Source organism: Streptomyces sirii (assembly GCF_045690365.1).
GTDB lineage: Bacteria > Actinomycetota > Actinomycetes > Streptomycetales > Streptomycetaceae > Streptomyces > Streptomyces sirii.
This window is the reverse complement of sequence record NZ_CP147982.1, coordinates 1,936,405-2,163,521: the sequence shown is the minus strand read 5'-3', so window position 1 is coordinate 2,163,521 and position 227,117 is coordinate 1,936,405. Positions and strand designations below refer to the sequence as shown.

The following is a 227,117-nucleotide window of genomic DNA, read 5'->3' as shown; positions in this document are numbered from 1 at the left end:
ATTCCCCGACCGGAAAGTGCGGCTGAGCCGACTTTCGCGGCCGACGCCCGCGGAGTCCGGCATACGCACCGGTTCACCCTCTCGCAATTCGGGCATGCAGTCCTGCCCGCGCACAGCACGAACTCTCAACGAAGGAAGACTTGGTATGGGAACGGTCATTGTGGTCGGCGCGGGTGGTTCTGGTCTCAGCGCGGCCATTGAAGCAGCCGACAACGGCGCCGACGTCATTCTGGTGACCAAGGCGCTGTACGAGAGCCAGAAATACAAGTGGGCCTCCACCGGCGGATGCACCTGGAAAACCCACGCCTTCAATGCCGCCGTCGCGGCCGACGACAGCGTGGCGGCACATGTGCACGACACGATCGTCGGTGGCTCGCAGGCCAACAACCCCGAGCTGGTGGACACCTTATGCAGAGGCGCCCGCGACCTCGTCGACTGGCTCGAGGGGCTCGGCCTGAGCTTCGAGCGGGATGCCGACGGGGAATTCGCCACCCGCCCGTTCGGCGGCTGCGGAACTCCGCGCGGCGTCTATCTCGAAGACCGTCTCGGTTACCACATCCAAAGCGTGCTCACCGCCCGCCTCGGCGAGCTGGTGGCCGAGGGCCGTGTTCGCATCGTCTCCGGTGTGCGCGCCACTAAGGTCCTCCGCGACGCCGACGGCCATGTGAACGGCATCGAGGCCATGGCCGTGGACACCCTGGAACGCATGGTGATACCCGGCGCCGGGGTGATCCTCGCCGACGGCGGCGGCGCCTCGATGTACGCCCCCTCCGCCGCCTCCATGGACAAGTCCTGCGACGGCATCGCCCTGGGCCTCGCCGCCGGGGCCGGCGTCATCGACATGGAGTTCCTCCAGTTCCACCCCACGGGCCTGGCCTCCGGAGTCCTGACCTTCGACGGCAGCCTCGTCGAGGAGGCCCTCCGCTTCGACGGAGCCCTGCTGCTGAACCGCGACGGCGAGCGCTTCATGCTCGGCCACGACCCGCGCGGCGAGATGGCGACCCGCGACGTGGTGTCCCGCGGCATCTACCGGGAGATCATCGAGGGCCGGGCGTTCGACGACGGCGCCGTCCGGCTGGACATCTCCACCTGCGCCCACCTCATCCCCACCACCTACCCCGCGCTCGACGAACGGCTCATCCAGGCCGGCTTCGACCCCCGCGGCGTCACCTCGCTCAAGATCCGCCCCACCGCGCACTTCCTCATGGGCGGCCTGCTCATCAACTCCCGCTCCGAGACCACCGTCCCCGGCCTGTACGCGGCCGGCGAGACCGCGGGCGGCATCCACGGAGCCAACCGCCTCGGCGGCAACGGCCTCTCCGAGTGCCTGGTCTTCGGCCGTATCGCCGGCCGCAACGCCGCCGCCGAGTGCCGGGAGGCGGCCGCCGGCGGCGAGATCAAAGTCATCGGCTCGCTCAACCTCCCCTCGCACAAGGGCGGCGACACCCCCGAAACGGTGCTGCAGGACCTGCGGGCCGCGATGTACTGGCACGCCGGTCCGGTGCGCACCCGGCGTGGTCTGACCACCATGCTCGGTCTTCTGGAGACCTTCGAAGAGCGGGCCGGGCGGCTCGCGTTCACCACCGGCTCCCGCGCCGCCGGCCAGGTGCAGACCGCGACCGACCTGTCCAACCTGCTGCTGGCCTCCCGGCTGATCGTCGAGGGGGCGCTGATGCGCGAGGAGTCGCGCGGAGCACACTACCGCGACGACTTCCCCCAGCAGTCCGACGACTTCATCGGCTACAGCGCGGCCCTCAAGGAGGGCCGGCTGGTCTGGGCCCCGTACATGCACACGACCTGACCGCCTCCGCCCTCGTCCCCCGTTCCGCCCCTCAGGTGCCGCCGCCGCGGCGGCACCTGAGTACTCACCCCACCCGGAAAGCATCAGATGGCCGCGACCGGCAAGAACACACCACCCCTCGCCTACGTCCGCTTCGGAGAGAATCCGCTCAGGCGCATCCCCCAGCTGTTCATCGGCCTGGCCCTGTACGGGTTCAGCCTCTCCGTCATGGTGAGGGCCTCACTCGGGGTCAATCCCTGGAGTGTGCTGTACGAAGGCCTGGAGAACTACACACCGCTCAGCTTCGGCGCCATCAGCGCCGTACTCGGTGTCCTTGTACTGCTGACCTGGATACCGCTCAAGCAGAAGCCCACGTTCGGGACGATCGCCAACATCATCGTGCTGGCGTTCTCCTCCGACCTCGGCCTCTCCCTCATCCCGGAGGACCTCGGGCTTCCGGTCCGCATCATGCTGCTGATCGGCGGCATCGTCCTCAACGGGCTGTCGATCGGCATCTACGTGGGGGCGCGCTTCGGCCCCGGACCACGCGACGGCCTCATGACGGGGGCCTCGGCCACCTCGGGCAAGTCCATCCGGCTCATCAGGACCGTCATCGAGATCACGGTCCTGATCATCGGCTGGCTCCTGGGCGGAAGTGTGGGAGTCGGCACCGTGCTCTACGCGTTGTGCGTCGGCCCGGTCACCCAGTTCTGCCTCCCGTGGTTCGCCTACCGGGCCGTCGACGAACGCCGGCCCGCCGCGGAGGCGGCCCCGGCCGTCGCGTAGTCGGCGCGTCCCGTCCGCGGTGCCGCGGAGACGGGGGCGGCCGGCGCCGCACCGGCGTCAGCCGCCCCCGCCGCCTTCGGCGCAGGTCAGGACGACGAACCGCAGATCCGGGTGGTAGGCGGGGACCAGTACGTGGGACACGACGCTGATCTGCTGCCGGCCGAAACGGGGCAGCCGCAACGCGAAACGATGGCCGTCTCCATAGGCGACGACGCGCGGCTCCTCTTCCCACAGTCGCCGGCACTGCGGATTGCGCAGGAGTTCGTCGCGGAGTGCGCCGAGTTCCGCATTCCCGGGCGTCGCGGCAAGTGCGAACCGCAGCTGTGCCAGATAGGTCGCGGCGTGCTCGGGCCAGTGGACGAACTGGTCTCGGGCTTCCCGGGAAGCCAGTGCCCAGCGCAGCAGGTTCGCTCGCGGCTCGTGTACCCAGGGAAACCACTCTTTCATCGCCTGATTGCACGCGACGAGGTCCCACACGCCGTCCGTGCAATATGCGGGGTACGGCATCTGCATATCGAGAAGGGCCTGCAGGGAGCCGGTCGGAAGAGCGCCGGACGTACGCGTCGGCGGTCTGTCTCCGGCGACGAAACGCCGCAGCGCCATCCGCTCGTCCGGCCCCAGCAACAGCACTTCGCCCAGACGGTCCGCCGTGGTGGGCGACAACCGCCCCGGCCCGCCGCGCTCGACATCGCGGTACCACCGCACACTCATGCCCAGCTCGGCCGCGACCTCGGCCTGCGTCAGCGGTTTTCCCCTGCCGAGCTTGCGTCCCGCCTGCGCCCGCCAGGCGCGGAGAAGCCCCGGGATCTCCAGTGCGGCACGGGGTCTGGGGGGAGCCGACTCATCGTGGGCGAGAGTCGATAACCGATCAGACATCTTCCGAATTGCCAAGCATGCGATTCGCCCCCGTGCCTCATGTCAAAGAATGGCTCCAGAGTATGCCATGGCCTTGAACGATCAAGGTGAGCCTTTTCTCCCCACGGCGCCTTGGCCAGGCGCGGCGATGCGGTTATCAAGGCCGCACCCCGTCAGGCGTTTTACGTTGATTTAATGGAGTGGGTGCGCGGCCATGACGGTCGAACCTAAGGGCTGTCCCGTAACCCCTGGCGGGCGCACGACGACAGCTACGGCACCTCGCCGCGTTGTCGGAACGTCCGGATACGCCCAGTATCCGGACGTCCCTCCGCCTTGCGATGCACCGCATCTGACGCCGTGCGCTGATCCACCAGGGATTACGGGACAGCCCTTAAAGGGTGTTGCAGAACGTAGTCGATTGGGCATTTTCCCTTTATGGGTGGGGTGTTGCGGGCTGAGCGGTTGTGGGTGGAGACGTTCACGGGCTTGCGGATGAGTGGCTTCGCGGGCCTGTTGAAGGTGGTGCGTGAGCGGGGTGGCAACGGGCCCGGAGGCGGTCGCCCGTGGTGTCTGCCGCTGGCCGACCGGGTGTTGCTGGTGGCCGTCTACTACCGCACCAACCTCACGATGCGGCAGCTCGCCCCGCTCTTCGGGATCTCCCCGGCCACCGTCTGCCGGGTCATCCAGCGGCTCGGGCCTTTACTCGCACTGGCGCCGGCCCCGCGACCGGTCGCCGACGTCGAGCGGTTGTGGATCGTGGACGGCACCCTCATCCCCGTCCGTGACCGGACGGTGGGTGCCTCGTCGCGTAACTACCGCTTCTCGGCAAACGTGCAGGTCATCATCGATGCCGACACCCGTCTGGTCGTTGCCACCGCCCGTCCGGCACCCGGCAACAAAGCCGACGCCCACGTCTGGCGGGCCTCCGGCCTGCCCGCCCACTGCGAAGGCACCACCGTTCTCGCCGACGGCGCCTACCTGGGAACCGGCCTCGTCGTCCCGCACCGCAAGAGAGCCAAACGCCCCCTGCTGCGAGCCCAGGAGGAAGACAACGCCGAACACCGACGCGTCCGCGCCCGCGTCGAGCACACCTTCGCCCGCATGAAGAACTGGAAGATCCTCCGCGACTGCCGACAGAAAGGATCCGGCCTCCACCACGCCGTCCAGGCAGTCTCCACCATGCACAACCTCGCCCGTACAGCATGAACAAGCAGGTCAGACGCCACTCCGACCTGCCCACACCCACCCTTCTGCAACACCCTTTAGGGCGTGGCGGCGTCCGCGTCGACCCGCAGCGGCAGCGACTTCAGACCGTGGATGAAGTTGGAGACGAGCCGCCGCGGCGGAGCGGCGAGGGCCAGGGCGGGCAGCAGGCCGGCCGTCTCCTCGTACAGGACCCGCAGTTGCAGGCGGGCGAGGTGCGCGCCCAGGCAGACGTGCGGGCCGTCGCCGAACGAGACATGGGGATTGGGGGAGCGGGCCAGGTCCAGCCGGTGCGGATCGGTGTGGACCCGCTCGTCGTAGTTCGCCGAGCCGTGGAAGACGACGACCTTGTCGCCGGCGCGGATCGGCCGGCCGGCCAACTCGGTGTCGTACGCCGCGGTCCGGCGGAACGTGAGCACCGGCGGGTGCCACCGCAGCAGTTCCTCCACGCATGTCGCCGTACCGACCGCCCCCGTGCGCAGCGCGCGGTACGCGTCCGGGTGCCGGGCGAGTGCCAGCAGGCCCCCGGGGGCCGCGCTGCGCACGGTGTCGTTGCCCGCGATGGTCAGCAGGAAGAAGAACATCTCCAGTTCGGGGGCGGCCAGTTCGCGGTCCGAGGCGAGGACGGTCAGTACGTCGTCGCCCGGGTGGCGCCGCTTGTGCGCGGCCAGCTCCCGCGCGAAGGCGAACATGTCCTGCAGCATCGCCGGAGAGCGCGGATTCGCGGGCCGGCCGTCCGGGCCGGACGCCGCGGGCTCCGCCTCGTCGGGGTCCTGGTAGCCGATGACGCGCCGGGTCCAGTCCAGGAGCAGCCCGCGTTCCCCGGGCGGTACGCCGAGCACATCGGCGAGGTTGAGCAGCGCGTAGTCGTCGGTGACGGAGGCGACCAGGTCGCAGACGCCGTCCCCGCTGCGCGCCGTGTCGACCGCCGCGGCCAGCAGCCGGCGGGCCCGTTCGCGCACCACCGCCTCGAAGCGGTCCACCCGGCCGCGGGTGAAGGCCCGGCTGACCAGGCGGCGCAGCCGCCCGTGGTCCGGGGGATCCTGGTTGAGCATCATCCGACGGATGAACGGCAGGTCGGCGGGGTCGGGGTCGCGGATCTGGGTGGCGCCCAGATGGGAGGAGAAGGTGCGCGCGTCCTTCAGGACCCGTACGACGTCCGCGTGCCGGGTCACCGCCCAGAAGCCGGGGCCGGCGGGCCAGCCCAGCACCTCGTGCTCCTCCTGCCAGGCCACCGGGTACCGGTCGCGCAGCAGCCGGTACGCGGCGTGCGGGAGGCCGTCCGCGTAGCCGCGCGGGTCGAAGACGTCCGGCACCGCGTCCGGTGCGTCCGATGACGCCGGCGCCTCCTGAGGGGCGGCGCCGGCATCCGGATCCGCGGCGCCGGTCATCCCGCCGCCGTCCGCCCGCCGTCGCCGTCGTCGGCCCGCAGGAAGTCCTCCACCGCCCGGATCAGCTCCAGCGGCGTCTCGTCCATGGCGTAGTGCCCCGCCCCCGGCAGCTCGACCAGCTCGGCGCCGGCGAACCACCGCAGCCAGGTCTGCCGCATCAACTCGGCGCTCAGCGCGGGATCCAGCGCCCCGGCCACCGCCAGCGCCGGCACCGCCGAGCCCTCGACCTCGTCGGCGAACCCCTCCCCGGCCCAGGAGTCCAGCCAGGTCCGGAACGCCTTCGCCTCGCTGCGCTCCAACGACCGCCGCACCATCCGGTCCAGCCAGGCGGCCGGGCGCCGCCCGCCGGAGGTGAGGTCGATGATGGAGCGCCGGTTCTCCGGGGTGTGCGCCGCGGCGGAGAACAGCTCCCACTGCTCCGGTGGCATCGGGAATCCGGAGGCCGGGACCGGTGAGACGCCCACGATCCGGCGTACCCGGTGCGGTGCCGCGGCCAGCACCCGCTGGGCGACGCTGCCGCCCATCGAATGGCCGATCACCGAGAACCGCTCCCAGCCCAGCCGGTCGGCGAGCGCCAGCACATCGGCCGCGCCCTCCGTCGTGGTGTACGCGCCGTCCGCGCCCCGCGCCTCGCCGTAGCCGCGCAGATCGACCAGCGCGTACTGGAAGGCGTCCCGGTCGAGATCCGGCAGGACCGGGTCGAAGGCGGACCGGTCGGCGAACCAGCCGTGCACGGCGAAGACCTTGTGCGCGCCCGAACCGTGCAGGGCATGCGGCAGTACGAAGGAAGCCACGCTCACTCCAGACGTGTGACGGAACGTCGACGGCCCCCGGCCACCACCGGGTGGTCACGGGCGATTCCGACCACATTGGCCGTAACCTCCCCGCCGTGCAAGACCCCGCCCGGACGACACCGCCGCGGGCTGGTACGGCCCGCCCGGGACCGGGCAGGCATCCCGGACATGACCGTCCTCGTCGGAACCTCCGGCTGGCAGTACAAGGACTGGCGCGAGGTCCTCTACCCGCCCGACCGGCCGCAGCGGCTGTGGCTGGAGGAGTACGCGCGGCAGTTCGCCACCGTCGAGAGCAACGCCGCCTTCTACCGGCTGCCCGAGGAGAAGACCTTCGCCGACTGGCGGGACCGGACCCCCGAGGGATTCGTGATGGCCGTCAAGGCCAGCCGCTATCTGACGCACATCAAGCGGCTCCGGGATCCGGCGGAGCCGGTCGGTCGGCTGATGTCGCGGGCCGCGGCCCTCGGCCCACGGCTCGGGCCCGTCCTGCTCCAGCTGCCGCCCACGCTGCACGCCGACGCCGCGCTGCTGGACGACTGCCTGGGCTGCTTCCCGGCCGGCGCCCGGGTGGCCGTCGAGCCGCGCCACGCGTCGTGGTGGACCGAGGAGATCCGCGCCGTACTGGAGCACCGGGGCGCCGCGCTGTGCTGGGCGGACCGGGGCTCCCGGCCGGTGACACCGCTCTGGCGGACCGCCGGCTGGGGGTACGTGCGCTTCCACGAGGGCCGCGCGGAGCCCTTTCCGCGCTACGGAGGGCAGGCGCTGGCCACCTGGGTGCGGCGGATCGCCGACACCTGGCCGGACCGGGCCGAGGTCTATGCGTACTTCAACAACGACCTCGGCGCGGCGGCCGTCCTCGACGCCGTCCGCTTCGCCCGCGCCGCCGAGGCCGCGGGCCGCTCGGTGAGCCGTACGCCGTCCGGGCGTGGCGCCGCCCGCTGAGCGCGGGCCGGGGATATATCTGCGCTCGTACCGCTGGGCGAGCTGACGAGGTGACATACGGTGATCCGCAGACGGGTGGTGGTCTCCGGGGACGTGCAGGGCGTGTTCTTCCGCGACACCTGCCGGCGCACGGCGGACGCGCACGCAGTGGCCGGCTGGGTGCGCAACCTCCCGGACGGAACGGTGGAGGCCGTGTTCGAGGGGGAGCCCGAGCGGGTGCGGCAACTGGTGGACTGGGCGCACCAGGGCCCTCCCACGGCGCTGGTCGACGCGGTGTCCGTACGGGAGGAAGAGCCGGAGGGCCTGCGGGCCTTCGAGATCCGGCCGACGCCCGGAGGGCTCTAGGGGGTGTCCGAGGCGATGATCCACCGGCCCTGATCCACCGGACCGGCGCCTGGGGGAGACCCCTACGCGGCGGCCCCGCGGGGAGTCGCGCCCGCGGCGATGAGGAGGGCGGCGGTCTCGGAATGGGAGCCGTCTCTCGCCCAGTCCAGGGCGGAGCGGCCGGTGCCGTGGTCTTCGCGGAGGTTCGGATCGGCGCCGTGCGCCAGCAGTTCGCGTACGGCCGCGGTGTACCCCCAGCACGCCGCCGCGCACAGGGGCGTGCCCTCCGAGCCGAGTCCGCCGCTCTCGGTGTCGGGGGTCGCCCCGGCCGCCAGCAGCAGGCGGGCGATCTCCGCCGATCCGTTCACGGAGGCCTGGTAGAGCGGGGTGGTGCCTTCGGGGTTCGCGTGCTCCGGGTCGGCTCCGGCCCGCAGCAGCGCCGCCACACGGGCGGTGTCACGCCCCAGAATCGCCCCGAAGAGACGCCGGGTGAGCTTCTTCCGCTTGCGCTGGTTCATGGGGGCCGAGGCTAACGACACCACACGCGGCCCGGCCAGCCGATAATCGCTCGCCCAGCACCGCGACCGGCACCGCCGCCGCCCGCGCCTCAGAGGTACAGACCCGCGTCGGCTCCCGAGTCCTGGGCCGGGACCGACGCGGGCCCCGTGCCGCGCCGGAGCGCGTACAGCTCGGCCAGGGTGGCGCCGTCGCGGCCGATGCCGCGGTCCGCGCCGAGCCAGTTGACCGCTTCGGGGCGGGTCAGCGGGCCGACCTCGATACGGGCCAGACAGCGGCCGGGACGCACCACCGCCGGGTGCATCCGCTCCAGGTCCTCGTTGGTGGTGACGCCGACCAGGACGTTGCGCCCCTGTCCCAGCAGCCCGTCCGTGAGGTTGAGCAGCCGCGACAGCGCCTGGCCGGCGGCGTGCTTGGCCTCGCCGCGGATCAGCTCGTCGCAGTCCTCCAGGAGCAGCAGCCGCCAGCGGCCCTTCCCGGCGGAGTCGTCCTCACCGATCGCGATGTCCATCAGATAGCCGACGTCGTTGAACAGCCGCTCCGGGTCCAGGACGCAGTCCACCTGGCACCAGTCGCGCCAGGAGCGGGCCAGGGTGCGCAGCGCGGAGGTCTTGCCCGTACCGGGCGGGCCGTGCAGCAGGAGCAGCCGCCCGGCGATCTCCGCGGGCACCACCTTCATCAGCCGGTCCATCGCATCGGCCACCGGCGCGGTGTAGTTGGGCCGGATCTCCTGCCAGGTCCCGGCGGAGATCTGCCGGGAGGTGCGGTGCGGGCCGCGGCGCGGGGAGAAGTACCAAAAGCCCATCGGCACGTTCTCCGGCTGCGGCTCCGGTGCGTCCTCGGCGCCGTCCGCGGCCTGGCCCAGCACCTTCTCGGCCAGCTCGTCGGTGACGGCGGTGACCGTCACGTCGGCGCCGCGGTTCCAGCGGGAGACCAGCACGGTGTAGCCGTCGCCCTCGGCGAGCGTGGCGCTGCGGTCCTCGTCCTTCGCCGAGCGCAGGACCCGCGCGTCCGGCGGCAGCAGCGTCAGCCCGGACTTCACCCGGTCCATCGACCGGCTGCGGGAGTACGGCTGCTCGCCCTTGGTGAACCGGCCCAGGAAGAGCGCATCGATGACATCGGACGGCGAATCGCTGTCGTCCAGGGTCAGGCGGAGCGGAAGGGACTCCTCCGCGACGGTCGGCTGGAGGTGATCGGCACACATGACGCCATGATCTGCCACCGCCGCCCGCCGCGTACACGGATTATCCCCACCGGTGTTTCTCCGTACGGAACGGGACCGGTAACCCGAAAACCGGGTTTACCGGGCGGTTGGGTCGCTAATCTCCCTTTGTGCGACGTCATGGTGGGGAACGTCAGACAACGGCCTTCGTGGTCGTGGCAGGGGTGCTCGCGCTGGCGCTGGGCCTGATAGCGCTGGTCATGTGCACCGCTCCGGGGCCGCGGGACCGCGACGCCAAGGGGCGTTCGCCGTCGCGGGCCGCCGGGCCGGCCGTGGGCTGGGGGTTCACCCACACCCAGTTCAGCGCGGACCAGGGCGCCGAGCCGGACCGGGACCGGGCCGCCCGCCTGCTGTCCGACCACCCGATGCCGCAGAACCAGCACATCATGGGCTGGGGCGCGCAGAACCCCGAACCGAGCCCGGGCCGCTACGACTTCGCCGACCTGGACCGCCGGATCGCGCTGATCCGGCACACCGGCGGCACTCCCGTGGTGACGTTGTGCTGCGCGCCGGACTGGATGAAGGGCGGCACGGCGGGCGGAACCGACTGGGACGCTCTGGAGAAGGCCCCCGACCCGGCGCACTACGCGGACTTCGCGGCCCTCGCCGGAAAGGTCGCCCGACGCTATCCGGACGTCCGGCACTTCGTCGTCTGGAACGAGTTCAAGGGGTTCTTCGACGACGCGAAGGGACGCTGGGACTACGAGGGCTACACCCGCCTGTACAACCTCGTCTACAAGGAGCTGAAGAAGGCCGACGCCGGAATCCGGGTGGGCGGGCCCTATCTGGTGATGGACAGCCATGTGCCGGGCGACGACACCTACGAGTCCCGCCTCAAGGGCCCCTGGGGAAGCATCGACCGGCGCACGCTCGACGCCTTCGACCACTGGAACCGGCACAAGGCCGGCGCGGACTTCGTGGTCGTGGACGGCTCCAGCTACAGCAAGGACGACCGCTTCGCCCCGGGCCCGTTCACCGCCGCCCGGAAGTTCGCCGACGTGGGGCGGTGGCTGCGCGAGGAGACCGGGCTGCCGCTGTGGTGGGCGGAGTGGTACGTCGAGATCACCGACGACGGCGCGCGCGACGGCGGGGGCGACCGGGCCGCCTGGAGCGAGCGGCGGCGCGTGGCCGCGCAGGCCACGGCGCTGGTCGAGATGGCCGCGGGCGGCGCCACCAGCGGGTTCTACTGGAACCCGGAGACCGACGGCGAGGACTGCCCCGGCTGCCTGTGGACCAGTACCGAACAGGACGACGGGGGACGGGAGCTGCCGATGATGACGCTGCTGTCCCGCTTCTCCCGTGCCTTCCCGCCCACGGCCCGGCCGCGAGAACTCGACACCGGCACCACGAGGATCCTGGGGCTGGCCGACGACCGCACGGCGCTGCTGGTGAACACCGCCGACCGCCGCGGCACGGCGACGGTCGACGGGGAGGACCTCACCCTGGACGGGTACGAGGTGCGCTGGCTCGACCGCTCCTGAGCGCCGAGCGCGAGAAGCCTGCGGCCCGCCCGGGCCCCCGTCCCTACGACAGCGTCATAAACCGCTGCACCAGCGACGCCAGGAACACCAGCAGCAACGGCATCGCGAACCAGAACATCCCCTGGACCCAGTGCCGTCGGCGCACGCTCGGCCGGGCCGCGACCCGGAGCACCTCGCGGGCCGCCAGCACCGCGACCAGCGCGACCAGCGCGAGCGCGCCGAACACCGACCATGGCGTCCAGGTCACCTTCGGGCCGGCCGGGCCGGGGTGGGGCGGCGCGACCTCGCCCGCCGGGCGCCGCGCCGGCTCGTACACCGCCGCATGCTCGTTGGACAGCACCCGCCGGAGGTCGGGACGCCGGTCCAGTGCGGTGCGCAGCCGCCGCTCCCAGCCCGCCGGGTACCCCGCGTCCAGCCGCAGCGCCTCCGACTGGCCGTGATTGACGATCAGATACGACTGCGGCCCGGCGTCCCGCAGGGCGGCGACGACCGGGCCCACCCGGGCCGGATCGCGCGGCGCCAGGGTCGGCTCGTACTGGACCCGCTCCATGTCCCGGGCGCCCCAGGGCATCGCCGGGGTGACGCTGTTGACGGGGTCCTGGCTCAGCCACAGCAGCCGCACCGTAGGACGGTCGTGCGCGTAGACGTAGTCCATCGCCGCGACCTCGCCGGGCCGGATCCGCTCGAAGGGCTCATTGCCCCAGCGGGCGACGAGGAAGCCGACGGCCAGGAGCAGCCCCGTCAGCAGTGCGGCGAGCGGTCCGAGCCCTCGCGGGGCGTCCGTACCGCGCGGGAACAGTGCCAGCGCCGCCAGCACACAGGCGCCGGGCAGCGCGAACAGAAAGACCCGCAGCGCCATCTCGCCGCCGTAGGACTGCATCCCGAACGCCAGGAAGGGCACGAACGCCAGGGTCGGCAGCGCGCGTTCGGTGAAGCCCGCCGCCCGCCGCCGCAGCGCCCCGAAGCAGGCCAGCGCCAGCACCCCGCCCGCCAGCGCCACCCGGGCGTACAGCACCAGCTTGTGGGTGGCGTCGCCGCCCCCGATCCGGTCCGTCACGGACGAGGAGACATTGCCGCCGATGCCCCCGAGCCCGCCGAACAGCTCGTCGAAGTGGCCCGACCAGTACGGCTCGGCCAGGAAGCCCACCCAGGCCGCGACCAGGACGCCCAGCAGCAGCGGCAGACCGCGCAGGGTGCAGCGGCGGACGAGCACCAGCACGGTCAGCACGCCGAGCATCACGAACGGGGTGAGCTGGTGGGCCGCCACCGACGCCGCGAACAGCGCGATCAGCGTGGTGAGCAGCACCGCGAGCCGGCCGCGGCCCGCCGGTTGCGGCTCCGCCTCGCCCGGCCGCCGCCCGGACCCCGCCGCCACGGCCGCCGGCCGGGTACGGAACCACACCAGCAGGATCGCCACGAACGCCAGATAGAGGAGGTAGGTGAACCCCTGCGGGGAGAAGTAGTCCTGGCCGACCCAGCCGCACAGCGCGAACAGCCAGGCCGCGCACCACTTCGCCCGCCAGTTCGCCCGTACCGCCTTCAGGAGCAGGAACAGCGGTGCCAGGTACAGCAGTTGGATGGTCGGCGGCCACCAGCGCAGGACCTCGGTGAAGTCGGTGATGCCGCACGCCTCGGCGAGGAACTGCACCCCGGCGAAGAAGCCCGGCCAGCTCCAGCGGGCGTCCAGGTCCGGTACCGCGGTGCCGGTCCGGCCGAGGTGGTCGAGGAAGCCGAGGTGCTGCCAGGCCGTGGGGAAGCGCGGCTCGGCCTCCAGGACGGCCGGGAGCGCGTGCAGGGCCACCACCGTCAGCACCAGGACGGCGGTGAGCAGGGCGCGGCGCGGCGTGGGCAGCCAGAGCGCCCAGGCGTACGCCGCCACCAGCAGGACCACGCCGGCCAGTGTCACCGCGGGCAGCACCGGGATCAGGCCCAGCCCCGTCATACGGTCCAGATCGGCGTCGCCCATACCGCGCAGCGGCAGCCAGAACAGCGCCAGGGCGGCGGCGAGCAGCGCCCATCCGACCGCGGCGTACCGCCTGCCCGAACCGGGGTCCTCGCCAGCGGCCTTGCCGAACGCCCTGACGCCGTCGCCGAGATCGCCGTACACCGCCAGATCCGCCAGGTCGCCGTCCGGTGCCAGGCCGTCCACCGGGGTCCGGGCCGGCGGTGCGGTCGACACCCGCCCGCGCAGCACCCGGCGCAGCCGTCCGCTCGCGATCGCGACGATCACCGCCAGGCTGGCGACCTCGGCGACGCCGGCGCCGGCCAGTCCCGTCCGCGGCAGCAGCACCAGCGTCAGACCGAGCACCAGCACACACAACAGGCCTTGCAGGGCGGCCAGTCCGGACGTCCGGCTCTGCGCGCGCAGCACCGCGAAGTGCACCTCCATCACCACGCGCAGCGCGGCGCCCACCGCGAACCAGCGCAGCAGCGGCGTGGCCGCCTCCGCGTACCCCGGCCCGAAGACGCCGAGCAGGTAGGGCGCGCAGACGAACAGCGTGAGGCAGACCGGGACCATGATGCGGGCCATCCGCCGCAGCGCGGCCCGGGTGTGGTGGGCGAGCTGCGCCGGATCGTGGGCGCCCTCGACGGTCAGCGAGGCGCCCATGTTGAGGGCGAGCAGATTGACCGTGCCGCCGATGGTGGTGGCGATGTAGAAGTACGCGTTGTCCGCCGCGCCGACCTGGGAGGCCACCAGGACCGGGACGAGGTAGACCACGGCGAGGGAGAACAGCGAGCCGGTGTAGTCGCCGGCCAGGAAACGGCCCACCTCCCGCAGCGACGGGGGGCCGGCGGTGTGCCGCGTGGTCCGCGCGTGCCGGGGGATCAGCCGCCGGAACACCAGCCAGGCGAGCGGGACTACGGAGACCGCGATCGCGGCGACCCAGGAGACGAACACCCCGGCGGTGGGGATCGCGGCGGCGAAGACCACCAGCAGCCCCAGCTTCACCGCGGAGAAGGCGAGATTGCCCACCGGCACCCACAGCGCGCTGCGCAGCCCGGTCAGCACCCCGTCCTGGAGGGTCAGCAGCGACCAGGCGACCACGGCCAGGATGAAGCCCAGGCCGTTGAGGGTGCCGTGCAGAAAGCGGTAGGAGGGACCCCAGAGGTCGAGGGTGAGGAGGAAGGCGGTCGCGGCGATCGCCACCACGACCGAACTGCCCCCGTACGTCCGCAGCACCAGCCGCCGGGTGGTGTGGCCGGCGACCGGGATGAAGCGGGCCAGCGCGCCGGTCAGGGTGACCGCGGTCAGCCCCGCCAGCAGCTTCATCGCGGCGATCGCCGCCGAGCCCTGACCGACCGCGGCCTCCGTGTAGAAACGGGCCGCGACCAGCCAGAACCCCAGACCGAGCAGCCCGGAGACGCCGGTGTTGAGCATCAGCGCATAGGCGTTGCGGAACAGCGGACTGCCGCCCCGTCCGCCCGGCCGCGGTGGCCCTTCCTCCGCACGCTCCTCGGCCTTGGTGGTGGTGTCGGACACCGGCTCAACTGCCCCTTCTTCCGCCGCGGGGATGCCGCGGCGGGCTCGGCGTCAGCGGCCCGGCGCGCACAGCCGGACCACCTGTCGTGATCTGCGGACCACCGCGTACCCCTTGGTGAGCACCCGGTCCCGGGCGAAGGCGCGGACCAGCCCGCGGCCCTCGACGATCCGGGCGAACTCCTCGGTGCCGGTATCGCGCCGCACCGTCAACCGCGCCAGCGCGTACGGCCCCTGACGGCGGGCCGCCAGCGTATTGCCCACGGCGAGCGCCTGCCGGAACCCCAGGCCGCGCACGGTCCGCCGCACCCGCCGGCCGGAGTGGCCGTAGGGGTAGGCGAAGGACTCCGGTGCCGTCCCGACCTCGTCGGCGATGATCTCCTTGCAGCGCAGCACCTCGTGCCGCAGCCGCGCGTCGCCGAGGTCGTCCAGCGGGGGATGGCGGTGGCTGTGCCCGCCGATCTCCACCCCGGCTCCGGCCAGCTTCCGCACCTGGTCCCAGTCGAGCATGGTGTCCAGCGCGCCCCCTCTGCCGTACGGGCCGCGCAGCCAGCCCGTGGTGACGAAGAGGGTGGCCGGGAAGCCGTGCCGGGCCAGGGCCGGCAGCGCATGCCGGTACACGCCTTCGTAGCCGTCGTCGAAGGTGATCAGCACCGGTCGCTCCGGTAGCGGGCCGCCGCCCCGCCAGGCCGCCGCGAGCACCGCGGCGGTCAGCGGGGTGAAGCCGCCGTCGGCCAGGACCGCCAGCTGCTCCTCGAACGCGGCCGGTGTCACCGACAGCTCCCGTACGGCGGGTGTCGGGGCCACGGTCACCGCGTGGTACATCAGGATCGGCACCGCGCCCGGGCGGCCGCTCATGCCGCCGCCCCCTCGTGCGCCGTGGCCGCCGTCCCGTCGCCGGGCCCGCCGACTCGGGTACCGGGAAGGGGCGTTCGCCTCCGGCGGGCCCGCAGCGCGCCCCAGGCGTAGCCGGCCGCCGCGGCCGCCGTGCCGGCCACGATCGCGCCCGCCCGGCCGGCCCCGCCGGGCCTTCCCAGCAGCGCGTCGCGTACCCCGCGCAGCACCCCGGCGGGCAGCACCCGGGCGGTGTGGCGGCGCTCGGCCGCCAGCCCGTCCCGCGCGCCGACACTCCGCGCCACCAGCGCCTTGGACAGCCCCTCGGCGTACGCCCGGCTGTGGAAGTAGCCGAACCGCTGCCGCCCGGCCGGCACCCGGTGGTGGATCACCGACCGGTCGTCGATGAGCAGCACCGCGTCCGGTATCAGCCGCGAGATCCGGATGCACAGCTCGGTCTCCTCGCCCCCCAGCGGCCGCCGGTCGCCGTCCCGGCCGATCCCGGTCGCGAAGCCGCCGACGAGGTCGAACGCCACCCTGCGGAAGGAGGCGTTGCCGCCCAGCACATTGCGCACCCGCACCTTCCCCGGCGGCAGACCGCGGTAGGTGCAGCCCACCACCCAGTCGAACTCCTCGGGGAACCACACCGGGCGGCGGCCGGTCTCCCAGGCCGGTTCGGTACGGCCCCCGACCGCCATCACGGCCGGGTCGGCGTACGCCGCCGCGAAGTGGCGCAGCCAGTCCCGCTCGGCCACCGCGTCGTCGTCCAGAAAGGCGATGACCTCGCCGTCGGCGGCGGCGATACCGGTGTTGCGCCCCGCGGAGAGTCCGCGGGGTCCCGAATTGGCCATGATCAGAGGCGGGGTCGACGGAGCGCTCGGCGCATTCGCGCCCGTGCAGGCGCCCTTGAAGTGCTCCCTGAGCCGGTCGAGCAACCGCTGGTGGTGGTCCACCACCAGCAGCAGCTCATGGGCGGGATGGGACTGCGCGCGGACGGATTCCACCGCGGCCAGGATGTCGTCCCACCGGTCCTCGGTGTGGACGCAGATGACGACGGAGATCCGCAGCGCCGGGCCGACCGCAGGTCTCCGGGGGTTCACCGGGCGTCTCCGGTGATCAGCGCCGGCCGGGCCACCCGCTTGCGACGGGTGCCCCGCTCGCGCAGGATCACCCGCAGCACCCGCAGACCGTCGCGCACCGCCCGCAGATTGCTGACGCCGTGGATGCGGTTGTACTCATGGCTGGGGATCTCCTGCACCCGCAGCCCGGCCTTGACCACCCGGATGTTCATCAGCGTCTCGACCTCGAACCCCGCGCAGTCCAGGGCGATCTGGTCCAGGCAGTGCCGCCAGAAGGCGTTGTAGCCGTAGCACAGATCGGTGTAGCGGGCGCCGAACTTGGCGTTGACGACCGCGGTCAGCACACGGTTGCCGAGCTTGCGGATCGGGGTCATGTCGTCGGTGCCGCCGCCGTTGGCGAACCGCGAGCCCTTGGCGAAGTCCGCCCCGGACACCAGCGCCGAGACATAGCTGACGATCTCGCCGCCGTCGGCCGAGCCGTCCGCGTCGACCATCACGATGATCTCGCCGGTGCAGGCCGCGAATCCGCTGATCAGTGCGTCGCCCTTACCCTTTCCGCGCTGCGGTACGACGGTGACGTCCGGCCGCAGTTCACGGGCGACGCGGACCGTGTCGTCGGTGGAATTCCCGTCGACCAGGATTACTTCGTGAATCCAGTCCGGCAGGGTTTTGAAGACGTACGGGAGGTTCTCCGCCTCGTTCATCGCCGGAATGACGACGCTGACCGGCGGTGCGATGGCCAGGTGTGAGGAAACAGGACGGTAGACGGCCTGGTCCGGCAGCAGCGTCAGCGGCGGTTCTTCCGCGTCGGCCGGGCGAAGGAACGAGCTCATGGGTTGATTTCCCTCTCGTCCGGTGGACCGCCCACCCCCGGGCGGTCCGTGCTGGATATCCGGGTCGAAAGGGGGGTTCACACCCCGCTTCGCACGGCGGAACCGCCGTGCGAACAGGGCGAGCTGGCATGCGTGTCTCCGAACGCGCGGCTCGTGCCCCGGACCTCGGCGAGCCGTGATCGGCAAGCCGGGACCGCGCGCACTGGACCCCCCCAACCGCGCACCGCACCGGGCGCTTCATCGTGTCGCCGAGCCCTCCCCTAGAGCCGCCTTGCGATGATCGTCCGATGCGGGTGGATGTGCGACGGTATTGATGAATGGGACTGTAAGGCAAGACGTTCCACGCCAAATACCGTTTGGCGCAATTGGCCGGTACGCACTGATGTACGTCAATATTTATGCACCGGCGTACGCCCCTATTGCGCCGTCTCGAATACGGTGGGAATTCCGGGCGCGCGGGGCTCACGCAAATCGGCGCTCAGCGCCCCGACCGGATCTGGCCCACCCGCTTGAGCAGGCGGTCCGCCGGCTCGAACAGCTCCGGCCGGGCGAGCACCGCGTTGCGCAGCGCACGCACCGGCGCGCGGCGGGCCCGGTGTCCCAGCGCGACCGGATGGCGCCGCATCACCCACCCCTCGGACACCAGGAGTTCACGGGTCTTGAGGGAGTCCTTGTAGTCCTTCGCCCCGCGCCCCAGATCGAGGTAGGCCAGCGAGTCCGCGGCCGCCGCCTGCGCCATCCGCACATGCAGCACCAGCCCCGGCGAGTACTTCGCGAACTGCGGGTCGTAGGCCGGGAACCAGCAGGCCAGCACGGACGGCGAGCGCAGCCCGAAGTGCGCCGCGATCGGCCGCTCGCCGGCGTAGAGCACCGACAGCAGCCCGGCGAAGGAGTCCGTACGGCTGTGGAAGAGCTGCTGCACCAGCCGGACGATCCAGGCGTGCGCGAAGCGGTCGCCGCGCCCCGTCCTGCGGTACTGGGCGGACTTCCATCGCATCAGGGTGCGCAGCGCCGCCGGGTCGCGCTCGTCGTGGACGTAGCGCACCGGCCCGATGTCCCGGCCGAGCTTGCGCTCCTTGGCGAGAGTGGTGCGGGTGAACTTCGGCGACCGCGCCCGCAGTCCGGCCAGATAGGCCTCGAAGCCCTGGTCCACGTCGATGACGGGCGAGGCGTGCCGCCCGAACGAGGGTGCCTCGAAGCTGCGCTGGCCCTCCACCAGGTGATCGAACTCCAGCACCGACAGTCCGCAGGCCCGCAGTAGCTCCTGGGCGCCGCATCGGAATCCGGTCCGGTGCACCAGCCCCTGCGCGTCGGAGACGCCCAGCCCGATCGCCCGCCCCACGCCGAGCGCCGAGCGCTGGAAGGGCAGGAACGCCGCCGGGGCGCCGCCCTCGTGTACGACGGCGATGCGTACGCCGCCCCGGGACCGGCCCACGGCCAGCGCGAACTCGGGGGCCAGGAACGGGTTCGCCAGCTGCGGTGCGCCCAGGGACCGCGCCTCGGCCTGCAGGGCGGTCCAGGCGCCGCGCTCGGCCTCGGTCAGCCGGCCGGGGCGGTATACCGCGAGATCCACCTCAGTCCGCCCGCCGTCCGGGCGTCCGTCCGGACCGCTGCCGCAGCGCGCTCCACAGCAGCACCGCGCCGCTGAACGCCGTCACCACCAGCACCCCGCCGCGTACCGACCACAGATGCAGCGCGAGCATGGTCTGCGCCACCAGCAGGTCGACGGCGAGCGCACCGGCGCCGGCGACCACCGCGCGGCCCAGCGGATCGGTCCGGCCGAGCGCGGCGGCGATCGCCGCGGCCGGCGCCATCAGCAGGAAGAAGAAGGTGAACGGCGCGCGGAGCGGTGAGCCGATGTCGGCGAGCGCGAGTACGGCCCCCACCCCGCCGATCCCGGCCGCCACTCCCGCCAGCAGCGAGACGGCGGTGCCCGCCGGCCGCTCTTCGGGTGGTGGCGACTCGTAGGAGCCCTTGTCGTCGACGGTGTCGATGTGCATTGGCGGCTCTGCCCCCCGTACGGCCGGATGCCGGGCCTCAATGTCGCGCAACGCCCAGAGCACCGTCAAGACACGAAGAAGGCCGGAAACCGACGCAACCCGACAGCGGGTGCGGGCACCTGCGGGCCGCCCACAGACGGCGCAATGGCGGGCCGGCGGACCGGTCGTCCGGAGACTGGGGGGAACAAGCGCGGGGGCCGATCCGATCCTGATCCACCGGACACGCCCCCGGGTCAGGAGCCCGGTGGAAGGAGTCGCGTCGGTGGAGCCGCCGAGTGGGACCGCGCTCACGGTGATCATGGTGGGGCTGACCGTGGCCACCGGTGTGCTCGACGCCGTCAGTTTTCTGACGCTCGGTCAGGTCTTCACCGCCACCCAGACCGGCAATCTGCTCTTCCTCGGTTTCGGTATCGCCGGGCAGGGCGGGCTGCCGGTGGCCGCCACGGCGGTCTCGATCGCCGCGTTCCTGCTGGGCGCGGCGCTCGGGGCCCGGCTGGAGTCGACGCTGGCCGTGGGGCAGCGCCCGTGGTTCCCGGCCGCGCTCGCCGCGGAGGCGGCGCTGCTGTTCGCGGCGGCGGTGGCGGCCTGGGAGGGCGGGCCCGGGCCGGTGCTCGGCCGGCGCCATGTCGTCGTGGCGCTGATGGCGGTGGCGATGGGCATGCGCAATGTCACCAGCATGCGGGCCGCCGCCCCGGACCTCACCACCACCGTGGAGACCCGGGCGATGGCGGCCCTGGTCAGCGGGTCGCCGCTGGGGCACGACAGGAAGCTGGGGTACGGCTCCCGCGCCGGGGCCCGCCGGCTGACCTCCGTGACCGCGATGTTCGCCGGCGGCCTCCTGGGGGCCGGCCTGCTCGGCCTGGGGACCCGGCCGACGCTGGTGATCCTGCTGGTGGCGGTGTTCGTCGCGGCCACCGCCTTCCTGATGTACGGCCTGACCCACGGCCGTCGCCCCAACGGGGGCTGACGCCGCACCGCCCGCGCCCGCTCCCGCAGTCGTGCCGCGCCCCGGACGGCGCACCGCCGCCCGGGGCCCGTATGGGCACGACGGGTCACACCGCCCCTACGGGACGATCTTCAGCAGCTTGTTGGGCGAGCCGCCGCCCGGATTGGTCACCACCCCCGAGGTGGCGCCGTTCGTCAGGGCCGTGGCGACCTGCGCCGGGCTGGCGGTCGGGTGCCCGGCCAGGTAGACCGCGGCCGCACCGGTGACATGTGGGGTGGCCATCGAGGTGCCGGAGATGGTGTTGGTGGCCGAGTCGCCGGTGTTCCAGGCGCTGGTGATGGAGCTGCCGGGCGCGAAGAGGTCCACCCGCGAGCCGTAGTTGGAGAAGGACGAGCGGGCGTCGGTGGAGGTGGTCGAACCGACCGTGATGGCCTCCGGGACCCGGGCGGGGGAGTAGTTCTGGGCGTTCGCCCCGGAATTGCCGGCGGCGACGGCGTAGGTCACCCCGCTCTTGATGGAGTTCTGCACGGCGGTGTCCAGGGCCGCGTCCGGGCCGCCGCCCAGCGACACGTTGGCCACCGACGGGCCGCTGTGGTTCCTGGTGACCCAGTCGATGCCCGCGACGACCTGGGCGGTGGTGCCGGAGCCGGAGTCGTTCAGCACCCGCACCGCCACGACCTTGGCCTTCTTGGCGACGCCGTACGCCGTGCCCGCCGCGTTCGCCGCGACATGGGTGCCGTGGCCGTTGCCGTCCTGCGCCACGTTGTCGTTGTCGATCGCGTCGTAGCCGTTCACCGCCCGGCCGCCGAAGTCCTGGTGCGAGATGCGCACGCCGGTGTCGATGACGTAGACGGTCGCGCCGGCGCCCGCGCTGTCCGGGTAGCCGTACTTCTTGTCCAGCGGCAGCTTGGCCTGGTCGATCCGGTCCAGGCCCCAGGACGGCGGGTCGGTCTGGGTGCCCAGGGCGTGCACGGTGCGGTCCTGGAAGACCTTGTCGACCGCCGGGTCGGCGGCCAGTGCTCTGGCCTCCCGGGCGGAGAGCCCGGCGGAGTAGCCGTTGAGCGCGGCGGTGTAGGTCCGCCGCACCGTTCCGCCGTACTCGGATATCAGGCCTCTGCCGTCGGCCGAGGCGGCCTTGAGGCCGGCCGAGCGCTTCAGCGTGACGATATAGCTGCCGGGCACCGCGTCCGGGGCGCCGGCTCCCACGACGGTGCCCTCGACGGGCGCCGCGTGGGCGGGGAAGGCGAGCGTGCCGAGGGCGGCGGCCGCGGTGGTCGCGGCCAGCGCCGTGGCGATCCGCAGCGTGGACGAACGCCGCGGGGCGGTACGGGGGGTGGTGGAACGCATCACTGCCATCGCGAGGGAGTCCTCCTCATCGGTGGCGCGCCGTGGTGCGCGCGCAGGGGGTTGCGTACGGGTTCGTACGCACCTGGGGGCGGTGGGGGAGTCCGTTGAACCGTTGACCGCCCGTCAAAAAGATTCGCGGGCCTCGAACACGGGCGGCAAGAGTTCCGTCGGGATGTCATATGCACGTCACGGCAATGCAATGACATGGCAGTGAACATCCGCCCGGATCGGCAGATTTGCCATGAACTACCAAATGACTTTTGACATGAACACTTCCGACTGTCCGTGAACCTTGCTACGACGGATATGGCAGAGATCCTGCTAAGGGAGGTTCCATGAGACTGTCCCGATTCGCGGCCTTGACGTCCGCCTTCTTCGTCACCACGGCGCTCGCGCTCACCGGCGCGAGCGCCGCCGCGTCCGCCCAACTCCCCACCGCAACCGGCTATGTGGCCCTCGGCGACTCGTACTCCTCAGGTGTCGGGGCCGGTGGCTACGACGGCACCAGCGGCTCCTGCAAGCGCAGCAACAGGGCCTACCCCGCCCTCTGGAACGCCGCGCACACCCCCTCCTCGTTCGCCTTCACCGCCTGTTCCGGGGCCCGAACGGGTGATGTGGTGAACAATCAGCTCGGCCCGCTCAACGCCTCCACCGGTCTGGTCAGCATCACCATCGGCGGCAACGACGCCGGTTTCGCCGACACCATGACGACCTGTGCGCTCCAGGGCGAGAGCGCCTGCCTGGCCCGCGTCGCGCAGGCCCGGACCTATATCGACAACACCCTGCCCGGCAAGCTCGACTCCGTGTACGACGCGATCGACCAGAGGGCCCCGAACGCGCGCGTGGTGGTCCTGGGCTATCCGCGCTTCTACAAACTCGGCGGAAGCTGCGTGGGCGGCCTCTCCGAGAAGTCCCGGACCGCGATCAACGCCGCCGCCGACGCCATCAACGGCGTCACCGCCAAGCGCGCCGCCGACCACGGCTTCGCCTTCGGCGATGTCACCGCCACCTTCGCCGGCCATGAGCTGTGCTCCGGCAGCGCCTGGCTGCGCAGCGTGACCTTTCCCGTCGACGAGTCCTACCACCCCACCGCCGCCGGCCAGTCCGGCGGGTATCAGCCGGTGTTCGCCGCCACCGCGTGACGACCCGCACACCGGGCGCCGGGGAGAGTCCATGAGATCCCGGTCTCTCCCCGGGCGTTCCAGCACCCCGTCGGCCGCTTCCGGATACCTCCGCCGAAGCCCGACGGTCCCTCAACTCGCCCTGGTACGCGCCTTGTACGTGACATTCCGTATGGTGTTCGTCAACGTCAAGGCGAGGCAGGTGAATCCGTTGACCGGTCTGCACGCGTGTCCGCCAAGAGAGATAGGGTTACCCTGCCCGGGCCGGGTGCCCTCGTAAGGGTGGGGAGATTTATGGAACAGATAACAGTGCGTAGCAGGGCGAGAGTCCCTGCCGTCAATTGCGGGAGCAGTGCGTCCAGCGCGCGTCTCGACCGCCATCTCGCGGTGCTGGGTGGACCCGCCATCCCGCAGCGGGAGACGGAGGGCGCGACCTCGCTGATGCAGGAGCTCACCGCGCGCGATCACGCGCGTACGAGGAACGGTCGCGGCGCCAGGGTGTCGCTGTTCGCGCCGCTGCGCAGGCTGCGGCGTTCGCTGTTCGGGGGGCACGGCTGACCCGCTTCACCAGCGGCTTACCGGGCGGCCGGCCCGCCCCCGCCCGACCGGTCCGCCCAGCACCACCCGTCACGTCGTGACGGGTGGTTTTTTCGTGTCCGGGCGGCCGCCTCGGCATCTGCGTACGTTGTACGTAACTAGGATGGTGGCGAGGTGATCGATCCATGGCAGCAAGTGGCCGTGCGGCCGGACCCGAGGTGATCTGGGCGCGACCCGAGCGGGCGGGCCGCGGCCCGAGGCCCGCCTTCACCCGTGACGAGATCGCGGAGGCGGCGGTGCGGATCGCCGACGAGTCCGGGCTCGCGGCGGTCTCCATGCGCCGGGTGGCGACCGCGGTCGGCTGCGCCACCATGTCGCTCTACAACTACGTGCCGAGCAAGGGTGATCTGGTCGACCTGATGGTCGATCTGGTCGGCGGTGAGTACCGGCTGCCCGACCGGCCCTCCGGGGACTGGCGCGCCGATCTGCTCGCACTCGCCCATCAGGAGCGGGAGATGATACGGCGTCACCCCTGGATGCCGGGCGCCGTGCTGTCGCACAACTTCCTGGGGCCCAACGCCCTGCGCTACATGGAGTACTGCCTCGCCGCCCTGGAGGGCTCAGGCCTCGACGACGGGCTCAAGCTGGAGCTGATCTCGCTGGTCAACGGCACGGTGCTCGCCATGGCCTCGGCCGAGCAGGCGGCCGCCGAACAGGCCAAGGAGTCCGGCCACAGCCCCGAGGCGCGGCTCGCGGCACAGACCGGCTATCTGCGCACGGTGGTCGGCACCGGACGGTATCCGCTGGTGGCCCGCGCCCTGACGAGGGGCGCACCGGCCGGCGACCCGGACGAGGTCTTCGCGCGCCTGATCGGGCGGGTGCTCGACGCCTACGAGGCGTCCGCGGCCCCCGGCACCGGCTGACGGGCCAAAGGCGCCGCCCTCTGGCTCACAGCAGCGCGAACTGGCCCTCCGGGCCCTCCTCGTGGTGGTCGAGGACGGATGCCGGGCGGTAGGCGGAGACCGGCGCGGGCAGCACGCCGGCCGCCCGCAGGCCGTCCGCCGTCAGCTGCGGACCGTCCGCCGTCCGCCGGTTCAGTTCCTCGCGCCGGGGACGGAGTTCGGCCAGCAGCGCCAGGACGGTGACCAGCTCCAGCAGTTCCGAGGTCCACTCCCGGCGCCAGTCGGCGGGACGCAGCGCGGCCAGCGAACCGGCCTCGGGCTGCGGTGCCCCGTCCGCCCCCGCGCCGGTGCGCTGGGCGAACCACGCCTCCAGGACGCGTACGCCGCCCGCGTGGAACTCCCACGCTCCCTTCGGCACCGGCGCGATACGGCCGCTGCCGAGCAGCAGCGCCTCGCCCTCCGGGTCGTAGCCGAGGGTCTCGGGCAGCCCGCGGGCGGGCAGCGCCGAGCGCACGTACGGGCGGCGGCCGCCCGGCATCCGCGGCCGCTCACCGGAGCCGGCCGGCCCGCCCCCGGGCGCGTGGCCGCCCCGCGTGAACAGCCACAACAGCCGGGTGCCGAGCGCGACTCCGCGGTCCCAGACCTCCGGGTCCGCGGTCAGCGGCACCACCGCGCCGTCGGGGGAGTGACGGGCGGCGGCGAGGATCCAGGCGAGCAGGTCCACCGGGCCCGCCGGGCGGTCCAGGCGGCGGCCGAGCAGCGCGAGCAGGCCCGGGGGAAGGTTCGGCTCCTGTCCGCCGGGGCGCCGGTAGAGCGGGTGGATCCGCCCGGGGCGACCGGCCGGCACGCTTCCGTCGGGCAGCAGCGCCGAGCACACCACCGCGGGGCCGGCCGGCTCCGGCACCGGCCCCGACCCGACCGCGTACAGCTGCCGTGCGTCCGCCACCCGCCACAGCTCCGGCCGGGCCGCGTCGATCAGCCGGTGGTCGGGCAGCAGCCACTGCTGGTCGAACGGGCCGTGCAGGATCCGCACCGGCTCGGGGCACGGCCCGCTCGCCCGGTACAGCCGCCCGGTCCCGGTGGCCTGGCCCGGCAGCTGGCCGACGGCGGAGTGCAGGGTGCGGGCGCGGGACGGCCTAAAGAGCCGCTCGCGGGCCGCCGCGTCCTCGGCGTTCACCAGTGCCGCCCAACGGGCGCGCAGGGCGGCCGGATCCGGCGCCCGCACCCAGGAGCGGCCGAGCCGCAGCGGCGGCACGGACCACGGCATGAGATCCGACAGCCGTGGCGCGTCCTGCTTCGCCGTCACGCGGAGCCCCTCCCGGACCGTTCGGTTGACCCCGGCATGGTATCCACGGGCCCCGCGGCCGCGCCGCGCCCGAGGCCCCGCCCGCCGCCGACGCGGTCTTCCGCCTGCTGATCTTGGCGGAGTACGGTCCTGAGGCGTACGCCCGGCATGCTCAGGGAGGACCGTTTTGACGGACACCGCCTCACCCACGCCCGAACGGCGCGGAGGGCCCCCCGTCGGCCACCGGGTCGCCGCCCGGCTGGACCGGCTTCCGCCGTCCCGCTGGCACCGCCGGATCACCCTCGTCGTCGGCATCGGCGCCTTCTTCGACCTCTATGAGATCTTCCTCGGCGGGGTGCTGGCCGCGGTCCTCGCCGAGCAGTGGGACCTGGGGCACACCGCCAAGTCCGGTGTGATCGCCGCCGGGTTCCTCGGCATGTTCGTCGGTGCGAACGTGCTGTCGGTGCTCGCCGACCGGTGGGGGCGGCGCCGGCTGTTCCTGGTCAACCTGGGGCTCTACGCGGCGTTCTCGCTCGGGTGCGCCTTCGCCCCGGATCTGCGCTGGCTGCTGGTCCTGCGCTTCCTGTCCGGCCTCGGGCTGGGCGCGGAGCTGGTGCTGGTGGACACCTACCTCGCGGAGCTGCTGCCGCGGGCGGTGCGCGGCCGCTACCTCGCCCGGGCCTACACCCTGGGCTTCGTCGGCGTTCCGGTCGCCGCGCTGCTCGGCGCCCGGCTGGTGGCCGCCCACCAGCCGCTGGGAATCGAGGGCTGGCGCTGGCTGCTCGCCGCCGGTGCGCTCGGCGCCGCGTTCGTCCCGCTGATGCGCCGCCGGCTCCCGGAGTCGCCGCGGTGGCTGGCGGTCCACGGGCGCGGCGCGGAGGCCGAGCGGATCGTGACCGGCATCGAGGAGCGGGTGGCGCGGGAGACCGGCACCAGTCTGCCGTCGGTACCGGAGGCGGAGACCCTACCCGAGCGGAGGGTGCCGCTGGGCGAGATGTTCCGGGGCGACCAGCGGCGGCGGACGGTGATGTGGTGGATCTTCCAGGTGCTGCAGACCGTCGGCTACTACGGCTTCGCATCGCTGGCGCCGGTGGTGCTCGTCGCCAAGGGCCACACCGTCACCGAGTCGCTGCTGTACGCGGCGTTGAGCTTCTGCGGCTATCCGATCGGCTCCGCGCTGTCCATCCCGCTCATCGACCGGTTCGAGCGCCGCTCCCTGATCATCGCCTCGGCGCTCGGCATCGCCGGCTGCGGTCTGGCCTTCGGCTTCGCCTCCGCCCCCTGGGCCGTCGTCGCCTTCGGCTTCGCCCTGACGGTGTGCAGCAACGTCTTCTCCAACGCCTTCCACGTCTACCAGACCGAGATCTTCCCGACCGGACTGCGCAGCAGCGCGATCGGTATCGCCTACTCGCTGTCCCGGCTCACCTCGGTCGTGCTGCCGTTCGTCGCGCTCGGCGCGCTGACCGCCCTCGGCCCGGCCGCGGTGTTCACCGGCTCGGCCGGGCTGATGCTGCTGCTGTGCCTGGACGTGGCGCTGCTGGGCCCGCGCAGTACGGGGCGGAGCCTGGAGCGGATCTGAACCCGGGGCGGGGCCGGGTCAGTGCGCGTCCAGCGTGACGGTGAAGGAGAAGCGGTCGCCGCGGTAGTGGATCAGGGCGACGTCGACCACGCGGCCGGCCTCGTCGTAGGTGACGCCCGTGTAGTGCAGGATCGGGCTGAGCAGTGGGACCTCCAGGAGGCGAGCGGTCTCCGGGTCCGCCAGCCGCGCCTCGACGGTGTCGGTGATGCGGCTGATGCGCACCCCCACCGCGTCCCGCAGCACCTTCGTCATCGGCCAGCGCACCAGGTCCGCCGGATCGATCCGGGCGGCGATGTCGGGCCGTACGTAGTTGCGCGCGTGGTTGGTCGGCTCGCCGGTCTCCTCGTCCCCGCGCAGCCGACCGAATCCGGTCACCTCGGTCAACTCCGGGAAGTACCCGGCCAGTTCGGAGGGGACCGCGACCGGTCCGTGCTCGGTCAGTTCGGTGCTCATCCCCGACTGCTGGGCCACGATCGTGTCCACCGAGCCGAGCAGCCGCACCGGCGCCCCGCGCCGCGCGCTCGGCTCGATGAACGTACCGCGGCGCCGGTGCCGGCTGATCAGGCCCTCCGCCTCCAGCTCCTTGAGGGCCTGGCGCATGGTCAGCACGCTCACGCCGTAGTGCGCGGCGAGCGCGTCCTCGGTGGGCAGCCGCAGCGGAGCCTCGGGGGAGCGGCCCAGTATGGAGGCGCGCAGCGACTGCGAGACCTGATACCACAGCGGCAGCTTGCGGTTCAGGTCCAGCGAGTCGGGAGCGAAGGTGGTCACGAGCGTTCCCCGGGTGTCAAGGGCGGAAGTGGCGCTGGAGACCCTGCCATACGTCGTCGTAGCCGCGCTGGAGATGGTCGGCATCTTGGGCCTGGGCGGTGAGCGTCAGCGGCCAGCGGGTCTCGAACATGAACGCCAGCCCGTCGTCGATCTTCTGCGGCACCAGCTCGGCGGCGCTCGCCCGGTCGAAGGTCTCCCGGTCGGGCCCGTGGGCCGACATCATGTTGTGCAGCGATCCGCCGCCCGGGACGAAACCTCCTTCACCGGCCGTCTTCGCGTCGTAGGCGCCCTCGATCAGACCCATGTACTCGGTCATCACATTGCGGTGGAAGTACGGCGGCCGGAAGGTGTCCTCGCCGACCAGCCAGCGCGGCGCGAAGACCACGAAGTCCACCCCCGCCAGGCCCGGGGTGTCGGACGGGGAGGTGAGCACGGTGAAGATCGACGGGTCGGGGTGGTCGTAGCTGATCGAGCCGATGACGTTGAAGCGGCGCAGGTCGTAGACGTACGGGACGTGGTTGCCGTGCCAGGCGACGACGTCCAGCGGAGAGTGGTCGTAGGTCGCCGTCCAGAGGTTGCCGCAGAACTTGTTGACGACCTCGACGGGGCCCTCGACGTCCTCGTAGGCGGCGACCGGCGCGCGGAAGTCCCGGGCGCCTGCCAGGCCGTTGGCGCCGATCGGGCCGAGGTCGGGCAGCTGGAAGGGGCGGCCGTAGTTCTCGCAGACATAGCCCCGGGCGGTGGCGTCCAGCAGCTCGACGCGGAAGCGCACACCGCGCGGGATCAGCGCCACCTCGCCCGGTTCGGCCCGCAGCAGGCCGAGTTCGGTGCGCAGCAGCAGTCCGCCCCGCTCGGGCACGATCAGCAGCTCGCCGTCCGCGTCGCTGAACACCCGGCGGTCCATGGCGGTGTTGGCGTGGTACAGGTGGACGGCCATGCCGGTGCGCTGGGTCGCGTCGCCGTTGCCGCCCAGCGTCCACAGGCCGTCGAGGAAGTCCGTCGGGCCCTCGGGCGCGGGCTGGGGGTTCCAGCGCAGCCGGTTGGGGTCGGGGGCGCAGTCGGCGAACGGCGCCGAGCGCAGGGCCCGCTGCTCGGCGCGGACGAACGGCGGGTGTGCGGCCGAGGGGCGGATGCGGTAGAGCCAGGAGCGGTGGTTGTGGTCGCGCGGTTCGGTGAACGCCGACCCGCTCAGCTGCTCGGCGTAGAGGCCGAGCGGTGCCCGCTGGGGGGAGTTGCGGCCCACCGGCAACGCGCCGGGGACGGCCTCCGAGCTGTGCTCGTTGCCGAAGCCGGTGGTGTACACCAGCCCCTCGGCCGTCTTCCTCGCCTGCTCGTTGCCCGTGCCTGCCATCGCGTGCTCCCGCCGCTCAAGGAATCCTATGCAAGACCTTAGGATTCACTGAGGGGGTCGTCAACGGAGACGCTCGGCCGTAAGGGCGGGCAGGATGGTCGGGTGCAGCAGCCGACGCCCCGCCCCGCCCAGCCGCCCGTCCCGCTGCGCTGCGCCCCCGTCCAGCGGCGCAGCGCCCAACGCCTGGCCAGAATCCTCGACGCCTGCGCCGAGGTGCTGGAGGAGACCGGATACGAGGAGCTGAGCACCCGCGCCGTGGCCCTGCGCGCCGGTGTCCCGATCGGCTCGGTCTACCGGTTCTTCCCCAACAAGCGCGCCATGGCCGAGGCGCTCGCCCGGCGCAACCTCGACGCCTACGCGGACCGCATCACCACCCGGCTGACCGTGCCGGACGGCGTCCCGCTGGAGTGGCGGCGCGCGATGGACGTGGTGGTCGACGAGTACCTCGCCATGAAGCGGACGGTTTCGGGCTTCGCCCTGGTGGAGTTCACCGTTCCCGCCCCGACCGAGTCCCGGCAGGCCAACTACCTGGTCGCCGACCGGCTGCTGGTGCTCTTCGCCGGCCCGCTCGGCCTGGACGCCGCCGACGAGCGGCTGCGGACCGCGTTCCTGGTAGGCGTCGAGACGGCCGACGCGCTGCTGCAGCTCGCCTTCCGCACGGATCCGGCCGGCGACCCCGCCATCGTCACCGAGGCCAAGCTGCTGCTGCGGTCGTATCTGGCGCGGTATCTGGACGCGCGGGAGTGAGGCGGACGGCCCCGGGGGCGTGAATGCGGCCGGTCGGCTGGCGGATTTCCGTCGGGGGGATGCCCTCATGCCTACCGGTCGGTATGGTCGGACGGTACGCAGCCCTCCCCCCAAGCTCTCGGCCCCTCCCCCGCTCTCGGCTCCTCGAGCGGGGGACCCCCACGAGCAGGGGGTACCCCCATCGCCGGCACCGTCCCCGGGAGGGACCGATGACCCGTACCGCCCTGCGCATCTGCCCGCTCTGCGAGGCCACCTGCGGGCTGACCGTCACCCTCGACGGCGACCGGATCACCGCCGCCCGCGGCGACCGCGACGACGTCTTCAGCAAGGGCTTCATCTGCCCCAAAGGCGCCTCCTTCGGCGAGGTGGACGCCGATCCCGACCGGCTCGTGCGCCCCCTGGTCCGGCGCGACGGCCGGCTGACCGAGGCCACCTGGGACGAGGCGTTCGCCGCCGTCCAGGCCGGGCTGCGCCCGGTTCTCGACGCGCACGGCCCCGACGCCGTCGCCGTGGTGCTCGGCAACCCCAACGTGCACACCGTCGCCGGGGCCCTCTACCCGCCGGTGCTGCTCGCCGGCCTGCGCTCGCGGAGCGTCTTCACCGCCTCCACCGTCGACCAGATGCCCAAGCACGTCTCCAGCGGACTGCTCTACGGCGACCCGCTGGCCATCCCCGTACCGGACCTGGACCGCACCGCCCACCTCCTGGTCATCGGCGCCAACCCGATGGACTCCAACGGCAGCCTGTGCACCGCGCCCGACTTCCCCGGCCGGATCAGGGCACTGCGCCGCCGCGGCGGGCGGCTGACCGTGATCGACCCCCGACGCACCCGTACCGCCAAACTGGCCGACGAGCATCTCGCGATCCGGCCCGGCACCGACGCGCTGCTGCTCTTCGCGATGGTGCGGGTCCTGTTCGAGGAGGGCCTGGTCGACCTCGGGGAGCGGGCGGGGCACATCGTCCAGGTCGACGAGGTCGAGCGGCTGGCGGCGGACTTCACGCCCGAGGCGGTGGCCCCGCTGTGCGATCTGCCCGCCGAGCGGATCCGGGGGCTGGCCCGCGAGCTGGCCGCCGCCGAGACCGCCGCGGTGTACGGCCGGATCGGCTCGACCACCGTCGAGTTCGGCACCCTGACCAGCTGGCTCGTCGACGTAACCGCCGTGCTCACCGGGAACTTCGACCGCCCCGGCGGTCTCATGTTCCCGCTGTCCGCCACCGGTGCCGCGCCCCGCCCGCCGAAGCCCGGGCGCGGTTTCGTGCTGGGGCGCTGGCGCAGCCGGGTCTCCGGCCATCCCGAGGCCAAGTCCGAGCTGCCGATCGCGGCGCTCGCCGAGGAGATCGACACGCCGGGCGAGGGCCGGGTGCGGGCCGCCGTCGCCATCGCCGCCAACCCCGTGCTGTCCGTCCCCGACGGCGACCGGCTCGACGCCGCGCTGGCCTCCCTGGACTTCAAGGTGAGCGTCGACCCGTATCTCAACGAGACCTCGCGGCACGCCGATGTGGTGCTGCCGCCGCCCCCGCCCTCCCGCAGCGCCCACTTCGACTACGCCTTCAACGCCCTGGCCGTGCGCAACCAGGCGCGCTACACCCGCCCGGTCCTCCCGCTCGCCGAGGGGCGGCCCGACGAGTGCGAGATCCAGGCCCGGCTGATCCTGTGCGCGGGCGGGCAGGACGGCGCGGACCCCGCGCTGGTGGACGCCATGGTGATCGACGCGGCCCTCGCCAAGGCCGTCACCGATCCGCACTCCCCGGTGCACGGGCGCCAACCGGCCGAACTCGCCGCGGAGTTGATCGGAGAGGCCGGCGCCGAGCGGCGGCTGGACATGATGCTGCGGCTCGGCCCGTACGGCGAGGGCTTCGGCGCCGACCCCGAGGGGCTCTCACTGGCGCGGCTGCTGGACAGCCCGCACGGTATCGACCTGGGCCCGCTCACCCCGCGCCTGCCGGCCGTGCTGAAGACCCCGAGCGGCGCCGTCGAACTGTGCCCCGAGCCGATCGCCGCCGAGGCCGCGCGGCTCCGCGGTCGGCTCGGCGAGCTGCCCGACGGGGTGCTGCTCATCGGCCGGCGCCATCTGCGCTCCAACAACAGCTGGCTGCACAACGTCCCGGCCCTCGTGGGCGGCAGCAACCGCTGCACGGTCCATGTGCACCCCGAGGACGCGGCACGCCTGGGGCTGGCCGACGGCGGCGCGGCGCGCCTGAAGGGGGACGGCGGTGAAGTGGAGGTGCCGGTGGAGATCACCGACTCGGTGCGGCCGGGGGTGGTGAGCCTGCCGCACGGCTGGGGCCACGACCGGCCCGGCACCCGGCTCACCGTCGCCGCCGCCGACCCCGGCGTGAACGTCAACCAGCTCAACGCGGGCCGGCTGCTGGACCCGCTCTCGGGGACCGCGGTGCTCAACGGACTGCCCGTTGTGCTCACGCCCGTCCACTGAGATCCCTATTGACCTGGGGTTTTGCTCTTATTGCTCGCGCGTCAAGGCCTTGTTAACAAAACTTTGCGGCACCTAACGTCACCTCGACCGCCACCCCCGGCTGATGTTCAAGGGCGAACGTGAGGTACCTCTAATGCTGACAATCCTCGGATTTGTCATGATCGCCACCTTCCTGGTGCTGATCATGATGAAGAAGATGTCACCGATGGCAGCGCTCGTGCTCATTCCCGCGCTGTTCTGCGTCCTGGTCGGCCAGGGCGCGAGCCTGGGCGACTATGTCGTCAAGGGCATCGGTGACCTGGCCCCCACGGCCGCCATGCTGATGTTCGCCATCATCTACTTCGGGGTGATGATCGACGTCGGCCTCTTCGACCCGATCGTCCGCGGCATCCTGAGGTTCTGCAAGGCGGACCCGGTGCGGGTGGTGGTCGGCACCGCGCTGCTCGCCGCGATAGTCTCGCTCGACGGCGACGGCTCCACCACCTTCATGATCACCGTCTCGGCGCTCTACCCGCTCTACAAGCGGCTGAAGATGAGCCTGGTCGTCATGACCGGTGTCGCCGCCACCGCCAACGGCGTGATGAACACCCTCCCCTGGGGCGGCCCGACCGCCCGTGCCGCCACCGCGCTCAAGCTCGACGCCGGCGACATCTTCATCCCGATGATCCCCGCCCTGGCCGTCGGCCTGGTCGCCGTCTTCGCCCTCGCGTACGTCCTGGGCCGGCGCGAGCGCAAGCGGCTGGGCGTGCTGACCCTGGGCGAGACCCGGATCGTTTCCGAGACCGCGGAGGAGAAGGAGACCGAGCAGGTCCTGGTCGGTGCGGGCACCGGCGCCAAGGGCGGCGCACCCGCCGCCGGCAAGCAGCCCACCGGGGGCGCCGCGCCCACCGACCCCGACGGCGACCCGCGCGACCTGGACCTCCAGGGTCTGGACCCGCAGCGCGCCACCCTGCGCCCCAAGCTCTACTGGTTCAACGCCGCGCTCACGGTCGCGCTGCTCACCCTGCTGATCCTGCAGACGCTGCCGATCCCGGTGCTCTTCCTGCTCGGCGCGGCCCTCGCGCTCACCGTCAACTTCCCGCAGATGAAGGACCAGAAGGCCCGCATCGCCGCGCACGCCGAGAACGTCCTCAACGTCTCCGGCATGGTCTTCGCCGCGGCCGTCTTCACCGGCGTGCTCACCGGGACCGGCATGGTCGAGCACATGGCCCGCTGGCTGGTCTCCGGCATCCCCGACGCCCTCGGCCCGCACATGGGCATCGTCACCGGCGTCCTCAGCATCCCGCTGACGTACTTCATGTCCAACGACGGCTTCTACTTCGGCATCGTGCCGATCCTCGCCGAGGCCGGTGCCGCCCACGGCGTCGCCCCCATCGAGATCGCCCGTGCCTCCCTCGTCGGCCAGGCCCTGCACATGTCCAGCCCGCTGGTGCCCGCGGTGTACGTGCTGGTCGGCATGGCCAAGGTCGAGTTCGGCGACCACACCAAGTTCACCGTCAAATGGGCCGCCCTCACCTCCCTCGTGGTCCTGGGAGCCGGTCTGCTCTTCGGCATCATCTAGATGACCGCGGCCGACACCCGAGGGCCCGGCAGGAGCTGGCTGCTGCGGCTGGTCATCACCTTCTCCTTCGCACAAGGAGCGGTGAGCATGGCCAGGCCGGCGGTCTCCTACCGGGCCCTCGCCCTGGGCGCCGACGAGCGCGCCATCGGCGTGATCACCGCCTGCTACGCGCTGCTGCCGCTGCTGGCCGCCGTCCCCCTCGGCCGCCGTACCGACCAGGGCCGCTGCGCGCCCCTGCTGGTCGTCGGGGTGGCGCTGATCGGCGGCGGCTGCGCGCTCGCGGGCCTCGCGGGGTCGCTGCCCGCGATGGCCGCCTGGAGCGGGGTGATGGGCCTGGGGCATCTGTGCTTCGTCATCGGCGCCCAGTCGATCGTCGCGCGCCGCAGCGCACCCGAGGAACGCGACCGCAACTTCGGCCACTTCACCGTCGGGGCCTCGCTCGGCCAGCTGATCGGCCCGGGCGCCGCCGGTCTGGTCATCTCCGAGCACGACGGCCGGATGGCGCCCACCAGCGCCACCGCCCTGATCGTCGCCGGCGCGGTCGCCGCCGTCTCCTACGTCTCGCTCTGGCGGCTGGAACAGCGCCCCCGCCGGGCACCGGCCGCCGGCGGTCCGGCCCCCGCGGCGCGAGCGCCGGTCCCGGTGCGCCACATCCTGCGCACCCGCGGCGTCCCGGCCGGCATCTTCATGAGCCTGGCCGTGCTCTCCGCGACCGACGTGCTCACCGCCTACCTCCCCGTCGTCGGCGAGGACCGGGCGATCGCCCCCACCACCATCGGCCTGCTGCTCAGCCTGCGCGCCGCGGCCACCATCACCTGCCGGCTGGTGATGACGCCGATGATCCGGTGGCTGGGGCGCACCGCGCTGATGGCCGGCAGCTGCGCGCTGGCCGGGCTGCTGTGCGGGGGCCTGATGCTGCCGGTCCCGGTCTGGGCGCTGGCGGTGATGCTGAGCGCGCTCGGCTTCTGCCTGGGCGTCGGCCAGCCGCTGTCGATGACCACCGTCGTCCAGGCGGCGCCCGAGCGGGCCCGCAGTACGGCGCTGGCGCTCCGCCTCACCGGCAACCGGCTCGGCCAGGTCGCCGCCCCGGCCGGCGCCGGTCTGCTGGCCGGCCTCGCGGGCACCGCCGCGCCCTTCGTCCTGCTCGGCATGCTGCTGCTGGCCTCCGCGGGGCTGGCGGCCCGTACGGGAGGCGAACGGGACGGCGGGAGCACGCCGGTGGCCGGCGGAGGTGAGCGGCCCGCCCGAAGGGACCGTAAGCAGACCCGAAGGGAACCGTAAGCGCAGGTCGGCAGGGTGGTGCGCATCGGCGGGCCCGGCACCGGGCCGGGCCCGCGGCACACGGCGAGGAGCACCTCATGAGCACGACCGACCGCACCGCGACCCCCGTCACCGTCCTCGGCCTCGGCGCCATGGGGCGCGCGCTGGCCGGTGCCTTCCTCCGGGCCGGGCACCCCACGACGGTCTGGAACCGCACGCCCGGCAGAGCCGACGAGCTGGTCGCGCGGGGCGCGGTCCGCGCGGACACGGTGGCCGAGGCGGTGACCGCCGCCCCGCTGGTGGTCGTCTGCGTGCTCGACTACGCCGTGTCCCGGGCGATCCTGGAGCCGGTCGGCGCGCGGCTGTCCGGCCGGGTGCTGGTCAATCTCACCTCCGACACCCCGGAGCGCTCGCGGGACGCCGCCGCATGGGCCGCCGGGCATGACATCGACTACCTCGACGGCTCGATCATGGTGCCGACGCCGGTCATCGGGCAGCCCGAGGCGACCGTCCTCTACAGCGGCTCGGCCGGCGCGTTCGAGACGTACGAGGCGACCCTGAAGGCGCTGGGCGGCCGGGCGCCCTACCTCGGCGAGGACCCCGGCACGGCGGCGGTGTACGACCTCTCGCTGCTGGGCTTTTTCTACTCGGCGATGGCCGGACTGGTGCACTCCTTCGCGCTGTCCGGGGCCGAGGGCATACCCGCCGCGCGGTTCGCGCCGTTCACCGAGGCGATCGCGGGAATCCTGCCGCCCATCGCGGCGGCCATGGCCCAGGACCTGGACCGCGGGGTCTTCTCCGGCGACCAGGACAACATCGTCATGGAGGCGGCGGGCCTGGCGCACATCCTGGAGGCGACCGAGCACCGCGGCATCAACACCGAGGTGCTCACCGCCGTCAAGGGGCTCGTGGACCGCACCATCGCCGCGGGCCACGGCGGCACCGGATTCGCCAGTGTGATGGTGCAGATGCGGGAGCCGTCCACCGAGGCGTGACCCGGTACGGCCTGGCGGCGCAAAACTACCGGCGCTAGTTTGGGGGTGATGACCAGCAGCCGGCTCAGGAGGACGACGAAGTGAAGCACCACGACGCGATGTTCATCGACGGCACCTGGCGGCCCGCCGCGGGGGCGGGGACGATCGAGGTGGTCAACCCGGCCGACGAGCGGGTCATCGCGACCGTCCCGGCCGGCACGGCGGAGGACGTGGACGCCGCCGTGCGCGCCGCCCGCGCCGCGCTGCCCGGTTGGGCCGCCACCGCCCCGGCGGAGCGCGCCGCCCGGCTGACCGAACTGCGCGACCAGCTCGCCGCCCGTACGGAGGAGATCGCCCGGACCATCACCGCCGAGCTGGGCACGACGCTCGGCTTCAGCCGGCGGGTGCAGGCCGCACTGCCGGTCGTGGTCACCGGCTCGTACGCCGAACTGGCCGCCTCCTACCCCTTCGAGGAGCGCATCGGGAACTCCACCGTCTTCCACGAGCCGGTCGGCGTGGTCGCCGCGATCACGCCCTGGAACTACCCGCTGCACCAGGTCGTCAACAAGGTCGCCCCGGCGCTCGCCGCGGGCTGCACCGTCGTCCTCAAACCGGCCGAGGACACCCCGCTCACCGCCCAGCTCTTCGCCGAGTGCGTGGCCGCGGCGGGCGTACCGGCCGGCGTCTTCAACCTCGTCACCGGGCTCGGCCATGTCGCGGGCCAGGCGCTGGCCGAGCACCCGGACGTGGACCTGGTGTCCTTCACCGGCTCGACCGCCGTCGGCAGGAAGATCGGCGCGATCGCCGGCGGCGACGTCAAGCGGGTCGCCCTCGAACTCGGCGGAAAGTCCGCCAACGTCATCCTCCCGGGCGCCGACCTGGACAAGGCGGTGCAGGTCAACATCGCCGACGTGATGCGCAACTCGGGCCAGTCCTGCAACGCCCTGACCCGCATGCTGGTCCACGCCGACCAGTACGAGGAGGCGGTCGCGCTCGCCGCGCAGGGCGTGAGCGGGTACGTCGTGGGCGACCCGGAGGACGACGCCAGCCGCCTGGGCCCGGTCGTCAACGCCCGGCAGCGCGACCGGGTGCGCGGCTACATCGAGCGCGGTGTCCAGGAGGGCGCGCGCCTGGTGGCGGGCGGACCGGACGCGCCCGAGGGCCTGCAGCGGGGCTACTTCGTGCGCCCCACCGTCTTCGCCGACGTCACGACGGACATGGCCATCGCGCAGGAGGAGATCTTCGGCCCGGTCCTGTCGATCCTGAAGTACGAGAGCGAGGAGGAGGCGCTGCGCATCGCCAACGACTCCGCCTACGGGCTGGGCGGGGCGGTGTGGGCGGGCGACAAGGAGACGGCGGTCGCCTTCGCCCGCCGCCTGGACACCGGGCAGGTCGACATCAACGGCGGCCGTTTCAACCCCCTCGCCCCGTTCGGCGGCTACAAGCAGTCCGGCGTCGGCCGAGAACTGGGCCCGCACGGACTGGCCGAGTACCTCCAGACCAAGTCGCTGCAGTTCTGACCCGGCCGCGCGGTCGGGGGCGGCCACCGCCCGCCGACCGCGCGGCAGTACCCTTTCCCGCCGTCCCGCGCACGAGGAGAACCAGTGGTCCGCGCCGCCGTACTGTCCGCCGTCAACGCCCCGCTCCAGGTCACCGAGATCGACCTGCCCGAGCCCGGCCCCGGGCAGGTCCGTATCCGACTCGCCGCCGCCGGCGTCTGCCACTCCGACCTCTCACTGTCCAACGGCACCCTGCGCCAGCCCGCCCCGGCCGTCCTCGGGCACGAGGGAGCGGGCACCGTCACCGCGGTCGGCCCCGGCGTGACCACGGTGGCGACCGGCGACCTGGTCGTCCTCAACTGGGCGCCGTCCTGTGGGGACTGCCACTTCTGCGGGCTCGCCGAGCCCTGGCTGTGCGCCCACTCCGGCCTCGCCGCGAACGCCCCGTACGCCCGGCTCGCCGCCGACGCCACCGAGCTCTACCCGGGCCTGGGCACCGCCGCCTTCGCCGAGGAGACCGTGGTGCCCGCGCACGCCGCGCTGCCGCTGCCGGCCGGGGTGCCGCTCGCCGACGCCGCGCTGCTCGGCTGCGCGGTGCTCACCGGCTGGGGCGCGGTGCACCACAGCGCGCGGGTGCGCGCGGGGGAGTCGGTGGTGGTCTTCGGCGTCGGCGGGGTGGGGCTGGCCACGCTGCAGGCGGCACGGATCGCCGGGGCGGGCCCGATCGTGGCCGTGGACGTCTCCCCGGACAAGGAGGAGTTGGCCCGCTCGGCCGGCGCCACCGAGTTCGTGGTGGCCGACGGCGCCGCGTTCTTCGAGAAGGAGGGCGCCAAGCGGATCCGCAGGCTCACCGGGGGCGTGGGCGCCGATGTCGCCATCGAGTGCGTGGGCCGCGCCGACACCATCCGGACGGCCTGGACCTCCACCCGGCGCGGCGGCCGGACGACGGTCGTCGGCATCGGCGGTCAGGACCAGCAGGTGACCTTCTCCGCCCTGGAGATCTTCTACTTCGGCCGGACCCTCTCCGGCTGCGTCTACGGCAACAGCGATCCCGCCCGCGACCTCCCCGTCATCGCCGAGCATGTCCGCTCCGGTGCCCTGGACCTCTCCGGCCTGGTCACCGACCGGATCGGGCTCGACGGTATCCCGGCCGCCTTCGAGGCGATGCTGGCCGGCAAGGGCGGACGGGCGCTGGTGGTCTTCTGACGGGGGCGCCCCCGGGGAGGGGCGGCACGTCCGGGCGCGGCCATTCGTCGGCGGCGCCCAGAGGAGCGACGGGGCGGGGCCGGGTGCGCGGAGGGCGCCCCGGCCCCGCGTGCGTGGGCCGCCCAGAACTCGTGCCGCGCGGTCCGTTGACGCCGTACCGGCTGGTCGGTACGGTCACGGCGCCGCCCCCTCCCTCCCTTCCCCCGGAGCGTGCAGCATGGACCCGGCCCCCTCCGCGCCACACGGCAGCAGCACCGCCGCGCCCCCCTCCGCCCGCAGCCGCCGCAGGGTCGCCACCACCGCGGCCCTCGCCTCCGCCGTCGAGTGGTACGACTACTTCGTCTTCGGCATCGCCGCCGCGCTGGTCCTCGGCGACGCCTTCTTCCCCACCGGCAGCCGCGCCGCCGGCGTGCTCGCCTCGTTCGCGACCTTCGCGGTGGGCTTCCTCGCCCGCCCCGTCGGCGGGGTGATCGCCGGTCACCTCGGCGACCGGCGCGGACGCAAACCCATGCTGGTGCTCGCGCTGACGGTGATGGGACTGGCCACCACCGCGATCGGCCTGCTGCCCTCCTACGCCACGATCGGCCTGGCCGCGCCCGTCCTGCTGGTCGTCCTGCGGCTGCTGCAGGGCCTCGCGGTCGGCGCCCAGTGGGGCGGCGCGATGCTGATGGCCACCGAGTACGCCCCCGAGGGCAAGCGCGGGCTGTACGGCTCGCTGGTGCAACTCGGCGTGCCCATCGGGGTGATGACCGCCAACTCCGCCTTCCTGCTGGCCGGGGCCCTCACCGGCGAGCGGGCGTTCGGGACCTGGGGATGGCGGATCCCGTTCGTCGTCGGCGTGCTGGTGTTGGTCCTCGCCCGCTACATCCACGTCCATGTCGAGGAGACGCCCGAGTTCCGGGCCGCGGAGGCGGAGCTGGCGGCCGCGGAGAAGGCGGCCGAGGCGCGGCGCTCACCGCTGCGGACGATCCTGCGGCACCACCTCGGTACGGTCCTGCTGGCCGGCGGCTCGTTCGCGGTGAACACCGCCACCTTCTACATCCTGATCACCGGTGTGCTGGACTACGCCACCCGCGAGTTGGAGATGCGGCGCACCTCGGTCCTGGCCGTCTCGCTGCTGGTCAGCCTCACCCAGCTCGCCCTGATCCCGGCCGCCGCGGCGCTTTCGGACCGCATCGGCCGGCTGCGGGTCTACGCCGCGGGCGCCGTCGGCCTGCTGCTGTGGGCGGTGCCGATGTTCCTGCTCATCGACACCGCGTCGCTGGTGTGGCTGGGCGTCGGCACCTTCGTCGGCAGCTGCTTTCTGAGCACCATGTACGGTCCGCAGGCCGCGCTCTTCGCCGAGCTGTTCACGCCCGCGATGCGCTATACGGGCGCCTCGCTCGGCTACCAGATCAGCGCGATCCTCGGCGGTGGGCTCGCGCCGTTCCTGATGGTGCTGCTGCTGGAGGTGAGCGGCACCTCGATGGCGGTGTCCGCGTACATCATGGCGCTGTCCGCGATCGCGCTGGTCTCCATCTGGCTGCTGACCCGCCGGGTGGCCAGGGGCGCACCACGCCCCTGAGCATGCGGCGGGCCACCGGACGACCGACCCGGACGACCTGACGGCGGCACCCGGCGGCGGCTCATCCCCCCGCCGGGTCCGCCGCCGCGGGCATCCTCTCCACCCTGCGCAGCCGGGGAAAGGCCGGTGCCGCCGTCAGGAAGGCCAGCGAGACCAGGACGAACGGCCAGGTGAAGGCGTGGCCGCCGGACGGTGCGAAGACGGCGGCCAGCGCCGGGGTGAGCACCGTCGCGGCGGCGGCGCCGGCCATCGCGTACGCCAGGCTCCAGCCGTCCGCGACGAGGAAGACCCCGCACAGCGCCATCGCGACCAGCACGGCGTTGTAGCCCAGCGCACCCTCGGCCACCTGCTCGGCGGGTGCGCCCAGGGCCCATGCGGTGCAGATGCCGACGGCGCTGCCGACGCAGGCCAGTGCGCCCGCCCGCCGGCAGGCGACGAAGACGCCGGCCAGGAAGATCAGGCCGACGTACCACTGCGGCATGAAGAAGATCTGCCCGACGTTGGCGAAGAAGGCGTGCCAGAGGTCGGAGAAGGTGAGGGCGGCGGGGCCGACGGCCGGGCGGGGCAGCGCGGCCGGACCCGCGTCCTGGTGCCAGACCCTTTGGAATCCCGGCGCGGCGATGGTCAGCGCGCTGGCCGTCAGACAGAACGGCAGGGTGAAGGCCGGCAGGTCCCAGGTGGCCAGTATCCGCGCGGCGGCACCGGTCAGTACGGTGACCACCGCGCTCCCGGCCAGGGCGAGCAGGGCGGTGGAGGGGCGGTCGGCGCCGAGGAACACCGCACAGCCGACCGCCACCAGGCAGGCGTTGAACCCTTCGAGGCCCGCGGTGATCCGGCCCCGGTCCACGCCCAGGAAGCGGGCGGTGGCGGTGCCGACGGCCGTGCCTGTCAGGCCGTAGAGCCCGTAGCCCCAGCCCGCCGCGAACAGGCCGATCGAGAACACCGCGCCGGTCAGTGCGTTCGGCAGGAAGTCGACCTGCGCCTGGCCGCGCAGCACCTCGATGACGAACCGTCCGTAAGGCGTCTGAAAGGGGCCGTTGATGGCCGTGCCCCACTGGCGCACGCCGCCTCCTGTTTCCCGCACCGCGCCCCTGCCCGCCAGAGGCTGGTGCACTTTACAGCCGGCGGGCGGCGCTCAGGAGTGCGTGGGGTCGGGCGGCGGTGCGAGCTCGGGGTGCTGCAGCGCCAGGCCGTCCACCAGGGCGCGCAGACCGGTCTCGAACGCGCCCTCGTCCACCTGGCGCTGGTGCTCCGCGAGCAGATGCGCCTGGCCCAGGTGTGGATAGTCGGCGGGGTCGTACGCGCTCGGGTCGTCCACGAAGCCGCGGGCGAACGAGCCCAGTGCGGAGCCGGCCACGAAGTAGCGGACCATCGCGCAGACCCGGGTGGCCTGTGCGGGCGGCCAGCCCGCCTCGACCATGCCGCCGAACGCCGCGTCGGCCATCTTCAGCCCGGCCGGGCGCCGGCCCGGCCCCTGGGCCAGGAACGGCACGATGTGCGGATGGGCGGCGAGCGCCGCGCGGTAGGAGCGGGCCCAGTCCAGCAGCCCGGTGCGCCAGTCCGCACCCTGCTCGAAAGTCGACACATCGACCTTGGCGATGACCGTGTCGGCGACCGCGTCGAGGATCTCGTCCTTGGTCGTGAAGTGGTTGTACAGGGAGGGCCCGCTCACGCCCAGCTCCGCCGCCAGCCGCCGGGTCGACAGCGCCGGCAGTCCTTCGGAGTCGATCAGCTGCAGCGCCGTGGAGACGATGCGCTCGCGGCTCAGCAGGGGCTTGCGGGGTCGGGCCATGGCGCACATAGTAGAGGCGCCCAGCAAAAACTAGCAGTGCTAATTAATGGCGCGCGACGAAGGTGCGCGGCACTGCTCTTGGTCAGGAGGGGGCCGGATGGATCTGGAGCTCAGTGCGGAGCAGGCCGCGGCGCGGCGGCTCGCCGGGGACTTCGTCGACCGCGAGGTCGCGCCGTACGCCGCCGCCTGGGACCGCGCGGAGAAGGTCGACCGCGGCATCGTCCGAAAGCTCGGCGACCTCGGCTTCCTCGGGCTCACCGTTCCGGAGGAGTACGGCGGTTCCGGCGGCGACCACCTCTCCTACGTCCTGGTGACCGAGGAGCTGGGCCGGGGCGACTCCGCGGTGCGCGGCATCGTCTCCGTCTCGCTCGGCCTGGTGGCCAAGACCATCGCCTCCTGGGGCGAGGAGCGGCACAAGCGGGAGTGGCTGCCGCGGCTGACCTCGGGCGAGGCGGTCGGCTGCTTCGGACTGACCGAGCCGGGCACCGGCTCCGACGCGGCGCAACTCGCCACCCGGGCGGTCCGCGACGGGGACGACTACATCGTCGACGGCGCCAAGATGTTCATCACCAACGGCACCTGGGCCGATGTGGTGCTGCTCTTCGCCCGCACCGGCGACGCCCCGGGGCATCAGGGCATCAGCGCCTTCCTCGTGCCGACCGACAGCCCCGGCCTGACGCGTCGCGAGATCCACGGGAAGCTGGGGCTGCGCGGCCAGGCCACCGCGGAGCTGGTGCTGGACGGCGTACGGGTTCCGGCCGCCGCGATGCTGGGCCCCGAGGGCAAGGGCTTCTCGGTGGCGATGTCCGCGCTGGCCAAGGGGCGGATGTCGGTCGCCGCCGGCTGTGTGGGCATCGCCCAGGCCGCACTGGACGCCGCGATCGGCTACGCGGGCCAGCGCGAGCAGTTCGGCAAGCCGATCGCCCGGCATCAGCTGGTGCAGGAGCTGATCAGCGATATCGCGGTGGACGTGGCCGCCGCGCGGCTGCTGACCTGGCGGGTGGCCGATCTCATCGAGCGCGGTGAACCGTTCGCCACCGCCGCCTCCCAGGCCAAGCTGTTCGCCTCCGAGGCCGCGGTGCGCGCCGCCAACAACGCGCTCCAGGTCTTCGGGGGCTACGGCTATATCGACGAGTACCCGGTGGGCAAGCTGTTGCGCGACGCCCGGGTGATGACCCTCTACGAGGGCACCAGCCAGATACAGAAGCTGGTGATCGGCCGTGCGCTGACGGGGGTCTCCGCGTTCTGACCCCGTTGTGCGGGCGCCTGGCCGCTTTCCGCGGCCCCCGGGCCTGTCCGGTCCCGCCACCGGACAGGCCCTAAGCGCTTGCTCAGTAGCGCGGTATGGTGTTCGATCCGTCCAAGGAACGTCCCTGGCGGATCGAGGAGCGGGGTGCGGCGATGGGTGCGGCGGCGGAGCAGGCTGCGGAGGAGAACCAGGAGTGGGCCGGGGTGACCCCGGACGCCGCGCGGCGGCTGGTCGGCGCCGCCGTCGAGGCGTTCGCCGAGCGCGGCTACCACGCCACCACCACCCGCGACATCGCCGGCCGGGCCGGGATGAGCCCGGCGGCCCTCTACATCCACTACAAGACCAAGGAAGAGCTGCTCTACCGCATCAGCGGCATCGGCCACGAAAAGGCCCTGCGCATCATGGGCGCCGCCGCCGAGGCCGAGGGCAGCGCCACCGAGCGGCTGCGCGACGCGGTGCGCACCTTCGCCCGCTGGCACGCCGAGCACCACACCACCGCCCGGGTCATCCAGTACGAACTCCAGGCGCTGAGCCCCGAGCACTACACCGAGATCGCCGGTCTGCGCCGCCGGACGGACCATCTGCTGCGGCAGATCATCCAGGACGGTGCGGACAGTGGGGAGTTCCGGGCCGACGACGTACCGGGCACCACCCTGGCGGTGCTGTCGCTGTGCGTGGACGTCGCCCGCTGGTTCTCGGCGGACGGCCGGCGCACCCCCGACGAGGTCGGCGCGCTCTACGCCGACCTCGTGCTGCGGATGGTGGGCGCCGACCCGGCGGGCTCCGCTACAGGTAGAAACGGCTGACCGACTCCGCGACGCACACCGGCTTGTCGCCGCCCTCGCGCTCGATCGTCACCACCGTGGTGAGCTGCACGCCGCCCTTCACCTCGGCGACGTCGGCGATCTTCGCCGTGGCGCGCAGCCGCGAGCCGACCGGCACGGTGGCCGGGAAGCGCACCTTGTTCGTGCCGTAGTTGATCCCCATCTTCACGTTGTCGACCCGCATCAGCTGCGGTACGAAGGCGGGCAGCAGCGACAGCGTCAGATAGCCGTGCGCGATGGTGGTGCCGAACGGGCCGGCCGCGGCCCGCTCCTGGTCCACGTGGATCCACTGGTGGTCGCCGGTGGCGTCCGCGAAGAGATCGACCCGCTTCTGGTCGACCTCCAGCCAGTCGCTGGTGCCCAGCTCCTCGCCGACCGCGGCCCGCAGCTCGTCGAGCGACGCAAACACTCGGGGCTCTGCCATCTCCGTCTGCCTCCTTGGGATCCACCTACGCCGCCGTGCACCGGGTGCCGCCGTCGCACACCGGGCCGACGCTTACTAAGCGCTTGCTCAGCATGCGGAGTGCGGGTACCCGCTGTCAACGCTTGCGGACACCACCTGGCGGAGGGCTGGCCCGCCAGGGGTTACGGGCCGGCCCGTAGGCTGGAAAGGTGCCCCAGCTTCCGTTCAAGGTTCATGAGCTCTCCGTCGGCCAGCTCTCCGCGCGCAGCGGCGCCGCGGTGTCCGCGCTGCACTTCTACGAGTCCAAGGGGCTGATCAGCAGCACCCGGACGGCGGGCAACCAGCGCCGCTACTCCCGGGACGCGCTGCGCCGGGTCGCCTTCGTCCGGGCGGCGCAGCGGGTCGGGATCCCGCTCGCGGTGATCCGGGACGCACTGGCGGAGTTGCCGGACGAGCGCACCCCCAACCGCGACGACTGGGCCCGGCTCTCCCAGGTGTGGCGCTCCGAGCTGGACGAGCGGATCAGCCAACTCGTCGAGCTGCGCGACCGGCTGACCGACTGCATCGGCTGCGGCTGCCTCTCGCTGGAGAAGTGCGCGCTGTCCAACCCCTACGACAACCTCGGCGAGCAGGGGCCCGGCGCCCGGCGGCTGCGGGTCGACCGGGGCGCCAAGGACCCGGAGCCCGCACCGCCCGGTCCCAAGGACCCGTCGCCGTGCCAGGAGGCCGTGCCGTCGTCCTGCGGCCCGGAGGGGGCGCCGGGCTGAGCGCGAGCGCGCCCGCCCCACGGCGGGACGGGCGCGGACGGTCTCAGCCCGCGCTCACCACAGGGCCGGCTTGCGGGCCGCCCACGGGCGGGCCTGCTCCAGCTGTGCGGACAGCGCGATCAGCGTCGCCTCGTCGCCGTACCTGCCGGCCAGCATCACACCGATGGGCAGCCCCTCGGAGTTCCAGTGCAGCGGGACGTTCACCGCGGGCTGACCGGTGGCGTTGCAGAGCGCGGTGAACGGGGTGAAGCCGCCGAGGGCGGCGAACTCGGCCTGCGGATCGGCGTCGTTGCGCAGTGCGCCGACGGCCACCGGGGGCGTCGCCAGGGTCGGTGAGAGGATCACGTCGTAGCCGGTGCCCGGCGGCATCAGGCCGTCGGCGAGGGACTGGGCGAGCATGCGGAAGGCGTACATCGAGCGCGCGAACTCCGTGCCGGAGACCTGGCCGCCGCGCTCGCGCAGATAGCGGGTGAGCGGCATCAGCAGCTCCTCGCCCTCCGGCGGGACCGGCTGGTTCGCGGCCATCACGGACCAGACACGGGTGAAGGCCTCGCGGATCGAGTCGTCGGACGGCAGCGCGAGCTGCTCGACCTCGTGGCCGAGACCGGTCAGCAGCGCGGCGGTGTCCTCGGCGGCCGTGCGGCAGTCGGGGTGGATCTCGACGCCCGGGATGGGCGCCCCGGTCAGGCAGGCGATCCGCAGTCGCCCGGGGTCGCGCAGGGCGCAGGAGGCGAAGGTCTCGCCGGGCGGCAGCGACGGCGCCGCGTACGGGTCGCCGGGCATCGTGCCCGCCATGACGTCCAGCAGGGTGGCCGCGTCGGCGACCGTACGGGCCAGTGGGCCGGAGGTCGCGAGTCCCGTGATGTCGTGCATCAGCGGGCCGCCGCTGATCCGGCCGCGGCTGGGCTTGATGCCGTACAGCCCGCAGACCGACGCCGGGATACGGATCGAGCCGCCGCCGTCGCTGGCGTGCGCGACGGGGGCCAGGCCGCCGGCGACCGCCGCGGCCGCGCCGCCGCTGGAGCCGCCCGCCGAGCGCGCCAGGTCCCAGGGGGTGCGGGCGGGCGGGGCGAAGCCGTTCTCGGTGTAGCAGGGCAGCCCGAATTCGGGGGTGTTGGTCTTGCCGAGCAGGATGGTCCCGCCCGCCCGCAGCTTGCCCGTGACATGGTCGTCGATCGCCGGCACGTTCTCGGCCAGCGCCCGCGAGCCCATCGTGCAGCGCACCCCGGCGACCTGCTGGAGGTCCTTCATGGGGACCGGGACGCCGTGCAGCGGCGGCAGTTCGCGGCCCTCACGGCGGGCCGCTGCGGCCTCGCTCTCGGCCTCCGCGGCCTGCTTGCGGGCGATCTCCGGGGTACGGGTGATGAAGGCACCCAGTGTGTCGTCGAGCCGATCGATCCGCGCGAGGTAGTGCTCGGTCAGCTCCACGGGGGAGAGCTCACCGGACCGGATCCCCTCGGCCTGTTCGAGCGCGGACAGATCGTGTAGCTCGGCCATGGACGTCTCCCTCCTACAGGTGCCCGCGCGGCCCTGGTGCCGTACGGGTGCGGGGGCCGGTGCCCGCGCCGGGGGCGCTGCCGGTGCGGGTGGTCAGCCCGTGAACAGTTGTTTCAGCTTGAGGGTGAGTTCGTAAAGGCCGTACAGGAAGGGGACGGCCACCCACAGCCAGACCAGGACGAGGAGGAGGGTGCGGGGGGCGGTCACTGCTCGGCTCCCTTCGCGTCGGCGGGCGCGGGCGCGGACCCGGTCGCGGCGCGGCGGCCGGCGGCCAACTGCTCGTCGGAGGCGGGTGGTTGGTGGTGTCGGGGGTGCACGGGGCGGACCAGCTCGTTGGCGACGAAGCCCACGGCCAGCAGGCCGATCATGATGAAGAAGGAGGTGGAGTACAGGTCCGGACCGCTGCGGCCGGCCGCCTTCCGGCTGTCGGCGACGGCGTTGACGATCAGCGGGCCGAGCACGCCCGCGGTGGACCAGGCCGTCAGCAGCCGACCGTGGATCGCACCCACCTGATACGTGCCGAACAGGTCCTTCACATACGCCGGGAGGGTGGCGAACCCGCCGCCGTAGAAGGACAGGATCACCGCCGCGCAGACGATGAACAACGGCTTGGAAGCATCGCCGGCCAGCGCGATCAGCAGATACATCAGGGCGCCGACGCCGAGGTAGAGCCGGTAGGCGTGTCTGCGGCCGGCCAGGTCGGAGGCCGAGGACCAGACGATCCGGCCGAGCATGTTGGCCAGCGAGAGCAGGCCCACGAAGCCGGCCGCGGCCGATGCGCTCACCGGTGCCGCGGTGCGGGCGAAGAAGTCGGAGACCATCGGGGCGGCCTTCTCCAGGATGCCGATGCCCGCCGTGACGTTCATGCAGAGGATGACCCACAGGCACCAGAACTGCGGGGTGCGCAGCGCGTCGCGGGCCGAGACCCGGGCCGTGGTGACCAGCGGCCGGGCCGCCGAGGCGCCCGCGGCCGGCCGGCCCGGCGGCCGCCAGCCGTCGGCGGGGACCCGCACCAGCACCACGCCCAGGGACATGAACACCGCGTAGGCCAGGCCCATGACCAGGAAGGTCCGCGCGATTCCGGACGTGTCCGAACCCAGGGCGGCGAGCAGTCGAGTGGACCAGGGCGAGGCGATCAGCGCGCCGCCGCCGAAGCCCATGATGGCGATGCCGGTGGCCATCCCGGGGCGGTCGGGGAACCACTTGATGAGGGTGGAGACGGGGGAGATGTAGCCGATGCCCAGGCCGATGCCGCCGATGACGCCGTAGCCGAGGACGATCAGCCAGTACCGTCCGGTGGCGGCGCCGAGGGCGGCGACGAGTAAGCCGCTGCAGAAGCAGAGGGCCGAGACGGACATTGCCCAGCGCGGGCCGTTGCGTTCGACGAGCGTGCCCCCGAACGCGGCGGACAGCCCGAGCATCACGATGGCCAGCTGGAAGGGGAGCGCGGAGGCCGTCCCGGACAGCTTCAGGGCGGACTCCAGGGACGGTTTGAACACGCTCCAGGCGTACGCCTGTCCGATGGCGAGATGGATGGACAGGGCGGCGGGCGGGACGAGCCACCGGCTCCACCCCGGAGGGGCGACGATGCGTAAACGGGCGGGCGCGCTCATGCGGCGGAACGTACCTCGTCGGTCACCCTCCGGGAAGGCCGCACGCCGAAGTCGCCGCTGCGCGCACCAATGCGGCGTTGCCGTCCGCCGGGGTGCCGTCGGGCATCAGGAGGGTGTCCTCGATGCCGAGACCGCCTCGGCGTGCTCCTCGGCCGAGAGGGAGTCACGGCCGCACGGGGTCTCGGGGTGGACGTGGACGTCCTCGGCGCCGGCCGCCACCGCCTGCCGCGCCGCCTAGGCGAGCACCGCCGGCGACCTCGGCACCGCGCCCGAATCGGCCGCGGTCCGCGGTCCGTTGAGACATACCGGCAACATGCCTTCGATGATGGCACCGGGGTCCGACAACGACTTCGGCCGCGGTGCCGGACCGGGGCGCTCCTACGGCGGCAGGCGGCGGCGGCCGCCGGGCTCAGGCCGCGGCGAAGGCCCCCGCCCCGTGGGCCCGGCCCGCCGAGGTCAGCGCCTCACGGGTCAGCACCGACACCGGGGCCAGCACCCCGCACTGCCGGCAGGCCGGCCCGGGCGCCGGCGCTTCGGCGGTCTCCGGGAGCCAGGCGAAGTGCCTGCCGCCGCACACCGGGCAGTCCTGGCGCGGCCGCCCCGTCTCCATCGCCACGATCATGCGGCGCAGCACCACCGCGAGCCGGGCCGCCGGGTGCCGCTGCGGAGACTCGCACGGCACGATGTCGCAGCCGCCCCAGGTCCGCCGGTGCCAGTCGTCGATCGCGCTGGGCTGCCGGATGCCGTCGTGCTTCTCCTTGCGGCGCCGGGCGGCGAACTCCTCCTCGTACGCGAGCCAGAGGGCGCGGGCCTCCTCCAGCTCGGTCAGCGCGGCGATCAGCCGCTCCGGGTCCGGATCGCGGTCCTGGGTCGCGATACCGGCCCGGGTGCACAGATGGTGCCAGGTCGCCCGGTGTCCGTAAGGGGCGAAGCGTTCAAGGCACTTGCGCAGGGCGGTGCGCCGCTGAGCTGCGACGAGTCGTGGATTGCGGACCTGTTCTGCGAGGGCTCTGAAACCGGCCATTTCATCCCACCTCCGGGGGGAGGACCCGACTGGACGGGGATGGGACGTAGCCGGCCGCCGCCTGGATCCATCGAACTTTCGTGCGGTTCGCCGGTGTCGCGGTGAGATGTCACGTCCGTGGCGGCCGTTGCGCCTGTGGGGAAGGGGAAAAGATGACTGTTGCTCATCTTCCCGCCAGGGATAACCGCCGGTAACGTCCCGCCCACCCTCCCCCGAGTTCGTGAGGAGCAGGGGGGACCCCCATCGAGGAGCAGGGATGCGACGACGTACCGGAAGGCTCAGGACCGCCGCGGCGGCAGCCCTGTTCGCCTTGGGTGCCACGGTCTTGGCACCACCCCCCACCGCGGCCGCCGCGCGGAACCCCGACCAGGCTGCCCATGACTACTGCGAAGGCCGGTGCGCCGACATCCTGCCGCCCGGCGCCACCGGCAACGCCACCCTGGTGGAGATCCTCGGCAACAAGCTGTTCGGCACCCACCCCGAGCACTCCACCGACCAACTCGCCCCGTACGGCGCGCTGGCCGGCGGCTACCAGTCGCTCACCGACGACACCCTCACCCAGTTCTTCAACGACGCCTCCTTCGGCGTCCCCGACGGCCAGGTCGGCAAGGTCACCGCGCCCCGCGACGACGTGACCATCACCCGCGACAAGAAGACCGGCGTCCCGCACATCAAGGGCACCACCCGCTACGGCACCGAATTCGGCGCCGGATACGCCGCGGGCCAGGACCGGCTCTGGCTGATGGACCTCTTCCGCCACATCGGCCGCGGCGAGCTGACCTCCTTCGCCGGCGGCGCGCTCGCCAACCAGGGCCTGGAGCAGCAGTTCTGGCCGCAGGCGCCGTACACCGAGAAGGACCTCCAGCAGCAGGTCGACTACATCAGGGACCACAACGGCGAGCGCGGCAAGCAGGCCATGGCCGACGCGCAGGCGTACGTCGACGGCATCAACGCCTACCGGGAGCAGTCCAAGAACGGCCGCTACTTCCCCGGCGAGTACGTGCTCACCGGGCATATCGACGCGATCACCAACGCCGGTGAGATCGCGCCCTTCAAGCTCACCGACCTGATAGCGCTGGCCTCCGTGGTCGGCGGCCTCTTCGGCAACGGTGGGGGCGGCGAGGTCACCAACGCCCTGTCCCTGCTCGCCGCCCAGCAGAAGTACGGCGCCGAGAAGGGCACCGAGGTCTGGGAGTCCTTCCGGGAGCGCAACGACCCCGAGGCGGCCAAGACCCTGCACGACGGCAGCAGCTTCCCGTTCGCCGTCAAGCCGGCCAAGGCCGAGGGCACGGCGCTGCCGGACCGCGGCTCGGTCACCCCCGAGCCGCTGGTCTTCGACCGCACCGGCGCGGCGACCACCAAGAGCGGCACGCCGCCGCGGGACCCGGTCGCGGCCCCGAAGAAGTTCCGCAAGCTGGAGGGCCTGTTCAAGGACGGGGTGCTGCCCAAGGGCAGCTTCAACCCCAACCAGCGCCGCGGGATGTCCAACGCCCTGCTGGTCTCCGGCAAGCACACCGCCGGCGGGAACCCGGTCGCCGTCTTCGGCCCGCAGACCGGCTACTTCGCGCCCCAGCTGCTGATGCTCCAGGAGATCCAGGGGCCCGGCATCAGCGCCCGCGGCGCCTCCTTCGCGGGCGTCGGGATGTACGTCCAGCTCGGCCGCGGCCAGGACTACGCCTGGAGCGCCACCTCCGCCGGCCAGGACATCACCGACACCTTCGCGGTCGACCTGTGCAACGCCGACGGCTCGCCGGCCACCAAGGACTCCACCTCCTACCGCTACCGCGGCTCCTGCGTCCCCATGGAGAAGCTGGAGCACACCAACTCCTGGAAGCCCACCATCGCCGACCCGACGGCGGCCGGCTCGTACCGGATGCAGGTCTTCAGGACCAAGTACGGGACCGTCACGCACCGCGCCACCGTCCGCGGCAAGCCCGTCGCCTACACCGCGCAGCGCTCCACCTACCGCCACGAGGCGGACTCGATCATCGGCTTCCAGATGTTCAACGACCCCTCCGCGGTACGCGACGCCAAGTCCTTCCAGAAGGCCGCCCAGCACATCGGCTACGCCTTCAACTGGTTCTACGCCGACTCCCGCGACACCGCGTACTACAACAGCGGCCTCAACCCGGTCCGCAACCCCGCCGTCGACCCGTCGCTGCCCATCACGGCGGACGACGCCTACGAGTGGCAGGGCTACGACCCCGCCACCAACACCACCGACTACACCCCGCCCGCCCAGCACCCGCAGTCCGTCAACCAGGACTACTACATCTCCTGGAACAACAAGCAGGCCGAGGACTACGACTCGGCCGGCTTCGGCAACGGCTCGGTGCACCGCGGCAACCTGCTGGACGACCGGGTGCGCGCGCTGACCAAGGAGGGCGGGGTGACCCGGGCCTCGCTGACCCGGGCGATGTCCGAGGCCGCCGTCACCGACCTGCGCGGTGAGGACGTGCTGCCCGAACTCCTGCGGGTCCTTGGCAGCAAGCCGGTCACCGACCCCCGGCTGAAGACCGCGGTCCAGCAGCTGCAGGCCTGGGCCAAGGACGGCGCCCAGCGCCGGGAGACCGCCGCCGGCTCGCACACCTACACCCACCCCGACGCGGTCCGGCTGATGGACGCCTGGTGGCCGCTGATGATCGAGTCCGTCTTCAAGCCGGGCCTGGGCGGCGACCTGTACGGCGCGCTGGGCGCCAACCTCGCCATCGACGAGTCGCCGTCGGCCGGCCACGGCCCGACCGGGGCGCACGCCGGATCGGCGTTCCAGTACGGCTGGTGGAGCTACGCGGACAAGGACCTGCGCTCGGTGCTCGGCGACAAGGTCCAGGGCCCGCTCGCCAAGCGCTACTGCGGCGGCGGCGACCTGTCCGCCTGCCGCGACACCCTGCTGGCGACCCTTGCGCAGGCGAACGGCAAGACGGCCGCGCAGGTCTACCCGGGCGACGCGAGCTGCAAGGCCGGCGACCAGTGGTGCGCGGACGCCATCATCCACCGCGCGGTGGGCAGGCTGACCCACGACACCATCAGCTGGCAGAACCGGCCGACCTATCAGCAGGTCGTGGAGTTCCCGGCACACCGTTAGACCGGTACCGGACACCGGTGGACGGGTACCGGACACGGTTTTCGGCGGGTGAAGGCCCCGGGGCGGGACCCCGGGGCCTTCGCATGCGTGCGCGGGTATGCTGCACAGTCCTGATTTCCGGGGAGGGAAAGCGAGTTGGGCGCGCATGGCCTTGTCAGGTCCGCAGCAGTACCCGCCGGAGCTGCTGGACACCACCATGGACCAGCTGCGCACACTGATCGTCGTCCATGAGACGGGTACCGCGCTGGGCGCCGCGCGCCGGCTGGGCCGCGAGCAGTCCAGCGTGCAGAAGCAACTGGACACCATGAACCGCACCTTCGCCGCACTGTGCGGCGAGGAGCTGGTGCTCAAACAGGGACGGGGGAGGGACGCCCTGTTCACCGCGACCGGCGAGGCGCTGGTCGACCTGGCACGGCGCACCCTCGGCGAGTGGTCGGACGGCGTACGCGACGCCCGCCGCCGGCTCGGCAGGACGCTCTCCGTCGGCACCACCCGCTACACCCTCGGCTTCCTGCTGGACGCGGTGGAACGCGTCCGCGAGGACTACGAACGCGACGACGTCGACCTCAAGGTCACTCACGTCCGCACCGGCGACCTCTTCACCAAACTGCGCTCCAAGGAACTCGACCTGGTCTGCGGCAGCGTCGTGGTCACCGAAGGCGCGGAGGCCGAACTACTGACCCCGTACGAGGTCATGGAGTGGCGCCGCAGCGGCCTGTCGCTGCTGACGAACCTGCCGCCGGAGCGGCTGCCCGGCACCTCCCTCGGCGCGAGCGACCTGCCCCGGCTGCCCCTGGTGATCTCGGCGCGCGGCCTCATCGGCCGCTTCCTGACCGCGTGGTACGGCCCCGACTACCGCCAGCGGCTGTCCGTCGCGGCCGAGATCGAGGCCGCGCACTACGGCTTCGAGCTGCTGCGCTCCGGGGTCGTCAGCGGGGCGATGCTGGTCACCCGGGGCATCGGGGAGGCGGCCGCGGACGGTCGCCTCCCGGAGGCCGGCGGGCTGCGCACCCTGGAGATCGTCGGGGAGATGGAGCCCCTGACCGAGGTGCTGGTCGGCGTCTTCACCCGGCGCGGGGAGCGGGCGTCGTATCCGCCCGGACACCCCCTCAACCTCCTGTGGGAGGCGCTGTCGAGGGAGAGCGGCCGGTGGTGGCTCAGCTCGTGAGGCCCGCGCCCCGGTCCGCCGGCACCCTACCTGGGGGCTTGGCGCCGGGCCCTCAGGCCAGTTCCCGCTCCCGGGTCTCCGGCAGCGCCAGGACGCACAGCAGCGAGACGACCGCCATGGCGCTCACATACCAGCCCACCGACGCGGAGCCGAACGCCGACTGGAGCCGGGTGGCGACCAGCGGCGCCACCGCGCCGCCCAGCACCCCGCCCAGGTTGTAGGCCAGCGAGGCGCCCGAGTACCGCACCGCCGTACCGAACAGCTCCGGCAGATACGCGCCCATCGGGCCGTACACCACGCCCATGCAGAACAGCGCGCCGCCGAGGCCGAGCGCGATCAGCGCCGGCTGCCGGGTGTCCAGCAGCGGGAAGAGCACCAGGCCCCACAGCACCGCAAGGCCGCTGCCCGCCAGGACCAGCCTGCGGCGGCCGGTGTGGTCGGAGCGGGTGGCGGCGAGCCAGGTGCCGGCGGCCAGGAAGAGGCAGGCGATCAGGGAGAGCCCCAGCATGGTGTTGCGGGAGACGCCCAGTTCACCGGTCGAGTAGGACAGGCAGTAGGTCGTCGCGGTGTAGAAGAGCCCGTACGCGACGATCATGCCGCCCGCGCCCAGCAGCAGTTCGCGCGGATGCCGGCGCAGCACATCGACCGCCGGGACCCTGCTGGCCTCCCGAGCGTCCATCACCCTCGCGAACACCGGGGTCTCGCTGATCTTCAGCCGTACGAACAGCCCGACGCCGACCAGCAGGAACGACAGCAGGAACGGCACCCGCCAGCCCCACGAGCGGAACGCCGCGTCGTCCAGCACGGACGACAGCAGCCAGAACACCCCGGTCGCCGCGAGGAATCCGACGGACGGGCCGAGCTGCGGGAAGGCGGCGTACAGCCCACGGCGCCCGCGCGGCGCGTGCTCGACCGCGAGCAGCGCGGCCCCGCCCCACTCGCCGCCCAGGCCGATGCCCTGCAGGAAGCGCAGCGCGATCAGCAGTAGTGGCGCCCAGACGCCCAAGGTGCCGTAGCCCGGCAGCAGTCCGACCAGCGCTGTGGACAGCCCCATCAGCAGCAGCGAGGCGACCAGCACGGACTTGCGGCCCACCCGGTCGCCGAAGTGGCCGAAGACCACCGACCCGATCGGCCGCGCGGCGAACGCCACCGCGTAGGTGGAGAACGCCGCCAGGGTGGCGTTGACCGGCGAGAGGGTCGGAAAGAACGCCTGGTTGAGGACGAGCGCGGCGGCCGTCCCGTAGATGTAGAAGTCGTAGAACTCGATGGCCGTCCCGATGAACGAGGCCACGGCCACCCGCCGCAGACTCTCGCCCCCGGCACCCGCACCGTCCGCCGCCGGCGCACCGTCCGCCGTCTTCTGTACCGCTGTCACGTCATTGTTCACCAGCGCACTTTCCTGGTCGGTGTACGAGGCAGTCAATACCCGAACGCGCCGTCCCGACACGTGAGACGGGCCGCCTCCAGCGCAGCTCGCCGCCGATCACGGCCCGTTGTCAGTGCCTCGTGGAACACTCGCCAGCGCCGTTCGAGTGAAGGATCGAACAGGTCGTATACCAAGGGGGATTGGCTGTCATGGGCGTGACCATCGGGTTCATCGGGGCGACGACGGAGGAGCTGGACAGGGCGGAGAGGGAGCCGAGTTGGGCCGACGAGTACATCTTCGAGCTGTACTCCGGCGACGACTTTCCGACTCGGCCCTATGGCGGCCCGGACAAGGCGTGGGCCGGCCTGCAGTTCCTGCTCGACGGGACGGAGGTGGATCTGGACTTCCTGATGGACGGGTCCCAGATCCTGGAGGACGGCACCCTGTTCGGGTGGTCCGCGGAGCAGATCGAGAGCGTGGCACGGCAGCTGAGGGCGACCCCGTGGGAGCGGTTGGCGGCCCATTACGACCCGGAGCGGATGACGAAGGAGGACGTGTACCCCAATACGTGGCGGTTCGACGCCGAGGGCGAGCTGAAGTGGCTGGAGCACGCCTACGAGGGACTCGTCGCCTTCTTCTCCGAGGCGGCCGAGGGCGGATACGGGGCGTTCATGAGCTTCAGCTTCTAGGCGACGGGTAGCGAAGACAGCGGGCGCGTACGGCGCGGAACTCGGCGAGATCCGCCTGCCAGGCGGCGACGATCTCGTCCGGCTCCGCGCCCGCGTCGATCATCTTGCGTACGGTCGACGACCCGGTCAGCCGGTCGATGCCGTTGTCCGGGCGCCAGGCGAAGCCGTCCCAGACCCGCTTCGCGGTCACCAGCAGCGCGATCCCGGTGCGCACCGGGTCGTACGCCTCCCGGTCGTGCACATGGAGCTGGACTCCGCCGATCGTCTTGCCCTGGAACTTGGAGAAGGTCGGCGCGAAGTAGGCCTCCCTGAAGTGCACGCCGGGTAGGCCGAGTTCGTTCGCGGCCGAGGCCCAGCGGCGGTCGATGCCGTCGGCGCCCAGCAGCTCGAAGGGGCGGGTGGTGCCGCGCCCCTCGGAGAGGTTCGTGCCCTCGAACAGGCAGGTGCCCGCGTAGACGAGGGCGGTGTCCGGGGTGGGCATGTTGGGGCTCGGGGGTACCCACGGCAGGCCCGTCGCGTCGTAGAAGTCGCCGCGCCGCCAGCCGGTCATCCGTACGGTCTCCAGCTCCACCGGCCGTCCGGCGGCCGCGGGGACGAACTCGTCGTTGAACAGCAGCGCCAGTTCCAGCACCGTCATGCCGTGCGCCTGGGAGATCGGCTCACGGCCGATGAAGGAGGCGTACGCCTTGTCCAGCACCGGGCCGGTGGCGAAGCGGCCGGTGACCGGATTCGGGCGGTCGAGGACGACGAAGCTCTTGCCGGCGAGGACGGCCGCGACCATGCAGTCGTAGAGCGTCCAGATGTAGGTGTAGAAGCGCGCGCCGACGTCCTGGATGTCGAAGACGACGGTGTCCACGCCGGAGGCGGTGAAGACGGCGGCCAGCTCCTTGCCGCTCTTGTTGTAGGTGTCGTAGACCGGCAGCCCGGTGGCGGGATCGTCGTAGCGGCCCTCGGAGCCGCCCGCCTGCGCGGTGCCGCGGAAGCCGTGCTCGGGGCCGAAGACGGCGGTCAGCCGCACCCGGTCGTCGGCGTGCAGGACGTCCACGATGTGCTCGGCCGTGCGGGTGATGCCGGTGGGGTTGGTGACGATGCCGACCCGCCGGCCGTCCAGGAGGCGGTAGCCGTCGGCGGCCAGGCGCTCGAAGCCGGTGTGCACCCGTCGCCCCCCGCCGGTCGCCGGCTCTGCCGCCCGTGCGGGCGGTGCGGCCGCGGTCAGTGCCGTGCCGGCCGCTCCGGTCGCCGCCAGATGCCCGAGCAGAACGCGTCTCGACAGAGCCATCCGCACACCTCCGTGTTCGGCGAAGCAGGGGAGCAGGATCCAACCGATGCGTGTCGTGTGCACGCTAGTGCGCCGGGCGCCGTTGGGGAACGGACCGGGCCGCGGCGATGGGGGCACCTCCCGCTCATGGGGGTCCCTCCGGTCGAGCGAGGTCGAGAGCGGGGGAGGAGCCGAGGGCGGGGGACGGGCTCTTCCGTCAGGACATACCGACTGGTTAGTCTGCCTGTCAGTCGAACCGATGCGACCGAGGGAGACCCAGCAGTGGAAGCCGTACGGGACAAGGCCGTCGTCGTGACCGGGGCGGGCGGGGGGATCGGCGCCGCCCTGGCCCGCCGGTTCGCCGCCGAGGGGGCCCGGGTCGTGGTCAACGACCTGGACGAGGCCAAGGCGAAGCACACCGCCGAGGAGATCGGCGCCCTCGTCGTCCCCGGTGACGCCTCCGCCGTCGTCCCGGCCGCCCGCGAGGCGCTCGGCGGCGCGATCGACGTCTTCTGCGCCAACGCCGGGGTCGGCACCGGGGGCGGGCCCGACGCGCCCGAGGAGGACTGGGCGCTGGCCTGGGACGTCAATGTCATGGCCCACGTACGGGCGGCGAAGGCGCTGCTCCCGGAGTGGCTGGAGCGCGGCCGGGGGCGCTTCGTGTCCACCGTCTCCGCGGCCGGCCTGCTCACGATGGTCGCCGCGGCCCCGTACAGCGTCACCAAGCACGGCGCGTACGCCTTCGCCGAGTGGCTCTCGCTGACCTACCGGCACCGCGGCATCGACGTGCACGCCATCTGCCCCCAGGGCGTACGCACCGACATGCTGGCCGCCACCGGAACCGCCGGGGAGCTGGTGCTGACCCCCACGGCCGTCGAGCCCGCGGACGTCGCCGACGCGCTGTTCACGGCGATCGAGCAGGGCCGCTTCCTGGTGCTGCCGCACCCGGAGGTCGCGGACTACTACGCCGCGCGGGCCACCGACCCCGACCGCTGGCTGGGCGGCATGAACCACCTCCAGCGGAAGCTGGAGCAGACGGAGGGACCCGCCTAGGGACCGAGGCCGGACTGGAGAACGAAGAAGGGGTGGCGGGCCGAGCGGGGCCCGGGCCGCCACCCCGCGTCACCCCAGGTGTTCCCCCGCAGGGATGATCAGGCGATCAGGAAGAAAGGGCCGCACCCCGATGACCTCCTACCAGGACAAGCCGTGGCTGGCACAGCTCACCGACGCCCAGCGCGCCCCCGTCCGGCCGCACCCCTCGATGCTGCACGCCTTCCGGGCCGCGGTCGGCCGCGCCCCCGACCGCACCGCGCTCGCCTACTTCGACGGCCGGCTGTCCTACGCCGAGACCGACGCGCTCTCCGACGGCATCGCCGCCCACCTCGCCGGGCGCGGGTTCCAGCGCGGCGACCGGGCCGCGGTCATGCTCCAGAACACCCCGCACTTCGTGCTCGCGGTGCTCGGCGTGTGGAAGGCCGGCGGGGTGGTCGTGCCCCTCAACCCCATGTACAAGTCCGCCGAGGCCCGGCACATCCTGAACGACGCCGAGGTCACCGCCGTCCTCTGCGCCGACCGCACCTGGGACGGCTATCTGCGCGCCACCGCCGCCGAGGCCCCGTCCGTACGGATCGCGCTGACCACCTGTGAACGGGAGTTGCAGACCCGCGACGACGCCCGGGTGCTGCGCGGCGAGCCGCTCGGGCCGCAGGAAGGGGCCGACGACCTGCTGACCGCCGCCCGCGCCGCCGGCCGACTGCGCGCGGTGCCCGCCGACCCGGAGCTCACCGCCGACGACCTCGCGCTGATCTGCTACACCTCCGGCACCAGCGGCACCCCCAAGGGCGCCACCAACACCCACGGCAACATCACCTACAACGCCGAACGCCAGCGCACCGGCCTGAGCCTGCCCGAGGGCGCCACCTACTTCGCGCTCGCCCCGCTCTTCCACATCACCGGCATGGTCTGCGAACTGGCCGCCTGCATCGCCGGCGCCGGCACCCTCGCGCTCGCCCACCGCTTCGAGGCGGGCGTCGTCCTGGACGCCTTCCTGGAGCACCGCCCCGCCTACACGGTCGGCCCCTCCACCGCCTACATGGCGCTGATGGCCCACCCCGACGTCACCCGCGACCACTTCGCGTCCTTCACGACGATGTCCTCCGGCGGGGCGCCGCTGCCGCCCGCCCTGGTCGAGAAGTTCCGCGCCGGCTTCGGCCCGTACCTCCACAACGGCTACGGCCTGACGGAGTGCACCGCGCCCTGCGCCAGCGTCCCCCCGGGCAGGCGGGCGCCGGTCGACGAGTCCTCCGGCACGCTCGCCGTCGGGGTGCCCGGCCCCGACACGGTCGTGCGGATCATCGGCGAGGACGGCCGGGACCTGCCGTTCGGCGAGCAGGGCGAGATCGCGGTGCGCGGCCCCCAGGTCGTCCCCGGCTACTGGCGCCGCCCCGACGCCACCGCCGAGGCCCTCCCGGACGGCGAACTGCGCACCGGCGACATCGGCTTCATGGACACCGACGGCTGGCTGTACGTCGTCGACCGCAAGAAGGACATGATCAACGCGGCCGGCTTCAAGGTGTGGCCGCGGGAGGTCGAGGACGTGCTCTACGGCCACCCCGCGGTGCGCGAGGCGGCGGTGGTCGGCGTGCCCGACCCCTACCGCGGCGAGACGGTCAAGGCGTATGTCAGCCTGCGTCCGGGGAAGGCTCCCGAGCCCGCCGAGCTGTCCGCCTACTGCAAGGAGCGGCTCGCGGCGTACAAATATCCCCGTGAGGTGGAGATCCTGGCCGAGCTTCCCAAGACCACGAGTGGCAAGATCCTCCGACGGGAGCTGCGCCACCGCGCATGACGTACGCACTAAGGACAGGTGAGGGCGATGGCCGGCACGAAGGACGGCAACGGCAACGGCGGCGCGAAGCCGGTGGCCCAGAGACTGCTGGCCACCGCCACCAAGCTCTTCGCGGAGCAGGGCTATGACCGCACCTCCGTCCAGGAGATCGTCGACGCGGCGGGCGTCACCAAGGGCGCCCTGTACCACTACTTCGGCTCCAAGGACGATCTGCTGCACGAGGTCTACGGCCGGGTCCTGCGGCTTCAGCAGGAGCGCCTGGACCACTTCGCGGACGCCGACGCACCGGTGGAGCGGCGGCTGCGCGACGCCGCCGCCGACGTCGTGGTCACCACCATCGAGAACCTCGACGACACCAAGATCTTCTTCCGCTCGATGCACCACCTCGGCCCGGAGAAGGACAAGCAGGTGCGCGCCGAGCGGCGGCGCTACCACGAGCGCTTCCGGGCCCTGATCGAGGAGGGCCAGCGCGCCGGGGTGTTCGCCGCCGGCATCCCCGCCGACCTCGTCGTGGACTACCACTTCGGCTCGGTGCACCACCTCGGCACCTGGTACCGCGAGGACGGCCCGCTCAGCCCGCAGCAGGTCGCCGACCACCTGGCGGACCTGCTGCTGCGCGCGCTGCGGCCCTGAGAGACGACGGACGGCGCCGAGGCCCCGCGGAACCACTCCCGCGGGGCTCGGCGCCGTCCGCTGCGCCGGCTGTCGCCTACAGGTACTTCTTGAGCTCACGGCGCGCCAGCGACCGCTGGTGCACCTCGTCCGGGCCGTCCGCCAGCCGCAGCGTCCGCGCGCCCGCCCACAGCTCGGCCAGCGGGAAGTCCTGGCTGACCCCGCCCGCGCCGTGCAGCTGGACCGCCTTGTCGAGGATGTCCACGACCGTGCGCGGGGTGGCGATCTTGATGGACTGGATCTCGGTGTGCGCGCCCTTGTTGCCGACGGTGTCCATCAGCCAGGCGGTCTTCAGCACCAGCAGCCGCAGCTGCTCCACCGCCACCCGGGCATCCGCGATCCACTCCTGCACCACCCCCTGCCGGGCCAGCGGCTTGCCGAAGGCCGTACGGGTCACCGCGCGCCGGCACATCAGCTCGATGGCGCGCTCGGCCATGCCGATCAGCCGCATGCAGTGGTGGATCCGGCCGGGGCCGAGCCGGGCCTGGGCGATGCCGAAGCCGCCGCCCTCCTCGCCGATCAGATTGCCCACCGGCACCCGTACGTCGTGGAAGAGCACCTCGGCGTGGCCGCCGTGCCAGTGGTCCTCGTAGCCGTAGACCTGCATGGCTCGCTTGACCTCGACGCCGGGGGTGTCGCGCGGCACCAGGACCATCGACTGCTGGCGGCGCGGGTCGGCGCCGTCCGGGTCGGTCTTGCCCATCACGATGAAGATCTGGCACAGCGGGTTCATCGCCCCGGAGATGTACCACTTGCGGCCGTTGATGACGTACTCGTCGCCCTCGCGCGCGATATGCGTCTCGATGTTGGTGGCGTCCGACGAGGCCACCTCCGGCTCGGTCATCGCGAACGCCGACCGGATCTCGCCGGCCAGCAGCGGCTCCAGCCACTGCTTTTGCTGCGCCTCGTTGCCGAACTGCGCCAGCACCTCCATGTTGCCGGTGTCCGGCGCCGCGCAGTTCAGCGCGGTGGGCGCCAACTGGGGGCTGCGGCCGGTGATTTCGGCCAGCGGCGCGTACTGGAGATTGGTCAGCCCGGCGCCGTGCTCGGCGTCCGGCAGGCTGTGCTCGTCTACAAAAAACAGGTTCCACAGGCCCTGCCGGCGGGCCTCGGCCTTGAGGTCCTCGACGATCGCGGGGGTGTCCCACGGCGAGGCGAGCGCGGCCCGCTGCTCACGGGCGGTCTCCTCGGCCGGGTACACATGCTCGTCCATGAACGCCAGGAGCTTGCCGCGCAGCTCCTCGGTACGGGCGTCGAATGCGAAGTCCATGGGTGCCTCAGCCTTCCTTGAGGGTGGTGAGTCCGCGGTCGATGAAGACGGGGACGAGTTCGCCGATCCGGTCGAACCCGGCGCCGACGGTCTGGCCGAGCGTGAAGCGGTAGTGGATGCCTTCGAGGATCACGGCGAGCTTGAACCAGGCGAAGGCCGTGTACCAGGCGATCGAGGAGGTGTCCCGGCCCGAGCCCGCGGCGTAGCGCTCGATCAGCTCCTCGGGGGCCGGGTGACCGGGCGCGCCGCTGGTGGTGCTCACCGGCGACTGCGGCAGGCCCAGATCCGAGCTGTACATCACCAGCAGCCCGAGGTCGGTCAGCGGATCGCCGAGCGTGGACATCTCCCAGTCCAGTACGGCCTTGATGCCGTCATCGGCACCGACCAGCACGTTGTCGAGCCGGTAGTCGCCGTGCACGACGGCCGGCGCGGGGGAGGCGGGCAGCGCCCGGCCCAGTGCCTGGTGCAGTTCCTCGATCCCCGGCAGATCGCGGTTCTTCGACGCGCTCAGCTGCTTGCCCCAGCGCCGCAGCTGACGCTCCAGGAAGCCCTCCGGACGGCCGAAGTCGCCGAGCCCGGCCGCCTCGGGGTCCACGGCGTGCAGCGCCACGAGCGTGTCGACCAGGGAGAGCACCACGGCGCGGGTGCGCTCGGGGCCGAGGGGGGCGAGCTGAGCGGCCGTGCGGTACGGGGTGCCCTCGACCAGCTCCATCACGTAGAAGGGCGCGCCGATCACCGACTCGTCCTCGCACAGCAGCAGGGTCTCGGGCACCGGCACCGGAGTGTCGTGCAGCGCGCTGATCACCCGGTGCTCGCGCCGCATGTCGTGCGCGGTGGCCAGGACGTGGCCGAGCGGCGGCCGGCGGACGACCCAGGAGGCCGTGCCGTCGGTGACGCGGTAGGTGAGATTGGACCGCCCGCCCTCGATCAGCTGCGCACGCAGCGGGCCGCCGGCCAGCCCCGGCCGCTCCCGGTCCAGGTGCGTGCGCAATCGGGCCAGGTCGAGGCCGGGAGGGTCCTCCCGGCCCGGGGCCTGAGGGGGAGGGGTGGCCTTGCTCATCGTGCTCCTCCGTTACGCAGTCGGCGGTCCATCGGTCGATCGCAGCCCCGATCATGCCGACTAGTCGGTATGGAGTCCAGTGCCGGTGCGTGGGGCGTCGGTCACGCACCGCCCCGGACGGGGGTTTTCCGCCACGTGGCCACCGCTCGCCCGCCGCCGCTCACGCGTGGCAGGCCACCGGCACCCCGCCGTTCATCGCCGTCATGTCGCCGAACCCCACCAGCGGGTCCAGCGGGGCGCCCGGCTCCCCGCCCGCCAGCTCCGCGTACGCGCGGTGCAGGTTCGCCACCAGCCGCTCGCTCTCCGCCAGCTCCGCGAACGGCCCCAGATCCGCGGCCCGGGCCACCTCCAGCGGGGTCCGCCCCGCCGCCCGGCCCTCCTCCGCCAGCTGTCCGACGAACCGCAGATAGCGCTCGATGACGTCGTAGACCTCGGGGCCGGACACGGGACCGTGCCCGGGGACGACGGTGTCGGCGCCCAGCGAGCGCAGCAGCTCGATGGCGCGCAGCGAGCCGGTCAGCGACCCCATGAAGACGAACGGGGTGCCGCCGTTGAAGACCAGGTCCCCGGCGAAGACGACGCGCTGCCGGGGCAGCCAGACGAGGGTGTCGCCCGGGGTGTGCGCCACGCCCGGGTGGATCAGCCGCGCCTCGATGCCGCCGACGTGCAGGGTCAGCTCGTCGGTGTACGTCACCTCGGGCGGGGTCAGGCGGATGTCGCCGTACTCCACCTGCGGCCACACCGCGTGCAGCTGGTGGCCGGCGGCCAGCAGCTCGCGGCGGCAGGCGGCGTGCCCGATGACCGTCGCCTCGGGCGCGAAGACGCCGTTGCCGTAGGTGTGATCACCGTGGTGGTGGGTGTTGACCACGGTGCGCGGCGCCGGCGCGCCGCTCTCCGCGATCCGCCGGCGCAAGCGCCGGGCCCGGCGCTCGGTGGCGGCGGTGTCCACCACCAGGGTGGCGTCGCCGTCGGTGAGGAAGCCGGCGTTGTTCAGGCACCAGCCGCCGTCCGGCTGGATGAAGGCGTGGACGCCGGCGGCGAGTTCGGTGAGGTACGGCTCCGCCGTGGTCGGTGCGCTCGCGTCTCCCATGCGGGTTCTGCCCCCTTGCTCGATGGTCCGTCACGACCCACCGGCGGGCCGCGACTTGGTCCGCTCCGGCGCCGTGAGGGTCGCGCTACGGTACCTCCGCCGCCGGCCTCGGCGGGGGCCCGGGGCGTCGTCAGCGGCCCGGCCGCACCAGTATCACCGCGCCGCACAGCGCCACCGCGAGCGTGCAGACGACCAGCAGCAGGGCGGTCCGCGGCGGCAGTCCCGGCGGGCGGCCGGTGGCCATCGCCCGCATCCGGCGGTGCGCGAGCGCCATGAAGGCGAGCCACAACAGCCCCATCAGCACTGCCAGCACCGCCTCCACCGGTCCGGGCGCCTGACCGTGGAGCAGTTGGCGGCCGGCCAGCACCGCCATCGCGGTGGCGGACAGCGTCGTACGTCGCCAGGCCAGTCGGGTCCGTTCCGGCTGCAGCCCGGGATCCCGGTCGCGCGCCGGACGCGGCCCCGGCCCGCCCGGCAGCGCTCCGCCGGCCATCGACTAGCCGGTCCAGCCCAGCAGGACCAGCACGGCCACCGCCACCCCGAGCACCCCGACGGCCAGCGCCAGCGCCGTGGGGAAGCGGGTGACCGGCAGATCCTCGCCGCGCCGCATCGCCCGCTCGCAGCGCATCCAGTGGTTGACCGCCCGCAGCGCGCACAGTGCCCCGCCCGCGAGCAGGACGACGGTGAAGGTCAGCCGCACGCCCGGGTGCAGCCGGGGCAGGAACTGGTCCACCGCGAACCCGCCGCCGATCAGCGCCAGACCGGTGCGCAGCCAGGCCAGAAACGTGCGCTCATTGGCCAGCGAGAAGCGGTAGTCGGGGGTCGTGCCCTCCTCGCGGACCCGCGCGGGCGACCACCACAGCCGCACGGCCGCGACGGCCGACCGCAGTCCGTCGGTGAGGATCATGGCCGAAACCCTAACGGCCGGCCCGCCGCACGGCCCGTCGCATCAGGCCGCTCCCGTCTCCCGCAGCTCCAGCAGCCGCCGGTACGCGGCCATGCCGTCCGGCGTCCAGGGCCACTCGTCGAGCCGCCGGATCAGCTCCTCCTCGGGCAGGAAGGCATACCAGTCGATCTCCGACTCCTGCGGGGCGACCGGCAGGGTGCAGCGCACCTGGTAGACGGCGGACCACCAGGTGTGCTCCGCGGTCTCGTAGAGGAACTTGAACAGCGGCTCCGGCGGCGTCAGCCCCTGTACGCCCAGCTCCTCCTCGGCCTCGCGCAGCGCCGCCGCGTCATAGCTCTCACCGGCGCCGACCACGCCGCCCACGAACATGTCGTAGTGCGAGGGGAAGACGAGCTTGTGCGGGGTGCGGCGGTGCACGAAGATCCGGTCCTCGGCGTCCCGGGCGAGGACGAACGCGCAGCGGGTGCGCATCCGGCGGGCGTAGGTCTCACCGCGCGGGGCCTGCCCCACGACCTGATCGTTCTCATCGACGACGTCGAGGATCTCGTCCGCGTTGAGCGGTTGCTGATCGGTCATGGGGTCATGCAACCACCACCCGGGCGCGGCGCGCGCGGGGGCCCGTGTACCGCGCCCGCCGCGTCAGCGCGGCTGCATCTCCACCGCGTCCTCGGTCCGGCCCGTCCCCGGCGGCATCGCCGGATGGGTGCCGATCAGGACGATGCCCGCGACGACGGCCATGATCCCGGCGACCTCCCACACCAGCGCCCCCGCCGTCACCTGCAGCCGGTCGCCGAGGAAGCCCACCCCGCAGGCGATCCCGGCCAGCGGCTGGGCGGCGGTCAGCGCCGGCAGTGACAGCCGCAGCGGTGCCGACTCGAAGGCGCTCTGCACCATGACCAGCGCCAGCACCCCGAGCCCGACGATGGCGTACGGCTGCCAGCTGGTCACCAGCGCCGGCCAGCCGCCCCGTTCGAAGTGGTCGCCGCTGATCCGGGTCAGCGCGTCCTGCACGCCGTAGACCAGGCCCGCCGCGATACCAAGCAGCGCGGCCTCCAGGCTCACATGGGTCCGCTCCCGTTTGGCGACGGCCGCCAGCAGCAGGGCGGTGCCCAGCACCATCCCCATGATCAGCCACTGCCACAGATGATCGGGGCTCCTGGACCCGCCCTGCGGCTGGCCGGCCACGATGAAGGCGGTGACCCCGCCCGCCAGCAGCCACAGCCCGGCCCACCCGGTGCGGCCGAGGCGCTGCCGGGTCAGCCGCCGGGACAGCGCCATCGCGAACAGCAGATTGGTCGCCAGCAGCGGCTCCACCAGAGTGATGTCGCCCATCCCCAGCGCCAGCGCGCCGAGCGCCATCCCGACCACCATCAGCCCGATGCCGGCCAGCCACACCGGCATCCGCACCAGGTCCAGCAGCAGACGCAGGGAGAGGTAGTCCTTCATCGGCGCGCGCTGCGCCGCGGCCTGCTGGAGCACGAAGCCCGACCCCAGACAGCAGGCCGCTCCGAGGGCGAGCAGTATCACCGTCACGTCGCACACCTCGTATCACGCGGGGCGGGGGATGCGCCTGAGGAGAGCCATCCGGCGGCGGGGGTGGGGTGGCCCTGATCACCCCCCATTCTCCCGCGCGCCCCTGTGTACTGCGCGGTAATCAAACGGTTGACGCGGCCGTCGGGCGCGCTGAGGATCGTTCCACCACGGCGGCCGGCGCGCGCCGGCGTGCCCCGGTGAGGAGATGCAGAGATGGCGTACGACGCTGATGTGATCGTGATCGGAGCGGGGCTCGCGGGGCTGGCGGCCACCGCGGAACTGGTGGACGCCGGGCGCACGGTGATCCTGCTCGACCAGGAGCCCGAGCAGTCCCTCGGCGGGCAGGCGCACTGGTCCTTCGGCGGCCTCTTCCTCGTGGACTCGCCCGAGCAGCGCCGGCTGCGGATCCGCGACAGCCACGCCCTCGCCTGGCAGGACTGGCTGGGCACGGCCGGCTTCGACCGCCCGGAGGACCACTGGCCGCGCAAGTGGGCCGAGGCGTACGTCGACTTCGCCGCCGGGGAGAAGCGCTCCTGGCTGCACCGGCAGGGCGTGCGGTTCTTCCCCGTCGTCGGCTGGGCGGAGCGCGGCGGCTACGACGCGACCGGGCACGGCAACTCCGTCCCCCGCTTCCACGTCACCTGGGGCACCGGGCCCGGCCTCGTCGCGCCGTTCGAGCGCCGGGTGCGGGCCGGGGCCGCCCGGGGCCTGGTCGACCTGCGCTTCCGGCACCGCGTCACCGGGCTCTCGCGCAGCGCCGGCAGCGTGGACACGGTCGGCGGCGAGATCCTCGCGCCCTCGGACGTGGCGCGCGGCAGGCCCAGCAGCCGGGAGGTGACCGGCGCCTTCGAGCTCAGGGCGCAGGCCGTGATCGTCACCTCGGGCGGTATCGGCGGCAACCACGAGCTGGTGCGCGCCAACTGGCCCGAGCGGCTGGGCACGCCCCCGCGGCGGATGCTGTCCGGCGTGCCCGCGCATGTGGACGGCGAGATGCTGGGCATCGCCGAGGCGGCCGGCGGGCACCTGATCAACCGCGACCGGATGTGGCACTACACCGAGGGCATCGACAACTGGAACCCGATCTGGCCGATGCACGGCATCCGGATCCTGTCGGGCCCGTCCCCGCTGTGGCTGGACGCCCGCGGCAAGCGACTGCCGGTGCCGCTGTTCCCCGGCTTCGACACCCTCGGCACGCTCGAACACATCATGCGCACCGGCCACGACCACACCTGGTTCGTGCTCACCCAGAAGATCATCGAGAAGGAGTTCACGCTCTCCGGCTCGGAGCAGAACCCCGACCTGACCGGAAAGAGCGTCCGCGAGGTCCTGGGCCGGGCCCGGGGCGGCGCGCCGGGCCCGGTGCGGGCGTTCATGGACCACGGCGCGGACTTCATCGTCGAGCGCTCGCTCACCGACCTCGCACGGCGGATGAACGCGCTGACCGAGGAGCCGCTGATCGACGAGGCCGCGCTGCGCGAGGAGATCGTGGCCCGGGACCGCGAGATCACCAACTCCTTCACCAAGGACCTCCAGGTGACCGCCATGCGCGGGACCCGCCGGTACCTGGGCGACCGGCTGATCCGCACCGCGGCCCCGCACCGCCTGCTCGACCCCAAGGCCGGCCCGCTGATCGCCGTACGGCTGAACATCCTCACCCGCAAGACTCTCGGCGGCCTGGAGACCGACCTCTCCTCGCGGGTGCTGGCCGACGGCGGCGCCCCTCTTCCCGGCGTCTACGCGGCGGGCGAGGCGGCCGGGTTCGGCGGCGGTGGCGTGCACGGATACCGCTCGCTGGAGGGCACCTTCCTCGGCGGCTGCCTCTTCTCCGGGCGTACGGCGGGCCGGGCGGCGGCCAGGGCGGTGGCCTGACGGGAGCGGGGCGGATTCCGGCAGGTGACCGCGCAATCCTGTGATGCGGAAGGGGAGTTGGCGGATCCGGCCATTCCCCTTCCCGCCTTGACGCGGAGCTCTGCGTAGCGCTTTGCTGTGGGTGATGACTGGTGCGGACCAGTCCGTCACCCTCTGCACAGGCGCGTGCGGATCGGGCCCCACCCCCTGACGACGACGGTGCGGTGCCCGGCCGGCGCGGCGCGCCATGGAGCCCCCTGACCCGTGACTTCGACGTCCCCTTCCCCTTTGCCCCCAGCCACCCCGCCGGCCCTGCGCCGCGCCCGCTGCCCGGACGCACCGGTCCTCGCCCCGGCCCTGGACGACACCGAACTGGTCATCGCCGCCGACGCGCTGGCGCTCGGGCAGTGGGCCCGGGTGCGTACCCTGCTGGCCGAGACCGGCGCGGACTGGGACCGGCGCGGACACCGATTAACGGTCCTGGCCGGCTGCCCCGGCAGCGCCGCCTGGGCCGGCGACTGGCGGCTCGCCGAGCCGGACAGCGGTGACGCCGCCACGCTCGTGGCCCTCGCCACCGTCCGGCTGGCCCTGCGCGGCGAGGCCGGCACCGACGCCGCCGCCGAGGCCTGTGCGGCCGCCGCCCGGATGCTGCCCGACGACCCCACCCCCTGGCTCGGCGCGCTGATCCTCGCCCGCCGCACCGGCACCCCGGAGGACCGCGCCCTGGCCTTCCAGCAGATACGGACCCGCCACCCCGACCACCACCACGCCCACCACCTGATGGCGGCCTGCCTGGCCGAGCAGCACCCGGCCGGCGCCGACGACCCCGGACACCCGGCCGACGCGTTCGCCGCCCGCGCCGCGGCCCGGGCCCCCGCCGACTCCCCGCTCGCCCTGCTCCCCGTCGTCGCCCACGCCGAGCGCTACCGCGTACGGGCCGCCGCCGGACTGGAGCCCCCCGACCCCGCGGACTCCGGCCACTGGTCCACCCGCCGGGCCCACCGGCTCCTGCAGTCCGCCTTCGACTGGTGGCTGGAGTGGGAGGGCGAGGACCATCCGCGCGGCAAGGTCGACCTCAACTTCCTCGCGCACGCGACGTTCCACGAGGGGAGGATGGCCGAGGCCGCCGCCCTCTTCCAGCGCATCGGCCCGCATCTGACGCGTGCGCCGTGGTCGTACGCGGGCCGCGACGCCGAAGGTGCCTTCCAGGCCGCCCGCGACACCGCCCTGCGCCGGGCCCGCCGCCAAGCGGACCGCTGACCCGCACACCCCGCCGGGGCAGATGACGAAAGTCTGACGCCGATGCCCGGACGCTGGCCCCGGGGCGTGCTCGGTGGTCGAATCGGGGGGTGACACAGGACCCGAATCCGGCCCGCCCGGCGGACCGCGACGGCGAGGACGGGCGCGGCACCCCCGTAGGGCGCCGCGTGCTGCTCGGCATGCTCGCGGCCGGTGCCGCCGGCGTCGCCGCCGCCCCCCTCCTGCAGCGTGCCTACGACAGCACCATCGGCGCCGCCGCCCAGAAGGACCCCACCGGCCTGTCCGGTCTGCTCCCGGCCGGCGGCGGCTTCCGCTACTACTCGGTGACCGGCTCCGTACCGCACAAGGGCGAGCGCGACTACCGCCTCACCGTCGACGGCCTGGTGCGCCACCGCGCCTCCCACCGCCTCGCCGACCTGCGCGCCATGCCGCAGACCCGGCTCGTCCGCGACGTCCAGTGCGTCACCGGCTGGCGGGTGCCGCACACCGCCTTCGAGGGCGTGCGCCTGGCCACCCTCCTCGACGCCGCCGGCGTCCGCCCCGAGGCCGAGGCCGTCCACTTCACTTGCTTCGACGGCGCCTACCGCGAGTCCCTCACCCTCGAACAGGCCCGCCGCGACGACGTCCTGGTCGCGCTGCGGATGCAGGACCGGCCGCTCGGCCACGACCACGGCGGACCGGTACGCCTCTACGCCGCGCCCATGTACTTCTACAAGTCGGCGAAGTGGCTCTCCCGCATCACCGTCACCGACCGGGTCCGGCCCGGCTACTGGGAGGAGCGCGGATATGACGTCGACGCCTGGGTCGGCCGGTCGAACGGACGCGACGATGTCCCGACCACCTGAGCAGGCCGCGGCCCGCACCCGGGTGCCGCGCTTCACCCACGCCGAACACCGGGTGCACCGCGCCACGGCCACCCTCATGGCCGTCTGTGTCCTCACCGCGGGCTGCCTCTACCTCCCCTTCCTCGCCCAACTCGTCGGCCGCCGCGCCCTGATGGTGACCGTCCACGAGTGGTCCGGCCTCCTGCTGCCGGTCCCCCTGCTGCTGGGCCTGGCCTCCCGCGCACTGCGCGCCGACCTCCGCCGCCTCAACCGCTTCGGCCCGCACGACCGCCGCTGGCTGCGCGCCGCGGTCCGCCGCCGAGGGGACCGCCCGGCCGGCAAGTTCAACGCCGGCCAGAAGCTGTACGCCGCCTGGCTCGCCGGCGCTGTCCTGGTGATGCTGGGCACCGGCCTGCTGATGTGGTTCACCCTCCCCCAAGCTCTCGGCTTCGCTCGAGCAGGGGGGACCCCCATCGCGCCCCTGGTGTGGCGCACCGGCGCCACCTTCGTCCACGACTGGCTCGCCCTCGCCCTGGTCCTCGTGATCGCCGGCCACGTCGGCAGGGCGTACGGCGATCCCGAGTCCCGCCGCGGGATGCGCACCGGCTCGGTCGACGCCCGATGGGCCGCGCGCGAGCATCCGCTGTGGCGGCCGGAGGGCAAGTCCGAGTAGCCGCGGCCGAGTTGCGGAGAGAAACACCGAGACTTCTCTGCAGAGACCACTATGCAGAGGAGTCTCTGCAACTCTATGCTGGCACCCATGAGCGATGCCCCGGAGCAGCCCCCGACCCCCGAAGCGCCGCCCGCCGCCCGTCCCGTGCGCCGCATGGACGCCCGCAGCCTCCGCGGCCTGGCCCACCCCCTGCGGATGCGCATCCTGGACCTGCTGGCCCTCGACGGCCCGGACACCGCCACCGGGCTCGGCCGCCGCCTGGGCGAGAACACCGGCACGGTCAGCTGGCATCTGCGCCACCTCGCCGACCACGGCTTCATCGAGGAGGAGACCGGCCGCGGCACCAAACGGGAGCGCTGGTGGAAGGCGGTCCGGGCGGCCCGCCACCTCGACACCAACGACTTCCGCGACGACCCCGACAGCCGCGGCGCCCTGTCGGTCTATCTGCACGAGACCGTCCAGCGGGACTTCGAGCAGGTCACCACCTACCTCGCCGAGGACTGGGACCCGTGCTGGCGCGACGCCGGCACCCTCCTGCGCCGCCAGGACCTCCGCCTGACCCCGCGGCAACTCAAGTCCCTGAACGCCGAGTTGGAGCAGGTCGTCGACCGGTACCGGAACCCGGCCCCCGGCCCGGCCGGTACGGCCGGCGAGGACGCCCGCCCGGTCCTCGTCCAACTGCAGTCCTTCCCCCGCAGGGAACGGGACGGCGGATGAGCGGACTGCTGCGCCGGCACCGCGACTTCCGGCTGCTGTGGTGCGGGGAGACCGCGGGCAGGTTCGGAGCGGCGGTCACCGGCGTGGCGATGCCGCTGGTGGCGGTCTCCGCCCTGCACGCCTCCACCTTCGAGGTCGGACTGCTCGGCGCCTGCGGCTGGCTGCCCTGGCTGCTGATCGGCCTCCCGGTCGGGGCGTGGGTGGACCGTCTGCCCCGCCGCCCCCTCATGCTGGCCGCCGCCGCGCTGTCGCTGGTGCTCCTCGCCGCCGTACCGCTCCTGGCCCGGACCGGCCGGCTCGGCCTCGGGCCGCTGATCGCCGTGGCCCTGCTGACCGGCGCCGCCGCGGTGGTCTTCCAGACCGCGTACAGCGCCTACCTGCCCACTCTGCTCGCGCCGGCCGACCGGCCCGAGGGCAACGCCAAGCTGCACGGCAGCGCCTCGGCGGCGCAGATCGCCGGCCAGGGGGCGGGCGGCCTCATCGCCCAGCTCGCCGGCGCCGTCAACGGCCTGTTCGCGCACGCCGCCACCTTCCTCGTCGCGCTGCTGTGCCTGCTCGGCATCCGGCACCGCGAACCGCCCCGCGAGGACTCCGGCCGCCCGGCGCGGTCGCTGACCGGCGAGGTCGCCGAGGGGCTGCGGCTGGTCGCCGGCGACCGGTGGTTTTGCACCCTGACCCTCTTCGGCGCCACTTCCAACCTCGCGCTCATGGGCTACCAGTCCCTCCTGACGGTCTTTCTGGTCCGCGAGGTCGGCCTGGCACCCGGCGCGGTCGGCGGACTGCTGGCACTGGCGAGCACGGGCGGTATCGCGGGTGCCTTCATGGTGCGCCGCACCGCCGGCCGGCTCGGCACCGCCCGCGCCATGCTGCTGTACGAACTCGGCATCCCCTGCACGGCGTTGCTCATCCCGCTCGCCGCCCCGGGCGCCGGGGCGCTGCTGTATGTCGCCGGCGGCTTCGGCGTCTCCGCCGGGGTGGTGGCCGGGAACATCCTCAAGACGGGCTTCCAGCAGGGCTACTGCCCGCCGCCGCTGCTCGGCCGGCTGGTGGCCAGCAGCGCGTTCCTCAACTACGGCACCCTGCCGCTGGGGGCGCTGCTCGGCGGTGCGCTGGGCTCCGCCCTCGGTGTCCGCACCGCCATGTGGATCACCACCGCCGGCGTTCCGCTGGCCGCCCTGATCCTGCTCTTCTCGCCGGTCCGGACCGTCCGCGACCTGCCCACCCGCCACACCGACCCCGAAGCGGCCGCTCAGGCCGTCGGCGGCTCCGGTTGAGGCTCCGCCGACGCCTCGGCCGACGGCAGGGTGACCTCGAAACGGCAGCCCGCGCCGGTGTTGCACACCGACGCCCGGCCTTCGTGCGCCACCACGATGCCGCGCACGATCGCCAGGCCCAGCCCCGCGCCGCCCTCGCCGTCCGCCCGCGGCGTACGCGCACTGCCGCCGCGCCAGCCGGTGTCGAAGACCCGGGCCAGATCCTCCGGCGGGATGCCGCCGCAGCCGTCCTCGACCGCGAGCACCACCCGGCCGTCCTCGTGCCGCGCGCTGACCGCGACGGTGCCGTCGGCCGGTGTCGCACGGATCGCGTTGACCAGCAGATTGCCGAGCACCCGGGTGATCTGCTGGGCGTCCACCCGCACCGGCAGCGGCCGCACCCCGCCGTCCACCAGCCGCACCCCGCGCGCCCGGGCCAGCGGCCTGGCCCCCGCCAGCGCGTCGTCCACCAGGTCGTACACCGACACCCGCGAGAACGTCAGGGCCAGCGCCCCGGCCTGGATACGGGACAGTTCGAAGAGGTCGTCGACCATCGCGGTCAGCCGCTCCACCTCGATCCGCATCCGGGAGTGGTAGCGCGCGGTGTCCTCGGCGACGCCGTCCTCCAGCGCCTCGGCCATCGCCCGCAGCCCGGCGAGCGGCGTGCGCAGATCGTGCGAGATCCCGGCGATCAGCTCGCGCCGGGAGGCGTCCAGCGCCCGCTCCCGCTCCCGTGCCTCGGCGAGGCGCCCGCTGGTCTCCTCCAACGCCCGGGACAGCGCCGCCAGTTCGGCCGTCGGCGGCTCCGCGGGCGCCACGAATCCGCCCTCGCTGCCGACCGTACGGGCCGATCGCGCCAGCTCCCTGCTGCCCGCCGCGATCCGCCGCCCGAAGAGCAGCGCGGCCGCCAGGGACACCACTCCGGAGACCGCGACCACGGCCATCACCACGCCCAGGTCGTGCCCGGACAGGAACATCGCCTGGGCGACCGCCACCGTCCCCGCCGCCATCGCGGCCACCGCCAGCGCCGCCACCGCGAACAGCGACAGCGCGACCGAGCGCCGCCGCAGGGCCCGTACCGCGGGCGCGGCGAGCAGCCCCGCCAGCGCCGCGCCGAGCGCCGCCAGCGCCACGATGACCAGGAAGTCCGTCATGCCTCCGGCTCGCCTTCCGCCGGGTCGAAGCGGTAGCCGGCGCCCCAGACCGTCGTCACCAGCCGCGGTGCCGCCGGGTCCGCCTCGATCTTCTCGCGCAGCCGCCGCACGTGCACCGTCACCGTCGACAGATCGCCGAACTCCCACCCCCAGACCCGTTGCAGCAGCTCCTCACGGGCGAAGACCCGCCCCGGGTTGCGCATCAGGAAGACCAGCAGGTCGAACTCCCGGGCGGTGAGGGAGAGTTCATGTCCGGCCCGGTGGGCCCGCCGCCCGCCGGGGTCGGCGGTGAGGTCACCGGCCCGCAGTACGGGGGCGGGCGCGGCGGCCGGCGGCGCGGACTCCGCGCGCCGCAGCACCGACCCGATCCGCAGCACCAGCTCCCGCGGGCTGAACGGCTTGGTCACATAGTCGTCCGCGCCCAGCTCCAGGCCGAGAATGCGGTCCGCCTCCTCGCCGCGTGCCGTCAGCATCACCACCGGCAGCGCCGGGCCGCCGTCGGCGCGGCGCAGCCGGCGGCACACCTCCAGGCCGTCGATGCCCGGCAACATCAGGTCGAGGACCACCAGATGCGGGCGGAACTCCACCGCCCGGTCGAGCGCGGCGAAGCCGTCGGCGGCGTGCGCGGTGGTGTAGCCGGCCCGGGAGAGGTAGCCGGTGACGACCTCGGCGACGGTCGGGTCGTCCTCGACGACCAGGACACGGCGCGGCGGCCCGTCGGCGGGGACGGGCGGGGGAGCGGAGGGTGGAGTGGCACGGTGCACGGCGTCAGCGCGCCCTTCGTGGCGGGTAGGTCATGCCCCCAGCCAACACCAGTGCCCACCGCCGTGCGAGACCCGCCCCGCTTCCGTAAGGCATCGGTAAGGGGTCGGTGGGACACAGGCAAGACACCGGTAAGCGGTACGGCCGCGTAGCGAGCCGACGCTACCGGGGAGCGAAGAGTGAGGAAGAAGAGGAGGACAAGGGGAAACACCCACTCCTTGCCACTCTCAACGTATAGCGCACAGGGGGGCTTGCGGCAAGGCCCCGGTCGTACCGCAAAATCACTGGCCAAAGCCAGAACCTGAGGAAACGGTGGGATTCACGAAGTGCATGCGTGTTCGTCGGTCTTTGATTTCAGTGGTGATGTCGAGCCCGTGGCGGCACCCGCCTGCCGTCGCGGGCGCTCGGCGCCCGGGTGCGGCCATGCGTGCCCGCTGGACCTCGCGGGCCCGACCCCGGATCGGAGCTGACGCCATGAACCCCCTGACCACCAGTGCGTTCGACCTTCCCGACCGTCTCCTGCCCAAGGCCGACCCGGCGCTGATAGCCGGCGACGAGCGGCACTTCGCGGCCGTCGCGGAGAGCCTCGACCAGGCGATCGCCGAGGTGTCCGACCGCCTCGACGCCGAGCGCAGGGCGCCCGGCGGCATCGGACGGCAGGCGATGGACCGGGACACCGAGATCCACCGGCTGACCGCCCGCCTGCGCGCACTGCGCCGCTTCGGCCTGGACCTGTGCCTGGGGCACATGGTGAGCGCCGAGCACCCCGAGCCCGTGTACGTCGGACGACTCGGCCTGACGGACAGCGAGGGGCGCCGGCTGCTGGTCGACTGGCGCTCGCCCGCGGCAGAGCCGTTCTTCGCGGCCACCCACGCCAACCCGATGGGTCTGGCCAGCCGCCGCAGGTACCGCTGGACCGGCGGCCGGATCAGCGACTACTGGGACGAGGTGTTCACCTCGGACGGGTTCGCCGGGCGCGCCGCGCTCGACGACCAGTCCGCCTTCATCGCGAGCCTGGGCGCCAACCGGTCGCCCCGGATGCGCGATGTGCTCGGCACCATCCAGGCCGACCAGGACGCCATCATCCGGGCGGGCTCCCGTGGCGCTCTCGTCGTCGACGGCGGTCCGGGTACCGGCAAGACCGTCGTCGCCCTGCACCGCTCCGCCTACCTCCTCCACTCCGACCCGCGCCTGGGCCGCCGGCGCGGCGGGGTGCTGTTCGTCGGTCCGCACCAGCCCTACCTGGCCTACGTCGCCGACGTCCTGCCCAGCCTCGGAGAGGAGGGCGTACAGACCTGCACCCTGCGGGACCTCGTCGCCGAGGGAGCCGGAGCGGCGATCGAGACCGATCCGGAGGTGGCCCGACTGAAGTCGTCCGCGGACATGGTGAAGGCGATCGAGACGGCCGTCAGGTTCTACGAGGAGCCGCCCGCCGAGGGGATGACGGTCACGACCGACTGGTCCGACCTCTGGCTGAGCGCCGAGGACTGGGCCGAGGCGTTCGGCGCACCGGAACCGGGTACGCCGCACAACGAGGCGCGCGAGCAGATCTGGGCGGCGCTGGTCGAGATCCTGCTGGACAAGTACGACGGCGACGAGGTCTCGCCCGACCTGTTCCAAAGGTCGCTGCGGCACGACGAAGAGCTGGTCACCACCCTCCACCGTGCCTGGCCGCTGCTCGAAGCGGCCGACCTCGTCGGGGACCTGTGGTCGGTGCCCGCCTACCTGCGGCTGTGCGCGCCCTGGCTCGGCCGCGACGAGGTGCGCACGCTGCAGCGCAAGGCGGCCCCCCAGGCCTGGACGGTGTCCGACCTGCCGCTCCTGGACGCGGCGCGGCAGCGCCTGGGCGACCCGGAGGCGGCCCGGCGCAAGCGCCGGAACGAGGCCGCCCTCGCCGCCCAGCGCGCGCACATGACGCAGGTCGTCGACAACCTGATCGCGGCCGCGGCCGACTCCGGCGCCGACGGCGACGACGGTGAAGGCCTGGTGACGATGCTGCGCGGCGCGGACGCCCGGGTCAGCCTGGTCAACGAGGCCGAACTGCCCACCGCCGAACCGGACCTGCTGGCCGGTCCGTTCGCGCACATCGTCGTGGACGAGGCGCAGGAACTCACCGACGCGGAGTGGCAGATGCTGCTGCTGCGCTGCCCGTCCCGGAGCTTCACCATCGTCGGGGACCGCGCTCAGGCCCGGCACGGGTTCACCGAATCCTGGCGGGAGCGCCTGGAGCGGATCGGGCTCGACCGCATCGACGTGGCCTCGCTGAGCGTCAACTACCGGACGCCGGAAGAGGTCATGGCCGAAGCCGAGCCGGTCATCCGGGCCGCGCTCCCGGACGCCAATGTGCCGACCTCCATCCGCAGCGCCGGCGTCCCCGTCGTCCACGGATCCGTCGCGGATCTGGACGCGGTCCTCGACGCCTGGCTCGTCACCCATGACGAAGGGACCGCCTGCGTCATCGGCGCCGGCGGCCGGGACGCCGGCACGTTCCGGGAGACACCCCGCGTCCGGTCACTGACCCCCGAACTGTCGAAGGGGCTCGAGTTCGACCTGGTCGTCCTCATCGACCCGGAGTCGTTCGGCGAGGGTGTCGAAGGAGCGGTCGACCGCTATGTCGCGATGACCCGAGCGACCCGGCAACTCGTCGTCCTGAGGACCCCGTCGTCGCAGGCCCACGGAGAACGGAGGGACGCCCCCCTGGCCTAACCCTCCAGCCCCTCCCGCACCCGCCGTGACACCGTGATCGTGTACAGGTCGAGTACTCCCGGCGGTTCCGCGAGGCCCGGGCCGCCGGCGCGTATCCAGGAGGCGATGTCGGCCAGCGCGTCGTCGTCGTTGACCAGCCCCAGCCAGACCGGGCGGCCGCCGGCCGCCCGGCCCGCGGCCGACGGCTGGACCACGACCACGTTCGCCTGGTCGCAGACGTCGAGGCACTCCGAGGCACGTACCGGCGCCGCACCGTCCAGCGCCGCCCGGAGCCGGGGGATCTGACCGGTGTGGTCGACGCCCGGAATCTTGGCCGCGTCGCCGCAGCAGCAGCCGCGGCAGACGGTGACCCGGCACGGGGCTGTGGTGGCCGCTCGGCCTGCACGCTTGCTGATCATCCGGCTCATGCTACGTGGGCCTTCGGGCGCTCCCCGCCTCCTCCCCCGGAGGAGGCGGGCGGGGGAGCGCGGCGCCGGGATCGGGAACCGGTGTACGCGACGCCGGGATTAGGCGGACACACATCCGGGATAGAGATCCCGTATGTCCCTCATCGATTCCCAGCCCCAGCCCGGTTCGGCACCGCGGACCGAGATACCCGGCCCGGCCGGGCTCCCCGTCCTCGGCTCGATGCTCGACCTGCGGCGCGACTCCCTCAGCACGTTCCTGAACGCCCAGCGCGCACACGGCGACGTGGTGCGCCTGGAGGCCGGTCCACCCGGTCTGCGCAGTGTGTTCCACGCCGTCTTCGCGCCCGAGGGCGTCCAGCAGATCCTGGCCTCCCAGGCCGCCAACTTCCGCAAGGACCACCCGCTGTACGAGGAGGTCCGGCAGTCCTTCGGCAACGGCCTGCTCACCAGTCAGGACGCCGACTACCTCCGTCAGCGGCGGCTGGTGCAGCCGCTGTTCACCAAGCGCCGGGTCGACGGCTACGCCGCGGCCGTGACGACCGAGGCCGATGCCGTCGTCGACCGCTGGCGGACCACGCCGACCGGCACCGTCGACCTGGTCCCCGAGATGAACCGGCTCGCGCTGCGCACCGTCACCCGGATCCTCTTCGGCCTGGACACCGAAGAGGCCGTGGAGGCCATCCACCGGTGCTCCCCGGTCATCAACGCCTATGTCGTACAGCGCGGTTACGTACCGGTGAAGGTCCCGCGCGGCTGGCCCACCCCCGGCAATCTGCGGGCGCGGGCCGCCACCGACGAGCTGAACGCCCTGTGCGACCGGATCGTCGCGGACCGCCGGGCGGCGTCCGGGGCGGCGGACGGTACGAACGACGAGGGCCGGGGCGACGATCTGCTCTCGCTGTTGATCGCGGCCGGCAACGACGAGGACGGCTCCCTCGACGCGACCGAGGTCCGCGAACAGGTCCTGATCTTCCTGCTGGCCGGGCACGAGACCACCGCGACGTCCCTGGCCTTCACCCTGCACCTGCTCGCCCGGCACCCCGAGGAGCAGACGAAGGTCCGCGAGGAGATCGACCGGGTCCTGGGAGACCGCGTTCCCACGGCCGCGGACCTGGACCGGCTGCCGTATCTGACGCAGGCGCTCAAGGAGTCCATGCGGCTGTATCCGGCGGCGCCGGTCGTCAGTCGCCGGGCCGTGGCCGCCACCGAGATCGGCGGATACCGCATTCCGGCCGGTGCCGACGTGGTCGTCTCGCCCTGGGTCACCCACCGCGACCCGGCGCTGTGGGAGGACCCGGAGCGCTTCGATCCGCGCCGCTTCGCGCCCGAGCGGGAGGCGGAACGGCACCGCTACGCGTGGTTCCCCTTCGGCGGCGGCCCGCGCGCCTGCATCGGGCAGCACTTCTCGATGCTGGAGTCGGTGCTGGCACTGGCGACGCTGCTGCGCGCCCACGAACTCGACGCCGTGGACCAGGAGGTGTCGGTGGCCGCCGGCATCACCCTCCAGGCCACCGGCCCGGCCCGGGTGCGGCTGCGTCCGCGCGAGCGGGCGGGGGAGTAGCCCTGTAGCCCCGGGTCCCGTAGCCCCCGGGGGCGCCGCCTTCGGCGAGGAGGAGGCCGCCGGTCTCCTCCGTCGCCCGTGCGCCACCTCCACCGCCTAACGCAACGAAAATAGCGTTTGCATTTTGGCGGCGCCCCCCGTACCGTCGTTGTCGGTCCCATTGCCGCCGATCGGAGAAGGCCGTTGCTCGTCTGAGGTCCCCAAGACACCGCGCCCGCGAATGCCCCGCATCGCGCGGCCCTGTCCGTGACCTCGGAGTGCCCTACGGCGTACCCCGGCGCATCTCGGCGTTCCCGCGGTGTCTCCCCGCGCAGTCCCCCCGCTCACGCACCTCGCGCATCTGGAGACCTGTATGTCAAAGTCGCCCGCCTCCGCGTCCTTCGCGGCCGCCACCTCCATCGTCTGCACCGGCCTCGGCTTCGCCTGGCCCGACGGCAGCCCCGTCCTGGCGGACTTCCACCTGGCTGTGGGCCCCGGCCGTACGGGCCTGATCGGCCTCAACGGATCGGGAAAGTCCACCCTGTTGAAGCTGATCGCGGGCGAGCTGACCCCGACCGCGGGCAGCGTCAAGATCGCCGGCGAGGTCGGCTACCTCCCCCAGAACGCCCCGCTCGACACCCACCTCCGCGTCGACCAGGCCCTCGGCATCGCCGCGGCCCGCGCCGCCCTGCACGCCATCGAGAACGGCGACGCGAGCGAGGAGCACTTCACCGCCGTCGGCGACGACTGGGACGTCGAGGAGCGCGCCCGGGCCACCCTCGACCAGCTCGGGCTGCCCGGCGTCGACCTCGACCGCACCATCGGCGAGGTCTCCGGCGGCGAGTCCGTCCTGCTGCGGCTGGCCGCCCTGCTGCTGCGCCGCCCGGACGTCCTGCTGCTCGACGAGCCCACCAACAACCTCGACCGGGCGGCCCGGCAGCGGCTGTACGACGCGGTCTCCGGCTGGTCCGGGGTGCTGGTGGTGGTCAGCCACGACCGTGAACTCCTCCAGCTCGTCGACCGGATCGCCGACCTCCGCGGCGGAGAGATCCACTGGTACGGCGGCAACTTCGGCGCGTACGAGGACGCCCTGGCCGTCGAACAGGAGGCGGCCGAGCGCATGGTGCGGGTCGCCGAGGCCGATGTGCAGCGCCAGAAGCGCGAACTGGCCGACGCCCACATCAAGTTGGCCCGACGGGTCCGCTACGGCAACAAGATGAACGCCAACAAGCGCGAACCGAAGATCGTCATGAACGAGCGCAAGAGAGAGGCCCAGGTGTCCGCCGGCAAGCACCGCATCATGCACACCGAACGCCTCAAGGAGGCCAGGGAGCGGCTCGACGAGGCCGCCGAGGCCGTCCGCGACGACGACGAGATCCGCATCGACCTGCCGCACACCGCCGTGCCGCCGGGCCGCACCGTCCTCACCCTGCAGGCCCTGCGCACCCGTTACGGCGCCCGCGCCGACGTGGAGGTGCGCGGCCCCGAGCGGATCGCGCTCACCGGCCGCAACGGCTCCGGCAAGACCACCCTGCTGCGCACCGTCGCCGGCGAGATCCCGCCCGAGGAGGGTACTGCACAGGTCCATGTCCCCTACCGCCTCCTCCCGCAGCGCCTGGAGGTCCTCGACGACGCCCTGACCGTCGTCGAGAACGTCGCCCGCTTCGCCCCGGACGCCACCAACAACCGCATCCGCGCCCGGCTCGCCCGCTTCCTGTTCAAGGGCGCCCGCGCCGACCAGGTGGCCGGCACGCTCTCCGGCGGCGAACGCTTCCGCGCCTCGCTCGCCGCCCTGATGCTGGCCGAGCCGGCCCCGCAGCTGCTGATGCTCGACGAGCCGACGAACAACCTCGACATGGCGTCGGTCCGCCGGCTCGTCACGGCGTTGGAGTCCTACGAGGGCGCGCTCCTGGTCGTCAGCCACGACCTGCCGTTCCTGCGGGACATCGGCATCACCCGCCGGCTCGCCGTCGAAGGCGGTGAACTGACCGACGGCGAACCGCTGTAGACGAGGCGGGTCAGAAGTGCTGCAGCAGCTCGCCGAACGCCGAGAGCCGCAGCACCTTCTCGTCCTTCGGGTCGAGGGCGCTCTCCTCCAGTACCCAGGTGTGGTCGTTAGGGATGAACACCGCGTTGAGGCCGGCCGAACGGGCCGGCAGGATGTCCGACTTGGGGGAGTTGCCGATCATCCAGGTCGAGGCCGGGACCAGGTCGTAGGCGCGGGCCAGCTCCTCGTAGGTGGCGACGTCCTTCTCCGCCACGATGTGCACACCCCGGAAGTGCCCGCTCAGCCCGGACGCCGCCACCTTCCGCTCCTGCTCCTCGGTGTCGCCCTTGGTCAGCAGCAGCAACTCGTGCCGCCGGGACAGCTCGGCGAGCGTCTCGGGTACCCCGGGGATCAGCTCCACACGGTCACCGCCGAAAGCCGCCGCCCACCCGGAGATCCGGGCCGACTCCTCGGCGGTGGCCGCCCGGCCCCGCAGCCGCGCCACACACTCCCCGAGGCTGTGCAGGAACACCTTGCTGCCGTATCCGAGGGTCGGCGCGTTCGCCGCCTCGATCCCGTCGAGGACGGACCGCACTCCCGCGCGGTCGAGCTCGGGATGCACCATCCAGTCCAGGAACTCGTCGATGACCCGCTCGAAGATCACGTTGTTCTCCCACAGCGTGTCATCGGCATCGAAGATCAGCATCCGCCCAGCCCTCTCTCACACTCCAGCGACCCGCGCACCTTACGCAGCCCGGGTGCCGCCCGCATCGCAATTCCGGGGGAGCGGACCCCTGCGACCGATCGCCCGCCTCACCACCACCGCAGGTACGCCAGCAGCCGCAGCAGCTCCAGATAGAGCCAGACCAGCGTCATCGCGAGGCCGAAGGCCACGTACCAGGCCCATCGGTGCGACGCCCCGGACTGCAGAAAGCGGTTGGCGGCCTCGAACTCCACCAGGAAGAAGAAGGACGCCGCGGCGATCGCCGGCAGACCGACGAGGACCGCCACCACTCCGCCGTCCCGCAGTCCGAGATCCGCGCCGAAGACCGCCGACGCCACCAGCTCCGCCAGGGACAGCGCCAGCAGACCGATCGCCAGGCCGACCGCCCAGCGCGTCATCTTCGCGCCGACCCGCACGACGCGGGTGGCGTACGCCGCCAGTGCGCCGGCGAAGACACAGCCGGTGCCGAGAACGGCCTGCGTCCCCACGCCCGGGTGCAGGGCGTCGAAGAACCGGGTCGCCTCGCCGAGCACGATCCCCTGCACGGCCGCGAACAGCAGCGCCAGCCCGGCGCTCGGCCGGGGCCGGACGCCCAGATAGATGCCGATGCCCAGCCCCGCCAGCAGGGCCGGCAGGGCGAGGAACCCGAGTTCCAGGAAGACCGTGAGGACCGCGCTCAGCGTCAGGACACCCAGCAAGGCCAGGGTTTTGACGACGATGTCGTCGAGGGTGATCGGACGGTCCGGGGCGGCCGAGGGCGCGGCGCCGCCGGAGCGGACGGGGCCGGCCGGCGCGACCGCACCGTCCAGCGTCAGCAGATTGCGGATCGCGGGGTTGCTCGTCGTGGGCACCGGCCCTCCCGGAGAGATCGGAACGTGCGCATCGGGACTGCTCGACTCCTCGTGTACGAAGCGTAGTTGGCCGACGGTCGAGGCCGGAGCCGTGACCTCACTCCACCTCCACGACCGGGCGCGACGCGGGCACGCTCTCGCGCAGTGCGCGGGTCACCTCCACCACCTCCGGGAACACGCTGTCCCCGCCCGGCGGCGACCCGTACGGCAGCGCCGTCCCCAGGTGATCGCGCCACGGCGCGGGCACCGCGACCGGCTGGCGGATGCCGGTGAGCACCACGCACTGCACCGCCTCGGTGCTGTGGCGGTGCAGCGCCGAGCGCAGCCGGCCGGGCAACCCCACCCGCTGCGGCACCGAGGTGTTCAGCAGCCGCTCGCCCAGACTCCCGCCCTGCGGGGCGAGGTCGCTGCCGCGCAGTTGGTGGATGGTGTCGCGGATGGCGGGGTAGTGGTCCGGCAGCACGCCGCGGCAGCGCAGTACGAGCGGGGGGTGGGTCTGCCCTTCCACCTCGCAGGCGATGTCGAACGACATCCGTCGCTTCAGGAAGCCGTAGCGGACCTCGTTGATCACCTGCAGACTCGCGTCGGGCTTCGGCTTTCCGCTCTCCGGGGGCGGCTGGCTGTGCAGGCCCTTGAGCTGTTCGCCGACCGTCACCGAACCGGCGAACAGCCGCCGCATGCCCACGGCCACCGCATGGTGCTCGTACAGCTCCAGCCACGCGGGCAGCCGGCGCACGCTGGTGAGGTCCGGCGCCAACCGCGCGGCCTCCTCGGCGTGCTCCAGCGCGTCGCCGCGCAGCTGCTCGCCGAGCAGGCCGATCCGCCGGCGCAGCTCGATCAGCGCCAGCGCGTCGAACCGCGCCGCCCGGTCCGCGTCCTGCCGCCCGCCGACGCCCTCCAGCACACCGGCGAGGATCTGGGTGGGGCCGGCGTCGGCGGACCAGTCGCGCCGCCGGGCCAGTTCCGTGAGCCGGTCCAGCGCGTAGGGCGTCAGCCAGGCCCGGCTCTCGACGTAGCCGCCCCAGTCGCGCGACTCCAGCCCGTGCCTCGCTGCGAGCCGGGGCAGCCGGGCCAGCAGCGCCAGCAGCAGCAACTCGGCGTCGTCGATGCCGTCCTGCCGGTGGCCGGCCTCCCGCAGCGCCTGGGCCAGCTGGTGCGCGTCGAAGAGCGTCGCGAAGACATCGGGCTCCGGGCACTGCAGGACCTCCGCGAGCAGCGGCTGAGCGGTCGGCCCGACCAGCAGATGCAGATGCCGCGCGGTGAACGTGGCCGGCAGCTCCGGCGGGGTGAACGCGGCGTGGATCCGCGCGGCCAACTCCGCCAGCCGGCTCTCCGCCTCGCTGAACCGCCCGATCCGGTGCAGCAGATCATGCGCGGCGAAGTTTCCCAGCGCCTCCTCCACGGCCGCCATCGCCCGCTCCGACGTCCGCACCATCCACACGACGTACAGTTCGTTGTCCATCGCTCACCTCCCCGCGACCCGGCCGTAGCGCGGCGGCTCCTGCCCGGAGAGGACCTCGAACAGCTCCTCGGCCGCACCGCGCGAGCCCCCGACGTACGGCCCCACAAGAATCTCCTCCAGCGCCCGGCCCAGCTTGGCCAGCGCCGCGTCCACGGCCTCCTGGTGCTCGGCGAGCTCCTCGCCGGCCTCGTCCAACTGCCGGGCCAGCCGGGCGTTCTCCACCGCCCGCCTAAAGAGCCACACCGCGTACTCCCGCTCGGCGCTCACCTTGTTCAGCGGATCCCCCTTGCAGCTGGCCCGCGCCCGCGGCAGCCCCTGGAACAGCCGCCGGATGCCCTTGTCCAGACCGGCCTCCGGCAGCGCCTCCAGCCAGGCCAGGGTGAACTCCGCGTCGGCGGTGCCCGCTTCGTCCAGGGCCCGCAGCGCCGTATCGGGCAGACCGGGCATCTGATGGCCGAGCAGCCCCGGGATCTCCCGGGCCTCCAGCCGGGCGGCGCGGCACTCCACGATCGCCCGCAGCAACCAGGCCCGCGCCTGCCAGCGCGGCTCGCCGCGGGTGTCGTCCAGGCACTCGCGGGCGGTGAGGAAGGCCTCGGTGCGCATCGCCAGCAGCGCCCGGTCCATCCCCTCGCTGATCGAGGTGTGCCGCTCGGCGGCCCGCAGCGCCGTCTCGATCTCGTCCGCCTCGGCCGAGCCCGGCTCGGCCGGCTGCAGCGCCTGCACCATCCGGCGGGCCACGCCGTACGGCTGCGCCCGCAGCGCCTCGATGAAGCGGCGGCCGAACTCCTCCTCGGCGTGCGGCTTGTCGGCCAGCCGGGCCAGCTCGTCCCAGAGGGTCTGCGCGGTGGGGCCGGCGGCGTCGGACGGCGCGGGCTCGGCGTGGTCGGTGGCGTCGCGCACCACCACCACGGCGCGCCCGGCGTCGGCGAGCACCGCGGAGCGGGCGGTGTCCACCAGCGTGTACGGATGGACGAACAGCAGCGCCGGATCCTCGCCGGCCGGCGGCAGATAGCGGCTGATCAGCACCGTGTGCGGGGTGAACACGTCCGACGGCGCGACGCCCTGCGCCCGCAGCGCGCAGCGCCACTCGAACCACAGCAGCGGCGCGACGTCCTTGCGCCAGGCGAGGAAGGCACGTTCGGTGGCGGCACTCTCATCGGGCGCCACGTCCCGCAGTGCGGCGTCGAGGAACCGGCCGGCGGCCACCTGGCGGGCCGGCGCGTTGGGCCGGTGCACCGCCGTCTCCAGCTGCTCCACCAGCTCGCCCATCCGCCGGGCCCACTTCTCCCGCATCGTGATCAGCTGCGGCACATTGACCTGGTAGTACTGCTCGGTCTCCCGCTCCTCGGGCTCGGTGAGCCGGATCGTCCGGCCGGTCGGCTCGTCGAACCGCTCCACCAGCAGCACCGTCGCCGGCCACAGCGCCCGCCGCTCCTCCGGCGTCGCCCCGTCGAACGCCTCCAGATCGGCCGTCAGCTGCTTGATCTCGGCCTCCAGCTGGTCCAGACGCAGCCGCGCGTCCATGGTCAACCGCTGGGACAGCACCCGCTGATGGGCCTGCTCGACGCCGAGGTAGGCGTCCGTGGTGAACAGGTCCGGGCTGAACTCCAGCCCCACGGTGGCGCCGTGCCCCCTCGTCGTCCGCAGATACGGCTGGAGGGACACCAGGTCCGTGGCGCCCGGGCCGTCCGCCTCCCGGGGCGAGCGCAGCAGCGCCCGGTCGGTCTCGGCCGCCGCCCGGTCGGCGAGCGTCCGCATCCCCTGGGCGTACGCCACCAGCTCCCCGTACGCGATATCGGCGACCTCCACCAGGCTCGTCTCGTGCGCCAGCGATCGCAGCAGGCCGACGAAGTCGCGCAGCGCACCACGGGCCGTCGAGGACGAGCCGTCCGCCACCGTCACCGACCGCGCGCGGAAGACCGACGGCAGGTCGAGCGAGGGCTGGGTGCCGGACAGCCCGGCCGTCACCCGGATCAGCCCGACGCCGAGATGGTCCCCGACGAAGTCCCCGCTCTCCGGGTCGCTCAGGCCGTTGACCCGCAGACAGGTGGTCAGCGCCGCCTGCACCACCTGCTGCCGGATCTCCGAGATGCCCTGGCCGACCACCAGCACCTCGACCGGGCCCTGCTCGTCCCCCGCCACCCACGCCCGCAGCAGCGACGACGCGAGCGCCGCCCGCACTTGCGGCGCCAGCGCCGCCTTCGGCCCCCAGGGCGGCGGCGCGGGGAACAACGGCCCGCAGTCGGCGGACTCCCGGGCCCGCCGGACGCAGCGCGCCACCGCACCGTCGTCGGCCCCGATCTCCCCGCCGGGAACCCGCAGCCCCATCGCCCGCGCATGCAGCACCAGCGCCAGATCGTCCTCGGTGTCGCCGAACAGCGGCTCGTCCGGGCACTGCTGGAGCCAGTACTGCCACACCCTGCTCACCAGGTGCTTCGGCACGGCCGGCCGACTCTCTCGGAACCGCTGCTTGACCTGCTCGGCCTCGCCGGCCGTCCAGGTGTGCGGCAGGCGCCCCAGCACCTCCTCGACGCCGTCCCCCCGCATCGGACCCCCTCCTCGTCACGCCTTGTCGTCACACCTCACCGGCACACCGGAACCCCGCGTTCCCCCGGCACTCGGCCGGTGACCGTGGCGACAGCCGCTCCCGCAGACGCGTGACGGGAGTGTCATAGGCGCCGCCGCGCAATACCGGTGAGCCCGCGTCGTCCAGACAGATATCCCAGACGTTACCGAGCAGGTCGCCGATGGCGTACGGATTCGGCGGGAATTCCCCGACCGGGGCCAACTCCCCCAAGCTCCCACGGAAGTTGACCCGCCCCGCGGCGATCTCCTGGTGCCACCACTCCCCGTCCCGCCCGGCCCGCGCCGCCCGCTCCCACTCCCGCGCCGTCGGCAGCCGCAGCGCCGTCCCGAGCCGCCGCCCCGCCCAGTCCGCGTACGCGCGGGCGGCGTCGGCGCTCACCCCGACGACCGGATGCCCGCCGCGCCCCACCGGGAACTCCGGACCGTGCCAGCCCCGCAGATAGCCGTCGTCGACGTACCTCCCCGCCGCCCGCGCCTCCTCAGGCAGCCAGCACGCGTTCGCCGGATCGCACAGGAACTCCCGGAACTGCGCGTGGGTGACGGGGTACCGCCCCAGCCGCACCACGGGCGCGTCCGGCGGCACGGGGACCAGCTCCGGTAGCGACGGCCGCCGCTCGACGGGCCGCGGTTCGTCGAGCGGTTGCTTTCCGGGCGGCCGCTCGGACGCCGGTGGGGCTGCCGCGATGCGGCCGGGCCGGTCCGCGACCGCGGTGCGCACCGCCCCGCCCGCCGATCCCTCGCGGCGTTCGCGCCCGCCGCGGTTGCGGAACAGGCAGATCCGCCCGGCGTGATCGCTGTGGGTCTGCCGGGGCAGCGGCCGCCCCTTCGCGGTGAGCGCCTGCGCCACCTCCTCGTAGAGCGCCGTCATGCTCAGCAGCGCCGGCCCGTTCGCCACCCCGGCACCGATGACGTCGATCAGCTCACCGGTGAAGGCGGTGTAGGTCTCTCCAGGGACGGCCAGCGCCTGGCGCGTCGCCGCGGTCGCGGTCAGTACGTAGGCGCCGTGCACCGCGGTCGCGGGCGCGAGGTCGCCGGCGTTCATCCCGCCCAGCGCCAGCCCGCTCCAGCAGCAGTCCAGGACGACCACCTTGCGCCGGGCAGAGGGGCGCCCGCCGGCCGGGGAGAGCAGGATCGACCGCAGCTCCTCGTAGCGCACCGCCGTGTGCGGCCGGTCCGGATCCGACCCCGGCAGCGTCAGATGCAGCTCCCCGGACCGCGGGTGCACCAGACCGTGGCCGGCGTAGTACAGCAGCACGGTGTCCGTGGCCTCGGCGGCCGCGTCGTACAGAGTGTTCAGCATCTGCTGCCGGGACGGCCGCGCCAGCACCTCGCACCGCTCCGGCGCCAGCCCCCACGCCTCGGTGTCGCGGAGCAACTCACCCAATCGCTCAAGGTTGTTGCGCACCGCCGGGAGGTCGTCCAGCAACGGATGCGTATACCTGTCCGTACCGATCAGCACGGCGCGCGAACGCGACGGATCGGACAGCTGCGACTCCGGCACGCTAGGGCCTCGGGTCCACCGGTGCCCCGGGTCCCTCGTCGTCCCCGCTTCGGGGGTCCGCGCCCTCGCCGAGCGCCCGCAGGACCCGCGCGACGGCCTCGGGGTCCCCGCCGTCGACGGTCACCCTGACCCCCGCCCGCTCGATGTGCACCCGGTCGCCCCGCGGCCGCGTACTGCGCCAGCCGGCCACCGCCACCACCAGCGAGGCCACCTGCACCCCGCTGTCGAACACCGCCTGGACGGCCTCCGGCACCGGTCCCATCCGCCCCGGCTCCTCGGCACGCCGCACCAGCGACAGACCGGCCCCGCCGGCCACCTCCGGATCGCCGCTCAGCCAGGTGTACAGCGAGCGCACCGCCTCTCCGGCATCCTCGCCCCGGCCGTCCGCGACCCCGCCGTGGTCCACCTCGATCCGTACCCGCACCGCCGCCCCCGCTGCCGTTCCTCGCCCCTGAGCCCAGGCCTCAGCGGTCAGCATAAGTGGCGTTCGTCACCCCGGTCTCGCGATCAGGCCAACGGCCGCGCGTCCCACGCCGCCAGCCGCAGGGCGCTTTCGAACCGCCGCTCCCGGCCGTCCACCGGATCCCTGAACTCCAGAGCCCGCGCCAGCAGTTGCAGCGGCGCGCCGAAGTCCTCCGCCGCCGCGTCCCCGGCGCCGGCGGGCCGGTCCGGGGGGCCCGGAAAGAGGGGATCGTTGAGGATCGGCAGCCCGAGACGGTTCATGTGCACCCGCAGCTGATGGGTGCGTCCGGTCTCCGGCAGCAGCCGGTAGCGCCCGAGCGCGCCCCGCCGCTCGACCAGCTCGACGCGGCTGACCGCGTTGACCTCGCCGGCCACCTCCCGGGCGGCCGGCACCCCGCGCTCCTTGACGATCCGGCTGCGCACCTCCGCCGGCAGCGCCACGCCCTCGTCGTACGGCGCCACCGCCTGGTACTCCTTGCGCACCCGCCGCCCGCTGAACAGTCCCTGGTACGCGCCCCGGTCCTCGGGCCGTACGACGAACAGCGCCAGGCCCGCCGTGAGCCGGTCGAGCCGGTGCGCGGGCTGCAGCGCCGGCAGCCCGAGATCGCGCCGCAGCCGCGCCAGCGCGGTGTCGGTGACATGCCGCCCGCGCGGCGTCGTGGCCAGGAAGTGCGGCTTGTCGGCGATCACGATCCGCTCGTCCCGATGGACGATCCCCACCTCGAACGGCACCGGCACCTCCGGCGCGAAGTCCCGGTGGAACCACACGTACCGCCCGGCCAGATACGGCTCGTCCCCGCTCAGCACCCCGTCCACCCCGACGAACCGCCCCGCCCCGAGCATCTCCGCCACCCGGCCGGCCCCGATCGCCCCCTGGAAGCGCTCCACCAGGTGATCCCGCACGGTCTGCCACGCCCCGCTCGGATCGGCGGGCAGTCGCACCCGCACGGGATCGATGCCGTCCCGCTGGGGGAGCGGGGCGGGAGGAAGGGGAGATCTGCGTCTCATGGGTGGAAGCACCTCGGCTCGGATGGTGCCCTGTCGGCGCACCGAGTGCGAAAACGACCAACGCCCGCCTGGCCGGAGCCAGGGCGGGCGCTGATCGTCAAGAGTGTCCGAGGGGGGACTTGAACCCCCACGCCCGATAAAGGGCACTAGCACCTCAAGCTAGCGCGTCTGCCATTCCGCCACCCGGACAAGGTGTCTGCCGTTTCGGCCTGGGCCGTTCCGACGTGGAAAACAATAGCAAACCTTCCGGGGTGGTCGATCACCTGCGCAGTTGGCCGGGCCCGGGCCTGTGACCAGCGCATGTCGGGCGTATTACCGCCTTGGGCGAAGCGGGCGGCGGGTGGAGGATGGCCGAGGACCCCCCGCCGCCCGGCGCCCTGCTCGGGGCGCGCGGCGGGACCGTGACCAAGAGGAGGCAGTGTGAGTGAGCTCTGCAAGCGAATCATGGAGGGGTGCGCGCTTCGCGCATCCGGGCCCGAGCGAAGCGAGGTTCAGGCATGAGCGAGGTGCAGCCGGCTCGTACGATCACCGCCGAGGACGAGGTGGTCGACCTGTGTCGGGATCTGATCAGGATCGACACCAGCAATTACGGAGACCACTCGGGTCCGGGTGAGCGGGCCGCCGCCGAGTACGTGGCGGAGAAGCTCGCCGAGGTCGGCCTGGAACCGAAGATCTTCGAGTCCCACAAGGGCCGTGCCTCGACCGTCGCCCGGATCGAGGGCGAGGACCGCTCGCGGCCCGCGCTGATGATCCACGGGCACACGGACGTGGTGCCGGCCAACGCCGACGACTGGACCCACCACCCGTTCTCCGGGGAGATCGCGGACGGCTGCGTCTGGGGACGCGGCGCGGTCGACATGAAGGACATGGACGCGATGACGCTGGCCGTCGTCCGCGACCGGCTGCGCAGCGGACGCAAGCCGCCGCGGGACATCGTGCTGGCGTTCCTCGCCGACGAGGAGGCGGGCGGCACGTACGGCGCGCGCTACCTCGTCGACAACCACCCGCACCTCTTCGAGGGCGTGACGGAGGCGATCAGCGAGGTCGGCGGCTTCTCCTTCCAGGTCAACGAGCAGCTGCGGCTGTACCTCATCGAGACGGCCCAGAAGGGCATGCACTGGATGAAGCTGACCGTGGACGGGTCGGCCGGGCACGGTTCGATGATCCACAAGGACAACGCGATCACCGAACTGTCCGAGGCCGTCGGGCGGTTGGGCCGCCATGAGTTCCCGGTCCGCGTGACCAAGACGCTGCGGGCCTTCCTCGACCAGCTCGGGGACGCGCTGGGCACCGAACTCGACCCCGAGAACATGGACGACACCCTGGCCAAGCTCGGCGGTATCGCCAAGCTGATCGGCGCCTCGCTCAGGAACACCGCGAACCCGACGCAGCTGGGCGCCGGATACAAGGTCAATGTGATTCCGGGGCAGGCCACGGCGCATGTCGACGGGCGCTTCCTGCCCGGTTACGAGGAGGAGTTCCTGGCCGACCTGGACCGGGTCCTGGGTCCGCGGGTCAAGCGTGAGGACGTGCACGCGGACAAGGCGCTGGAGACCTCGTTCGACGGAGCGCTGGTGGACGCGATGCAGTCGGCGCTGCAGGCCGAGGACCCGATCGCACGGGCCGTGCCGTACATGCTCTCGGCCGGTACGGACGCCAAGTCGTTCGACCGCCTGGGGATTCGCGGATTCGGGTTCGCTCCGCTGAAGCTGCCGCCGGAGCTCGACTTCGCCGGGATGTTCCACGGGGTCGACGAGCGCGTTCCGGTGGACGGGCTGAAGTTCGGAGTGCGGGTGCTGGATCGTTTCATCGACCAGAGTTGAGGCTGAACGCGGCGCGGATTATCTGTTGTTCGAGTCGGCTTAGCTGAAAAGAGTGAATGACTAGATGTGTTCGTAGCTTCAACGGCCTTTTCCTCGTTGTGGTGGATGCGATCCGCGGCTGGGATCGCTTTGCCTACAAGGAGGAACAATGATCAAGAAGATCGTCGCTGCTGCGGCGGCCGCCGGCGGCCTGGTGCTCGCCGGTGCGGGCCTGGCCTCTGCCGACGCGGGCGCCCAGGGTGCCGCCGTGCACTCGCCCGGCGTCGCTTCCGGCAACAACATCCAGATCCCGGTGCACGTTCCGGTGAACGCCTGCGGCAACACGATCTCTGTGGTCGGGCTGCTGAACCCCACCTTCGGCAACTACTGCGTCAACAAGTGACCGGCTGAGGCACTTTGACGTCGTACCTGTACCCGAAGGCGCCCGATTCGGCTCGGCTCCGGAATGCGTGCCATGCGTTCCGGAGCCTCTGGGTATTTCGGAGTGCGGGTGGACCTTTCCTGGAACTCTCCATGGATATCGCTGCTCGCATCCATTCCTGTAAGGCACAAGGCAGGGGAACGAACATATGAGACAGGTCGCAAGAAAGGGCCTGATCACCATGGCGGCGGCCGGCGGCGTACTCGCCGCGGCGGCCGGCTATGCGCACGCGGACGCGGGCGCCGACGGAAGCGCGGCCAACTCGCCCGGCGTCCTTTCCGGCAACAACGTCCAGGCGCCGGTCGACGTACCGGTGAACGTCTGCGGCAACACCGTCAATGTCGTCGGGGTGCTCAACCCGACGTTCGGCAACGATTGCGCGAACGGCGGCGGGGGCAAGCACGGTCACCACCAGGGCGGGGGCCATGGTCACGGTGGGGCGGGTGCCTCCGGTAAGGCGTCCGACTCGCCCGGTGTCGCCTCCGGGAACAACGTGCAGGCGCCGGTCGATGTGCCGGTGAACGTCTGTGGCAACTCCGTCGATGTGGTCGGGGTGCTCAACCCGACGTTCGGCAACGATTGCGCGAACGGCGGCGGGGGCAAGCACGGTCACCACCAGGGTGGGGGCCATGGTCACGGTGGGGCGGGTGCCTCCGGTGAGGCGTCCGACTCGCCCGGTGTCGCCTCCGGGAACAACGTGCAGGCGCCGGTCGACGTACCGGTGAACGTCTGTGGCAACTCCGTCGATGTGGTCGGGGTGCTCAACCCGACGTTCGGCAACGACTGCGCCAACGAGTCGCCGCAGGGGCCGCACCACCCGGGCCAGCCCCATCACCCGGGCAAGCCGCACCACCCGGGGAAGCCTCACCACCCGGGGAAGCCGCATCACCCCGGCAAGCCCCACCATCCCGGGAACCCGGGGCAGGAGAAGCCGGGCCACTCGCACCACCCGGATCACCCGGGCAAGCCCGAGCACCCGGGGAAGCCGGGTCAGGAGAAGCCGGGCCACGGTAGCCAGGAGACCCCGCAGGGGCCGGGAGCGCGGCCGCAGCCGGCATCGCACGGCCGGCCCGTGACGCCCCCGCAGTCCACCGAGCAGCAGCTCGCGCAGACCGGCGCCGGTGCGCTGGGCTACGCGGTGCCGGCCGCCGCGGGCCTGCTGTTGGGGGGCGCGGTGCTGTACCGCAAGGCACGGAGGAGCGCGCCTTGATCATCGTCCGCGGACGGGGTCACGCGCGCGAGCGCGCGCGTCGGTGATCATCCGCGGACCGCGCCGGGTGTGCACCGTCCGCCGCCGACCGACTGCGGACGGTACCGAGGTGCAACATGGAGCGGGCCCCGTCGGAACGGGGCCCGCTCTGCCGTCGTCACCGGTCGGTGGAGATCACCACGTGGCGCGGAGCTGGCGGATGATCCGGCGGCGCAGCCGCACCTTGCGGCTGCCGTCCGGATTCAGGCGCAGTCGGTCCAACTCCCAGTGTCCGTACTCGGCATGGTCGGTCAGCAGGCGTGTGGTCGCCTTTCGGGAGACTCCCCGGGGCACATACACATCGCAGAATTCGTATTCCGGCATCGCATCTATTGTGCGGGACCGGCCCCGGTACGGATAGCGTCTGCACTATGTCTGATGCTGCGCAGCCTTCCGCTTCCGAGGTACGTGCCGCCGCCGAGGCGGTAAAAGCCGCGCTGGACCGTCACCTCGACGCGGTGGAACGCCGCTCGGGGCAGGACGATCCGGCTGTCTACGCCGCGTTCGACGAGCTCGCCGCGGCGGCTGAGGTCTACGACGAGCTGCTGTACGACACCTACGACGAGGTCACGCCCTTCGAGATCCCCGGGAACGACGCGCTGCCCGCCTACGCGGGCCCGGAGGAGCCGAGCGCGCTGAGTGTGCTGATCCGGCGTGACTACACGGTCGCCGCACCTCAGCGGCTGCTGCACCAGGCACAGCGCATCGCCGATCTCGATCCGGACGCCGCCGACGACGCCGGGGCCAAGGGCGCCGATGCCGCCGCGGTCGTCGGCAGCAGCGTGCACGCGGCGCTCGGCGTGCTGTTCGGGGAGTTCGAACCGGACGAGATCGCCTCCCGGCACAAGGAGTTCGGTCTGGAGGAGGGCGACTCCACGCTGTGGGTGGCGGCCGCCGACGAGCCGGCCGAGCCGGGGGAGTGGCTGTCCGCGCCGTTCGACCAGGCCGATCCCCAGCGGGTGGTGTGCCGCTTCGACGTCAGCGCGGTCTTCGACGAGGAACTGGGCGACGACGACCTGCTGGAGCCGCTGGAGCACGAACGGTGAGGGAGGCCGGGGCCGCGCCCGGCCCCGCCGACGCCGCCCCCTGATCCGGGTACGCCGCCGCCCCGGACCGTTCGGAGTCTTCGCCGACGGTCCGGGGCGGCGGTGTGTGCGGGGGCGGGCCGCCGCCGGATCTCAGCCGGCCGCCGGGGCGTCCTCGGCACTCTGCACGCTCTGCAGCTGGAGCAGCGCGCGCAGCCGGGTGGTGCGCTCCTTGACGGGGACCTCGGCGACGGCGCGCGGCAGGGCCTGGTCGACGCCCTGGACGACCGACAGATGCCGCTCGCCGCGGCTGAAGGCGGTGTAGACCCAGGCCCGGGTCAGGCCGGCGGCCGCGTCACCGGGCAGCACGACCACCGCGGCCGGCCAGCGCGTCCCGGCCGCCTGATGGGCGGTGAGCGCCCAGCCGTGCCGTACGGCGCCGGAGCCGACCTGCTCGCGCGGTACGACGACCGCGCCGTCGGCGCAGTCCAGATGCAGGCCCGCGGCGTCCGCGCCGGTGACCGTGCCGGGCACCGTACGGCCGGTCGCCGGGGCGTAGGCCACGCGGTCGCCGGGGTCGAAGCCGCCGAACCGGCCGGGGCCGGGATTGAGCCGTTCCTTGAGCGCGGCGTTCAGCGCACGGGTGCCGGCCGCTCCGCCGTGGCCGACCGTGATGACCTGGGTGTGGTCCGCGGGGACACCGAGCGCCCTGGGGACGGAGTCGGCGACCAGCTGGACGGTGCGGTGCACCGCCTCGCCCGCGTCCCGCACCGGGACGATCACCACTTCCTTGCCGGGCGCCTCGACCTGGCTCAGTTCGCCGATGCCGATGCCCGAGACCAGCTCGCCGATCGGGCCGAAGTCCGGTGTACGGGAGGCGACCTGGGGGCAGAAGCGGGCCGCGAGGAGATCGGCGAAGAGGCGCCCGGGGCCGGCGGACCACAGGACGCCGGGGTCGCCGCTGAGGACCAGCCGGGTGCCGTCGGTCAGCGCCTCGACCAGCAGCGCGGCGGTCTCCAGATCCAGCTGCGGGGCATCCAGCACCACCAGCAGGTCGAGCGCGAGGGCGCCGTCCGCGTCCCGGCCCGGGCCCTGCTGCCCGGACAGCAGGCCGGACACGGTCACCGCCGCGGCGTCCGGCTCCGCGGAGCCGGTGGCCTCCGGTGTGCTCTCGGCGAGGTGGACGGCCAGCCGACGGCGGCCGTCTTCGGTGTGGGTGGCGCCGAAGGCTCGCAGGCCCAGCGAGCGGGCCGCGGCGATCAGCGCGGCGGGCTCGGCGCGGGCGGCCTCCGCGCCGGTGTGCGCCACCAGGCCGCTGTGCGCGGCGGCGCGGATCAGCTCCGCGGCCGACGGCGAGGGGGCGGCGGCCGCCGCGGCCTCCCAGGCCGCGGGGGAGGGGCGGACCGGCGCCGCCTCCTCGTCGTCGGCCACCCGCTCCGCGGCGGTGTCGTCGGTGCTGCCCGCCGGCTCGTCCGGGTCCGGGGCGCCGGCCGCCGCGTCCGCCTCACCGTCGGTGGTTCCGTCGCCGTCCTCGCCCGGTCCGTCCGCCGGACCCTGCTGCGGGTCGGGGACCGGCTCGAAGGTGTTGAGCAGCCGCGCCAGGCCGTCGGCGACGCTCTCCTCGGCCATGGCGAACCGGTCCAGGCCCAGCAGGATCCGGACCGGCTGCTCCGCCTCCTCGTCGTCGTCGGCCGCGGGCCGGGCCCGGCCCGGCTCCTCGATGGCGTCCTGGAAGACCAGCACCGCGCCCTCCGCGATGGCGGTCTGCAGGGCCTCGTCGGGTTCGGGCACCGAGCGCTGGGCGAGCGCCGCCCGCAGCGCGGACGCCTCCAGGGCGGAGTGCCCCGCGAGGGCGGCCTGCTCCAGCAGCCAGCCGACCAGCGCCTGAGCGCGCCGCTCGTCGCCGGGTCCGGCGGCGGGGCCGAGCAGCGCCCGCGCGAAGCCGTCGGCCTGCTCGGGGCGTACCCCGGGCACACCGAGGAGCTGCCAGGGATCCTCGCCGAGCGCCTCGGCGGCCCGCTCGCCGACCACTTCGGTGGCCTTCTCCGCCAGCGCCTCCGGGGCGCCGCCCGCCGCGAGGACCTGCCGTACGCCGTCCAGGCCGGGGGCGGTGGGAGCGGTGGGACGGGGCGCGGACGCGGGAGCGGTGGGCGTCGCCGCGCCGCCGGGACCGGGAGCCCCGGAGTCCCCGAGGGGAGTACGGGCCGGGGCCGCGGTGTCCTGTGCGGTGCGCTGGCGCGCCACCTCCGGGGCCGGGCCCGCCGGGCCGGCCTGCGGGGCCGGACCGCCGGCGGCCGGAGTGCTCCGGTCCGGACCCGCGGGGGGTGCGGCCGGTGCGGGGCGCGGGGAGTTGAAGAACGAGGCGGCCGCTCGCTCGCCGCTCTCCACGGCACGTACCGCCGCCGCCAGCGCCGCTGCGCTCGCCTTGCCGGAACCGGCCGCCGGGGCCTGTTGCGCCGCATCGCCCGGACCCGCCTCGCCCGGACCCGCCGCGTCATCGGCCTTCCGGGCGTCCGCGGGCCCGGCCGCGCCCTCCTGCTCGGGCGGGGTCTCGCCGGCCAGGCGGTCGGTACTCACAGCGTGCTCCAGTCGTGGTCGGGGTAGTGGTGCACCGGAGCCGACACATCGTCCAGCGCCCGGCGGATCTCGTCAGGAAGACTAAGGGCCTCCACTGACAATGCCGCTCTGAGCTGCTGCGCCGTGCGGGCACCCAGGATCGGCGCGGTCACTCCGGGGCGGTCGCGGACCCAGGAGAGCGCGACCTGGAGGGGGGTGACGGCCAGTCCGTCGGCGGCGGTCGTGACCGCGTCGACGACCCGGCCGGCGGTCTCGTCCAGATAGGGCGCGACGAACGCCGCCAGATGCTCCGACGCGCCGCGCGAGTCGGCAGGGGTGGCATGGCGGTACTTGGCGGTCAGCACGCCCCTGCCGAGCGGCGAGGACGGCAGTACGCCGATGCCCAGGTCCAGCGTCGCCGGCAGCACCTCGCGCTCGATACCGCGCTGCAGGAGGGAGTACTCCATCTGTGTGCTCGCCAGGCGGTTGCGTATACCGGGCGCCGCGAGCTGCCAGGTGGCGGCCTTGGCGAGCTGCCAGCCGGAGAAGTTCGACAGCCCCACATAGCGCGCCCGGCCGCTGGAGACGGCGAGGTCGAGGGCCTGGAGGGTCTCCTCCAACGGCGTGTGCGGGTCGAACGCGTGCAGCTGCCACAGGTCGACGTAGTCGGTCCCCAGCCGCCCCAGCGAGGCGTCGAGGGCGGAGAGGAGATGGCGCCGGGAGCCGTCGACCCGGCGGTGGGCCTCCAGCACGCTGCCGGCCTTGGTGGCGATCACCAGGTCGGCACGCGGAACGAGCCCCTCCGTCAGCCGGCCCAGGAGGTATTCGGCCCCTCCGTCGGCGTAGATGTCGGCGGTGTCCACGAGGGTGCCGCCGGCCTCCCAGAACGCCTTGAGCTGCTCGGCGGCTTCCTGCTCGTCCGTGTCGCGGGCCCAGTTCAGGGTGCCGAGCCCCAGTCGCGACACGCGAAGGCCCGTTCGGCCGAGGTGCCTTTGCTCCATGGGCCTGAGATTACTGGCCATGGCTCAGGATCAGGGGACCTGTGGACAACCCGCCGATGACGCCCGGCGGCGGTGCGCGCTACAGTCCCCCGCGACAGCGACGTTACTGTTCGGTAAGGGGAGCGGCATGAGGCTTGGCATCAACCTCGGCTACTGGGGCGCCGGGATGGACTCCGACAATCTCGCGGTGGCACAGGAGGCCGACCGCCTCGGCTACTCCGTCTGCTGGGCCGCCGAGGCCTACGGCTCCGACGCCGCCACCGTGCTCTCCTGGGTCGCCGCCCAGACCGAGCGGATCGACATCGGCTCGGCGATCTTCCAGATCCCGGCGCGCACCCCTGCGATGACCGCCATGACGGCCGCCACCCTGGACTCGCTCTCCGGCGGCCGCTTCCGGCTCGGCCTCGGCGTCTCGGGCCCGCAGGTCTCCGAGGGCTGGTACGGCGTGAAGTTCGACAAGCCGCTGGCGCGCACCCGCGAGTACGTGGACATCGTCCGCAGGGCCATGTCGCGCGAGCGGCTCTCCTACGAGGGCGAGCACTGGACGCTGCCGCTGCCCGGCGGCCCCGGCAAGCCGCTCAAGCTCACGGTGCACCCGCAGCGCGAGCACATCCCGCTCTACATCGCCGCGATCGGCCCGAAGAACCTGGCGCAGACCGGTGAGATCGCCGACGGCGCGCTGCTGATCTTCCCGTCCGCCGAGCACCTGGAGGAGACCGCGATCGTCCCCCTCCGGGCCGGCCGCGAGAAGGCGGGCAAGACGCTGGAGGGCTTCGACGTCTGCCCGACGCTGCCCCTGGCCGTGGGGGCGGACGGCGACGTCGGCGCGCTGGCCGACATGTTCCGCCCGTACACCGCCCTGTACGTCGGCGGTATGGGCAGCCGTCAGCAGAACTTCTACAACAAGCTCGCCCAGCGCATGGGCTATGAGAAGGAAGCCGCCGAGATCCAGGACAAGTACCTGTCCGGCGACAAGGAGGGCGCCGCCGCCGCGATCCCGGAGCGGCTGATCGACCAGACCACGCTCCTCGGCTCCGTCGAGCGGATCGCCGACCGCATGCAGGCCTACGCGGCGGCCGGCGTGACCACCCTGACGCTGGCCCCGGCCGGCTTCGGCCTGGAGGACCGGCTGGCCTCGCTGCGGGCCGGGACCGAGGCCCTGGAGCGCGCCGGCCTGGCGTAAGGGGGCCGGGCACGCGGCGGGCCCGGCGCCAGGAGCGCCGGGCCCGCGAACCCTGCGGCCGTGGTGGGGGCTCGGGGGATCTTCCCCGCCACGGCCGTCATGCTGCACAACGCGGAGACCGGTGCGCCGGTTACGCACCCACCGCCGGGCGGGCCTCATCCGAACGGACCAACGGGCGACCGTTCCGGTTGCCGCGCCCGGCACACCCGACTTGACTATTTCTTTACGGGTGTGTTCATGCGGAGGTGGCGCAGATGTTCTCGGCCCGAAGCCTGTTCGAGGAGATCGTCGACAACGACGACACCTACCGGCTGTTCTGTTCCATCGCGGCGAGCGGTGAGGCCCAGGGGGGCTGGGAGAACGGCCGGATCGCCGCGCTGCTGCCCGCGTCGATGCGCGACCTGGCGCCCAAGGTCACCCGGCACGGCGCCGACGAGGACAAGCACGGCCGGATCTTCCTCGGCCTGCTGCGCAAGCGCGGGATGACCCCCGTCGAGGTCCCCGAGGAGACCGACTACACGATGCTGCTGGAGCGGCGGGGCATCGGCCTGGCGCACGACAGGCTGCGCCGCGACGAGCCGCTCGGCGAGCTCGACGTCATCACCTACCTCGCGCACAGCCGGGTCACCGAGCAGCGCGCCGCCGACCAGATGGAGATGCTCACCAAGTACTTCGGCGACCACCCCGAGGTGGGCAAGGCGATCCGGATGATCTCCCACGACGAGGAAAACCACCTCGCCTACTGCCACGAGGAGCTGCTCCGGCTGGCGCGCGCCGGGCACGGCCGGACCATCCAGCGGACCCTGCACGAATGCGCCCATGCCGAACTCACCGTCTACCGGGACGTCAGCCTGGCCGTGATGGACCACATGGGCCGGTTCCTGGGCTGGCCGAAGGCGAAGTCCGCCGCGCTCGCCGCCGGCATCGGGGCGATGTACGGCTATGAGCGGCTGGGCGGCTGGCGGCGGATGGTCACCCTCCGGATGCCCGAGCGGCGCAACGCGCTGGGCGGACCGGCCGGCTCCGCACCGGAGTTCGCCTAGGCCGTCTCTTTCGGATCTTGCCGGTTAAGCCCGTGGCGTCTGGCGCGGTGCATCGCAAGGCGGAGGGTCGCCCGCGTACTGGACGTACTCGGGCGACCCGACAACGCGGCGAGGTGCCGTGTCAGACGCCACGGGTCAGGCAAGATCCGAAAGAGACGGCCTAGCGGCCACCGGAGTTCGCCCGGTCCGCCCGTCCACCGGGCCGGCGGGCCTCACAGCCAGCCGCGGCGCTTGAACAGCCGGTAGAGCGACACCTCGATGAGGGCCATCAGCGCGAGGATCGCCGGATAGCCCAAGGGCCATCGCAGCTCCGGCATGTCGTTGAAGTTCATGCCGTAGATCCCGGCGATCAGCGTGGGCACGGCCGCCAGCGCCGCCCAGGCCGAGATCTTGCGCATGTCGTCGTTCTGCCGCACGCCCATCTGCGCCAGATGGGCGGCGAGGATGTCCGAGAGCAGCCGGTCCAGGGCCTCCACCGACTCGTTGGCGCGGGTGAGGTGGTCGTCGACGTCGCGGAAGAACGGCCGGGCGTGGTCGTGCACGAACGGCACCCCGGGGCTCTGCAGGCGGGCCATCGGCTCCGCCAACGGGCCGGTCGCCCGCCGGAATTCGAGCACCTCGCGCTTGAAGGAGTAGATCTGGGCGGCCGTGTTGCGGGTGTCGTGGCCGCGCACCGGAGCGAACACCTCCGCCTCCAACTCCTCCATGTCCACCTGGAGTTCGGCGGCCACCTCGATGTAGTGGTCGACCACCGCGTCGCTGACCGCGTACAGCACCGCCCCCGGGCCGTGCCGCAGGATCTCCGGATGGTCCTCCAGCCGGCGCCGCACCGCCGCCAGGGGACTGGCCCGGCCGTGCCGGACGGTGACGACGAACGAGTCGCCCACGAAGACCATCAGCTCCGACGCGGTCACCGTGTCGCCCTCGACGTCGTAGGTGATCGGCTTCAGCACCACGAACAGCGAGTCGTCGTAGACCTCCAGCTTCGGCCGCTGATGCGCGTGCAGCGCGTCCTCGACCGCCAGCGGATGCAGCGCGAACTCGGACCTGACGAGGGCGAACTCCTCCTCCGTGGGCTCGTACATCCCCAGCCACAGGAAGGAGCGGCCCTCGGCCCGCGCCGCCTCCAGGGCACCGGAGAAGTCGGCCGCGCAGTCGGTGCGGCGGCCCTCCCGGTAGATGGCGCAGTCCACGATCACACCTGGCATTCTCGCGCGTACGGCGGCCACCTGCCAGAAAGGCGCAGCCGGAACGTAGGCTGGCGGTCATGCCCACGCTGATCCTGGTGCGGCACGGCCGCTCCACCGCCAACACCGCCGGAGTGCTCGCCGGGCGCTCGCCCGGCGTCGCCCTCGACGAGCACGGCGCCGCCCAGTCCGCCGCGCTGCCCGCCCGCCTGGCACAGGTGCCGCTGACCGCCGTCGTCTCCAGCCCGCTGCAGCGCTGCCGGGAGACCGTGGCGCCGCTGCTGGACGCCCGGCCCTGGCTCACGCTGCACGTCGAGGACCGGATCAGCGAGTGCGACTACGGCGACTGGTCGGGCCGCAAACTCGCCGAACTCGGTGACGAGCCGCTGATGGAGGTCGTCCAGCAGCACCCCTCCGCGGCCGCCTTCCCCGGCGGCGAGTCGATGCGGGCCATGCAGGCCCGCGCGGTGGACGCGGTACGCGACTGGAACGCGCGCATCGAGGAGGCCCACGGCCCCGAGGCGACCTACGCCATGTGCTCGCACGGCGACATCATCAAGGCCCTGGTCGCCGACGCGCTGGGCCTGCACCTCGACCTCTTCCAGCGGGTCTCGGTCGAGCCCTGCTCGGTCACCGTGATCCGCTACACCCGGCTGCGCCCCTACCTGGTACGCCTCGGCGACACCGGCGACTTCGGATCGCTGGCACCCCGGGAGGACGGCGCCGCCGCGGCCGACCGGGACGGGGCCGTCGGCGGTGGTGCGGGCGCAGCGTGATCAGTCGGCGCAGTAGGGTGGTGCGACGGCGCTGCCCGCCACGCCCCTGCGGTCCGCAGGACGTGCAGCGACCGCAGTGACCCCGCAGTCGAGCAATCGGAGCAGGACGTTGTCCCGTCAGGTGTTCTTCTACGACTCGCCGGACCGCTTCGTGGCCGGCACGGTCGGGCTGCCTGGCCGCCGTAGCTTCTACCTCCAGGCCACCGCGGCGGGCCGCACCACCAGCGTCGCCCTGGAGAAGACACAGGTCGCAGCGCTCGCCGAGCGGATCGACGAGCTGCTGGACGAGGTCGTGCGGCGCAGCGGCGGCAACGCCCCGGTCCCCGCCGTCTCGCCCACCGAGCTGGCCGACACCGCCCCGCTGGAGACGCCCGTCGAGGAGGAGTTCCGGGTCGGGACGATGGCGCTGGCCTGGGACGGCGAGGACGAGCGGATGATCGTCGAGGCGCAGGCCCTGGTCGAGCTGGACGCCGACAGCGAGGAGGACCTCGCCGACGCCGAGGAGCGGCTGCTCCAGGACGACGAGAACGGTCCGCCGATGCTGCGGGTGCGCCTCACCGGAACCATGGCCAGGGCGTTCGCCAAGCGGGCACTGGAAGTCGTCAACGCCGGCCGCCCGCCGTGCCCGCTGTGCAGCCTGCCGCTCGACCCGGAGGGACACGTATGTCCGCGCCAGAACGGATACCGACGGGACGCCTGAGCGCCGTGCAGGACGCCGTGGAGGGGACCGACACGGGCCCCACCGCTTCCGAAGGCGCGGCGACGGTGGGGCGGGACATGCTCCTCGAAGGGGAGCTGACCGTGCGCGGCCGCATCCAGGAGGCGTCCAACGCCGTGCTGTACTGCACGGTCGCGCACGACGGCCACAGTGCCGCCTGCGTCTACAAGCCGGTCGCCGGCGAGCGGCCGCTGTGGGACTTCCCCGACGGCACCCTCGCCCAGCGCGAGGTCGCGGCCTACGAGGTCTCCCGCGCCTGCGGCTGGGACCTGATCCCGCCGACGGTGCTGCGCGACGGCCCGTACGGCACCGGCATGGTCCAGGAGTGGATCGACCCGCCGGAGAGCAGCGACGAGGTGCCCGAGCTGCTGGCGCTGGTGGAGGGCGAGGAACCGGGCCCCGGCTGGAAGGCCGTCGGCTTCGCCCAGCTCGGCGAGGGCCGCACCGCGCTGCTGGTGCACGCCGACCATCCGCGGCTGCGGCGGCTCGCGGTGCTCGACGCGGTGATCAACAACGGTGACCGCAAGGGCGGCCATCTGCTGCCCGGCGCCGACGGGCGGTTCTTCGCCATCGACCACGGGGTGACCTTCAACGCCGAGGACAAGCTGCGCACGCTGCTGTGGGGCTGGGCGGGGGAGCCGCTGACCGACGAGGCACTGGAGGTCCTCAGGGGCCTTCGCGAGGCGCTGCAGGAGGCGGCGCCGCTCGCCGCCCGACTGGCCGAACTGATCACGGATGCCGAGATCGAGGCGCTGCGGGCGCGGGTGGCAGGGCTGCTCAGCAGCGGCCGGCACCCCGAACCGAGCGGCGAGTGGCCCGCCATCCCCTGGCCGCCGGTCTGATCCCCGCGGCGGCGCGGTGCGCTCTTGGCATGTCCCGCCGTCAAATGCAAGAGCGCCTTTCCGGCCAAGACCCCGGTCCGGTTCGTATGCGGAACATCCGTCCGGTTACGCTCATGGCATGCATGCATGGCCCGCTTCTGAGGTCCCCGCCCTGCCTGGTCAGGGCCGCGACCTGAGGATCCACGACACCGCGACCGGCGGCCGGGTGACCCTCGACCCCGGTCCCGTCGCCCGTATCTATGTCTGCGGCATCACGCCGTACGACGCCACCCACATGGGGCACGCGGCGACCTACAACGCGTTCGACCTGGTTCAGCGCGTGTGGCTCGACACGAAGCGCCAGGTGCACTACGTGCAGAACGTCACCGACGTCGACGACCCGCTGCTGGAGCGGGCCGAGAAGACCGGCGACGACTGGACCGCGCTCGCCGAGCGCGAGACCGCCCTGTTCCGCGAGGACATGACGGCCCTGCGGATGCTGCCGCCGCGCCACTACATAGGCGCAGTCGAGTCGATACCCGGCATCGTCCCGCTGGTGGAGCGGCTGCGCGACGCCGGCGCCGCCTACGAGCTGGACGGCGACGTCTACTTCTCCGTCGCCTCCGACCCGCACTTCGGCGAGGTCTCCGGCCTGGACGCCGAGGCGATGCGGCTGCTGTCCGCCGAGCGCGGCGGCGACCCGGAGCGGGAGGGCAAGAAGAACCCGCTCGACCCGATGCTGTGGATGGCCGCCCGCGACGGCGAGCCGAGCTGGGACGGCGGCTCGCTGGGCCGCGGCCGGCCCGGCTGGCACATCGAGTGCGTCGCCATCGCCCTGGACCACCTCGGCATGGGCTTCGACGTTCAGGGCGGCGGATCCGACCTCGCCTTCCCGCACCACGAGATGGGCGCCTCGCACGCCCAGGCGCTCACCGGCGAGCACCCGTTCGCCAAGGCGTATGTGCACGCCGGGATGGTGGCGCTGCACGGCGAGAAGATGTCCAAGTCCAAGGGCAATCTGGTCTTCGTCTCCAAGGTGCGGCGCGACGGCACCGACCCGGCCGCGATCCGGCTGGCGCTGCTCGCCCACCACTACCGCGCCGACTGGGAGTGGACCGACGCCGTACTGGAGGAGGCGGTGGACCGGCTGGCGCGCTGGCGCGCCGCGGTCTCCCGGCCTGACGGCCCGTCCGCCGACGCCCTCCTGGAGGAGATCCGCACGGCGCTCGCCGACGACCTGGACTCCCCGGCCGCCCTCGCCGCCGTGGACCGCTGGGCCGCCGCCCAGCAGGCCGACGGCGGCACCGAAGAGGGTGCACCCGGCCTCGTCTCGCGTGCGGTCGACGCGCTCCTCGGTGTGGCGCTGTGACGGCCACTCGCTGACTTCCGTCCTCAGGGGCGCTTTCGCCGGCCGGCGAAAGCGCCCCTTTCCCGTGGGCCGCCCGGCGCGGGACGCCGGGTACCGGCCGCGGTGTCAGCGGCCGCCGTCCTCCGGGCCGTCCTCCGGCTTCCCGCCGTCGGCGGCGTCCGCGTCGGTGGCGGGGCCCGGGGTGCCCTTGTCGCCGCCCGTGTCCCGCGGCTCCTTCGGCTCCCGCTGCTCCTTCGGCTCCCGCTGCTCCTTGGACACCGGCCGCGGCGGCCGGGTGTGTCCGCTGGTGGTGTCGCGGAGGAAGGAGCCGTCGCCGAGCCCGCCCTCGGACGCCACGCCGGGGCCGGTCTGCGGGTCGCGGCGGCGCAGATAGCGCTCGAACTCGCGGGCGATGGCCTCGCCGGACGCCTCCGGCAGATCCGCCGTGTCCCGGGCCTCCTCCAGCGACTGGACGTACTCGGCGACCTCGCTGTCCTCGGCCGCCAGTTGGTCCACGCCCAGTTGCCAGGCGCGCGCGTCCTCGCTCAGCTCGCCGAGCGGGATGCTGATGTCCAGCAGATCCTCCAGGCGGTTGAGCAGGGCGAGGCTGGCCTTGGGGTTGGGCGGCTGGGAGACGTAGTGCGGCACCGCGGCCCACAGGCTCACCGCGGGCACGCCCGCGTGGGTGCACGCCTCCTGGAGGATGCCGACGATGCCCGTCGGGCCTTCGTAGCGCGACTCCTCCAGGTCCAGCCGGCTCGCGAGGTCCGCGTCGGAGGTGACCCCGCTGACCGGCACCGGGCGGGTGTGCGGGGTGTCGCCGAGCAGCGAGCCCAGCACCACCAGCATCTCCACGCCCAACTCATGGGCGAAGCCGAGGATTTCGTTGCAGAACGACCGCCAGCGCATGCTGGGCTCGATCCCGCGGACCAGGACCAGATCGCGCGCCCGCCCCTTGCCGTTCGCATCGCCGACGCGGACGACGGAGAGCCGGGTCGTCGGCCAGGTGATCTTGCGTACCCCGCCGTCCAGGAAGACGGTGGGGCGGTTCACCTGGAAGTCGTAGTAGTCCTCGGCGTCCAGCGCGGCGAAGACCTCGCCCTTCCACTCCCGGTCCAGGTGTGCGACCGCGGCGGAGGCGGCGTCGCCGGCGTCGTTCCAGCCTTCGAACGCGGCCACCATGACCGGGTCGATCAGCTCGGGCACCCCCTCGAGCTCGATCACCCAGCGCCTCCTTCCGACCGGTTGGGCCGTGTGGGGGCGGCCGCCGGCAGCAGTTCCATTGCGTGCGTCACCAAGACTACGGCGTGTGCGGTGCCGGTCAGCAGCCCCTCTGCAAGAACGGGTGCTGATTCATCCGATCTGTCACCAGTGCCGTTCGCTCAACTTCCGTACGGGGTCTGGACGCGGTCTCGCGAGCGGGTCTATACATCGGATGACCGAGAAAGGTCCGATGTTCTTCCGCAACATCTCAGGGGGCATCCGCATGGCCGTGACCGACACCGTCACCGAGCTGGAGGTCCATGACGTCCGCTTCCCCACCTCGGAGCAGCTCGACGGTTCGGACGCCATGAACCCGGACCCCGACTACTCCGCCGCCTACGTGGTCCTGCACACCGACGGCGGGCCACCGGGGCACGGCCTCTGCTTCACCATCGGGCGCGGCAACGATGTCATGGCCGCCGCGATCCGGTCGCTGGCGCCGTACGTCGTCGGCCGCCCCGCGCCCGCCACCGCCGCCGGCCTCGCCGCCCTGCACCACGACCTCACCCACGACTCGCAGCTGCGCTGGCTCGGCCCCGACAAGGGTGTGATGCAGATGGCGGCCGGCGCCGTGGTCAACGCCGCCTGGGACCTGGCCGCCAGCCGGGCGGGCCTGCCGGTGTGGAAGTACCTCGCCGCACTGACCCCCGAAGAGCTGGTCGCGCTCGTCGACTTCCGCTACCTCTCCGACGCCCTGACGCCCGACGAGGCGCTGGCCATCCTGCGCGCCGCCGAACCCGGCCGCGCCGAGCGCGCCGCCCGCCTCAAGGCCGAGGGCTACCCCGCGTACACCACCTCGCCCGGCTGGCTCGGCTACGACGACACCAAGCTGGTGCGGCTCGCCAAGGAGGCGGTGGCCGACGGCTTCGGCCAGATCAAGCTGAAGGTGGGCGCCGACCTCGACGACGACAAGCGGCGGATGCGGCTGGCCAGGGACGCGGTCGGCCCCGGTGTACGGATCGCCGTCGACGCCAACCAGCGCTGGGACGTGGCCGAGGCGGTCCGCTGGATGACCGCCCTCGCGCCGTACACCCCGCACTGGATCGAGGAGCCGACCAGCCCGGACGACGTGCTGGGGCACGCCGCGGTGCGCTCCGCGCAGCCCGTGAAGGTCGCCACCGGTGAACACGTCGCCAACCGGGTGGTCTTCAAGCAGCTGCTGCAGGCCGGCGCCGTGGACTTCGTGCAGATCGACGCGGCGCGGGTGGCCGGGGTCAACGAGAACCTCGCGATCCTGCTGCTGGCCGCGAAGTACGGCGTGCCGGTCTGCCCCCACGCGGGCGGGGTGGGCCTGTGCGAGCTGGTGCAGCATCTGGCGATGTTCGACTACGTGGCGGTCTCGGGGAGTTGGGAGGACCGGGTCATCGAGTACGTCGACCATCTGCACGACCACTTCACCGACCCGGTCGTCATCGACCGCGGCCGCTACCGCGCCCCGACCGCGCCCGGCTTCTCGGCCCGGATGAAGCCCGGCTCGATCGCCGCCCACCGCTTCCCCGACGGGCCCGTATGGCGTGCCCGCCGGCGACCGCGGGACGAGCACGGGCCGCATCCGCACCACGGCGAGCAGGAGGTCTCCGTATGAGCGAGCGCAGCGAAACCCGTTCCGCAGGCGGTGCCGTGGCGCACACCGGCTCCTCGCCGGCCGACTTCGAGGGCATGGCCGCCCTCGTCACCGGCGGCGGTTCCGGCATCGGGGCGGCGACCGCCGCCCTGCTGCTGGCGCGCGGCGCCAAGGTCGCGGTCCTGGACCTGGACCCGGCCGGGGCGCCCGCCGGGGCGGTCCCCCTCAAGGCCGATGTCACCTCCGACACCGCCGTACGGGCCGCCGTCGAGGAGGCCGTGGAGCGGCTGGGCGCCCTGGACACCCTGGTCGGCAACGCGGGCATCGGCGCCGTCGGCACCGTCGAGGACAACGACGACGCGCAGTGGGGCCGGGTGCTGGACGTGAACGTGCTGGGGCTGGTGCGCACCGCGCGGGCCGCACTGCCGCATCTGCGCCGCAGCGCCGCCGCGTCCCCCGGCCGGGCCTCCATCACCCACACCTGCTCCATCGCCGCCACCGCGGGCCTGCCGCAGCGCGCCCTGTACAGCGCCAGCAAGGGAGCGGTGCTGTCGCTGACCCTCGCGATGGCCGCCGACCACGTCCGCGAGGGCATCCGCGTCAACTGCGTCAACCCGGGCACCGCCGACACCCCGTGGGTCGGCTGGCTGCTGGACCGGGCCGCCGACCCGGTCGGCGAACGCGCCGCCCTCAACGCCCGCCAGCCCATGGGCCGGATGGTCACCGCCGGCGAAGTCGCCGCCGCGATCGCCGCCTTGGCGTCCCCGGCCGCCTCCGGCATCACCGGGACCGCCCTCGCCGTGGACGGGGGGATGCAGGGGCTGCGGCTGCGGCCCGCCACCTGAGACCGGCTCCCGGGCCCGCACCCCGGGGCCGGGGGATCCGCACACCACCACCGAGGGACCACCCATGAGACTGCGTACGACCGGCGCGGCGGCCGCTGCCGCGCTGCTGGCCACCGCCGCACTCGCCGGCTGCAACCGCGGCGCCGACACCGCGGGCGGCAGGATCGGCATCGACATGCCCCGTACCGACACCGACTTCTGGAACTCCTACCAGCAGTACCTCGAAAAGGACCTGGACCACGGCGGCCCGGCCGCGCTGCCGCTGTCCAACTCGCAGAACGACATCGCCAAGGTCGTCTCCAACGTCCAGGCGCTGACCGACCAGGGCGCCAAGGCGATCGTGATGGCCCCGCAGGACACCGGGGCCATCGCCGCCGAACTGCGGCGCCTGGAGGAGAAGAAGATCCCCGTGGTGAGCGTGGACACCCGCCCCGACGAGGGCAGGGTCTACATGGTCGTCCGCGCCGACAACCGCGCCTACGGGGAGAAGTCCTGCGAGTACCTCGGCAGGCGGCTCGGCGGCAGGGGCCGGGTCGCCGAACTCCAGGGCGACCTCAGCTCCATCAACGGGCGGGACCGCTCAGCGGCGTTCGCGTCCTGTATGCAGCGGAGGTTCCCCAAGATCACCGTGCATGAGCTGGCCACCGACTGGAAGGGCGAGGTCGCCTCCGCCAAGCTGCAGAGCCTGCTCGCCCAGCACCCCGACATCGACGGCGTCTACCTCCAGGCCGGCGGCGCCTTCCTCAAGCCCGTCCTCGCCCTCCTGGAGCAGAAGAGGCTCCTGAAGCCGGCCGGCACCGACGGGCACATCACCATCGTCTCCAACGACGGCATACCGGACGAGCTGGACGCGATCCGTGCCGGCACGATCGACGCCACCCTCTCCCAGCCCGCCGACCTCTACGCCAAGTACGCGCTGTACTACGCCAGGGCCGGGCTGCAAGGCAAGACCTTCACACCGGGACCGACCGGCCACGGCTCCACCATCGTGAAGATCGGGAACGGGCTGGAGGACCAACTGCCGGCGCCCCTGGTCACCAAGGACAACGTCGACGACAAGAAGCTGTGGGCCAATCAGCTGGAGAAGAAGAAGTAGTGGCCGCCGCGACCCACGACCGGCCGGCGGCCGTGCACGCCGAGGGAATCGTCAAGCGCTACGGCCCCACCGTCGCCCTCGACGGTGCCCACCTGACCGTACGGCCCGGCGAGGCGCACGCCCTCGTCGGCCGCAACGGCGCCGGCAAGTCCACCCTGGTGTCCGTGCTGACCGGCATGCAGCGCCCGGAGGCCGGACAGGTCACCTTCGGCGGCCGGCCGGCGCCCGGCTGGGGCGACACCGCCGCCTGGCAGCGCAAGGTCGCCTGCGTCTACCAGAGGTCGATGACCGTGCCGGACCTGACCGTCGCGGAGAACCTCTACCTGGGCCGCTACCAGGGCGAGCGGATCATCCGCTGGCGGGCGCTGCGCGAGCGGGCCGGCCGGCTGCTCGCCGAGTACGGCGTGGCGGCCGACCCGGCCGCCCGGATCCGGGAACTCGGCGTCGAGCAGCGGCAGTTCGTCGAGATCGCCCGCGCGCTGTCCTTCGGCGCCCGGCTGATCGTCCTCGACGAGCCCACCGCCCGCCTCGACGCCGGCGGCATCGACCGCCTCTTCGGCAAGCTGCGCTCCCTGCGTGCCCAGGGGGTGGCGTTCGTGTTCATCTCGCACCATCTGCAGGAGGTCTACGAGCTGTGCGACACGGTCACCGTCTTCCGTGACGCCCGGCATGTGCTGACCGCCCCGGTCCGGCAGCTGGCGAAGGACGAGCTGGTGGCGGCGATGACGGGGGAGGCCGCGGGCGCGGCGCACCGGCCGCGGACGGCCGGGCGCGGTGCCGGGGAGCCGGTGCTGCGCACCGAAGGGCTCGCGCTGGAGGGGCACTTCGCGCCGCTGGACCTGACCGTACGGGCCGGCGAGGTGGTCGGGCTCGCGGGCGCCGCGGCCAGCGGGAACACCGCGATCGGCGAGACCCTTGCCGGGCTGCGGGCCCCCGACGGCGGACGGATCGCGGTGCGCGGACGCCCGGTCCGTACGGGCAGCGTGCCGCACGCCCTCGACGCGGGCATCGGCTACGTCCCCGAGGACCGGCACCGCGAGGGGCTCGTCCCGGGGCGCAGCGTCGCCGAGAACGCCACCCTGACCGTCGCCGACCAGCTGGGGCCGCTGGGGACCGTACTGCCCTCCAGGACCCGCGAGTTCGCCCGCCGGATGATCGCCTCGCTGGACATCAAGACGACCGGACCCGGCCAGCCGGTGTCCGGGCTCTCCGGCGGCAATCAGCAGAAGGTCGTGATCGCCCGTGCGCTGGCCCGCGACCCGGTGGTGCTGGTCGCCGTCCGGCCCACCAACGGGGTGGACGTCAAGTCCAAGGACGCGCTGCTGGGCGTCGTACGGGAGGTCGCGGACGGCGGCAGCGGCGCCCTGCTGGTCTCCGACGAGCTGGACGACCTGCGGGTCTGCGACCGGGTGCTGGCCGTGTTCCACGGCCGGGTGACCGCCGAGTTCGGCCGCGGCTGGCACGACCACGAACTGGTCGCCGCCATGGAGGGCGTGCGAGGCGACGGCGACCGGCGGACCACCGAGGACGGCACCACCCAGGACACGGAAGGGACCGCGCCATGACCGAGACCGCCTCGCCACCGGCCGGCGACGTGCTGGACCCCGCGCCGGCGCGCCGCCGGCCCCGGATCGATCCGGCCCGCTGGCGGGACCTCTCCCTGGTGCCGGTGATCCTCGTACTGGGCGTCATCGGCTTCATCGTCTCGCCGGCGTTCCTGACCCGGGACAACCTCATCGGCGTCGTCCAGCAGTCCACGGAGCTGGGCCTGCTGGTGCTCGGCGAGGCGCTCGTCCTGATCAGCGGGCGGATGGACCTGTCGCTGGAGTCCACCATCGGCCTGGCGCCGGTGCTCGCGCTGTGGCTGGTGATGCCCGCGCACGGCGCCCGGTTCGCCGGGCTGGAGCTGCTCCCCGCCTGGACGGCGATCCCGCTGTGCCTGGCCGTGGGCGCGGCCGTCGGCGCCGCCAACGGTTTCCTCATCCTCACCCTCCGGGTCAACGGATTCATCGCCACCCTCGGCATGCTCACCATGCTGCGCGGCCTGCAAGTGGGCATCTCCGAGGGCCGGTCGATCGGCGACGTCCCGGAGTCCTTCGCCTACCTGGGCAAGGCCGACTGGCTGGGCGTCCCGGCCGCCGTCTGGATCTGCCTGGCCCTCTTCGCGCTGGGCGGCGCGGCCCTGGGCTACCTCCGGCACGGCCGGGCGCTGTACGCGATCGGCGGCAATCCGGAGGCGGCCCGCGCGGCCGGCGTACGGGTGGACCGGATCACCTGGATCGTGCTGGCCGTCGGCGGGGTGCTCGCCGCCTTCGCCGGCATCCTCTACACCGGGCACTACGGCGCGGTCTCCGCGAGCCAGGGCAACGGCTGGATCTTCCAGGTGTTCGCCGCCGCGGTGATCGGCGGCATCAGCCTCAAGGGCGGCCGGGGCACCCTCTTCGGCGCGCTGACCGGCGTCCTGACCCTTCAACTCGTCATCAACGTCATGACGCTGGGCGGCGTGCCCCCGCTGTGGACCCAGTTCCTCAACGGCATGATCATCATCGTCGCGCTGGTCGTCTCCCGCTTCACCGGCGGCGAGAAGCAGGACTGAGGGGCGACTTCACCATGCGCTGTCCACCGCACGGACCGAGGGAGCTGGGGCACTCCGGCGTCCGCGTCCCGCCCCTGGGCCTGGGCTGCGCACCGCTCGGCAACCTCTACCGCGCCGTTGCCGAGGAGCAGGCCCAGGACGTCGTACGCACCGCCCTCGCCGCCGGCGCCCGCTACTTCGACACCGCACCCCACTACGGCCTCGGCCTGTCCGAGGAGCGGCTCGGCCGCGCGCTACGGGGCCACGACCGCGCCTCGTACACCCTCTCCACCAAGGTCGGCCGCCGGCTGCGGCCGCTCGCGCCGGGCGAGGAGGCGGCCGGCGAGGGCTTCGTCGACACCCCCGCCCGGGCTCGTGCATGGGACTTCACCCGGGACGGCATCCGCGCCACGCTGGAGGCGTCCCTGGAGCGGCTCGGCGTGGACGCCGTCGACATCGTCTATCTGCACGACGTCGAGGACCATCTGCGCGAGGTGTACGAGACCGGCTTCCCGGCCCTCGCCGAGCTGCGCGCGCAGGGGACCGTGCGCGCCATCGGGTTCGGCATGAACCACAGCGGAGTACTGGCCCGTCTGGTCGCCGACCTCGATGTGGACGTGGTGCTCTGCGCCGGCCGCTGGACGCTGCTGGAGCGCACCGCCTTCGACGATCTGCTGCCGGTGTGCGCACGCCGCGGCACCTCGGTGGTCGTCGGCGGCGTCTACAACTCCGGCCTGCTCGCCGACCCGTCACCCGGCGCACCGTACGACTACGCCCCCGCGCCCGCCCGACTGCTCGATCGGGCACGTCGACTCGCCGCGGTCTGCCACCGGTTCGGGGTACCGCTGAAGGCCGCCGCACTCCGCTTCCCCTTCGGGCACCCCGCCGTGGCCGCGGCCGTCGTCGGCGCCGCCACACCCCGGGAGACGGCCGAGAACGCGGCCCTGTTCGCCCGGGAGATCCCCGACGAGCTGTGGCCTACGCTCGTCGCCCGCGGCCTGCTCGACCCCGATCTGCCGCTGCCCCTGAACGAGTGACGCCGACCTCGGAGCGCGCCCCTGATGCGTATCGACGCCCATCACCACCTGTGGGACCTCACCCGGCGCGAGCAGCCCTGGATGGACGGGCCCTGGGCCGACCCGATCCGCCGCAGCTACGCACTGAGCGACCTCACCCCGCATCTGACCGAGCACGGCGTCGGCGGCACCATCCTGGTCCAGTCGTCGTCCTCGTACGAGGAGACCGCCGAACTGCTCGCCATCGGGGCGGACCAGGGGCCGGTGGCGGGCGTCGTCGGCTGGGCCGATCTGACCGATCCGGCGCTCGGCGAGGTCCTCGCGGCGTCGCCCGCCGGTCTGGTCGGCATCCGGCACCAGGTCCAGGACGAACCGGACCCCGACTGGCTCACCCGCCCCGAGGTGCTGCGCGGCCTGGGTGCGCTGGCCGACGCCGGACTCGTCTACGACCTGCTGGTCACCCCGCGCGAGATGCCGGCGGCGCACACCGCCGTACGCGCGCTGCCGCAGCTGTCCTTCGTCCTGGACCATGCCGCGAAACCGGCCGTGGCGCGGGGGGACTGGCAGCCGTGGGCGGATGCGATCAGCGCGCTGGCCGGGCCGGCGAACGTCAGCTGCAAACTGTCCGGGCTGGTCACCGAGGCCGACTGGGACGCCTGGCGGCCGCAGCAGATCCTGCCCTACGCCCGGCATGTGCTGGAGGCGTTCGGCCCCGACCGGGTGATGTTCGGCTCCGACTGGCCGGTCTGCACGCTGGCCGCCGGCTACGAGGACGTCATCGCGCTCGCGGAGTCGGCCACCTGCCGGCTCGACGCGGCGGAGCGCTCGGCGGTCTTCGGGGGGACGGCGGGGCGGGTGTACGGGGTCGCTGGGGCATAGCCGCGGGGGAGGGGCGGACCCGCGGCCGGGGCGCGGGCGCCGGGCGCCGCGGGCCGTCGCGTCGCCGTCCGGTTTCCGCCGGCTTCGGATCCGGCCGGGCCGCAGGATCGAGTCGTACCGGAGAGCGCGGCGCCCCGAAGGACCTACGGGTCCACGGGCGCCGGACGACTCCACCGACCGAGACGAAGGCGACGGGTGACGACGATGACGGGGCATGTGAGGACGCAGACGAAGACCGCGGCGGCGCAGGGCGGCAGCCGGCCGCTCGCCGGCAAGGTGGCGCTGGTGACCGGCGGCAGCCGGGGGATCGGCGAGGCGATCGCGCTGCGGCTGGCCGCCGACGGGGCGGCCGTGGCCCTGACGTACGTGAGCCGGGCGGACCGGGCCGAACAGGTCGTCAAGGAGATCGAGCGGTCCGGCGGGCGGGCCTGGGCGGTACGGGCCGACAGCGGTGACGCGGGGGAGGTGTGGGCCTCGGTGGCCGGCGCCGTCGAGCGGTTCGGGCGGCTGGACATCCTGGTGAACAACGCGGGCGTCGGTGTGCTCGGGCCGTTCGAGGGGATCTCGCTGGAGGACGTCGACCGGGTGCTGCGCACCAACGTCCGGGCGCCGTTCCTCGCGGCGCAGGCCGCGGCCGCGCATCTGGCCGAGGGCGGGCGGATCATCTCCATCGGCAGCTGCATGGCGGAGCGGGTCGCCTTCCCCGGCGGCACCCTCTACGCCACCAGCAAGGCCGCGCTCACCGGCCTCACCAAGACCCTGGCCAAGGAGCTCGGCCCGCGGGGCATCACCGCCAACCTCGTGCACCCCGGCCCCATCGACACCGACATGAACCCGGCCGACGGCGACAGCGCGGAGCTGCAGGCCGGACTGACCGCGCTGGGCGCCTACGGCCGGGCCGAGGACGTCGCGGCGACCGTGGCCCATCTGGCGGGCGAGGGCGGCCGCTACATCACGGGTGCGTCGATCGCGGTGGACGGGGGATTCGCGGTCTGACGCGGCCGCGCGGCCCGTGCGGACCGGGCGGTCGGCTCACGCGTCGGACGCCGGTCGCAACGACGCCCGCAGCCACTGCTCCACGCTGGCGATATGCACCGTGGCCCAGGCCCGCGCCGCCTCCGCGTCCTGGTCGCGCAGCGCGCCGAGGATGGCGCGGTGCTCGGTGAGGGTGCGGGCCACCGCGTCCTTCTGGGTCAGCCCGCGCCAGATCCTGGCCCGGGTGGTCGGCCCGGACAGCCCGTCCAGCAGGGAGCAGAGCACGGAGTTGCCGGACGCCGCGACGATCCCGCGGTGGAACTCCAGATCGCAGGCGACCAGGTCCTCGACCGAAGGGTCCGGCCCCAGCGCGTCCAACTGGGCCTGGAGCACGTCCAGTTCCTCCGCCGCGATCCGGCCGGCCGCCATCGCCGTGGCGGCCGGTTCCAGGATCCGGCGGACGGCGAGGAACTCCAGCACCGTGTCGTCGCGGTGGAAGTCCACCACGAAACTCATCGCCTCCAGCAGGAGTTGCGGGTCGAGGCTGGTGACGTAGGTGCCGTCGCCCTGGCGGACGTCCAGGATGCGGATGAGGGAGAGCGCGCGCACCGCCTCGCGCAGCGAGTTGCGGGACAGGCCGAGCTCGGCGGCCAGCTCGCTCTCCTTCGGCAGCCGGTCGCCGGGCCGCAGCGCGCCGGAGACGATCATTCCCTTGATCTTCTCGATGGCCTCGTCGGTGACCGCCATGCCGACCTCCCCGTTCGTCTCCGCACGGGCGTCCGCACGGGCGCCTTTGCGGACGACCGCACGGATATCCCGCTCAGACATCCGATGTCTGGCCCATTATGGCCTGCCGCGCCGCCCCCAGCCGCTCTCGTACGCCGCCCAGTCCTCGTCCGTGGCCGTGAAATCGACGTACAGCGCGGTACCGAACCGCCGGCGGCCCGGATCCTCGCGGCTCAGCCCCAGGCGTATACCCCGCACCGCGGCCCGCACCGTCTCCGCCGACGCGTGATGGCCCATGTCGTCGGTGTGGAAGAACGGCAACCCCATCAGCAGATCGGTGCCCGGCCCGGTCGCCTCCAGCGCCAGCCGGGTCTGCTGCGCCACATAGCCGCCGTACAGACCCTCGGTCGGCAGGGCGGTGTCGTACGACATCAGCGCGATCTGGTCGACGCGGCGCGCCACCTGGCCGAAGAACCGCTGGGATATCCACTTGGGGTGGCCGGTCACCGCCCCGGTGACCTTGTGCAGGTCCGGCAGCGGATCGATCTGATGGACCGCCACGGACAGGATCCCGCCCCGGTCGTGGACGGCGGGCCCGAGCCGGTCCAGCAGCCGCAGATAGTCGGGGTTGTCGGAGTGCAGCGGCTCCACGTCCAGATGGACCCCGGCGAAGCCGTCCGACAGCACTTGGCGGGCGCTGGCCACGATCGCCGCGCGGGCCGAGGCGTCCGCCAGCCGCAGCCCGCCCCGCTTGCCCTTCTCGTACACCAGCCGGTCGCCGAGCCAGGCGTGCACCCGCACCGACGGCAGCTCGCGGTGCACCGCGGCGATCAGCCACCGCGCCCGCGGGTAGGCCTTGCGGGCCGGCGGCAGGGTGCCGTCGTGCTCCAACGGCCCGGCGTGCACGTACAGATCACGGATTCCGGTGCCCTCGATCCGCCGCCGCAGCGCCGCCACGTCGGAGGCGTCCCGCCGCCCGTCCACCCAGGCGTGCCCGAGCCAGAAGGCGTCCCGGCCACGCGTCGTGGTCTCCGGGGCGGCCGCCCCCGCGTACTGGGCGCGCAGCGCCGTCACCGCCAGCGTCACCGGCAGCACGACCAGCACGGCTAGCGCCCAGGCCGTCCACTTCCCCGCGCGCCGCCATCGTCGACGAGCCATCGCCATCCCCCCGTTGATGTTTCCGGTGCACATCATGGCAGCAGCCACTGACAGTCACCGCACGCCGGTGCCCCTCACCCCGTCCCACCTGCGACGACATGCGAAAACGACGGTGGGGCGGCCCCGTGGACCGCCCCACCGTCACTCGGCGTGCAACGCCCGGGCGGACATCGGCCGCCCGTCGGCCGCCGATGTCCGCCCGCCGCCGGCGTCAGCCCGCCAGCATGTCCTTGACCTTGGCCCGGACGTCCTCCGTGTCCAGACCGCGGATCATCAGGGTCGTACGGCGGCGCAGCACGTCGTCGACCGTCTCGGCCCACTCGTTGTCCCGGGCGTAGGCGACCTGCGCCCAGATCTCCGGCGCGTCCGGGTGGATGCGCTCGGCCAGCGCCGGGTTCTCGTTCGCCAGCCGGGCGATGTCGAAGGACAGCGAACCGTAGTGGGTGGCCAGGTGCCGCGCGGTCTCCGGGGCCATCCGCGGACCCGGCGTGCCGCCGTCGACGAGCAGCCGGTGCGCGACCGCGTTGGGGTTGGCGATACCGGGCAGCGGGAGCTTCTTCGGCAGCCGCGCGATCGGCTCCATGTCGTCGGCCAGGGGGTGGCCGGGCAGCTCGGCGAGCTTGTTCATGACCGTACGGCCGATGTGCCGGAAGGTCGTCCACTTGCCGCCGGCGACCGACAGCATGCCGCCGCTGCCCTCGGTGACGACCGTCTCGCGCTTGGCCTTGGAGGTGTCGCCCGGGCCACCGGGCAGCACCCGCAGACCCGCGAAGGAGTAGGTGATCAGGTCACGGGACAGCTGCTGGTCGCGGATGGAGAAGGCGGCCTCGTCCAGGATCTGGGCGGTGTCCTTCTCGTTGACCGCGACGTCCGCCGGGTCGCCCTCGTACTCCTCGTCCGTGGTGCCCAGCAGCAGCATGTCCTCCCAGGGGAGGGCGAAGGTGATGCGGTACTTGTCGATCGGGGTCGCCAGCGCCGCCTTCCAGGGGGAGGTGCGCTTGAGGACCAGGTGCGCGCCCTTCGACAGGCGGATGGAGGGGGCCGCGTTGGGGTCCTCCATCTTGCGCAGGTGGTCCACCCACGGGCCGGTGGCGTTGAGCACCAGGCGGGCGTTGACGCCGAACTCCTGGCCGTCCAGCCGGTCCTTGAGCTCCGCGCCGGTGACCCGGCCCTGGGTGAAGCGCAGTCCGCTCACCTCGGCGTGGTTGAGGACCGTGGCGCCGGCCGCGACCGCCGCACGGACGGTCATCAGGGCCATCCGGGAGTCGTTCATCTGGTCGTCGCCGTACACGGCCACGGCCTTGAGGTTGTCCGTACGCAGCTCCGGAACGTCGCGCTGCGCCTTGGCCGCGGATATCACGTGGCCGACGCCGTCGCCGAACGCGGAGAGCGCGGAGTAGGCGAAGACGCCCGCGCCGAGCTTGGCCGCGCCGTGCGGGCCGCCCTTGTAGACCGGCAGGTAGAAGGTCAGGGGGTTGGCGAGGTGCGGTGCGACCTCGCGGGACACCGCACGCCGCTCGAAGTGGTTCTCCGCCACCAGCTTGACCGCTCCGGTCTGCAGGTAGCGCAGACCGCCGTGCAGCAGCTTGGAGGAGGCGGAGGAGGTGGCGCCGGCGAAGTCGCCGGCGTCCACCAGGGCCACCCGCAGCCCGGCCTGTGCGGCGTGCCAGGCAGTGGAGATGCCCAGGATGCCGCCGCCGATCACCAGGAGGTCGTACGTCGCCTTGGACAGCTGCTCCCGGGTTTCGGCGCGGCTCGCGTTCGAACCGTGGGCCGGGTGCGTCCCAAGTGCCGGGACGCTCTGCAGGGTGCTCATGATGTGCTCCTTGTCAGCTCTCGTCGTCGTCGAGCCAGCCCATGGTCCGCTCGACCGCCTTGAGCCAGCTCTTGTATTCGCGGTCACGGGTGGCCGCTTCCATGCGGGGGGTCCATTCGGCGGCCCGGCGCCAGTTGGCGCGCAGTTCGTCGGTGCTGGACCAGAAGCCGACGGCCAGTCCGGCCGCATAGGCAGCGCCGAGACAGGTGGTCTCGGCGACCATCGGGCGCACCACGGGGGCGTCCAGGAAGTCCGAGATCGTCTGCATCAGCAGGTTGTTGGAGGTCATACCGCCGTCGACCTTGAGCGCGGTCAGGTCGACGCCGGAGTCCTTGGTCATGGCGTCGGTGATCTCGCGGGTCTGCCAGGCGGTGGCCTCGAGCACGGCACGCGCGATGTGCGCCTTGGTGACGTAGCGGGTCAGGCCCGCGATGACACCGCGCGCGTCCGAGCGCCAGTAGGGGGCGAACAGGCCGGAGAAGGCCGGGACGAAGTAGGCGCCGCCGTTGTCCTCGACCGTGCTGGCGAGGGTCTCGATCTCGGCCGCGCTGTTGATGAGCCCCATCTGGTCGCGCATCCACTGCACCAGCGAGCCGGTGACGGCGATGGAGCCTTCCAGGGCGTAGACCGGCTGCTCGTCGCCGATGCGGTAACCGACCGTCGTCAGCAGCCCGTTGTAGGAGTTGACCGGCTCGTGCCCGGTGTTCATCAGCATGAAGGTGCCGGTGCCGTACGTGGACTTGGCCTCGCCCTGGTCGAAGCAGGTCTGGCCGAAGAGCGCGGCCTGCTGGTCGCCGAGCGCGGAGGCCACCGGGACACCGGCGAGCACACCGCTGGCGCTGTGGCCGTAGACCTCGGCCGAGGACCTGATCTCCGGCAGCACGGCGGCCGGAATGTCCATCGACTGAAGGATCTTCTCGTCCCACGCCAGCGTGTGCAGGTTCATCAGCATGGTGCGCGAGGCGTTGGTGACGTCGGTGACGTGGTGGCCGCCGTCGACGCCGCCGGTGAGGTTCCAGATGACCCAGGAGTCCATGGTGCCGAAGAGGATCTCGCCGCGCTCGGCGCGCTCGCGCAGGCCCTCGACGTTGTCGAGCAGCCAGCGGATCTTCGGGCCGGCGAAGTACGACGCCAGCGGCAGACCGGTCTCCCGGCGGAAGCGGTCCTGGCCGACGTTGCGGCCGAGCTCCTTGCAGAGCGCGTCGGTGCGGGTGTCCTGCCAGACGATGGCGTTGTGGACCGGCTCACCGGTGTTCTTGTCCCAAAGGACGGTGGTCTCGCGCTGGTTGGTGATGCCGATGGCCTTGACGTCGGCGGCGGTGATGCCCGCCTTCTCGACGGCGCTGTCGACGACCTGCTGGACGTTGGTCCAGATCTCCGCGGCGTCGTGCTCGACCCAGCCCGGCTTCGGGAAGATCTGCTCGTGCTCCTTCTGGTCGACCGAAACGATCCGGCCGTCCTTGTCGAAGACGATGCAGCGGCTGGAGGTCGTGCCCTGGTCGATGGCCGCGATGAACGGGCCGTGCCCGTGCGAGGAGGTGCTGTGGGTGTCGCTCATGGTGTGCTCCAAGAAGTCTGTGCGGGCGGCGGGGCGGTCGGGAGGCTCAGGCGAACGCCAACTGGTAGATGCCTCCGGCGATGGCTCCACCGATCAGCGGGCCGACGACCGGAATCCAGGCGTAGCCCCAGTCTGAACCGCCCTTGTTCGGCAGCGGCAGCAGCGCGTGCACGATGCGCGGACCGAGGTCGCGGACCGGGTTGATGGCGTAACCGGTCGGACCGCCCAGCGACAGACCGATGCCGACGACGACCAGCGCCACGATCAGCGTGCCGATGGTGCCGACGCCCTTGCCGTTGTCGCTCAGGCCGAGCGTGAGGATCGAGAGCACCAGCACGACGGTGGCGATGATCTCGGTGGCCAGGTTCTGTGCGACATTGCGGATCTCGGGGCCGGTGGAGAAGATGCCGAGCACCGGGCCCGCCTTGGGAGCGGCCTTCGGGTCGACCAGGCCCTCCTCGCTGGAGTGGTCCGCCAGCACCTCGGGGTCGGTCAGATGCGCCCGGAACTGTCCGTAGTAGACGATCCACATCAGCACCGCGCCGATCATGGCGCCGAGCAGCTCGCCGGCCAGGTAGACCGGCACCTGGCTCCACTCGATGCCGCCCTTGATGGCGAGACCGATCGTGACGGCGGGGTTGAGGTGTGCGCCGGACTTCGCGGCGATGTAGGCACCCGTGATGACGGCGAAGCCCCACCCGAAGGTGATGGCGACCCATCCGGCGTTGAACGCCTTGGAGCGCTTGAACGTAACGGCGGCGCAGACGCCGCCACCCATCAAAAGCAGTACAGCGGTACCGATGGTCTCGCTGATGAAGATGTCGGAGCTGGACACCGGCGACTCCTTTGTCCTTCGTCCAGGGGAAGGCGAACCCCGGGTCCCTCCGGTGGTCCGCACCCTCCGAGAGGGCGGTGGTCGGTCCCGCGGCAATGCTCACCATAGCGAATATTGTCGTTAGGTGTTCGACAATGCCGACCGACGAACGGCAGTTTTGTTCACCGTAAGAACCCCGTCAAGGGTTCGTTGGCCAAAAACTTAGGTGAACTTAACGGGCAAAACCGATCAGAATCGCCCTGCGCCAAGATCACGGGACACCGCGCGTGCGCAATCCCTCACGGCAGCGACGATTTCCGGCCGCAGCTCGCCCTCGCGGCACAGCCGTTCCACCGCGCCCGTGACGCCCACCGCGCCCACCGGCATCCGCCGCCGGTCGTGGATCGGCGCGGCCACCGAGGCCACCCCCTCCCAGGTCTCCTCCACGTCCGCGGCCCAGCCGCGCGCCCGGGTCAGGTCCAGCAGGCCCTCGAAGTCGCCCAGCCCGGTCACCGTGCGCGGCGTGAACGCGTCCCGGTCCGCCTCGACCACCTCGCTGTGCGCCACCGGGTCGTACGCGGAGAGCACCTTGCCCAGCGCCGTGCTGTGCAGCGGATGCATCGCCCCCACCTCCAGCACCTGCCGGCTGTCGTCCGGGCGGAAGACGTGGTGCACGATCAGCGCGCCCTGCTGGTGCAGCACGCCCAGGTAGACCGCCTCGCCACTGGAGCGGGCCAGGTCGTCGGTCCACACCAGGGCGCGGGCTCGCAGCTCGTGCACGTCCAGGTAGCTGTTGCCCAGCCGCAGCAGCTCCGCGCCCAGCTGATAGCGGCCCGAGACGGCGTCCTGTTCGACGAAGCCCTCCTGCTGTAGCGTGCGCAGAATCCCGTGGGCGGTGCCCTTGGCCAGTCCCAGGGAGGAGGAGATGTCGGACAGCCCCAGCCGCCGCTCCCCTCCTGCGAGCAGCCGCAGCATCGCGGCGGCGCGCTCGAGCGACTGGATGGTCCGTGCCATCGGGCAACCTCCGAAGTATGCGGTTCGACAATGCTGAACGATATCGGCCCATGCCGACTTCAGTCAGCGAACCTGCTGTTCTTTGTGAGCGAACCGGAGTCTGCCAACGATCGCGGATAGTGCACGACAGGGGGGTGGTGTCGTGCTGTCCACGGCGTGAAACGGGGAACACGTGTACCGGACCGGCAGCTACGCTGGCCGGGTGCGCCCTCTCAAGGAGGGTGCAAAGCCGACAGCCGTCGCAACCACGGGAGCATCTCCATGGCCTCGAACACGCCATCGCCCATCAGCACGTCCCGCGTCGATTCCCTCCGCGAGGCACTCGCCACGCGGGTGGTCGTCGCCGACGGAGCCATGGGCACCATGCTGCAGGCGCAGGACCCGACCATGGAGGACTTCCAGCAGCTGGAGGGCTGCAACGAGATCCTCAACGTCACCCGGCCCGACATCGTGCGCTCGGTGCACGAGGAGTACTTCGCCGTCGGCGTCGACTGCGTCGAGACCAACACCTTCGGCGCGAACTTCGCCGCGCTGGCGGAGTACGACATCCCCGAGCGCGTCTACGAGCTCTCCGAGTCCGGCGCCCGGATCGCCCGCGAGGTCGCCGACGAGTTCACCGCCTCCACCGGCCAGCAGCGCTACGTCCTCGGCTCCATGGGCCCCGGCACCAAGCTGCCCACTCTCGGCCACGCCCCCTACGTCACGCTGCGCGACGCCTACCAGCAGAACGCCGAGGGCATGATCGCCGGCGGCGCGGACGCGCTGCTCGTGGAGACCACCCAGGACCTGCTGCAGACCAAGGCCGCCATCCTGGGCGCCCGCCGCGCCCTGGAGGCGACCGGGACCCACCTCCCGGTGATCTGCTCGGTCACCGTCGAGACCACCGGCACCATGCTCCTCGGCTCCGAGATCGGCGCCGCGCTGACCGCGCTGGAGCCGCTGGGCATCGACATGATCGGCCTGAACTGCGCCACCGGCCCGGCCGAGATGAGCGAGCACCTGCGCTACCTGTCCCGCAACTCGCGCATCCCGCTCGCCTGCATGCCCAACGCGGGCCTGCCGGTGCTGGGCAAGAACGGCGCCCACTACCCCCTGACGCCCGGCGAGCTGGCCGACGCCCAGGAGACGTTCGTCGCCGACTACGGCCTCTCGCTGGTCGGCGGCTGCTGCGGTACGACGCCGGAGCATCTGCGGCAGGTCGTCGAGCGGGTGCGCGGCGTCACCCCGTCGACCCGCCAGGTGCGCCCCGAGCCGGGTGCCGCCTCGCTCTACCAGAGCGTGCCCTTCCGCCAGGACACCTCGTACATGGCGATCGGCGAGCGCACCAACGCCAACGGCTCGAAGAAGTTCCGCGAGGCGATGCTGGCGGGCCGCTGGGACGACTGCGTGGAGATGGCCCGCGACCAGATCCGCGAGGGCGCCCACATGCTCGACCTCTGCGTCGACTACGTCGGCCGGGACGGCGTCGCCGACATGGAGGAGCTGGCCGGGCGGTTCGCCACCGCCTCCACCCTGCCCATCGTGCTGGACTCCACCGAGCTGAACGTCATCCAGGCCGGCCTGGAGAAGCTCGGCGGCCGCGCGGTGATCAACTCCGTCAACTACGAGGACGGCGACGGCCCCGAGTCGCGCTTCGCGAAGGTCACCGCGCTGGCCGCCGAGCACGGCGCGGCGCTGATCGCGCTGACCATCGACGAGGAGGGCCAGGCCCGCAGCGTCGAGCACAAGGTGGCCGTGGCCGAGCGGCTGATCGGCGACCTGACCGGCAACTGGGGCATCCGTGAGTGCGACATCCTCATCGACTGCCTGACCTTCACCATCTGCACGGGCCAGGAGGAGTCCCGCAAGGACGGCATCCACACCATCGAGGCCATCCGGGAGCTGAAGAAGCGCCACCCCGAGGTGCAGACCACCCTGGGGCTGTCGAACATCTCCTTCGGCCTCAACCCGGCCGCCCGCATCGTGCTCAACTCCGTCTTCCTCGACGAGTGCGTCAAGGCCGGCCTGGATTCGGCCATCGTGCACGCCTCGAAGATCCTGCCGATCGCCCGGCTGGAGGAGGAGCAGGTCAAGACCGCCCTCGACCTGGTCTACGACCGCCGCAGCGAGGGCTACGACCCGCTCCAGAAGCTGATGGAGCTGTTCGAGGGCGCCACCGCCAAGTCCCTCAAGGCGGGCAAGGCCGAGGAGCTGGCCGCCCTCCCCCTGGACGAGCGGCTCCAGCGGCGCATCATCGACGGCGAGAAGAACGGCCTGGAGGCCGACCTCGACGAGGCCCTGCGGGACCGGCCCGCGCTCGACATCGTCAACGACACCCTCCTGGAGGGCATGAAGGTCGTCGGCGAGCTGTTCGGCTCCGGGCAGATGCAGCTGCCGTTCGTGCTGCAGTCCGCCGAGGTCATGAAGACCGCGGTGGCACACCTGGAGCCGCACATGGAGAAGTCCGACGACGAGGGCAAGGGCACCATCGTGCTGGCCACCGTCCGCGGCGACGTCCACGACATCGGCAAGAACCTCGTCGACATCATCCTGTCCAACAACGGCTACAACGTCGTCAACCTCGGCATCAAGCAGCCGGTCTCGGCCATCCTGGAGGCCGCCGAGGAGCACAAGGCCGATGTCATCGGGATGTCCGGACTCCTGGTCAAGTCCACGGTGATCATGAAGGAGAACCTGGAGGAGCTCAACCAGCGCAAGATGGCGGCCGACTTCCCCGTCATCCTGGGCGGCGCGGCCCTCACCCGCGCCTACGTCGAGCAGGACCTCCACGAGATCTACGAGGGCGAGGTCCGCTACGCCCGGGACGCCTTCGAGGGCCTGCGGCTGATGGACGCCCTGATCGCCGTCAAGCGCGGCGTACCGGGCGCCGCCCTGCCCGAGCTCAAGCAGCGCCGGGTCCCCAAGCGGGACACCGCCGTCCTGGAGGTCCAGGAGCCCGAGGGCGCGGCGCGCTCCGACGTCGCCGTCGACAACCCCGTACCCACCCCGCCGTTCTGGGGCACCCGCGTCATCAAGGGCATCCAGCTCAAGGAGTACGCCTCCTGGCTGGACGAGGGCGCGCTGTTCAAGGGCCAGTGGGGCCTGAAGCAGGCGCGTACCGGCGAAGGTCCGACGTATGAGGAGCTGGTGGAGACCGAGGGCCGCCCCCGGCTGCGCGGCTGGCTCGACAAGCTGCAGACCGAGAACCTGCTGGAAGCCGCCGTCGTGCACGGCTACTTCCCGTGCGTGTCCAAGGGCGAGGACCTGATCCTGCTGCACGAGGACGGCACCGAGCGCACCCGCTTCACCTTCCCGCGCCAGCGCCGCGGCCGGCGGCTGTGCCTGGCGGACTACTTCCGCCCCGAGGAGTCCGGCGAGACCGACGTCGTCGGCCTGCAGGTCGTCACCGTCGGCTCCAGGATCGGCGCCGCCACCGCCGAGCTGTTCGAGGCCAACTCCTACCGCGACTACCTCGAACTGCACGGCCTGTCCGTCCAGTTGGCCGAGGCGCTGGCCGAGTACTGGCACGCCCGGGTGCGCGCCGAGCTGGGCTTCGGCGGCGAGGACCCCGACGACGTCGAGGACATGTTCGCGCTCAAGTACCGGGGTGCGCGCTTCTCCCTGGGCTACGGGGCCTGCCCCGACCTGGAGGACCGCGCGAAGATCGCCGACCTCCTGCAGCCGGAGCGGATCGGCGTCGAGCTCTCCGAGGAGTTCCAGCTCCACCCGGAGCAGTCCACCGACGCCATCGTCATCCACCACCCGGAGGCGAAGTACTTCAACGCCCGGTAGTAGGCGTTCGGTAACTCCAGGTAAGCGGGTCGGGGTCGTCCGGGGAGCCCTCCGGACGGCCCCGACCTGTGTCATCGCGCATTCCGGCGCACACCGTCGTACACTGGTCGGTCCGGTAGTGGCCGGTCGTTTCCCCCCAGCCGGGGATGACGACCGGCCCTTTCGTCCCTTCGGGGACCGTCGCAGTGGAGGTGGATGGATGACCAGCAGCATCCCCGCAGTCGGCACCCGCACGGCCGAAGCCGCGACCCTCCAGGCCGTATTCCTGGACCTGGACGGCACCCTCGTCGACACCGAGGGCTTCTGGTGGGAGGCCGAGGCGCAGGTCTTCGCCGAGCTCGGCCACATCCTGGACGACGCCCACCGCGAGGTGGTGGTCGGCGGCCCGATGACCCGCAGCGCCAACTACCTGATCCAGGTCACCGGCGTCGACATCAGCCTGACCGAGCTCAGCGTGCTGCTCAATGCCGCGTTCCTGGCCCGCATCCAGCGGGGCGTGCCGCTGATGCCGGGTGCCCGCAGGCTGCTCGCCGAGCTGGCCGCCCACGGCGTGCCCACGGCGCTGGTCACCGCCTCGCACCGCGCCGTCGTCGACCAGATGCTGCACTCGCTCGGCCGGGAGAACTTCCGGCTGACGCTCGCGGGCGACGACCTGGCGCGCACCAAGCCGCACCCCGATCCGTATCTGACGGCCGCCGCGCGGCTGGGCGCGGACCCCGCGCGCTGCGCCGTCGTCGAGGACACCCTGACCGGCGTGACGGCGGGGGAGGCGGCCGGCTGCCCGGTCGTCGCGGTGCCCTCGGTGACACCGATCCCGCCAGCCGTCGGCCGTACGGTCGTCCGCTCGCTGGAAGAAGTCGACCTGCCATTTCTCCGGGCGCTCATCACGGAAAGCCGCGGCGGCGTGCACTGAGCGTGTCACCGGGAAAGCCGACGGAACTGAGGGCAGTGGCCCGCTCATTTTCCGTGACGAATACACTGACCGAATTGACGCATCGCCGGGGTTCCTTGAACGCGTGACGTTTCTCACGTGCCTGGCCGTCGACAGCGGGCCCGGCAGGTGCTCCAGGGCCCCTCTTCGGTGGTTCCTACGGGGGTAAGTGTCCGCATTGGTGGAGCAACGCGCGAAACGTTCCGCCGTCCGAATATCGATCACCCCGCATCGTTATCCAGGTGCCATATCGTTTCAACTCCTTTGCGTCTGAGCGCGGCTGGCCGTTCCTACTAATGTCGACGCGAGCAACACTGCTGCGCTGATAAGGAACCTGCCCACGATGAATCGCAAGACCCTGGTGCTGCCGGCGCTGGCCGGTCTACTTGCCCCCGTTCTCGCCGCCTGTGGAAGCACCGACGGCGCGGGCGAAGGCGGCGATCCGATCGTCGTGGGCGTGGCCACACCCATCGAGGCCACCAAGGCGGCCCCGGCGCCCCTCGACCCGGCGCAGGCCTACGACATCGACGCCTGGAACGTGCTGCAGGGCACCCTCCAGACGCTGCTGCGGCTGCCGCGCAGCGGCACCGCGCCGGTGCCCGAGGCGGCCTCGTCCTGCGGGTTCCGCGACACCCAGAACGAGCAGTACCGCTGCACGCTGCGCAGCGGCCTGAAGTTCTCGAACGGGCATGCGCTCACGGCGGAGGACGTCAAGTTCTCCATCGACCGCATGAAGACCATCAACAACACCAATGGTCCGGTGTCGCTGCTCGAAGGCATCGACAAGGTCGAGGCGCCCAGCGCCACCGAGGTGGTCTTCCACCTCAACAAGCCCGACGCCACCTTCCCGCAGAAGCTCACCACGCCCGCCGCGTCGATCGTCGACCCCGAGGTGTACCCCAAGGGCCGCCTCTACAGCGGCTTCGACGTGGTCGGCTCCGGCCCGTACACCCTCAAGGTCGAGCGCAGCGGCAACCGCGTCACCAAGGCCCTCTTCACCGCGAACCCCGACTACAAGGGCGCGGTGAAGGCGAAGAACGACAAGGTCGAGATGCGCTTCTTCACCGACTCCGCCTCCACGGAGCGGGCGCTGCGCAAGGGCACCGTCGACGTGATGAACCGCGGTCTGTCGCCCGACCAGGTCAAGGGTCTGACGAACGCCCGCGACCAGCACATCGCGCTGCAGGAGATGCCCGGCCAGGAGATCCGCTACCTCGCCTTCAACACCAAGGACCCGGTCGTCTCCAACAAGGCCGTGCGGCAGGCGATGGCGCAGATCATCAACCGCTCGGACCTGGTGCGCAACGTCTACTCCTACACCGGCGACCCGCTCTTCTCGATGGTCCCCACCGGCCTCACCGGCCACATCAACTCGTTCTTCAACAAGTACGGGAACCCCAACGCCGCGGCCGCCCGCAAGACCCTGCGGCAGGCCAACATCACCACCCCGGTGAAGTTCACCCTGACGTACACGACGGGCCACTACGGCTCCAGTACGGTCAAGGAGGTCCGTGCGCTGCAGGGCCAGCTGAACCGCACCAAGCTGTTCGACGTCAGCCTCAAGGGTGTCGACAGCTGGCAGCAGTTCCGCACCGACTCGCTGGACGGCAAGTACAGCGTCTTCAACATGGGCTGGTTCCCCGACATCCCGGATGCCGACAACTACGTCGCGCCGTTCATCGGCAAGCAGAACTTCCTCGGCTCCCCGTACCGCAACGCGAAGATCGAGTCCCAGCTGATCCCGTCCAGCCGCCAGCAGTCCGACCGCAACGCCGCCGCGGCCGACTTCAAGCAGGTGCAGGACATCATCGCCGAGGACGTACCGCTCCTCCCGCTCTGGCAGGGCAAGCAGTACGTCGCCGCCCGCGATGACATCACCGGCGTCGAGTGGGCCCTCAACTCCTCCTCGACGCTGCAGTTCTGGGAGCTCGGCCGCGGCGTCGCCGACTGAGCCGGCGGCTCGAGACCACATCGCACAACCCCCGCCGCGGCCTCTTCGCCGCGGCCTGACAGGCACCACCCAGATCGTGAGGACATTAGTGAGGAAGCGTGACCAGTGGCTGGCCGCCCCGATCGGAGCGGGGCTGGCAACAGCTCTGCTCGCGCTCGCCGGGTGCGGCACGGACGACTCGGGAGCGGCCGGCAACGGCGAGCCCGTGGTCATGGGAATGACGGACAAGGTCGTGGCCACCGACCCCGCAGCAGGCTACGACCCGGGGTCCTGGCTGTTGTTCAACAACGTCTTCCAGTCCCTGCTGAGCTTCCCCAAGGGCGGCACCAACCCCGAGCCGGAGGCGGCCAAGAGCTGCTCCTTCACCGACACCGACAGCAAGGTGTACCGCTGCACCCTCAAGGACGGCCTCACCTTCAGCAACGGTGACGCGCTGACCTCCAAGGACGTCAAGTACTCCTTCGACCGCACCAAGCGCATCAAGGACAAGAACGGCCCCGCCGTGATGTTCGCCGCGCTGGAGCGGGTCGAGACGCCGGACGCCAAGACCGTGGTCTTCCGCCTGAAGACGCCCGACGCCACCTTCCCCATGAAGATCGCCTCGGGTGCCGGCTCCATCGTCGACCACACCCAGTACCCCGCCGACCGGCTCCGCACCGACGGCAAGGCCATCGGCTCCGGTGTCTACACCCTCAAGGAGTACGGGCGCGAGCAGGCCGTCTTCGCCGTCAACGAGTCCTACAAGGGCCCCGCGAAGGTCAAGAACTCCGGGATGACCGTGAAGTTCTTCGGCGCCCCGGAGAAGCTGAAGAAGGCCGTCCAGAGCGGTGGCGTCGACCTCGCCTACCGAGGCCTGGCCATGAAGGACATCGCCCACCTCGACGGCGCCTCCCTGCACCAGCAGCACGGCACCAAGGTCATCGAGGGCGGCAGCGCCGAGGTCATGCACCTGGTCTTCAACCTCAAGGACCCGGTCGCCGGCAAGCTGGGCGTCCGCAAGGCGATCGCCTACCTCCTGGACCGCTCCACGCTCGTCCGGGACGTCTACCAGCGCACCGCCGAGCCGCTCTACTCGATCGTCCCGGCCGGCATCACCGGCCACAACACCTCCTTCTTCAACACCTACGGCGACCGTCCGCAGCCCGAGAAGGCCAAGGCCGCGCTGCGCTCCGCGGGCCTGAACGGCAAGGTGCCGCTCACGCTGTGGGCCACCCCCGACCGCTTCGGGCCGGGCACCGTCCCCGCCTTCCAGGAGATCGCCCAACAGCTCAACGCCAGCGGCCTGTTCGACGCCAAGGTGCGCTCGGTGACCACCGACGAGTACGACAAGGGCGTGCGCGACGGCCGGTTCGGCGTCTACGTCAAGGGCTGGGTCCCGGACTACCCGGACCCCGACAACTTCACCCAGCCGTTCTTCGGCAAGGACAGCGTGCTGTCCAACAACTACAGCTCCTCCGAGATCACCGGCCGGCTGCTGCCCAAGACGGCCGACCAGCAGGACCGCGCCGCCACCAAGGCCGCGTTCCGGGAGCTGCAGGACATCGTCGCCAAGGACGTGCCGATCATCCCGATCTGGCAGGGCAAGCAGTACGCGGTCGCCCGCGACGGCGTCACCGGCCTCGAATGGACCCTGGACTCCTCGACCGTCTTCCGGTTCTGGGAGATCAGCAAGGCCACCGTCGCCTGACCAGGCGCCACCCACACGGCGGCGGGGCCGGCCCGGGACATCCCCGGACCGGCCCCGCCGCCGTATGCGTACCTCGGCCTACTGCGCGCCCGGGCGCACCAGACCGCTCTCGTAGGCGTACACCGCCGCCTGCACCCGGTCGCGCAGCCCCAGCTTCGTCAGCACATGCCCCACGTGCGTCTTGACCGTCGTCTCGCTCACGAACAGATCCGCGGCGATCTCGGCGTTCGACAGCCCGCGCGCCACCAGCTTGAGCACCTCCACCTCGCGCTCGGTGAGGGTGTGCAGGGTGTCCGGCACCGGCTCCTCGCCCGACGGCAGATGCCCGGCGTACTTGTCCAGCAGCCGGCGGGTGATGCTCGGCGCCAGCATCGCCTCGCCCGCGGCCACCACCCGGATCGCCTGCACCAGCTCATGGGCCGGCGCGTCCTTCAGCAGAAAGCCGCTGGCCCCGGCCCGCAGCGCCTCGACGACGTACTCGTCCAGGTCGAACGTCGTCAGCACCAGCACCTTCGCCGGGCCGTCCTTGGCCGGGCCGGTGATCTGCCGGGTCGCCTCGACACCGTCCATCCGGGGCATCCGGATGTCCATCAGCACCACGTCGGGCTGCAGCGCCCGCACCTGCTCCAGCGCCTGCAGACCGTCACCGGCCTCGCCGACGACCGCCAGATCCTGCTCCGCCTCCAGAATCATCCGGAATCCCGTACGCAGCAGGGGCTGGTCGTCGACCAGCAGGACGCGGATGGCCACGAGTTCTCCTTCGTTGTGCCCGGACCGGCCCCAGGGGTGTCGTTCCCCCTGGAGCCGGTCTGACGGGTCATCGGGCAGACCCTAGATCGTCTCCATTCTGCCCTGCGGCACCACACCGCCGTCCGCCGGGCGCACCTGCAGCGGGTACACCGGGGGAGTGCCGCCGAATTCCGGACAGTGCGCCTGGTGGTCGCACCAGCCGCACAGCTTCGTCGGGCGCGGTCGCCAGTCGCCGGTCTCCGTCGCCAGCCGGATCGCCTCCCACAGCGCCAGCAACTTCCGCTCCACGCCCCGCAGATCGGCCTCGCTGGGGTCGTACGTCAGCACATCGCCGCTGCCCAGATAGACCAGCTGCAACCGGCGCGGCACCACCCCGCGCAGCCGCCACACCACCAGCGCGTAGAACTTCATCTGGAACAGCGCGCCCTCGGCGTACTGCGGCCGCGGCGCCTTACCGGTCTTGTAGTCGACGATCCGCACCTCGCCCGTCGGCGCGACGTCCACCCGGTCGATGAACCCCCGCAGCTGCAGCCCCGAATCCAGCACCGTCTCCACATACAGCTCGCGGTCGGCCGGCTCCAGCCGCGTCGGGTCCTCCAGCGAGAACCACCGCTCCACCAGCGCCTCGGCCTCCGCCAGCCACCCCGCCAGCCGCTCGCCCTCCGGGTCGTCCGCGAACAGCTCCGCCAGCTCCGGCCGCTTGGCCAGCAGCCGCTCCCACTCGCCCGGCACCATCTCCCGCGCGCCGGCCGCCGTACGCTCCGCCGCCGGCGCGTCGAAGAGCCGCTCCAGCACCGCGTGCACGACCGTGCCCCGGGTCGCCGCCGCGCTCGGCTTCTCCGGCAGCTTGTCGATCACCCGGAAGCGGTACAGCAGCGGGCACTGCATGAAATCGCCGGCCCGCGACGGCGACAGCGCCATCGGCGGCCGCGCCCGCCGGCCCTCGTCCGGCCCCGCCGCGGCCGCCTCGACACCCTGCGTCTCCGCCCCGGCCTGCTCCATGCTCCATCCCATGCCACAGAACCCTACGGCCCGCCACTGACAAGCGCCGAACGGCCACGAGCGGTAAGGGCCCCGCAACGGACCGGGCCCGAACGCTCCGCATACCATCGACGCCGGACCCTTTCGCCCTGCATGATCGAGATATCAGGCCGAGCAGGGGCGAATGCCGTATTCGATGAGGGGACGCCAGACCGTGGACGACAGCGGGAAGCCGCAGGATCCCGAGGAGTCCGTGCGGCCCCAGCCGCCCGAGCCGCCCGAGCCGTCTCAGGGGGCCGGCGGGCCGAAAGTGCCGCCGCCGGGCAAGAAGCCGGGCGGAGGCGGCATCCTGATGGGCCGTCCCTTCGGCGTGCCCGTCTACGTGGCCCCCAGCTGGTTCCTCGTCGCGGCCCTGATCACCTGGGTCTTCGGCGGCCAGCTGGAGCGGGTGCTGCCCGAACTCGGCGCCGCCCGCTACCTCGTCTCGCTCTTCTTCGCCGTCGCCTTCTACGCCTCGGTGCTCGTCCACGAGCTGGCGCACACCGTCGCCGCGCTCCGCTTCAAGCTCCCCGTACGCCGCATCCAGCTGCAGTTCTTCGGCGGCGTCTCGGAGATCGAGAAGGAGACCGAGACACCCGGCAGGGAGTTCGTCCTCGCCTTCGTCGGCCCGCTGCTCTCCCTCGTCCTCGCCGGCGTCTTCTACGCCGGGATGCACATCGTCGAGCCCGGCACGGTCCCCGGCGTCCTGCTCGCCGGCCTGATGATCTCCAACCTCATCGTCGCGATCTTCAACCTGCTGCCCGGCCTCCCCCTGGACGGCGGCCGGATGCTGCGCGCCGTCGTGTGGAAGATCACCGGCAACGCGATGCGCGGCACCGTCGCCGCCGCCTGGGTCGGCCGCGCGCTCGCCGTCACCGTCCTCATCGGGCTGCCGCTGCTCACCCACACCGGGGCCCTGGGCAACGACCGCCCCGAGCTCGGCGGCGCCGACTCGCTCACCGACGCCCTGCTCGCCGCGATCCTCGCCGCCATCATCTGGACCGGCGCCGGCAACAGCCTGCGCATGGCCCGGCTGCGCGAACGCCTCCCCGACCTCACCGCCCGCACCCTGACCCGGCGCGCGGTGCCCGTCGAGACCGCCACACCGCTCTCCGAGGCGCTGCGCCGTGCCAACGACGCCGGCGCCCGCGCCCTGGTCGTCGTCGACCCGCAGGGCGCGCCCACCGCGCTCGTCCGTGAGGCCGCCATCGTCGGTGTCCCCGACCACCGCCGCCCCTGGGTGCCCGTGGGCACGCTCGCCCAGGACCTCAAGGACGGTATGCGGGTCTCCGCCGAGCTCGCCGGCGAGGACCTCCTGGACTACCTGCGCGCCACCCCCGCCACCGAATACCTGGTCGTCGAGGAGACCGGCGAGATCTACGGCGTCCTGTCCACCGCCGACGTCGAGCGGGCCTTCGTCTCCGCGATGGCCCGCAAGGCGGCTTGACGGGGCTCGGCTCGCCTCCGGGGCCGCGCCCGGCCCCGCCCACTGGTCCGCGGCGCCCCAACGGGCCGGTAGGCTGGTCACATGTCCGAACCGACCGGTGCCGCCCGCCGTCGCGGGCCCTTCAAGGTCGGGGACCAGGTCCAGCTCACCGACCCCAAGGGACGCCACTACACCTTCACGCTCGAAGAGGGCAAGAGCTTCCACACCCACAAGGGAGCCTTCCCCCACGACGAGCTGATCGGTGCTCCCGAGGGCAGTGTTGTCCGTACCACCGGGAACGTCGCCTACCTTGCGCTGCGCCCGCTGCTCCCCGACTACGTCCTGTCCATGCCCCGCGGTGCCGCCGTGGTCTACCCCAAGGACGCGGGGCAGATCCTGGCGATGGCCGACATCTTCCCCGGCGCCCGCGTCGTCGAGGCCGGTGTGGGCTCCGGCTCGCTCAGCAGCTTCCTGCTGCGCGCCATCGGCGACGACGGCATGCTGCACTCCTACGAGCGCCGCGCCGACTTCGCCGAGATCGCCACCCAGAACGTCGAGCGCTACTTCGGGGGCCCGCACCCCGCATGGACGCTCACCGTCGGTGACCTCCAGGACAACCTCTCCGACACCGACGTCGACCGCGTCATCCTCGACATGCTCGCCCCCTGGGAGTGCCTGGAGGCCGTCTCCAAGGCCCTGGTCCCCGGTGGCATCCTCTGCGCCTACGTCGCCACGACCACGCAGATGGCCCGCACCGTAGAGGCGATCCGCGAGCACGGCACCTTCAACGAGCCGTCGGCCTGGGAGACCATGGTCCGCACCTGGCACGTCGAGGGCCTCGCCGTCCGCCCCGACCACCGCATGATCGGCCACACCGGCTTCCTGCTCACCGCCCGCCGCCTCGCGGACGGCGTCGAGCCCCCGCTGCGCCGCCGACGCCCCGCCAAGGGCGCGTACGGCGAGGACTACACAGGGCCGGGCGGGCGGGACACCGCCGCGTCGGGTGGGCGGGAGACTGCCGCGTCGGGCGGGCAGGACACCGCGGCCTCCGGGAAGGACCGGGCGGCCGCCGAAGGGCGCGACTGACGCCCTTCCGCTGACCGGCCGGATCCGGCCACCGAACCCTCAGGCGCCGCCGACGAGTTCCCCCCACCGGGGAACCGCCGGCGGCGCCCCTGCGTTCACCGGCCAGGGGCCCACCGAACCCCTACGGGACGGCCCGCCCGACGCCCTACGGGATGCCCCCGTGACGCCCACGTGAAGCCCTCCGGGCCGCCTCATGGGAAACCCGTAAAACTCCGGCCCAGCTGGTTCCTTGCCGCCCCCTCCTGTGGAACGATGCTGGGCACTCCCACCGGCACAGCACTTCACAGGAGTTACCCCGCGTGCAGCCCATGGCAGGCCAGGACCTCTTGCACACCCAGCCGCGCCCCATGCACTGGCTCGCCACCGCCACCGCCATCTCGGCGGTCGTCGCGGCCGCCTCCCTCGTCCAGCCCCCGGATGCCACCGCCACGACCTCCCGCGACGCCCGGGCCGGCAAGCCCGCCGCGGCGGCCCCCGACCCGAGCCGGGTGACCTTCCCCGTCGACTGCGGACCCACCCGCCTCGACGTGGTGAAGAAGGCCTCCGGCGACCTCGACGGCGACGGTACGACCGAGACCGTCGCGGTGGTCCGCTGTCACAGCGAGACCGGCACCCCGCCCAGCGGCGTCTTCGTCCTCGCCCAGCCCACCGACGCGAAGGCGGCACCACGGGTCGTGGCGACCCTCCTGGCGCCCGCGCAGCGGCTCAGCGTCCAGACCCTCGCCCTCAAGGCCGGCGCGGTCTCCACGGAGCTCCTGGGCTACTCCGACCTCGACGTGCCGCGCTGTTGCCCGGACGTGCACAAGAACATCAAGTGGCAATGGCGGGGCGGGAAGTTCGTTGAGAGCGAACTCCCCGCCGCCATGGGCGCCCAGAGTGTCTGACCGGTCACCCGGTGTGCCGGAGGGGAGCGTTCCGCTCCCTGAGGGCTACTCCGCGTCCGGCCCGTAGACCTCGACGAGGTCGTCGACGCGGCGGACGTGGATGCAGTCCCCCGGGCACTCCTTCGCCGAGTCCCGCACGTCGGCGAGCAGCTTCAGCGGGACGGGCGTTGTGGCGCCCTTGTCCTGCAGCAGCTCGTCGTCGGCGCTCTTCACATAGGCCAGACCGTCGATATCGAGCTCGAAGACCTCCGGCGCGTACTGCGCACAGATACCGTCTCCGGTGCACAGGTCCTGGTCGATCCAGACTTCCAGCTCCGGGCCTTCGTCCTGCGCGGTCATCTCGCCTGCCGTTCCTGCGTACGTGAACCGTTTTTGTCTAAGTGGCGCCAGCCCTGACGGGTGTTGACCGACTCGACGATACAACCGCTCGCTTTCCGATGTTGATGGGTGGGTATTCCCTTGGCGTGAGGACGTGCGCAAGGGTGAAGATCGGACACACCCCGACAGTCTTTTCGATCTAGGGGTTTCAACCTGCACCGGCCCAGGTAGGGTCAGGAAGCGTCCAGCTCCTTGGAGGAGGTGAGGACCGTGGCAGCCCACGACGACGACATCAACCGCGGCATCCGGCCGGGGCGGGGGTCTGAAGATCCCGCCGGTCAGGTTGCCTATCTCGAGCAGGAGATCGCCGTCCTGCGACGCAAGCTCGCCGACTCTCCGCGTCACACGAGGATTCTCGAAGAGCGGATCGTCGAGCTGCAGACCAACCTGGCCGGCGTCTCGGCGCAGAACGAGCGTCTCGCCAATACTCTCCGCGAGGCCCGCGACCAGATCGTCGCCCTCAAGGAAGAGGTCGACCGGCTCGCACAGCCGCCGGCCGGCTTCGGTGTCTTCCTGCAGGCGAACGAGGACGGCACGGTCGACATTTTCACCGGAGGCAGAAAACTCCGGGTGAATGTCAGCCCGAGCGTGGAGGCCGAGGAGCTCCGGCGCGGCCAGGAGGTCATGCTCAACGAAGCGCTCAACGTGGTCGAGGCCATGGAGTACGAGAGCGCCGGCGACATCGTCACCCTCAAGGAGATCCTTGAGGACGGCGAGCGCGCCCTGGTCATCGGGCACACCGACGAGGAGCGGGTGGTGAGGCTCGCCGAGCCGCTGCTGGACACCACCATCCGCCCCGGCGACGCCCTGCTTCTCGAATCCCGCTCCGGCTACGTCTACGAGGTCATCCCCAAGAGCGAGGTCGAGGAACTGGTCCTCGAAGAGGTCCCGGACATCGACTACACCAAGATCGGCGGTCTGGGCGGCCAGATCGAGCTGATCCGGGACGCGGTCGAGCTCCCGTACCTCTACCCCGACCTGTTCAAGGAGCACGAACTCCGTCCGCCCAAGGGTGTCTTGCTCTACGGCCCGCCCGGCTGCGGCAAGACGCTCATCGCCAAGGCGGTCGCCAACTCCCTTGCCAAGAAGGTCGCCGAGGTGACCGGGCAGCCCGCGGGGAAGAGCTTCTTCCTCAACATCAAGGGCCCCGAGCTGCTCAACAAGTACGTCGGTGAGACGGAGCGGCACATCCGGCTGATCTTTCAGCGCGCCAGGGAGAAGGCCAGCGAGGGCACCCCCGTCATCGTCTTCTTCGACGAGATGGACTCCCTCTTCCGTACCCGCGGGTCCGGAGTCAGCTCGGACGTGGAGAACACCATCGTCCCCCAGCTGCTCTCCGAGATCGACGGTGTCGAAGGCCTCGAAAACGTGATCGTGATCGGCGCCTCGAACCGCGAGGACATGATCGACCCGGCGATCCTGCGCCCCGGCCGCCTCGATGTGAAGATCAAGATCGAGCGCCCGGACGCGGAGGCCGCCAAGGACATCTTCTCGAAGTACCTCACGGAAAATCTCCCGCTGCACGCCGACGACCTCGCCGAACACGGCGACTCGCGCAAGGCGGCGGTCAGCGGGATGATTCAGTCCGTCGTCGAGCAGATGTACGCGGAATCCGAGGAGAACCGCTTCCTGGAGGTCACCTACGCCAACGGTGACAAGGAAGTCCTCTATTTCAAGGACTTCAACTCCGGTGCGATGATCGAAAACATCGTAGGACGCGCAAAGAAGATGGCCATCAAGGCCTTCCTCGAGCACAACCAGAAGGGTCTGCGGGTCTCCCACCTCCTCCAGGCGTGCGTGGACGAGTTCAAGGAGAACGAGGACCTGCCCAACACCACCAACCCGGACGACTGGGCCCGGATCTCCGGAAAGAAGGGCGAGCGGATCGTATACATCCGCACCCTGGTCACCGGAAAGCAGGGCGCCGACACCGGCCGTTCCATCGACACGGTGGCGAATACCGGCCAATACCTGTAACACCGCTCTCCGGCTGCGGATGTCCTGCACGGGGCGTCCGCAGCCGGACGCTTTTCCGGGAGCATCGCCGACGCTCCCGATAAAGAGCGCGATGGACCAGGGAAAACCGGACTGGAGCAATGACTGTAATGATCTCCCCAGCGCCGCAAAGGCGTTCTAGGCTCTTCGGTACCGCTACGTCACGCTGTGCGGGCGTGGGGCACGCATACGGAACGCAGACTCAGCGGTACTTGAGCGCCGACCCCATCCGGGGGCGCCGCCGGGCAAGGAGGGCCGCATGACCGTACGGCGAGTAATGGGAATCGAGACGGAGTACGGGATCTCCGTCCCCGGCCACCCGAACGCCAATGCCATGCTCACCTCATCCCAGGTAGTCAACGCCTACGCGGCCGCGATGCACCGGGCACGCCGTGCCCGCTGGGATTTCGAGGAGGAGAACCCGCTGCGGGACGCCCGCGGCTTCGACCTCGCACGCGAGAACGCCGACGCCAGCCAGCTCACCGACGAGGACATCGGCCTGGCCAATGTGATCCTCACGAACGGTGCCAGGCTCTACGTCGACCACGCACACCCCGAATACAGCGCCCCCGAGGTCACCAACCCGCGCGACGCCGTCCTGTGGGACAAGGCCGGCGAGCGGATCATGGCCGAGGCCGCCGAGCGGGCCGCCCAGGTGCCCGGCGCCCAGCCCATCCACCTCTACAAGAACAACACCGACAACAAGGGCGCCTCCTACGGCACGCACGAGAACTACCTGATGAAGCGGGAGACCCCCTTCTCGGACATCGTGCGGCACCTGACGCCGTTCTTCGTCTCCCGCCAGGTGGTCACGGGTGCCGGCCGGGTCGGTATCGGCCAGGACGGCCACGAGCACGGCTTCCAGATCAGCCAGCGCGCCGACTACTTCGAGGTGGAGGTCGGCCTGGAGACGACCCTCAAGCGGCCCATCATCAACACCCGCGACGAACCGCACGCCGACGCGGAGAAGTACCGGCGACTGCACGTGATCATCGGCGACGCGAACCTCTCCGAGATCTCCACGTACCTCAAGCTGGGCACCACCGCCCTGGTGCTGTCCATGATCGAGGACGGCTTCATCGCCGTCGACCTCGCCGTCGAGCAGCCCGTACGCACCCTCCATCAGGTCTCGCACGACCCCACCCTGCAACACCTGATCACCCTCCGCAGCGGCCGCACGCTCACCGCCGTACAGCTCCAGATGGAGTACTTCGAGCTGGCCCGCAAATACGTCGAGGACCGCTACGGAGCGGATGCGGACGAGCAGACCAAGGACGTCCTCACCCGGTGGGAGGACGTGCTCGGCCGGCTGGAGAACGACCCGATGAGCCTGTCCGGCGAGCTCGACTGGGTCGCCAAGCGCGAGCTGATGGAGGGCTACCGCCGCCGCGACGGCCTGGACTGGGACGCGGCCCGGCTCCACCTCATCGACCTGCAGTACGCCGACGTACGCCCCGAGAAGGGCCTGTACAACCGTCTGGCGGCCCGCGGGAAGATGAAGCGGCTCCTGGATGAGGCCGACGTCCGGCGCGCCCGGCAGAAGCCCCCAGAGGACACCAGGGCGTACTTCCGCGGCCGCTGCCTGGAGCAGTACGCGGACGACGTCGCTGCGGCCTCATGGGATTCGGTCATTTTCGATCTGCCCGGTCGTGACTCCCTGCAACGGGTCCCCACGTTGGAGCCGCTGCGCGGGACCCGCAGGCACGTCAAGGAGCTCCTGGACCGCTGCCGAACCGCAGAGGAGCTGGTGAGGACGCTTTCCGGCCGCTGATATACGGCAGGTGCACGACAGAATTCGCGGCGATCCACAGCTGCTTCGCGGCTGAAATCGCCGCGATGCGGGAATCATCGAGGTGACTCCCAGGCGTTGCAACAACTGCAGGGCCGATGTCGGACCCTGCTTGTAGGGTCGGATCTTGAAGGTCACATCGAGCGGGGCGAACCGAGCGGGGTGAGGGATATGGCGACCAAGGACAGCGGCGGCGGACAGGCCAAGGCCACGCGTTCCACGGAAGAGGTCGAGGAGCAGACGCAGGACGCGCAGGCCTCGGAAGACCTCAAGGAACGCCAGGAGAAGCTGAGCGACGACGTGGACTCCGTCCTGGACGAGATCGACGACGTGCTCGAGGAGAACGCCGAGGACTTTGTGCGCTCCTTCGTGCAAAAGGGCGGACAGTAGTCACCTATGTGAATGAGGGGGGCGAAGCGCCGGACCGGACGTGAGCGAGTGCCCTTACTCGCTCCGTCCGTGGCGGGTCGCCATCGGCGTGACGGGCTCCAGGGGCGATGCCGGGAGTGCGTGGCCGGGTGTCAGGCCGCGCGCCACCGGCATCGCCGAACCGAGCCCGACGCGCTGAATTGCGGAACGGCGCCGGATGTGCGTGATCTGCCTGGATGCCGACCCCGTGCATGTGGTTCACGATCACCAGGCGGGTAAGGTCCGAGGCGTACCGTGCTTCGGTTGCAACGCAGCCTTGGGTCAATTCAAGGATCGGCCGGACGTCTTGAGGCGGGCGGCCGAGTATCTGGAAGGAATCGTGTGGAAGCCAACACTCGAAGCACCGGGCGTCTACCAGCTGCCTTCCTGACGCCTGGATCCTCGTCGTTCATGGACTTTCTCGGAGCGCACTCGCCCGAGCTGCTGCCGGGCAACCGCCCGTTGCCGCCGGTGCAGGGCGCCATCGAGGCACCGCACGGCACGACGATCGTGGCCGCGACGTTCTCCGGCGGCGTGGTGCTCGCCGGCGACCGGCGGGCCACGATGGGCAACGTCATCGCGCAGCGGGACATCGAGAAGGTCTTCCCGGCCGACGAGTACAGCGCGGTGGGCATCGCCGGCACGGCCGGCCTCGCGGTCGAGATGGTCAAGCTCTTCCAGCTGGAGCTGGAGCACTTCGAGAAGGTCGAGGGCGCCCAACTCTCCTTGGAGGGCAAGGCGAATCGTCTGTCGACGATGATTCGCAGCAATCTCGGGATGGCCATGCAGGGCCTGGCCGTGGTGCCGCTGTTCGCCGGCTTCGACCTCGACCGCGAGAAGGGCCGGATCTTCTCGTACGACGTCACCGGCGGGCGCTCGGAGGAGCAGGGGTTCGCGGCGACGGGTTCGGGCTCGGTCTTCGCGCGCAGCGCTCTGAAGAAGCTCTTCCAGGAGGACTTCACGGAGAATCAGGCGGCCACCGCCGTCGTCCAGGCGCTGTACGACGCCGCCGACGACGACTCGGCGACCGGCGGGCCCGACATGGCCCGGCGGATCTACCCGATCGTCACGGTCATCACCGACGAGGGCTTCAAGAAGCTCGCCGATTCCGAGGTCGCGGAGATCGCCCGTGCCATTTACGAGCGCCGCCTCGACCAGCCCGACGGCCCGCGTGCCGCGCTGCTCTGACGGGACGGATGTTCCGCTATGCATTCGCCACTGAACGAGCTCTTGACAGGAAGGGACGGATAGCCGGTGTCGACGCCGTTCTATGTCTCACCCCAGCAGGCCATGGCCGATCGCGCCGAGTACGCCCGCAAGGGCATCGCGCGCGGCCGCAGTGTCGTGGTGCTGCAGTACACCGACGGCGTGGTCTTCGTCGCCGAGAATCCCTCCCGGGCCCTGCACAAGGTCAGCGAGATCTATGACCGGATCGCCTTCGCGGCGGTCGGGAAGTACAACGAGTTCGAGAATCTGCGGATCGGCGGGGTGCGTTACGCCGATCTGCGGGGCTACACCTACGACCGCGAGGACGTCACCGCGCGCGGCCTCGCCAACGTCTACGCCCAGACGCTCGGCACGATCTTCTCCAGCGCCGCCGAGAAGCCCTACGAGGTCGAGCTGATCGTCGCCGAGGTCGGCAGCGCCCCCGAGGACGACCAGATCTACCGGCTGCCGCACGACGGCTCGATCGTCGACGAGCACGGCTCGGTGGCGGTCGGCGGCAACGCGGACCAGATCAGCAGCTACCTCGACCAGCGCCACCGCGACGGTATGACGCTGTCCGAGGCGCTGAAGCTGGCCATGGAGTCGCTCTCGCGCGACACCAACGGCGGTGAGCGCACGCTGACCGCCGAGCAGCTGGAGGTCGCGACGCTGGACCGTACGCGGCCGCAGCAGCGCAAGTTCAAGCGGATCCTGGGCCGTCAGCTGTCCCGTCTGCTGGAGGAGAGCGGCGAGGCGGCTGCCGAGGAGCCGGCGGCGGACGCCGACGCGGCGGGCGGCGAGTCCGGGGCCGCCGAGCAGGAGAGCGGCACCAAGGGCGCCAAGGGCAAGGGAGCCAAGGGCCAGGACGCCGCGGACAAGGACGGTCCCGAAGGGGAGCCGTTGCTCTGACGTACCGCTTCCGGGCCGGTTGTCCGGATCGCGCGCCCCGGTGGGTCATTCCCCGCCGGGGCGCGCGGCGTTGTCACCGGCCGCCGCCGGGGCGGTGGAGCCGCGGGTGATCAGCTCCACCGGCAGGGTGGGCGCCGGTTCGGGGTGGCCGTCGAGCACGGCCATCAGGGCCCGCATACCGGCCTCGCCGAAGTCCTCGGCGGGCAGTCGTACGGTCGTCAGCTCCGGCTCGACGGCGAGCGCGAGGGCGAGATCGTCGAATCCGGTGACGGAGACGTCCTCGGGGACCCGCAGTCCGAGGCGCCGGACGGCCTTGCAGGCGCCCGCGGCGATGATGTCGTCGTCGCAGAGCAGGGCCGTGGGACGGGGGCCGGGGCCGGTCAGGGCGGCATGTGCGGCGCGCAGTCCGGCGTCGACGCCGAGGGCGGCCGGCTCGCGGCGCAGTAGTGCGCCGGGGACGCCGTCGAGGGCCTCGGAGACGGCGCGGGCGCGTACGCCGAAGGTCCAGGAGTCCACCGCGGCCGCGAGGTGGGTGATGCGGCGGTGGCCGAGGCCGAGCAGATGGCCGGTCAACTGCCGTACGCCGTCGGCGATATCGAGGTTGACGGTGGCCGAGGCCCGGTCGTCGCCGGGGTCGCTGTCGAGCATGACCAGCGGCAGGCCGGCGGTGCGCAGGGCGGTGAGCGCCTCGGCGGCCATGGAGGAGGCGAGCACGCCGTCGAGAGTGGCCGCGGCGGAGTCGAACGGGTCGCGCGCGGGGCCCACGCCCTCGGGTGAGGGGTACAGGACGACGCCGAAGCCGTGGTCGGCGGCGATCCGGGCCGCGCCGGTGTAGACCCGGGCGAAGAACTCGGTGGTCAGGGCGGGGACGACGAGGAGCACCGTACGGGTGCGGCCCATCCGCAGGCTGCGGGCGGCGAGGTTGGGGCGGTAGTCCAGCTCACGGGCCGCGGCGCGGACCGCCTCGGCCTTGCCGGGGGAGACCCGCCCCTGCCACTTGTCGCCGAGCACGAGGGAGACCGCGGCCTGGGAGACCCCGGCGGCGCGGGCCACATCCCGGCTGGTGACCGGGCGACCAGGGCGCGAGGCGCCGGCCGCTCCGGTGGAGCCGGTGCTGGTACCGGGAGGTGTCGTGCCCTCGTTGCTGGTCACCGGGTGTTTCGCTCCTCGCTTCGGCCGCTGCGGGGTGGACCGCGGGTGGTCGCCATGGTACGTATAACTGCGCAGGTTATACGTAACACGTTCGCGCGTTCGATTGATCCGGACGGAAAGGAGCGGTGATGGCCGCGGGATATGCGGAGCTGCTCAGGACCCGTTATGCGGTCCGGCTGCTGGCGGGGACCCTGGTCGGCAGGCTGCCGAACGCCACCGCCGCGCTGGCGGTGGTGCTGTTCGTGCGCGCCGAGGGCGGCGGATACGCCCTGGCCGGCGCGCTCACCGCGGTCTACGGAGTGTGCACCGCCATCGGCCAGCCGCTGCTCGGCCGGGCCGTGGACGTCTACGGGCAGCCCCGGGTGATGCTGCCCGCCGCGGTGCTCTCCGCCCTCGGCATGGCGCTGCTGGCGGTCGTCGGCCTGGAGGTGCTGTGGCTGTCCTACGCGGCCATGGTGATCGCCGGTGTCTTCACCCCGCCCCTGGAGGGCGGTCTGCGAGCGCTGTGGCCGGGGGTGCTGCGGCGCGCGGACCAGGTGCACGCCGCGTACGCGCTGGACGCGGTGGCGCAGGAAGTCATGTTCGCGGTCGGGCCGTTGCTGGTGACGCTGTGCGTGGCGGTCTGGTCGGAGGGGGCCGCGCTCCTGGTCATCAACGCGGTCGGGGTGCTCGGTGCGCTCTCCGTCGTGGTCTCCGAGCCGTCCCGGCGGTGGCGCAGCGCGCCGCGGGAGGCGCACTGGCTGGGGGCCCTGCGCTCGGCCGGGATGCTGGTGCTGATCGGGGCGTTCCTCTTCGTGGGGCTGGCACTGGGGTCGATAGCGGTCGCGGCGGTGGCGTACGCCGATGAGCACGGCGGCGGGATGGTCTCCAGCTGGCTGCTCTCCGCGCTGGGCGTGGGGGCGCTCGCCGGCGGCATCGTCTACGGCGCGCGGCAGTGGCCGGGGCGGCCGGAGGGGCGGCTGCGGCTGCTCGTCGCGCTGCTGGCGCTGGGGTATCTGCCGCTGGCGCTGGCGCCCGGTGTGGTCGGTATGACGGCCCTGACGGGTGTGGCCGGGGTGTTTCTGGCGCCGGCGCTGGCCTGCGCGTTCGTGGTCGTGGACCGGCATGCGCCCAAGGGGACGGTGACGGAGGCGTTTTCGTGGCTGGTGACGACGTTCGGCGTCGGCTCGGCCGTGGGTGCTTCGGTGGCCGGCCCGGCGGTGGAGGCCGGCGGTGCGGCGGCGGGTTTCGCGGTGGCCGGGGCGGGGGGCCTTGCCGCGCTGCTCGTCCTTTTGTCGACGAAGCGATTCCTCGGAGAGCCCGAGCGGCGTACGGCGGATGCGGCTCCGGCGGAAAATGATCGAAACGGGGCCGCCGAACCCGGTTTCAGAGCAGGCCGTCAGGCGTAATGTTCAGTCATGGACCGCCGCATTTTCGGGCTGGAGAACGAGTACGGCGTCACGTGCACGTTCAGGGGACAGCGCCGACTGTCGCCTGACGAAGTGGCGCGGTACCTCTTCCGCCGTGTCGTGTCATGGGGCCGCAGCAGCAATGTCTTCCTGCGGAACGGCGCCCGCCTGTACTTGGACGTGGGTTCGCACCCGGAATACGCAACTCCCGAGTGCGACAACGTGACCGAGCTGGTCACCCACGACAAGGCCGGCGAGCGCATTCTCGAGGGACTGCTCGTCGATGCCGAGCGCCGCCTGCATGAGGAGGGAATCGCGGGCGACGTCTATCTCTTCAAGAACAACACCGATTCGGCGGGAAACTCCTACGGCTGCCACGAGAATTACCTCGTCGCCCGCCATGGCGAGTTCTCCCGGCTCGCGGACATCCTCATCCCGTTCCTCGTCACGCGTCAGCTGCTGTGCGGCGCGGGCAAGGTGCTGCAGACTCCGCGGGGCGCCGTCTACTGCGTCAGCCAGCGCGCGGAGCACATCTGGGAGGGCGTCTCCTCGGCGACCACCCGCTCCCGTCCGATCATCAACACCCGGGACGAGCCGCATGCGGACGCCGAGCGCTACCGCCGGCTGCATGTCATCGTCGGCGACTCCAACATGTCCGAGACGACGATGATGCTCAAGGTGGGCGCCACGGACCTCGTCCTGCGCATGATCGAGGCGGGCACGGTCATGCGCGATCTGACGCTGGAGAACCCGATCCGGGCCATCCGCGAGGTCAGCCACGACATCACCGGCCAGCGCAAGGTGCGGCTGGCCAGCGGGCGCGAGGCGTCGGCGCTCGAAGTCCAGCAGGAGTACTACGAAAAGGCGGTGGATTTCTGCGACCGCCGCGGAATCCGTACGGGCCTCGTCGAGCGGGTGCTGGAGCTGTGGGGCCGGACGCTGGAGGCGATCCGGGACGAGGACCTCGACCGCATCTCCACCGAGATCGACTGGGTGATGAAACATCATCTGATCGAGCGTTACCGCGCAAAGAACAACATCACCATGTCGCATCCGCGCGTGGCGCAGATAGACCTCGCGTATCACGACATTCACCGTCGCCGGGGGCTTTACTACCTCCTGGAGCGGAAGGGCCAAGCGGCGCGGATCTGCAATGACTTGAAGATCTTCGAGGGCAAGTCGGTGCCGCCGCAGACGACTCGGGCCCGGCTGCGCGGTGACTTCATCCGCCGGGCCCAGGAGCAGCGGCGCGATTTCACCGTCGACTGGGTGCACCTCAAGCTCAATGATCAGGCGCAGCGCACGGTCCTGTGCAAGGACCCGTTCCGTTCGGTGGACGACCGGGTGGAGAAGCTGATCGCCGGGATGTGACCCGCGGGGAAATGGGCGGTGTGCCGGGAGCGGGGAGCTCCCGGCACATCGCTGTGTTGTGCCGGGAGAGGTCCACGGGGACAGGTCGTAGAGTGGCTGGCATTGCCCACCTTCCCCACAAGCCCCGAGATGGACACATGAACCTCACGAAGAACACCTGTCGCGCCGCTGCGGCTGCGCTGACCGTGCCCCTCCTGCTGTTCACCGCCGCCTGCGGGTCCGACGACGGCAAGGGCTCGTCCGGCGCGGCCGTCGTCAAGGTCGAGGGCAAGGCGGGGGCTCAGCCCAAGATCACCGTGCCGAAGGGCGCCAAGCCGTCCGACACGGCCGTCACCAAGACCCTGATCAAGGGGGACGGCGCGGTCGTCAAGAAGGGCGACCTGGTCCGGCTGGACTTCTCCGCGGAGACGATGAAGGGCCAGAAGCTCGGCAGCACCTGGACGCCGCAGCCCGGCAGCAAGAAGGGCGGGCCGCGCACCCAGGTCGTCAGCGAGGTCACCGACCAGATGACCCAGCAGATGCTGCCGCCGAAGGTGCTGACCGCGGTCGCCGGGCAGAAGGTCGGCAGCCGCTTCGAGGTCGAGGGCACCGCCAAGGCGCTGATCGGGGAGGGCCTCAACCCCCAGTCCGGCATCAAGCCGGGGGACGGCCTGGTGTGGGTCGTCGATGTGGTCGGCGCCCAGAAGGTCGACAAGAAGGCGCAGGCCGAGGGCACCCAGGCGTCGCCGGAGAGCGGGATGCCCGAGGTGAAGGCGCCCGACGGCAAGGCCGCGACGATCACCGTCCCCAAGGGGGAGCAGGCCCCCAAGGACCTCAAGGAGCAGGTCCTGATCAAGGGCAAGGGTCGCGAGGTGAAGGCCGGCGACGGGCTGATCGCGCAGTACACCGGTGTGAAGTGGGAGGACGGCAAGAAGTTCGACTCGTCCTGGGACCACGGTGGCGCGACCGCGTTCCAGATCGGCACCGGGCAGGTCGTCCAGGGCTGGGACAAGGCTCTGGTCGGCAAGCACGTCGGTGACCGGGTGGAGATCGTGATCCCGCCGAAGCTGGGTTACGGCGCGAGCCCGCAGCACGAGCTGGCCAAGAACACCCTGGTCTTCTCGGTCGACATCGTCGGCACGGTCTGATCGCGCCCTCTGCAAGATCTGCGAGACTGGCTCGGTAATCGTAAAGATTCGTAAGTAGGAGCACATCCGTGAACATCGACAAGCCCGAGATCGACTTCCCTGAGGGCCCGGCTCCCACCGACCTGGAGATCGTGGACCTGTGGGAAGGTGACGGGGCGGTCGCCAAGGCCGGGGACTTCGTCAAGGTCCACTACGTCGGCGTCGCCTTCAGCTCGGGCGAGGAGTTCGACGCGAGCTGGAACCGCGGCAATCCGCTGGAGTTCCAGCTGGGCGCCGGCCAGGTCATCGCCGGCTGGGACCAGGGCGTGCAGGGCATGAAGGTCGGCGGTCGCCGCCGGCTGACCATCCCCGCGCACCTCGCCTACGGCGACCGCGGCGCCGGCGGCGGCCGCATCGCCCCGGGCGAGACGCTGATCTTCGTCTGCGACCTGGTCGCCGTCTGAGACCGTTGCCGGTCCCTCCCGGGACCGCGCTCCTGTGAGGTATCCGAGGGCCCGTGCCACCCCTGGCACGGGCCCCAGACGAGTAGGCCCCCGCTCCCTTCTGGCAGACGATGCCTGGCACGCGCGCTCGCTGCGTTGTCGGGATCGTCCACGTAGACCCACTACGTGGACGCCCCTCCGCCGTGCGATCGCACGCGCCAGACACCGTCTGCCCCGCCCTCCGGGCGGACGAAGGGAGCGGGGGCCTACTCGTCTGGCTTTTACCTGGACCACCCCGAGCGGTACGGTCAACGATCGGGAGTTCAACGAGAAAGGGCGTCGATGGCCATTGCCAAGGCCGAGCGGTTGATGAACCTGGCGCTGTGCCTGCTGGGGACGCGACGCCCGCTGACCAAGCGCGAGCTCAGATCGTCCATCGAGGCCTACATCGAGGCGAGCGGCGACGACTCCTTCAACCGCATGTTCGAGCGGGACAAGGACGATCTGCGGGAGCTCGGCCTGGTCATCGAGACCGTCGAGGGCATCGAGGGCGACATCGGCTACCTCGCCCGCCGCGACAGCAACCGCCTCCCCCCGATCACCCTGGACGCCGAGGAGGCCGCGGCCCTCGGGCTCGCCGCCAAGATCTGGCAGCAGGCCCGGCTGGCCGGCGCCGCCAGCGGCGCGCTGCAGAAGCTGCGGGCGGCCGGGATGCCGCTGGCCGGCGAGGGTGAGGACTACGACGCCGGGCAGCCGCACAGCGCCCTGGAACCCCGTATCCCCGCCCACGAGGCCGCCTTCGAGCCGCTGATGCTGGCCTGCCGCGACCGCCGCCCGGTCGTCTTCGACTACCGCAAGTCCACCGCCGCCCATCCCGAGCAGCGGCAGGTCGAACCGTGGATCCTGGAGTGCTGGCGCGGCCACTGGTACCTCGCCGGCTGGGATCGCGACCGCAAGGCCGAGCGGGTCTTCCGGCTCTCCCGGATCACCGGCAAGGTCCGTTCGCGGCAAGGGAAGTTCACCGCTCCGGTGCCCGATCACGTCACGGTCCGCGAGACCGTGGAGAGCTGGGCCGGGGAGACCGCCACCGGCACCGCCAGGATCAAGCTCCGCGCCGAGCACGGCTATCCGCTGCGGGCCCGTGCCCTGACCGTCCGCGATCTGGGCGACGGCTGGGACGAGTTGGAGATCCCCAGCGGCCATGGACTCGACGCCTGGCTCGTGGAGTTCGGGCCTGACGTGGTCGTGTTGGAACCCGCCGAGCTGCGCGCCGAGGTCGTCGACCGGCTGCGCGCCGTGGCCAAGGGCTGAGAGGGACAAAAGACTCCATGGCTACGAACGCGATCGACCAGACCCGCCGGATGCTGTCGCTGGTGACGTATCTGCGCGAGCGCCCCGGCGCCCGCGTCGGCGACGTCGCCCGGGCCTTCGGCATCACCGAGGACGAGCTGATCGCCGACCTCGACGTACTGCCGATGTGCGGTACGAGCTTCCGCGGCGGCGACCTGTTGGACATCGACACCGACGGCGACCGCATCTGGTGGCACAACCCCGACGATGTCGCCGAGCCGCTGCGGCTGGCCGCCGACGAGGCGACCGCCCTGCTGGTCGCGGCCCGCGCGGTGGCGACTCTGCCCGGACTGCGCGAGGGCGACCGGCAGGCGCTGCTGCGTGCCACCGCCAAGCTGGAGGCGGCGGCCGGCGAGGCGGCCGGCGCCAGCTCCCGGCTCTCGGTGACCTTCGAGTCCGAGGGCGGGGTCTTCGCCGACGTCGACCGCGCCATCGCCGAGCGGCGCCGGCTGTGGCTGCGCTATTACTCCCCGGCCCGCGACGAGCTGACCGAACGCGAGGTGGACCCGATCCGGCTCTTCGCGGTCGGCCACACGTACATGGAGGCCTGGTGCCGGCTCTCCGAGGCCCGGCGCACCTTCCGGCTCGACCGGGTCGCCGAGATCAAGCTGCTCGACGCGCCCGCCGATCCGCCGCCGGTGGAACTGCGCGACCTCTCCGAGGGCCTGGTGCAGCCGGCCGCCGAGGATCCCGAGGTGTCCATCGAGGTCGGCCCCGGCGGCCGCTGGGTCGCCGAGTACTACCCGCACGACAGCGCCGAGGAGCTCCCCGACGGCGGGCTGCGCATCACCCTGCGCACCCCCGACCCGGCCTCGCTGCGGCGGCTGGCGCTGCGGCTGGGCCGGGACGGCCGGATCGTGGCGCCGAAGGCGCTCGCGGACAGCGCGCGACGCGCGGCGGACCAGGCCCTCGCGGCGTACGGCGAGTGAGCGCGCGGCGCGCCGGTATCGCCCGGGGCGCCAGGCTCACCGCGGACGGCGTGCACGGCAGGGAGAAGGAGGAGGCAGCGAAGGATGACGACCATGATGGCGGGCGCAACCGCTCCGGTGCTCTTCAAGGCGGCCTGCCCGGACTGCCGGGGCCGCTTCGAGCTGGCCTCGGACGCCTTCCGGCTGGCGATCGGCGCCAGCAGCCGCACCACCTTCTACTCCTTCACCTGCCCCGACTGCGGCCGGGCGGTGCGCAAACCGGCCGGCGAGCGGATCGTGGAGCTGCTCACCGACGGCGGGGTGCGCACGCTGCGGCTGCACATCGGCTGACCGATAGGCTCGCTCCATGCTCTGGCCCATGATCGCTATCGCCCTCGGCTTCGTCGGGATCGCCGTGCTCGGCGTCCTCGCCGTCCGCGTCTTCGTCGAGGTGCGGCGGCTGGCCCGCCAGGTGGGTGCGTCATCGGAGCGGATCCAGCGGGCCGCCCAGGACCTGGAGCGGGCTGCCACCCCGCTCGCGTCCCGGATGTACGAGACCGGCCGGGACTGACCGCCGGGCGTCTTCTGCGCCGGTCGGCGGCCGGGACGTCGCCGCAGGCGTCGGCGCTCTGCTGCCGACGGGGGGTGGAGAGGTAGGCTGATCCGCGGTTCAGACAGCGCGGCGGTCGGGGCAATCGGGAGTATGCAAGGGGATTGCCCGGCGTTCACCACCGAACGTTACGATCGATGCAGCACCAGCACGCCAGTCCGACCCATCGGCAGGCAACCAGCAGACGCCGCCCCGGCGAGAAGGTAGTCGCACATGCTCAGCAACCTGAGGGCCCCCGAGATCATTCTGATCCTCGTTGTCATTGTGCTGCTGTTCGGCGCGAAGAAGCTGCCGGACATGGCGCGTTCGCTCGGCAAGTCCGCTCGCATCCTCAAGAGCGAGGCCAAGGCGATGAAGAAGGACGGCGAGGCGGAGGGCGGTGCCACCACCGGTACGACGTCCGAGGCTTCCTCCGAGGCCGCCCAGTCGGCCCCTCGTACGATCCAGGCGGCTCCCGGTGATGTGAGCAGCTCGCGCCCCGTGGCCGAGCCGAACACCACCAAGCAGAGCTGACCGAACCGATCCAGTCGCACCGGCCCGGGGTCGGTCACGGCTGATGCACGAGACGAGGAAGTGGGTTGCTCAAGTCTGCCCGCAAGCAGGAGAAGGACCCCGAGGGGCGGATGCCGCTCGCGGCGCACCTGCGTGAGCTGCGTAACAGGCTGCTGAAGTCGGTGCTGGCGATGGGTGTGGTCACCGCCGTTGCGATGTGGCAGTACGAGTGGATCGCTCACTTCATCACGGGCCCGGTGATCGACACGGTGGGCTGCCCCAAGGGCACCACGGCGGCCGCGCCGCGGGACCATCCGTGTGTCGTCGTCACCGCGAACGGTCTGCTGGCACCGTTCACGATCATGCTCAAGCTCTCCCTCACCACCGGCGTGGTCCTCGCCAGCCCGGTGTGGCTCTACCAGCTGTGGGCGTTCCTCGCGCCGGGGCTGCACAAGCACGAGAAGAAGTACGCGCTGAGCTTCGTCGCCGCCGGTGTGCCGCTGTTCCTCGGCGGTGCGTACCTGGCCTACGCGGTGCTGCCCACGACTGCGGGTGCGCTGGTCGGACTGACGCCCAGCGACTGGGCCAACCAGTTTCCGGCCGATGAGTTCTTCGACATCGTCACGCGTATGGTGCTGGTCTTCGGCCTCGCCTTCGAACTGCCGCTGGTGCTGGTACTGCTCAACTTCGGCGGGGTGCTCACCGGCCACCGGATCATGAGCTGGTGGCGGTTCATGGTGCTGGGCATCACGATCTTCGCGGCGCTGGCCACGCCGACCGGTGACCCGCTGACCATGGGGCTGCTGGCCGCCCCGATCGTGGTGCTGTACTTCGGCGCCGTCGGCATCTGCCTGTTCAACGACCGTCGTCGCAAGCTGGGCAACCCGGACGCGGGGCTGAGCGACGACGAGGCCTCCGAGCTGGACCTGACGCCCGAGCGGGTCGGCGAGATCGAGTCGGTGTCGTCCGGGCGGATGCTCCCGGAGCAGGCGAGCGGGGACGCGGGCGACGGCGACGCGCCGCGCCGCGGCGGCTACGACGACGTGACGTAGCGGTTCACGACGTGCCGTGACGGCCCCGTGCTCGACGAGCCGGGGCCGTCGCGCTGTGCGGGGCCGGGTCGGACGCCCGCTCGGTAAAGGCCGCCCATAAAGATCGGGTCGTTGTCAGAGGTGGCCGGTAGTCTCGTAGGCACGATGACCGAGGACATGTCCCCTGCTGAGCGCTATGCCGCCGCCAAGCTCCGGGCGGCCGAGCAGGCCACCGCACTCGCCCCGTTCCGAGAGATGTACGACTTCGATCTGGATCCGTTCCAGGTCGAGGCATGCCAGGCCCTGGAGGCCGGCAAAGGTGTGCTCGTCGCGGCCCCCACCGGGTCCGGCAAGACGATCGTCGGCGAATTCGCCGTCCACCTGGCCCTGGAGCAGGGCCGCAAATGCTTCTACACCACGCCCATCAAGGCCCTGTCCAACCAGAAGTACCAGGATCTGGTCAAGCGTTACGGCGCGGACAAGGTCGGTCTGCTGACCGGCGACAACAGCGTCAACTCCGAGGCGCCGGTGATCGTGATGACCACCGAAGTGCTGCGGAACATGCTGTACTCCGGCTCCCAGTCGCTGGTCGGCCTCGGCCATGTGGTCATGGACGAGGTGCACTACCTCTCCGACCGCTTCCGCGGCGCCGTATGGGAAGAGGTGATCATCCATCTCCCCGAGTCGGTGACGCTGGTGTCACTGTCGGCGACGGTCTCCAACGCCGAGGAGTTCGGCGACTGGCTGGACACGGTCCGCGGCGACACCGCCGTGATCGTCTCCGAGCACCGCCCGGTGCCGCTGTGGCAGCACGTCCTGGCCGGCCGCCGGATCTACGACCTGTTCGAGGAGCGGGACGGCCGGAGCGGCGGCGGCCGCCGCGAGGTCAACCCCGACCTGGAGCGGCTGGCGCGGATGGAGAACAGCCGGCCGACCTTCGGCCGGGACAAGCGCCGGGGCCGCAATCTGCGCGAGGCGGACCGCGAGCGGGAGCGGCGCCAGCGCGCCCGGATCTGGACGCCGAGCCGGCCCGAGGTCATCGACCGCCTGGACAACGAGGGCCTGCTGCCCGCGATCACCTTCATCTTCAGCCGGGCCGGCTGTGAGGCCGCCGTCCAGCAGTGCCTCTATTCGGGCCTGCGGCTCAACGACCAGGAGGGCCGTGAGGAGGTCCGCCGCATAGTGGAGGCGCGGACGGCCGGGATCCCGGACACCGATCTCCATGTGCTGGGCTACTACGAGTGGTTGGAGGGCCTGGAACGGGGCATCGCGGCGCACCACGCCGGCATGCTGCCGACCTTCAAGGAGGTCGTCGAGGAGCTGTTCGTCAAGGGCCTGGTCAAGGCCGTCTTCGCCACCGAGACGCTGGCCCTGGGCATCAACATGCCCGCGCGGTCGGTGGTGTTGGAAAAGCTCGTGAAGTGGAACGGCGAGCAGCACGCCGACATCACCCCCGGCGAGTACACCCAGCTGACCGGCCGGGCCGGTCGCCGCGGTATCGACGTCGAGGGCCATGCGGTGGTGCTGTGGCAGCGGGGGATGAACCCCGGTGCGCTGGCCGGCCTCGCCGGGACGCGTACGTATCCGCTGCGCTCCTCCTTCAAGCCGTCGTACAACATGGCGGTCAACCTCGTCTCCCAGTTCGGCCGGCACCGCTCGCGGGAGCTGCTGGAGATGTCCTTCGCGCAGTTCCAGGCCGACAAGTCGGTGGTCGGGATATCGCGCCAGGTGCAGAAGAACGAGGAGGGGCTGACCGGCTACCGCGGCTCGATGACCTGCCATCTCGGGGACTTCGAGGAGTACTCCCGGCTGCGGCGGGAGCTGAAGGACCGGGAGACGGAGCTGGCCAAGCAGGGCGCGGCGCAGCGCCGGGTGGCGGCCGCGGCCGCCCTGGAGAAGCTCAAGCCCGGCGATGTCATCCATGTGCCCACCGGGAAGTACGCGGGCCTGGCGCTGGTCCTGGACCCCGGTATGCCCTCGGGGCGGACGAACGGCCACCGCGGCTACGACGCCCAGGACGGCCCCCGGCCGCTGGTGCTGACCGCCGAGCGGCAGGTCAAGCGGCTGGCCTCGATGGACTTCCCGGTGCCGGTCGAGGCGTTGGACCGGATGCGGATCCCCAAGTCGTTCAACGCCCGCAGCCCGCAGTCGCGCCGCGATCTGGCGTCCGCGCTGCGGACGAGGGCGGGCCATATCGTGCCGTCGCGGCATCGCCGGGCCCGTTCGGAGGCGGCCGACGACCGCGAGATCGCCCGGCTCCGTACGGCCCTGCGCGCGCACCCCTGCCATGGCTGCGACGAGCGCGAGGACCACGCCCGCTGGGCGGAGCGCTACCACCGACTGCTGCGCGACACCCGGCAGTTGGAGCGCCGGATCGAGGGCCGGACGAACACCATCGCCCGCACCTTCGACCGGATCTGCGCGCTGCTGACCGAGCTGGACTACCTCGAAGGCGACACGGTCACCGACGAGGGACGACGGCTGGCCCGGCTCTACGGCGAGCTGGATCTGCTGGCGAGCGAGTGCCTGCGCGAGGGCGTCTGGGAGGGACTCGGCCCGGCGGAGCTGGCGGCCTGTGCCTCGGCGCTGGTGTACGAGGCGCGCCAGGCGGACGACGCGGCGGCGCCCAAGTTGCCGTCCGGCAAGGCCCGGGACGCCCTGGGCGAGATGGTCCGGATCTGGGGTCGGCTGGACGCCCTGGAGGAGGACCACAAGATCAGCCAGGCGGAGGGCGTCGGTCAGCGCGAGCCGGACCTCGGCTTCGCCTGGGCGGCGTACCGCTGGACGTCCGGCTTCGGCCTCGACGAGGTGCTCCGCGAGGCCGAGATGCCGGCCGGCGACTTCGTCCGCTGGTGCAAGCAGCTGGTCGACGTCCTCGGCCAGATAGCGGCGGCCGCCCCGCCCGAGGGCTCGGTGGCGCGGACGGCCCGCCGGGCGATGGACGGTGTGCTGCGGGGCGTGGTGGCGTACTCGTCCGTGGGCTGACCGGCCAGGCCCGGCCCCGGCACTGCGGCGGCGCCGCGTCCCCGTACGCCGGGGACGCGGCGCCGCCGCGCGGCGAAGGTCGGAGGCGGGGCATCGGCCGGCCAACGGGTGCCGCGGGCACTGAGGTTGGGGCAGGATGCGCGCATGACTGCGACGAGCGGTGGGGGCCGGGCCCCGGTGCGGCGCTTCGGAAAGCTCATCAGGCTGCGGCCGGAGCACCGCGAGGAGTATCTGCGGCTGCACGCGGAGGCCTGGCCGGAGGTGCTGGCGACGATCACCGCCTGCCATCTCCGCAACTACTCGATCTTCCTTGAGGGCGAGACCCTGTTCTCGTACTTCGAGTACACCGGCGAGGACTACGAGGCCGACATGGCCAAGATGGCCGCCGACCCCGTGACCCAGCGGTGGTGGCGGCTGACCGACCCCTGCCAGGAGCAGACGGAGGGTGCGGTGCCGGGGGAGTGGTGGACGCCGATGCGGGAGGTCTTCCACCACGACTAGGCCGTCTCTTCCGGATCTTGCCTGACCCGTGGCGTCTGACACGGCACCTCTCCCCCACGCCTGAACGGCGCGGGGGGACCCCCATCGTTGTCGGGTCGCCCGAGTACGTCCAGTACGCGGGCGACCCTCCGCCTTGCGATGCACCGCGCCAGACGCCACGGGCTTAACCGGCAAGATCCGAAAGAGACGGCCTAGGGGGGTCTGACCCATCGGACAGACCCCAGGCCCAGGTGTCCTGTTGCTGCGGTCGAGTCGCGGCGGACCGTGTCCAGCGGGTCCGTGCCGGGCGGTACGACGCGCAGCCGGCCGCCGGGCGTCATCGTGTCGGTGACGCCCGGCGCGCAGCACTTTGTGGTCAAGGAGTGGAAAGTCGTCGGTGGGTCGAGGGGTGCCGCTCGCCGTCGGCGCGGCGCCCGCGGAGGCGGACGGCCGCGCGCAGGCCGAGGAAGAGCAGTACGCCGATGGGGGAGAGCAGCACGGTCAGCACCAGCAGCGGCCCCATCACCAGCGGATGGATGCCCAGCGCACGGGCCTCGCGGTACATCCACTGCCCCAGGAACAGGTCCCAGGCGATCACCTGCGCCCAGATCGCACCGGCGCCGCCGCCCAGCCGCAGCAACTCCTGGAACCCCGCGAGGTCGGGTTGGCTGACGGCGGCCCACAGCTGCGGGAAGACCGGGACGGCCAGGGCGAGGTAGACCGCGAGGACCGGCACCATCGGCAGCGGCGAGGCGGCGATCCGGTCGGTCCAGCGCCATCCGGGGGCCAGGACCAGCAGCGCCCAGAACGGCGCGGCGAGGAGGAAGGCCAGGTCGAAGAGGGTGCGGTCGCTCATGCGGTCGGCTCCGGTGCGAGGGTGGCGGATTCCACGGCGCGGTCGTCCTGGGTGTGGGCGTCCGCGGGCCGCCGCAGTGCCGCGTACGCCCCGATCGCGGTGGCCGCCCCGATGGCGCCCAGCGCGCTCAGCGTCGCCCCGTCCGGATGGATCAGTGCCTGGCCGCGCAGTGCCTGCCAGGTCACCAGCGCCAGCAGCGCGGTGAGGAAGCCGGCCGCGACCAGCACCAGCCGCAGCCGCACCCGCTCGTGCCGGAGCCGGGCGAACCGGCCGGACAGCGCCTCGATCCCGTACAGGAACAGCGGCAGCGCCTGGAGGGCGTGCATACCGACGAAGTGCGGGATGCGCAGATCGCCGCCGGTGGTGTTCCAGCCGGTCAGCGGCATGGCCGGGCCGCCGTCGGGGACGCCGACGCTGTGTGCGCCGACGACGGTGGTCAGCTGGCCCGCGGCCTGTTGCTGCGGGGTGGGCGCCAGCATCAGCCCGCCGAGCAGCAGCCCGGCCAGCGCGATGAGCAGACCGAGCCGGATCGCCCAGGTCGCGGCGCGGTCGCCCAGGCGGGCCCGGAAGAGCAGCAGCGCGATGACGAGGGTGGCCGTCCACAGGACCACGATGGTCAGGCCCATGACCACGAACAGGCCCTGGTCCAGGGGGGTTTCGATGTTGAAGTGGCTGCGCCGGCCGCGGATCGCCTGGCCGGTGATGATCGCCATCTCGATGGTCCCGGCGACCACGACGGTGTGTGCGGCCCACTGACCGGCCCGGCCTCGCGTCGGGCGCCGGGACAGCATCCAGGCGAGCGTCAGCCCGTAGGCCACGAACGACACCGCGAACTTCAGCGGCTTGAACCAGATCGGCGCCCCGACCAGGACCCGGTCGTCGACGATCAGGCCGACCGCCGCGACCACCGCGAGCGCGGCCATCGCCCAGGAGAAGGCGAGCAGCGAACGATATCTGGACATACGGGTCCCCCTGAACCGAAGAATGGATAGTGGTGCTTACCGCTATCTGATAGCTGGACTATCTATGATGGAGGCCGGATTGGCAAGGCCGGGAGCGGGCGGGGCGCCCCGGGAGGCAAGGAGCGCCGGGCGGTGACCGGGCGCGGGAAAGGGCGGCATGCGCATCGGGGAGTTGAGTCGCGCGACGGGCGTCGCGGTCCCGACGATCAAGTACTACGTGCGGGAGGGGCTGCTGCCCGCGGGCCGGCTGACCAGCCCCAACCAGGCCAGTTACGACGAGGGCCATGTGCGAAGGCTGCGGCTGATCCGCGGGCTGATGGACGTCGGCGGGCTCTCGGTCTCGGTCGTCCGCGAGGTGCTGGCCGCCGTCGACTCACCCGGCGAGTCGGTGCACAAGGTGCTCGGCGCGGCGCAGCTGGCGATCACCCCGCCGCCGACCGCCACCCCGGACGGCATGGAGGAGGCGCGGGGCAAGGTCGTGGCGCTGATCCGCCGGCGCGGCTGGCGGGTGGAACTGGAGAATCCGGCGGTCGAGGCACTGGCCGTCGCGCTCGCCACGTTCCAGGGCATCGGACGCGGCGAGTTCGAGGAGATCGTCGACGACTACGCCGACGCCTGCGAACGGGTCGCGGCAGCCGATCTCGACTGGGTGGGCCGCAACGCGGAGGTCGACGGCATGGTGGAGACCGTCGTGGTGGGGACGGTGCTGGGGGACGCGGTCCTGATGGCGATGCGGCGGCTGGCGCATGTGGAGGCGTCGGCGCGCAAGTATGAGCAGGGACCGGGTCAGGGCTGAGGTGCGCTACCTGCCCCGCCGTCGGTCGTTGTGAGGGTGGTCAGGCGGCCGGGGGTGTCCCCGGCCGCCCACGCGCGAACAGCAGGAGGACCCGCCCATGTTGACCGGCGATGCTCTCACCAGCCACACCTTCACGATCGAACTCGGCAAGTTCCAGGTCGAGACCCTCCAGGACGTCTCCGGACTGACCACGGGGCAGGACGTGGTCGAATTGCGGCAGGTCTCGCCGACCGGCGAACTGATCGTGCGCAAGCAGCCGGGCGCCCGCCAGGCCGGCGAGGTCACGCTCACCCGTGGCATGGACAAGAGCACGGCGTTCACCGACTGGATCAGGACCGGTCTGGAGGGTGACCTCGACGGTGCACGGCAGAACGTCACCATCACCGTGTCCGACGCCGCCAAGCAGCCGGTCCGGCGGATCCATCTCGCCAACGCCTGGGCGTCGTCCTGGACGGGCCCGGACCTGGACGCGACCGCCTCCGGGCCCGCCACCGAGACGGTGACCCTCACCTACGAGGACATCTCCGTGGAGTAGCCGGGCACCGTGGCGGCGGCGTCCGGTGACGTCCGGTCAGACCGCCGCCGCGGGCGACTCCTGCTCGGCCTCCACCTGCTGGTTCCAGTCGCGCTTGGAGGCCTGCCAGCCGTCCTCGTCGTGGCCGGCGCGCCAGTAGCCGGAGATGGAGAGCGACTCGCGGGGGACGCCGCGCTCGACGCGCAGCAGGCGGCGGAGTTCCTTGACGAAACCGGCCTCGCCGTGGACGAAGGCCTGGACCTCGCCGGACGGGAAGTCCAGCGCCCGTACGGCGGCGACCAGTTCGCGGCCGACGGGGGCACCGCCGCGGTGGAGCCAGGTGATCTCGGCGCCGGCCGGGGCGGCGAGGTCCTGCCGCTCCTCCGGGCCGGCGACCTCGATGAAGGCGTGCACCGGTACGCCCGCGGGCATCCGGGCCAGGGACGCCGCGATGGCGGGCAGCGCGCTCTCGTCGCCGGCGAGGAGATGCCAGGCGGCGCCGGGCTCGGGGGCGTAGGCGCCGCCGGGGCCGAGCAGGAAGATCTCCTCGCCCGGCCGCGCGGCGGCGGCCCAGGGGCCGGCCAGGCCCTCGTCGCCGTGCACCACGAAGTCCACGGTCAGCTCGCGGGCGTCGCCGTCCCAGTCGCGCACGGTGTACGTACGGGTCCGGGGCCAGCGGTCGCGCGGGAACTCGGCGCGGATCCGCGCGATGTCGAACGGCTCGGGGTAGTGCACGCCGGGCACCGGGAAGAGCAGCTTGACGTAGTGGTCGGAGAACTCGCCCGCGGCGAACTCCGCCAGCCCCTCACCGCCCAGCACCACCCGGACCATGTGCGGGGTGAGCCGCTCGGTGCGCTGTACCCGGGCGCGGTGCACGGCGGGCTTCTTGCGGGACGGGCGCTCTGCTGCCACGGCGGTCTCCCCTGATCCGATGCTTGTTAGGTATACCTAACCTAACAGGTCATCGGTGGAGAGTGACGAGCAAACGGTGCAGGGCGCCGCCCAGGCCCCACTGCGCGGCGAGTGCTTCCAGCCGCTCGGGGTCGGCCGGTTCGGCGGGCAGGGCGTGGTCGACGTCGGGGACGGCGACGTCGGAGGCCACCTTGACGACCTTCGGGGCGACGGCGACGTACGGGCGCGCTTCCAGCAGGCGCTTGCGCTGGGCGGGGGTCACCTTCGAGGTGGGGTCCTCGGCGGCGGCCATGATGCCCGCGAGGTCGCCGTAGGTGGCGAGCAGTTTGGCGGCGGTCTTCTCGCCGACCCCCGGGACGCCGGGCAGCCCGTCGCTGGGGTCGCCGCGCAGCAGTGCCAGATCGGCGTAGCCGGGGCCGTCCACGCCGTACTTCTCGCGCAGCAGCGCCTCGTCGGTGAGCTGGAGCGTGCCGACGCCCTTGAGGGGGTACAGCACGCGGATCCCGCGCCGGTCGTCGACGAGCTGGAAGAGGTCGCGGTCGCCGGTGACGATGTCCACCGGGCCCTTCGCCCGCGCGGTCAGGGTGCCGATGACGTCGTCGGCCTCGTAGCCGGCCGCGCCGATACGGGCGATGCCGAGCGCGTCCAGGACGTCCTCGATGATCGGGACCTGCGGCGAGAGGGTGTCGGGGACCTCCTCCTCGTCGGGCTCCGCGGACCCGGCCGGGGCCTCCTCGGCGACCCGGTGCGCCTTGTAGGTGGGGATCAGATCGACCCGCCACTGGGGGCGCCAGTCGAAGTCCATGCAGGCCACCAGGTCGTCGGGGTGGTGGTCCTGGACGAGCCGGGCGATGAAGTCCAGCAGGCCGCGTACCGCGTTCACCGGCGTACCGTCCGGCGCTTTGACCGATTCCGGTACCCCGAAATAGGCGCGGAAGTAGAGAGAGGCGGTGTCGAGGAGCATCAGGCGTCGAGTCACACCCCGCATGATGCCGTATGCCCCATACGTCGCATCGTTGTGATCTGGAACACCGTCATGTTTGAGCCGCATAAAGGCGGGCAGGCGCGCACCCGGAGCGGACCCGGTGGAGATCCGAACTGTTCACTGGTAAAGGCGGGCCGAACCCGTCCCGCACCACGACCTGCCAGCGGGGGTGGCAGGTCGTTTCTCGTGCGACAAGAGAGGTTTATGTGTCCAGGCTGCAAGCCGAGCACCTGTACAAGGTGTTCGGTAGAAGACCCGAGGACGCGGTCCGCTCCCTCGAAGCCGGCGCGAGCCGGGACGAGCTGCGGGCCGAAGGCACCACCGCCGCCGTGATCGACGCGTCGATCGAGGTGGACGAGGGCCAGATCTTCGTCGTCATGGGTCTGTCCGGATCCGGTAAGTCGACGCTGCTGCGCATGCTCAACGGGCTGCTGGAGCCGACCGCCGGAACCGTCCGCTTCGACGGCCAGGACCTCACCTCGCTCAGCGACCGGGCACTGCGCAAGGTCCGCTCCGAGAAGATCTCCATGGTCTTCCAGCACTTCGCGCTCTTCCCGCACCGCAGCGTGCTGGAGAACGCCGCCTACGGGCTGGAGGTGCAGGGCGTGCCGCGCGCCGAGCGCGAGCGGCGCGCCACCGAGGCGCTGGCCCTGACCGGGCTGGCGGGCTGGGAGAAGTCCTGGCCCGACGAGCTGTCCGGCGGTATGCAGCAGCGCGTGGGCCTGGCCCGGGCGCTGGCCACCGACGCCGACCTGCTGCTGATGGACGAGTCCTTCAGCGCGCTCGACCCGCTGATCCGCCGCGATATGCAGGACCAGCTGCTGGAGCTGCAGAAGACCCTGAAGAAGACCATCGTCTTCATCACCCACGACCTCAACGAGGCGATGCGCCTCGGCGACAAGATCGCGGTGATGCGGGACGGGCAGATCGTCCAGACCGGCAGCGCCGAGGACATCCTCGTCCGGCCCGCCAACGACTATGTCGCGTCCTTCATCCAGGACGTGGACCGCAGCCGGGTGCTGACCGCCGGCGCGATCATGACCGAGACCGCCGCGGTGCTGGGCACCACGGCCCCGGACGGGCGCACGCTCGCCACCGAGGCGGAGTTTCGGGCGGCCGCGCCCGCGACCGTCGGCGTCGACACCCCGCTGGCCGAACTGTTCGCCCCCTGCTCCACCAGCACCGTTCCCGTCGCCGTGACCGGCGACGACGGTGCCCTGGTCGGTGCCGTGGCGGCCGAGCGGCTGCTGGCCGTGCTCGGCGAGTCCGGCGAGGGCCGCGACGCGGCCCCGGCCGTCCCCGCCCGGACCACGGCGAAGACCGCGGCGGCGGCCGAGGACAGCGAGGCCGAGGGCAAGGTGATCGCCGGTGCCTAGGATCCAGATAGGCAGCTGGGCCAACGACGCCGTCAACTGGCTGCGCGACAACCTCGACTGGCTCTTCACCCTCGTCACGAAGGTCCTCGGCGGCCTCTACGACGGGATCCACACGGTCCTGGCCGCGCCCGAACCGCTGCTGCTGGCCGGCATCCTCGCGGTGCTCGCCTGGTGGCTGCGCGGTCTGCCGGCCGCCCTGCTCACCTTCCTCGGGTTCGCGCTGATCGACTCGATCGAGCAGTGGGGCCCGACCGTCGAGTCGCTCTCCCTGGTGCTGGTGGCCTGCCTGATCACCGTCGTGGTCGCCGTGCCGCTCGGCATCTGGGCGGCCCGCAGCCGGGTCGTCGGCGGTGCGCTGCGCCCGGTCCTGGACCTGATGCAGACCATGCCGGCGATGGTCTACCTCATCCCCGGCATCCTCTTCTTCGGCCTCGGTGTGGTCCCCGGCATCGTCGCCACCATCGTCTTCTCCATGCCGCCCGCGGTCCGGATGACCGAGCTGGGCATCCGGCAGGTCGACGAGGAACTGGTCGAGGCCGCCGAGGCGTTCGGCACCCACCCGCGGCGCACGCTCTTCCGTGTGCAGCTGCCGCTGGCGCTGCCCACGATCATGGCCGGTATCAACCAGGTCATCATGCTGGCGCTGTCCATGGTCGTCATCGCCGGCATGGTCGGCGGCGGCGGACTCGGCTCGTCCGTCTACAACGCGATCAGCTCGGTCAATGTGGCGCTGGGCGCCGAGGCGGGCCTCGCGGTCGTCATCCTCGCCATGTACCTGGACCGGATGACCGGCGCGCTCAACCAGCGGGTCTCCCCGCTCGGTCGGCGGGCGCTGGCCAAGGCGCAGGCGGCGCTCGGCGGGATGAAGTTCCTGCAGTGGCGGCCCGCCACGTCCGTGGCGATGGTCGGTGTGGTCGTGCTCGCGCTGGTCGCCGGCGGGATGGGCGTGTTCGGCAAGGGCGCCGGCCAGGGCGGCGGCAACGGCCGTCCGATCAGCCTCGGCTACGTCAACTGGGACGAGGGCAAGGCCACCACGTACCTGTGGAAGGAGATCCTGGAGCAGCGCGGCTACAAGCCCAAGGTCCAGGCCCTGGAGGCCGGCCCGCTGTTCGCCGGGCAGGCCCGCGGTGACGTCGACGTCCAGACCAACGCCTGGCTGCCGACCACCCACGCCTCGTACTGGAAGAAGTACCACGACCGGCTGGAGGACCTCGGCACCTGGTACGACAAGACGTCGCTGGAGATCGCGGTGCCGTCGTACGTCAAGGGCGTCAAGACCCTCGACGACCTCAAGGGCAAGGGCGGCGAGTTCGGCGGCAAGATCACCGGCATCGAGCCGGGCGCCGGCGAGATGAAGATCCTCAAGGACAAGGTCCTCAAGGACTACGGCCTGGGCGGCGAGTACAAGGTCCAGGAGTCCAGCACCGCGTCGATGCTCAGCGAGCTGGACCGCTCCGTCCGCCAGAAGAAGCCGATCGCGGTCACGCTGTGGTCGCCGCACTGGGCGTACGACAAGTACCCGCTCACCAAGCTGAAGGACCCCAAGGGCTCGTTCGGCTCCGGTGACGGCCTGCACCTGCTGGGCCGCAAGGGCTTCGCCAAGGACGAGCCCGAGGTCGCCCGGTGGATGAAGCACTTCCACCTGGACGAGAAGCAGCTCACCAGCCTTGAGAACGACATCAAGAGCGCCGGTGAGGGGCATGAGCAGGACGGCGTCCGCACCTGGCTGAAGAAGAACCCCGGCCTGGTCGACAAGGTCGCGCCGGGCGGCAAGGCCACCTACGCCAAGGGCCGGGACGCGGGCAAGGCGCCGAACATCGGCTACCCCGCCTGGGACGAGGGCATCGCCACCACCTACCTGTGGAAGAACGTCCTGGAGAAGCGCGGCTACCGGCCGAACATCCGCAACCTCGACATCGGGCCGATGTGGACCGGGCTGTCCACGGGGCAGATCGACGTGGAGACCGACGCCTGGCTGCCGGTCGCGCAGAAGCAGTACTGGGACAAGTACCGGAAGGATCTCGTCGACGTCGGGCCCTGGTACGACAAGACGTCGCTGGAGATCGCGGTGCCGTCCTACGTCAAGGGCGTCAAGACCCTCGACGACCTGCGTGCCCACAAGGACGAGTTCAAGGGCAAGATCATCGGAATCGAGCCCGGTACCGGCGAGATGAAGCGCCTCAAGGACACCGTCGCGCCGGCCTACGGCCTGGACGACTTCGAGGTCACCTCGGCCGGTACCAGCGCGATGCTCGCCGAGCTGGACCGGGCGTACCAGAAGAAGGAGCCCGTCGCGGTCGTCCTGTGGTCGCCGCACTGGGCGTACAGCAAGTACGAGCTGACCAAGCTCGCCGACCCCAAGGGCACCTGGGGCGCCAACAACCAGATCAAGACGGTCGGCAACAAGAGCTTCCCGAAGAAGTTCCCGGAGTTCCACGGCTGGCTGAAGAACTGGAAGATGAGCGCCGACGAGCTCGGCAGCCTGGAGAAGGCGATCCAGGACGCCGGCAAGGGCAACGAGGACGAGGGCGTCGAGAAGTGGATCGGCGACCACCCGGGCATCGTCGACAAGATGGCGCCGGTGAAGTAGGCGCGCTGGACGCGTAGTTCACCTGTGGGGCGGCGGGCCCCGCTCCGGCGGTTCGCCGGGGCGGGGCCCGCCGCCTTTTCGCGGCTCACCCGGGCGGGCGCGGGTAGCGCGCGAGACGGCGGGGCGGGTGATTGGCTGGAGTGCGTGAAACCCGCGCACGTAGCCGCCGCCGCCCTGATCGGCGCGGCCACCCTGGGGATCGCCGCGCCCGTCGCGACGGCGCAGGTCGAGCCCGATCCGATGGTGGCCGGCCAACGGGTGAGCATCAGCGACGGCAGGCACTGCGCGACGGCTTCGGGCGCGCGGGTGGCCTCGGCGCTCTTCGGCTCGGTGCTGCTGCGGCCGGACGCGCGCGGCTTGGCCGCCGACGCCACGGTCGCCGAACAGGCCAGGCCGGGGCGCTATCAGGTCACCATCGAATGTGCGCCGGGCGGAGCGAGGTTCACCGAGACCGTGACCGTGCAGGACAGCCGGGTGGAGGGAGTGAACGTGACACAGGCGGCCGGTGGCCTGGTGCTGTTCGTGCTGGCCGGCAGCGCGGCGTATCTGCTGCGCCGCAGGGCGGGCGGGCGCGCCTGAGGCCGTACCGTGGACGGATGACCGTGCAGCGCGTGGTGTCCCTGGTGCCGTCCCTCACCGAGGCGGTGGCCGCCTGCGCGCCCGAGTTGCCGGTCGGGGTCACGGACTGGTGCAGCCACCCGGCCGGGCTGACGGCCGCCCGGGTCGGCGGCACCAAGAATCCCGACGTCCGGCGGATCGCCGCCCTGGCACCCGACCTCGTGCTCGCCAACGAGGAGGAGAACCGCCCCCAGGACCTGGCCGCGCTGCGGGCCGCGGGCCTGGACGTCCTGGTCACCGAGGTGCGGACGCTGGACCAGGGGCTGCGCGAACTGGACCGCGTACTGGTCGCGGGCTGCGGACTGCCCCGCCCCGACTGGCTCGACGCCGCCGAGGCCGCATGGCGCGACCTGCCGGCCCGGCCGGCGCGGCGGACCGCGGTGGTGCCGATCTGGCGCCGGCCGTGGATGGTGCTCGGCCGGGACACCTTCGCCGGGGACCTGCTGGCCCGTCTCGGCGTGCGCAATCTCTACGCCGGCCACGCCGACCGCTATCCGAGGATCGGACTCGACGCGCTCAACGCCGGTCCGGCCGACCTCGTGGTCCTCCCCGACGAGCCCTACCGCTTCACCGCCGAGGACGGCCCCGAGGCGTTCCCCGGCCTGCCCGCCGCGCTGGTCAGCGGCCGCCATCTGACCTGGTACGGACCGTCGTTGACACAGGCCCCGGCCGTATTGGCGGCGGCTCTGGCCGCGGCGCGCTGAGCGACCGGGCGCCGGCGGCGGGACGCGCGCTGCCCGCCGGCGGAGACCGGCGGGCAGATGGCGTGACGCGCCGCCGCACCCCGCAACGGCGTGCCGCGGGGTACGGCGCCGGTGTCAGCGGCGGCCTCGCCCGCCGGAGCGCAGCAGGGTGCCCTCGATGTCGCCCGCGGCGGTCTGCTTGAGAATGGCGACCGTCCGGTGGTTGTCGATGAGGATGTTCGTGGTGCAACCCTCCTGGGGGAACAGGAGGCTGAACGTCGGCGCGCAGTGCACGTCCTCGTCGAAGAACCCGGCGGACCAGCCCTTGGCGCTGGCCGTGCCGGTCGCCGACAGCACCAGCGCACCGGCCCCGAGGGCGCCCGCGACCACCCGCATTGCCTTACCCATGACGGAACTTCCTTCCTGTCTGGACCCGGTCCGGTGCCGGGATCACCGCGCTAACGAACCAGCGACGAGTTGATTACGCTGCGTTACTCCGTCGTGGTGACGCCACCGCCGGGCGCGGCCGGGGGAGCGGCCCCTCGGCCCGCCCGAAATCCGGTTGTCCGCCTTTGCGGCACCGCACTACCTTGCCGATGTGGATCTCTTCTCACGCTCCTGGGCGGCGCTGCGCACGGCGGTCGCCGAACTCCCCGACGAGGACTTCGAGCGGCCGTCCGGCTGCACCGGCTGGCTCGTACGGGACCTCGTCTGCCACCTGGTCATCGACGCACAGGACGTCCTGATCACCCTCGTCACCCCCGCCGAAGCGGAACCCACCGTGAACGCGGTGACGTACTGGAAGGTCGCCGACGAACCGCCGACCGGCCGGGACCCGCTCGACGCGCTGATCGTCCGGCTGGCCGCCGCGTACGAGGAACCGCACCTGCTCAAGTTCCACCTCGACGACGTCGGGTCCGCCGCGGGCCGGGCCGCCGAACTCGCCGACCCCGGCGCCCGAGTGAGCACCCAGGACGAGGTCCTCACCGCGGGCGACTACCTCGGCGCGTACGTCCTGGAGTGGACGCTGCACCACCTCGACCTGATCGCGCACCTCCCGGACGCGACCCGGCCGCCCGTGGAGGCCCTGGCCCGAACCCGCGCGATGCTGGAGGAGATCGCCGGCGCCGCGTTCCCCGCGTCGTTCGGCGACCAGGACGCCCTCCTGGTCGGCACCGGCCGCCGGGCACCGACCGACGACGAGCGGGCCGCACTCGGCGAACTGGCCGCGAGGCTGCCGCTCCACCTCGGCTGAACCGACCGAGAGCTGCGGCACGTGCCGCTCAGCGCGCAGCCGGTGGCGGTGCCAGGAGCCGGCCGTGTGCCAGGCCCGAGGCGGTGCGGGTGGCGGTCACCGCCACCGCCGTCAGCAGTACGGCGAACAGCGCCCCGGCCAGCCCGTCGAACACGCCCAGGCCGGTGTGTCGGGCCAGGCCCGCCGCGCCCGTGACGCAGGTCCCCAGGGGGAAGGTGAAGCCCCACCAGGTCATGGCGAAGCCCATGCCGTTACGGAAGGCGCGGACCACCATCGCCGTCGCGATCGCCAGCCAGAGCAGCGCGAAGCCCATCACCGGCACGCCGTAGAGGACCGCGAAGGCGCTCATGGCGTGGGCGTAGGAGGCGTCCACGACTCCCGGGGCGGCGTCGGCGAGGTTGTTCACGGCGGTGGTGGACTGGCCGAGCGGGCCGAGGACGAGGAACAGGGTCGGGGTGAGGGCCAGTGGCAGTGCGCCGTGGTGGAGCAGCCGGGACAGCACCAGCGGCAGGACCAGCAGGGTGGCCAGCAGGGACATGCCGAAGAGCGCATAGCAGCCGAGCAGCATCGCCGTTCGCCACTGGCCGGGCGGCAGATGGGGCACCAGGGCGGGCCCCAGCGCCGCCGAGACCATGGGGGCGACCAGCGGCAGGATCCACACGGGGGTGGCCCCGGCCGGCTCGATGCGGTGCCGGGTCACCATCAGGTACGGGATCACCGCGGCGCCCGTGAGGCCGACGAGCGTGCCCAGGGTCCACAGGACGGCGTCGGCGGCCACCGCGGCCGGTTCGCCGATGACGTCCCGGCCGACCGCGAGGGTGCCGCCGCCGACCGCCAGCAGCGCCATGGCCAGGCAGCCGTAGAAGGGTGCGACGGCCGGGTCGAGGAGGTGGCGGCGGGCCTGGTCGGGGTGCCGGCGCCAGTGGACGGCCCGGGCGGCCAGCAGCGTCAGCAGCAGCACCGCCGACAGCGCCCAGACGGCCGTGTAGGCGCCGCGCAGGCCGGGCGCCGTGAGCGGGAGGGCCGCGCCGGCGTTGGCGACGATCGCCGTGCCCATGACGGAGGCGTACCAGTTCGGGCCGAGGTGGCGGACCGATCCGGGGGTACGGGGGGCCGCGGAGGTGGTGCGGGAAGGTGCTTGCGCGAGTGTTGCCATGAGACGAGCCTGACCCCTCCAAACGGCCCCCACCAGGGACATTGTCTCTATGGGGGCATAAGCTGGGGTTATGTGTCGGGAGATCTATGGGTGAGGCCCAGCCCGTCTCGTTGTCGCACCGGGTTCCGGACCTCGGCGCGCTGGAGCTGCTGCTCGCCATCGCCCGGCTCGGCAGCCTGGGGCGGGCCGCCCGCGCGCGCGGCATCAGCCAGCCGGCCGCCAGCAGCCGCCTTCGCGCCATGGAGCGGCAGCTGGGGGTGGCGCTGGTCGAGCGGTCGCCGCGGGGCTCCCGGCTGACCGACGCCGGGGTGCTGGTGACGGACTGGGCGCGGCGGGTGGTCGAGGCCGCCGAGGCATTGGACGCGGGCGCCCAGGCGCTGCGCGGACGGCGCGACTCCCGGCTGCGGGTCGCGGCGAGCATGACGATCGCCGAGTACCTGCTTCCGGGGTGGCTGATCTCGCTGCGGGCGGAGCTGCCCGGGACGGCCGTCTCGCTGTTGGCGGGGAACTCCAGCGCGGTGGCCGAGCGGCTGGCCCGGGGCGAGGCGGATCTGGGCTTCGTGGAGGGCCTTCAGGTGCCGGCGGGGCTGGACGGCGCGGTCATCGGGCACGACCGGCTGGTCGTCGTCGCCGCGCCGTCGCATCGCTGGGCGCGCCGCCGTACGGAGCTGACCGCCGCCGAGCTGGCCGCGACCCCGCTGATCCTGCGCGAGCGCGGCTCCGGCACCCGGCAGGTGCTGGACGCGGCGCTCGCCGAGCACGGCGGGCTGGCCGAACCGCTGCTGGAGCTCGCCTCGACCACCGCCGTGAAGGCCGCCGTGGTGAGCGAGGCGGCGCCGTCGGTGCTCAGCGAGCTGGCGGTCGGTGAGGAGTTGAGCGCCCGGCGGCTGGTGGAGATCCCGGTGCGGGGGCTGCGGCTCGGCCGCGATCTGCGGGCCGTGTGGCCGTCCGGGCAGCGGCCGGTGGGGCCGGCCCGTCACTTGCTGGGGCTGACCCGCGCGATGTCCTGAGGCGGGCGGGGCCGGCCCGTTCCCAGCCGCCGGAAGAGTGCCGAGAGGGCGACCGCGGTCAGGGCGGCGGCGGGTACGCCGTTGCCGAAGAGGGCGCGGGCCCAGGCCGGCAGCGGCTCGTACAGCTGCGGGGACAGGAGGGGGAGCAGGCCCGCGAGGAGGGTGAGGGCGACGACGGTGACGGCGCCGGGGTCGGCGAGAGCGGTGCGGCGCAGCATGTCGACGCCCATGGCGGCGATGACGGCGTAGATCACCAGGGACGCGCCGCCTACCACCGGTGCCGGGAGCGCCGCCAGCAGCCGGGTCACCGGCGCGAGCAGACCGCACAGGACGAGCAGGGCGCCGGCCGCTGCGGTGACGAACCGGCTGCGGACGCCGGTGAGTTGGACGATGCCGATGTTCTCGGCGCTGGTGACCATCACGGCCCCGCCGAGCAGCCCGGCGCCCAGGGACGTCAGCGCGTCCGCGCGGGCGGTGCGCGGCACATCGCGTGCCGGGTCGGGTGTCCGGCCCACCGCCTCGCTGTTGAGGACGGTCTGGCCGGTGGCCTCGGCGAGCGAGGCGAGCGCGAACACCATCAGGGGGAGGGCGGCGAGCAGGTCGAAGTGCGGTGCGCCGTAGGGCAGGAGCCGGGGGAGGGCGAGGACGTCCGTGCCCGGGACGGCGGGGACGGCTGCCCCGGTGAGCGCGGCCGCGGCCGTGCCCACCGCGATGCCGAGGAGGACCGAGAGCTGGCGCCAGACGCCGCGCAGCAGCAGGAAGCCGAGGGCGGTGGCGGCGAGGGTGAGCAGCGCGAGCCGACGGCCGCCGAGCGCCATGGGCGCCGCGACATCGATCATGTTGACGCCGATGACGAGCACCGTCGCGCCCATCACCAGGGGCGGGAAGAACCGTACGATCCGCGCGTACAGCGGCAGTACGGCCAGCAGCAGCGCGGCCGCGAGCAGTACCGAGCCCGAGGCGGTGGCCGCGCCGTGCTCCCGGGCGATCCGCAGGAAGACGGCGACCGCCGCGCCGCCCGGCAGCATCATGAAGGGCAGCCGGGCGCCGGTCCCAAGGACGCCGAAGGACTGCAGCAGCGCACCGGCCCCGCACAGGATCAGGGTGGCGCTCAGCAGCGAGGCGGTGCGGTCGGCCGGCAGCCGCAGCCCGGCCGCGATCAGGAAGACCGAGGAGACCGGGGCCGCGATCATCGCCAGGACGTGCTGGGCGGCGAGCGGCAGCAACCGGGACGGCGGCGGCAGTTCGTCGACGGCGGACGGTGCGGGCGGGGCCATCGCTCACCCCCGCCGCTTCAGCCAGGGCAGTTGGCCCGAGTCGTAGCGGTAGGCGCGGAAGACCGCGTTGTGCTGGGCGGGGAAGAGGGCGCCGACCTCCTCCTCGCGGTAGCCGCCGAACTGCGGAACGACGTACTCCCAGCACAGCTCGCCCTGCGCGGTCACCTCGAACAGCCGCCCGGCGGGGGAGTCGGTGATCAGGGTGTTGCCGTTGGGCAGGCGCTGGGCGCTGCCCATGAACGGTGCGAAGAACGCCTCGCGGGCAGGGTCGTGGTACTCCCACACGACCTTCCCGGTGGCCCGCTCCACCTCGACGACCCGGGAGTACGGCACGTCCCGGCCGGGGCGGAAGACGCCGTTGTCGAAGATCAGGATGTTGCCGTTCGGCAGCTCGGTGGGGTGGTGCTGCTGGGAGACCAGCCCGGGCTCGGTGCGCCAGAGGACCTCGCCGGTCTCCCGGCTGATGACGACCACCGCGGAGACGCTGCGCAGACTGGCGAGGACGTTGCCGTCGGCGAGCGGGAGCACGGAGTTGACGAGCGGCCAGTGTTCCCGGGAGTAGTCCGGGTGCAGGGCGTACTCGTCCCGGTCGAGGTGGTCGGCGGCCCGCCAGGACCACAGCGGCCGGCCCTGGCCGTCGACCTCTCGGAGGGTGTCGGCGTGGACCGTGCCGCCCGGCTCGGAGCCGGGGACGCCGCCGCGCACCGCCGCGGCCCGTGTGCCGGTGAGCGGCTCCAGCGCGGAGTAGAGGATCCGGCCGTCGCCGTAGTGGTGGGCGTCGTGGTGCTGGAGCGGGTCGGTGAACGCGCGCAGCACCGTGCCGTCCGGGGCGATCTCCTGCATCAGCCCGCCGCGGTACTTGTGCCACATCGGGAACAGCGCGGACCGGCCCGGGAGCGTGGCGTTGTAGGCGAGGTTGCCGTTCGGCAGGATCCGGGCGTGCCGTCCGGGGCGGTGCGGCAGCCGCCAGCGGTGTGCGACGGCGCCGTGCAGATCGATCAGCAGCACCTCGCCGCCTCCGGTCAGCGGGGCGTAGAGGGTGTAGCCGTCGTAGGCGGCGCGTTCGTCCAGGGCGATCAGGCCGGTGCCGCGGCGGCGGCGTGTGTTTTGATCGACTGCGGTCATGAAGAATTCCCCTTGTCAAACTTTGTTTGATGGGATCAAACAGCGTAGACGCTAGGGGCGCGGTGTTGCAGGGCTGTGAACGCACCGATAAGGAGCGCGGGATGGGCGAGGCGGCGGACGGCGGGCGCGACGGGGCGACGGCCGTTCCACAGGTGGGGGCGGCGGTGCGCAGGCGCCGCCGCGCACGCGAGCTGACGCTGGCCGAACTCGCCCGCAGAACAGGTCTGTCCGCGCCCTTCCTCAGTCAGGTCGAGAACGACCGGGCCCGCCCCAGCATGCGCTCGCTCCAGTCGATCGCCGACGCGCTGGAGACCACCGCGGTCCGGCTGCTGGCCGCCGCCGACGGCCCCCGCACCGTCGATGTCGTACGCGCCGACTCCGCGGCGGTCCCCGAGGACGGCGACGCCCGGGGCAGCGTCCGGCCGCTGGTGCGCGGCAGGCAGCAGCTGCACGCCCTGGAGTTCACCGGCCGGCACGACTGGCAGCGCGAATTCCGGCATCCGCACGACGAGTTGATGTACGTCGTCGAGGGCGCGGTGGAGGCCGAGGCGGACGGCTGCCGCTATGAGCTGGGCCCCGGTGACACGCTGTACTGCTCCGGCGGGGTCACCCACCGGTGGCGCGCGCTGGGCCCCGGCTGCCGGGTGCTGCTGGTGGGGGTGGCGGACGACTTCCGGGGCTGAGGAAACCGGCCGCCGTCGAATCCGCCCGTGCGTTAGTGTGTTCGAATCCTTGATCGCGTGCGCGCGACAGGACCTGACCATGCGCCAACTACCACTACGGGGACCACACATGAGGATGAAGACGTCGGCCGGGACCATCGCTGCCACGGCTCTGCTCGGCACCGCGCTGGCCGGCGGTGTCGCCACGGCCGCCACGCCCGGCACCGCACATCCGGCCGCCGCGGCCACCACCGCGACGGCCGCCTGCGTCAACGCCGAGGCGCAGGAGAACGTGAAGATCCGCAAGGAGCGCAAGCTGAACAGCACCGCGGTCGGGCTGTTCACCAAGGGCGCGACGACCTGTATCCGCGGCGAGGCCACGGGGCAGTCGTACAACCTCTGCGGACGCTCGGGCACCGACTGGATGAAGATCACCTTCCGGGGCAACACCGGCTGGATCCCCGGCGCCTGCGGCTCCCGGCAGGTCTGAGACCTCACTCCTCCGGGGACGTCCCTCGCGCCGCCGCCACCAGCGCGTCCATCACGCGGGTGTCGTCCCCGGCCTCCGGGTGCCACTGCACCGCCAGCGCGAAGCCGCGCGCGTCCGGCAGCTCCAGCGCCTCGATCGTGCCGTCCTCCGCGTACGCCGAGGCCAGCAGCCCGCGCCCGATCCGGTCCACCGCCTGGTGGTGGTAGGTCGGTACCGCGACCGGCTCGGGCAGCGCGCGACCCAGCAGCGTCCCCGGGACCGGCTTGACGTCGTGCCGTCCGAAGACCCCGGGCGGCCCGGCGTGCCCGTCGAGGTGCTGGACGAGGGTGCCGCCCAGCGCCACGTTCAGCAGCTGCAGCCCGCGGCAGATGCCCAGCAGCGGTACGCCGCCCGCCAGCGCGGCCTCGATCAGGGCGAGTTCCCAGGCGTCCCGGTCCAGGGCGGGCGGACCGGTCCGGGGGTGCGGCTCCGCTCCGTACCGCGCCGGCGCCACATCCGCGCCGCCGGCGATCACCAGCCCGTCCAGCCGTGCCACCGCCGCGGCGGCCGTCGCCGGATCGCCCGGCGGCAGCAGGGCGGCCAGCCCGCCCGAGCGCTGCACCAGCCGCGGATAGCCGGCCGGCACCAGCGCGGCCGGCTGGGTCCACACGCCCCAGCGGGCCTCTTCCTGGTAGGTGCTGATGCCGATGAGGGGCTGGGACATGGGGTGGGGTCCTCCGTGCGTGCGGATCGGGATCGGATCGCCGGTGCCGGCCGGCCGGGCGTCCAGTCCGGCCGGCACCGGGTGTCTTCAGTCGCGTTCGAGCTCGGCCTCGGCCGCCGCCAGCGCCGCGAACTCCTCCTCGGGCGCCGCGGCGACCAGCCGGTGCCGCGAGTAGAACGCGAAGTACGCCAGCGCCACGACGTAGACGCCGAGCGCGATGAAGGCGGCGTCCTTGTCGACCAGGAACGTCGCCACCAGCGCCGAGCAGGCCAGGACGAAGGCGACGGACGAGGTCAGCATGCCGCCCGGGGTCCGGTAGGGGCGGTGCAGACCGGGCTCGCGGCGGCGCAGCACGATGTGCGAGAGCGCCATCAGGGCGTAGGAGATGGTGGCGCCGAAGACCGCGACGTTCAGCATCCGGGCGCCGTCGCCGGTGGCCGCGGCGAGTGCGAAGCCCAGCGCGCCGGGCACCAGCAGGCCCAGGTAGGGGGCCTTGCGCCGGCTGGTGAGGGAGAGGAAGCGGGGCAGGTAGCCGGCCCGGGAGAGCGCGAACAGCTGCCGGGACCCGGCGAAGATGAGGGAGAAGAAGGACGCCACCAGGCCCGCCAGGCCGGCGTAGTTGACGATCCGGCCGACGGTCGTGGGCTTGCCGTCCGGCTGGAGCGCCTGGACCAGCGGATCGCCCACCGACTGGATCGCGGCCGAGCCCCGCGCACCGGTCGCGGCGACGAAGGTGATCAGCGCGAGCAGCAGCAGGATGCCCATCGCGGCGGCCATCGCCCGGGGCAGCGACCGGGCCGGGTCCTTGGTCTCCTCCGCCGCCAGCGGTACGCCCTCGATGCCGAGGAAGAACCACATGCCGAACGGGAAGGCCGCCCAGATCCCGAGGATGCCGAACGGGAGCCAGGAGTTGGCGCCGAAGGCGCCGGCCTCGATGGGGATGTCGTTGAGCGTGTCCACATGGAAGTCGGTGAGGGCGGCGAGCGCGAAGACGACGATCGCGGCGACCGCGACGGCGGTGACGATCAGGCTGAAGCGCAGCGCCTCGCCGACGCCCCACAGGTGGATGCCGATGAACAGCACGAAGCAGGCGAGGTAGACCGGCCAGCTGGAGTGCAGTCCGAAGAGGCCGAGCGATTCGACGTAGTCGCCGATGAAGATGGAGATCGCGGCGGGCGCCAGGACGTATTCGATCAGGATGGCGGTGCCGGTGAGGAAGCCGCCCCAGGTGCCCAGCGCCCGCCGGGCGAAGCCGTAGCCGCCGCCGGCGGTGGGCAGGATCGAGGCCAGCTCCGCCAGCGCGAAGACCAGGCAGGTGTACATCAGGCCCATCAGGACGGCGGCGATCGCCAGACCGCCGAAGCCGCCGTGCGCCAGTCCGTTGTTCCAGCCCGAGAAGTCGCCGGAGACGACGTAGGCGACACCCAGTCCGGTCAGCAGCAGCGGTCCCGCGCTGCCGCGGCGCAGGGTGCGCCGCTCCAGATAGCTCTCGTCGGGCGATGCGCCGCCCGGTGCGCCGCCGTCCGCTGACGCGGTGGGCGGTGCGGTCTGCGATTCCGTGCTGTCGGCCATGAGCCGCTCCTGCCTCGCCGGAGGGGAAATCGAGCAAAGGTTCAGCGGCATACCTTTGCTCCGGGGGGCGCTCCGGCGCAAGACCCGTGCGTAAAAGAATGGTTAACAGGGGAGCTCGCGGGGGTTCGGCGCGGCCGGGATCAGGCCGCCGGGCCGGTCAGGAAGCCGCGCAGCAGCGCCGCGGTCCCGCAGCAGTGCTCCCGCATCACCTCGCGCGCGCCGTCCGCGTCGCCCTCCAGCACCGCCTCCACCAGCGCGCTGTGCTGCGTCTGGGAGTGCTCCAGATTGCGTACCAGCAGCGGAATGCAGTCCAGCAGGTCGTTCACGCTCGCCCGCACCGCCGCGTACTGCGCCGCCAGCGACGGCGAGCCGGACAGCTCGGCCAGCGTCAGATGCAGCAGGGTGTCGCGCCGGCGGTAGTCCGCGAGCGGCGCTTCCTGGGTCGCGGCCAGGGCCCGGCGCAGCCGGTCGGCCCGCTCGCCGGTCAGCCCGTGGGTCGCGCACAGGCCCGCCGCGCCCACCTCCAGCACCTCCCGGAACCGCAGGGTGTCCTCGACGTCGATCTTCTCGATCCGCCGCCGCAGCTCGTCCTCGCCCTGGTTCTCCTTGCGGGCGCGCACGAACGTGCCCCCGTAGCGCCCGCGCCGGCTCTCCACCAGACCCTCGTCCTGGAGCACCTTGAGCACCTCGCGCAGGGTGACCCGGCTGATCTGCAGCCGCTCCGCCAACTCCCGCTCCGCGGGCAGCCGTTCACCCTGGGGTACCAGGCCGAGCCGGACGATCTGGAGTATCTGCTCCAGCGCCTCCTCGAAACCGTTGCCCGCGCGCACCGGCCGCAGCACGGGTGCCAGCCGGTCAGCCGCACCGTCCATCGCAACCCCTTCCCAATCAATGGTTCGTGTGCCTACCTTATGACCTCCGGATGCAGTGACAGGAGGCAACACCGTGGCAGACCGCACGCCCCCACTCTCCGTCGAGGAGCTCAGAGTCCTCGTCGACGCCGGGGAGATCGACACTGTCGTCCTCGCCTTCACCGATATGCAAGGCAGGCTCCAGGGCAAGCGGTTCGCGGCCCGATATTTCCTCGACACCGTCCTTGAGCACGGCACGGAGGGCTGCAACTACCTCCTCGCCGTCGACGTCGACCTCAACACCGTCGACGGCTACCAGATGTCCTCCTGGGAACGCGGCTACGGCGACTTCGCCATGCACGGCGACACCGGCACCCTGCGCCGCACCCCCTGGAACCCCGGCACCGCCCTGATCACCGCCGACCTGGCCTGGCACGACGGCTCACCGGTCGTCGCCTCGCCCCGGCAGATCCTGCGCCGCCAGCTCGACCGCCTGGCCGAGCGCGGCTGGCGGGCGTACGCCGGCACCGAGCTGGAGTTCATGCTCTTCAAGGACACCTACGAGGACGCCTGGTCCCGCGGCTACCGCCAGATGACCCCGGCCAACCAGTACAACGGCGACTACTCCGTCCTGGGCACCGGCCGCGTCGAGCCCGTCCTGCGCCGCATCCGCAACGAGATGGGCGCGGCCGGGATGACCGTCGAGTCCGCCAAGGGCGAGTGCAACCTCGGCCAGCACGAGATCGTGTTCGTCTACGACGAGGCGCTCACCACCTGCGACCAGCACTCCATCTACAAGACCGGCGCCAAGGAGATCGCCGCGCAGGAGGGCATGGCGCTCACCTTCATGGCGAAGTACGACGAGCGCGAGGGCAACTCCTGCCATATCCACCTCTCGCTCCAGGACGAGCAGGGCCGGCCTGTACTGGCCGACGACTCCGGCCCGTACGGCATGTCCCGCACCATGCAGCACTTCCTCGCCGGGCAGATCGCCGCGATGCGCGACTTCACGCTCTTCTACGCGCCCAACATCAACTCCTACAAGCGCTTCCGCCCCGGCTCCTTCGCCCCCACCGCCGTCGCCTGGGGCCCCGACAACCGCACCTGCGCGCTGCGGGTCGTCGGCCACGGCCGCTCCCACCGCCTGGAGAACCGCCTGCCCGGCGGCGATGTGAACCCCTACCTCGCGGTCGCCGCCATGGTCGCGGCCGGCCTGTACGGCATAGAACACGAGCTGGAGCTCCCCGAGGCGACCACCGGCAACGCCTACGCCGGCGACGCCGCGCATGTCCCCACCACGCTGCGCGAGGCCGCCGAGCGGTGGGAGAACAGCCCGATCGCCCGGGAGGCCTTCGGCGACGAGGTCGTCGACCACTACCGCCACATGGCCCGCGTCGAACAGGACGCCTACGACGCCGCCGTCACGGACTGGGAGCGCTTCCGCTCCTTCGAGCGCATGTAAGGAACCACGCTGTGTCCAATGGTCCGCACGAGCTGAAGATCCTCAACCCGGCCACCGAGGAAGTGGTGGCCACCGTCCCCACCACCTCCCCCGAAGAGGTCGACGCCGCGGTCCGCCGGGCGGCCGCGGCCCAGGAGGCCTGGGCCGCCGTCGCCCCCGGTGACCGGGCCCGCCTGCTGCGCCGCTTCGCCGAGGTCGTCGACGCGCAGATCGACCCGCTCGCCGAACTCGAACTGCGCGAGGCCGGCCACCCGCTGGGCAACGCCCGGTGGGAGGCGGGCAACGTCCGCGATCTGCTGCACTACGCCGCCGGGGGCGTGGAGCGCCTGACCGGCACCCAGATCCCGGTCGCCGGCGGTCTCAACATCACCGTCCAGGAGCCGCTCGGCGTGGTCGCCGTGATCGCGCCCTGGAACTTCCCGATGCCGATCGCCGCCTGGGGCGCCGCCCCGGCCCTCGCGGCCGGCAACGCCGTCCTGCTCAAGCCCGCCGAGACCACCCCGCTCACCGCGCTCCGGCTCGCCGAGCTGGCCCTGGAGGCCGGGCTGCCCGAGGGACTCTTCCAGGTCCTGCCCGGCGAGGGGCCGGTCACCGGCACCGCACTGGTCGACCACCCCGGCGTCGCCAAGGTCGTCTTCACCGGCTCCACCGCCACCGGCCGGCGGATCGCCGCCCGCTGCGCGGCGCAGACCAAGCGGCTCACCCTCGAACTCGGCGGCAAGAGCCCCAACATCGTCTTCGCCGACGCCGACATCGAGGCCGCCGCGGCCGCCGCCCCCGGCTCCTTCCTCGACAACACCGGCCAGGACTGCTGCGCCCGCAGCCGCATCCTCGTCCAGCGCGGTGTCTACGACCGCTTCATGGAGCTGCTGGAGCCGGCCGTCAAGGCCTTCGCGGTCGGCGACCCGGCCGATCCCGCCACCCAGATGGGCCCGCTGATCTCCGCCGCCCAGCGCGAGCGGGTACGGTCCTACGTCCCCGAGGACGCCCCGGCCGCGATCCGCGGCGAGGCCCCCGCCGGCAAGGGCTTCTGGTACCCGGCCACCGTCCTGGAGGGCCGCCCCGAGGACCGTACGGCCGTCGAGGAGATCTTCGGGCCGGTCGCCGTGGTCCTCCCCTTCGACGACGAGGCCGAGGCGGTACGGCTCGCCAACGCCACCGACTACGGCCTGTCCGGCTCGCTGTGGACCCGCGACGTCGGCCGTGCGCTGCGCGTCTCGCGCGCCGTCGCGGCCGGCAACCTCTCCGTCAACTCCCACAGCAGCGTGCGCTACTGGACCCCCTTCGGAGGGTTCAAGCAGTCCGGCCTCGGCCGTGAGCTGGGCCCGGACGCACTCGCCGCCTTCACCGAGACCAAGAACATCTTCATCAGCACAGAGGAGCGCTAAGTGACCGACCAGACCGCAGTGTGCCGCCGCCTCGTCGGCCGTACCGCCGTGATCACCGGAGCCGGCAGCGGCATCGGCCTGGCCACCGCCCGCCGACTCGCCTCCGAAGGCGCCAACGTCGTCTGCGCCGACATCGACGAGACGGCCGGCAAGGCCGCCGCCGAAGAGCTCGGCGGCACCTTCGTCCAGGTCGACGTGACCGACTCCGAGCAGGTCGAGGCGCTCTACAAGACCGCCTTCGACACCTACGGCTCGGTCGATGTCACCTTCAACAACGCCGGCATCTCGCCGCCCGACGACGACTCGATCCTCACCACCGGCCTCGACGCCTGGAAGCGCGTCCAGGAGGTCAACCTGACCTCGGTCTACCTGTGCTGCAAGCACGCGCTGCCCTACATGCAGAGCCAGTTCCAGCGGACCGGGCGCGGCGGCTCCATCATCAACACCGCCTCCTTCGTCGCCGTCATGGGCGCCGCCACCTCCCAGATCAGCTACACCGCCTCCAAGGGCGGCGTGCTGGCGATGTCCCGTGAACTGGGCGTGCAGTTCGCCCGCGAGGGCATCCGGGTCAATGCCCTGTGCCCGGGGCCGGTCAACACCCCGCTGCTCAAGGAGCTGTTCGCCAAGGACCCCGAGCGCGCCGCGCGCCGCCTGGTGCACGTCCCCGTCGGGCGGTTCGCCGAGCCCGAGGAGATCGCCGCCGCGGTCGCCTTCCTCGCCAGCGACGACTCCTCGTTCGTCAACGCCGCCGAATTCCTGGTCGACGGCGGCATCGCGGGCGCGTACGTCACCCCGTTGTAAGCCACTTGCTGTTCACCTCCGGGTAAGCGCCACGGCGGCCGGACGTCGCTCGACGCCCGGCCGTCATGCGCTAGCGTCCGCCTTCGGTTCTTCGTTCGACAGGAGTGCGTTCCATGCTCAACAAGCGTCGCTGGCTGGCAGCCGGCGCTGCCCTCGCGGTCGCCGGAGGCGGCGTCGCCCTCGCCCAGACGGCCACCGCCGGACCGGCCCCGCGCCACTGCCCCACCCTCCACGTGTCCAAGGGCTGGTACGGCGACAACCAGGCCAAGCTCCAGAAGATGATCGACGAGCGCGGCAGCTGCTCCGGGAGCGGGGGAGCGCGACCGGTCGCGACCTTCGACTGGGACAACACCGTCGTCAAGAACGACATCTCCGACGCCACGCTGGCCTGGATGCTCCGGCACGACAAGGTACTGCGCCCGGCGAGCTGGAAGGCCACCAACAAGTGGCTGACCGACGCCGCCGCCCGCGCGCTCACCAAGGCCTGCGGCACCTCCGTGCCCGCCGGCCGACCGCTGCCGACGTCGACCGACACCGGCTGCACCGACGAGATCCTCGACGTCTACCAGGACGCCAAGACCTCCACCGGCAGACAGGCCTTCGAGGGGGAGTGGAACCACCGGCGCACCGTCCCCGAGTACGTCTGGATCACCCAGCTCTTCGCCGGCCACAGCCCCGAGCGGCTGACCGGCTTCGCCCGCGCCGCGCGCGCCGAGAACCTCGCCGCGCCGATCGGCACGGAGCAGAAGGTCGGCACGCACACGATGGAGGGCTACGTCCGCTACTACACGCAGCAGCGCGACCTCATCGGCACCCTCAAGAAGGCCGGTTTCGACGTCTACATCGTCTCCGCCTCGGCGGAGCCGCTGGTACGCGCCTGGGCGCCCGGCGTGGGCATCGACCGCGACCACGTCATCGGCATCCGCAACCTCGTCCGCGGCGGCAAGCTCACCACCGGAGTCCAGGGCTGCGGCGACGTCGAGGACACCAACGGCGAGGTCCTGACGTACATGGACGGCAAGCGCTGCTGGATCAACCAGGAGATCTTCCACGTCAAGGGAGCCAAGGCCTGGCGGCAGCAGGACCGGGCGCACCGCCCCGCCTTCGCCGCGGGTGACGCCGAGACCGATGTGACGTTCGTCGGCGACGCCACCGCCGGCCACCTGGCCATCAACCGCAACAAGCCCGAGCTGATGTGCCGGGCGTACGACAACAGCGACCACCGCTGGCTGGTCAACCCGATGTTCATCGAGCCCAAGAAGCGCCAGGCCGACCCGTACCCGTGCGCGACCGCCGGCTACACCCGGCCGGACGGCACGCTCGGACCGGTCCACCGCGCCGACGGCTCGGTCATCCCCGACCAGCAGGACACCGTGTACTGACCGCACCGATCCGTACCCGGGGAGGCCCGCGCCGGTCACAGGAAGGCGTGGCCCTCCCCGCGGTACGTCGGCACCGTGTCCACCACCCGGTCCCCGTCGATGAGTTGCAGCCGGTCGAACCGCTCGCACAGCTCACCGGCCTTGGCATGCCGGAACCACACCTTGTCGCCGATCGCCAGCCGGTCCGCGGCCGGCCCCAGCAGCGGCGTCTGCACCTCGCCCGGCCCCTCCTGCGGGTCGTAGCGCAGCCCGGCGGGCAGATGCGGCACCGGCAGCCGGTCCGCGCCCGCCACCCCCGACGCCGGATAGCCCCCGCCCAGTACCGTCACCACGCCCGGACCGGGCCGGCGCACCACCGGCTGGGCGAACAGCGCCGCCGGACGCCCGCTGAACGAACGGAAGTTGTCGAACAGCCGCGGCACATACAGCCCCGATCCCGCCGCGATCTCGGTGACGGCCGCCTCCGCCGCCGTGTGCTGCACACTGCCGGTCCCACCGCCGTTGACGAACTCCAGCCGCGGGGCCACCGCCCGCACCGCCCGTACGGCCTCCCAGCGGCGCCGGGCCAGCTCCTTGCGCGCCGCCGCCTGCATCACCCGGACCGTCCGCGAGAACACCGGCTTGCCGGCGACCTCGTCGCCCACACCCGCCACATGCCCCTCGTACGCCATCAGCCCCACCAGCCGGAACCCGGGCCGGCGCGCCACCGACCGGGCCAGCGCGGCCAGTTGGGCCGGCGCCCGCAGCGGCGAGCGCCGCGCGCCGACCCGCACCCCGCCGCCCAGCAGGCGGAAGGAGGTGTCCAGTTCCAGGCACACCCGCACCTCCTCGCCGCCGAGGCCACCGCCCGGACGGGCCGCGTCGATCAGATCGAGCTGCGCCGGATCGTCGACCATCACCGTCACCGCGCCGGCGAGCGAGGCATCGGCGGTCAGCTCGGCGAAGCCGGCCCGGTCCACCGACGGGTAGGCCAGCAGCACGTCCGTGAAGCCCGAGCGGGCCAGCCACAGCGATTCGGCCAGCGTGAAACTCATGATCCCGGCGAACCCGTCCCGCGCCAGCACCCGCTCCAGCAGGGCCCGGCAGCGCACCGACTTGCTCGCCACCCGGATCGGCTTCCCCTTCGAGCGGCGCACCAGATCGGCGGCGTTGGCGTCGAAGGCCTGCAGGTCGACGACGGCCAGCGGCGCGTCGAGGTGTGCGGTGGCCCGGTCGTAACGGGCTTTGTCGCCATCCGCGTCGGCTGATTCCTGGGACATGGCCCGCAGCCTGCCAGACCGCTCTACCACTGGGTAGGGGAGAGATCGCGACAGAGCGGACATGGCGGCGACTGGGGGTACCCCCTGCTCCTTCAGAGCTTGGGGGAGGAGTTGGAGTGCCGACGGCGCCAGCCCTTAGAGTGGCCGGACACCGCAACCAGCAGGTCAGCGGCGTGTTGTCCGGATACCAGCCACCCTGCCCCGATTGCGGATCGGGTCCGGGGCCACGGCGCAAGGGGGAGCGCGGGTGAGCACCGACGCTGATTTCGCCGATGCGCGGCACATCCCGCCCATACCCCCGCGGCCGCCCCAGCAGCCCCCGGTGGCCCCGGCGCCGCAACCGCACACGGACCCCCGTACGACCGTGCTGCGCCGGGTGCCGAGCGCGCCGCCCGCCCCGCCCACCAGGGCGCAGGCCGCGCAACCCCCGGCCGACCCCACACCGCCCCAGCGGCCCGCGCCCCCCGCCACCCCGCCGCGCCCCGCCGTGCCACCACCGGCGCCGCCCACCGGACAGCCCCCGCGCCCGCACCACGCGCCGGGCTCCCCGGCACCCGCCGCCGCACCGCCGCCGCCCCGGCGCCCGGACACCTTCCGGGACACCGCCGCCTTCCACCTGGCCAACAGCCAAGAGATGTGGAACGGCGCCCCCGCGCCCGCCGCCGGCACCCCGCCGCGGCCCCGTAAGCCCGCCTCCGCCACCCCGTCCGCGGCGCCCGGCAGCGAGCCGCCGACGCCCGCGGCCGAGCGCCCGCCGCAGCCGCCCTGGCCCGGTACGCCCCTGCCGCACCAGACGCCCGGGGCCGCCCCCGGCATACCCGCCGGGACCCGGCCGCGGCCCTCGGCCGGCCGCCGCCTCCGCGGCCGGCTGGGCGCCGCCGCGGCCTGCCTCGTCCTCGGCATCGGCCTCATCGGCGGTGCGGCGGCCGGCAGTTGGCTCACCGCCGACTCCGCCGACGCCCCGCCCACCCCCGAGGCCGCCTTCGCCGCGGGCCGCGACGTCTGGCGCAACACCCCCGTCGACACCCTCTTCCCACGCACCATCCAGGGCCTGGGCGTCGGCCCCGGCGGCGCCGACCGGACCTGGACCCGGATCGCCGTCGCCCCCGACAGCGGCTGCACCGGCGCCTACGACCGCCCGCTCGCCCAGGTGCTCGCCCGCGCGGGCTGCGTCCGCCTGCTGCGGGCCACCTACCTCGACGCCACCCGCTCCAGCGTCATCACGGTCGGTGTGCAGACCGCCGAGGCCGACGCGGCCGGGATGATGGCCCTCAACGCCCGCTTCAGCACCAAGAGCCTGGGCAGCCGCACCGACCTGATGCCGCTGCCGTACGCCGCCAAGGGCACCCCGGCCGAGGGCTTCGGGCGTGCCCAGCGGGCCAGTTGGACCGTCCGGGTGCTCACCGACATCCCGGTGATCGTCTTCGCCGTCTCCGGCTTCGCCGACGGCCGCGCCGTCTCCGCACCGCAGTCCGCCGAGGCCGCGGTCCGGCCGGGCGCCACCACCGCCCCGGCCGAGTCCGGCCTGGGCCACGACGCCAAGGACATCGCGGACCGCATCGCGGCGGACTTCCGCACCGCGTCCGGCATCTCCCCGCACACCACGGAGTCCTCGCCATGACGAAGACCACCCTGCGCGGCGCCGCCGTCGCGCTGGCCTCCGCCGCGCTCGCCGTGCTGCCCTCCGTGCCCGCCCACGCCGATGTGATCCGCGCCCAGGAGTGGGGCCTGCAGGCCATCCACGCCCAGCAGGCCTGGCGTACGACCAAGGGCGCGGGCGTCACCGTCGCCGTCCTGGACACCGGCGTCGACGCCAACCACCCCGACCTGGCGGGCCAGGTCCTGCCCGAGAAGGACCTGATCGGCTTCGGCGCCGGCCCGGGGGACGGGGCATGGGCCCGGCACGGCACCGGAATGGCCAGCGTCATCGCGGGCCGGGGCCACGGCCAGGGCCGCCAGGACGGCGTACTCGGCGTCGCCCCCGAAGCCAAGATCCTCCCGGTCCGGGTGATCCTGGAGGACAACGATCCGCAGCGCGGGCGGGCCCGCACGGAGAAGGCCGGCGCGCTCGCCGACGGCATCCGCTGGGCCGCCGACCACGGTGCCGACGTGATCAGCATGTCGCTCGGCGACGACAGCGAGTCCGCACACCCCGAGCCGCGCGAGGACGCCGCCATCCAGTACGCCCTCGGCAAGGGCATCCCCGTCGTCGCCTCCGCGGGCAACGGCGGCGAGAAGGGCGACCACGTCTCCTTCCCCGCCGCCTACCCGGGCGTCATCGCCGCCACCGCCGTCGACTACCGGCGCGAACGCGCCGACTTCTCCACCCGCCACTGGTACGCGACGGTCAGCGCACCCGGCGACGAGATCGCCATGGCCGGCAACGGCAGCGCCTATGTCTCGGGCTGGGGCACCAGCCCCGCCGCGGCCTTCGTCTCCGGCGCCATCGCGCTGATCCGCTCCGCCCACCCCGACCTGAGCCCCGCCCAGATCCGCCGCCTGCTCACCGCCACCGCCCAGGACACCCCCGAGGGCGGCCGCGACGACGACTACGGCGCCGGGCTGATCGACCCGGCCGCAGCCCTCAAGGCCGCCCCCGCACTCAAGCCCGCACCCCAGAAGCCGTCCCCCGCCGACTACGCCCACCGCTACTTCGGCCCCGGCCCCACCACGGACGACCCCGCCGACACCCCCGTCGACTGGATCCCCTGGACCGCCGGCGCCCTCGGCCTGGCCCTCGTCGCCGCCGCGGTCGTCATCTGGCGAACCCGCACCTGAGGCACCCCGGGCGCACGACGGCGTGCGAAGCCGGCCCGATACGCTCGCCAGCGTGCAGAAGAACATCCCCGACCCCGGCTTCTCCGACGACGACGGCTCGGCCGACCCCGCGCTGGCGGCGGCCCTGACGGCGTACGACGACGACCGCGGCACCGAGCCGCAACTCCTCGCGGCCCTGGCCGGCGCCCGCGTGCTCGTCCCGGTAGTCGCCCTCCTCGGCGAGGTCGAAACCGGCCCGGACGGCCTGCGCCGTGAGAAGACCAGCGACATGGCCGTCCCCACCCTGCAGGCCCCGGACGGCCGCCGCGCCCTGCCCGCCTTCACGTCGATGGAGACGCTCCAGCGCTGGCGCCCGGACGCCCGCCCGGTGGCGGTCCCGCTCCGGCAGGCGCTGCTGGCCGCCTCCCACGAGCAGGCCGACACCCTCGTCATCGACCTGGCGGGCCCGGTCACCTACCAGCTCACCGGCCCCGCGCTGCGCGCCCTGGCGGAGGGCCGCACGACCGCCGACCCGCTCGCCGACCCGGCCGTCACCGACGCCCTGCGCGCCCTGCTCGCCGCCGAGCCCGCCGTGCTCGTCGCCCATCTCGCGCCGTCCGAGGAGACCGACGGCACGCTCGCGCTCGGCCTCGCCGCCGGGGCACCGACCGCCGAGGTCGCCCAGCGCCTGGCGCGGGCGCTGGCCACCGACGAGGTGCTGCGCGCCCGGCTCGTACGGGGCCTCGACCTGGCCCTTCTGCCGCCCGGTGGCACGACGGCCGCAGAGCCGCTCTACCGGCGCTGAGCCGCCGCCCCGGGGCCCGGCACCCCGCCCGGGCCCGGGGCCGCCAACGGGCGGGGTCGTCTCCAGGGCCGCACAATGCGAGGAGAGCTCAAGATCCACGCGAGGAGAGCCCCCATGGAGAAATCCGAGACGGAGACGGAGGCGGCGACCTCCACGATTCTGACCCGCGTCGTCGTGGCCGAGTTCCTCGGCACGCTGCTTCTGGTGTTCTTCGGCGTCGGCTCGGTGGTGCTGGCCGGCGAGTACATCGGCGCCTTCGGCATCGCCCTGGCCTTCGGCTTCACGATGCTGGCACTGGCCTACGCCCTCGGCCCGATCTCGGGATGCCACATCAATCCCGCGGTGACGCTCGGCATGCTGCTGGCCCGCCGCATCACGGTGCGCACGGCCGTCGAGTACTGGATCGCCCAGATCCTGGGCGCCATCGTCGGCTCCGCGCTGCTCCTCCTGGTCGCCACGCAGATCCCGGGCCTGCAGACGCACGGGTCCTTCGGCACCAACGGCTGGGGCGACCGCTCGGCGGTGCACATCAACCTCGGCGGTGCCTTCGTCATCGAGATCGTGATGACCTTCCTGTTCGTCTTCGTGGTGCTGTCGGCCACCCACAAGGTGGCCGTGCTCGGCTTCGGCGGACTGGCGATCGGCCTGGCGCTGGCCATCGTCCACCTCGTCGGCATCCCGCTGACCGGCACCTCGGTGAATCCGGCGCGGTCCATCGGCCCGGCCCTGTTCGCCGGTGGCGCGGCCATCACCCAGCTGTGGCTGTTCATCGTGGCGCCGCTGATCGGCGGCGCCCTGGCGGCCGTGGTCCATCAGGTCACCCATCCGGCCCACGAGCCGTTCATCGTCGCCGACGAGGGCATGCCCACCGACGCCGCGACCGGCCCCGGCGGGCGCCCCTGAGCCCGGGCGCCACCCGCGCCCGCACACGCGAAGGGCCCCGACCGTCTCCCGGTCGGGGCCCTTCGCGTGTGCGGAAAAACCGTGGCTCAGCCGTAAACGGGGCCGGTGAACTTCTCCCCGGGACCCTGCCCCGGCTCGTCCGGGACGACCGACGCCTCGCGGAACGCCAGCTGCAGCGACTTCAGCCCGTCCCGCAGCGGGGCCGCGTGGTACGAGCCGATCTCGGTGGCGCTGGCGGTGACCAGCCCGGCGAGCGCCTGGATGAGCTTGCGCGCCTCGTCGAGGTCCTTGTGCGCCGAGCCGTCCTCGGCGAGCCCCAGGTTGACCGCCGCCGAGCTCATCAGATGCACCGCGACCGTGGTGATCACCTCGACCGCCGGCACCTCGGCGATGTCACGGGTCATGGCGTCGAAGTCGGGTTGCGCCGCGCTCGCGGGGTCGGGCTGCTGCGGGGTCTGGTCGCTCATGTCTTCGGGCTTCTTCCTGCTGAGGGGTCGACTCCAGCCTATGGGCAGCGCTCACGAGGCCCGCGTCCGGGAGTGTCATCCTGGGCGCGGAGCGCTTCCGCGCCGCCGCCGGTGCCCGCACAGGAGTGGGTGCCACCCCTTGACTCGTGTATTCTGGTGTTCCGACCGGCCGGACACGCATGTGACCGGCCCACAAGTGGAGGCTCCGATCTCCCACCCGACCGACCTCTAGGTTGGCGGGTCAACGGTCCGGCTGCGCCCCGCGGAGACTTCGCGGCGGTGCTCCAGATCTATGTGGAGCCCCGCCTGTGTCCCGTCCGGGGCGTTTTGCATGTACCGGCGCGGTTGGTCACACCGAACAGACGTTACGCGGCAGTCCGCCAGGCCGTCGCGTGGTGCTACCGAGGAGGATCCATCAGCGCCGAGCCCCGCATCAACGACCGGATTCGCGTCCCCGAGGTGCGACTCGTCGGTCCCAGCGGCGAGCAGGTCGGCATTGTGCCGCTTGCCAAGGCCCTGGAGCTTGCGCAGGAGTACGACCTCGACCTGGTCGAGGTGGCGGCGAACGCCCGTCCGCCGGTCTGCAAGCTCATGGACTACGGAAAGTTCAAGTACGAGTCGGCCATGAAGGCCCGTGAGGCGCGCAAGAACCAGGCGCACACGGTCATCAAGGAGATGAAGCTCCGGCCGAAGATCGACCCGCACGACTACGACACCAAGAAGGGTCACGTCGTTCGGTTCCTCAAGCAGGGTGACAAGGTCAAGATCACGATCATGTTCCGTGGTCGCGAGCAGTCCCGCCCCGAGCTGGGCTTCCGGCTGCTGCAGCGGCTCGCGTCCGACGTGGAGGACCTCGGCTTCATCGAGTCGAACCCGAAGCAGGACGGCCGAAACATGATCATGGTCCTCGGTCCGCACAAGAAGAAGACCGAGGCGATGGCCGAGGCCCGTGAGGCGCAGGCCGCCCGCAAGGCGGAGCGCCAGGGTGGAGCTCCCGCGGAGGAGCCCGCCGAGGAGCCCGCCGAGGCGTGATCTCTGGGCGAGCCCCGGATTCATGCCGGGGCACCCGCCCCGGATACCAACCGATACATCTGACGCTCCCGCTAGCCGGTCCGTGCCGGTGGGAGCGCCACTGACGAGGAGAGAACGGCGCATGCCGAAGAACAAGACGCACAGCGGTGCCAGCAAGCGCTTCAAGGTCACCGGCTCCGGCAAGGTGCTGCGCGAGCGCGCCGGCAAGCGCCACCTGCTCGAGCACAAGTCGTCCCGCGTGACGCGTCGCCTCAGTGGCAACGCCGAGATGGCCCCGGGCGACGCCGCGAAGATCAAGAAGCTTCTCGGCAAGTGAGCCGCCGCGCCCCACACGACGACCGGGGCGCGCGACTTCGACCGGGACCCAATCGACTCGGGTCGTGTGACGACAACCACGACCCCGCTACAAGGAGTTAACAAGTGGCACGCGTCAAGCGGGCAGTCAACGCCCACAAGAAGCGCCGGGCGATCCTCGAGCAGGCCAGCGGCTACCGCGGCCAGCGCTCCCGCCTGTACCGCAAGGCGAAGGAGCAGGTCACCCACTCCCTCGTCTACAACTACAACGACCGCAAGAAGCGCAAGGGCGACTTCCGTCAGCTGTGGATCCAGCGCATCAACGCCGCTGCCCGCCAGAACGGCATGACCTACAACCGCTTCATCCAGGGTCTGAAGGCCGCCAACATCGAGGTCGACCGCAAGATCCTCGCGGACCTCGCGGTCAACGACATGAACGCGTTCGCCGCGCTCGTCGAGGCCGCTCAGAAGGCGCTTCCCAGCGACGTCAACGCCCCGAAGGCTGCCTGAACCCCAGCCTGACGACGTTGTGACGCGGACCCGCAGGCCCCGGCCTGCGGGTCCGCCGCATTTCCGGACCGGGCGCCGACGGACCGGCCCTCGTCCCCGCACGCACCGAACAACAGAAGTGAGCCGCCGCCCATGGGCACCCCCGAGCTGATCTCCCCGCGTTCCCCGCGCGTCACCGCCGCCCGGCGGCTGGCCCGCCGTGCCTTCCGCGGCAAGGAGCGCCGGTTCATCGCCGAGGGCCCGCAGGCCGTACGGGAGGCCATCGCCCACCGCGTCGACGGCACGCCCACCCTCATCGAGCTGTTCGCCACCGCCGAGGCCGCCGAGCGGCACGCCGAGATCGTCGAGGCGGCCCACGCGGCCGGCGTACGGGTGCACTTCGCCGACGACCGGACCGTCGCGGACATCTCCCAGACCGTCACGCCCCAGGGCCTGCTCGGCGTCTGCCGGTTCCTGGACTCGCCGTTCGAGGAGATCCTCGCCGCCCGCCCGCAGCTGATCGCGGTGCTCGCCAACGTCCGCGACCCCGGCAACGCCGGTACGGTGCTGCGCTGCGCGGACGCCGCCGGCGCGGACGCGGTCGTGCTGACCGACGCCTCGGTGGACCTGTACAACCCCAAGTCGGTGCGCGCCTCGGTCGGTTCGCTCTTCCACCTGCCGGTGGCGGTCGGCGTACCGGTCCAGCGCGTGGTGGAGGGGCTGCGGACCGCCGGCGTACGCATCCTGGCCGCCGACGGCGCGGGCGACCGCGACCTGGACGCCGAATTGGACACCGGCTCCATGGGCGGACCCACCGCCTGGGTCTTCGGCAACGAGGCCTGGGGCCTGCCCGAGGAGACCCGGGCGCTCGCGGACGCCGTCGTACGGGTGCCCATCCACGGCAGGGCGGAGAGCCTCAACCTCGCCACCGCCGCCGCGGTCTGCCTCTACGCCTCCGCCCGCGCCCAGCGCAGCCCCGGCGGCTGCCGCGCGGTGTCACCCGCCTGAGGGGCGTAGCGCGGATCGTCCCGGCACATCCGAGGCGAGCTAGTAGTCTTGCGTGCCGGGGGCCCGGGAGGGGGTAACGGGGATGAGTGTGAGGACTTCCGGCGTCACAGTCGCCACTGACAGCGGTTCGGCCGACGCAGCCGGTCGGGGACCATCGCCCGCCACCGGACCGGAGGCGTACGGGGCGGGACTCGACCCCGACGATCTACCCGACGGCCTGGTCGTCTCCGACGAGACCGGCCGGGTGGTCTGCTTCAACGCCGCGGCCGCCAGGATCACCGGAATCGCCGCCGAGGACGCGCTCGGCCGCCCCCTGGAACAGGCCCTGCCGCTCCAGGACGTCGAGGGCCGCCGCTGGTGGCGGCTCACCGATCCCTACGGCGGGCTCGCCATCCGCCGCGGCCAGCCCGAGCGCAATCTGCTGCTCGGCGGCCGCGAGGTGCTGGTCTCCGCCCGCTACGTCCGCAGCCGGCCCACGGGGCCCGTGCAGCGGCTGGTGATCGCGCTGCGCGGCACCGAGGCCCGGCGGCGTACGGAGTTGAGCCACGCCGAGCTGATCGCCACGGTCGCCCATGAACTGCGCTCGCCGCTGACCTCCGTCAAGGGGTTCACCGCCACCCTCCTCCAAAAGTGGGAACGCTTCACCGACGACCAGAAGCGGCTGATGCTGGAGACGGTGGACGCCGACGCCAACCGCGTCACCCGCCTGATCGCCGAGCTGCTGGACATCTCCCGGATCGACTCCGGGCGGCTGGAGGTCCGCCGGCAGCGCGTCGACATGATCGCCGCGGTCCGTCGGCACGTCCAGGCGCAGACCACCGCCGGCCAGCAGCCGGACCGCTTCCTGATCCGGATGCGGGAGCCGCTGCCGGATCTGTGGGCGGACCCGGACAAGGTCGACCAAGTGCTGGGCAATCTGCTGGAAAATGCGGTGCGCCACGGCGAGGGAACCGTCACCATCGAGGTCGGACCGGTAACGGACGCGACCAGCACGGAGGGGACGAGCGTCACCGTGAGCGACGAGGGCCCCGGCATTCCCGAGGAGTCGATGAGCCGCGTCTTCACCCGCTTCTGGCGGGGCAGCAAGCGCGGCGGCACGGGCCTGGGCCTGTACATCGTCAAGGGCATCGTCGAGGCGCACGGCGGCACGATCACGGTCGGCCGGGCCCCCGCCGGCGGCGCCCAGTTCCGATTTAGCCTGCCCGTCGCGACGCCGGCCTTCCTGGCCTGAGCACCGCGCGGCGGGCGCCCCGCAGGGGCTCGTGCGTGTCTTTCGGATCAGCCCGGCCCGATCCGAATGACACGCCCTCGGGCCGGCCGCGCCGCCCGTCCCCCTTAGACTTGACCTTTGGCACCTTTGGCGCACAGGCATCGCGGGCACAGCGCGGGCTCGGCATCCGACCTTTGTGATCGAAGAGCCGAGGCGAAGCGAGCCAAGCCAAGCCAGTCCACCGGAAGCACGGGAAGAGATGTCCGCACCCAATAAGTCGTACGACCCTGTCGAGGTCGAAGCCCTGAAACCGGAAGAGATCGCCGCCCGGCTGGACGAGGCGCTGGTCGCCATCGCCGCCGCGGGCGACCTCGATGCGCTCGCCCAGGCGAAGATCGCGCACACCGGTGGCACCTCACCGCTCGCCCTCGCCAACCGCGAGATCGGCGCCCTGCCCCCGCAGGCCAAGGCGGAGGCCGGCAAGCGCGTCGGCCAGGCCCGCGGCCGGGTGAACCAGGCGCTCAAGGCCCGCCAGGAGGAGCTGGAGGCGGAGCGCGACGCGCGAGTGCTCGTCGAGGAGGCGGTGGACGTCACGCTGCCCTACGACCGCACCCCCGCCGGCGCCCGGCACCCGCTCACCACGTTCATGGAGCGGGTCGCCGACGTCTTCGTCGCGATGGGCTACGAGGTCGCCGAGGGCCCCGAGGTCGAGGCGGAGTGGTTCAACTTCGACGCCCTCAACTTCGTGCCCGACCACCCGGCGCGCCAGATGCAGGACACCTTCTTCGTCCAGGGCAACGGCACCGAGGGCGACGAGAGCGGAGTCGTGCTGCGCACCCACACCTCGCCGGTGCAGGCCCGTACGCTCGTCGACCGCGAGCCGCCCGTCTACGTCGTCTGCCCGGGGCGGGTCTACCGCACCGACGAGCTGGACGCCACGCACTCCCCGGTCTTCCACCAGATCGAGCTGCTCGCCGTCGACGAGGGCCTGACCATGGCCGACCTCAAGGGCACTCTCGACCACATGGTCCGGGCGCTGTTCGGTCCGGACATGAAGACCCGGCTGCGGCCGAACTACTTCCCGTTCACCGAACCGTCCGCCGAGATGGACATGGTCTGCTACGTCTGCCGTGGCGAGTCCGTGGGCAACCCCGACCGCCCCTGCCGCACCTGCTCCAGCGAGGGCTGGATCGAGCTGGGCGGCTGCGGAATGGTCAACCCCAAGGTGCTCGTCGCCTGCGGTGTCGACCCCGAGAAGTACAGCGGCTTCGCCTTCGGGTTCGGCATCGACCGGATGCTGATGTTCCGGCACAACGTGGAAGACATGCGCGACATGTTCGAGGGCGACGTCCGGTTCACCCGGCCGTTCGGGATGGAGATCTGATGCGGGTCCCGCTTTCTTGGCTGCGGGAGTACGTCGACCTGCCGGCGACGGAGTCCGGCCGTGACGTACAGGCCAAGCTCATTGCCGTCGGCCTGGAGGTCGAGACCGTCGAGCGGCTCGGCGAGGGCCTCAAGGGCCCGCTCGTCGTCGGCCAGGTGCTGACCATCGAGGAGCTGGAGGGCTTCAAGAAGCCGATCCGCTTCTGCACCGTCGACGTCGGCGACGCCAACGGCACCGGCGAGCCGCAGGAGATCGTCTGCGGCGCCCGCAACTTCTCCGTCGGCGACAAGGTCGTGGTGGTCCTCCCGGGCGCCGTGCTGCCCGGCGACTTCAAGATCGCCGCGCGCAAGACGTACGGCCGTAAGTCGCACGGCATGATCTGCTCCGGCGACGAGCTGGGGATGGGCGACGACGGTTCGGGCGGCATCATCGTGCTGCCGCCCGAGTACGAGGTGGGCACCGACGCCATCGAGCTGCTGGAGCTCGTCGACGAGGTGCTGGACATCGCCGTCACCCCGGACCGCGGCTACTGCCTGTCGATGCGCGGTGTCGCCCGCGAGGCCGCCACCGCCTACGGACTGCCGCTGCGCGACCCGGCCCTGCTGGACGTGCCGCCGCCGAACACCGCCGGCTACCCGGTCAAGGTCTCCGACCCCATCGGCTGCGACCGCTTCACGGCCCGCACCGTCACCGGCCTGGAGCCCGAGGCGCGCTCCCCGATCTGGCTGCAGCGCCGGCTGCAGAAGGCCGGGATGCGCCCGATCTCGCTCGCCGTCGACATCACCAACTACGTGATGCTGGAGCTCGGCCAGCCGCTGCACGCCTACGACCGCACCACCGTGGACGGTCCGATCGGCGTCCGGCGCGCCACCCCCGGCGAGCAGCTGACCACCCTGGACGGCACCAAGCGGGTGCTGGACGCCGAGGACCTGGTCATCACCGACAACCGCGGCCCCATCGGCCTCGCGGGTGTCATGGGCGGCGCCAACACGGAGATCGCCGGCCCGGTCGCCGACCCGGAGACCGGACAGCCGCGCGGCACCACCGACATCGTGGTGGAGGCCGCGCACTTCGACGCGATCACCATCGCCCGTACGGCCCGCCGGCACAAGCTGTCCTCGGAGGCGGCGAAGCGCTTCGAGCGCGGCGTCGACCCGGAGGCCGCGTCGGCCGCGGCGCAGCGGACCGTCGACCTGCTGGTGCTGCTCGGCGGCGGCACCGCCGAGGACGGCGTCACCGAGGTCGTCTCGCCCCGCGGGCCGCGCACCCTCACCATCCCCGCCGACCACCCGGACAAGGTCGCCGGCGTCGCCTACGGCCGGGAGACCGTCGTCCGCCGCCTCCAGCAGGTCGGCTGCGACGTCTACGGCCAGGACGAGCTGGTCGTGACCGTGCCGTCCTGGCGGCCCGATCTCAGCGACCCCAACGACCTGGCCGAGGAGGTCATCCGGCTGGAGGGCTACGAGAACCTGCCCTCCACGCTCCCCAAGCCGCCGGCCGGCCGCGGGCTGACCGAGCGTCAGCGGCTGCACCGCCGGGTCGGCCGGGCGCTGGCCGGCGCCGGCTACGTCGAGGCGCTGAACTACCCCTTCACCGGCTCGCACGTCCTCGACCAGCTCGGCATCGAGGCGGACGACCCGCGGCGCGCGGCGGTCACCCTCGTCAACCCGCTGTCCGACGAGGAGCCCGACCTCCGTACGACCCTGATCCCGGGGCTGCTCGGCTCGCTGCGCCGCAATTACGGCCGGGGCACGCACGATCTCGCGCTCTTCGAGACCGGGCCGGTCTTCCGGGCGTCCGGTGACGAGAAGCCGGCCAGCCGGCTGGTCGTCGACCGCCGGCCGACCGACGACGAGATCGCCTCGCTGGACGCCTCCCTCCCGCAGCAGCCGCGGCGCGCCGCCGTGGTGCTCGCCGGGGGCCGTGAGCAGGCCGGCTGGTGGGGCGAGGGGCGCCCCGGGACCTGGGCGGACGCCATCGAGGCGGGCCGTACGGTCGCGCGGGAGGCCGGCGTCGAGCTGATCGTCCGTCAGGACCAGCACGCGCCGTTCCACCCGGGCCGGTGCGCGGCGCTGCTCGCCCTTGTCGACGGCGAGGAGGTGCTCGTCGGCAACGCCGGTGAGCTGCACCCGCGCGTCATCAAGTCGCTCGCGCTGCCGGAGCGTACGTGCGCGATGGAGATCGACCTGGACCGCCTGGAGCGGGCCGGCGCCGGTCCGCTGCGCGCGCCGAAGATCTCGGCCTTCCCGGTCGCGACCCAGGACGTCGCGCTGGTCGTCGACGACTCGGTCCCGGCGGCGGACGTCGAGAACGCGCTGCGCGACGGTGCGGGCGAACTGCTGGAGTCGCTGCGGCTCTTCGACGTCTTCACCGGCGAGCAGCTCGGTGCGGGCAAGAAGTCCCTGGCGTACGCGCTGCGCTTCCGCGCCGCGGACCGCACGCTGACCGCGGAGGAGGCCTCGGCCGCCCGCGACGCGGCGGTGGCCGTGGCCGTGGAGCGGACCGGAGCGGTGCTGCGCGGCTGACGCCGGCTGCCTGTGTGCGGGGCGAGGGCGCGGAGGGTGTGAGCCTTCCGCGCCCTCGCCCCTTCGTATGCGGTGGGTTCGGTCTCCGGTGGGAGGGCCGTGTGGTGCCTGTGGGGGACCGGCGGGGCGGGGAGACCATCGGATCCCTGCGCCATCACCCAATCGAGTGGTTATTTACCTATCGTCGCGGGATGGGCATATAACGTCGCGAGAATCGACGTGGTCGATGAGGCCCGCGTGACCGCGGCAGCGGGCCGAACCGATCGGCGCAACACCTGCAAGGGGCCACCGGCTAGGGGGACCATCGGCATGATCCGAACGTGGACGCGGGGCGCGGCACGCGCCGGCGCGGCCCGTGTCCGGCGGGCCGTGGTCTTCGTCCTGCCGGGCCTGTGGGTGCTCGGCGTGGTGGGCTGGGAGCTGTGCCACCCGACCAGCGGTCAGCTGCTGCAACTCCTCGCCGCCGCACCCGCCATCGCCTGCGCGGGCACCGGCCGCCGCCAGTGCGTCCTGCTGGGCGGGGTGTGCGCACTGCTCGCTCTTGTGCCCTTCGGCGCGGCGGGGCCCGGGGCCGAGCCCGGCACCCGTGCGCTGACCTGCGGTGCGATCCTCGCGGTGATCGGCGCCAGCTATCTGACGGCCGGCCGGCGGCTGCGGCTGGTGCGGGAGCTGGAGCGCACCCGCGAGGTCGCCGCGGCCGCGCAGCGGGTGCTGCTGCGACCGCTGCCGCCGCGGATCGACGGGCTGGTGCTGGCGGCCGATCACCTCTCGGCGAGCGAGGGCGCGGTGGTCGGCGGGGACCTGTACGAGGTCGTGGGGACCCGGCACGGCGTCCGGGCGGTGATCGGGGATGTGCGCGGGCACGGCCTGGAGGCCATGGGCATGGTCGCGGCGATGCTCGGCAGCTTCCGCGAGGTGGTGCACGACGAGCCCGAACTGGCCGGTGTGCTGCGCCGGTTGGAGCTGTCGCATCAGCGGCATCTGCGGGAGCGGGGGCGCGGCGAGCAGCCGATGGGCGGTGCGGAGGCGGTGAGCCCGCTCGCGGAGGAGTTCGTGACGCTGCTGCTGGTGCAGATCGCGCAGGACGGGTCGGTCACGGCGCTGAACTGCGGGCATCCATGGCCGTATCGGATCGACCGCGGGGCGGTGGCGCCGGTCGCCCTGGTCGCCCCGGCCGATCCGATGCCGCCGCTGGGGCTGTTTCCGCTGCCGGAGGAGCTGTCCGCGGTGCGGTGCGGTCGGCTGGAGCCCGGATCGGCCCTGTTCCTGCACACCGACGGGGCGGTGGACTCGCGGGACGCGGCGGGGGAGTTCTTCCCGCTGACGGAGGCGTTGCGCGACAGCGTCGCGGCGGCCGGGTCGCCCCGCGGCCCCGCGCCGTCCGCGGTGGTGGGCGAGGTGCGCGAGGCGCTGCTGCGGCATGCCGGTGGGCGGCTGACGGACGATGTGGCGCTGCTGATGCTCTGCAACGACCGGGCGCGGCAGCCGGCCCGGGCGGCCGGGGCGGGGCGGTGTTCGCTCTCGCTCGGCGGGCGCGGGACCGGCGGGGACGCCTCCTAGCTCCTGTCGTCGAACCCGTCGGCGCCCGTTTTACGCGGTGGCCTCCTTGCCGCTCAGCGAGGGGAAGCCGACGCCGGTCAGCTCCTCGGAGGCCGCCCACAGGCGCTTGGCGCCGTCCGGGTCGCTGGCCGCGGCCGACCTGCTGACCATCGTCGGCCCGCCGCGCATCTCGCCGAACCCGTCGGGGCCCAGATAGGCGGCACCGGGCAGGTCCTGGGTGGCGGCGTACAGCGTCGGCAGCGCGCCGGCCCTGTTGTCCTGGGCGATCACCTTGTTGCCGACCCGCATCAGCGCCCGCCGGACCGCGCTGGCGTCATGGCTCTGCAGATTGGTGGCGGCGTAGCCGGGGTGTGCGGCGAGGGCGCGCACGGTTGAGCCCGCCGCGGTCAGGCGGCGCTGCAGTTCCAGGGTGAACAGCAGATTGGCCAGCTTGGACTGGGAGTACGCCCGGTAGGGGGTGTATTCGCCGGTCAGGTCCAGGTTGTCGAAGTGGACGCGGGTGCCGGGGGCCTTGTGCGCCATGGACGCCACCGTGACCACGCGGTCGGTGAGGTGCGGCAGCAGCAGGTTGGTCAGCGCGAAGTGACCGAGGTGGTTGGTGCCGAACTGCGTCTCGAAGCCGTCCTTGGTGCGGGACTCCGGGACGGCCATCACTCCGGCGTTGTTGATCAGCAGGTCCAGTCCGCCCTGCCAGGACTCGGCGAACGCGCGCACGGAGGCGAGGTCGGCGAGGTCGAGGCGGCGCACTTCGAGCGTGCCCTTGGCGCCCTTGACGGTGGCGGCGGCCTCCTCGCCGCGCCCGACGTCCCGTACGGCGAGCACGACATGCGCGCCGGCCCGGGCGAGGGCGTCGACGGTGGCGAGACCGAGCCCGCTGTTGGCGCCGGTGACCACGGCGGTGCGGCCGGTCTGGTCGGGGAGGCGGGTGGCGTTCCAGGTGGGTGTGTGAGCCATGCCCTCAATGTAGGCAGCGCCAACAATGCTGTCAATGACAACAATGTAGCCAGTGAATACATGGGCGTTAGGATGGCGGCCATGCAGACTCGTCGCTACCACCACGGAGACCTTCGCGCCGCGCTGCTGGACCGCGCCGAGCAGACGCTCCGCGAGAAGGGTCCGGGAGCCCTGTCCCTGCGGGAACTCGCCCGTGACCTCGGCGTCAGCCACGCCGCGCCGAGCCGGCACTTCAAGGACAAGCAGGCGCTGCTGGACGCGCTGGCGCTCACCGGGTTCGAACGCATGGAGGCGGCCCTGACCGCGTCCCAGGAGGCGGCGGGCGAGTCCTTCGCCGAGCGGCTGGGCGCGCTCGTCCGCGCCTATGTGGACTTCGCCGTCGCCAACGCGGTACTCCTCGACCTGATGTACACGGTCAAGCACGAGCCGGAGGCGTCCGAGGCGCTGATCGCGGCCGCGCACCGGCTCGCGGCGATGGCCGTGGAACTGGCCGCGGACGGGCAACGCAGCGGCGACGTGAGGGAAGGCCCCGTCGAACGGATCGCGATGCCGCTCTTCACCACCCTGCACGGCTTCGCCGGGTTCGCCACCAGCGGCGTGCTCTCCGCGGACGAGGTCGCCTCCGGCCTCGACGACGTGATCGCGTACATGCTGCGGGGCTGCGCGGCGGACGGCCGTGAGGTCACCTGGTCCGAAGGGGCGCCCGGGCTCCACTGCCTGGTTCCGCGCCCGCCTCGGGGCACTTCACACCCCGTGTGAAGCGGGGTTCACTACGCTCGACTGGCGGAGTGCTGAAGTCGACAAGGCCATGAGCGGGGAGCCCCGGCGGCGGGTCCGCTCACCGGGAGGCCGTTGTGGAGCCCAATACCCTGCTCGATGCGATTCTCGACGAGGCCGGTATCTCGCACGCCGGGCTGGCCGCCCGGATCAACGGGCTGGGGCGGCAGCGCGGGCTGGCGCTGAGGTACGAACACACCGCGGTGGCCCGGTGGTTGAAGGGCCAGCGGCCGCGCGGCCAGGTACCGGACCTGATCTGTGAGATCCTCGGCGAACGGCTGCACCGGCCGGTCGGACTCGACGACATCGGACTGAGCCGCCCGGGACGCCAGAGCGCCCCCGACACCCCGTTGTCCGGCTTCGTCGAGCGGGCCACCGCGCTGTGGCGGTCCGACGAGCAGCAGCGGCCGCATGTGCTCGCCGCCCCCGCGCTCACCGGTACCTCGGCGGTCATCCCCGTATGGGAGTGGGAGAACCCGCCCGAGGACTCCGACGTCTCGCGCGACGGGCTGACCCGGGTGGGCCTCGCCGACATCGAGATGCTGCGCGCCGCGCGCACCCACTACGAGCAGATGTACCGCAAGGCGGGCGGTATCGCGACCAGAGCGCGCATCGTGGGATTCCTCAACACCGAGGCGGCGCCGCTGCTGCGGGGCAGCTACAGCGATGCGACGGGGCGTCAGCTCCACCGGGCGACCGGCGGGCTGGTCGCCGTCGCCGGCATCTGCGCCTACGACTCCGACGCCCTCGGGCTCGCCCAGCGCTACTTCCACCAGGCGCTGCGGCTGGCCAAGGCCAGCAGGGACCGCGGCCTCGGCGCGTACATCATCGCGCTGCTGGTCAACCAGTCCCTCTTCGTACGGGAGTACCGCCAGGCGGTGGCCTTCGCGGAGGCCGCGCTGCGGGCCGCGGGCCCGCAGATCACCCCGGCGCTCTCCGCGGACCTCTACGCGATGCAGGCCAAGTCCTACGCCCGGCTCGGCGACGGCACCAGCGCGCTGGCGTGCATCCGGCGCGCGGAGGCGGCCGCGGAGCGCATCCGGCCCGGCCTGGAGCCGGCCGAGACGGGCTATGTGCAGCCCGGCCTGGTGAACGTACAAGTGGCGGAGGCACTCCTCAGCCTCGGTGACCTGCGGGCCGCCCGGGAGCAGGCGGACGCCGCCGTCGACACCCCCGCCCACGACCGCGGACGGGTCCACCGGCTGGCCATGCTCACCCATATCGAGCTGCGCCAGGGCGATGCGGACCGGGCCGTGGCCAACGCCGCCCAGATGACGGAGCAGGCGCGGGGCATGGAGTCGCAGCGGCTGCGGGACCGGCTGCGGGCGGTGCGCGAGCATCTGGCGGAGACCGGGAGCTCCGCGACGGACGAGGCGGCCGATCTCATCGACGAGGTGCTGCGCGTTCCGCTCTGACCGGGCACGTGTCACCTTGCCGGTCCAACAGCGGAAGGTGGCAGTTACGTGCGGTGGAACAATCTCAGCGAGAAGCCCGTCTATGCGAACCCGTGGTTCCGGGTCAATCTGGCCGATGTGGCATTGCCTGACGGCCGCCACCTGGAGCACTTCCTGATCCGGATGCGGCCGGTCGCCGTCGCCACGGTGGTCAACGCGGCCCACGAGGTGCTGCTGCTGTGGCGGCACCGCTTCATCACCGACACCTGGGGATGGGAGCTGGCGGCCGGGGTCGTCGAGGACGGCGAGGACGTCGCGGCCGCGGCCGCGCGGGAAATGGAGGAGGAGACCGGGTGGCGTCCCGGCCCGCTCAGGCACCTGCTCACCGTGGAGCCGTCCAACGGCCTCACCGACGCGCGGCATCACATCTACTGGTCCGACGAGGGGGAGTACCTCGGCCTGCCGCAGGACGACTTCGAGTCCGAGCGGCGCGAGTGGGTGCCGTTGAAACTGGTGCCCGACATGGTGGGGCGAGGGGAGGTGCCGGCCGCCGGTATGGCCGCGGCCCTGCTGATGCTGCACCACATCCACCTGGGCTGAGCCGAATACGGGGCCGACCGGCCGCGGACGGGACGATTCTGCCGTCCGCCCGCGGCCGGGGGCTCATCGGCCGAGCGCCTGCCACAGGGCGACCACCAGTGCCGCGAGGCCCGTGAGCGCGGCGAGGGACGGCAGTGGCCAGCGGGTGCTCTCCAACCGCATGACGCGGGCGGTCAGTTCGTCCGCGTCACGCTCGCTCTGCTCGGTGCGCTGCGCCTGCAGCGCGAGTTGGCCGTCGACCCGGGCGGTGCGTACGTCGAGCAGACGCCGCAGCTCCGCTAAGTCGGCGGTGGTCAGGTCGGGTTCGGGGTGGGCGGTCACGGTCCGCTCCTCATTCCTTCGGTCAGTGACTTCGTCGTGCGTACGCGCCTCAGTCAACTGCGCTGCGCCGATGGGCGGGAGCGTGTGCGGTGGGCCGATACGGGTCCGCACTTCACACCCCGTGTGAAGTGACCGTGGGTGACGCCGCGACCGCGTTCGCACGGGGTGTGAACCCCGCACTCCCGACGGGGCCCCGCACACGCTCCCGTGGCCGCGCGCGGGGGAGTTGACTCGAAGTCCCCACGGGGAACCGAAGCCGGCGGATGGGCGCCCGCCGGCCCGGAGTCCGCCCGCCGAAACTCCCCCGAGCGGCGGGCGGGCAACTCCTCCATGATGGCGCTCAGGCCGACGCTGCGGGCAGCGAGAGCCCCCGCGCCACCGGGCCGCCGTCGGCGCTGCTCCAGGTGAACTCGCCCTGGAACAGCGCCACTTGGCGGTGTCGCGGCACCTTCTAGTACGAGTAGAACCCCGACCCGGACTTCCGGCCCAGCCGGCCCGCGTCCACCATCCGCTGGAGCAGCGGGGGAGCGGCGTAGAGCGGCTCCTTGTACTCGTGGTACATGGAGTCGGCGACCGAGACCACGGTGTCCAGGCCGATCAGGTCGGACAGCTTCAGGGGGCCCATCGGGTGGGCGCAGCCCATCTCCATGCCGTTGTCGATGTCCTCGCGGCTGGCGATGCCCGACTCGAACATCCGGATCGCGGAGAGCAGATACGGGATGAGCAGGGCGTTGACGACGAAGCCGGAGCGGTCCTGGGCGCGGATGGCGCGCTTGCCCAGCACGTCCTGCACCAGGGCCTCGGCGCGCTTGATGGTCTCCTCGCCGGTGGTGAGGGCGGGGATGAGCTCGACCAGCTTCTGCACCGGGGCCGGGTTGAAGAAGTGGATGCCGATGACCTGGTCGGGGCGGGAGGTGGCGACCGCCAGCTTCACCAGCGGGATCGACGAGGTGTTGGACGCCAGGATCGCGTCCGGCCGAGTGATCACCTGATCGAGGACCTGGAAGATCTCGGTCTTGACCTGCTCGTTCTCCACGACGGCCTCGATGACGAGATCGCGGTCGGCGAACTCACCGAGGTCGGTGGTGAAGCTGAGCCGATCGAGCGTCGCGTCGCGCTCGGCGACGGTGATCTTGCCGCGCTCGGCGGCTTTGCCGAGGGAGTTGGTCAAGCGGGTGCGGCCCAGCTCCAGAGCCTCGCCGGTGGTCTCGGCGACCATGACGTCCAGCCCGGCGCGGGCGCACACCTCGGCGATGCCTGCGCCCATCTGGCCGCAACCGACCACTCCGACGCGTGCAATGTCGGCAAATGAGTCCGTCACCTCGTGCCTTTCGCTGTTCTTCAGGACCGGCGGTACGCCGTAAGGGTCCGACGCCCGCCTCGGCCCCGACGTTACTCCGCGCGGTGCTGTGCTACGGCCGCCGGGGCGGGCATTCTGAGCCCTCAGGACAGGATGAAACGGACAAGCTGGGGACTTTTGATGAGACGGATCACACGAAGGGGCTTCGCGGTGGCCGCGCTCGGTGCGGCCTCCTCGCTGCTGGCGTCGGGTGCGGCGGCGCCCTCGGCGGGTGGGGCGCGGCGCGAGATGCGGGGCATGTGGCTGGCGACCGTCGGCAACCTGGACTGGCCCTCCGACGCGAGGCTCTCCCCCGCCGAGCAACAGCGCGAGCTGCGCGCCCACTTCGACTCGGCCGTCAAGCACCGGCTCAACACGGTCTTCTTCCAGGTGCGCGCCACCGCGGACGCGCTGTGGCCCTCCCCGTACGAGCCGTGGGCCCAGTCCCTGACCGGGCAGCAGGGCCGCGATCCCGGGTGGGACCCGCTGGACTTCGCGGTCCGCGAGGCGCACCGCCGCGGGCTGGAACTGCACGCGTGGTGCAACCCGTACCGGATCGCCCACCACACCGATCCGCAGCGGCTGGCCGCCGGCCACCCGGCCCGCCGGAACTGGTGGTGGACGGTCGCCTACGGCGGCAAGCTCTACTACAACCCCGGGCTGCCGGAGGTCCGTGCCTTCGTCCAGGACGCGATGCTGGACGCGGTCGCCCGTTACCCCGTCGACGGGCTGCACTTCGACGACTACTTCTATCCGTATCCGGTCGCCGGGGCACACTTCGACGACGACGAGGCGTACGACGCGTACGGCGGCGACTTCGACAGCCGGGCCGACTGGCGGCGGGACAACATCGACCGGCTGGTCCACGAGACGGCGCAGCGGCTGAAGGAGGGGGGAGCGCGGTCCGGGCGCCGGGTGCGGTTCGGCGTCAGCCCGTTCGCGGTCTGGCGCAACCAGAGCACCGACCCGCAGGGCTCCCGTACGCGGGCCGGGGTGGAGACCTACGACGGCATGTACGCCGACACCCGCCGCTGGGTGCGCGAGCGCTGGCTGGACTACATCGCGCCGCAGGTCTACTGGCCGCTCGGCACCGAGGGCGCCGACTACGCCGAGCTGGTGCCTTGGTGGTCACGGACCGTCGAGGGCACCGGCGTCGACCTCTACATCGGCGAGGCGCTCTACAAGGCCGGCACCAGTGAGCCGGCCGCCTGGAAGAACCCGGCCGAACTCTCCCGGCACCTCACCTTCGCCCGCGGCTACCCGCAGGTCGGCGGGCATATCTACTTCTCGGCGAAGGAGGTGGCCAAGGACCGGACGGGTGCGCTGGCGCGCGTCGTACACGATCATTACGGCAGTCCGACACGGCCGTAGCGGCCTTCCGCCACGGCCGTCGCGAAAATCCGTGTGCGGTGCCTTATCGGCCGGGGTCGATGTCGGAGGTCTTCGCGTGCCGGACGACCGAGTCGGGGCCGGGCGACATGATCGCTTCGTGTCCGTCCTCGGTACGGACACGGTACGGCGGATCGCCGTTCGTCCCCAGTACCTCGATGATCTCGACGACCCGGTCGTGATGTCCCACGGTCCTGCCGTGCACCACCAGCCGGTCGCCCTTGGTCGCGTGCATCAGGGGTCCTCCACGCTTCGGGCGGCCATGGACCCGTACGGCCGACGACGCTACGGCCGAGCGGTTGAACGGCCAACGATTTCAACGGGTGACGGGCCGGACGCGGCCCGGACGGCGGTACGCGCCATCGCGGCAAGTTTACGTCCGGAAGCGGGGGGCGCACCTTGGAAGGTCGTCCGTGATTTCCCGTTCGCGCTTTCCCCTCCGCCCACCCCCCTTTGGGGGGTGGGCGGGCCAGGAGCGCGGGTACGCGGCGCTTCCCGGTGGGCCGGCGTTCGCGTCGTGCCTCCCGATGGGCGGCGGTTACCCCCGTGCCCTCTGGGTGACCGCGATGCAGGCCAGGACCGCCAGTGCCGCCGCGGGCGCGGCCGGCGGCAGCCGCTCGCCGAGCAGCAGGACGGACCACACCAGAGTCAGCAGCGGCTGGGCGAGTTGGAGCTGGCTCGCCTTGGCGATACCGATCGCGGCCATTCCCCGGTACCAGACGACCATCCCGAGGAACTGCGAGCCGAACGCCAGCCACAGCAGCCCGCCGACCGCGTGCGCGGTCAGCCGCAGTGGTTCGGTGGAGAGGGCGACCGCCGCGCCCGCCACCGTCACCGGGAGCGCCAGCACCAGCGCCCAGCCGATCACCTGCCAGCCCGGCATATGGCGGGCCAGCCGGCCGCCCTCCGTATAGCCGGCCGCGCACACCAGCAGCGCCGCGAACAGGAGCAGATCGCCGTGACTGGGCGCCCCGCCGCTCTGCTGCACCGCGAAGCCGATGACGACGACGGCGCCGATCAGCGAGGCGATCCAGAAGGTGCGGGAGGGCCGGGCGCCGGTCCGTAGGGCGGAGCCGGCGGCGGTGGCCAACGGCAGCAGGCCGATCACCACGGCCGCATGAGAGGTGGTGGAGGTCTCCAGGGCGAGCGTGGTCAGCAGCGGGAAGCCGAGGACCACACCGCCGGTGACGACCGCGATCCCCGCCCAGTGGCGGCGCTCCGGCACGCGCACCCTGAACACCGCGAGCGCGCAGCCGGCCAGCGTGGCGGCCAGCACGCTGCGCAGCATCACCACCGTCCAGGGGCCCATGCCCTCCAGCGCCCAGGAGGTCGCGGGGAGGGTGAGCGAGAAGGCGGCGACGCCGAGGGCGGCGAGCAGGACGCCGCGGGTGGCTACGGAGCCGTGGGCGGTGGGGGCGACCGTGCGGGTGCCCGCGGCGGCGAGGTGCGGGGCGCCCTGGCCGGCGGCGGACGGGGTGTCGACCGCTATCGCATCCGAGGCAGTAGCGCTATCGTTGGCTCTCATGCAAGAGCGTAGCAGTGGAGCAGAACTCGCCGCGACCCTGCGCAGGGAGCTGGACCGCTACTCCCCGGGTGAGAAACTGCCATCGAGTCGTGCCCTCGTGGAGCGGCATCGGGTCAGTCCGGTGACCGTCTCCCGGGCGCTCGCGGAACTGGCCGCCGAGGGCCTGGTCGTCACCCGGCCCGGCGCCGGCGTCTTCCGGGCCGAGCCCCGCGCCGAGGCGCCGCGGCCGCTGGACACCTCCTGGCAGGAGATCGCGCTGAGCGCGGAGCCGGCCGCCGACCAGGTGCCGCGCAGCGTGGACGCCTCCGGCGTGCTCGCCACGCTCGCCAGACCGGCCCCCGGAGTGATCGAACTCAACGGCGGCTACCTCCACCCCGGTCTGCAGCCCGAGCGCGCCCTGGCCGCCGCACTGGCGCGGGCCGGTCGCCGGCCGGGCGCCTGGGGGCGGCCGCCGGTCGAGGGCGTGCCGGAGCTGCGCGCCTGGTTCGCGCGGGAGATCGGCGGCCCCGGTGGCGCGCTCTCCGCGAGCGACGTGCTGGTCACCGCGGGCGGCCAGAACGCGCTGACCGCCGCGCTGCGCGCGCTCGCCGCGCCCGGCGCTCCGGTGCTCGTCGAGTCCCCGACCTACCCGGGCATGCTCGCCGTCGCCCGCGCCTCCGGTGTGCGGCCGGTGCCCGTGCCGATCGACGCGGACGGGGTGCGTACGGATCTGCTCGCCGACGCCTTCCGTGCCAGCGGCGCGCGGCTCTTCGTCTGCCAGCCGCTGTTCCAGAACCCGTCCGGGGTGGTGCTCGCGGGGGAGCGGCGGCGCGAGGTGCTGCGGGTGGCCCGCGCGGCCGGCGCGTTCGTCATCGAGGACGACTTCGCGCGGCTGCTGGGCCACGGCGACGCCCCCGCGCTCCCGCCGACCCTGATGGCGGAGGACCGCGACGGTACGGTCGTGCACATCCGCTCCCTGACCAAGGTCACCTCGCCCAACCTCCGGGTGGGCGTCCTCGCCGCCCGCGGCCCGGTCCTCGACCGGCTGCGTGCCGTCCAGGTCGTCGACAACTTCTTCGTCCCGGGGCCGCTGCAGGAGGCCGCCCTGGAACTCGTCGGCTCGACCGCCTGGCCCCGCCATCTGCGGCTGGTCGCGGGCGAGTTGACCGCCCGCCGCAACGCGCTGACCGCTGCCCTGCGCACGCGGCTGCCCGCGCTGGTCGAGCAGGGGCCCGGCCCCGGGACGGCGTACGGCAGGGACCGCGGCCGACCCGGCGGCCTGCACATCCCGCCGGGCGGGTTCCACCTCTGGCTGCGGCTGCCGGACGGTACCGACGAGGCGGCGCTGACCGGCGCGGCGCTGCGGGCCGGCGTCGCGGTCGCGGCCGGCCGGCCGTACTTCGCCGCCGAGCCGCCGGCCGGGCATCTGCGCATCAGCTTCGCGGCCGCGGCCGGCACCGGTGAACTCACCGAGGGTGTCCGCAGGCTGCGCACGGCCTGCGAGGAGGTGGGGTGCGGGTGAGCTGAGGGGCGCCGGCGGGCCGCGGCGTCGCACCGCCTCCGGCGGTTCGACGCGGCCCCGGCTCTTCTGCGAACCTCCCGGCATGAACGATCACGCCCTCGACGGCTACGAGCTCAGCCCCGACCCGGCCCGCCTCGACGCCGACCTGGTCCACCGCTGGCTGTCCACCGACGCCTACTGGGCGCTGGACCGCCCCCGGGAGCTGCATGACCGCGCCGTCGCGGGCTCGCTCAATTTCGGTCTGTACGAGTCCGGGTCAGGCCGCCAGGTCGCCTATGCCCGGGTTGTCACCGACCACGCCACCTTCGCCTGGCTGTGCGATGTCTATGTCTGCCGCGACGACCGCGGCAGGGGCCTGGGCACGGCCCTGGTGGAGGCGATAGCCGAGCATCTGGCACCCTGCGGGCTGAGCCGGCTGACGCTCGCCACCAAGGACGCCCACGGCGTGTACGAGAAGGTCGGTTTCCGGCCGCTGGTGGCGCCGGAGCAGTGGATGACGCTCGGACTGGTCGACCCCGGTCCTATCGTGATCTGACCAACAGGAGCTTTCAGGGCGGCGGTGCTCTTACCATCGGCGAATGAGCGTTCGACTCAAGCTGCTCGCCGCGGCCCGCAGCTCCTCGCTGCTCGCGACGCGGTTCGACGACGACCGCCCGCTCGACGCCGCCGGATGGCACGCGGCCGAGCGGGCGGCTCCTGTGCTGTGCCGCCTGGCCGCCGCCGAACTGCGCTACTGCTCGCCGTCGGCCCACTGCCGGGAGACCGGCGACGCGCTGGGCCTGAGCCCACTCGCCCAACCGGCGCTACGGGACTGCGACATGGGGCGCTGGCGCGGCCGCACCCTGGGCGAGGTGACCGCCGCTGAGCCCCGCGCGGTGGAGACCTGGCTCGGCGATCCGGGCTCGGCCCCGCACGGCGGGGAGTCGCTGGTGGCCTTCATCACCCGCGTCGGCGGCTGGCTGGAGACCCGGCCGGCCGGGGACACCGCCGGCCTGCTCGCGGTCGCCGAGCCCGGTGTGGTGCGTGCCGCCCTGGTCTACGCGCTCCAGGCGCCGCCGCACTCGTACTGGTGCATCGACGTTCAGCCGCTGTCGGTGACCACCCTCACCCGCCGCTCCGGCTCGTGGAACCTCCAGTTGGAGGGCTGAGCCGCGCCACCCGGAAAGCCCATCCCGCCACCTCGGCTGCCCGGGGCGGGCGCGCCCGTGTGACCTGCGGAAAGAGCGCGCTGAGCGTCGTCGCCCCGGTACGCGGCCCCGCGGGCGGCGCACCATCGAGGTGCGCACTCCCCGGCCTGGCGCTTGTCTCGTTCTATGCACATACGTCACATTCCTCTGTATGCGCTGGCAGCCGGCGCCCTGGCGGTGACCCTCCTGCTCTTCGGCGGCGGCGACGGCGAGGGGGCCGACGCCGCCACCGGCGCCGTGACCGACGCGGTGAAGGGCGCGGTGAAGGGTGCGGTCAGGGACGCCGTCTCGGGCGCCGGCCCCGCCTCGGACGGCTCGCACCCGGTGGTCGTCGAGCCCGCCACCGTGGCGCCCGGCGCCGCATTCACCGTCTACGACGGCGGTAACTGCCGGGGCGAGTCGGCCGAGGCCGGCTTCGGCGGCGCGGACATCCCGGCCCTCCCGCTGACCCCCCTCGACGGTCGGTCCGGCGGCACCGCGACCATGCCGCAGGGCATCGCACCCGGTACGTACCCGGTCACCGTCACCTGCGGCGGGGCGGGCGGCGGACCGAGCCCCGCGGCGTACGGAGCGTCCGGCGACCAGCAGAGCGGCGGTGACGGCCGGCAGGCCTTCGCCGGCACCGTGACCGTCTCCGACGCATCCGGCGGCACGGACGTCTCCGGCGGCACGGACGCCTCCGACGGCACCGACGCCTCCGGCGGTACCGACTCCTCCGGCGGCGCCGACGACGTCGTACCGCAGGGCGGTTCGCACACCGGCCTCGGCGGCGCCGCCCGCACCGGCCCGGTCGGTACGGCGCTCGGCGGTGCGCTGCTGCTGGGCGCGGCAGGCTGGGGAGTCCTCACCCGCCGTCGACCCCGCGGCCCCCGGGGCTGACGGCGGTGCACGCACACCCGCCGTGGCGCGGCGCCACCCTCGGCCTGGTCATCGGCCTCGTCACCTGTCTCCTGGCGGCCGGCGCCCTCGCCCTCGCCGCCACCCGGCTGCGCGACCGCGACGCCACCAGCGAGGTCGACGGCGGTACCCACACCGTGCCGCGCACCGAGATAGCCAGAAGCGTCAGCGGCCAGCTCACCCTGCCGTTCCGCCACGGGCCCGACGCGGTGCGGTGCTTCGGCGACCTCCGGCCCGTGCCGGCCGCGGCGGTGCGCTGTACCGCGCACTTCCCCGTCGGCCCCGACCGGCAGCTGACCGTCGAGGTCACCCGGGTCCGGCACGACAAGGTCACCTACCGCCGGCGCGCCGTCCCCCGCTGACCGACCGGCAGCCGACCGTCCGGTGCGGCCGGACGACCGGGCCGGCGGGTGGCCCCGCGGTCTACCGCCCGAGCCGCACCGCCGTCGCTCCCCGCGTCAGCCAGGCGTTCGCCGCCTCGACCCGGCTGCTCACCCGCAGTTTCGCGTAGGCGTGCTCCAGGTGCTTGTCGACGGTGCGCGGGCTGATCGCCAGGCGGTGGGCGATCTGCTGGTTGCTCAGCCCGCGGGCGAGCAGGGTCAGGACGGCGGACTCCCGGCGGGTGATCAGGGGCGGGAGGGCGCGCGGCGGAGCGAGCCGGTCCATGGCGTGGCTGAGCCGGGTGCGCAGCAGGGCGGCGGCCGCCACGTCGTCGTCGGAGAAGTCGCTGCCGCTGCGGCTGATCGCCATGCACACCTTGCGCGGCACGCCCTCGGCGTACCCGGCCGGGAACGACATCGCGAGCTGTTGCTCGGCGCCGAACGGCCGGTAGACGTCGGCGTAGACGGCGAGGGAGTGGAACTCGCTGCGGGTCTGGAGCGTGGAGCGGCGCATCGGCGTGCCGGGACCCGTCGTGGTGTGCCGCACCAGCGAGTCGGTCGCCGCCTCACGGGCGAACGCGTCCCGTACGTCCTGGCTCAGCAGATCGGCGGGGAGGGTGAGCGGCCGGTCGGCGGCGCCGGCGCGGGGCGACCAGATGATGCTGTCACCGGGGACCGCGGAGAGCATCACCGGAAGCAGTGCCGGGACGAGGGTCTCCTCGTCGACGGCATCGATCAGCAGGTCCACGACGGCGAGAATGCGTCGCAGTCCGGCCTCCGCGGCCGCATTCATACCTCCAGCGTACGAGCGGGTAGGGGGCAGTCAAGGCGGGGCCGCGAGGGCGGGGACGGCGCCGCGGCCCCGGGGATGCCACCCGGCCGGCCGGGGGAAGACCGGCCGGGCGCGTCAGGCGCTACTAACGCCCGACGGCATAGACGCGGTTGACCGGACTCTCCGCCGCGAGCCGCCAGTGGTGGAGTCCGGCTTCGTCCGCGATGTCCCGCAAAGCCTCCTCGCCCGCGTGGTTCCCCAGCGCCTGCGGACCGTGCTGGGCCAGCGCGGACGGCAGGCATACGGCGACCGAGGCGGCGGTGATGGCCCGGCCGACCGGGTTGGCGTTCTCCGCCACGTTCGCCGAGGCGTTCGGCTCGACGATCATGCAGGTCCCGCCGTCGGCGAGCGCGCGCTCGGCGTGCCGCAGCGCGCCGCCGGGGTCGCCGATGTCGTGCAGGCAGTCGAAGAACGTGATCAGGTCGAAGTCCTCGCCCGGGAAGTCCTGGGCGCTGGCGACCTCGAAGCCGACCCGGTCGGCCAGCCCCTGCTCGGCGGCGTTGTCGCGGGCCGCTTCGACGGACGGCCGGTGGAAGTCGAAGCCCTGGAACTGCGAGTGGGGGAAGGCCTGCGCCATCAGTGTCGTGGAGTATCCGTAGCCGCATCCGACGTCCGCGACGCGGGCGCCGCGCTCCAGCTTCTGCACCACGCCGTCCAGTGCGGTCAGCCACTCCGGCACCAGGGCGGCTCGGTAGCCGGGCCGGAAGAACTTCGCGGTGCCGTCGAACAGCGCCGGGCCGTGTTCCTCCCACCCCACGCCCTCGCCGGTGCGGAAGGCCTCCATCAGGCTGTCCTCGGTGGCGTAGAGGGCCTGCAGCATGGTGAAGAAGCCGGCGGCGTAGGTGGCCAGCGCCGGGTCCGCCAGGACCGCGGCGTGCTCGTCGGGCAGCTCGTAGGTGTCGGTGGCGGGCGCATGCGTGACGTACTCGCCGGCCACCTGGGCGGCGAGCCATTCACGCACATAGCGCTCCACGAGCCCGGTGCGCCGCGCGAGCTGTGCGGAGGTGAGCGGACCGGCGCCGGCCATGGCCGAGTACAGGCCCAGCCGGTCGCCGAGCGAGGTGCACAGGCCGGCTACCGCGGCCCCGCCGTCGGTGATCACACGCTCCAGGAACTCCTGCACACGCCCCTCGTCCACAGTCGTCCCGCGGCCGGTCCCGGCGGCCCTCGCCATCCCTCCCACCTCCTCCTTACGTTCTCCCTCTTCTTTCTCACTACCGCTCATCTCCCACTGCAGCAGCACGGCCCCCGCTCGCGCCATACGGGATTCGCCGTATGCGGAGGGCGGGTGCCACGGGCCGAGACTGGGAGGGGAGGAGGTGCACCATGCGCAAGAAGATCGACTGCCGGGACTACCCGAGCGAGACGAACTGCAGCCTCGTCATCTCCGGTGAGGAGGAAGAGGTGGTCCGCGCCGCCAGCGAGCACGCGGTCTCCGTCCACGGACACACCGACGGCCCCGAGCTGCGCGAGCAGATCAGGTCGACGCTGAAGAACGAGATGCCGCAGCACGCCTGAGGCGCGGCCGGGCGGCGGGGCCCGAGACCGGCGGCGGGACCTACGACCGGCGGCGGGGCTTGCCGCGCTTGTTGCCGCCGCCCCGGGAACCGCCGGCGGTGCCCCGTGAGGTCTTGCCGGCCGCGGGCTTCCGCCGCGCGCCGCCCGTGTCGGGGCGCTTGGCCTTCGGCTGCTCGGGAGCCGGGCGGCGCCCCCGCGAGCTGTTGACGGTCCGCCCGCGGACGATGCCGATGAAGTCCTCCACCAGGTCGGTGGTCTCCTCCTGCGGCCACGACAGCGCCACGCGCGACGCGGGAGCGTCCAGGAGCGGACGGTAGGTCAGGTCCTTGCGGTGGTGCAGCCGGGCCAGCGACTGCGGGACGACGAGCACGCCCACTCCCGCCGCCACCAGGGCGATGGCGTCCGCCGTAGTGGCGGGGCGCTCGATCGCGGGCCGCCCCGGCAGGCGCTCCCAGTCGAGTGTGTCGTCGAGCGGGTGCAGCACGATGTCGTCGGCCAGATCCTCGGCCGAGACCTCGTCGACCGCCGCCACGATGTGGTCCTTGGGGACCACGACCACCGTCGTCTCGGTGTAGAGGGGGATCGCGCTGAGGTCGTCCCGGTCGACCGGCAGCCGTACGAAACCCGCGTCGGCGCCGCCGCCCCGCAGGACCTCGCACGCTTCGGCGGCGGACACCCCGATGAGGGTCAGGGGGATGTCGGGCAGCCGCTCGTTCCAGATCCGCACCCACTTCGTGGGCATCACTCCGGGGACATAAGCGAGCCGGAACGAGGGGGTTTCTTCCGAGCCGGTCACCGCACCAGGCTACCGGTCGTGGTCAGAGGTAGCGCACATGCTCGATACCCTTGACACATGACGTCGCACAAGACCGCCCAGACGATGAAGCCCGCGACCGCGGCGAAGAAGCTGGGCGTGTACCTCGAGGCCACCCCCGCCGAGTTCCAGGAGGGTCTCGTCTCGCGCACCGAGCTGAACGCCCTGCAGGCCGATCCGCCCGAGTGGCTGCAGGAGCTGCGACGCAACGGCCCGCACCCGCGTCCGGTGGTCGCGGCGAAGCTGGGCGTGTCCATCTCGGGTCTCGCCCGCGGCGGGGTCACCGAGGCGCTCACCACGGAGCAGATCGAGGAGCTCAAGAAGGAGAGCCCCGACTGGCTGCAGAAGGAGCGCGCCACCCAGGCCGAGGTCCGCAAGGAAGCCGTGCGCGTCAAGGAGAAGAACGCGGCCCGGGACGCCGCCCCCGACGCCCCGCGTTCCTGACCCCACCCGGCGCCCCGCCGCAGTATCACCGTAGGCCGGGCCCGCCGCCGAGACGGCGGAGCCGGGCGGGCTATCGGGCCGTTTCGTCGTCGAGCCGGTCGACGACCAGCAGCGCCGCATCGTCCGCCAAGTGGCCCCTGGTGTGCCGTACCAGCCCCTGGTGCAGGTATTCCAGGAACTCCGTCGGGGGGCAGGCGGGCGCCGCTTCCATCGCTTCGGGGAGGCCGAAGAAGCCGTTGTCGCGGTCCCGGGCCTCGATCACGCCGTCGGTGTGCAGCAGCAGACGGTCGCCCGGTGTGAACGGATAGCTCTCCGCCTTGGCGGGCGGGCCGGCGATGAGGTCCTCCAGGCCCAGGGGCGGCAGCGGTGAGGCGGGCATCAGCGCCCGCACCCGGCCCTGCCGCAGTACCAGCGGTGGCGGATGGCCGCGGTTGACCAGCTGGACCACGGCCATGTCCGGCACCTGGGCGATCAGCGCGGTCACGAACCCCTCGGCCAGCGCCTCCGCATTGACCGCACCGGGCACGGCCTTCTCCCGCTGCAGCGCGGCCGCGCAGTGGTTCATCACCTCCACCAGGTCGTCCTCGTAGTGCACGGCCTCCCGGAACGCGCCCAGCACGACGGCGGCGCCCCGCACGGCGGGCAACCCCTTGCCCCGCACGTCCCCCACGATCATCCGGACCCCGTACCGGGTCTGCACGGCCTCGTAGAGGTCTCCGCCGATCTGCGCCCCGGTCTCCGCCGCCAGGTAGATGCCGGCCGCCCGCACCGGGCCCAGCCGGGCGGGGACCGGGCGCACCAGGACCTCCTGTGCCGCCGCGGCGATCCGGCGGACCTGGTCGAGTTCGCTGCGCCGGCGGGTGTGCATGGCGCTGCTGGTCGCGATGCTGGCCGCGGACACCAGGAAGATGGCCAGGAAGTTGGTGTACACCTGCTGGCTGCCCCATGCCTGGTTGTAGGTGGCGGTGGCCACGCTGACGGCCAGCGCGACACACGCCGCCGACATCGTCCCCTTGGGCCCCATCGTCACCGCGGCCAGCGCCGGCGTCGCGGTGAGCAGCGGGCCCGTGTACAGGAAGTGCGCGGGCGAGAACTCGATGGCCACCACGAGCAGCGCGATCGCGAACGGCACACACTGCGCGACGGCGAACAGGGCCCGGCCGTGACCGCCGGTTCCCGGCCGAGAAGGAGGTGAGCGGAAGGGAGACCGCATGGGTACAGCCTGCCTCGCCGAGGTGGAGTGCTCTACTCAGGGCTCATGTGCCCCCGGTGCGGCCGAGCGGCTCGTTCGGCCCGCAGGCCGTCCGCCCCGCCCCGTTCGCCGGCCAGGAGGGTGCCCACGTCCGCTCCGCCTCACCGAGCGGTTCCCCGAATCAGGCAGTGCCGGCGTCGGCGGGAAGCCTGCGCGGCAGCGAAGCGGGGCTGGACGTCGCCGATGGGGCGATCTATCCGGCGCTGGCACGCCTACGCAAGCGCCGGCTCGTCGAGGTCGAACGTCGCGCCGGAGAGGGCGGCCCCGCCCGCACCTGCTACAAGCCCGGCCCGGCCGGCTTGCAGATGCTCCGGTCGTGGAGCAGCGACGGGAACGAGTTCGCCGCCGGCATCGGCTCCATAGTCACCCACACCGCGGAGAAGGAACCATGACGACGACCGTTGAAACCGTGATCTCCCAGGCCGGCCATGGAGGCATGGCGCCGCCTGGGGGGGCGATGAGGACGCGGCCGCCGAGATGGCCGAGGAGCTGGCAGCCGACCTGACCGCCGCGGCCCGCGACGGCCGGGACCCCGGCGCGTACATCGGGGACGACGTGGACGCGCTCGCCACATCCTGGGCGGTCCATCTCGCCCCCGCGCGCGAAGCGACCGTGCGGGCCCTGACCAGGACGCTTCCCCTCGTCATCGTGGCGGCGGCTCTGGTGGGCGGGGTGATCGTCGGCCTGCTCGGGCCCTACGTGTTCGGGTACTTCTCGCTGCGGATCCTGCACGCGATGGACCCCGACTTCGCCTGGCCGGACCGCCGCTGACCTGCGATCGAGCGGCGCCCGGCCCGGGTGGCGGGGCATTCCCGACTCGACCCGTGAACCGGCCGCCGTGACGAGGCGCAGGGCCTAACCTGACGGGTCATGAGGATCCTGATCGTAGGCGGAAGCGGCTTCCTGGGCCGGGAGTTGGCCCGGCGGGCGCGGGAATCCGGGCACGCTGTGACCGCGACCTTCGCCAGCCGCGCCGGCGATGTCCCCGGCGTCCACTGGCTGCCCCTGGACCTGCGCCGCAGCGAGGCGATCACACCGGTGCTCGGGCAGGCCCGGCCGGACGTCGTCGTCAACGCGGCCTACCGCAAGGCCGACTGGGCCATCACAGCCGACGGCGCGATTCACCTGGCGATGGCCGCCACCCGGCACGGATCCCGACTGGTGCATGTCTCCAGCGACGCCGTCTTCTCCGGCGCCGACGTCCACTACGACGAATCCGCCACCCCGGATCCCATCACCCCGTACGGGGCCGCGAAGGCCGCCGCCGAAACGGCGATCCGCCTGCTCGCCCCGGCCGCCGTCATCGCGCGCACCTCGCTGATCATCGGCGACGGCGGCTCCGTGCACGAGGCGTTCGTCCATGACCTGGCCGCCGGGCGGCGACAGGGCGTGCTGTTCACCGATGCCATCCGGTGCCCCGTCCATGTCACCGACCTCGCCCGGGCCGTCGTCGAACTCGCCGCCTCCGATCGCGCGGGGGTGTGCCACCTCGCGGGACCGGACGCCCTCAGTCGTCATGAGCTCGGTGCCCTGATCGCCGACCGCGACGCCTTGGACGCCTCCCTGCTGCCGGCGGGCCGCCGCACCGGTACCGCTTCGGGGGCGTTGGACGTCCGCCTGGACAGCACTCGCACGCAACGCACCTTGCGCACCACGCTGCGAGGCGCCCGCGACTTCCTGCGCGGCGAGCGCTGACGCGTCCGGCCGGCAGTCGGGGCCGGAAGCCCCGGGGCGGGGACCTGTACCTGCTCAAGAACATCCTGCTGTCTTCGATCATCGAGGCCCAGGCCATCCGGCAGAGCCCGTCGGCGCCACGATGGCGCGGGTCGACGCAGGTCGGCGCAGGTCGGCGCAGCGCCCCGGTCGAACCATGGGGTACGGCTCAACCACTCACGGGCCATGTCGAGGACTCGGTCACCACGCGCGAAGCCTCGGCCCGCCCTCAGGGCATTGCATAAAACTGCTGTATTCCGTATAGTCATGCCATCAAGGAGGAGGGTCCATGACGGTACGAGCGGCAGTGGCCGGTGCGAGCGGGTATGCGGGGGGTGAGGTGCTGCGCCTGCTTCTGGGGCACCCGGAGGTCGAGATCGGCGCGCTGACCGGGCACTCCAACGCGGGTCAGCGCCTGGGGTCGCTGCAGCCGCATCTGCTTCCGCTGGCCGACCGGGAGCTCCAGCCGACCTCCGCCGAGGTGCTGGCCGGCCACGACGTCGTCTTCCTCGCGCTGCCGCACGGCCAGTCCGCCGCGGTCGCCGAGGAGCTCGGGCCGGACGTCCTCGTCGTCGACATGGGCGCCGACTTCCGGCTCAGGGACGCGGCGGACTGGGAGCGGTTCTACGGCAGCGAGCACGCCGGCACCTGGCCCTACGGCCTCCCCGAACTGCCGGGTTGCCGTGCTGCGCTGGAGGGGTCCAAGCGCATCGCGGTGCCCGGTTGCTACCCGACCGCCGTCTCGCTCGCGCTCTTCCCCGCGTACGCCGCCGGGCTCGTCGAGGCCGAGGCCGTGGTCGTCGCCGCGTCCGGCACGTCCGGGGCGGGCAAGGCGGCCAAGCCGCATCTGCTCGGCTCGGAGGTCATGGGCTCGATGTCCCCGTACGGCGTGGGCGGCGTGCACCGGCACACCCCCGAGATGATCCAGAACCTCGGCGCGGTCGCGGGCGAGCCGATCACGGTCTCCTTCACCCCGACCCTGGCGCCGATGCCGCGCGGCATCCTCGCCACCTGCTCGGCGAAGGCGAAGCCCGGCGTGGACGCCGCCGTCGTACGGGCCGCGTACGACAAGGCCTTCGCCGACGAGCCGTTCGTCCGGCTGCTCCCCGAGGGGCAGTGGCCGGCGACCGCCGCCGTCTACGGCTCCAACGCCGCGCAGATCCAGGTGGCGTACGACGAGGCGGCCGGCCGGGTCATCGTGATCAGCGCCATCGACAACCTCACCAAGGGCACCGCGGGCGGCGCCCTGCAGTCCATGAACATCGCCCTCGGTCTCGACGAGACCACCGGACTCTCGACGATCGGAGTCGCGCCGTGAGCGACGGACGTGCAGCCACCGTGCCGCAGACGACGACGATTGCCGCACCGCTGCGCTGCACGGGCGACGGTGACATCAGCCGCTTCCGCGGCGGAGCGAACAAGGAGACACAGTGAGTGTGACGGCAGCCAAGGGATTCACGGCGGCGGGCATCGCCGCCGGGATCAAGGACAACGGCAACCCGGACCTCGCCCTCGTGGTGAACAACGGGCCGCGACAGGCCGCCGCCGGCGTCTTCACGTCCAACCGCGTCAAGGCCGCCCCGGTCGTCTGGTCCGAGCAGGTCCTCAAGGGCGGCACGGCCTCCGCCGTCGTCCTCAACTCCGGTGGCGCCAACGCCTGTACGGGCCCGCTCGGCTTCCAGGACACCCACGCCACCGCGGAGAAGGTCGCCGAGGTGCTCGACGGGCACAGCGCCGGCGAGGTGGCGGTCGCCTCCACGGGCCTGATCGGCATCCGGCTCCCGATGGACAAGCTGCTGGCCGGCGTCGAGCAGGCCGCCGCCGAACTGAGCGAGCACGGCGGCGAGAAGGCCGCCATCGCCATCAAGACCACCGACAGTGTGCACAAGACCGCCGTGGCCCAGGGCGACGGTTGGACCGTCGGCGGTATGGCCAAGGGCGCCGGCATGCTCGCCCCGGGCCTGGCCACCATGCTCGTCGTGCTCACCACCGACGCCGATGTGCCCTCCGCCGGCCTCGACACGGCGCTGCGGGCCGCGACCCGCACCACCTTCGACCGGGTCGACTCGGACGGCTGTATGTCCACCAACGACACCGTGCTGCTGCTGGCCTCCGGCGCCTCCGGTGTCGTACCGGAGCAGGACGCCTTCGCCGAGGCCGTGCGCACGGTCTGCGACGACCTCGCCCGGCAGCTGATCGGGGACGCCGAGGGCGCCAGCAAGGACATCCGCATCGAGGTGGTCAACGCCGCCAGCGAGGACGACGCCGTCGAGGTCGGCCGGTCCATCGCCCGCAACAACCTCCTCAAGTGCGCCATCCACGGTGAGGACCCCAACTGGGGCCGGGTGCTCTCCGCCATCGGCACCACCTCCGCGGCCTTCGAGCCCGACCAGCTCAACGTCGCCATCAACGACGTCTGGGTCTGCAAGAACGGCTCGGTGGGGGAGGACCGCGACCTGGTCGACATGCGCTACCGGGAGGTGCGGATCACCGCCGACCTCGCCGCCGGCGCCGAGTCCGCGGTCATCTGGGCCAACGACCTCACCGCCGACTACGTCCACGAGAACAGCGCGTACTCCTCATGAGCGAGCAAAGCGAGGGAATCATTCAAGGCAGCGCGCTGTGCTCACAGCCCGCCGAGCGAAGCGAGGCCGGCGCATGAGCGCGCGAAAGCACACCGCGCTGCCCAAGGCCCGCACCCTCATCGAGGCGCTGCCCTGGCTGACCCGGCACCACGGCAAGACCGTCGTCATCAAGTTCGGCGGCAACGCGATGATCGACGAGGACCTCAAGCGGGCCTTCGCCCAGGACGTGGTCTTCCTGCGACACGCCGGACTGCGCCCGGTCGTGGTGCACGGCGGCGGCCCGCAGATCAGCGCCCAGCTGGAGCTGCTCGGCCTGGAGTCGGAGTTCAAGGGCGGCCTCCGGGTCACCACGCCCGAGGCGATGAACGTCGTACGGATGGTGCTCGCCGGCCAGGTGCAGCGCGAGCTGGTCGGCCTGCTCAACGAGCATGGCCCGCTCGCCGTCGGCATGACCGGCGAGGACGCCCATCTGATGACCGCGACCAAGCACTACGCCGAGATAGACGGCGAGCGGGTCGACATCGGCCGGGTCGGCGAGATCACCGCCATCGACCCCGGCGCGGTGCACGCACTGCTGGACGACGGCCGGATCCCGGTGATCTCCTCCATCGCCCGCAGCAGCGACGACGGGGACCACTCCGGCGTCTTCAACGTCAACGCCGACACCGCCGCGGCCGCGCTGGCCGCCGCGCTCGGCGCCGAGACGCTGATGGTGCTCACCGACGTGGAGGGCCTCTACGAGGACTGGCCGCACAGCGACGAGGTGATCTCCCGCCTGACCGCCACCGAACTGGAGCAGCTGCTGCCCGACCTGGCCAGCGGCATGGTTCCCAAGATGCGGGGCTGTCTGCACGCCGTCCGCAACGGGGTGCACACCGCCCGGGTCATCGACGGGCGGGTCCAGCACTCGATCCTGCTGGAGATCTTCACCGACGAGGGAATCGGCACGATGGTCGTGCCGGACGCGAACACGATCGAGGGGGCGACGTGACCAGGGCGGCACACGACCAGGGGGCGGCGGTGACCAACGCCGGCCTCACCCGGCGCTGGCAGGGCGCCATGATGGACAACTTCGGCACTCCGCGCATCCCGCTCGTACGCGGTGAGGGCGTCAAGGTGTGGGACGCCGACGGCAAGGAGTACCTCGACTTCCTCGGCGGCATCGCGGTCAACGCGCTCGGCCACGCCCACCCCGCGGTGCTCCGTGCGGTCTCCGACCAGGTCGCCACGCTCGGCCATGTGTCGAACTTCTTCGTCAGCGAGCCCACCGTGGCGCTCGCCGAGCGGCTGCTCGCGCTGGCCGGACGTCCGGGCCGGGTCTACTTCTCCAACTCCGGCGCCGAGGCCAACGAAGCCGCCTTCAAGATCGGCCGGCTGACCGGCCGCACCCACATGGTCTCCACGATCGGCGGCTTCCACGGCCGCACGATGGGCGCCCTGGCCCTCACCGGCCAGCCCGCCAAGCAGGCCCCGTTCGCTCCGCTGCCCGGCGAGGTCGACTACGTCCCGTACGGGGACGTCGAGGCGCTGCGTTCCGCCGTGACCACCGACACCGCCTTCGTCATCCTGGAGCCCGTCCAGGGCGAGAACGGCGTCGTCGTCCCGCCGCCCGGCTACCTCCGGGCCGCCCGAGAGATCACCGCCGCCACCGGCACCCTGCTGGTCCTGGACGAGATCCAGACCGGTATCGGCCGGACCGGGCACTGGCTCGAATCCCGGGCCCAGGGCGTCGAGGCGGACATCGTCACCCTCGCCAAGGGCCTCGGCGGCGGTCTGCCGATCGGCGCGACGCTGGCGTTCGGCCCGGCCGCCGACCTGCTCACGCCCGGGTCGCACGGCTCGACGTTCAGCGGCAACCCGGTCGTCTGCGCCGGCGCCCTCGCCGTCCTCGACACCATCGAGAAGGACGGCGTCCTGGAGAACGTCACGCGGGTCGGCGAGCGGCTGCGCAAGGGGATCGAGGCCCTGGGGCACCCATTGGTCGGCCAGGTCCGCGGCGCGGGCCTGCTCCTCGGTATCGTCTTGACGGAGTCCCTCGCGCCCCAGGTGCAGCAGGCGGCTCAGGACGCGGGTCTCCTGGTGAACGCGGTCGCGCCGGACGTCGTCCGGCTCGCCCCGCCGCTCATCGTCTCGGACGAGGAAGCGGAGGTGTTCCTCCGGAGGCTCCCCGCCGTCCTCAACACGGCCCACCAAGGGGCCCACGGGGAACAACGATCCGGAGACTGACGAGACCGATGACCGAGCCGCAGGACAACGAGGTGCACAACGGCGGTCAGGCCGTGCCGCAGACCCGCACCGCCCGCCACCGCCGGATCGTGGACATTCTCAACCGGCTGCCGGTCCGCTCCCAGAGCCAGCTCGCGAAGCTGCTCGCCGACGACGGCCTGTCCGTCACCCAGGCGACCCTCTCGCGCGACCTGGACGAGCTGGGCGCGGTGAAGATCCGCAACACCGGTGGAGAGCTGATCTACGCGGTGCCCAGTGAGGGCGGCGACCGCACGCCGCGGGCGCCGTTGGGAGAGTCGGCCAAGGAGGAGCGGATGCGCCGCCTCTCCGGCGAACTCCTCATCTCCGCCGAGGCCTCCGCCAACCTCGTGGTCCTGCGCACCCCGCCGGGCGCCGCGCAGTTCCTGGCCTCCGCCATCGACCAGGCCGAGCTGCACGACATCCTCGGCACCATCGCCGGCGACGACACCCTGATGCTCATCAGCCGCGACCCGGCGGGCGGCCAGGCGCTCGCGGACCATCTGCTGAGGCTGGCGCAGAAGGCGCACTGACCTCACCCGACTGCCATGAATAACCCCTTGTGTCGGAATATGTGCATATAGTTATGGAGGTCTCATCCCCCTCGACTGCGCCGGCGCGCCCGGTCCGCAGGAAGGAGCACCGGAGAGTGAAGCCTCTGTGCAAGGGCGGGCCGCGCGTCAGGGTGATCGGGGCGCTGGCGGCCTCCGGCGCCCTGGCCCTGACGGCCTGCAGTGCGAACGCCACCTCCAGCCCCTCCGCCGCCTCGCCCGGCGCCGGCAGCACCAAGGCCTCGGCCGGCGCCGCCGGGATCGCCTGCGGCGGGGCGGCCACCCTGCAGGCCTCCGGCTCGACGGCGCAGCAGTACGCCATGAAGTACTGGATCAAGAACTACACCCGGGCCTGCCCCGACACCAAGATCAACTACACCGGCAACGGCTCCGGGGACGGCCAGGACGAGTTCCTCCAGGGCAAGACCGCCTTCGCGGGCTCGGACTCGCCGCTGTCCGGCGAGCAGATCGACCAGTCGGAGAAGGTCTGCCCCGGCGGTCACGCCGTCCACCTGCCGATGGTCGGCGGACCGATCGCGGTCGGCTACCACCTGCCCGGTGTCGACCGGCTGATCCTCGACGCCCCCACGCTCGCCAAGATCTTCAACGGGCAGATCACCACCTGGAACGATCCGGCGATCGCCGCGCTCAACAAAGGCGCCAAGCTGCCGTCGACCCCCATCAAGCAGTTCCACCGCTCCGACTCCTCCGGCACGACGGACAACTTCACCGCCTACCTCGGCGCCGTCGCCCCGGACGCCTGGCCCTACGAGCACGGCAAGGAGTGGAAGGGCAAGGGCGGCACGGGCGTCAAGGGCTCCTCGGACCTCGCCGCCCAGGTGCGGCGGACCGCGGGCGCGATCGGCTACTTCGAGCTGCCGTACGCGGTCGCCCGCATGATCCGCACGGTCTCCCTCAACACCGGCGCACCGGCTCCCGTCGACGCCAATGTGATCTCGGCGTCCCAGGCGATCGCCGGCGCCCAGCCCGCCGGCGACTCCGACCTCGTCCTCAAGCTCGACTACACGACCAAGGCCCCGGGCGCCTACCCGATCGACGTGGTCACCTACGAGATCGTCTGCAGCAAGGGCAACAAGCCCTCGACCTGGCCCGCCACCAAGGCGTTCCTGACCTATGTCGCCAGCCAGAAGGGCCAGGAGAGCCTGACCTTCCAGGGCTACGCCACTCTCCCGGCCAAGGTCGTCGACAAGGTCCGCACCGAGATCGGCGGTCTGTCGTGACCCGCGGCTGACGAGCCGCGGCGCTGATCTACCTTGACGTTCCAGCGGCTGCGGTGGAGAACCGCTTCCTGCCGTTCAACTTCCTTGCCCAGCCCTATGACGATCACGCCATGGCCGAGCACGTCGCCGAGGCAGCCCGCGGGGCCTGGCCCGAGCTGGCACACGGAGCCCCGACCTTTGAGAACATCCTCAAGCACTCCGTTGTTGACTCCGGCACCTCGCTGATCGTCAACCTGGCGGTTGCCTCCCCGGACGCCCGCCGGCTCTTCGGCTGTCTCTTAACCGTGGGCATGGAAACCGCAGCCCTCAGCCGCGCCAACGTTCGCGCCGCAGGATCAGGCCGTGCCCCGCACTTTCTGATCCTGGACGAGTTCTCACAGTTCATGGCCCAGTCTGAGGAGAGCCTCACCCGCATGCTCTCTGAGACCCGCAAGTACAACCTGTTCTGCGTCATGGCACACCAGAACTGGAGTCAGGCATCAGACCGGCTGAAGGGGGCGTTACAGAACGTGGGCATGGAGGTGGTGCTCAAGGCCGGACGACCTGACGCCGAGCACTCGGCCCGGCTCTTCGGCGTCGTCGATCCCGACGCCATCAAACACGTGGTCTCCAATGAGGCCGCCGAGGGACGAACCCACCCCGCCTACTACCCGCTCGCGGAGCAGTGGGAACGCCAAGTCCAGTCCATCCAACAACTTCGCGTAGGCGAGGCATTCGTCAGACTCCCCAACGACCAGGTGCGCAAGGTCAACACCCCCACCCTCCCAGGCCTCACTGAGCCGCCCGAGGCCCTTAGTTCCCCGGCGGGGTTTTGAGGCTGAGAGCTTTACGATCGTCCGCAAAGTGGCCGGTAGTACTGGAAGTCAGCCTTGAAGTAGTTCTCGTAGAGTCGTGTAGCCTCCACCTATGGATGTCACTACCTTTTGATTCCATGGCGTTTTTGTTCAAGGTTGGGATCTTCTGGTGCGTAAGTTTCCGCTATAGAAACTTCATCGACGACAGGCGGTTTTCGAAGCCGCCCTTTTTGTTGTCAACGACTTCGACTTTGTTCGCAGGTTGTGACGGCGGGATGTCTGGGCTTAGATCTGTGACGGAAGAGAGGGGTTCCGCCGTTGCCGTTCTCAGCTTGAAGGATCTCCCTCCGAATCTCCTGTGCTGATAGCACTGGATACTTTTGCCGAGCCCGAACAGCATGACAGAGCTGATCTCGTCCTCTGCTTCAGTATCATTCTGCCACCAGCTGCGCTGGATGAGCGTGATCGAGTTTAGGTTTCGGTATTCGTTCGCTACACGAAGGTGGACACGTGGTTGGGCGTTTACGCTGTCGGTGAACTGCGTGATAGCAGACAGCTCTGGTAGGAACCAGCCGCCCAGGTCGGCTAGAAGGTCAAGGTCGTTCCGTAGGTTTTCAAGCTTTGTTGTTACTTGGTTGATCGTGCCAGGACTCGGCTTGATGTATTCAGGAACGAGTAGCAGCACGGCTGCTCCATCCTTAGCCGAGAAGTTTTTATGGCGGAACATCGCGAAGATTGTTGGGATCGGCAGTGGTGTGACGAGAAGGTTAGCGCTTAGAAGCGGTGTGGAAACGCTGCTGACCACCGTTCCTGTAGCGAGTGCCACAGACAACGTTACTGTCGCTCGAATGCGGATACTTTTGGGTTCAGGTGGTGTTCTGTTTGAGCTTGGTTCGAACAACTGAGGCTTGAACACGAACTCGGGAACCAAGGTCGTGCTTCCTCCCACGTTGTATTCCCCGCCAGCTACTACGTTTCCGTTGTGATCAATTGCGTCCCACTTGATCCGGGCTACATTGATCGGGAGTGTGAGGGCTCCGTCTCTTACTACCAAGGCTGATGGGTCTGGGTTGATGCGGGGGGATACCCGTTCCCCGGTAGTGAGCGATCTGGATAGCTGGGGAGTTAGCTGTAGTGAGGTGGCCAAGCTGTTGAGGTCTGCTGTCGTCACCATGTACTGAGCTTGGTTGGGATGAGGCGGGGGAGCATCAGTAAGTGGGCTGAAGGGGTGATGTGGTCCGATGCTTTGGTACGCAATCCTTAGCTGGTCGTTTATAGGTGGGCAGCGAGGTTTTATCCACCTACCCCGCGTCGGGGCCCTACGCGGGAAGACCCCATCGGGCACTTGAGGGTGGTCACGACGTGGGCGGCTCGTCCTTAGGTTGGGGGGTCTGCTCGGGCTGTTGCGATGCGCGTCTTACTACCGTCATCGCAGCGACACCGCTCAATGCACCTCCCGTGGCGGAGATTGCACCGGTGACTTTAATGAAAACGTCATTCTCTTCGCGCTTTTGCGCATCGTGACTGAGCAACGTGTCTACGTGTTCCACCTGCGCACTGCTGAGTTCTTCCGCACCGGCGCTTGGGCTCCCTGTTGGCCTCGGGCTGGGCTCACCAGTGGGTAGGCTTTCTGCCGGGGCTGGGGTGGGCTCACGCGCCGTGCTTTTAGTGAACGGATCAACGCCTGAAGTTGCTGCGTCCTGCAGAAAAACTTCGCTCTTTGGCTTGTCCTCGGGAGGGCGGTCTAGTGCTTTCCAGAGAAGCATCACCCCGATGAGCAGCGGCAGGATGGATAGGGCCATCAACCATCTCATCAGCCATTTGCCTGACAGGGCCTGACCACTTGCAGCCCCATGCCGTTGTCGCATAACGCGATCCCATCACGGCTCGGTGCTGTCTATGCCAAAGACACGCTGTGGTGAGTCTTCCCGTGGGCTGCCGCAGTGGTCAGCGAGTGCCCTCGCTGGCGTGTGCGAGGTGGACGATGCCTCGTAAGGCATCTAGCAGCTCCTACGCCTCAATTTCGTTCATCAGCATCCGCAGCGTCAGGGAGTGCTTCTCCGGCGGTAGTGCTTCCATCGCGGTGCGGCCGTAGGCGACACCGCCGGCCTTGTCCCCGGAGCGGGCCAGCATGAGTCCGCGGTGCATCTCACGGTGAGTGGCGAACCGTGGAAGCTCTGACGGCAACTCGTGGCGGGCTGCGTCCTGGGCGTCCACCGCGGTCTTCTCATCACCCAGCCGCGCTGCCAAGAGGGACGTGAAGACGTTCATCCGCCAGTACGGCACGGCGTAGTCGGAGGTCTGCTCGTAGGAGGCCGCCGAGTCGAAGACCCGTTTGCCATCGTTCAGCAGTTTCCGGGCCTGGGTGTGATCTCCCCGAGTCGCGGCAGCGTGCGCCTTGCCCATGACTGCGTTGAGAAGGCCCAGTGAGGGCCGGCTGCTGATGACCATTGCCTGGTCGGCGAGCATGTCGGCGACGCCCAGAGGCGCCTCGTAGCCGAGGGCAATGGCCGCTCGGCCGCGTACCCATACCCGCGCCTCTTCGTCGCCGGACTGGTCAGCTGCCTGGGCCGCCATCCGGTACCAGTTGACGGCCTTCGAGCCGTCTGAGCCGGGAAACGTCTTCGCGTACAAGGTCATCAGTCGGCTGGCTACCGACCAGAGCCGAGGCTGATCCAACTGCCGCGTGAAGTGGTGCGATCGGCCGAGCGTAACCAGCCTGACTGTCGCCCCTGGGATGAGTCCGAGGTCAAGGCGTTTATCCAGGCGATCACGAATGACCGGCTGTACCCCAAGACCCAAAACGGTAAGCGGGTGCTGCCGCTGCCTAAGCCAGTGCAGGCAGCACCCGTCAGCTTCCGGGCCCTTCAGAAGGGGGAGGCGCTCACGGCAGGGGCGGCGTATGAGGCAAGCGGCTACGTCGTGGTTGACGAGCTGGGTCGACCGTTCAAGACCGACAAGCTTCGGCGTGAGGCGCACCGGCTGATGGAGCGGGCCGGCGTTCGCCGGGTTCGTCTTTACGATGCGCGCCATGCCGTTCTGTCTTGGATGGCCAACAACGGCGTCCCTGACACGGTGGTCTCGGCCTGGGCCGGGCACAGCGACCTGTCCTTCACCAAGCGGGTCTATGTGCACCCGATCCGCAGAGTCTTCGGGCTGGTTCGGACAAGCTGGGCGAGCTGCTCGCCGGTTGAGGGTGATCCACTCGGTCTGTGACCAAATGTGACACGACAGCCCCGGAAACGATCAAGGCCCTGCCTCACCGAAGTGAGACAGGGCCCTTCACCTGGGCCGAAGCCCTTACTGCACCGTCGGGACGACAGGATTTGAACCTGCGACCCCTTGACCCCCA

General features: G+C 72.2%; 208 protein-coding genes, 2 tRNA genes and 1 pseudogene (2 of these 211 only partly in view). 129 read left to right on the top strand and 82 right to left on the bottom strand.

Translation table 11 applies throughout. The annotated features are described in order from the left end of the window. The 3 genes from WAB15_RS09825 to WAB15_RS09815 form a co-directional block, all read left to right on the top strand. On the top strand, positions 1-26 hold the end of the coding sequence (locus WAB15_RS09825) for a hypothetical protein (protein ID WP_407285996.1). The gene continues 433 nt to the left of window position 1, outside the view; 26 of the gene's 459 nt are visible here — the last part of the coding sequence; the start codon falls outside the window, past its left edge; its stop codon occupies positions 24-26. Positions 27-145: 119 nt separating this feature from the next. After that, entirely contained in the window at positions 146-1,801 is a 1,656-nt protein-coding gene (locus WAB15_RS09820) for an FAD-binding protein (protein ID WP_407285995.1), read from the top strand. Between the two features lie 87 nt (positions 1,802-1,888). Further along, complete coding sequence (locus WAB15_RS09815; protein ID WP_399144418.1) at positions 1,889-2,566, top strand: YitT family protein; 678 nt, start codon at positions 1,889-1,891, stop codon at positions 2,564-2,566. 57 nt (positions 2,567-2,623) lie between these two features. On the opposite strand, the gene WAB15_RS09810 is transcribed toward WAB15_RS09815, so the two are convergent. Continuing rightward, a complete protein-coding gene (locus WAB15_RS09810) occupies positions 2,624-3,442 on the bottom strand; it encodes a helix-turn-helix transcriptional regulator (RefSeq protein WP_399144417.1) in 819 nt (272 codons plus the stop codon). Between the two features lie 414 nt (positions 3,443-3,856). Between WAB15_RS09810 and WAB15_RS09805 the strand changes: the two genes are divergently transcribed. Beyond that, positions 3,857-4,627, top strand: a complete 771-nt coding sequence (locus WAB15_RS09805) for a transposase family protein (RefSeq protein ID WP_407285994.1) — start codon at positions 3,857-3,859, stop codon at positions 4,625-4,627. Between the two features lie 56 nt (positions 4,628-4,683). On the opposite strand, the gene WAB15_RS09800 is transcribed toward WAB15_RS09805, so the two are convergent. Both WAB15_RS09800 and WAB15_RS09795 read right to left on the bottom strand, forming a co-directional pair. Further along, complete coding sequence (locus WAB15_RS09800; RefSeq protein ID WP_407285993.1) at positions 4,684-6,015, bottom strand: cytochrome P450; 1,332 nt, start codon at positions 6,013-6,015, stop codon at positions 4,684-4,686. Further along, on the bottom strand, positions 6,012-6,809 hold the full coding sequence (locus tag WAB15_RS09795) for an alpha/beta fold hydrolase (protein WP_399144415.1): 798 nt from the start codon (positions 6,807-6,809) through the stop codon (positions 6,012-6,014). Before WAB15_RS09795 ends, WAB15_RS09800 begins: the two co-directional genes overlap by 4 nt. 168 nt (positions 6,810-6,977) lie before the next feature. On the opposite strand from WAB15_RS09795, the gene WAB15_RS09790 reads away from it, so the two are divergent. Together WAB15_RS09790 and WAB15_RS09785 are read left to right on the top strand one after the other, a co-directional pair. After that, complete coding sequence (locus WAB15_RS09790; protein ID WP_407285992.1) at positions 6,978-7,751, top strand: DUF72 domain-containing protein; 774 nt, start codon at positions 6,978-6,980, stop codon at positions 7,749-7,751. Positions 7,752-7,811: 60 nt separating this feature from the next. Continuing rightward, entirely contained in the window at positions 7,812-8,096 is a 285-nt protein-coding gene (locus WAB15_RS09785) for an acylphosphatase (protein ID WP_407285991.1), read from the top strand. 62 nt (positions 8,097-8,158) lie between these two features. Here WAB15_RS09785 and WAB15_RS09780 read toward each other — a convergent pair whose 3' ends face one another. Together WAB15_RS09780 and WAB15_RS09775 are read right to left on the bottom strand one after the other, a co-directional pair. Then, complete coding sequence (locus WAB15_RS09780) at positions 8,159-8,593, bottom strand: ankyrin repeat domain-containing protein (RefSeq protein WP_399144412.1); 435 nt, start codon at positions 8,591-8,593, stop codon at positions 8,159-8,161. 89 nt (positions 8,594-8,682) lie between these two features. Beyond that, on the bottom strand, positions 8,683-9,795 hold the full coding sequence (locus tag WAB15_RS09775) for a DUF5925 domain-containing protein (RefSeq protein ID WP_407285990.1): 1,113 nt from the start codon (positions 9,793-9,795) through the stop codon (positions 8,683-8,685). A gap of 128 nt (positions 9,796-9,923) precedes the next feature. Between WAB15_RS09775 and WAB15_RS09770 the strand changes: the two genes are divergently transcribed. Beyond that, positions 9,924-11,294, top strand: a complete 1,371-nt coding sequence (locus WAB15_RS09770; protein ID WP_407285989.1) for a GH39 family glycosyl hydrolase — start codon at positions 9,924-9,926, stop codon at positions 11,292-11,294. 43 nt (positions 11,295-11,337) lie between these two features. On the opposite strand, the gene WAB15_RS09765 is transcribed toward WAB15_RS09770, so the two are convergent. The 6 genes from WAB15_RS09765 to WAB15_RS09740 form a co-directional block, all read right to left on the bottom strand. Next, a complete protein-coding gene (locus tag WAB15_RS09765) occupies positions 11,338-14,775 on the bottom strand; it encodes a lipopolysaccharide biosynthesis protein (RefSeq protein ID WP_407285988.1) in 3,438 nt (1,145 codons plus the stop codon). 51 nt (positions 14,776-14,826) lie between these two features. Further along, positions 14,827-15,630 carry a polysaccharide deacetylase family protein gene (locus tag WAB15_RS09760; RefSeq protein WP_407285987.1) on the bottom strand — a complete coding sequence of 268 codons (804 nt, stop codon included), beginning with the start codon at positions 15,628-15,630 and terminating at the stop codon, positions 14,827-14,829. Beyond that, positions 15,627-16,706: a glycosyltransferase family 2 protein gene (locus WAB15_RS09755; protein ID WP_407285986.1), complete on the bottom strand. Its 1,080-nt coding sequence runs from the start codon at positions 16,704-16,706 to the stop codon at positions 15,627-15,629. Before WAB15_RS09755 ends, WAB15_RS09760 begins: the two co-directional genes overlap by 4 nt. Continuing rightward, positions 16,703-17,518 (bottom strand): glycosyltransferase family 2 protein, encoded by an 816-nt coding sequence (locus tag WAB15_RS09750; protein WP_399144405.1) that lies wholly within the window; start codon positions 17,516-17,518, stop codon positions 16,703-16,705. The genes WAB15_RS09755 and WAB15_RS09750 overlap by 4 nt, the downstream gene beginning before the upstream one ends. Before the next feature lie 478 nt (positions 17,519-17,996). After that, a complete protein-coding gene (locus tag WAB15_RS09745; RefSeq protein ID WP_407285985.1) occupies positions 17,997-19,091 on the bottom strand; it encodes a GNAT family N-acetyltransferase in 1,095 nt (364 codons plus the stop codon). A 1-nt stretch (position 19,092) separates the two neighbouring features. Further along, positions 19,093-19,518, bottom strand: coding sequence for a hypothetical protein (locus WAB15_RS09740; protein ID WP_399144403.1), 426 nt, complete (start codon positions 19,516-19,518; stop codon positions 19,093-19,095). Between the two features lie 262 nt (positions 19,519-19,780). Here WAB15_RS09740 and WAB15_RS09735 point away from each other — a divergent pair, with 262 nt between their 5' ends. Beyond that, positions 19,781-20,485 carry a YoaK family protein gene (locus WAB15_RS09735; protein WP_407285984.1) on the top strand — a complete coding sequence of 235 codons (705 nt, stop codon included), beginning with the start codon at positions 19,781-19,783 and terminating at the stop codon, positions 20,483-20,485. A 96-nt stretch (positions 20,486-20,581) separates the two neighbouring features. On the opposite strand, the gene WAB15_RS09730 is transcribed toward WAB15_RS09735, so the two are convergent. After that, positions 20,582-21,820 (bottom strand): S8 family peptidase, encoded by a 1,239-nt coding sequence (locus WAB15_RS09730; protein ID WP_407285983.1) that lies wholly within the window; start codon positions 21,818-21,820, stop codon positions 20,582-20,584. A gap of 326 nt (positions 21,821-22,146) precedes the next feature. Here WAB15_RS09730 and WAB15_RS09725 point away from each other — a divergent pair, with 326 nt between their 5' ends. The 3 genes from WAB15_RS09725 to WAB15_RS09715 all read left to right on the top strand — a co-directional run bounded on the left by WAB15_RS09725 (position 22,147) and on the right by WAB15_RS09715 (position 24,392). Beyond that, a complete protein-coding gene (locus tag WAB15_RS09725; protein ID WP_407285982.1) occupies positions 22,147-22,953 on the top strand; it encodes an SGNH/GDSL hydrolase family protein in 807 nt (268 codons plus the stop codon). Between the two features lie 273 nt (positions 22,954-23,226). Next, on the top strand, positions 23,227-23,490 hold the full coding sequence (locus tag WAB15_RS09720; RefSeq protein WP_399144399.1) for a hypothetical protein: 264 nt from the start codon (positions 23,227-23,229) through the stop codon (positions 23,488-23,490). Positions 23,491-23,654: 164 nt separating this feature from the next. Then, complete coding sequence (locus tag WAB15_RS09715; protein ID WP_399144398.1) at positions 23,655-24,392, top strand: TetR/AcrR family transcriptional regulator; 738 nt, start codon at positions 23,655-23,657, stop codon at positions 24,390-24,392. Between the two features lie 25 nt (positions 24,393-24,417). Here the strand turns inward: WAB15_RS09715 and WAB15_RS09710 are convergent, their stop codons facing one another. Next, positions 24,418-25,677: a type ISP restriction/modification enzyme gene (locus WAB15_RS09710; protein ID WP_407285981.1), complete on the bottom strand. Its 1,260-nt coding sequence runs from the start codon at positions 25,675-25,677 to the stop codon at positions 24,418-24,420. A gap of 166 nt (positions 25,678-25,843) precedes the next feature. Here WAB15_RS09710 and WAB15_RS09705 point away from each other — a divergent pair, with 166 nt between their 5' ends. After that, positions 25,844-27,235, top strand: coding sequence for an MFS transporter (locus tag WAB15_RS09705; RefSeq protein ID WP_407285980.1), 1,392 nt, complete (start codon positions 25,844-25,846; stop codon positions 27,233-27,235). A gap of 18 nt (positions 27,236-27,253) precedes the next feature. Here the strand turns inward: WAB15_RS09705 and WAB15_RS09700 are convergent, their stop codons facing one another. Next, complete coding sequence (locus WAB15_RS09700) at positions 27,254-28,003, bottom strand: GntR family transcriptional regulator (RefSeq protein ID WP_407285979.1); 750 nt, start codon at positions 28,001-28,003, stop codon at positions 27,254-27,256. Between the two features lie 16 nt (positions 28,004-28,019). Further along, a complete protein-coding gene (hmgA, locus tag WAB15_RS09695; RefSeq protein WP_407285978.1) occupies positions 28,020-29,354 on the bottom strand; it encodes a homogentisate 1,2-dioxygenase in 1,335 nt (444 codons plus the stop codon). A gap of 102 nt (positions 29,355-29,456) precedes the next feature. Here hmgA and WAB15_RS09690 point away from each other — a divergent pair, with 102 nt between their 5' ends. From WAB15_RS09690 to WAB15_RS09655, 8 genes are all read left to right on the top strand, one after another. Beyond that, positions 29,457-30,101, top strand: a complete 645-nt coding sequence (locus WAB15_RS09690) for a TetR/AcrR family transcriptional regulator (protein ID WP_407285977.1) — start codon at positions 29,457-29,459, stop codon at positions 30,099-30,101. 209 nt (positions 30,102-30,310) lie between these two features. After that, on the top strand, positions 30,311-32,536 hold the full coding sequence (locus WAB15_RS09685) for a molybdopterin oxidoreductase family protein (protein WP_407285976.1): 2,226 nt from the start codon (positions 30,311-30,313) through the stop codon (positions 32,534-32,536). A gap of 133 nt (positions 32,537-32,669) precedes the next feature. Next, positions 32,670-34,097 carry a CitMHS family transporter gene (locus WAB15_RS09680; protein ID WP_407285975.1) on the top strand — a complete coding sequence of 476 codons (1,428 nt, stop codon included), beginning with the start codon at positions 32,670-32,672 and terminating at the stop codon, positions 34,095-34,097. Continuing rightward, on the top strand, positions 34,098-35,378 hold the full coding sequence (locus tag WAB15_RS09675) for an MFS transporter (protein WP_407285974.1): 1,281 nt from the start codon (positions 34,098-34,100) through the stop codon (positions 35,376-35,378). It abuts the gene before it with no gap. A 77-nt stretch (positions 35,379-35,455) separates the two neighbouring features. Beyond that, positions 35,456-36,352, top strand: a complete 897-nt coding sequence (locus tag WAB15_RS09670; protein ID WP_399144389.1) for an NAD(P)-dependent oxidoreductase — start codon at positions 35,456-35,458, stop codon at positions 36,350-36,352. A gap of 80 nt (positions 36,353-36,432) precedes the next feature. Further along, positions 36,433-37,851, top strand: coding sequence for an aldehyde dehydrogenase family protein (locus WAB15_RS09665; RefSeq protein WP_407285973.1), 1,419 nt, complete (start codon positions 36,433-36,435; stop codon positions 37,849-37,851). Positions 37,852-37,935: 84 nt separating this feature from the next. Continuing rightward, positions 37,936-39,036, top strand: a complete 1,101-nt coding sequence (locus WAB15_RS09660; RefSeq protein WP_407285972.1) for a zinc-binding dehydrogenase — start codon at positions 37,936-37,938, stop codon at positions 39,034-39,036. A 217-nt stretch (positions 39,037-39,253) separates the two neighbouring features. Next, on the top strand, positions 39,254-40,600 hold the full coding sequence (locus WAB15_RS09655) for an MFS transporter (RefSeq protein ID WP_399144386.1): 1,347 nt from the start codon (positions 39,254-39,256) through the stop codon (positions 40,598-40,600). 61 nt (positions 40,601-40,661) lie between these two features. Here WAB15_RS09655 and WAB15_RS09650 read toward each other — a convergent pair whose 3' ends face one another. Then, on the bottom strand, positions 40,662-41,663 hold the full coding sequence (locus tag WAB15_RS09650; protein ID WP_407285971.1) for an urea transporter: 1,002 nt from the start codon (positions 41,661-41,663) through the stop codon (positions 40,662-40,664). A 72-nt stretch (positions 41,664-41,735) separates the two neighbouring features. Then, complete coding sequence (locus WAB15_RS09645) at positions 41,736-42,392, bottom strand: TetR/AcrR family transcriptional regulator (protein ID WP_407285970.1); 657 nt, start codon at positions 42,390-42,392, stop codon at positions 41,736-41,738. A 97-nt stretch (positions 42,393-42,489) separates the two neighbouring features. Between WAB15_RS09645 and WAB15_RS09640 the strand changes: the two genes are divergently transcribed. Both WAB15_RS09640 and WAB15_RS09635 read left to right on the top strand, forming a co-directional pair. After that, on the top strand, positions 42,490-43,641 hold the full coding sequence (locus WAB15_RS09640) for an acyl-CoA dehydrogenase family protein (protein ID WP_399144383.1): 1,152 nt from the start codon (positions 42,490-42,492) through the stop codon (positions 43,639-43,641). A 152-nt stretch (positions 43,642-43,793) separates the two neighbouring features. Next, a complete protein-coding gene (locus WAB15_RS09635) occupies positions 43,794-44,447 on the top strand; it encodes a TetR/AcrR family transcriptional regulator (protein ID WP_399144529.1) in 654 nt (217 codons plus the stop codon). Here WAB15_RS09635 and WAB15_RS09630 read toward each other — a convergent pair. Continuing rightward, positions 44,428-44,889, bottom strand: coding sequence for a MaoC family dehydratase (locus WAB15_RS09630; protein ID WP_399144382.1), 462 nt, complete (start codon positions 44,887-44,889; stop codon positions 44,428-44,430). The two genes, WAB15_RS09635 and WAB15_RS09630, sit on opposite strands and share 20 nt — an antisense overlap. A 188-nt stretch (positions 44,890-45,077) precedes the next feature. Here WAB15_RS09630 and soxR point away from each other — a divergent pair, with 188 nt between their 5' ends. After that, the gene (gene soxR, locus WAB15_RS09625) at positions 45,078-45,635 is read left to right on the top strand and encodes a redox-sensitive transcriptional activator SoxR (protein WP_407285969.1); all 558 of its coding nucleotides are present in this window, start codon (positions 45,078-45,080) and stop codon (positions 45,633-45,635) included. Positions 45,636-45,689: 54 nt separating this feature from the next. Here the strand turns inward: soxR and WAB15_RS09620 are convergent, their stop codons facing one another. The 3 genes from WAB15_RS09620 to WAB15_RS09610 all read right to left on the bottom strand — a co-directional run bounded on the left by WAB15_RS09620 (position 45,690) and on the right by WAB15_RS09610 (position 49,769). Continuing rightward, on the bottom strand, positions 45,690-47,132 hold the full coding sequence (locus WAB15_RS09620) for an amidase (protein ID WP_407285968.1): 1,443 nt from the start codon (positions 47,130-47,132) through the stop codon (positions 45,690-45,692). A 203-nt stretch (positions 47,133-47,335) separates the two neighbouring features. Continuing rightward, positions 47,336-48,745 carry an OFA family MFS transporter gene (locus WAB15_RS09615; protein ID WP_407285967.1) on the bottom strand — a complete coding sequence of 470 codons (1,410 nt, stop codon included), beginning with the start codon at positions 48,743-48,745 and terminating at the stop codon, positions 47,336-47,338. A gap of 409 nt (positions 48,746-49,154) precedes the next feature. Next, positions 49,155-49,769 (bottom strand): hypothetical protein, encoded by a 615-nt coding sequence (locus WAB15_RS09610; RefSeq protein ID WP_399144378.1) that lies wholly within the window; start codon positions 49,767-49,769, stop codon positions 49,155-49,157. Positions 49,770-50,025: 256 nt separating this feature from the next. Here WAB15_RS09610 and WAB15_RS09605 point away from each other — a divergent pair, with 256 nt between their 5' ends. Beyond that, positions 50,026-52,854: a penicillin acylase family protein gene (locus tag WAB15_RS09605; RefSeq protein WP_407285966.1), complete on the top strand. Its 2,829-nt coding sequence runs from the start codon at positions 50,026-50,028 to the stop codon at positions 52,852-52,854. A gap of 145 nt (positions 52,855-52,999) precedes the next feature. Next, positions 53,000-54,022: a LysR family transcriptional regulator gene (locus tag WAB15_RS09600; RefSeq protein WP_407285965.1), complete on the top strand. Its 1,023-nt coding sequence runs from the start codon at positions 53,000-53,002 to the stop codon at positions 54,020-54,022. Positions 54,023-54,074: 52 nt separating this feature from the next. Here WAB15_RS09600 and WAB15_RS09595 read toward each other — a convergent pair whose 3' ends face one another. Then, positions 54,075-55,409 (bottom strand): MFS transporter, encoded by a 1,335-nt coding sequence (locus WAB15_RS09595; RefSeq protein WP_407285964.1) that lies wholly within the window; start codon positions 55,407-55,409, stop codon positions 54,075-54,077. Between the two features lie 188 nt (positions 55,410-55,597). Here WAB15_RS09595 and WAB15_RS09590 point away from each other — a divergent pair, with 188 nt between their 5' ends. Further along, the gene (locus WAB15_RS09590; RefSeq protein ID WP_407285963.1) at positions 55,598-56,077 is read left to right on the top strand and encodes a YfbM family protein; all 480 of its coding nucleotides are present in this window, start codon (positions 55,598-55,600) and stop codon (positions 56,075-56,077) included. Here the strand turns inward: WAB15_RS09590 and WAB15_RS09585 are convergent. Next, entirely contained in the window at positions 56,067-57,356 is a 1,290-nt protein-coding gene (locus WAB15_RS09585; RefSeq protein ID WP_407285962.1) for an exo-beta-N-acetylmuramidase NamZ domain-containing protein, read from the bottom strand. The genes WAB15_RS09590 and WAB15_RS09585 overlap by 11 nt on opposite strands. Positions 57,357-57,617: 261 nt before the next feature. On the opposite strand from WAB15_RS09585, the gene WAB15_RS09580 reads away from it, so the two are divergent. From WAB15_RS09580 to WAB15_RS09570, 3 genes are all read left to right on the top strand, one after another. Next, positions 57,618-58,388: an SDR family oxidoreductase gene (locus tag WAB15_RS09580; protein WP_407285961.1), complete on the top strand. Its 771-nt coding sequence runs from the start codon at positions 57,618-57,620 to the stop codon at positions 58,386-58,388. A gap of 130 nt (positions 58,389-58,518) precedes the next feature. Beyond that, on the top strand, positions 58,519-60,180 hold the full coding sequence (locus WAB15_RS09575; RefSeq protein ID WP_399144371.1) for an AMP-binding protein: 1,662 nt from the start codon (positions 58,519-58,521) through the stop codon (positions 60,178-60,180). Positions 60,181-60,207: 27 nt separating this feature from the next. Beyond that, the gene (locus tag WAB15_RS09570; protein ID WP_407285960.1) at positions 60,208-60,813 is read left to right on the top strand and encodes a TetR/AcrR family transcriptional regulator; all 606 of its coding nucleotides are present in this window, start codon (positions 60,208-60,210) and stop codon (positions 60,811-60,813) included. A gap of 76 nt (positions 60,814-60,889) precedes the next feature. On the opposite strand, the gene WAB15_RS09565 is transcribed toward WAB15_RS09570, so the two are convergent. From WAB15_RS09565 to WAB15_RS09535, 7 genes are all read right to left on the bottom strand, one after another. After that, positions 60,890-62,122 (bottom strand): acyl-CoA dehydrogenase family protein, encoded by a 1,233-nt coding sequence (locus WAB15_RS09565; protein ID WP_399144369.1) that lies wholly within the window; start codon positions 62,120-62,122, stop codon positions 60,890-60,892. 7 nt (positions 62,123-62,129) lie between these two features. Continuing rightward, complete coding sequence (locus WAB15_RS09560) at positions 62,130-63,182, bottom strand: phosphotransferase family protein (RefSeq protein ID WP_399144368.1); 1,053 nt, start codon at positions 63,180-63,182, stop codon at positions 62,130-62,132. A 160-nt stretch (positions 63,183-63,342) separates the two neighbouring features. Next, entirely contained in the window at positions 63,343-64,272 is a 930-nt protein-coding gene (locus WAB15_RS09555) for an MBL fold metallo-hydrolase (RefSeq protein WP_399144367.1), read from the bottom strand. A 130-nt stretch (positions 64,273-64,402) separates the two neighbouring features. Next, positions 64,403-64,765 (bottom strand): DUF202 domain-containing protein, encoded by a 363-nt coding sequence (locus tag WAB15_RS09550; protein WP_399144366.1) that lies wholly within the window; start codon positions 64,763-64,765, stop codon positions 64,403-64,405. 3 nt (positions 64,766-64,768) lie between these two features. Then, positions 64,769-65,179: a YidH family protein gene (locus WAB15_RS09545; protein ID WP_407285959.1), complete on the bottom strand. Its 411-nt coding sequence runs from the start codon at positions 65,177-65,179 to the stop codon at positions 64,769-64,771. A gap of 42 nt (positions 65,180-65,221) precedes the next feature. Continuing rightward, positions 65,222-65,755 (bottom strand): NUDIX hydrolase, encoded by a 534-nt coding sequence (locus WAB15_RS09540; protein WP_399144364.1) that lies wholly within the window; start codon positions 65,753-65,755, stop codon positions 65,222-65,224. A 63-nt stretch (positions 65,756-65,818) separates the two neighbouring features. Next, on the bottom strand, positions 65,819-66,712 hold the full coding sequence (locus tag WAB15_RS09535) for a DMT family transporter (protein WP_399144363.1): 894 nt from the start codon (positions 66,710-66,712) through the stop codon (positions 65,819-65,821). A gap of 213 nt (positions 66,713-66,925) precedes the next feature. Here WAB15_RS09535 and WAB15_RS09530 point away from each other — a divergent pair, with 213 nt between their 5' ends. From WAB15_RS09530 to WAB15_RS09505, 6 genes are all read left to right on the top strand, one after another. Then, positions 66,926-68,581, top strand: a complete 1,656-nt coding sequence (locus WAB15_RS09530) for an FAD-binding dehydrogenase (protein WP_407285958.1) — start codon at positions 66,926-66,928, stop codon at positions 68,579-68,581. A gap of 267 nt (positions 68,582-68,848) precedes the next feature. Beyond that, positions 68,849-69,820, top strand: coding sequence for a hypothetical protein (locus tag WAB15_RS09525; protein WP_407285957.1), 972 nt, complete (start codon positions 68,849-68,851; stop codon positions 69,818-69,820). Between the two features lie 89 nt (positions 69,821-69,909). Further along, positions 69,910-70,665: a molybdopterin-dependent oxidoreductase gene (locus WAB15_RS09520; RefSeq protein ID WP_399144360.1), complete on the top strand. Its 756-nt coding sequence runs from the start codon at positions 69,910-69,912 to the stop codon at positions 70,663-70,665. Then, positions 70,649-71,317, top strand: a complete 669-nt coding sequence (locus WAB15_RS09515; RefSeq protein ID WP_407285956.1) for a cytochrome b/b6 domain-containing protein — start codon at positions 70,649-70,651, stop codon at positions 71,315-71,317. Before WAB15_RS09520 ends, WAB15_RS09515 begins: the two co-directional genes overlap by 17 nt. Before the next feature lie 87 nt (positions 71,318-71,404). Next, positions 71,405-72,034: a helix-turn-helix domain-containing protein gene (locus tag WAB15_RS09510; protein WP_407285955.1), complete on the top strand. Its 630-nt coding sequence runs from the start codon at positions 71,405-71,407 to the stop codon at positions 72,032-72,034. Continuing rightward, a complete protein-coding gene (locus WAB15_RS09505) occupies positions 72,031-73,308 on the top strand; it encodes an MFS transporter (RefSeq protein WP_407285954.1) in 1,278 nt (425 codons plus the stop codon). The genes WAB15_RS09510 and WAB15_RS09505 overlap by 4 nt, the downstream gene beginning before the upstream one ends. On the opposite strand, the gene WAB15_RS09500 is transcribed toward WAB15_RS09505, so the two are convergent. Both WAB15_RS09500 and WAB15_RS09495 read right to left on the bottom strand, forming a co-directional pair. Next, the gene (locus WAB15_RS09500; RefSeq protein ID WP_407285953.1) at positions 73,284-74,441 is read right to left on the bottom strand and encodes a sensor histidine kinase; all 1,158 of its coding nucleotides are present in this window, start codon (positions 74,439-74,441) and stop codon (positions 73,284-73,286) included. The genes WAB15_RS09505 and WAB15_RS09500 overlap by 25 nt on opposite strands. Further along, entirely contained in the window at positions 74,438-75,205 is a 768-nt protein-coding gene (locus WAB15_RS09495) for a response regulator transcription factor (RefSeq protein ID WP_399144355.1), read from the bottom strand. Before WAB15_RS09495 ends, WAB15_RS09500 begins: the two co-directional genes overlap by 4 nt. A 472-nt stretch (positions 75,206-75,677) precedes the next feature. Between WAB15_RS09495 and helR the strand changes: the two genes are divergently transcribed. Then, positions 75,678-77,909, top strand: coding sequence for an RNA polymerase recycling motor ATPase HelR (helR, locus tag WAB15_RS09490; RefSeq protein WP_407285952.1), 2,232 nt, complete (start codon positions 75,678-75,680; stop codon positions 77,907-77,909). On the opposite strand, the gene WAB15_RS09485 is transcribed toward helR, so the two are convergent. Beyond that, complete coding sequence (locus tag WAB15_RS09485; protein WP_407285951.1) at positions 77,906-78,307, bottom strand: (2Fe-2S) ferredoxin domain-containing protein; 402 nt, start codon at positions 78,305-78,307, stop codon at positions 77,906-77,908. The two genes, helR and WAB15_RS09485, sit on opposite strands and share 4 nt — an antisense overlap. A gap of 142 nt (positions 78,308-78,449) precedes the next feature. Here WAB15_RS09485 and WAB15_RS09480 point away from each other — a divergent pair, with 142 nt between their 5' ends. Both WAB15_RS09480 and WAB15_RS09475 read left to right on the top strand, forming a co-directional pair. Beyond that, positions 78,450-79,877 carry a cytochrome P450 gene (locus WAB15_RS09480; protein WP_407285950.1) on the top strand — a complete coding sequence of 476 codons (1,428 nt, stop codon included), beginning with the start codon at positions 78,450-78,452 and terminating at the stop codon, positions 79,875-79,877. 352 nt (positions 79,878-80,229) lie between these two features. Beyond that, positions 80,230-81,864 carry an ABC-F family ATP-binding cassette domain-containing protein gene (locus tag WAB15_RS09475; RefSeq protein WP_407285949.1) on the top strand — a complete coding sequence of 545 codons (1,635 nt, stop codon included), beginning with the start codon at positions 80,230-80,232 and terminating at the stop codon, positions 81,862-81,864. Positions 81,865-81,874: 10 nt separating this feature from the next. On the opposite strand, the gene WAB15_RS09470 is transcribed toward WAB15_RS09475, so the two are convergent. The 8 genes from WAB15_RS09470 to WAB15_RS09435 all read right to left on the bottom strand — a co-directional run bounded on the left by WAB15_RS09470 (position 81,875) and on the right by WAB15_RS09435 (position 90,626). Further along, positions 81,875-82,549, bottom strand: a complete 675-nt coding sequence (locus tag WAB15_RS09470) for an HAD family hydrolase (protein WP_407285948.1) — start codon at positions 82,547-82,549, stop codon at positions 81,875-81,877. Between the two features lie 107 nt (positions 82,550-82,656). Next, positions 82,657-83,418 (bottom strand): Bax inhibitor-1/YccA family protein, encoded by a 762-nt coding sequence (locus WAB15_RS09465; protein WP_407285947.1) that lies wholly within the window; start codon positions 83,416-83,418, stop codon positions 82,657-82,659. Between the two features lie 97 nt (positions 83,419-83,515). Beyond that, complete coding sequence (locus tag WAB15_RS09460) at positions 83,516-84,880, bottom strand: hypothetical protein (RefSeq protein ID WP_407285946.1); 1,365 nt, start codon at positions 84,878-84,880, stop codon at positions 83,516-83,518. A 3-nt stretch (positions 84,881-84,883) separates the two neighbouring features. Further along, positions 84,884-87,427, bottom strand: a complete 2,544-nt coding sequence (locus WAB15_RS09455; protein WP_407285945.1) for a hypothetical protein — start codon at positions 87,425-87,427, stop codon at positions 84,884-84,886. A gap of 28 nt (positions 87,428-87,455) precedes the next feature. Beyond that, positions 87,456-88,967 (bottom strand): caspase, EACC1-associated type, encoded by a 1,512-nt coding sequence (locus WAB15_RS09450; protein WP_407285944.1) that lies wholly within the window; start codon positions 88,965-88,967, stop codon positions 87,456-87,458. Position 88,968: 1 nt separating this feature from the next. Then, entirely contained in the window at positions 88,969-89,445 is a 477-nt protein-coding gene (locus WAB15_RS09445; RefSeq protein ID WP_399144345.1) for an effector-associated constant component EACC1, read from the bottom strand. Between the two features lie 29 nt (positions 89,446-89,474). Continuing rightward, on the bottom strand, positions 89,475-90,437 hold the full coding sequence (locus tag WAB15_RS09440; protein ID WP_407285943.1) for a pseudouridine synthase: 963 nt from the start codon (positions 90,435-90,437) through the stop codon (positions 89,475-89,477). Positions 90,438-90,541: 104 nt separating this feature from the next. Beyond that, a tRNA-Leu gene (locus WAB15_RS09435) sits at positions 90,542-90,626 on the bottom strand. 308 nt (positions 90,627-90,934) lie between these two features. On the opposite strand from WAB15_RS09435, the gene WAB15_RS09430 reads away from it, so the two are divergent. From WAB15_RS09430 to WAB15_RS09420, 3 genes are all read left to right on the top strand, one after another. Then, on the top strand, positions 90,935-92,260 hold the full coding sequence (locus tag WAB15_RS09430; protein WP_407285942.1) for a M20/M25/M40 family metallo-hydrolase: 1,326 nt from the start codon (positions 90,935-90,937) through the stop codon (positions 92,258-92,260). 148 nt (positions 92,261-92,408) lie between these two features. Then, a complete protein-coding gene (locus WAB15_RS09425) occupies positions 92,409-92,642 on the top strand; it encodes a chaplin (RefSeq protein ID WP_407285941.1) in 234 nt (77 codons plus the stop codon). Positions 92,643-92,829: 187 nt separating this feature from the next. Then, positions 92,830-93,891, top strand: coding sequence for a chaplin (locus tag WAB15_RS09420; protein WP_407285940.1), 1,062 nt, complete (start codon positions 92,830-92,832; stop codon positions 93,889-93,891). A gap of 174 nt (positions 93,892-94,065) precedes the next feature. Here the strand turns inward: WAB15_RS09420 and WAB15_RS09415 are convergent, their stop codons facing one another. Then, positions 94,066-94,254: a DUF5703 family protein gene (locus WAB15_RS09415; protein WP_030416245.1), complete on the bottom strand. Its 189-nt coding sequence runs from the start codon at positions 94,252-94,254 to the stop codon at positions 94,066-94,068. A gap of 47 nt (positions 94,255-94,301) precedes the next feature. On the opposite strand from WAB15_RS09415, the gene WAB15_RS09410 reads away from it, so the two are divergent. Further along, on the top strand, positions 94,302-94,976 hold the full coding sequence (locus WAB15_RS09410; protein WP_399144339.1) for a hypothetical protein: 675 nt from the start codon (positions 94,302-94,304) through the stop codon (positions 94,974-94,976). Between the two features lie 132 nt (positions 94,977-95,108). Here the strand turns inward: WAB15_RS09410 and WAB15_RS09405 are convergent, their stop codons facing one another. Next, positions 95,109-97,532 carry a helix-hairpin-helix domain-containing protein gene (locus tag WAB15_RS09405; protein ID WP_407285939.1) on the bottom strand — a complete coding sequence of 808 codons (2,424 nt, stop codon included), beginning with the start codon at positions 97,530-97,532 and terminating at the stop codon, positions 95,109-95,111. Next, positions 97,529-98,512, bottom strand: coding sequence for an aldo/keto reductase (locus tag WAB15_RS09400; protein ID WP_407285938.1), 984 nt, complete (start codon positions 98,510-98,512; stop codon positions 97,529-97,531). The genes WAB15_RS09405 and WAB15_RS09400 overlap by 4 nt, the downstream gene beginning before the upstream one ends. A gap of 127 nt (positions 98,513-98,639) precedes the next feature. Between WAB15_RS09400 and WAB15_RS09395 the strand changes: the two genes are divergently transcribed. Continuing rightward, positions 98,640-99,695, top strand: coding sequence for an LLM class F420-dependent oxidoreductase (locus tag WAB15_RS09395; protein ID WP_407285937.1), 1,056 nt, complete (start codon positions 98,640-98,642; stop codon positions 99,693-99,695). A gap of 254 nt (positions 99,696-99,949) precedes the next feature. Then, positions 99,950-100,738: a ferritin-like domain-containing protein gene (locus WAB15_RS09390; protein WP_407285936.1), complete on the top strand. Its 789-nt coding sequence runs from the start codon at positions 99,950-99,952 to the stop codon at positions 100,736-100,738. A 212-nt stretch (positions 100,739-100,950) separates the two neighbouring features. Here the strand turns inward: WAB15_RS09390 and corA are convergent, their stop codons facing one another. Next, entirely contained in the window at positions 100,951-101,946 is a 996-nt protein-coding gene (gene corA, locus WAB15_RS09385; protein WP_399144335.1) for a magnesium/cobalt transporter CorA, read from the bottom strand. 59 nt (positions 101,947-102,005) lie between these two features. Here corA and WAB15_RS09380 point away from each other — a divergent pair, with 59 nt between their 5' ends. The 4 genes from WAB15_RS09380 to mshC all read left to right on the top strand — a co-directional run bounded on the left by WAB15_RS09380 (position 102,006) and on the right by mshC (position 105,609). Beyond that, positions 102,006-102,701 carry a histidine phosphatase family protein gene (locus WAB15_RS09380; protein WP_399144334.1) on the top strand — a complete coding sequence of 232 codons (696 nt, stop codon included), beginning with the start codon at positions 102,006-102,008 and terminating at the stop codon, positions 102,699-102,701. Between the two features lie 109 nt (positions 102,702-102,810). Next, on the top strand, positions 102,811-103,401 hold the full coding sequence (locus tag WAB15_RS09375; RefSeq protein WP_384438939.1) for a DUF3090 domain-containing protein: 591 nt from the start codon (positions 102,811-102,813) through the stop codon (positions 103,399-103,401). After that, positions 103,365-104,261, top strand: coding sequence for an SCO1664 family protein (locus WAB15_RS09370; RefSeq protein WP_407285935.1), 897 nt, complete (start codon positions 103,365-103,367; stop codon positions 104,259-104,261). Before WAB15_RS09375 ends, WAB15_RS09370 begins: the two co-directional genes overlap by 37 nt. Before the next feature lie 118 nt (positions 104,262-104,379). Further along, the gene (mshC, locus tag WAB15_RS09365) at positions 104,380-105,609 is read left to right on the top strand and encodes a cysteine--1-D-myo-inosityl 2-amino-2-deoxy-alpha-D-glucopyranoside ligase (RefSeq protein WP_407285934.1); all 1,230 of its coding nucleotides are present in this window, start codon (positions 104,380-104,382) and stop codon (positions 105,607-105,609) included. Between the two features lie 105 nt (positions 105,610-105,714). On the opposite strand, the gene WAB15_RS09360 is transcribed toward mshC, so the two are convergent. Beyond that, on the bottom strand, positions 105,715-106,812 hold the full coding sequence (locus WAB15_RS09360; RefSeq protein ID WP_407285933.1) for a PAC2 family protein: 1,098 nt from the start codon (positions 106,810-106,812) through the stop codon (positions 105,715-105,717). A gap of 268 nt (positions 106,813-107,080) precedes the next feature. On the opposite strand from WAB15_RS09360, the gene WAB15_RS09355 reads away from it, so the two are divergent. From WAB15_RS09355 to WAB15_RS09320, 8 genes are all read left to right on the top strand, one after another. Next, entirely contained in the window at positions 107,081-108,436 is a 1,356-nt protein-coding gene (locus WAB15_RS09355) for an enolase C-terminal domain-like protein (RefSeq protein ID WP_407289196.1), read from the top strand. A 74-nt stretch (positions 108,437-108,510) separates the two neighbouring features. After that, the gene (locus WAB15_RS09350) at positions 108,511-109,260 is read left to right on the top strand and encodes an SDR family NAD(P)-dependent oxidoreductase (protein WP_407289195.1); all 750 of its coding nucleotides are present in this window, start codon (positions 108,511-108,513) and stop codon (positions 109,258-109,260) included. A gap of 64 nt (positions 109,261-109,324) precedes the next feature. Further along, complete coding sequence (locus tag WAB15_RS09345) at positions 109,325-110,356, top strand: sugar ABC transporter substrate-binding protein (protein ID WP_407285932.1); 1,032 nt, start codon at positions 109,325-109,327, stop codon at positions 110,354-110,356. After that, complete coding sequence (locus WAB15_RS09340; protein WP_407285931.1) at positions 110,356-111,921, top strand: sugar ABC transporter ATP-binding protein; 1,566 nt, start codon at positions 110,356-110,358, stop codon at positions 111,919-111,921. Before WAB15_RS09345 ends, WAB15_RS09340 begins: the two co-directional genes overlap by 1 nt. Continuing rightward, positions 111,918-112,952: an ABC transporter permease gene (locus WAB15_RS09335; protein ID WP_399144328.1), complete on the top strand. Its 1,035-nt coding sequence runs from the start codon at positions 111,918-111,920 to the stop codon at positions 112,950-112,952. Before WAB15_RS09340 ends, WAB15_RS09335 begins: the two co-directional genes overlap by 4 nt. A 14-nt stretch (positions 112,953-112,966) precedes the next feature. Beyond that, the gene (locus WAB15_RS09330) at positions 112,967-113,968 is read left to right on the top strand and encodes an aldo/keto reductase (RefSeq protein WP_399144327.1); all 1,002 of its coding nucleotides are present in this window, start codon (positions 112,967-112,969) and stop codon (positions 113,966-113,968) included. Between the two features lie 24 nt (positions 113,969-113,992). Then, the gene (locus WAB15_RS09325; RefSeq protein ID WP_399144326.1) at positions 113,993-114,826 is read left to right on the top strand and encodes an amidohydrolase family protein; all 834 of its coding nucleotides are present in this window, start codon (positions 113,993-113,995) and stop codon (positions 114,824-114,826) included. 204 nt (positions 114,827-115,030) lie between these two features. After that, positions 115,031-115,822 carry an SDR family oxidoreductase gene (locus tag WAB15_RS09320; protein WP_407285930.1) on the top strand — a complete coding sequence of 264 codons (792 nt, stop codon included), beginning with the start codon at positions 115,031-115,033 and terminating at the stop codon, positions 115,820-115,822. A 36-nt stretch (positions 115,823-115,858) separates the two neighbouring features. Here the strand turns inward: WAB15_RS09320 and WAB15_RS09315 are convergent, their stop codons facing one another. From WAB15_RS09315 to WAB15_RS09290, 6 genes are all read right to left on the bottom strand, one after another. After that, on the bottom strand, positions 115,859-116,548 hold the full coding sequence (locus WAB15_RS09315) for a FadR/GntR family transcriptional regulator (protein WP_399144525.1): 690 nt from the start codon (positions 116,546-116,548) through the stop codon (positions 115,859-115,861). Positions 116,549-116,644: 96 nt separating this feature from the next. After that, positions 116,645-117,685: a hypothetical protein gene (locus WAB15_RS09310; RefSeq protein ID WP_407285929.1), complete on the bottom strand. Its 1,041-nt coding sequence runs from the start codon at positions 117,683-117,685 to the stop codon at positions 116,645-116,647. A 211-nt stretch (positions 117,686-117,896) separates the two neighbouring features. Next, positions 117,897-119,501, bottom strand: coding sequence for an FAD-dependent oxidoreductase (locus WAB15_RS09305; protein WP_399144323.1), 1,605 nt, complete (start codon positions 119,499-119,501; stop codon positions 117,897-117,899). Positions 119,502-119,514: 13 nt separating this feature from the next. Further along, complete coding sequence (gene glpK, locus WAB15_RS09300; protein ID WP_399144322.1) at positions 119,515-121,059, bottom strand: glycerol kinase GlpK; 1,545 nt, start codon at positions 121,057-121,059, stop codon at positions 119,515-119,517. 46 nt (positions 121,060-121,105) lie between these two features. Then, positions 121,106-121,894 (bottom strand): MIP/aquaporin family protein, encoded by a 789-nt coding sequence (locus WAB15_RS09295; protein WP_399144321.1) that lies wholly within the window; start codon positions 121,892-121,894, stop codon positions 121,106-121,108. A 228-nt stretch (positions 121,895-122,122) separates the two neighbouring features. Continuing rightward, positions 122,123-122,887 carry an IclR family transcriptional regulator gene (locus WAB15_RS09290; RefSeq protein WP_399144320.1) on the bottom strand — a complete coding sequence of 255 codons (765 nt, stop codon included), beginning with the start codon at positions 122,885-122,887 and terminating at the stop codon, positions 122,123-122,125. Positions 122,888-123,148: 261 nt separating this feature from the next. On the opposite strand from WAB15_RS09290, the gene metH reads away from it, so the two are divergent. The 4 genes from metH (at position 123,149) to WAB15_RS09270 (ending at position 131,227) form a co-directional block, all read left to right on the top strand. After that, positions 123,149-126,658: a methionine synthase gene (metH, locus tag WAB15_RS09285; RefSeq protein WP_407285928.1), complete on the top strand. Its 3,510-nt coding sequence runs from the start codon at positions 123,149-123,151 to the stop codon at positions 126,656-126,658. Positions 126,659-126,857: 199 nt separating this feature from the next. Next, on the top strand, positions 126,858-127,571 hold the full coding sequence (locus WAB15_RS09280; protein ID WP_399144318.1) for an HAD family hydrolase: 714 nt from the start codon (positions 126,858-126,860) through the stop codon (positions 127,569-127,571). Positions 127,572-127,932: 361 nt separating this feature from the next. Then, a complete protein-coding gene (locus WAB15_RS09275; protein ID WP_407285927.1) occupies positions 127,933-129,540 on the top strand; it encodes an ABC transporter substrate-binding protein in 1,608 nt (535 codons plus the stop codon). An 88-nt stretch (positions 129,541-129,628) separates the two neighbouring features. Continuing rightward, a complete protein-coding gene (locus WAB15_RS09270; RefSeq protein WP_399144316.1) occupies positions 129,629-131,227 on the top strand; it encodes an ABC transporter substrate-binding protein in 1,599 nt (532 codons plus the stop codon). A gap of 78 nt (positions 131,228-131,305) precedes the next feature. Here WAB15_RS09270 and WAB15_RS09265 read toward each other — a convergent pair whose 3' ends face one another. Together WAB15_RS09265 and WAB15_RS09260 are read right to left on the bottom strand one after the other, a co-directional pair. After that, a complete protein-coding gene (locus WAB15_RS09265) occupies positions 131,306-131,977 on the bottom strand; it encodes a response regulator transcription factor (RefSeq protein WP_066975498.1) in 672 nt (223 codons plus the stop codon). Between the two features lie 81 nt (positions 131,978-132,058). Continuing rightward, entirely contained in the window at positions 132,059-132,991 is a 933-nt protein-coding gene (locus WAB15_RS09260) for a RecB family exonuclease (RefSeq protein WP_399144315.1), read from the bottom strand. Between the two features lie 181 nt (positions 132,992-133,172). On the opposite strand from WAB15_RS09260, the gene WAB15_RS09255 reads away from it, so the two are divergent. From WAB15_RS09255 to WAB15_RS09245, 3 genes are all read left to right on the top strand, one after another. Next, positions 133,173-134,444, top strand: a complete 1,272-nt coding sequence (locus WAB15_RS09255; protein ID WP_407285926.1) for a site-2 protease family protein — start codon at positions 133,173-133,175, stop codon at positions 134,442-134,444. An 81-nt stretch (positions 134,445-134,525) separates the two neighbouring features. Further along, positions 134,526-135,509, top strand: coding sequence for a tRNA (adenine-N1)-methyltransferase (locus WAB15_RS09250; RefSeq protein WP_407285925.1), 984 nt, complete (start codon positions 134,526-134,528; stop codon positions 135,507-135,509). A 308-nt stretch (positions 135,510-135,817) separates the two neighbouring features. Further along, entirely contained in the window at positions 135,818-136,393 is a 576-nt protein-coding gene (locus WAB15_RS09245) for a hypothetical protein (protein WP_399144524.1), read from the top strand. A 45-nt stretch (positions 136,394-136,438) separates the two neighbouring features. Here WAB15_RS09245 and WAB15_RS09240 read toward each other — a convergent pair whose 3' ends face one another. Further along, positions 136,439-136,732, bottom strand: a complete 294-nt coding sequence (locus tag WAB15_RS09240) for a ferredoxin (protein WP_399144312.1) — start codon at positions 136,730-136,732, stop codon at positions 136,439-136,441. Between the two features lie 249 nt (positions 136,733-136,981). Between WAB15_RS09240 and arc the strand changes: the two genes are divergently transcribed. The 6 genes from arc to prcA all read left to right on the top strand — a co-directional run bounded on the left by arc (position 136,982) and on the right by prcA (position 143,078). Beyond that, positions 136,982-138,748 (top strand): proteasome ATPase, encoded by a 1,767-nt coding sequence (gene arc / locus WAB15_RS09235; protein ID WP_407285924.1) that lies wholly within the window; start codon positions 136,982-136,984, stop codon positions 138,746-138,748. 277 nt (positions 138,749-139,025) lie between these two features. Further along, positions 139,026-140,537 carry a depupylase/deamidase Dop gene (gene dop, locus WAB15_RS09230; RefSeq protein ID WP_399144310.1) on the top strand — a complete coding sequence of 504 codons (1,512 nt, stop codon included), beginning with the start codon at positions 139,026-139,028 and terminating at the stop codon, positions 140,535-140,537. Positions 140,538-140,726: 189 nt separating this feature from the next. Further along, complete coding sequence (locus WAB15_RS09225; protein ID WP_006607619.1) at positions 140,727-140,945, top strand: ubiquitin-like protein Pup; 219 nt, start codon at positions 140,727-140,729, stop codon at positions 140,943-140,945. Positions 140,946-141,141: 196 nt separating this feature from the next. Further along, positions 141,142-141,354: an endonuclease domain-containing protein gene (locus tag WAB15_RS09220; RefSeq protein ID WP_407285923.1), complete on the top strand. Its 213-nt coding sequence runs from the start codon at positions 141,142-141,144 to the stop codon at positions 141,352-141,354. Continuing rightward, positions 141,306-142,151: a proteasome subunit beta gene (gene prcB / locus WAB15_RS09215; protein ID WP_407285922.1), complete on the top strand. Its 846-nt coding sequence runs from the start codon at positions 141,306-141,308 to the stop codon at positions 142,149-142,151. Before WAB15_RS09220 ends, prcB begins: the two co-directional genes overlap by 49 nt. 66 nt (positions 142,152-142,217) lie before the next feature. Beyond that, positions 142,218-143,078 (top strand): proteasome subunit alpha, encoded by an 861-nt coding sequence (gene prcA, locus WAB15_RS09210; RefSeq protein WP_399144305.1) that lies wholly within the window; start codon positions 142,218-142,220, stop codon positions 143,076-143,078. A 45-nt stretch (positions 143,079-143,123) separates the two neighbouring features. Here prcA and WAB15_RS09205 read toward each other — a convergent pair whose 3' ends face one another. Continuing rightward, positions 143,124-144,230 carry a LacI family DNA-binding transcriptional regulator gene (locus tag WAB15_RS09205; RefSeq protein WP_407285921.1) on the bottom strand — a complete coding sequence of 369 codons (1,107 nt, stop codon included), beginning with the start codon at positions 144,228-144,230 and terminating at the stop codon, positions 143,124-143,126. 128 nt (positions 144,231-144,358) lie between these two features. Between WAB15_RS09205 and WAB15_RS09200 the strand changes: the two genes are divergently transcribed. The 12 genes from WAB15_RS09200 (at position 144,359) to WAB15_RS09145 (ending at position 156,415) form a co-directional block, all read left to right on the top strand. After that, a complete protein-coding gene (locus tag WAB15_RS09200; protein ID WP_407285920.1) occupies positions 144,359-145,618 on the top strand; it encodes an MFS transporter in 1,260 nt (419 codons plus the stop codon). A gap of 9 nt (positions 145,619-145,627) precedes the next feature. After that, complete coding sequence (pafA, locus tag WAB15_RS09195; RefSeq protein WP_399144302.1) at positions 145,628-146,989, top strand: Pup--protein ligase; 1,362 nt, start codon at positions 145,628-145,630, stop codon at positions 146,987-146,989. Positions 146,990-147,126: 137 nt separating this feature from the next. Then, complete coding sequence (locus tag WAB15_RS09190; RefSeq protein ID WP_399144301.1) at positions 147,127-148,116, top strand: FKBP-type peptidyl-prolyl cis-trans isomerase; 990 nt, start codon at positions 147,127-147,129, stop codon at positions 148,114-148,116. A gap of 68 nt (positions 148,117-148,184) precedes the next feature. Then, on the top strand, positions 148,185-148,559 hold the full coding sequence (locus tag WAB15_RS09185; protein WP_399144300.1) for an FKBP-type peptidyl-prolyl cis-trans isomerase: 375 nt from the start codon (positions 148,185-148,187) through the stop codon (positions 148,557-148,559). Between the two features lie 321 nt (positions 148,560-148,880). After that, the gene (locus tag WAB15_RS09180; RefSeq protein ID WP_407285919.1) at positions 148,881-149,849 is read left to right on the top strand and encodes a helix-turn-helix transcriptional regulator; all 969 of its coding nucleotides are present in this window, start codon (positions 148,881-148,883) and stop codon (positions 149,847-149,849) included. Positions 149,850-149,866: 17 nt separating this feature from the next. Next, entirely contained in the window at positions 149,867-150,817 is a 951-nt protein-coding gene (locus WAB15_RS09175; RefSeq protein ID WP_399144298.1) for a helix-turn-helix transcriptional regulator, read from the top strand. A gap of 84 nt (positions 150,818-150,901) precedes the next feature. Next, entirely contained in the window at positions 150,902-151,147 is a 246-nt protein-coding gene (locus WAB15_RS09170) for a hypothetical protein (RefSeq protein WP_393488195.1), read from the top strand. A gap of 16 nt (positions 151,148-151,163) precedes the next feature. Further along, a complete protein-coding gene (locus tag WAB15_RS09165; RefSeq protein WP_399144297.1) occupies positions 151,164-151,367 on the top strand; it encodes a hypothetical protein in 204 nt (67 codons plus the stop codon). 252 nt (positions 151,368-151,619) lie between these two features. Continuing rightward, positions 151,620-151,919 (top strand): Sec-independent protein translocase subunit TatA, encoded by a 300-nt coding sequence (tatA, locus tag WAB15_RS09160; protein WP_393488192.1) that lies wholly within the window; start codon positions 151,620-151,622, stop codon positions 151,917-151,919. A 65-nt stretch (positions 151,920-151,984) separates the two neighbouring features. Then, positions 151,985-152,950: a twin-arginine translocase subunit TatC gene (gene tatC, locus WAB15_RS09155; protein WP_399144296.1), complete on the top strand. Its 966-nt coding sequence runs from the start codon at positions 151,985-151,987 to the stop codon at positions 152,948-152,950. Positions 152,951-153,094: 144 nt separating this feature from the next. Continuing rightward, the gene (locus tag WAB15_RS09150; RefSeq protein WP_407285918.1) at positions 153,095-155,914 is read left to right on the top strand and encodes a DEAD/DEAH box helicase; all 2,820 of its coding nucleotides are present in this window, start codon (positions 153,095-153,097) and stop codon (positions 155,912-155,914) included. A gap of 144 nt (positions 155,915-156,058) precedes the next feature. Next, on the top strand, positions 156,059-156,415 hold the full coding sequence (locus tag WAB15_RS09145; RefSeq protein WP_399144294.1) for an L-rhamnose mutarotase: 357 nt from the start codon (positions 156,059-156,061) through the stop codon (positions 156,413-156,415). Positions 156,416-156,770: 355 nt separating this feature from the next. On the opposite strand, the gene WAB15_RS09140 is transcribed toward WAB15_RS09145, so the two are convergent. Both WAB15_RS09140 and WAB15_RS09135 read right to left on the bottom strand, forming a co-directional pair. Then, positions 156,771-157,250, bottom strand: coding sequence for an ABA4-like family protein (locus WAB15_RS09140; protein ID WP_407285917.1), 480 nt, complete (start codon positions 157,248-157,250; stop codon positions 156,771-156,773). Then, the gene (locus WAB15_RS09135; RefSeq protein WP_407289194.1) at positions 157,247-158,173 is read right to left on the bottom strand and encodes a hypothetical protein; all 927 of its coding nucleotides are present in this window, start codon (positions 158,171-158,173) and stop codon (positions 157,247-157,249) included. Before WAB15_RS09135 ends, WAB15_RS09140 begins: the two co-directional genes overlap by 4 nt. 196 nt (positions 158,174-158,369) lie before the next feature. Here WAB15_RS09135 and WAB15_RS09130 point away from each other — a divergent pair, with 196 nt between their 5' ends. Next, on the top strand, positions 158,370-159,008 hold the full coding sequence (locus WAB15_RS09130; protein WP_407285916.1) for a MerR family transcriptional regulator: 639 nt from the start codon (positions 158,370-158,372) through the stop codon (positions 159,006-159,008). A gap of 97 nt (positions 159,009-159,105) precedes the next feature. Beyond that, on the top strand, positions 159,106-159,543 hold the full coding sequence (locus WAB15_RS09125; protein ID WP_407285915.1) for a phage tail protein: 438 nt from the start codon (positions 159,106-159,108) through the stop codon (positions 159,541-159,543). Positions 159,544-159,579: 36 nt separating this feature from the next. On the opposite strand, the gene WAB15_RS09120 is transcribed toward WAB15_RS09125, so the two are convergent. Continuing rightward, positions 159,580-160,434 (bottom strand): siderophore-interacting protein, encoded by an 855-nt coding sequence (locus WAB15_RS09120; protein WP_407285914.1) that lies wholly within the window; start codon positions 160,432-160,434, stop codon positions 159,580-159,582. Between the two features lie 49 nt (positions 160,435-160,483). After that, on the bottom strand, positions 160,484-161,398 hold the full coding sequence (locus WAB15_RS09115) for a 5'-3' exonuclease H3TH domain-containing protein (protein ID WP_407289193.1): 915 nt from the start codon (positions 161,396-161,398) through the stop codon (positions 160,484-160,486). A gap of 227 nt (positions 161,399-161,625) precedes the next feature. Here WAB15_RS09115 and WAB15_RS09110 point away from each other — a divergent pair, with 227 nt between their 5' ends. The 4 genes from WAB15_RS09110 (at position 161,626) to WAB15_RS09095 (ending at position 166,707) form a co-directional block, all read left to right on the top strand. Next, a complete protein-coding gene (locus tag WAB15_RS09110) occupies positions 161,626-162,795 on the top strand; it encodes a glycine betaine/L-proline ABC transporter ATP-binding protein (RefSeq protein ID WP_407285913.1) in 1,170 nt (389 codons plus the stop codon). Further along, complete coding sequence (locus tag WAB15_RS09105; protein ID WP_407285912.1) at positions 162,788-165,385, top strand: ABC transporter permease/substrate binding protein; 2,598 nt, start codon at positions 162,788-162,790, stop codon at positions 165,383-165,385. Before WAB15_RS09110 ends, WAB15_RS09105 begins: the two co-directional genes overlap by 8 nt. Positions 165,386-165,529: 144 nt before the next feature. Beyond that, positions 165,530-165,964 (top strand): hypothetical protein, encoded by a 435-nt coding sequence (locus tag WAB15_RS09100; RefSeq protein ID WP_399144287.1) that lies wholly within the window; start codon positions 165,530-165,532, stop codon positions 165,962-165,964. A gap of 17 nt (positions 165,965-165,981) precedes the next feature. Then, entirely contained in the window at positions 165,982-166,707 is a 726-nt protein-coding gene (locus WAB15_RS09095; protein ID WP_407285911.1) for a helical backbone metal receptor, read from the top strand. A 114-nt stretch (positions 166,708-166,821) separates the two neighbouring features. On the opposite strand, the gene WAB15_RS09090 is transcribed toward WAB15_RS09095, so the two are convergent. Next, complete coding sequence (locus WAB15_RS09090) at positions 166,822-167,094, bottom strand: hypothetical protein (protein ID WP_399144285.1); 273 nt, start codon at positions 167,092-167,094, stop codon at positions 166,822-166,824. Between the two features lie 190 nt (positions 167,095-167,284). Here WAB15_RS09090 and WAB15_RS09085 point away from each other — a divergent pair, with 190 nt between their 5' ends. Beyond that, entirely contained in the window at positions 167,285-167,941 is a 657-nt protein-coding gene (locus WAB15_RS09085; protein ID WP_407285910.1) for a maleylpyruvate isomerase N-terminal domain-containing protein, read from the top strand. 28 nt (positions 167,942-167,969) lie between these two features. Here WAB15_RS09085 and WAB15_RS09080 read toward each other — a convergent pair whose 3' ends face one another. Further along, positions 167,970-169,097, bottom strand: coding sequence for a TDT family transporter (locus WAB15_RS09080; RefSeq protein WP_407285909.1), 1,128 nt, complete (start codon positions 169,095-169,097; stop codon positions 167,970-167,972). Positions 169,098-169,183: 86 nt separating this feature from the next. Between WAB15_RS09080 and WAB15_RS09075 the strand changes: the two genes are divergently transcribed. Next, positions 169,184-170,107, top strand: a complete 924-nt coding sequence (locus tag WAB15_RS09075) for a LysR family transcriptional regulator (RefSeq protein ID WP_399144282.1) — start codon at positions 169,184-169,186, stop codon at positions 170,105-170,107. Here WAB15_RS09075 and WAB15_RS09070 read toward each other — a convergent pair. Both WAB15_RS09070 and WAB15_RS09065 read right to left on the bottom strand, forming a co-directional pair. After that, positions 170,074-171,384, bottom strand: coding sequence for a uracil-xanthine permease family protein (locus WAB15_RS09070; RefSeq protein ID WP_407285908.1), 1,311 nt, complete (start codon positions 171,382-171,384; stop codon positions 170,074-170,076). The genes WAB15_RS09075 and WAB15_RS09070 overlap by 34 nt on opposite strands. 3 nt (positions 171,385-171,387) lie before the next feature. Beyond that, positions 171,388-172,509 carry an aryl-sulfate sulfotransferase gene (locus tag WAB15_RS09065; protein WP_399144280.1) on the bottom strand — a complete coding sequence of 374 codons (1,122 nt, stop codon included), beginning with the start codon at positions 172,507-172,509 and terminating at the stop codon, positions 171,388-171,390. Positions 172,510-172,610: 101 nt separating this feature from the next. On the opposite strand from WAB15_RS09065, the gene WAB15_RS09060 reads away from it, so the two are divergent. Next, entirely contained in the window at positions 172,611-173,192 is a 582-nt protein-coding gene (locus WAB15_RS09060; protein ID WP_407285907.1) for a helix-turn-helix domain-containing protein, read from the top strand. A gap of 109 nt (positions 173,193-173,301) precedes the next feature. Next, positions 173,302-173,661 carry a hypothetical protein gene (locus WAB15_RS09055; protein ID WP_407285906.1) on the top strand — a complete coding sequence of 120 codons (360 nt, stop codon included), beginning with the start codon at positions 173,302-173,304 and terminating at the stop codon, positions 173,659-173,661. 4 nt (positions 173,662-173,665) lie between these two features. Here WAB15_RS09055 and WAB15_RS09050 read toward each other — a convergent pair whose 3' ends face one another. The 3 genes from WAB15_RS09050 to WAB15_RS09040 form a co-directional block, all read right to left on the bottom strand. Continuing rightward, entirely contained in the window at positions 173,666-174,364 is a 699-nt protein-coding gene (locus WAB15_RS09050) for a gamma-glutamyl-gamma-aminobutyrate hydrolase family protein (protein WP_399144277.1), read from the bottom strand. A gap of 87 nt (positions 174,365-174,451) precedes the next feature. Next, the gene (gene eat / locus WAB15_RS09045) at positions 174,452-175,936 is read right to left on the bottom strand and encodes an ethanolamine permease (RefSeq protein WP_407285905.1); all 1,485 of its coding nucleotides are present in this window, start codon (positions 175,934-175,936) and stop codon (positions 174,452-174,454) included. 140 nt (positions 175,937-176,076) lie between these two features. After that, positions 176,077-176,808 (bottom strand): FadR/GntR family transcriptional regulator, encoded by a 732-nt coding sequence (locus WAB15_RS09040; protein WP_399144275.1) that lies wholly within the window; start codon positions 176,806-176,808, stop codon positions 176,077-176,079. 73 nt (positions 176,809-176,881) lie between these two features. On the opposite strand from WAB15_RS09040, the gene WAB15_RS09035 reads away from it, so the two are divergent. The 4 genes from WAB15_RS09035 (at position 176,882) to WAB15_RS09020 (ending at position 181,820) form a co-directional block, all read left to right on the top strand. Continuing rightward, positions 176,882-178,249 (top strand): glutamine synthetase family protein, encoded by a 1,368-nt coding sequence (locus WAB15_RS09035; protein ID WP_407285904.1) that lies wholly within the window; start codon positions 176,882-176,884, stop codon positions 178,247-178,249. A gap of 11 nt (positions 178,250-178,260) precedes the next feature. Beyond that, positions 178,261-179,637 (top strand): aldehyde dehydrogenase family protein, encoded by a 1,377-nt coding sequence (locus WAB15_RS09030; protein ID WP_399144273.1) that lies wholly within the window; start codon positions 178,261-178,263, stop codon positions 179,635-179,637. Next, positions 179,638-180,438, top strand: a complete 801-nt coding sequence (locus WAB15_RS09025; RefSeq protein ID WP_407285903.1) for a 3-oxoacyl-ACP reductase — start codon at positions 179,638-179,640, stop codon at positions 180,436-180,438. It abuts the gene before it with no gap. A 113-nt stretch (positions 180,439-180,551) separates the two neighbouring features. Continuing rightward, positions 180,552-181,820 (top strand): haloacid dehalogenase-like hydrolase, encoded by a 1,269-nt coding sequence (locus WAB15_RS09020; protein ID WP_407285902.1) that lies wholly within the window; start codon positions 180,552-180,554, stop codon positions 181,818-181,820. A gap of 35 nt (positions 181,821-181,855) precedes the next feature. Here the strand turns inward: WAB15_RS09020 and WAB15_RS09015 are convergent, their stop codons facing one another. After that, the gene (locus WAB15_RS09015) at positions 181,856-183,079 is read right to left on the bottom strand and encodes an amino acid deaminase/aldolase (protein ID WP_407285901.1); all 1,224 of its coding nucleotides are present in this window, start codon (positions 183,077-183,079) and stop codon (positions 181,856-181,858) included. 247 nt (positions 183,080-183,326) lie between these two features. Between WAB15_RS09015 and WAB15_RS09010 the strand changes: the two genes are divergently transcribed. The 4 genes from WAB15_RS09010 to WAB15_RS08995 all read left to right on the top strand — a co-directional run bounded on the left by WAB15_RS09010 (position 183,327) and on the right by WAB15_RS08995 (position 187,544). Next, the gene (locus WAB15_RS09010; RefSeq protein ID WP_407285900.1) at positions 183,327-184,700 is read left to right on the top strand and encodes a hypothetical protein; all 1,374 of its coding nucleotides are present in this window, start codon (positions 183,327-183,329) and stop codon (positions 184,698-184,700) included. Continuing rightward, positions 184,697-185,857, top strand: coding sequence for a type VII secretion-associated serine protease mycosin (gene mycP / locus WAB15_RS09005; RefSeq protein ID WP_399144268.1), 1,161 nt, complete (start codon positions 184,697-184,699; stop codon positions 185,855-185,857). Before WAB15_RS09010 ends, mycP begins: the two co-directional genes overlap by 4 nt. 52 nt (positions 185,858-185,909) lie before the next feature. Further along, a complete protein-coding gene (locus tag WAB15_RS09000) occupies positions 185,910-186,641 on the top strand; it encodes an SseB family protein (protein WP_407285899.1) in 732 nt (243 codons plus the stop codon). 114 nt (positions 186,642-186,755) lie between these two features. Next, the gene (locus tag WAB15_RS08995; RefSeq protein WP_407285898.1) at positions 186,756-187,544 is read left to right on the top strand and encodes an MIP family channel protein; all 789 of its coding nucleotides are present in this window, start codon (positions 186,756-186,758) and stop codon (positions 187,542-187,544) included. An 86-nt stretch (positions 187,545-187,630) separates the two neighbouring features. On the opposite strand, the gene WAB15_RS08990 is transcribed toward WAB15_RS08995, so the two are convergent. Continuing rightward, positions 187,631-188,011 (bottom strand): DUF1844 domain-containing protein, encoded by a 381-nt coding sequence (locus tag WAB15_RS08990; RefSeq protein ID WP_399144265.1) that lies wholly within the window; start codon positions 188,009-188,011, stop codon positions 187,631-187,633. A 345-nt stretch (positions 188,012-188,356) separates the two neighbouring features. Here WAB15_RS08990 and infC point away from each other — a divergent pair, with 345 nt between their 5' ends. From infC to WAB15_RS08950, 8 genes are all read left to right on the top strand, one after another. Further along, on the top strand, positions 188,357-189,043 hold the full coding sequence (infC, locus tag WAB15_RS08985) for a translation initiation factor IF-3 (protein WP_393488145.1): 687 nt from the start codon (positions 188,357-188,359) through the stop codon (positions 189,041-189,043). 121 nt (positions 189,044-189,164) lie between these two features. After that, on the top strand, positions 189,165-189,359 hold the full coding sequence (gene rpmI, locus WAB15_RS08980; RefSeq protein ID WP_085925914.1) for a 50S ribosomal protein L35: 195 nt from the start codon (positions 189,165-189,167) through the stop codon (positions 189,357-189,359). A 104-nt stretch (positions 189,360-189,463) separates the two neighbouring features. Continuing rightward, positions 189,464-189,847 (top strand): 50S ribosomal protein L20, encoded by a 384-nt coding sequence (gene rplT / locus WAB15_RS08975; RefSeq protein WP_384428642.1) that lies wholly within the window; start codon positions 189,464-189,466, stop codon positions 189,845-189,847. A gap of 132 nt (positions 189,848-189,979) precedes the next feature. Then, on the top strand, positions 189,980-190,834 hold the full coding sequence (locus tag WAB15_RS08970) for a TrmH family RNA methyltransferase (protein WP_399144264.1): 855 nt from the start codon (positions 189,980-189,982) through the stop codon (positions 190,832-190,834). A gap of 82 nt (positions 190,835-190,916) precedes the next feature. After that, on the top strand, positions 190,917-192,065 hold the full coding sequence (locus tag WAB15_RS08965; RefSeq protein ID WP_407285897.1) for an ATP-binding protein: 1,149 nt from the start codon (positions 190,917-190,919) through the stop codon (positions 192,063-192,065). A gap of 238 nt (positions 192,066-192,303) precedes the next feature. Continuing rightward, the gene (gene pheS / locus WAB15_RS08960) at positions 192,304-193,428 is read left to right on the top strand and encodes a phenylalanine--tRNA ligase subunit alpha (protein WP_399144262.1); all 1,125 of its coding nucleotides are present in this window, start codon (positions 192,304-192,306) and stop codon (positions 193,426-193,428) included. Further along, positions 193,428-195,953, top strand: coding sequence for a phenylalanine--tRNA ligase subunit beta (gene pheT / locus WAB15_RS08955; protein WP_399144261.1), 2,526 nt, complete (start codon positions 193,428-193,430; stop codon positions 195,951-195,953). The genes pheS and pheT overlap by 1 nt, the downstream gene beginning before the upstream one ends. A 309-nt stretch (positions 195,954-196,262) precedes the next feature. After that, entirely contained in the window at positions 196,263-197,513 is a 1,251-nt protein-coding gene (locus tag WAB15_RS08950; protein WP_407285896.1) for a PP2C family protein-serine/threonine phosphatase, read from the top strand. Positions 197,514-197,543: 30 nt separating this feature from the next. Here the strand turns inward: WAB15_RS08950 and WAB15_RS08945 are convergent, their stop codons facing one another. Further along, entirely contained in the window at positions 197,544-198,467 is a 924-nt protein-coding gene (locus WAB15_RS08945) for an oxidoreductase (protein ID WP_399144258.1), read from the bottom strand. Positions 198,468-198,548: 81 nt separating this feature from the next. On the opposite strand from WAB15_RS08945, the gene WAB15_RS08940 reads away from it, so the two are divergent. The 3 genes from WAB15_RS08940 to WAB15_RS08930 all read left to right on the top strand — a co-directional run bounded on the left by WAB15_RS08940 (position 198,549) and on the right by WAB15_RS08930 (position 201,238). Further along, a complete protein-coding gene (locus WAB15_RS08940; protein ID WP_407285895.1) occupies positions 198,549-199,226 on the top strand; it encodes a TetR/AcrR family transcriptional regulator in 678 nt (225 codons plus the stop codon). Positions 199,227-199,321: 95 nt separating this feature from the next. After that, entirely contained in the window at positions 199,322-200,659 is a 1,338-nt protein-coding gene (locus WAB15_RS08935; RefSeq protein ID WP_407285894.1) for a transcriptional regulator, read from the top strand. A 48-nt stretch (positions 200,660-200,707) separates the two neighbouring features. After that, positions 200,708-201,238 carry an NUDIX domain-containing protein gene (locus tag WAB15_RS08930; RefSeq protein WP_399144254.1) on the top strand — a complete coding sequence of 177 codons (531 nt, stop codon included), beginning with the start codon at positions 200,708-200,710 and terminating at the stop codon, positions 201,236-201,238. Positions 201,239-201,301: 63 nt separating this feature from the next. Here the strand turns inward: WAB15_RS08930 and WAB15_RS08925 are convergent, their stop codons facing one another. Continuing rightward, a complete protein-coding gene (locus WAB15_RS08925) occupies positions 201,302-201,559 on the bottom strand; it encodes a hypothetical protein (RefSeq protein WP_399144253.1) in 258 nt (85 codons plus the stop codon). Between the two features lie 451 nt (positions 201,560-202,010). Next, the gene (locus WAB15_RS08920; RefSeq protein WP_407285893.1) at positions 202,011-202,880 is read right to left on the bottom strand and encodes a 3-hydroxybutyryl-CoA dehydrogenase; all 870 of its coding nucleotides are present in this window, start codon (positions 202,878-202,880) and stop codon (positions 202,011-202,013) included. A 159-nt stretch (positions 202,881-203,039) separates the two neighbouring features. Here WAB15_RS08920 and WAB15_RS08915 point away from each other — a divergent pair, with 159 nt between their 5' ends. Then, complete coding sequence (locus WAB15_RS08915; RefSeq protein ID WP_407285892.1) at positions 203,040-204,269, top strand: glycoside hydrolase family 10 protein; 1,230 nt, start codon at positions 203,040-203,042, stop codon at positions 204,267-204,269. 43 nt (positions 204,270-204,312) lie between these two features. Here WAB15_RS08915 and WAB15_RS08910 read toward each other — a convergent pair whose 3' ends face one another. Together WAB15_RS08910 and WAB15_RS08905 are read right to left on the bottom strand one after the other, a co-directional pair. Then, complete coding sequence (locus WAB15_RS08910; RefSeq protein ID WP_399144188.1) at positions 204,313-204,522, bottom strand: DUF1918 domain-containing protein; 210 nt, start codon at positions 204,520-204,522, stop codon at positions 204,313-204,315. A gap of 303 nt (positions 204,523-204,825) precedes the next feature. Then, positions 204,826-205,812: a DMT family transporter gene (locus tag WAB15_RS08905; protein WP_399144187.1), complete on the bottom strand. Its 987-nt coding sequence runs from the start codon at positions 205,810-205,812 to the stop codon at positions 204,826-204,828. On the opposite strand from WAB15_RS08905, the gene WAB15_RS08900 reads away from it, so the two are divergent. The 5 genes from WAB15_RS08900 (at position 205,811) to WAB15_RS08880 (ending at position 209,759) form a co-directional block, all read left to right on the top strand. Further along, positions 205,811-207,313, top strand: a complete 1,503-nt coding sequence (locus WAB15_RS08900; RefSeq protein WP_407285891.1) for a PLP-dependent aminotransferase family protein — start codon at positions 205,811-205,813, stop codon at positions 207,311-207,313. The genes WAB15_RS08905 and WAB15_RS08900 overlap by 2 nt on opposite strands. Positions 207,314-207,395: 82 nt before the next feature. Then, positions 207,396-207,848 (top strand): GNAT family N-acetyltransferase, encoded by a 453-nt coding sequence (locus WAB15_RS08895; protein WP_399144185.1) that lies wholly within the window; start codon positions 207,396-207,398, stop codon positions 207,846-207,848. A gap of 43 nt (positions 207,849-207,891) precedes the next feature. Continuing rightward, on the top strand, positions 207,892-208,461 hold the full coding sequence (locus WAB15_RS08890) for a histidine phosphatase family protein (RefSeq protein ID WP_399144184.1): 570 nt from the start codon (positions 207,892-207,894) through the stop codon (positions 208,459-208,461). A 165-nt stretch (positions 208,462-208,626) separates the two neighbouring features. Continuing rightward, a complete protein-coding gene (locus WAB15_RS08885) occupies positions 208,627-209,379 on the top strand; it encodes a hypothetical protein (RefSeq protein WP_407285890.1) in 753 nt (250 codons plus the stop codon). 5 nt (positions 209,380-209,384) lie between these two features. Next, a complete protein-coding gene (locus WAB15_RS08880) occupies positions 209,385-209,759 on the top strand; it encodes a DUF4333 domain-containing protein (protein ID WP_399144182.1) in 375 nt (124 codons plus the stop codon). 61 nt (positions 209,760-209,820) lie between these two features. Here WAB15_RS08880 and WAB15_RS08875 read toward each other — a convergent pair whose 3' ends face one another. Next, complete coding sequence (locus WAB15_RS08875; protein ID WP_399144181.1) at positions 209,821-210,570, bottom strand: response regulator transcription factor; 750 nt, start codon at positions 210,568-210,570, stop codon at positions 209,821-209,823. Positions 210,571-210,694: 124 nt separating this feature from the next. Then, on the bottom strand, positions 210,695-211,783 hold the full coding sequence (locus WAB15_RS08870; RefSeq protein ID WP_407285889.1) for a class I SAM-dependent methyltransferase: 1,089 nt from the start codon (positions 211,781-211,783) through the stop codon (positions 210,695-210,697). A 152-nt stretch (positions 211,784-211,935) separates the two neighbouring features. Here WAB15_RS08870 and WAB15_RS08865 point away from each other — a divergent pair, with 152 nt between their 5' ends. Beyond that, positions 211,936-212,127, top strand: a complete 192-nt coding sequence (locus WAB15_RS08865) for a DUF1059 domain-containing protein (protein WP_399144179.1) — start codon at positions 211,936-211,938, stop codon at positions 212,125-212,127. Between the two features lie 40 nt (positions 212,128-212,167). Here the strand turns inward: WAB15_RS08865 and WAB15_RS08860 are convergent, their stop codons facing one another. Next, positions 212,168-212,923 carry a LysR substrate-binding domain-containing protein gene (locus WAB15_RS08860; RefSeq protein ID WP_407285888.1) on the bottom strand — a complete coding sequence of 252 codons (756 nt, stop codon included), beginning with the start codon at positions 212,921-212,923 and terminating at the stop codon, positions 212,168-212,170. Positions 212,924-212,980: 57 nt separating this feature from the next. On the opposite strand from WAB15_RS08860, the gene WAB15_RS08855 reads away from it, so the two are divergent. Continuing rightward, positions 212,981-213,385, top strand: a complete 405-nt coding sequence (locus tag WAB15_RS08855; protein ID WP_399144177.1) for a DUF5997 family protein — start codon at positions 212,981-212,983, stop codon at positions 213,383-213,385. A gap of 70 nt (positions 213,386-213,455) precedes the next feature. Here the strand turns inward: WAB15_RS08855 and WAB15_RS08850 are convergent, their stop codons facing one another. Then, a complete protein-coding gene (locus WAB15_RS08850; protein WP_407285887.1) occupies positions 213,456-214,598 on the bottom strand; it encodes a PP2C family protein-serine/threonine phosphatase in 1,143 nt (380 codons plus the stop codon). Positions 214,599-214,654: 56 nt separating this feature from the next. Here WAB15_RS08850 and WAB15_RS08845 point away from each other — a divergent pair, with 56 nt between their 5' ends. From WAB15_RS08845 to WAB15_RS08800, 10 genes are all read left to right on the top strand, one after another. After that, positions 214,655-215,029: a PadR family transcriptional regulator gene (locus WAB15_RS08845; RefSeq protein ID WP_407285886.1), complete on the top strand. Its 375-nt coding sequence runs from the start codon at positions 214,655-214,657 to the stop codon at positions 215,027-215,029. 85 nt (positions 215,030-215,114) lie between these two features. Beyond that, positions 215,115-215,408 carry a hypothetical protein gene (locus WAB15_RS08840; protein WP_407285885.1) on the top strand — a complete coding sequence of 98 codons (294 nt, stop codon included), beginning with the start codon at positions 215,115-215,117 and terminating at the stop codon, positions 215,406-215,408. A 99-nt stretch (positions 215,409-215,507) separates the two neighbouring features. Next, on the top strand, positions 215,508-216,332 hold the full coding sequence (locus tag WAB15_RS08835; protein ID WP_407285884.1) for an SDR family oxidoreductase: 825 nt from the start codon (positions 215,508-215,510) through the stop codon (positions 216,330-216,332). A gap of 307 nt (positions 216,333-216,639) precedes the next feature. Further along, entirely contained in the window at positions 216,640-217,668 is a 1,029-nt protein-coding gene (gene argC / locus WAB15_RS08830) for an N-acetyl-gamma-glutamyl-phosphate reductase (protein WP_399144172.1), read from the top strand. A 112-nt stretch (positions 217,669-217,780) separates the two neighbouring features. Beyond that, on the top strand, positions 217,781-218,935 hold the full coding sequence (gene argJ / locus WAB15_RS08825) for a bifunctional glutamate N-acetyltransferase/amino-acid acetyltransferase ArgJ (RefSeq protein ID WP_407285883.1): 1,155 nt from the start codon (positions 217,781-217,783) through the stop codon (positions 218,933-218,935). Positions 218,936-219,008: 73 nt separating this feature from the next. Continuing rightward, positions 219,009-219,926 carry an acetylglutamate kinase gene (gene argB / locus WAB15_RS08820; protein ID WP_399144170.1) on the top strand — a complete coding sequence of 306 codons (918 nt, stop codon included), beginning with the start codon at positions 219,009-219,011 and terminating at the stop codon, positions 219,924-219,926. Between the two features lie 29 nt (positions 219,927-219,955). Next, positions 219,956-221,161 (top strand): acetylornithine transaminase, encoded by a 1,206-nt coding sequence (locus WAB15_RS08815; RefSeq protein ID WP_407289192.1) that lies wholly within the window; start codon positions 219,956-219,958, stop codon positions 221,159-221,161. Between the two features lie 8 nt (positions 221,162-221,169). Continuing rightward, positions 221,170-221,712, top strand: a complete 543-nt coding sequence (locus tag WAB15_RS08810; protein ID WP_384428863.1) for an arginine repressor — start codon at positions 221,170-221,172, stop codon at positions 221,710-221,712. A 116-nt stretch (positions 221,713-221,828) separates the two neighbouring features. After that, positions 221,829-222,971 (top strand): phosphate ABC transporter substrate-binding protein PstS, encoded by a 1,143-nt coding sequence (pstS, locus tag WAB15_RS08805; protein WP_407285882.1) that lies wholly within the window; start codon positions 221,829-221,831, stop codon positions 222,969-222,971. Positions 222,972-223,024: 53 nt separating this feature from the next. Continuing rightward, on the top strand, positions 223,025-223,786 hold the full coding sequence (locus tag WAB15_RS08800) for a TraM recognition domain-containing protein (protein WP_407285881.1): 762 nt from the start codon (positions 223,025-223,027) through the stop codon (positions 223,784-223,786). Positions 223,787-223,949: 163 nt separating this feature from the next. On the opposite strand, the gene WAB15_RS08795 is transcribed toward WAB15_RS08800, so the two are convergent. From WAB15_RS08795 to WAB15_RS08785, 3 genes and pseudogenes are all read right to left on the bottom strand, one after another. After that, a complete protein-coding gene (locus WAB15_RS08795; protein ID WP_407285880.1) occupies positions 223,950-224,939 on the bottom strand; it encodes a hypothetical protein in 990 nt (329 codons plus the stop codon). 181 nt (positions 224,940-225,120) lie between these two features. Continuing rightward, on the bottom strand, positions 225,121-225,567 hold the full coding sequence (locus tag WAB15_RS08790; RefSeq protein ID WP_407285879.1) for a hypothetical protein: 447 nt from the start codon (positions 225,565-225,567) through the stop codon (positions 225,121-225,123). 208 nt (positions 225,568-225,775) lie between these two features. Next, positions 225,776-226,450: pseudogene (locus WAB15_RS08785) on the bottom strand (XRE family transcriptional regulator); the annotation flags it as partial. 9 nt (positions 226,451-226,459) lie between these two features. Here WAB15_RS08785 and WAB15_RS08780 point away from each other — a divergent pair. Next, positions 226,460-226,981: a tyrosine-type recombinase/integrase gene (locus tag WAB15_RS08780; protein WP_407285878.1), complete on the top strand. Its 522-nt coding sequence runs from the start codon at positions 226,460-226,462 to the stop codon at positions 226,979-226,981. Between the two features lie 95 nt (positions 226,982-227,076). Here the strand turns inward: WAB15_RS08780 and WAB15_RS08775 are convergent. After that, positions 227,077-227,117, bottom strand: a tRNA-Pro gene (locus WAB15_RS08775); it runs 33 nt beyond the window's last position.

Bases quoted from the DNA above. Each gene is read 5' to 3' on its own strand.
- WAB15_RS08855 (WP_399144177.1), top strand. From the start codon at position 212,981: ATGACGTCGCACAAGACCGCCCAGACGATGAAGCCCGCGACCGCGGCG.
- pheT (WP_399144261.1), top strand. From the start codon at position 193,428: ATGCGGGTCCCGCTTTCTTGGCTGCGGGAGTACGTCGACCTGCCGGCG.
- WAB15_RS09130 (WP_407285916.1), top strand. From the start codon at position 158,370: ATGCGCATCGGGGAGTTGAGTCGCGCGACGGGCGTCGCGGTCCCGACG.
- WAB15_RS09485 (WP_407285951.1), bottom strand. From the start codon at position 78,307: ATGATCAGCAAGCGTGCAGGCCGAGCGGCCACCACAGCCCCGTGCCGG.
- WAB15_RS09480 (WP_407285950.1), top strand. From the start codon at position 78,450: ATGTCCCTCATCGATTCCCAGCCCCAGCCCGGTTCGGCACCGCGGACC.
- mycP (WP_399144268.1), top strand. From the start codon at position 184,697: ATGACGAAGACCACCCTGCGCGGCGCCGCCGTCGCGCTGGCCTCCGCC.
- WAB15_RS09610 (WP_399144378.1), bottom strand. From the start codon at position 49,769: ATGGCCGGTTTCAGAGCCCTCGCAGAACAGGTCCGCAATCCACGACTC.
- WAB15_RS08990 (WP_399144265.1), bottom strand. From the start codon at position 188,011: ATGAGCGACCAGACCCCGCAGCAGCCCGACCCCGCGAGCGCGGCGCAA.
- WAB15_RS09080 (WP_407285909.1), bottom strand. From the start codon at position 169,097: ATGGCAACACTCGCGCAAGCACCTTCCCGCACCACCTCCGCGGCCCCC.
- argB (WP_399144170.1), top strand. From the start codon at position 219,009: ATGAGCGCGCGAAAGCACACCGCGCTGCCCAAGGCCCGCACCCTCATC.
- WAB15_RS09780 (WP_399144412.1), bottom strand. From the start codon at position 8,593: ATGAACCAGCGCAAGCGGAAGAAGCTCACCCGGCGTCTCTTCGGGGCG.
- WAB15_RS09560 (WP_399144368.1), bottom strand. From the start codon at position 63,182: ATGAGCAAGGCCACCCCTCCCCCTCAGGCCCCGGGCCGGGAGGACCCT.
- WAB15_RS09675 (WP_407285974.1), top strand. From the start codon at position 34,098: ATGACCGCGGCCGACACCCGAGGGCCCGGCAGGAGCTGGCTGCTGCGG.
- WAB15_RS09220 (WP_407285923.1), top strand. From the start codon at position 141,142: ATGTGCGTGATCTGCCTGGATGCCGACCCCGTGCATGTGGTTCACGAT.
- WAB15_RS09645 (WP_407285970.1), bottom strand. From the start codon at position 42,392: ATGGCCCGACCCCGCAAGCCCCTGCTGAGCCGCGAGCGCATCGTCTCC.
- WAB15_RS09410 (WP_399144339.1), top strand. From the start codon at position 94,302: ATGTCTGATGCTGCGCAGCCTTCCGCTTCCGAGGTACGTGCCGCCGCC.
- WAB15_RS09680 (WP_407285975.1), top strand. From the start codon at position 32,670: ATGCTGACAATCCTCGGATTTGTCATGATCGCCACCTTCCTGGTGCTG.
- WAB15_RS08875 (WP_399144181.1), bottom strand. From the start codon at position 210,570: ATGAATGCGGCCGCGGAGGCCGGACTGCGACGCATTCTCGCCGTCGTG.
- WAB15_RS09750 (WP_399144405.1), bottom strand. From the start codon at position 17,518: ATGAGCTCGTTCCTTCGCCCGGCCGACGCGGAAGAACCGCCGCTGACG.
- WAB15_RS09455 (WP_407285945.1), bottom strand. From the start codon at position 87,427: ATGCGGGGGGACGGCGTCGAGGAGGTGCTGGGGCGCCTGCCGCACACC.
- hmgA (WP_407285978.1), bottom strand. From the start codon at position 29,354: ATGGCAGGCACGGGCAACGAGCAGGCGAGGAAGACGGCCGAGGGGCTG.
- WAB15_RS09140 (WP_407285917.1), bottom strand. From the start codon at position 157,250: ATGAGCGACCGCACCCTCTTCGACCTGGCCTTCCTCCTCGCCGCGCCG.
- WAB15_RS09260 (WP_399144315.1), bottom strand. From the start codon at position 132,991: ATGGGATGGAGCATGGAGCAGGCCGGGGCGGAGACGCAGGGTGTCGAG.
- WAB15_RS09070 (WP_407285908.1), bottom strand. From the start codon at position 171,384: ATGGCCCCGCCCGCACCGTCCGCCGTCGACGAACTGCCGCCGCCGTCC.
- WAB15_RS09020 (WP_407285902.1), top strand. From the start codon at position 180,552: ATGCTCAACAAGCGTCGCTGGCTGGCAGCCGGCGCTGCCCTCGCGGTC.
- WAB15_RS08910 (WP_399144188.1), bottom strand. From the start codon at position 204,522: ATGCACGCGACCAAGGGCGACCGGCTGGTGGTGCACGGCAGGACCGTG.
- WAB15_RS09150 (WP_407285918.1), top strand. From the start codon at position 153,095: ATGACCGAGGACATGTCCCCTGCTGAGCGCTATGCCGCCGCCAAGCTC.
- WAB15_RS09800 (WP_407285993.1), bottom strand. From the start codon at position 6,015: ATGACCGGCGCCGCGGATCCGGATGCCGGCGCCGCCCCTCAGGAGGCG.
- WAB15_RS09400 (WP_407285938.1), bottom strand. From the start codon at position 98,512: ATGGAGCAAAGGCACCTCGGCCGAACGGGCCTTCGCGTGTCGCGACTG.
- WAB15_RS09515 (WP_407285956.1), top strand. From the start codon at position 70,649: ATGTCCCGACCACCTGAGCAGGCCGCGGCCCGCACCCGGGTGCCGCGC.
- WAB15_RS09370 (WP_407285935.1), top strand. From the start codon at position 103,365: ATGTCCGCGCCAGAACGGATACCGACGGGACGCCTGAGCGCCGTGCAG.
- WAB15_RS08870 (WP_407285889.1), bottom strand. From the start codon at position 211,783: ATGGCGAGGGCCGCCGGGACCGGCCGCGGGACGACTGTGGACGAGGGG.
- WAB15_RS09180 (WP_407285919.1), top strand. From the start codon at position 148,881: ATGGCCATTGCCAAGGCCGAGCGGTTGATGAACCTGGCGCTGTGCCTG.
- WAB15_RS09510 (WP_407285955.1), top strand. From the start codon at position 71,405: ATGAGCGATGCCCCGGAGCAGCCCCCGACCCCCGAAGCGCCGCCCGCC.
- WAB15_RS09640 (WP_399144383.1), top strand. From the start codon at position 42,490: ATGGATCTGGAGCTCAGTGCGGAGCAGGCCGCGGCGCGGCGGCTCGCC.
- WAB15_RS09565 (WP_399144369.1), bottom strand. From the start codon at position 62,122: ATGGACTTCGCATTCGACGCCCGTACCGAGGAGCTGCGCGGCAAGCTC.
- WAB15_RS09135 (WP_407289194.1), bottom strand. From the start codon at position 158,173: ATGGCCGCGCTCGCGGTGGTCGCGGCGGTCGGCCTGATCGTCGACGAC.
- WAB15_RS08890 (WP_399144184.1), top strand. From the start codon at position 207,892: ATGAGCGTTCGACTCAAGCTGCTCGCCGCGGCCCGCAGCTCCTCGCTG.
- WAB15_RS08915 (WP_407285892.1), top strand. From the start codon at position 203,040: ATGAGACGGATCACACGAAGGGGCTTCGCGGTGGCCGCGCTCGGTGCG.
- WAB15_RS09545 (WP_407285959.1), bottom strand. From the start codon at position 65,179: ATGATCCTCACCGACGGACTGCGGTCGGCCGTCGCGGCCGTGCGGCTG.
- WAB15_RS09725 (WP_407285982.1), top strand. From the start codon at position 22,147: ATGAGACTGTCCCGATTCGCGGCCTTGACGTCCGCCTTCTTCGTCACC.
- mshC (WP_407285934.1), top strand. From the start codon at position 104,380: ATGCATGCATGGCCCGCTTCTGAGGTCCCCGCCCTGCCTGGTCAGGGC.
- WAB15_RS09550 (WP_399144366.1), bottom strand. From the start codon at position 64,765: ATGGCCGGCGGAGCGCTGCCGGGCGGGCCGGGGCCGCGTCCGGCGCGC.
- WAB15_RS09635 (WP_399144529.1), top strand. From the start codon at position 43,794: ATGGGTGCGGCGGCGGAGCAGGCTGCGGAGGAGAACCAGGAGTGGGCC.
- WAB15_RS09415 (WP_030416245.1), bottom strand. From the start codon at position 94,254: ATGCCGGAATACGAATTCTGCGATGTGTATGTGCCCCGGGGAGTCTCC.
- WAB15_RS08885 (WP_407285890.1), top strand. From the start codon at position 208,627: ATGCACATACGTCACATTCCTCTGTATGCGCTGGCAGCCGGCGCCCTG.
- WAB15_RS09315 (WP_399144525.1), bottom strand. From the start codon at position 116,548: ATGGCGGTCACCGACGAGGCCATCGAGAAGATCAAGGGAATGATCGTC.
- WAB15_RS09250 (WP_407285925.1), top strand. From the start codon at position 134,526: ATGTCCGAACCGACCGGTGCCGCCCGCCGTCGCGGGCCCTTCAAGGTC.
- WAB15_RS09245 (WP_399144524.1), top strand. From the start codon at position 135,818: ATGGCAGGCCAGGACCTCTTGCACACCCAGCCGCGCCCCATGCACTGG.
- WAB15_RS09475 (WP_407285949.1), top strand. From the start codon at position 80,230: ATGTCAAAGTCGCCCGCCTCCGCGTCCTTCGCGGCCGCCACCTCCATC.
- dop (WP_399144310.1), top strand. From the start codon at position 139,026: ATGACCGTACGGCGAGTAATGGGAATCGAGACGGAGTACGGGATCTCC.
- WAB15_RS08835 (WP_407285884.1), top strand. From the start codon at position 215,508: ATGAGGATCCTGATCGTAGGCGGAAGCGGCTTCCTGGGCCGGGAGTTG.
- WAB15_RS08895 (WP_399144185.1), top strand. From the start codon at position 207,396: ATGAACGATCACGCCCTCGACGGCTACGAGCTCAGCCCCGACCCGGCC.
- WAB15_RS09620 (WP_407285968.1), bottom strand. From the start codon at position 47,132: ATGGCCGAGCTACACGATCTGTCCGCGCTCGAACAGGCCGAGGGGATC.
- WAB15_RS09060 (WP_407285907.1), top strand. From the start codon at position 172,611: ATGGGCGAGGCGGCGGACGGCGGGCGCGACGGGGCGACGGCCGTTCCA.
- WAB15_RS09445 (WP_399144345.1), bottom strand. From the start codon at position 89,445: ATGCTGACCGCTGAGGCCTGGGCTCAGGGGCGAGGAACGGCAGCGGGG.
- WAB15_RS09190 (WP_399144301.1), top strand. From the start codon at position 147,127: ATGAACCTCACGAAGAACACCTGTCGCGCCGCTGCGGCTGCGCTGACC.
- WAB15_RS09740 (WP_399144403.1), bottom strand. From the start codon at position 19,518: ATGCACATCGACACCGTCGACGACAAGGGCTCCTACGAGTCGCCACCA.
- WAB15_RS08965 (WP_407285897.1), top strand. From the start codon at position 190,917: ATGAGTGTGAGGACTTCCGGCGTCACAGTCGCCACTGACAGCGGTTCG.
- tatA (WP_393488192.1), top strand. From the start codon at position 151,620: ATGCTCAGCAACCTGAGGGCCCCCGAGATCATTCTGATCCTCGTTGTC.
- WAB15_RS09600 (WP_407285965.1), top strand. From the start codon at position 53,000: ATGGCCTTGTCAGGTCCGCAGCAGTACCCGCCGGAGCTGCTGGACACC.
- WAB15_RS09805 (WP_407285994.1), top strand. From the start codon at position 3,857: ATGGGTGGGGTGTTGCGGGCTGAGCGGTTGTGGGTGGAGACGTTCACG.
- WAB15_RS09575 (WP_399144371.1), top strand. From the start codon at position 58,519: ATGACCTCCTACCAGGACAAGCCGTGGCTGGCACAGCTCACCGACGCC.
- argC (WP_399144172.1), top strand. From the start codon at position 216,640: ATGACGGTACGAGCGGCAGTGGCCGGTGCGAGCGGGTATGCGGGGGGT.
- WAB15_RS09720 (WP_399144399.1), top strand. From the start codon at position 23,227: ATGGAACAGATAACAGTGCGTAGCAGGGCGAGAGTCCCTGCCGTCAAT.
- WAB15_RS09390 (WP_407285936.1), top strand. From the start codon at position 99,950: ATGTTCTCGGCCCGAAGCCTGTTCGAGGAGATCGTCGACAACGACGAC.
- WAB15_RS09500 (WP_407285953.1), bottom strand. From the start codon at position 74,441: ATGACGGACTTCCTGGTCATCGTGGCGCTGGCGGCGCTCGGCGCGGCG.
- WAB15_RS09200 (WP_407285920.1), top strand. From the start codon at position 144,359: ATGGCCGCGGGATATGCGGAGCTGCTCAGGACCCGTTATGCGGTCCGG.
- WAB15_RS09655 (WP_399144386.1), top strand. From the start codon at position 39,254: ATGGACCCGGCCCCCTCCGCGCCACACGGCAGCAGCACCGCCGCGCCC.
- WAB15_RS08840 (WP_407285885.1), top strand. From the start codon at position 215,115: ATGGCCGAGGAGCTGGCAGCCGACCTGACCGCCGCGGCCCGCGACGGC.
- WAB15_RS09290 (WP_399144320.1), bottom strand. From the start codon at position 122,887: ATGGCACGGACCATCCAGTCGCTCGAGCGCGCCGCCGCGATGCTGCGG.
- WAB15_RS08810 (WP_384428863.1), top strand. From the start codon at position 221,170: ATGACCGAGCCGCAGGACAACGAGGTGCACAACGGCGGTCAGGCCGTG.
- WAB15_RS09240 (WP_399144312.1), bottom strand. From the start codon at position 136,732: ATGACCGCGCAGGACGAAGGCCCGGAGCTGGAAGTCTGGATCGACCAG.
- WAB15_RS09505 (WP_407285954.1), top strand. From the start codon at position 72,031: ATGAGCGGACTGCTGCGCCGGCACCGCGACTTCCGGCTGCTGTGGTGC.
- corA (WP_399144335.1), bottom strand. From the start codon at position 101,946: ATGCCAGGTGTGATCGTGGACTGCGCCATCTACCGGGAGGGCCGCCGC.
- WAB15_RS09685 (WP_407285976.1), top strand. From the start codon at position 30,311: ATGACCCGTACCGCCCTGCGCATCTGCCCGCTCTGCGAGGCCACCTGC.
- WAB15_RS08900 (WP_407285891.1), top strand. From the start codon at position 205,811: ATGCAAGAGCGTAGCAGTGGAGCAGAACTCGCCGCGACCCTGCGCAGG.
- WAB15_RS09790 (WP_407285992.1), top strand. From the start codon at position 6,978: ATGACCGTCCTCGTCGGAACCTCCGGCTGGCAGTACAAGGACTGGCGC.
- WAB15_RS09775 (WP_407285990.1), bottom strand. From the start codon at position 9,795: ATGTGTGCCGATCACCTCCAGCCGACCGTCGCGGAGGAGTCCCTTCCG.
- WAB15_RS09065 (WP_399144280.1), bottom strand. From the start codon at position 172,509: ATGACCGCAGTCGATCAAAACACACGCCGCCGCCGCGGCACCGGCCTG.
- WAB15_RS09040 (WP_399144275.1), bottom strand. From the start codon at position 176,808: ATGGACGGTGCGGCTGACCGGCTGGCACCCGTGCTGCGGCCGGTGCGC.
- WAB15_RS09420 (WP_407285940.1), top strand. From the start codon at position 92,830: ATGAGACAGGTCGCAAGAAAGGGCCTGATCACCATGGCGGCGGCCGGC.
- metH (WP_407285928.1), top strand. From the start codon at position 123,149: ATGGCCTCGAACACGCCATCGCCCATCAGCACGTCCCGCGTCGATTCC.
- WAB15_RS08970 (WP_399144264.1), top strand. From the start codon at position 189,980: ATGGGCACCCCCGAGCTGATCTCCCCGCGTTCCCCGCGCGTCACCGCC.
- WAB15_RS09630 (WP_399144382.1), bottom strand. From the start codon at position 44,889: ATGGCAGAGCCCCGAGTGTTTGCGTCGCTCGACGAGCTGCGGGCCGCG.
- WAB15_RS09225 (WP_006607619.1), top strand. From the start codon at position 140,727: ATGGCGACCAAGGACAGCGGCGGCGGACAGGCCAAGGCCACGCGTTCC.
- WAB15_RS09075 (WP_399144282.1), top strand. From the start codon at position 169,184: ATGGGTGAGGCCCAGCCCGTCTCGTTGTCGCACCGGGTTCCGGACCTC.
- WAB15_RS08950 (WP_407285896.1), top strand. From the start codon at position 196,263: ATGATCCGAACGTGGACGCGGGGCGCGGCACGCGCCGGCGCGGCCCGT.
- WAB15_RS09460 (WP_407285946.1), bottom strand. From the start codon at position 84,880: ATGGACAACGAACTGTACGTCGTGTGGATGGTGCGGACGTCGGAGCGG.
- WAB15_RS09115 (WP_407289193.1), bottom strand. From the start codon at position 161,398: ATGCTCCTCGACACCGCCTCTCTCTACTTCCGCGCCTATTTCGGGGTA.
- WAB15_RS09540 (WP_399144364.1), bottom strand. From the start codon at position 65,755: ATGACCGATCAGCAACCGCTCAACGCGGACGAGATCCTCGACGTCGTC.
- glpK (WP_399144322.1), bottom strand. From the start codon at position 121,059: ATGAGCGACACCCACAGCACCTCCTCGCACGGGCACGGCCCGTTCATC.
- WAB15_RS09175 (WP_399144298.1), top strand. From the start codon at position 149,867: ATGGCTACGAACGCGATCGACCAGACCCGCCGGATGCTGTCGCTGGTG.
- WAB15_RS09055 (WP_407285906.1), top strand. From the start codon at position 173,302: ATGAGGATGAAGACGTCGGCCGGGACCATCGCTGCCACGGCTCTGCTC.
- WAB15_RS09310 (WP_407285929.1), bottom strand. From the start codon at position 117,685: ATGGCTCGTCGACGATGGCGGCGCGCGGGGAAGTGGACGGCCTGGGCG.
- WAB15_RS09615 (WP_407285967.1), bottom strand. From the start codon at position 48,745: ATGAGCGCGCCCGCCCGTTTACGCATCGTCGCCCCTCCGGGGTGGAGC.
- WAB15_RS09015 (WP_407285901.1), bottom strand. From the start codon at position 183,079: ATGTCCCAGGAATCAGCCGACGCGGATGGCGACAAAGCCCGTTACGAC.
- WAB15_RS09320 (WP_407285930.1), top strand. From the start codon at position 115,031: ATGACGGGGCATGTGAGGACGCAGACGAAGACCGCGGCGGCGCAGGGC.
- WAB15_RS09820 (WP_407285995.1), top strand. From the start codon at position 146: ATGGGAACGGTCATTGTGGTCGGCGCGGGTGGTTCTGGTCTCAGCGCG.
- WAB15_RS08995 (WP_407285898.1), top strand. From the start codon at position 186,756: ATGGAGAAATCCGAGACGGAGACGGAGGCGGCGACCTCCACGATTCTG.
- pafA (WP_399144302.1), top strand. From the start codon at position 145,628: ATGGACCGCCGCATTTTCGGGCTGGAGAACGAGTACGGCGTCACGTGC.
- WAB15_RS09585 (WP_407285962.1), bottom strand. From the start codon at position 57,356: ATGGCTCTGTCGAGACGCGTTCTGCTCGGGCATCTGGCGGCGACCGGA.
- WAB15_RS09350 (WP_407289195.1), top strand. From the start codon at position 108,511: ATGGCCGCCCTCGTCACCGGCGGCGGTTCCGGCATCGGGGCGGCGACC.
- pheS (WP_399144262.1), top strand. From the start codon at position 192,304: ATGTCCGCACCCAATAAGTCGTACGACCCTGTCGAGGTCGAAGCCCTG.
- rpmI (WP_085925914.1), top strand. From the start codon at position 189,165: ATGCCGAAGAACAAGACGCACAGCGGTGCCAGCAAGCGCTTCAAGGTC.
- WAB15_RS09430 (WP_407285942.1), top strand. From the start codon at position 90,935: ATGAGCGAGGTGCAGCCGGCTCGTACGATCACCGCCGAGGACGAGGTG.
- WAB15_RS09335 (WP_399144328.1), top strand. From the start codon at position 111,918: ATGACCGAGACCGCCTCGCCACCGGCCGGCGACGTGCTGGACCCCGCG.
- WAB15_RS09760 (WP_407285987.1), bottom strand. From the start codon at position 15,630: ATGAGCGGCCGCCCGGGCGCGGTGCCGATCCTGATGTACCACGCGGTG.
- WAB15_RS08865 (WP_399144179.1), top strand. From the start codon at position 211,936: ATGCGCAAGAAGATCGACTGCCGGGACTACCCGAGCGAGACGAACTGC.
- WAB15_RS08905 (WP_399144187.1), bottom strand. From the start codon at position 205,812: ATGAGAGCCAACGATAGCGCTACTGCCTCGGATGCGATAGCGGTCGAC.
- eat (WP_407285905.1), bottom strand. From the start codon at position 175,936: ATGGCCGACAGCACGGAATCGCAGACCGCACCGCCCACCGCGTCAGCG.
- WAB15_RS09345 (WP_407285932.1), top strand. From the start codon at position 109,325: ATGAGACTGCGTACGACCGGCGCGGCGGCCGCTGCCGCGCTGCTGGCC.
- WAB15_RS09570 (WP_407285960.1), top strand. From the start codon at position 60,208: ATGGCCGGCACGAAGGACGGCAACGGCAACGGCGGCGCGAAGCCGGTG.
- WAB15_RS09275 (WP_407285927.1), top strand. From the start codon at position 127,933: ATGAATCGCAAGACCCTGGTGCTGCCGGCGCTGGCCGGTCTACTTGCC.
- WAB15_RS09090 (WP_399144285.1), bottom strand. From the start codon at position 167,094: ATGGGTAAGGCAATGCGGGTGGTCGCGGGCGCCCTCGGGGCCGGTGCG.
- WAB15_RS09305 (WP_399144323.1), bottom strand. From the start codon at position 119,501: ATGAGCACCCTGCAGAGCGTCCCGGCACTTGGGACGCACCCGGCCCAC.
- WAB15_RS09440 (WP_407285943.1), bottom strand. From the start codon at position 90,437: ATGAGACGCAGATCTCCCCTTCCTCCCGCCCCGCTCCCCCAGCGGGAC.
- WAB15_RS09395 (WP_407285937.1), top strand. From the start codon at position 98,640: ATGAGGCTTGGCATCAACCTCGGCTACTGGGGCGCCGGGATGGACTCC.
- WAB15_RS09170 (WP_393488195.1), top strand. From the start codon at position 150,902: ATGACGACCATGATGGCGGGCGCAACCGCTCCGGTGCTCTTCAAGGCG.
- WAB15_RS09165 (WP_399144297.1), top strand. From the start codon at position 151,164: ATGCTCTGGCCCATGATCGCTATCGCCCTCGGCTTCGTCGGGATCGCC.
- WAB15_RS09605 (WP_407285966.1), top strand. From the start codon at position 50,026: ATGCGACGACGTACCGGAAGGCTCAGGACCGCCGCGGCGGCAGCCCTG.
- WAB15_RS09325 (WP_399144326.1), top strand. From the start codon at position 113,993: ATGCGTATCGACGCCCATCACCACCTGTGGGACCTCACCCGGCGCGAG.
- WAB15_RS08940 (WP_407285895.1), top strand. From the start codon at position 198,549: ATGCAGACTCGTCGCTACCACCACGGAGACCTTCGCGCCGCGCTGCTG.
- WAB15_RS09670 (WP_399144389.1), top strand. From the start codon at position 35,456: ATGAGCACGACCGACCGCACCGCGACCCCCGTCACCGTCCTCGGCCTC.
- WAB15_RS08850 (WP_407285887.1), bottom strand. From the start codon at position 214,598: ATGCGGTCTCCCTTCCGCTCACCTCCTTCTCGGCCGGGAACCGGCGGT.
- WAB15_RS09715 (WP_399144398.1), top strand. From the start codon at position 23,655: ATGGCAGCAAGTGGCCGTGCGGCCGGACCCGAGGTGATCTGGGCGCGA.
- WAB15_RS09050 (WP_399144277.1), bottom strand. From the start codon at position 174,364: ATGTCCCAGCCCCTCATCGGCATCAGCACCTACCAGGAAGAGGCCCGC.
- WAB15_RS08945 (WP_399144258.1), bottom strand. From the start codon at position 198,467: ATGGCTCACACACCCACCTGGAACGCCACCCGCCTCCCCGACCAGACC.
- WAB15_RS09125 (WP_407285915.1), top strand. From the start codon at position 159,106: ATGTTGACCGGCGATGCTCTCACCAGCCACACCTTCACGATCGAACTC.
- WAB15_RS09530 (WP_407285958.1), top strand. From the start codon at position 66,926: ATGGCGTACGACGCTGATGTGATCGTGATCGGAGCGGGGCTCGCGGGG.
- WAB15_RS09470 (WP_407285948.1), bottom strand. From the start codon at position 82,549: ATGCTGATCTTCGATGCCGATGACACGCTGTGGGAGAACAACGTGATC.
- WAB15_RS09280 (WP_399144318.1), top strand. From the start codon at position 126,858: ATGACCAGCAGCATCCCCGCAGTCGGCACCCGCACGGCCGAAGCCGCG.
- WAB15_RS09555 (WP_399144367.1), bottom strand. From the start codon at position 64,272: ATGGGAGACGCGAGCGCACCGACCACGGCGGAGCCGTACCTCACCGAA.
- WAB15_RS09810 (WP_399144417.1), bottom strand. From the start codon at position 3,442: ATGTCTGATCGGTTATCGACTCTCGCCCACGATGAGTCGGCTCCCCCC.
- WAB15_RS09590 (WP_407285963.1), top strand. From the start codon at position 55,598: ATGGGCGTGACCATCGGGTTCATCGGGGCGACGACGGAGGAGCTGGAC.
- WAB15_RS09145 (WP_399144294.1), top strand. From the start codon at position 156,059: ATGACTGCGACGAGCGGTGGGGGCCGGGCCCCGGTGCGGCGCTTCGGA.
- WAB15_RS09095 (WP_407285911.1), top strand. From the start codon at position 165,982: ATGACCGTGCAGCGCGTGGTGTCCCTGGTGCCGTCCCTCACCGAGGCG.
- WAB15_RS09330 (WP_399144327.1), top strand. From the start codon at position 112,967: ATGCGCTGTCCACCGCACGGACCGAGGGAGCTGGGGCACTCCGGCGTC.
- WAB15_RS09425 (WP_407285941.1), top strand. From the start codon at position 92,409: ATGATCAAGAAGATCGTCGCTGCTGCGGCGGCCGCCGGCGGCCTGGTG.
- WAB15_RS09730 (WP_407285983.1), bottom strand. From the start codon at position 21,820: ATGGCAGTGATGCGTTCCACCACCCCCCGTACCGCCCCGCGGCGTTCG.
- WAB15_RS08790 (WP_407285879.1), bottom strand. From the start codon at position 225,567: ATGGCCCTATCCATCCTGCCGCTGCTCATCGGGGTGATGCTTCTCTGG.
- WAB15_RS09380 (WP_399144334.1), top strand. From the start codon at position 102,006: ATGCCCACGCTGATCCTGGTGCGGCACGGCCGCTCCACCGCCAACACC.
- helR (WP_407285952.1), top strand. From the start codon at position 75,678: ATGAACCCCCTGACCACCAGTGCGTTCGACCTTCCCGACCGTCTCCTG.
- WAB15_RS08795 (WP_407285880.1), bottom strand. From the start codon at position 224,939: ATGGTGACGACAGCAGACCTCAACAGCTTGGCCACCTCACTACAGCTA.
- WAB15_RS09815 (WP_399144418.1), top strand. From the start codon at position 1,889: ATGGCCGCGACCGGCAAGAACACACCACCCCTCGCCTACGTCCGCTTC.